This window comes from Thalassobius vesicularis (genome assembly GCF_004799325.1).
GTDB lineage: Bacteria > Pseudomonadota > Alphaproteobacteria > Rhodobacterales > Rhodobacteraceae > Thalassobius > Thalassobius vesicularis.
This window is the reverse complement of sequence record NZ_SSMD01000008.1, coordinates 1-176,776: the sequence shown is the minus strand read 5'-3', so window position 1 is coordinate 176,776 and position 176,776 is coordinate 1. Positions and strand designations below refer to the sequence as shown.

Annotated in this window: 177 protein-coding genes and 4 pseudogenes; 93 read left to right on the top strand and 88 right to left on the bottom strand. The window is 60.8% G+C overall.

What is annotated here, in order from left to right:
- From E7681_RS15755 to E7681_RS15735, 5 genes are all read right to left on the bottom strand, one after another.
- On the bottom strand, window positions 1-634 hold a 634-nt coding region (locus E7681_RS15755), incomplete at its 3' end, for an enoyl-CoA hydratase-related protein (protein ID WP_136340209.1).
- 9 nt (window positions 635-643) lie between these two features.
- On the bottom strand, window positions 644-2,242 hold the full coding sequence (locus E7681_RS15750; RefSeq protein ID WP_027264431.1) for an acyl-CoA carboxylase subunit beta: 1,599 nt from the start codon (window positions 2,240-2,242) through the stop codon (window positions 644-646).
- Window positions 2,243-2,246: 4 nt separating this feature from the next.
- The gene (locus tag E7681_RS15745; RefSeq protein ID WP_036051609.1) at window positions 2,247-2,876 is read right to left on the bottom strand and encodes a TetR/AcrR family transcriptional regulator; all 630 of its coding nucleotides are present in this window, start codon (window positions 2,874-2,876) and stop codon (window positions 2,247-2,249) included.
- Window positions 2,877-3,056: 180 nt separating this feature from the next.
- Window positions 3,057-3,887 (bottom strand): SDR family NAD(P)-dependent oxidoreductase, encoded by an 831-nt coding sequence (locus tag E7681_RS15740; protein WP_027264429.1) that lies wholly within the window; start codon window positions 3,885-3,887, stop codon window positions 3,057-3,059.
- A 24-nt stretch (window positions 3,888-3,911) separates the two neighbouring features.
- Window positions 3,912-5,096 carry a lipid-transfer protein gene (locus E7681_RS15735; RefSeq protein WP_027264428.1) on the bottom strand — a complete coding sequence of 395 codons (1,185 nt, stop codon included), beginning with the start codon at window positions 5,094-5,096 and terminating at the stop codon, window positions 3,912-3,914.
- A gap of 253 nt (window positions 5,097-5,349) precedes the next feature.
- Between E7681_RS15735 and E7681_RS15730 the strand changes: the two genes are divergently transcribed.
- Window positions 5,350-5,961, top strand: a complete 612-nt coding sequence (locus E7681_RS15730) for an acyltransferase (RefSeq protein WP_027264427.1) — start codon at window positions 5,350-5,352, stop codon at window positions 5,959-5,961.
- A gap of 111 nt (window positions 5,962-6,072) precedes the next feature.
- Here E7681_RS15730 and E7681_RS15725 read toward each other — a convergent pair whose 3' ends face one another.
- From E7681_RS15725 to E7681_RS15705, 5 genes are read right to left on the bottom strand one after another with little or no spacing between them, the layout of a single operon-like run.
- Window positions 6,073-7,680: an acyl-CoA carboxylase subunit beta gene (locus E7681_RS15725; protein ID WP_136340208.1), complete on the bottom strand. Its 1,608-nt coding sequence runs from the start codon at window positions 7,678-7,680 to the stop codon at window positions 6,073-6,075.
- Window positions 7,681-7,682: 2 nt separating this feature from the next.
- The gene (locus tag E7681_RS15720) at window positions 7,683-8,198 is read right to left on the bottom strand and encodes an acyl-CoA carboxylase biotin carboxyl carrier protein subunit (protein ID WP_136340207.1); all 516 of its coding nucleotides are present in this window, start codon (window positions 8,196-8,198) and stop codon (window positions 7,683-7,685) included.
- On the bottom strand, window positions 8,186-9,655 hold the full coding sequence (locus E7681_RS15715) for an acetyl-CoA carboxylase biotin carboxylase subunit (RefSeq protein ID WP_136340206.1): 1,470 nt from the start codon (window positions 9,653-9,655) through the stop codon (window positions 8,186-8,188). Before E7681_RS15715 ends, E7681_RS15720 begins: the two co-directional genes overlap by 13 nt.
- Window positions 9,656-9,667: 12 nt before the next feature.
- Window positions 9,668-11,467, bottom strand: a complete 1,800-nt coding sequence (locus E7681_RS15710) for an acyclic terpene utilization AtuA family protein (protein WP_136340205.1) — start codon at window positions 11,465-11,467, stop codon at window positions 9,668-9,670.
- A gap of 21 nt (window positions 11,468-11,488) precedes the next feature.
- Window positions 11,489-12,274, bottom strand: a complete 786-nt coding sequence (locus tag E7681_RS15705; protein ID WP_027264422.1) for an enoyl-CoA hydratase-related protein — start codon at window positions 12,272-12,274, stop codon at window positions 11,489-11,491.
- Window positions 12,275-12,407: 133 nt separating this feature from the next.
- On the opposite strand from E7681_RS15705, the gene E7681_RS15700 reads away from it, so the two are divergent.
- Genes E7681_RS15700 through E7681_RS15675 form a run of 6 tightly spaced genes read left to right on the top strand, consistent with a single transcriptional unit; the run spans window position 12,408 to window position 17,393 of the window.
- Window positions 12,408-13,622 (top strand): acyl-CoA dehydrogenase family protein, encoded by a 1,215-nt coding sequence (locus E7681_RS15700; RefSeq protein WP_136340204.1) that lies wholly within the window; start codon window positions 12,408-12,410, stop codon window positions 13,620-13,622.
- Between the two features lie 13 nt (window positions 13,623-13,635).
- Window positions 13,636-14,835, top strand: a complete 1,200-nt coding sequence (locus E7681_RS15695) for an acyl-CoA dehydrogenase family protein (RefSeq protein WP_050685921.1) — start codon at window positions 13,636-13,638, stop codon at window positions 14,833-14,835.
- Between the two features lie 11 nt (window positions 14,836-14,846).
- Window positions 14,847-15,701, top strand: coding sequence for an SDR family NAD(P)-dependent oxidoreductase (locus tag E7681_RS15690; RefSeq protein WP_057796873.1), 855 nt, complete (start codon window positions 14,847-14,849; stop codon window positions 15,699-15,701).
- A complete protein-coding gene (locus E7681_RS15685; protein WP_027264418.1) occupies window positions 15,694-16,497 on the top strand; it encodes an enoyl-CoA hydratase-related protein in 804 nt (267 codons plus the stop codon). Before E7681_RS15690 ends, E7681_RS15685 begins: the two co-directional genes overlap by 8 nt.
- 12 nt (window positions 16,498-16,509) lie before the next feature.
- Window positions 16,510-16,992 (top strand): PaaI family thioesterase, encoded by a 483-nt coding sequence (locus tag E7681_RS15680; RefSeq protein WP_027264417.1) that lies wholly within the window; start codon window positions 16,510-16,512, stop codon window positions 16,990-16,992.
- On the top strand, window positions 16,992-17,393 hold the full coding sequence (locus E7681_RS15675) for a PaaI family thioesterase (RefSeq protein ID WP_028093915.1): 402 nt from the start codon (window positions 16,992-16,994) through the stop codon (window positions 17,391-17,393). The genes E7681_RS15680 and E7681_RS15675 overlap by 1 nt, the downstream gene beginning before the upstream one ends.
- Here the strand turns inward: E7681_RS15675 and E7681_RS15670 are convergent.
- A complete protein-coding gene (locus E7681_RS15670) occupies window positions 17,375-18,739 on the bottom strand; it encodes a TetR/AcrR family transcriptional regulator (protein ID WP_136340203.1) in 1,365 nt (454 codons plus the stop codon). The genes E7681_RS15675 and E7681_RS15670 overlap by 19 nt on opposite strands.
- Window positions 18,740-18,839: 100 nt before the next feature.
- On the opposite strand from E7681_RS15670, the gene E7681_RS15665 reads away from it, so the two are divergent.
- The 6 genes from E7681_RS15665 to E7681_RS15640 all read left to right on the top strand — a co-directional run bounded on the left by E7681_RS15665 (window position 18,840) and on the right by E7681_RS15640 (window position 24,522).
- Window positions 18,840-19,628: a glucose 1-dehydrogenase gene (locus tag E7681_RS15665; RefSeq protein ID WP_246032510.1), complete on the top strand. Its 789-nt coding sequence runs from the start codon at window positions 18,840-18,842 to the stop codon at window positions 19,626-19,628.
- A 113-nt stretch (window positions 19,629-19,741) separates the two neighbouring features.
- Window positions 19,742-21,679, top strand: a complete 1,938-nt coding sequence (locus E7681_RS15660) for an AMP-binding protein (protein ID WP_136340202.1) — start codon at window positions 19,742-19,744, stop codon at window positions 21,677-21,679.
- A complete protein-coding gene (locus E7681_RS15655; RefSeq protein WP_027264413.1) occupies window positions 21,676-22,530 on the top strand; it encodes an SDR family oxidoreductase in 855 nt (284 codons plus the stop codon). The genes E7681_RS15660 and E7681_RS15655 overlap by 4 nt, the downstream gene beginning before the upstream one ends.
- Before the next feature lie 4 nt (window positions 22,531-22,534).
- Window positions 22,535-23,239: a helix-turn-helix domain-containing protein gene (locus E7681_RS15650; protein ID WP_223228098.1), complete on the top strand. Its 705-nt coding sequence runs from the start codon at window positions 22,535-22,537 to the stop codon at window positions 23,237-23,239.
- 63 nt (window positions 23,240-23,302) lie between these two features.
- On the top strand, window positions 23,303-23,716 hold the full coding sequence (locus E7681_RS15645) for a PaaI family thioesterase (protein ID WP_168733230.1): 414 nt from the start codon (window positions 23,303-23,305) through the stop codon (window positions 23,714-23,716).
- Between the two features lie 305 nt (window positions 23,717-24,021).
- The gene (locus E7681_RS15640) at window positions 24,022-24,522 is read left to right on the top strand and encodes a DNA-3-methyladenine glycosylase I (RefSeq protein ID WP_136340201.1); all 501 of its coding nucleotides are present in this window, start codon (window positions 24,022-24,024) and stop codon (window positions 24,520-24,522) included.
- Window positions 24,523-24,610: 88 nt separating this feature from the next.
- Here E7681_RS15640 and E7681_RS15635 read toward each other — a convergent pair whose 3' ends face one another.
- Window positions 24,611-25,039, bottom strand: coding sequence for a MarR family winged helix-turn-helix transcriptional regulator (locus E7681_RS15635; protein ID WP_232237122.1), 429 nt, complete (start codon window positions 25,037-25,039; stop codon window positions 24,611-24,613).
- A gap of 98 nt (window positions 25,040-25,137) precedes the next feature.
- Between E7681_RS15635 and E7681_RS15630 the strand changes: the two genes are divergently transcribed.
- Together E7681_RS15630 and E7681_RS15625 are read left to right on the top strand one after the other, a co-directional pair.
- The gene (locus E7681_RS15630; RefSeq protein ID WP_136340200.1) at window positions 25,138-25,572 is read left to right on the top strand and encodes a DoxX family protein; all 435 of its coding nucleotides are present in this window, start codon (window positions 25,138-25,140) and stop codon (window positions 25,570-25,572) included.
- Window positions 25,569-26,273, top strand: a complete 705-nt coding sequence (locus E7681_RS15625) for a glutathione S-transferase family protein (protein ID WP_043753650.1) — start codon at window positions 25,569-25,571, stop codon at window positions 26,271-26,273. Before E7681_RS15630 ends, E7681_RS15625 begins: the two co-directional genes overlap by 4 nt.
- 461 nt (window positions 26,274-26,734) lie before the next feature.
- Here E7681_RS15625 and E7681_RS15620 read toward each other — a convergent pair whose 3' ends face one another.
- Together E7681_RS15620 and E7681_RS15615 are read right to left on the bottom strand one after the other, a co-directional pair.
- Window positions 26,735-28,255, bottom strand: coding sequence for a class I adenylate-forming enzyme family protein (locus tag E7681_RS15620; RefSeq protein ID WP_136340199.1), 1,521 nt, complete (start codon window positions 28,253-28,255; stop codon window positions 26,735-26,737).
- 26 nt (window positions 28,256-28,281) lie between these two features.
- The gene (locus tag E7681_RS15615) at window positions 28,282-30,282 is read right to left on the bottom strand and encodes an NADPH-dependent 2,4-dienoyl-CoA reductase (protein WP_036051597.1); all 2,001 of its coding nucleotides are present in this window, start codon (window positions 30,280-30,282) and stop codon (window positions 28,282-28,284) included.
- 128 nt (window positions 30,283-30,410) lie between these two features.
- Here E7681_RS15615 and E7681_RS15610 point away from each other — a divergent pair, with 128 nt between their 5' ends.
- From E7681_RS15610 to E7681_RS15525, 18 genes are all read left to right on the top strand, one after another.
- Window positions 30,411-31,592 (top strand): acyl-CoA dehydrogenase family protein, encoded by a 1,182-nt coding sequence (locus E7681_RS15610; RefSeq protein ID WP_050685898.1) that lies wholly within the window; start codon window positions 30,411-30,413, stop codon window positions 31,590-31,592.
- Window positions 31,589-32,368, top strand: coding sequence for an enoyl-CoA hydratase/isomerase family protein (locus E7681_RS15605; protein WP_050685888.1), 780 nt, complete (start codon window positions 31,589-31,591; stop codon window positions 32,366-32,368). The genes E7681_RS15610 and E7681_RS15605 overlap by 4 nt, the downstream gene beginning before the upstream one ends.
- Before the next feature lie 9 nt (window positions 32,369-32,377).
- On the top strand, window positions 32,378-33,538 hold the full coding sequence (locus E7681_RS15600; protein ID WP_136340198.1) for an acyl-CoA dehydrogenase family protein: 1,161 nt from the start codon (window positions 32,378-32,380) through the stop codon (window positions 33,536-33,538).
- 27 nt (window positions 33,539-33,565) lie between these two features.
- On the top strand, window positions 33,566-34,957 hold the full coding sequence (locus tag E7681_RS15595; RefSeq protein WP_136340197.1) for a phenylacetate--CoA ligase family protein: 1,392 nt from the start codon (window positions 33,566-33,568) through the stop codon (window positions 34,955-34,957).
- Window positions 34,954-36,561 carry an acyl-CoA carboxylase subunit beta gene (locus E7681_RS15590; protein ID WP_136340196.1) on the top strand — a complete coding sequence of 536 codons (1,608 nt, stop codon included), beginning with the start codon at window positions 34,954-34,956 and terminating at the stop codon, window positions 36,559-36,561. Before E7681_RS15595 ends, E7681_RS15590 begins: the two co-directional genes overlap by 4 nt.
- Window positions 36,562-36,571: 10 nt before the next feature.
- Entirely contained in the window at window positions 36,572-38,578 is a 2,007-nt protein-coding gene (locus E7681_RS15585) for an acetyl/propionyl/methylcrotonyl-CoA carboxylase subunit alpha (RefSeq protein WP_136340195.1), read from the top strand.
- A gap of 4 nt (window positions 38,579-38,582) precedes the next feature.
- Window positions 38,583-39,542: a hydroxymethylglutaryl-CoA lyase gene (locus tag E7681_RS15580; RefSeq protein ID WP_027264398.1), complete on the top strand. Its 960-nt coding sequence runs from the start codon at window positions 38,583-38,585 to the stop codon at window positions 39,540-39,542.
- A 12-nt stretch (window positions 39,543-39,554) separates the two neighbouring features.
- On the top strand, window positions 39,555-40,469 hold the full coding sequence (locus E7681_RS15575) for an SDR family NAD(P)-dependent oxidoreductase (RefSeq protein WP_136340194.1): 915 nt from the start codon (window positions 39,555-39,557) through the stop codon (window positions 40,467-40,469).
- Window positions 40,469-41,263 carry a citryl-CoA lyase gene (locus tag E7681_RS15570; protein ID WP_136340193.1) on the top strand — a complete coding sequence of 265 codons (795 nt, stop codon included), beginning with the start codon at window positions 40,469-40,471 and terminating at the stop codon, window positions 41,261-41,263. The genes E7681_RS15575 and E7681_RS15570 overlap by 1 nt, the downstream gene beginning before the upstream one ends.
- Window positions 41,264-41,266: 3 nt before the next feature.
- Window positions 41,267-42,430 (top strand): acyl-CoA dehydrogenase family protein, encoded by a 1,164-nt coding sequence (locus E7681_RS15565; RefSeq protein ID WP_136340192.1) that lies wholly within the window; start codon window positions 41,267-41,269, stop codon window positions 42,428-42,430.
- 11 nt (window positions 42,431-42,441) lie between these two features.
- The gene (locus tag E7681_RS15560; protein ID WP_136340191.1) at window positions 42,442-43,281 is read left to right on the top strand and encodes an HTD2 family dehydratase; all 840 of its coding nucleotides are present in this window, start codon (window positions 42,442-42,444) and stop codon (window positions 43,279-43,281) included.
- A gap of 212 nt (window positions 43,282-43,493) precedes the next feature.
- Window positions 43,494-44,273 (top strand): ABC transporter ATP-binding protein, encoded by a 780-nt coding sequence (locus tag E7681_RS15555; protein ID WP_028288584.1) that lies wholly within the window; start codon window positions 43,494-43,496, stop codon window positions 44,271-44,273.
- A 4-nt stretch (window positions 44,274-44,277) separates the two neighbouring features.
- Window positions 44,278-46,275: an AMP-binding protein gene (locus E7681_RS15550; protein ID WP_246032509.1), complete on the top strand. Its 1,998-nt coding sequence runs from the start codon at window positions 44,278-44,280 to the stop codon at window positions 46,273-46,275.
- 15 nt (window positions 46,276-46,290) lie between these two features.
- The gene (locus E7681_RS15545; RefSeq protein ID WP_028288586.1) at window positions 46,291-47,175 is read left to right on the top strand and encodes a branched-chain amino acid ABC transporter permease; all 885 of its coding nucleotides are present in this window, start codon (window positions 46,291-46,293) and stop codon (window positions 47,173-47,175) included.
- A 3-nt stretch (window positions 47,176-47,178) separates the two neighbouring features.
- Window positions 47,179-48,231, top strand: a complete 1,053-nt coding sequence (locus E7681_RS15540) for a branched-chain amino acid ABC transporter permease (protein ID WP_027264390.1) — start codon at window positions 47,179-47,181, stop codon at window positions 48,229-48,231.
- Between the two features lie 34 nt (window positions 48,232-48,265).
- The gene (locus E7681_RS15535) at window positions 48,266-49,504 is read left to right on the top strand and encodes an ABC transporter substrate-binding protein (protein WP_051630972.1); all 1,239 of its coding nucleotides are present in this window, start codon (window positions 48,266-48,268) and stop codon (window positions 49,502-49,504) included.
- A 61-nt stretch (window positions 49,505-49,565) separates the two neighbouring features.
- On the top strand, window positions 49,566-50,357 hold the full coding sequence (locus tag E7681_RS15530; protein WP_027264388.1) for an ABC transporter ATP-binding protein: 792 nt from the start codon (window positions 49,566-49,568) through the stop codon (window positions 50,355-50,357).
- Between the two features lie 12 nt (window positions 50,358-50,369).
- Window positions 50,370-51,158 carry an SDR family NAD(P)-dependent oxidoreductase gene (locus E7681_RS15525; protein WP_027264387.1) on the top strand — a complete coding sequence of 263 codons (789 nt, stop codon included), beginning with the start codon at window positions 50,370-50,372 and terminating at the stop codon, window positions 51,156-51,158.
- Between the two features lie 25 nt (window positions 51,159-51,183).
- On the opposite strand, the gene E7681_RS15520 is transcribed toward E7681_RS15525, so the two are convergent.
- Window positions 51,184-52,359, bottom strand: coding sequence for a CaiB/BaiF CoA transferase family protein (locus E7681_RS15520; protein WP_246032508.1), 1,176 nt, complete (start codon window positions 52,357-52,359; stop codon window positions 51,184-51,186).
- Between E7681_RS15520 and E7681_RS15515 the strand changes: the two genes are divergently transcribed.
- The 3 genes from E7681_RS15515 to E7681_RS15505 are packed head-to-tail and all read left to right on the top strand — an operon-like array spanning window position 52,332 to window position 55,627.
- Window positions 52,332-53,189, top strand: coding sequence for an enoyl-CoA hydratase/isomerase family protein (locus tag E7681_RS15515; protein WP_246032507.1), 858 nt, complete (start codon window positions 52,332-52,334; stop codon window positions 53,187-53,189). The genes E7681_RS15520 and E7681_RS15515 overlap by 28 nt on opposite strands.
- A 16-nt stretch (window positions 53,190-53,205) precedes the next feature.
- On the top strand, window positions 53,206-54,444 hold the full coding sequence (locus E7681_RS15510) for a thiolase family protein (RefSeq protein WP_136340190.1): 1,239 nt from the start codon (window positions 53,206-53,208) through the stop codon (window positions 54,442-54,444).
- Between the two features lie 16 nt (window positions 54,445-54,460).
- On the top strand, window positions 54,461-55,627 hold the full coding sequence (locus tag E7681_RS15505) for an acyl-CoA dehydrogenase family protein (RefSeq protein WP_136340189.1): 1,167 nt from the start codon (window positions 54,461-54,463) through the stop codon (window positions 55,625-55,627).
- Window positions 55,628-55,773: 146 nt separating this feature from the next.
- Here the strand turns inward: E7681_RS15505 and E7681_RS19420 are convergent.
- Window positions 55,774-56,295: pseudogene (locus E7681_RS19420) on the bottom strand (SDR family NAD(P)-dependent oxidoreductase); the annotation flags it as partial.
- On the opposite strand from E7681_RS19420, the gene E7681_RS15495 reads away from it, so the two are divergent.
- Window positions 56,246-57,223 (top strand): FAD-binding oxidoreductase, encoded by a 978-nt coding sequence (locus E7681_RS15495; RefSeq protein WP_168733229.1) that lies wholly within the window; start codon window positions 56,246-56,248, stop codon window positions 57,221-57,223. The pseudogene E7681_RS19420 and the gene E7681_RS15495 overlap by 50 nt on opposite strands.
- A gap of 225 nt (window positions 57,224-57,448) precedes the next feature.
- On the opposite strand, the gene E7681_RS15490 is transcribed toward E7681_RS15495, so the two are convergent.
- The 10 genes from E7681_RS15490 to E7681_RS15445 form a co-directional block, all read right to left on the bottom strand.
- Complete coding sequence (locus E7681_RS15490) at window positions 57,449-58,501, bottom strand: phenylacetate--CoA ligase family protein (protein ID WP_234163365.1); 1,053 nt, start codon at window positions 58,499-58,501, stop codon at window positions 57,449-57,451.
- A 171-nt stretch (window positions 58,502-58,672) separates the two neighbouring features.
- Window positions 58,673-59,482 (bottom strand): enoyl-CoA hydratase/isomerase family protein, encoded by an 810-nt coding sequence (locus E7681_RS15485; RefSeq protein WP_028095226.1) that lies wholly within the window; start codon window positions 59,480-59,482, stop codon window positions 58,673-58,675.
- Between the two features lie 28 nt (window positions 59,483-59,510).
- Window positions 59,511-60,662 (bottom strand): acyl-CoA dehydrogenase family protein, encoded by a 1,152-nt coding sequence (locus E7681_RS15480; RefSeq protein ID WP_136340186.1) that lies wholly within the window; start codon window positions 60,660-60,662, stop codon window positions 59,511-59,513.
- The gene (locus tag E7681_RS15475; RefSeq protein ID WP_136340185.1) at window positions 60,659-61,783 is read right to left on the bottom strand and encodes an acyl-CoA dehydrogenase family protein; all 1,125 of its coding nucleotides are present in this window, start codon (window positions 61,781-61,783) and stop codon (window positions 60,659-60,661) included. Before E7681_RS15475 ends, E7681_RS15480 begins: the two co-directional genes overlap by 4 nt.
- Window positions 61,770-62,219, bottom strand: coding sequence for a MaoC family dehydratase (locus tag E7681_RS15470; protein WP_136340184.1), 450 nt, complete (start codon window positions 62,217-62,219; stop codon window positions 61,770-61,772). Before E7681_RS15470 ends, E7681_RS15475 begins: the two co-directional genes overlap by 14 nt.
- On the bottom strand, window positions 62,216-62,935 hold the full coding sequence (locus E7681_RS15465; RefSeq protein WP_136340183.1) for a transglutaminase-like domain-containing protein: 720 nt from the start codon (window positions 62,933-62,935) through the stop codon (window positions 62,216-62,218). The genes E7681_RS15470 and E7681_RS15465 overlap by 4 nt, the downstream gene beginning before the upstream one ends.
- A gap of 62 nt (window positions 62,936-62,997) precedes the next feature.
- Window positions 62,998-64,134 carry a CaiB/BaiF CoA transferase family protein gene (locus tag E7681_RS15460; protein WP_027264318.1) on the bottom strand — a complete coding sequence of 379 codons (1,137 nt, stop codon included), beginning with the start codon at window positions 64,132-64,134 and terminating at the stop codon, window positions 62,998-63,000.
- A gap of 10 nt (window positions 64,135-64,144) precedes the next feature.
- Window positions 64,145-65,002 (bottom strand): MaoC/PaaZ C-terminal domain-containing protein, encoded by an 858-nt coding sequence (locus E7681_RS15455; protein WP_027264317.1) that lies wholly within the window; start codon window positions 65,000-65,002, stop codon window positions 64,145-64,147.
- 23 nt (window positions 65,003-65,025) lie between these two features.
- Window positions 65,026-66,177, bottom strand: a complete 1,152-nt coding sequence (locus tag E7681_RS15450; RefSeq protein ID WP_027264316.1) for a thiolase — start codon at window positions 66,175-66,177, stop codon at window positions 65,026-65,028.
- 3 nt (window positions 66,178-66,180) lie between these two features.
- Window positions 66,181-66,558 carry a Zn-ribbon domain-containing OB-fold protein gene (locus E7681_RS15445; protein WP_027264315.1) on the bottom strand — a complete coding sequence of 126 codons (378 nt, stop codon included), beginning with the start codon at window positions 66,556-66,558 and terminating at the stop codon, window positions 66,181-66,183.
- 104 nt (window positions 66,559-66,662) lie between these two features.
- Here E7681_RS15445 and E7681_RS15440 point away from each other — a divergent pair, with 104 nt between their 5' ends.
- On the top strand, window positions 66,663-67,808 hold the full coding sequence (locus E7681_RS15440; RefSeq protein ID WP_136340182.1) for a CaiB/BaiF CoA transferase family protein: 1,146 nt from the start codon (window positions 66,663-66,665) through the stop codon (window positions 67,806-67,808).
- A 30-nt stretch (window positions 67,809-67,838) separates the two neighbouring features.
- Window positions 67,839-69,005, top strand: a complete 1,167-nt coding sequence (locus E7681_RS15435; RefSeq protein ID WP_136340181.1) for a CaiB/BaiF CoA transferase family protein — start codon at window positions 67,839-67,841, stop codon at window positions 69,003-69,005.
- A 23-nt stretch (window positions 69,006-69,028) separates the two neighbouring features.
- Here E7681_RS15435 and E7681_RS15430 read toward each other — a convergent pair whose 3' ends face one another.
- The 21 genes and pseudogenes from E7681_RS15430 to E7681_RS15325 form a co-directional block, all read right to left on the bottom strand.
- On the bottom strand, window positions 69,029-70,186 hold the full coding sequence (locus E7681_RS15430; RefSeq protein ID WP_027264312.1) for an acyl-CoA dehydrogenase family protein: 1,158 nt from the start codon (window positions 70,184-70,186) through the stop codon (window positions 69,029-69,031).
- Between the two features lie 206 nt (window positions 70,187-70,392).
- Entirely contained in the window at window positions 70,393-71,319 is a 927-nt protein-coding gene (locus E7681_RS15425) for an electron transfer flavoprotein subunit alpha/FixB family protein (RefSeq protein ID WP_136340180.1), read from the bottom strand.
- Window positions 71,319-72,077 carry an electron transfer flavoprotein subunit beta/FixA family protein gene (locus E7681_RS15420; protein ID WP_136340179.1) on the bottom strand — a complete coding sequence of 253 codons (759 nt, stop codon included), beginning with the start codon at window positions 72,075-72,077 and terminating at the stop codon, window positions 71,319-71,321. Before E7681_RS15420 ends, E7681_RS15425 begins: the two co-directional genes overlap by 1 nt.
- A gap of 42 nt (window positions 72,078-72,119) precedes the next feature.
- The gene (locus tag E7681_RS15415) at window positions 72,120-72,902 is read right to left on the bottom strand and encodes an enoyl-CoA hydratase/isomerase family protein (RefSeq protein ID WP_136340178.1); all 783 of its coding nucleotides are present in this window, start codon (window positions 72,900-72,902) and stop codon (window positions 72,120-72,122) included.
- An 11-nt stretch (window positions 72,903-72,913) separates the two neighbouring features.
- Window positions 72,914-73,675, bottom strand: coding sequence for an enoyl-CoA hydratase-related protein (locus E7681_RS15410; protein ID WP_246032506.1), 762 nt, complete (start codon window positions 73,673-73,675; stop codon window positions 72,914-72,916).
- A 94-nt stretch (window positions 73,676-73,769) separates the two neighbouring features.
- Window positions 73,770-75,020, bottom strand: coding sequence for an ABC transporter substrate-binding protein (locus tag E7681_RS15405; RefSeq protein ID WP_136340176.1), 1,251 nt, complete (start codon window positions 75,018-75,020; stop codon window positions 73,770-73,772).
- Window positions 75,021-75,117: 97 nt separating this feature from the next.
- The gene (locus E7681_RS15400; protein ID WP_394374333.1) at window positions 75,118-76,356 is read right to left on the bottom strand and encodes an ABC transporter substrate-binding protein; all 1,239 of its coding nucleotides are present in this window, start codon (window positions 76,354-76,356) and stop codon (window positions 75,118-75,120) included.
- Window positions 76,357-76,389: 33 nt separating this feature from the next.
- On the bottom strand, window positions 76,390-77,199 hold the full coding sequence (locus tag E7681_RS15395) for an ABC transporter ATP-binding protein (RefSeq protein ID WP_050685932.1): 810 nt from the start codon (window positions 77,197-77,199) through the stop codon (window positions 76,390-76,392).
- A 10-nt stretch (window positions 77,200-77,209) separates the two neighbouring features.
- Window positions 77,210-78,283 (bottom strand): branched-chain amino acid ABC transporter permease, encoded by a 1,074-nt coding sequence (locus E7681_RS15390; protein WP_028095207.1) that lies wholly within the window; start codon window positions 78,281-78,283, stop codon window positions 77,210-77,212.
- Between the two features lie 3 nt (window positions 78,284-78,286).
- Window positions 78,287-79,174, bottom strand: coding sequence for a branched-chain amino acid ABC transporter permease (locus E7681_RS15385; protein WP_027264303.1), 888 nt, complete (start codon window positions 79,172-79,174; stop codon window positions 78,287-78,289).
- A complete protein-coding gene (locus E7681_RS15380; RefSeq protein ID WP_136340175.1) occupies window positions 79,175-81,094 on the bottom strand; it encodes an AMP-dependent synthetase/ligase in 1,920 nt (639 codons plus the stop codon). It abuts the gene before it with no gap.
- Window positions 81,087-81,893: an ABC transporter ATP-binding protein gene (locus tag E7681_RS15375; protein WP_136340174.1), complete on the bottom strand. Its 807-nt coding sequence runs from the start codon at window positions 81,891-81,893 to the stop codon at window positions 81,087-81,089. Before E7681_RS15375 ends, E7681_RS15380 begins: the two co-directional genes overlap by 8 nt.
- A 37-nt stretch (window positions 81,894-81,930) precedes the next feature.
- Window positions 81,931-82,785: an SDR family oxidoreductase gene (locus E7681_RS15370; protein ID WP_028284935.1), complete on the bottom strand. Its 855-nt coding sequence runs from the start codon at window positions 82,783-82,785 to the stop codon at window positions 81,931-81,933.
- Between the two features lie 105 nt (window positions 82,786-82,890).
- Window positions 82,891-84,057, bottom strand: a complete 1,167-nt coding sequence (locus tag E7681_RS15365) for an acyl-CoA dehydrogenase family protein (protein ID WP_168733228.1) — start codon at window positions 84,055-84,057, stop codon at window positions 82,891-82,893.
- Window positions 84,054-85,265 (bottom strand): CaiB/BaiF CoA transferase family protein, encoded by a 1,212-nt coding sequence (locus E7681_RS15360; RefSeq protein WP_136340173.1) that lies wholly within the window; start codon window positions 85,263-85,265, stop codon window positions 84,054-84,056. The genes E7681_RS15365 and E7681_RS15360 overlap by 4 nt, the downstream gene beginning before the upstream one ends.
- Window positions 85,266-85,388: 123 nt before the next feature.
- Window positions 85,389-85,811: pseudogene (locus E7681_RS15355) on the bottom strand (IS66 family transposase); the annotation flags it as partial.
- Window positions 85,812-86,013: 202 nt separating this feature from the next.
- Window positions 86,014-89,094 (bottom strand): efflux RND transporter permease subunit, encoded by a 3,081-nt coding sequence (locus tag E7681_RS15345; protein ID WP_136340171.1) that lies wholly within the window; start codon window positions 89,092-89,094, stop codon window positions 86,014-86,016.
- Between the two features lie 27 nt (window positions 89,095-89,121).
- The gene (locus tag E7681_RS15340) at window positions 89,122-90,225 is read right to left on the bottom strand and encodes an efflux RND transporter periplasmic adaptor subunit (protein WP_246032505.1); all 1,104 of its coding nucleotides are present in this window, start codon (window positions 90,223-90,225) and stop codon (window positions 89,122-89,124) included.
- A 31-nt stretch (window positions 90,226-90,256) separates the two neighbouring features.
- Window positions 90,257-90,808, bottom strand: a complete 552-nt coding sequence (locus E7681_RS15335; protein ID WP_234163372.1) for a TetR/AcrR family transcriptional regulator — start codon at window positions 90,806-90,808, stop codon at window positions 90,257-90,259.
- Window positions 90,809-90,875: 67 nt separating this feature from the next.
- Window positions 90,876-91,469 (bottom strand): TetR/AcrR family transcriptional regulator, encoded by a 594-nt coding sequence (locus tag E7681_RS15330; protein WP_234163373.1) that lies wholly within the window; start codon window positions 91,467-91,469, stop codon window positions 90,876-90,878.
- Window positions 91,470-91,721: 252 nt separating this feature from the next.
- Window positions 91,722-92,045 (bottom strand): winged helix-turn-helix transcriptional regulator, encoded by a 324-nt coding sequence (locus E7681_RS15325; protein ID WP_036051547.1) that lies wholly within the window; start codon window positions 92,043-92,045, stop codon window positions 91,722-91,724.
- A gap of 163 nt (window positions 92,046-92,208) precedes the next feature.
- On the opposite strand from E7681_RS15325, the gene E7681_RS15320 reads away from it, so the two are divergent.
- The 5 genes from E7681_RS15320 to E7681_RS15300 all read left to right on the top strand — a co-directional run bounded on the left by E7681_RS15320 (window position 92,209) and on the right by E7681_RS15300 (window position 95,596).
- Window positions 92,209-92,616 (top strand): DoxX family protein, encoded by a 408-nt coding sequence (locus tag E7681_RS15320; RefSeq protein WP_043753122.1) that lies wholly within the window; start codon window positions 92,209-92,211, stop codon window positions 92,614-92,616.
- A 66-nt stretch (window positions 92,617-92,682) separates the two neighbouring features.
- Window positions 92,683-93,498: a DODA-type extradiol aromatic ring-opening family dioxygenase gene (locus tag E7681_RS15315; protein ID WP_136340168.1), complete on the top strand. Its 816-nt coding sequence runs from the start codon at window positions 92,683-92,685 to the stop codon at window positions 93,496-93,498.
- An 8-nt stretch (window positions 93,499-93,506) separates the two neighbouring features.
- The gene (locus E7681_RS15310; protein WP_036051542.1) at window positions 93,507-94,004 is read left to right on the top strand and encodes a luciferase domain-containing protein; all 498 of its coding nucleotides are present in this window, start codon (window positions 93,507-93,509) and stop codon (window positions 94,002-94,004) included.
- A gap of 42 nt (window positions 94,005-94,046) precedes the next feature.
- Window positions 94,047-94,949, top strand: a complete 903-nt coding sequence (locus E7681_RS15305) for an SDR family oxidoreductase (protein ID WP_027264291.1) — start codon at window positions 94,047-94,049, stop codon at window positions 94,947-94,949.
- Window positions 94,949-95,596 carry a glutathione S-transferase family protein gene (locus E7681_RS15300; protein WP_051372683.1) on the top strand — a complete coding sequence of 216 codons (648 nt, stop codon included), beginning with the start codon at window positions 94,949-94,951 and terminating at the stop codon, window positions 95,594-95,596. The genes E7681_RS15305 and E7681_RS15300 overlap by 1 nt, the downstream gene beginning before the upstream one ends.
- A gap of 568 nt (window positions 95,597-96,164) precedes the next feature.
- Here E7681_RS15300 and E7681_RS15295 read toward each other — a convergent pair.
- On the bottom strand, window positions 96,165-96,503 hold the full coding sequence (locus E7681_RS15295; RefSeq protein WP_065331505.1) for a DUF736 domain-containing protein: 339 nt from the start codon (window positions 96,501-96,503) through the stop codon (window positions 96,165-96,167).
- Window positions 96,504-97,741: 1,238 nt separating this feature from the next.
- On the opposite strand from E7681_RS15295, the gene E7681_RS15285 reads away from it, so the two are divergent.
- On the top strand, window positions 97,742-98,119 hold the full coding sequence (locus tag E7681_RS15285) for a Fic/DOC family N-terminal domain-containing protein (RefSeq protein ID WP_246032504.1): 378 nt from the start codon (window positions 97,742-97,744) through the stop codon (window positions 98,117-98,119).
- 27 nt (window positions 98,120-98,146) lie between these two features.
- Window positions 98,147-99,508 (top strand): ISKra4 family transposase, encoded by a 1,362-nt coding sequence (locus E7681_RS15280; protein ID WP_040182552.1) that lies wholly within the window; start codon window positions 98,147-98,149, stop codon window positions 99,506-99,508.
- Between the two features lie 27 nt (window positions 99,509-99,535).
- On the opposite strand, the pseudogene E7681_RS15275 reads toward E7681_RS15280, so the two are convergent.
- Window positions 99,536-101,812: pseudogene (locus E7681_RS15275) on the bottom strand (Tn3 family transposase); the annotation flags it as partial.
- 40 nt (window positions 101,813-101,852) lie between these two features.
- Between E7681_RS15275 and E7681_RS15270 the strand changes: the two are divergent.
- Entirely contained in the window at window positions 101,853-102,512 is a 660-nt protein-coding gene (locus tag E7681_RS15270) for a recombinase family protein (protein WP_342777068.1), read from the top strand.
- Window positions 102,513-102,780: 268 nt separating this feature from the next.
- Here the strand turns inward: E7681_RS15270 and E7681_RS15260 are convergent, their stop codons facing one another.
- The 7 genes from E7681_RS15260 to E7681_RS15230 all read right to left on the bottom strand — a co-directional run bounded on the left by E7681_RS15260 (window position 102,781) and on the right by E7681_RS15230 (window position 107,526).
- On the bottom strand, window positions 102,781-103,467 hold the full coding sequence (locus E7681_RS15260; protein ID WP_136340166.1) for a L,D-transpeptidase: 687 nt from the start codon (window positions 103,465-103,467) through the stop codon (window positions 102,781-102,783).
- Complete coding sequence (locus E7681_RS15255) at window positions 103,464-104,195, bottom strand: DsbA family protein (protein ID WP_136340165.1); 732 nt, start codon at window positions 104,193-104,195, stop codon at window positions 103,464-103,466. Before E7681_RS15255 ends, E7681_RS15260 begins: the two co-directional genes overlap by 4 nt.
- A 1-nt stretch (window position 104,196) precedes the next feature.
- Window positions 104,197-104,580: a c-type cytochrome gene (locus tag E7681_RS15250; protein ID WP_233253382.1), complete on the bottom strand. Its 384-nt coding sequence runs from the start codon at window positions 104,578-104,580 to the stop codon at window positions 104,197-104,199.
- Between the two features lie 110 nt (window positions 104,581-104,690).
- Complete coding sequence (locus tag E7681_RS15245; RefSeq protein ID WP_136340163.1) at window positions 104,691-106,085, bottom strand: multicopper oxidase family protein; 1,395 nt, start codon at window positions 106,083-106,085, stop codon at window positions 104,691-104,693.
- Between the two features lie 66 nt (window positions 106,086-106,151).
- Window positions 106,152-106,664, bottom strand: a complete 513-nt coding sequence (locus tag E7681_RS15240; RefSeq protein WP_136340162.1) for a cupredoxin domain-containing protein — start codon at window positions 106,662-106,664, stop codon at window positions 106,152-106,154.
- An 11-nt stretch (window positions 106,665-106,675) separates the two neighbouring features.
- Window positions 106,676-107,011 carry a hypothetical protein gene (locus tag E7681_RS15235; RefSeq protein WP_136340161.1) on the bottom strand — a complete coding sequence of 112 codons (336 nt, stop codon included), beginning with the start codon at window positions 107,009-107,011 and terminating at the stop codon, window positions 106,676-106,678.
- 50 nt (window positions 107,012-107,061) lie between these two features.
- Window positions 107,062-107,526: a c-type cytochrome gene (locus E7681_RS15230; protein WP_136340216.1), complete on the bottom strand. Its 465-nt coding sequence runs from the start codon at window positions 107,524-107,526 to the stop codon at window positions 107,062-107,064.
- 258 nt (window positions 107,527-107,784) lie between these two features.
- On the opposite strand from E7681_RS15230, the gene E7681_RS15225 reads away from it, so the two are divergent.
- The 4 genes from E7681_RS15225 to E7681_RS15210 are packed head-to-tail and all read left to right on the top strand — an operon-like array spanning window position 107,785 to window position 111,191.
- Window positions 107,785-108,045: a DUF2933 domain-containing protein gene (locus E7681_RS15225; RefSeq protein WP_233253376.1), complete on the top strand. Its 261-nt coding sequence runs from the start codon at window positions 107,785-107,787 to the stop codon at window positions 108,043-108,045.
- Window positions 108,046-108,055: 10 nt separating this feature from the next.
- The gene (locus E7681_RS15220; protein ID WP_136340159.1) at window positions 108,056-108,304 is read left to right on the top strand and encodes a hypothetical protein; all 249 of its coding nucleotides are present in this window, start codon (window positions 108,056-108,058) and stop codon (window positions 108,302-108,304) included.
- Window positions 108,301-109,071, top strand: coding sequence for a DsbA family protein (locus tag E7681_RS15215; protein ID WP_136340158.1), 771 nt, complete (start codon window positions 108,301-108,303; stop codon window positions 109,069-109,071). The genes E7681_RS15220 and E7681_RS15215 overlap by 4 nt, the downstream gene beginning before the upstream one ends.
- Window positions 109,065-111,191 carry a protein-disulfide reductase DsbD family protein gene (locus E7681_RS15210; RefSeq protein ID WP_136340157.1) on the top strand — a complete coding sequence of 709 codons (2,127 nt, stop codon included), beginning with the start codon at window positions 109,065-109,067 and terminating at the stop codon, window positions 111,189-111,191. The genes E7681_RS15215 and E7681_RS15210 overlap by 7 nt, the downstream gene beginning before the upstream one ends.
- Before the next feature lie 99 nt (window positions 111,192-111,290).
- Here the strand turns inward: E7681_RS15210 and E7681_RS15205 are convergent, their stop codons facing one another.
- From E7681_RS15205 to E7681_RS15195, 3 genes are read right to left on the bottom strand one after another with little or no spacing between them, the layout of a single operon-like run.
- Window positions 111,291-111,611 (bottom strand): SHOCT domain-containing protein, encoded by a 321-nt coding sequence (locus E7681_RS15205; RefSeq protein WP_234163378.1) that lies wholly within the window; start codon window positions 111,609-111,611, stop codon window positions 111,291-111,293.
- A gap of 1 nt (window position 111,612) precedes the next feature.
- A complete protein-coding gene (locus tag E7681_RS15200; RefSeq protein WP_136340156.1) occupies window positions 111,613-113,034 on the bottom strand; it encodes an ATP-binding protein in 1,422 nt (473 codons plus the stop codon).
- A complete protein-coding gene (locus E7681_RS15195) occupies window positions 113,031-113,753 on the bottom strand; it encodes a response regulator (RefSeq protein ID WP_136340155.1) in 723 nt (240 codons plus the stop codon). Before E7681_RS15195 ends, E7681_RS15200 begins: the two co-directional genes overlap by 4 nt.
- Before the next feature lie 170 nt (window positions 113,754-113,923).
- Between E7681_RS15195 and E7681_RS15190 the strand changes: the two genes are divergently transcribed.
- The 11 genes from E7681_RS15190 to E7681_RS15145 all read left to right on the top strand — a co-directional run bounded on the left by E7681_RS15190 (window position 113,924) and on the right by E7681_RS15145 (window position 122,096).
- Window positions 113,924-114,544 (top strand): EF-hand domain-containing protein, encoded by a 621-nt coding sequence (locus E7681_RS15190; RefSeq protein ID WP_136340154.1) that lies wholly within the window; start codon window positions 113,924-113,926, stop codon window positions 114,542-114,544.
- Between the two features lie 75 nt (window positions 114,545-114,619).
- Entirely contained in the window at window positions 114,620-115,006 is a 387-nt protein-coding gene (locus tag E7681_RS15185; protein ID WP_136340153.1) for a DUF302 domain-containing protein, read from the top strand.
- Between the two features lie 12 nt (window positions 115,007-115,018).
- Window positions 115,019-115,492, top strand: a complete 474-nt coding sequence (locus E7681_RS15180) for a rhodanese-like domain-containing protein (protein WP_136340152.1) — start codon at window positions 115,019-115,021, stop codon at window positions 115,490-115,492.
- Window positions 115,493-115,529: 37 nt separating this feature from the next.
- Window positions 115,530-116,225, top strand: coding sequence for a TVP38/TMEM64 family protein (locus tag E7681_RS15175; RefSeq protein WP_136340214.1), 696 nt, complete (start codon window positions 115,530-115,532; stop codon window positions 116,223-116,225).
- Window positions 116,222-116,353 carry a hypothetical protein gene (locus tag E7681_RS19325; protein WP_275671525.1) on the top strand — a complete coding sequence of 44 codons (132 nt, stop codon included), beginning with the start codon at window positions 116,222-116,224 and terminating at the stop codon, window positions 116,351-116,353. Before E7681_RS15175 ends, E7681_RS19325 begins: the two co-directional genes overlap by 4 nt.
- A gap of 13 nt (window positions 116,354-116,366) precedes the next feature.
- On the top strand, window positions 116,367-118,700 hold the full coding sequence (locus tag E7681_RS15170) for a heavy metal translocating P-type ATPase (RefSeq protein WP_136340151.1): 2,334 nt from the start codon (window positions 116,367-116,369) through the stop codon (window positions 118,698-118,700).
- A 61-nt stretch (window positions 118,701-118,761) separates the two neighbouring features.
- Window positions 118,762-119,646: a cation diffusion facilitator family transporter gene (locus tag E7681_RS15165; protein WP_234163379.1), complete on the top strand. Its 885-nt coding sequence runs from the start codon at window positions 118,762-118,764 to the stop codon at window positions 119,644-119,646.
- On the top strand, window positions 119,643-120,422 hold the full coding sequence (locus tag E7681_RS15160; protein ID WP_136340149.1) for a hypothetical protein: 780 nt from the start codon (window positions 119,643-119,645) through the stop codon (window positions 120,420-120,422). Before E7681_RS15165 ends, E7681_RS15160 begins: the two co-directional genes overlap by 4 nt.
- A gap of 1 nt (window position 120,423) precedes the next feature.
- Entirely contained in the window at window positions 120,424-121,359 is a 936-nt protein-coding gene (locus tag E7681_RS15155; protein WP_136340148.1) for a DMT family transporter, read from the top strand.
- 19 nt (window positions 121,360-121,378) lie between these two features.
- On the top strand, window positions 121,379-121,573 hold the full coding sequence (locus tag E7681_RS15150; RefSeq protein WP_136340147.1) for a heavy-metal-associated domain-containing protein: 195 nt from the start codon (window positions 121,379-121,381) through the stop codon (window positions 121,571-121,573).
- 67 nt (window positions 121,574-121,640) lie between these two features.
- Window positions 121,641-122,096 carry a DUF411 domain-containing protein gene (locus E7681_RS15145; protein ID WP_136340146.1) on the top strand — a complete coding sequence of 152 codons (456 nt, stop codon included), beginning with the start codon at window positions 121,641-121,643 and terminating at the stop codon, window positions 122,094-122,096.
- A gap of 80 nt (window positions 122,097-122,176) precedes the next feature.
- Here E7681_RS15145 and merA read toward each other — a convergent pair whose 3' ends face one another.
- From merA to E7681_RS15125, 4 genes are all read right to left on the bottom strand, one after another.
- Window positions 122,177-123,613 carry a mercury(II) reductase gene (gene merA, locus E7681_RS15140; RefSeq protein WP_136340145.1) on the bottom strand — a complete coding sequence of 479 codons (1,437 nt, stop codon included), beginning with the start codon at window positions 123,611-123,613 and terminating at the stop codon, window positions 122,177-122,179.
- Entirely contained in the window at window positions 123,606-123,758 is a 153-nt protein-coding gene (merF, locus tag E7681_RS15135) for a mercury resistance system transport protein MerF (RefSeq protein WP_425471394.1), read from the bottom strand. Before merF ends, merA begins: the two co-directional genes overlap by 8 nt.
- An 84-nt stretch (window positions 123,759-123,842) precedes the next feature.
- A complete protein-coding gene (locus tag E7681_RS15130; protein ID WP_136340143.1) occupies window positions 123,843-124,148 on the bottom strand; it encodes a heavy-metal-associated domain-containing protein in 306 nt (101 codons plus the stop codon).
- An 18-nt stretch (window positions 124,149-124,166) separates the two neighbouring features.
- Window positions 124,167-124,556: a mercuric transporter MerT family protein gene (locus tag E7681_RS15125; protein WP_136340142.1), complete on the bottom strand. Its 390-nt coding sequence runs from the start codon at window positions 124,554-124,556 to the stop codon at window positions 124,167-124,169.
- Between the two features lie 79 nt (window positions 124,557-124,635).
- Between E7681_RS15125 and E7681_RS15120 the strand changes: the two genes are divergently transcribed.
- On the top strand, window positions 124,636-125,052 hold the full coding sequence (locus tag E7681_RS15120) for a MerR family transcriptional regulator (RefSeq protein WP_136340141.1): 417 nt from the start codon (window positions 124,636-124,638) through the stop codon (window positions 125,050-125,052).
- Window positions 125,053-125,109: 57 nt separating this feature from the next.
- Here E7681_RS15120 and E7681_RS15115 read toward each other — a convergent pair whose 3' ends face one another.
- Complete coding sequence (locus tag E7681_RS15115) at window positions 125,110-126,180, bottom strand: hypothetical protein (RefSeq protein ID WP_136340140.1); 1,071 nt, start codon at window positions 126,178-126,180, stop codon at window positions 125,110-125,112.
- Window positions 126,181-126,405: 225 nt separating this feature from the next.
- Between E7681_RS15115 and E7681_RS15110 the strand changes: the two genes are divergently transcribed.
- The 23 genes from E7681_RS15110 to E7681_RS18885 all read left to right on the top strand — a co-directional run bounded on the left by E7681_RS15110 (window position 126,406) and on the right by E7681_RS18885 (window position 148,252).
- The gene (locus tag E7681_RS15110) at window positions 126,406-127,287 is read left to right on the top strand and encodes a recombinase family protein (protein WP_136340139.1); all 882 of its coding nucleotides are present in this window, start codon (window positions 126,406-126,408) and stop codon (window positions 127,285-127,287) included.
- Window positions 127,288-127,653: 366 nt separating this feature from the next.
- Window positions 127,654-128,853, top strand: coding sequence for a plasmid partitioning protein RepA (gene repA / locus E7681_RS15105; RefSeq protein ID WP_028288490.1), 1,200 nt, complete (start codon window positions 127,654-127,656; stop codon window positions 128,851-128,853).
- Entirely contained in the window at window positions 128,838-129,821 is a 984-nt protein-coding gene (repB, locus tag E7681_RS15100; protein ID WP_136340138.1) for a plasmid partitioning protein RepB, read from the top strand. The genes repA and repB overlap by 16 nt, the downstream gene beginning before the upstream one ends.
- Before the next feature lie 240 nt (window positions 129,822-130,061).
- Window positions 130,062-131,117, top strand: coding sequence for a plasmid replication protein RepC (gene repC, locus E7681_RS15095; protein WP_136340137.1), 1,056 nt, complete (start codon window positions 130,062-130,064; stop codon window positions 131,115-131,117).
- 106 nt (window positions 131,118-131,223) lie between these two features.
- Entirely contained in the window at window positions 131,224-133,392 is a 2,169-nt protein-coding gene (locus E7681_RS15090; protein WP_136340136.1) for a ParB/RepB/Spo0J family partition protein, read from the top strand.
- 99 nt (window positions 133,393-133,491) lie between these two features.
- Complete coding sequence (locus tag E7681_RS15085; RefSeq protein ID WP_038073814.1) at window positions 133,492-133,965, top strand: hypothetical protein; 474 nt, start codon at window positions 133,492-133,494, stop codon at window positions 133,963-133,965.
- A gap of 390 nt (window positions 133,966-134,355) precedes the next feature.
- Window positions 134,356-134,520, top strand: coding sequence for a hypothetical protein (locus E7681_RS18890; protein ID WP_010138195.1), 165 nt, complete (start codon window positions 134,356-134,358; stop codon window positions 134,518-134,520).
- 254 nt (window positions 134,521-134,774) lie between these two features.
- The gene (locus E7681_RS15080; protein ID WP_136340135.1) at window positions 134,775-135,827 is read left to right on the top strand and encodes a hypothetical protein; all 1,053 of its coding nucleotides are present in this window, start codon (window positions 134,775-134,777) and stop codon (window positions 135,825-135,827) included.
- A 753-nt stretch (window positions 135,828-136,580) separates the two neighbouring features.
- The gene (locus E7681_RS15075; protein ID WP_008335991.1) at window positions 136,581-136,985 is read left to right on the top strand and encodes a single-stranded DNA-binding protein; all 405 of its coding nucleotides are present in this window, start codon (window positions 136,581-136,583) and stop codon (window positions 136,983-136,985) included.
- 127 nt (window positions 136,986-137,112) lie between these two features.
- Window positions 137,113-139,083, top strand: a complete 1,971-nt coding sequence (locus E7681_RS15070; protein ID WP_211089809.1) for a hypothetical protein — start codon at window positions 137,113-137,115, stop codon at window positions 139,081-139,083.
- Entirely contained in the window at window positions 139,077-139,454 is a 378-nt protein-coding gene (locus E7681_RS15065) for a hypothetical protein (RefSeq protein WP_211089808.1), read from the top strand. Before E7681_RS15070 ends, E7681_RS15065 begins: the two co-directional genes overlap by 7 nt.
- Window positions 139,455-139,457: 3 nt before the next feature.
- On the top strand, window positions 139,458-141,974 hold the full coding sequence (locus tag E7681_RS15060) for an Hsp70 family protein (RefSeq protein WP_136340132.1): 2,517 nt from the start codon (window positions 139,458-139,460) through the stop codon (window positions 141,972-141,974).
- A 185-nt stretch (window positions 141,975-142,159) separates the two neighbouring features.
- On the top strand, window positions 142,160-143,359 hold the full coding sequence (locus E7681_RS15055) for a DUF932 domain-containing protein (protein WP_136340131.1): 1,200 nt from the start codon (window positions 142,160-142,162) through the stop codon (window positions 143,357-143,359).
- A gap of 93 nt (window positions 143,360-143,452) precedes the next feature.
- The gene (locus E7681_RS15050; RefSeq protein ID WP_076367269.1) at window positions 143,453-143,953 is read left to right on the top strand and encodes a hypothetical protein; all 501 of its coding nucleotides are present in this window, start codon (window positions 143,453-143,455) and stop codon (window positions 143,951-143,953) included.
- A gap of 96 nt (window positions 143,954-144,049) precedes the next feature.
- Complete coding sequence (locus E7681_RS15045) at window positions 144,050-144,568, top strand: DNA repair protein RadC (protein ID WP_136340130.1); 519 nt, start codon at window positions 144,050-144,052, stop codon at window positions 144,566-144,568.
- Between the two features lie 95 nt (window positions 144,569-144,663).
- Window positions 144,664-145,155: a DUF6878 family protein gene (locus E7681_RS15040; RefSeq protein ID WP_136340129.1), complete on the top strand. Its 492-nt coding sequence runs from the start codon at window positions 144,664-144,666 to the stop codon at window positions 145,153-145,155.
- A 10-nt stretch (window positions 145,156-145,165) separates the two neighbouring features.
- Window positions 145,166-145,543: a DUF6915 family protein gene (locus E7681_RS15035; protein WP_136340128.1), complete on the top strand. Its 378-nt coding sequence runs from the start codon at window positions 145,166-145,168 to the stop codon at window positions 145,541-145,543.
- 1 nt (window position 145,544) lies between these two features.
- Window positions 145,545-145,742, top strand: coding sequence for a hypothetical protein (locus E7681_RS15030; RefSeq protein WP_136340127.1), 198 nt, complete (start codon window positions 145,545-145,547; stop codon window positions 145,740-145,742).
- Between the two features lie 75 nt (window positions 145,743-145,817).
- Window positions 145,818-146,237, top strand: coding sequence for a hypothetical protein (locus E7681_RS15025; protein ID WP_136340126.1), 420 nt, complete (start codon window positions 145,818-145,820; stop codon window positions 146,235-146,237).
- A complete protein-coding gene (locus E7681_RS15020; RefSeq protein WP_136340125.1) occupies window positions 146,230-146,874 on the top strand; it encodes an antitoxin of toxin-antitoxin stability system in 645 nt (214 codons plus the stop codon). Before E7681_RS15025 ends, E7681_RS15020 begins: the two co-directional genes overlap by 8 nt.
- A 65-nt stretch (window positions 146,875-146,939) precedes the next feature.
- Window positions 146,940-147,341, top strand: a complete 402-nt coding sequence (locus tag E7681_RS15015; protein ID WP_028095451.1) for an MbcA/ParS/Xre antitoxin family protein — start codon at window positions 146,940-146,942, stop codon at window positions 147,339-147,341.
- A complete protein-coding gene (locus E7681_RS15010; protein WP_136340124.1) occupies window positions 147,338-148,039 on the top strand; it encodes an RES family NAD+ phosphorylase in 702 nt (233 codons plus the stop codon). Before E7681_RS15015 ends, E7681_RS15010 begins: the two co-directional genes overlap by 4 nt.
- A gap of 36 nt (window positions 148,040-148,075) precedes the next feature.
- Complete coding sequence (locus E7681_RS18885) at window positions 148,076-148,252, top strand: type II toxin-antitoxin system TacA family antitoxin (RefSeq protein WP_168733226.1); 177 nt, start codon at window positions 148,076-148,078, stop codon at window positions 148,250-148,252.
- Window positions 148,253-148,334: 82 nt separating this feature from the next.
- On the opposite strand, the gene E7681_RS15005 is transcribed toward E7681_RS18885, so the two are convergent.
- The 3 genes from E7681_RS15005 to E7681_RS14995 all read right to left on the bottom strand — a co-directional run bounded on the left by E7681_RS15005 (window position 148,335) and on the right by E7681_RS14995 (window position 150,724).
- Window positions 148,335-149,252: a nucleotidyl transferase AbiEii/AbiGii toxin family protein gene (locus tag E7681_RS15005; RefSeq protein WP_136340123.1), complete on the bottom strand. Its 918-nt coding sequence runs from the start codon at window positions 149,250-149,252 to the stop codon at window positions 148,335-148,337.
- Window positions 149,242-150,054 (bottom strand): type IV toxin-antitoxin system AbiEi family antitoxin domain-containing protein, encoded by an 813-nt coding sequence (locus tag E7681_RS15000; RefSeq protein ID WP_038070221.1) that lies wholly within the window; start codon window positions 150,052-150,054, stop codon window positions 149,242-149,244. The genes E7681_RS15005 and E7681_RS15000 overlap by 11 nt, the downstream gene beginning before the upstream one ends.
- A 373-nt stretch (window positions 150,055-150,427) precedes the next feature.
- Complete coding sequence (locus tag E7681_RS14995) at window positions 150,428-150,724, bottom strand: hypothetical protein (protein ID WP_136340122.1); 297 nt, start codon at window positions 150,722-150,724, stop codon at window positions 150,428-150,430.
- Window positions 150,725-150,902: 178 nt separating this feature from the next.
- On the opposite strand from E7681_RS14995, the pseudogene E7681_RS14990 reads away from it, so the two are divergent.
- From E7681_RS14990 to qatD, 4 genes and pseudogenes are all read left to right on the top strand, one after another.
- Window positions 150,903-153,701 (top strand): annotated as a pseudogene (locus tag E7681_RS14990) (strawberry notch-like NTP hydrolase domain-containing protein); the annotation flags it as partial.
- Between the two features lie 459 nt (window positions 153,702-154,160).
- A complete protein-coding gene (gene mobC, locus E7681_RS14985; RefSeq protein ID WP_136340121.1) occupies window positions 154,161-154,748 on the top strand; it encodes a plasmid mobilization relaxosome protein MobC in 588 nt (195 codons plus the stop codon).
- Between the two features lie 216 nt (window positions 154,749-154,964).
- Complete coding sequence (locus tag E7681_RS14975; RefSeq protein ID WP_136340120.1) at window positions 154,965-155,411, top strand: hypothetical protein; 447 nt, start codon at window positions 154,965-154,967, stop codon at window positions 155,409-155,411.
- 2 nt (window positions 155,412-155,413) lie between these two features.
- On the top strand, window positions 155,414-156,163 hold the full coding sequence (qatD, locus tag E7681_RS14970) for a Qat anti-phage system TatD family nuclease QatD (RefSeq protein WP_136340119.1): 750 nt from the start codon (window positions 155,414-155,416) through the stop codon (window positions 156,161-156,163).
- Between the two features lie 120 nt (window positions 156,164-156,283).
- On the opposite strand, the gene E7681_RS14965 is transcribed toward qatD, so the two are convergent.
- The 14 genes from E7681_RS14965 to E7681_RS14900 all read right to left on the bottom strand — a co-directional run bounded on the left by E7681_RS14965 (window position 156,284) and on the right by E7681_RS14900 (window position 167,543).
- Complete coding sequence (locus tag E7681_RS14965; protein ID WP_136340118.1) at window positions 156,284-157,297, bottom strand: TrbL/VirB6 family protein; 1,014 nt, start codon at window positions 157,295-157,297, stop codon at window positions 156,284-156,286.
- A complete protein-coding gene (locus E7681_RS19155; protein ID WP_246032503.1) occupies window positions 157,297-157,566 on the bottom strand; it encodes a hypothetical protein in 270 nt (89 codons plus the stop codon). Before E7681_RS19155 ends, E7681_RS14965 begins: the two co-directional genes overlap by 1 nt.
- A gap of 166 nt (window positions 157,567-157,732) precedes the next feature.
- A complete protein-coding gene (locus E7681_RS14955; protein ID WP_136340116.1) occupies window positions 157,733-158,767 on the bottom strand; it encodes an ATPase, T2SS/T4P/T4SS family in 1,035 nt (344 codons plus the stop codon).
- Between the two features lies 1 nt (window position 158,768).
- Window positions 158,769-160,094 (bottom strand): TraB/TrbI/VirB10 family type IV secretion system protein, encoded by a 1,326-nt coding sequence (locus E7681_RS14950; protein ID WP_136340115.1) that lies wholly within the window; start codon window positions 160,092-160,094, stop codon window positions 158,769-158,771.
- Window positions 160,091-160,792: a TrbG/VirB9 family P-type conjugative transfer protein gene (locus E7681_RS14945; protein WP_168733225.1), complete on the bottom strand. Its 702-nt coding sequence runs from the start codon at window positions 160,790-160,792 to the stop codon at window positions 160,091-160,093. Before E7681_RS14945 ends, E7681_RS14950 begins: the two co-directional genes overlap by 4 nt.
- Window positions 160,789-161,436, bottom strand: coding sequence for a VirB8 family type IV secretion system protein (locus E7681_RS14940; protein WP_136340114.1), 648 nt, complete (start codon window positions 161,434-161,436; stop codon window positions 160,789-160,791). The genes E7681_RS14945 and E7681_RS14940 overlap by 4 nt, the downstream gene beginning before the upstream one ends.
- Before the next feature lie 14 nt (window positions 161,437-161,450).
- Complete coding sequence (locus E7681_RS14935; RefSeq protein WP_136340113.1) at window positions 161,451-162,248, bottom strand: type IV secretion system protein; 798 nt, start codon at window positions 162,246-162,248, stop codon at window positions 161,451-161,453.
- A complete protein-coding gene (locus tag E7681_RS14930) occupies window positions 162,245-163,411 on the bottom strand; it encodes a lytic transglycosylase domain-containing protein (RefSeq protein ID WP_057821020.1) in 1,167 nt (388 codons plus the stop codon). Before E7681_RS14930 ends, E7681_RS14935 begins: the two co-directional genes overlap by 4 nt.
- Before the next feature lie 4 nt (window positions 163,412-163,415).
- Entirely contained in the window at window positions 163,416-163,631 is a 216-nt protein-coding gene (locus E7681_RS14925; protein ID WP_136340112.1) for a hypothetical protein, read from the bottom strand.
- Window positions 163,628-166,012: a VirB4 family type IV secretion/conjugal transfer ATPase gene (locus E7681_RS14920; RefSeq protein ID WP_136340111.1), complete on the bottom strand. Its 2,385-nt coding sequence runs from the start codon at window positions 166,010-166,012 to the stop codon at window positions 163,628-163,630. The genes E7681_RS14925 and E7681_RS14920 overlap by 4 nt, the downstream gene beginning before the upstream one ends.
- A complete protein-coding gene (locus tag E7681_RS14915; protein WP_009574151.1) occupies window positions 166,002-166,280 on the bottom strand; it encodes a VirB3 family type IV secretion system protein in 279 nt (92 codons plus the stop codon). Before E7681_RS14915 ends, E7681_RS14920 begins: the two co-directional genes overlap by 11 nt.
- Before the next feature lie 9 nt (window positions 166,281-166,289).
- Entirely contained in the window at window positions 166,290-166,580 is a 291-nt protein-coding gene (locus E7681_RS14910; protein ID WP_054540759.1) for a TrbC/VirB2 family protein, read from the bottom strand.
- On the bottom strand, window positions 166,577-167,260 hold the full coding sequence (locus E7681_RS14905; RefSeq protein ID WP_136340213.1) for a lytic transglycosylase domain-containing protein: 684 nt from the start codon (window positions 167,258-167,260) through the stop codon (window positions 166,577-166,579). Before E7681_RS14905 ends, E7681_RS14910 begins: the two co-directional genes overlap by 4 nt.
- Window positions 167,217-167,543, bottom strand: coding sequence for a hypothetical protein (locus E7681_RS14900; RefSeq protein ID WP_136340110.1), 327 nt, complete (start codon window positions 167,541-167,543; stop codon window positions 167,217-167,219). The genes E7681_RS14905 and E7681_RS14900 overlap by 44 nt, the downstream gene beginning before the upstream one ends.
- A 178-nt stretch (window positions 167,544-167,721) precedes the next feature.
- Between E7681_RS14900 and E7681_RS14895 the strand changes: the two genes are divergently transcribed.
- Window positions 167,722-168,006, top strand: a complete 285-nt coding sequence (locus E7681_RS14895; RefSeq protein ID WP_408635186.1) for a hypothetical protein — start codon at window positions 167,722-167,724, stop codon at window positions 168,004-168,006.
- Window positions 168,007-168,078: 72 nt separating this feature from the next.
- Here E7681_RS14895 and E7681_RS14890 read toward each other — a convergent pair whose 3' ends face one another.
- Window positions 168,079-169,335, bottom strand: a complete 1,257-nt coding sequence (locus E7681_RS14890; protein ID WP_136340109.1) for a type II toxin-antitoxin system HipA family toxin — start codon at window positions 169,333-169,335, stop codon at window positions 168,079-168,081.
- A 3-nt stretch (window positions 169,336-169,338) separates the two neighbouring features.
- Window positions 169,339-169,728, bottom strand: coding sequence for a helix-turn-helix domain-containing protein (locus tag E7681_RS14885; protein ID WP_246032502.1), 390 nt, complete (start codon window positions 169,726-169,728; stop codon window positions 169,339-169,341).
- A gap of 162 nt (window positions 169,729-169,890) precedes the next feature.
- On the opposite strand from E7681_RS14885, the gene E7681_RS14880 reads away from it, so the two are divergent.
- Together E7681_RS14880 and E7681_RS14875 are read left to right on the top strand one after the other, a co-directional pair.
- Window positions 169,891-170,547 carry a hypothetical protein gene (locus E7681_RS14880; RefSeq protein ID WP_233253379.1) on the top strand — a complete coding sequence of 219 codons (657 nt, stop codon included), beginning with the start codon at window positions 169,891-169,893 and terminating at the stop codon, window positions 170,545-170,547.
- Between the two features lie 236 nt (window positions 170,548-170,783).
- Window positions 170,784-171,626, top strand: coding sequence for a hypothetical protein (locus tag E7681_RS14875; RefSeq protein ID WP_136340107.1), 843 nt, complete (start codon window positions 170,784-170,786; stop codon window positions 171,624-171,626).
- A 65-nt stretch (window positions 171,627-171,691) separates the two neighbouring features.
- On the opposite strand, the gene E7681_RS14870 is transcribed toward E7681_RS14875, so the two are convergent.
- From E7681_RS14870 to E7681_RS14850, 5 genes are all read right to left on the bottom strand, one after another.
- Window positions 171,692-172,420 (bottom strand): MBL fold metallo-hydrolase, encoded by a 729-nt coding sequence (locus tag E7681_RS14870; RefSeq protein ID WP_246032512.1) that lies wholly within the window; start codon window positions 172,418-172,420, stop codon window positions 171,692-171,694.
- A gap of 291 nt (window positions 172,421-172,711) precedes the next feature.
- On the bottom strand, window positions 172,712-173,278 hold the full coding sequence (locus tag E7681_RS14865; protein WP_136340106.1) for a biotin transporter BioY: 567 nt from the start codon (window positions 173,276-173,278) through the stop codon (window positions 172,712-172,714).
- Between the two features lie 47 nt (window positions 173,279-173,325).
- Complete coding sequence (locus E7681_RS14860; RefSeq protein ID WP_136340105.1) at window positions 173,326-174,492, bottom strand: acyl-CoA dehydrogenase family protein; 1,167 nt, start codon at window positions 174,490-174,492, stop codon at window positions 173,326-173,328.
- Window positions 174,489-176,492, bottom strand: coding sequence for an acetyl/propionyl/methylcrotonyl-CoA carboxylase subunit alpha (locus E7681_RS14855; protein WP_246032501.1), 2,004 nt, complete (start codon window positions 176,490-176,492; stop codon window positions 174,489-174,491). Before E7681_RS14855 ends, E7681_RS14860 begins: the two co-directional genes overlap by 4 nt.
- Window positions 176,489-176,776 (bottom strand): Clp protease/crotonase-like domain-containing protein (locus tag E7681_RS14850; protein ID WP_484421932.1); only part of this gene is annotated, 288 nt, incomplete at its 5' end. The genes E7681_RS14850 and E7681_RS14855, both read right to left, overlap by 4 nt.

Genomic DNA, 176,776 nt, shown 5'->3' with positions numbered 1-176,776 from the left:
CCACCGCACCCGGCGCGGCCTGAAGGTGATCATGCACCACCCGGTTCACCGTGGCGTCCAGGTCGCCCGGCGCGACAACCTCGGTCAACAGACCGATCCGCTCGGCGCGGGCGGTGTCGAACAACGCCCCCGACAGCATGGTCTCACGCGAATGCACCTTGCCGATGCGGGCCACCACGTAAGGCGATATATTCGCGGGCAGAAGGCCCAGTTTGACCTCGGTCAGACCGAAGCGCGCGCCTTCGGCGCCGATGGTGTAGTCGCAGACGGAGATCATGCCGACACCGCCACCGTAAGCCGGGCCGTTGATCCTCCCGATCAAGGGTTTGGGCAGCGTGTCAAGACGGCGCAACAGCCGCGCCAGCGTGGCGCTTTGTGCGACCCTTTCACTACGGGTTTTCTCGACATTAGAGGCGAACCAGTTGAAATCGCCGCCCGCGCAGAAGCTCTTGCCCGCGCCGGTCAGGACCACAATACGCACATCGTCATCTGCAGCCAGCTTTTCGGCGGCATCGTATAGCTCTGCGATCAATTCGCCATTCAGCGCATTGTGTTTGTCGGGGCGGTTGAGCGTCAGCGTGGCGACGCCGCGCGCATCGGTTTCGACAAGGATCGTGTTGTAGGTATTGGTCAACTTGAAGCCTCACATTCTGAATACAGGCGTATGGCGACCGGCTTCGGGCACCGATGTCACGATGGCCAGGCACAGGCCAAGGATATCGCGGGTTTGCGCGGGTTCGATCAGCCCGTCATCCCAAAGCCGCGAGGTGGCATAATAGGGATCGGACTGTTCACCGTACTGGGCCCGAACCTGCTCCTCGATCAGCTTCATGTCGGCCTCCATCTTGCCCGGGTCGCCCCCTTTCTGGCGGCGCAGTTCCAGCATCACATTTGTGGCGATGTCGGCAGACATGGTGGCCAGTTCCGCAGTGGGCCAGGCAAAGAGAAAATTCGGGGCGAAGCCACGTCCGCACATGCCGTAGTTGCCCGCCCCGTAAGAGCCACCCAGCAGCACCGACAGGCGCGGCACCTTGGCCACCGACATGGCATAGACCAGCTTGGCGCTGTCCTTGGCTATGCCGCCGCGTTCAGCGTCGGTGCCAACCATGAAGCCCGAGATGTTGTGCAGGAACAAAAGCGGGATGTTGCGTTGATCGCACATCGACACGAATTGCGCGCCCTTCAGCGAACTTGCGGACAAAAGCGCACCGTTGTTGGCCAGAATGCCAACCCGGTATCCATGGATGCACGCTGTGCCACAGACCAGCGTCTCACCCCATCCGGGCTTGAATTCGCGGAATTCGCCGGCGTCGATCATGCGCAGCAGAACCTCGCGCATGTCATAGGGCTGTTTGCGATCGGCGCTGATGACGCCAAGCAGTTCCTGGGGATCATGCGCGGGCGGCTGTGGTACCTTGTCGGGCTGCATCGCGCGCGACTGGCCCAGCTCGGCCACGATGTCGCGCATGAGTGCCAATGCGTGGTACTCGTCCTCGGCCAGATGGTCGGACACCCCCGAAACACGCGAATGCATCTCGGCCCCGCCCAGCGTTTCGCCATCGACCTCTTCGTTGATCGCCACCTTGACGATCGACGGCCCGCCCAGATGGATGCGCGCGTTGCCGCGCACCATGATGACCTCGTCCGACAGGGCCGGGATATAGGCCCCACCGGCCGTGCAGCCTCCAAAGACCGCCGAGATCTGCGGCAGACCGCTCGCCGACATGTTGGTCTGGCGATAAAAGGAATTGCCGAAATGCCGGGCATCGGGGAAGACCCTGTCCTGCTCTGGCAGATAGGCACCGCCGCAATCCACCAGATAGAGGCAGGGCAGCCGGTTCTCGGCTGCGATTTCCTGGGCGCGGATGTGTTTCTGCACGGTTTCGTGATAGAAGGAACCACCCTTCACTGTCGCATCGTTGGCGATCACAACGCAGGGCAGCCCGTGGACGATCCCGATACCGGTCACGATCCCCGCACCGGGCACCTCGCCTCCATATTGACCGTAGGCGGCAAGCGACGACAACTCAAGAAATGCAGTGCCCGGATCCACCAGCAGGTCGATCCGTTCGCGGACCAGCAGCTTGCCGCGCTTGCGATGCCGCGCGACCATGTCGGGGCGGCCGCCAGCCGTTGCTTCGGCGATCCGCGCACGCAGCGTTTCGACGCGCTCGCTTTGTGCGGCGTGGTTGCGGGTGTAGGTCTCTGATGCGGTCAGCACCGCTGTTTCAAGACGTGCCATGTAGTCAGGTATCCTGTCTTTGGAGTATCCCGTTGAGGAACACATCGGCATAGGTGCGTGACAACGCATCGGCGCTACCGCGGTCCGGGTCGAACCAATCGAGCGTGGCGTTCAATGTACCGATCAGCATCAGGCGCAGGCGACGGATATCGACGTCTTGCTTCAGCGTGCCATCTTTCTTAAGCTGGGACAGAAGACTGTCCCACTCTGCCTCATAGGCCCTTCGCGTGGGCAAGTTGGCATCCCGGACGGATTGCGGCACCTGCCCGAAAATACGCACATTCGCCGATGTATAATCGCTCACATCAAGAAGCGCGCGCAGATGCGCCCGGATCGCGGCGCGCAGTACCGTTTCGCCGTCGGTATCGGCCCGCAGGTCGGTGATGGCGTCTCTCATGCTCGCGTGAACGACTCGAATCCCTGCATCAAGAACGGCCGCGACGATCTCGTCCTTGGAACCGAAATGATAGTATATGCTACCCGCCTTGATCCCGGCGGCCTCGGCAATTTTTCGGAGCGAAACGGACCCGTAGCCTTGTTCGCGGAAAAGCCGCGCGGCAATGTCCAGCACCCCGTCCCGTCCAACCGCGCTGCGCGATGTCTCGTTGGCTTTGATTGCCGTGTTCTGTGCCATAGACCTTCGTATCGCTCCAACGCCTAACTAACGCCTGTTAGGTTAACAACGCAAGTGAGTCAATCGTCGTGATCGTGCCAGACTAGAGTTTGCGGAAAATTCCGCATTGGCGACCGCCAAGAGGCCGTCCAGACATTAATGTGCTTGCCCGGACCCCGTCATCGGGTCCGGGCAAATGCCTTAGATCACGAAACCGCCACCGCAGATGACGTGCTGGCCTGAAATGAAGTTCGATTCCGGCGCACAGAACAGATAGACGGCACCGGCAGCTTCTTCCGGAGTGCCGACCCGGCCCAGCGGGATCATGCGCTCCATCTGGGACAGGAGATCGGGGTTCACGCCGACCTTGATCTCTTTTTCTTCGACCTTGATCGTGCTGTCGCCATCCGCGCTGCCTTCGGTCAGGCGGGTGCGGATCGGGCCGAAGGCGACGGCGTTGACGTTGACCTTATAGCGGCCCCATTCCTTGGCCATCGTCCGGGTGACCCCTAGGATACCGGCCTTGGCGGCGGAATAGTTGATCTGGCCAGCATTGCCGCCGGTCCCTGCGATGGACGAGATGTTGACTACCTTGCGGAACACCTCTTGCCCGGCGGCGGCCTCTTCCTTGGCCTTGGCGCTGATCACCGGCTGGGCAGCGCGCAGGATCTTGAAAGGTGCCGTCAGGTGGACGTCGATGATCGCCTGCCACTGTTCGTCGGACATCTTCTGAACGACGCTATCCCAAGTGTAGCCTGCGTTGTTCACGATGATGTCTAACCCGCCAAAGCTGTCCACGCCGGTCTTGATGAACCGTTCGGCAAAACCGTCTTCGGTAACGCTGCCGGCACAGACCACGGCCTCAGCACCCATTGCGCGCACCGCCTCGGCGGTTTCATTGGCCGGATCGGCGTCCAGATCGTTGATCACCAGCCGGGCCCCTTCCGAGGCCAGTTTGAGAGCGATTTCGCGGCCAATGCCCCGGCCCGAGCCCGAGACCAGCGCCACGCGCCCGTCGAGTTTTCCAGTCATATTGATTCCTCCCGAAAGGCGCTATCAGGCTTTTTCATAAAGCGTGGTGACGCAGGCCCCGCCGAGGCCCAGATTGTGCTGAAGCGCCAGACGTGCGCCATCAACCTGGCGCGCATCTGCCTGGCCGCGAAGCTGCTGAACGAGCTCGGTACATTGCGCTAGGCCGGTCGCCCCAAGCGGATGGCCTTTGGACAAAAGACCGCCCGACGGGTTGGTCACGTATTTTCCGCCGTAGGTGTTGTCGCCATCATCAACGAATTTCGCCGCTTCGCCGCGACTGCAAAGGCCAAGCGCCTCATAGGTGATAAGCTCGTTGTGGGCGAAACAGTCGTGCAGTTCGACCACATCCACGTCCTCGGGCCCGATGCCCGCGTCCTCGTAAACCTGATCGGCGGCGCGCTTGGCCATCGAAAAGCCGACCACTTCGCGCATGTCATGGGCTTCGAAAGTTTCCGGGCCGTCCGTCGTCATGGCCTGCGCCGCGATCCGAACCGAACTGTCCAGTCCGTGCTTGTCGGCGAATTCCTTGGAACAAATGATCGCGGCGGCCGCGCCACAGGTTGGCGGACAGGCCATGAGCTTGGTCATGACGCCGGGCCAGACGACCTGGGCGGCCATGACGTCTTCCGCCGTCACCTCCTGCCGGAACAGGGCAACCGGATTCTTCGCAGCATGTCGGCTGGCCTTGGCGCGGATTTTTGCGAAGGTTTCCAGGGGGGTGCCGAACTCGTCCATATGCGCCTTGCCCGCACCGCCGAAGTACCGCAGCGCCAGCGGGATCTCGGCACTGCCAACCAGTTCGTCGGTTTCTCTGTCGAATGCCGCAAACGGGCTGACCCGGTCATGGAACATCGCACCGATTGCGCCGGGCTGCATCTGTTCGAACCCAAGTGCCAGAGCACATTCGACCGCGCCGCTTTCAACTGCCTGCCTGGCCAGGAACAGGGCGGACGATCCGGTCGAGCAGTTGTTGTTCACATTCAGAACCGGGATGCCTGTCATTCCGACATGGTACAGGGCGCGCTGACCGCAGGTGCTGTCGCCATAGACATAGCCAACATAGGCCTGTTGGACTTTATCATAATCCAACCCTGCGTCTGCCAGAGCGGACCGGGTCGCAGCGGTCGCCATCACATCGTAGCTTTCGGATTTTCCCGGCTTCTGGAACGGGACCATCCCAACGCCTGCAACATAGGCTTTGTCTGTCATTTCTCTCTCTCCCAAGTTCGGTCAGGCCACCCTAATCGGTCCGCCAGCCTATTTTCTACCATTTGTTAGATTTTAAATCCCAACCTTGGGAAGTGTCAATATTGCCAAGCTGTGACGTAGGGAGCTTGCGCTATTTTCTAACTTGTGTTTGTTTTCGGGCCACACGCCCTGATCGGCGGCACAATTGAGGGATTCTGGTCCCGGCGCAACCGCTGACAAGCGTTTAGCACTCAGCTTACGAAAGGTGGTCGGAATGGCATACTGTTATGAGTTCAAGGGTTTTATACCCGTCGTGCCCGAGGATACATATGTCCACCCCCAGGCCGTTCTGATCGGAAATGTCATCTTGGGTCATGGATGCTACATCGGCCCCGGAGCAAGCTTGCGGGGCGATTTCGGCAGGATCGTGATCGGGGATGGAGCCAATGTTCAGGACAATTGCATCATCCATTCCTTTCCCGGCCGCGACGCCGTGGTGGAAAGCGACGGCCACATCGGCCATGGCGCGATCCTGCACGGTTGCACAGTGGGCCGGAACGCTCTGGTCGGAATGAATTCCGTCATTATGGATGGTGTAGAGCTTGGGGCGGAATCGATTGTCGGCGCGCAGGCGTTTGTGCGTGGCGAAACCGTGATTCCGCCGCGTTCGATGGTGGTGGGATCGCCGGCAAAGGTGATCCGCGAGGTCAGCGAGAAAGAAGTCGCGTGGAAAACGCGCGGCACCGCGGAATACCAGCAACTTGCGCGCGACTGTCTGGCCGGATTGACGCCGGTCGAACCGCTGAAGGCGGTCGAGGCAGACCGGCCCGGCATGGCGGCCTCTGACGTCGTCTCCATTCAGGAGGCGCGGCGGACATCGTCCTGACCTGTCCGGGAACCGGACCGGTCAGGACTACTTCAGATTCCGAAAGCGCCAGATGGAAGCGCCTTGACGCGGAACGGCACTCCCCGACCCGGTGTGCCGTCCCTCAAGCCTTTACAGACGGAAGATCCCGTAGTGCGGATCGTCGATCGGTGCATTGAGCGAGGCAGAAATCGACATGCCAAGCGCGTTGCGTGTGTCCGCCGGATCGAGGATGCCGTCATCCCACAGTTCCGAGGTGGAGGTATAGGCTTCGACATCGCGCTTGTATTTTTCCAGCACCGGTTCGCGGATCGCGGCGATTTCTTCTTCGGTCAGCTCTTTGCCTTCGCGCTGAAGCTGCCGAATCTTGACGTCCGCCATGGTATTAGCGGCCTGATCCGCCCCCATCACGCCGATCTCGGCTTGCGGCCACATAAACAGCGTGCGCGCATCCCAGGCCCGCCCGCACATGCCGTAATTGCCTGCCCCGTACGAGGCATTGGCGATCACTGTGAACTTCGGCACGACCGAACCGCCCTGCGCCATCAGCATCTTGGCACCGTCCTTGGCGATGCCGCGTTCTTCGTATTCGCGGCCCACCATATAGCCAGTGATGTTCTGAAAGAAGACCAGAGGTGTGCGGTTCTGATTGCAAAGCTGCATGAAATGCGCCGCCTTCAGCGAGCTGTCGTTGAACAACACCCCGTTGTTGGCAAGGATGCCAACCTTGTAACCCCAGATATGGGCAAAGCCGCAAACCATCGTGGTGCCATAGTCGGGCTGGTATTCGTGAAAGCGCGAGCCATCGACGATCCGCGCCAGAACCTCGCGCATATCAAACTGGGTTTTCCGGTCCTTGGGGATGATCCCATAAAGCTCCTTGGGGTCGTAGTATGGCTCTTCAAAAGCGGCGGTTTCGATGATCGTTTTCGGGGTGCGCTTCCATTGGCTGACAATCTCGCGCGCCAGTGAAAAGGCGTGCTGTTCAGTGGCGGCTCGGTAGTCGCCGGTTCCCGAAACCGAGGTATGCATAACCGCCCCACCAAGTTCCTGAACACCGACCTCTTCGCCGGTGGCCGCCTTGACCAGCGGGGGACCGCCAAGGAAAATCGCGCCTGTGCCTTCGATGATGATGTTGTAGTCGCTCAGCGTCGGCACATAGGCGCCGCCAGCCGTACAGTGTCCGCCAACCACGGCAATCTGCGGGATATTGGCCTGGCTCAGCTTGACCTGGTTGCGGAACACCCGCCCGCCCAGATACCGGTCGGGAAACACCCCGTGCTGCAGCGGCAGGAATCCGCCCGCGCTGTCGCAGATATGGATGACCGGCAGGCGGTTTTCCAAGGCGACATCCAGAAGGCGCACGATCTTTTTCACGGTATGCGGATACCAGGCACCGCCCTTGACGCTGGCATCGTTGGCGTGGATGGCGACCTCGCGGCCTTGCACGATGCCGATCCCCGTAACTACACCTGCGCCGGGCACCGCGCCGTCATATTCACGACAGGCCGCGAGGGTCGAAAACTCCAGGAACGGCGTGCCGGGGTCCAGCAGCAGTTTCAACCGCTCGCGCACGCCCAGTTTGTTCTGGCGGGCGAGGCGGTCGATATCGCGTTGCGGACGTTCGAAACGCGCCGCGTGCTGGCGAGCGTGGAATTCCTTCAGCCGTTCAGACATGGCGGCGAAATTTGCCTTGTAGTCGGCGGCATTGGTGTCGATCTGACTTTCAATTCTGCGCATGGTCACTCCTCCTCCGGAGCCAATTGGGCCAGGATGTCTTTCAGACCAAAACTGTCGCCTTCGGCGAATGGCATTTCGGCAACGACCCCGTCGCGCGGCGCCGTCAGTGTGGTTTCCAACTTCATGCTTTCGATCACCAGAAGTGGCTGGCCTTCTTCAACCGCATCGCCGGGTTTAACCGCAACTGACACCACGACACCCGGCATGGGCGCCACCAATCGGTCGTCGCTCGCGCCACTGTCGCTTCCGGCCAGGCGTTCGGCGGGATCAACCCGCCCGACTTCGTAGGTTCGCCCGTCCATGTGCACAAAAGTTGCTTCCGGCCCCACGGCCAGTCGCAATTCGCGCACAACACCCTTGGCCCGCAGCTTGTAACCGCCCGGCAGACCCGTCGGGTCCAATTGGCAGGCAACAGCGCCAGTGGGGGTGTTGAGCACGAACCGGCTGCCATCATGACCCAGCCAGCAATCAGTCTCTTCTCCGTCGATCTGAAAAATCCGTTGCATCAGTTTCTCCACCCACCCATCTTTCGGTACATTTCCGGTATCTGCATTACGTCACTCACCAGGCGCTCGTCCGATAGGGCCGCCGCCGCTATCAGCAAGTCAGAGACATCTTCGCCCGGCGCGGTCAGCGTTTCGGATTGTTCAGCCAGGAAGCCAGTTGAAACGTCACCAGAGGCGAAATCCGGATGTGCAAGGATTGCATCCAGGTAACCAGTGTTGGTCGTTACCCCGAGAATCACATAGCTTTGCACCGCGCTCCGGGCACGGGCGATGGCCTGCGCGCGATCCGGGCCATGTACGATCAGCTTGGACAACATCGGGTCGAAGTCGGTTGTCACCTTGCCGCCATCCAGAATGCCGCTGTCCACGCGGATCCCCTCGCCCTGGGGTTCGTCCAGCAGCAGGATATTGCCGATCGCGGGGCGAAAATCGGCGGTCGCATCCTCGGCACAGATGCGCAGTTCGATCGAGTGTCCGGTTTGGGGAATATCCGCCTGCACGGCGCTCAGCCCGTCGCCCGCCGCGACACGCAGCTGCTCGGCAACCAGATCAAAGCCGGTTACCATCTCGGTCACCGGATGTTCGACCTGAAGGCGGGTGTTCATTTCCAGGAAATAAAAGGCCCCATCCTGTGCATAGATGAATTCGACAGTCCCTGCCCCGCGGTATTTGACGGCGCGGGCAATTCCGGCAGCGGTCTCGCAGATCTCATCCCGTTGCTCGGGGGTCAGCGCCGGTGACGGCGTTTCCTCGATAATCTTCTGGAACCGGCGCTGGATCGAACATTCACGTTCCCAGAAATGGACCACGTTGCCCTGTCCGTCGCCCATCACCTGCACCTCGATATGGCGCGGGCGTTCGATATAGCGTTCGACGAAAAGCCGCCCGTCGCCGAAATATCGTTCGCCTTCGCGGCGCGCGGTTTCGATTTCGGTCTCCAGCGTGCTGTCCTCGCGTACGACGCGCATGCCCTTGCCGCCACCGCCGGCCGAGGGCTTGATGAGCAGCGGATAGCCAACGGCGCGGGCGCGTTCGACAAAGCTCGCCGGATCATCATCCTCGATGGCCGAGGGGGCGACGGGAAACCCGCGTTCCTCGACGAAGGCGCGGGCGCGGACCTTGTCCCCCATCAGGTCGATGACCTCGGACGTCGGGCCGACAAAGGTCACTCCGGCTTTTTCCAGCGCCGCGACAAAACCGGCATTCTCTGACAGAAAGCCATAGCCGGGATGAACCGCGTCCGCGCCGATCCCTTTGGCGGCTTCGACGATCTGAGGAATATCGAGATAGGCGGCCACGGGCGTCGGGCCGTCGATCATCACGACCTCATCTGCGATCAGATGCGCCGGCCCCTCTTGCTCGGCGACATGACGCAACACGGCAGTCGCAAGCCCGCGGGCCTTAGCGGTGCGCAACACGCGCGCCGCGATCTCGCCCCGATTGGCGACCAGGAGTTTCGAAATGGTCATGGTGTCGTCCTCTTAGTTCCGGGCCGCGGCATTCAGTCCGTCACGTGCGGCCAGATCGGCTGGCACGGGAATTTCGATATCAAGCAGCATCTGCGCGAACCCTTTGCCCTGCGGGTCTATGCGGACCGAGGCGATGCCGCCACCGCCAAGCGATTCATGCAACAGGAAATTCAGCGAATGGCTTCCAGGCAAGTCGAACCGTTCTACCCTGCCGTCGCAGACATGGGCGAAATAGTCCTTCACCACCTCTTCGCTGAGAGCCGAGCGGATATATGGTAGGTAGTCCGGCTTGCGCGCGAGGATGCCGATATTGGCGATGTCCCCCTTGTCGCCCGAGCGGCCCCAGGCCAAATCGACGAGGCGGACCTTGACAACGTCCGGACCGGGCTCGCGGCTATCTGCGGGCGGTGCGGCAGGCGGATCAAGGTGGACTGGCGTAGTGGCCACGTTCACGGGCACATCCTTGCCGTCGACCTCGACCGCGACGGGGGTTTCGGCCTTGCTCTGAAGGAAGGAAAATAGACGGACCACCGGCTGCACCTTTGGCCGTCCGGCGAAGAACCCGGTCAGACCCTGCGCGGTCGAAATCGCCATCGGTGCGATTTCGCCGGCAAAGATGTTCAGCGCGGCGCGATCGTCATGGACCGCGCCGATCTTGAGCACCACCTCGCGGGTCCGGGCGCGCGCATTTGCGCCGTAGGCCGCCTCGGCCCCCAGCACCTCGACGCTGACCTGCCGGAAATCTCCCATGTTGCGGTCGCGGAAAATCCGGCGACAGCGGGTCAGGATCGCCTCGGCCACACGTTCGGCCTTGGCGGGTGCGTCAATCGCGGCCAGTGTCAGGGTAGAGACCGCGCGCCAGCCATCGGCATGGGTCGCCGACACCTTGTAGCTGTCGGTGCGCCCAAGCCCCCTGCCGCCCTTGACCAGCACCCGGTCGGGTCCGACCTGTTCCAGGGTGACCCCGGACCAGTCGCAGATCACGTCGGGCAACAGGTAGGCGCGCGGGTCCCCGATTTCATAGAGCATCTGCTCTCCGACTGACCCGGGCACGACCAGCCCGCCGGTGTCAGGCGTCTTGGTCATGATGAAACTGCCGTCTTCGGACACCTCGACGATGGGCATGCCCATATTGTCCCAACCCGGCACGTCCTGCCAGTCGGTGAAGTTGCCGCCGGTTCCCTGGGGGCCGCATTCGATCAGGTGGCCGGCCAGCGATCCCTGGCTGAGCTTGTCCCAGTCATCGTCGCCCCAACCGTATTCATGCATCAGGGGACCAAGCGCGACCGCGCTGTCGGCGCAGCGTCCGGTGATCACGATGTCGGCCCCGGCATCCAGCGCGGCAGCGATGGGGCGGGCACCCAGATAGGCATTCATGCTCCAGATATCATCTGGAAATGCGACACCCGAGAACATTTCCGTCTGACCGTTTTTGCGAATTTCATCGGCCCTGGGCAACAGGTCATCGCCTAGCACGACTCCGACGGACAGATCGATCCCGGCCTGGGCGGCGGCTTTGGCAAGCGCATCGCTGCAGCCACGCGGGTTCACGCCCCCTGCATTGGCAACGACCTTGATCCCTTTTGCCTTGATATCCGGCAACCAGGGTGCCAGCGCCTTGACGAAGTCCGGCGCATAGCCCGTCTCGGGCGCTTTGGCGCGGGCCCGCGCCATCAGCGACATTGTCACCTCTGCCAGATAGTCAAACACCAGATAGTCGATCTCGCCCTTTGAGACCAGTTGACCGATCGCTTCCGGCGTATCGCCCCAGAAGCCCGACGCGCATCCGATGCGCAGCTTGCGTTCCGACATATTCCTCTCCTCCCCGTTTGATCAGCGGCCCGTCCATTCAGGTTTGCGCTTCGAGATGAAGGCATCAAAGCCTTCGCGCGCGTCTTCGGTCTGCGCCACACGCGGTAAAAGTGTTTCTGCAAACCGCATCTGCTGCGGATAGGTCATATCCTCCATCGCGTGACAGGCGTATTTTCCCAGCCGGATCGCGCTCGGCGACTGCGCGGCGATCTGGGCAACCAGTTCTGCAACCTTGTCGTCCAGCCCCGCGGCATCGGTCACATAGTTGACCAGATTGAACTGCAGGGCTTCCTCGGCCGTCAGAGGAACGCCGGTGATGAACATCTCCATCAGCCTCCGCCGGGGCAGCACGCGCATCATGGGTGGCACGATCGTCATGGGAAACAGACCCACCTTCACTTCCGGCGTTCCGACGCGGGCATGATCCGCCATCACAGCCAGATCGCAGGCACAGATGATGCCCGCTCCCGCCCCCATCGCGACGCCATTGATGCGCGCGATCGTTGGCTTTCGGCACGCCTGTATCGTCTCGAACAACCTTCCGGCAAAATGATCCGGGTCCGCCGGATCCTGAACAAACGGGCCGCCATCCGCCCCCGCCTTGATGTCGCCCCCGGCACAGAAGGCGCGCTCGCCCTCGCCGGTCAGAACGATCACGCGGCAATCGCTGTCCCTCTCGGCAGCACATATGGCGGCCATGATCCCGTCTGCGACCTCACGGTTGAGGGCATTTCGATTATCAGGACGTCGAATCGTGATACGCACTTCTTTGCCGAGCACCTGCGATTGAACAACGCTCTCAGTCATTTCCGAAGTTCCCCCCTGCATTCAGGACGCCGCGCTTTCTTACGTCAGGTCGTCAAAAGCTTGGCTTGATCTATTTTCTAACATGTGTTTGATTTTGGTCAACAACGCAAACAACATTTTTCGGGAGGACGATATGACCGCTCAAAGTGAGGCCATCTCGGCTGATCTGGAAGCCATCAGGGCGAACTATTCTTTGACTGATGAGCAACGCCAGATCGTCGATCACGTGGATCGGGTATCGCGCGAGGTGCTGCACCCGCTGCAGGCGCGCATGGATGACGAGGAATGGTGGCCCGATGATCTGTTCAAGCAGATGGGCGAGCTGGGCCTGCTGGGGATTACCGCGCCGGAGGAGCTGGGCGGATCGGGGCAGAACGAGTTCACCCAGGCGCTGGTGTCCGAGGTGATTTCGAAGTGGAATCCGGCTGTGGGCCTCTCGCACGGGGCGCATGACAACCTGTGCCTGAATAACCTGCTGCGCAATGGCTCCGAAGAGCAGGTGAAGAAATACGTGCCGGGCCTTTGCTCGGGCGAGCTCGTCGGTGCTTTGGGCCTGACCGAACCGGGTGCGGGATCCGATGCGCTCGGATCCATGGCCACCACTGCCCGCCGCGACGGTGATGATTATGTCATCAACGGCTCGAAGATTTACATCACCAACGGCCCCATTGCCGATGTGATCCTGCTTTATGCCAAAACCGACAAGTCGAAGGGCGCCAAGGGCATTTCTGCTTTCATCATCGAGACGGACAATCCCGGTTTCAAGGTGGCGCAAAAGCTTGACAAGATGGGCTTTCGCGGCTCGCCAACCGGAGAACTGGTGTTTGAGGATTGCCGCGTACCCGCGTCCGCCATGGTTGGACAGGAAAACACCGGCGTTTCGGTGGTAATGAGCGGGCTGGATCTGGAGCGTGCCATGGTTGCCTCAGTCTGCGTTGGCATGGCCGAACGCGCGCTGGAACTTGGGCTGGAATACGCCAAGATTCGCGAACAATTCGGCAAGCCGATTGCAAGTTTCCAAATGATGCAGTCGAAATTGGCCGAGATCTACACCGAGGTCGAAACCGCGCGTGCCTTCAGTTATCGTGCGCTGGCCGCCTGTACCGGCCTGCCAAAAGGGGCCGGGGGCCGCGGCGAAATCCACAAATTGACAGCGGCGGCCTGTCTTTACGCCGGCGAGGCATTCAACAAGGCGGTGACCGAAGCCTGCCATATCCATGGTGGCTCTGGCTACATGCAGGACACCGAGATCAACCGGCTGTTCCGCGCCAACAAGCTGCTGGAAATCGGCGCGGGCACAAGCGAAGTCCGCAAGATCATCATTGCCGAAGAACTTTTGCGCGCCTGAGGGGGACGAGACAATGAACAAGCAACTGCGCAACGACATCGCTCTGCCGACACATTTCATGACGGACGAACAGCAGGCGCTGGCCGATCAGGCCGGCAAGTTCTTCATGTCAGAATTCCACCATCTGAACGCCGAAATGGACGATACTGATGATCTGCCGTCTTCGGTTTTCCCCAAGCTGGGCGAAATGGGCTACCTGGGACTGAACGTGCCGCCGGAATTCGGCGGCGCTGGGTTGGATTTCACCTCGGCCTGCATCATCACCGAACAGCTGTCGCGGTCCTCTGCGGCCATCGGACTGACCCATGTGGCGCATGACAATTTGTGCGTCAACAACATCTATCGCAACGCCAATGACGAGTTGCGCCGAAAATACCTGCCAGGTCTGTGCGACGGCACGCTGATCGGCGCCCTGGGCCTGACCGAACCCGGCGCGGGGTCTGATGCGCTTGGCTCGATGCGGACCACGGCCAAAAAGGATGGCGACGACTACATCCTGAACGGCGCCAAGATCTACATCACCAATGGGCCGATTGCCGATCTGGTGCTGGTCTATGCCAAGACATCGCCCGAAAAAGGGGCCAAGGGCATTTCCGCCTTTATCGTGGAAACCGACACGCCCGGTTTCAAGGTGGCGCAGAAGCTCAACAAGATGGGATTCCGCGGCTCGCCGACGGGCGAACTGGTATTCGAAGATTGCCGTGTTCCGGCCAGAAACATGGTCGGCAAGCTGGATGGCGGGGTTGCCGTTACCATGTCCGGACTTGATCTGGAACGTGCCATCGTCTGTTTCAACGCTCTGGGCATTGCGCAGCGGGCGCTGGATATTTCCATCGATTACGCCAAGACACGCCAGCAATTCGGCAAACCGATCGCCAGTTTTCAGATGGTTCAGGCGATGCTGGCCGACATGTATACGCAGATCGAGGCCGCGCGCAGCCTGTCCTTGCGCACCGCTGCCATGTGTGAAGGCCTCGAAGAGGGCGAAGGCGGGCGCGGCGAAATCCACAAGCTCACCGCTGCGGCGATCTACAAGGCCGCTGAGGCGACATCCTTCGTGCTGGACAAAGCTGTCCAGATTCACGGCGGCTCAGGCTACATGCGTGATACCGAAGTGAACCGGCTGTACCGGACCGGTCGCGTGCTTGAGGTCGGCGCGGGCACCCAGGAGGTTCGCAAACTCATCATCTCCGGCGAATTGCTGAAGAACTAAGGGGGCGGAACATGAGCGAAGCGAAATCAAGGCGTTACGCGTCGGATCTCATGGCGGGTCAAGTTGCCCTGGTCACGGGGTCCGGATCTGGAATGGGCCGGGCGACGGCGATCGAAATGGCCGCTTGCGGGGCAAGGCTTGCGCTGTTCGCGCGCCGCGAAGAGCCGCTGGAAGAGACCGCCGAAATGATCCGGGCGGCGGGGGGCGAGGCCTTTGTCGTGCCCGGAGACACCCGCGACGAAGACAGTATCGAAGCTGCGATGGGGCGGATCAAGGACCACTATGGGCAGTTGGATGTTTTGGTGAACAATGCCGGCGGCCAGTATATCGCGGCCGCCCGCGATATCACCAACAAGGGCTTCGAAGCCGTGATCCGCAACAACCTGATCGGATCTTGGCAGATGACCCGGGCAGCGGCGGATCACTTCATGTACGACAATGGTGGATCGGTTGTGTTTGTCACCGCCATCTCTGCGCGCACCGCGCTTACCGGCTTTACACACACCGTCGCCGCCCGCGCCGGTGTGACGGGCATGATGAAAACGCTGGCCGCCGAATGGGGCGAGTACGGCATCCGGCTGAACTGTGTCGCGCCGGGCACGATCAAGACCGATGCGCTTGGCCGCTATCCGATTCCGCCGGAACAGTGGAAAAAGCTGAACCGCTCGGTGCTAAACCGGATGGGGGCGGCCGAGGACATCGCAGGCACGATCATTTTCCTGGCCTCGAAACTTGGCGGTTTCATCACCGGAGAAGACATTTATGTAGACGGCGGTGAGACCTTGCATATGGGTCATGACGCGCGGGACATGATCAACCCCGCGATGTTCGAGAAACGCGAACGGGGAGATGGCAAGAATGAATAAACAGCCCGTCCTTCTGGAGATTTCCGACAGGATCGCCACGGTTACGCTGAACGACCCCGAGCGGCGCAACCCGGTTACCGGAAACGACATGATCGCTGCCCTTCTGAAGACCTTCGCCAAGGTGCAGGCCGATCCTCAGGTCAGCGTGATGATCCTGACCGGCGCCGACCCGGCCTTTTGTGCCGGCGGCGACATCAAGGAAATGAACGATCCCGACAGCGTGTTCCGCAAGGAGCCGCTGGCGGCGGCGCAGAGCTATGTTGATGGGGTGCAGCGGCTGCCGCTTGCGCTCTACAACATGGATATTCCGACCATCGCCGCAGTCAACGGCCCGGCGGTGGGCGCGGGGTGCGACCTGACCATGATGTGCGACATGCGCATCGCGTCGGAAAAAGCAAGGTTCGGCGAGGTGTTTCTGAATCTCGGAATCATTCCGGGCGATGCGGGCAGCTGGTTCCTGTTGCGTCGTCTGGGCCACCAGAAGGCCGCCGATCTGACCTTCTCAGGGCGCATGGTCGAGGCCAAGGAAGCGCTGGAGCTTGGTATGGTGCTTGAACTTGTGCCTCATGAAAAATTGATGGAACGTGCCCGCGAACGGGCCGCTGTCATCGCCGCGAAACCGCCGCGTGCGGTGCGGGTCGCCAAGCGTCTGATGCGCAATGCCGAACGGATGGACCTGCCGGATTTCCTGAATTCCGCGGCGGCCTATCAGGCGCTCATGCATCAGACCGAAGACCACCACGAGGCGGTTGCTGCGTTCGTCGAAAAACGAAAACCCAATTTCACGGGGCGTTAAAGGAAAGATCGCATGTCAGACATCACCCAAAAGAAGATGGAGCAAATCGCGCAGATGTGGAATGCGCGCGGCAAGGGTCTGATAACGCATATGGCGCTTGAGATCGAAGAGGTCTCGACGGAAGGTGTTCGGGTTCGGATGCCGTTCAATCCGGACTTTTGCGTCGATGCGGAACAATCGCTGCTCCACGGTGGTATCCTGACGGCACTTCTGGACAGTGTCTTTGGACTGGCGAACTTTGTTGCCATCGAAGGCGTCAGTACCATGGCCACTCTTGACCTCAGAGTTGATTACCTGCGCCCGGCCCGTTCGCGCGCGGATGTCATCGTTCAAGCGCATTGTTTTCGCAAGACCCGCCACATCGCCTTCAATTCCGGCAGCGTCTGGTTCGCGGGCCATGAGGATGCTGAAATAGCTAGGGGAACCGCCTCGTTTGCATTGACGCGCGGCGAAACCAGCCTGTTTGACGCAATGACAAAAGGAAAAACCTCGTGATGGACGTGCAAACTGTCAATGCCAATGTATCCCGGGTGCCGTTCTTCCGATTTCTCAACTTTGAGGTCAGAAGTCTAGACAGTCTCCATGCTGAGGCGGAAATGACCTTTGATGACCGCCATATCGGTAACCCGATCATGGAGTACTACCATGGCGGCATAATCGCGAGTTTTATGGAGGCCACTGCCGCCATCGCGGTACAGCCCGATTTCGCCGACGTTCCGGCCAAGCCGATCAACCTGACCGTCGATTACCTCAGACCCGGTGTGAAGGGACCGCTTTTTGCGCGCGCTAACGTCACGCGCAAAGGCAAGCGGATGGCAAGCGTCAGCGTGCTCAGCTGGCAGACGGATCGGGAAAAGGCGGTTGCCGAAGGGCTGTATCACTTCCTTCTGGTCTGACCGGGGCAACCGCTTTCAGGGCTACCTTGTCCTGTGGACGGGGTCGCTTCCCGGTTACAAATGCCTTCCAATAGCAGATTGATGAGCATGCTGGAGAATTCAGGCAGTGATAGATATCCTTCCACTCCTGCCTTGTTCGGGTCGAACCATTCCACCGTCCAGTTTAAGGCACCCAACATCACTTGGCGCAAGGGGACGATCTTGATATCCGACCGTATGGCACCGTCGTCCTGAGCTTCACGGAGTATCCGATCCCAGAGTTTTCCATACTCATGGCGAATACCCCTGTGCCTCTCCCTGAAATGATTGGGGAGCATTCCATAGCTTCTGATATTCGCCGAGGTGAATTCACTTGCCTTGAAGAGGAAATCCAGGTGCGCCCAGATTGCAGTCGCTATCTTGGCGTGATGATCGTACGGGGCATCGAATTTCCGAACGGCGGCTTCGACACCTGATAGCAAGTCCCTCAGTCCGGCGTTTAGAACTTCGTCAACGATCGCTTCTTTGGAGTTGAAATGGTAATAGACGCTGCCCGCTTTCATGTCCGCTTCTTCCGCGATCTTTCTCAGCGTGGTCGCCTTGTAGCCATTGTCCCTCAGAACGCGCGCTGCGGCCTTTAGAATTTCTGCACGGGTCTTAGCCGCCTTGCTGTCGGGATCCGGGGTTTTGGCGGTAGTGGCGGGGCACAGCTTCAAGCCTTCGGTATCCGCCTTGCGATGTGGACACATTCCGTCAAGTATCAGCTTACTCATTCGTTCCGCGAGTATGCGCACCGGATACGAGTCGACATCGTACCATTCTACGGTCCAGTTCATGGCACTCAGGATGAACTGGCGGATCACAGCAGTGGATATGTCGCTTCGAAGGTGGTCGGCGCGTTTGGCGTCATTCAGGAATTTGCCCCAGGCACCCGCATATGATGCACGCAATTCGCGATGCGGGGCGCGTGTTTCGTCCGACAACATCGGATAGTTCCGAATATTGGCTGACGTAAAGTCGCTGTCGGTCAATAGGTAGGCAAGGTGTGTTTCAATCAGCAGTCCGAAAGTCTTGCGAAAATCCTCCGAACTTGTCGGTGCCGACCGAACGATTTCACTGACCGCCTGATATAGTTGACGGACGCCAAGATCGAGAACTTCGCTCAGAATCTGGTCCTTGGATTGAAAATGATAATAAATGCTGCCGGCCTCAATGCCAGCTTCCTGCGCGATGTCGCGCATAGTCGTTGCGTGATAGCCTTCATACCGAAAAAGTCGCGCAGCCGCCGAAAGGATACCCTCACGTGTCCTCTCAGACTTGCTCAAGTCTTCGCTCAGTGTCCTGGGGGGGTCAGTCTTGTGTACCATTCCATTTCGATACTTGCGGGACACGAGACTGTCCATTGCATTAAATCTAACAAATGTTAGAATAACGCAAGGAACGTTCCGAATCAAGTTCTTTGCCAAGATGAAAGCGGAAGAGGAGGACCTCCATATGCGAGGGTTGAGTGGAAAACGCGTGATCGTGACCGGCGGCGGCAGCGGCATCGGGCGCGCGGTGTGCGAAAGGTTCGGCGAAGAGGGCGCCGAAGTTGCCGTTTTCGATCTGAACAAGGATGGGGCGGAGGAAACTGTCCGACTGATCACCGAGGCTGGCGGGAAGGCGCAGGCCTTCAAGGTAGATATCACCGACCGTAGTCAAGTCGACACGGCGGTGGCCGAGTTCGAATCCGGCGGCCCGATTGATGTGCTGGTGAACAACGCGGGCTGGGACGTGATCAAACCGTTCCTCGACACCGATCCCGACCTTTGGAAGAAGGTCATCGACATCAATCTTTACGGTCCGCTGAATATGCATCACGCGGTGCTTCCGGGCATGGTCAAGAACGGCGGCGGCCGTGTGGTCAACATCGCGTCCGACGCCGGACGCGTCGGATCATCCGGCGAAGCCGTGTATTCTGCCTGCAAGGGTGGCATCATCTCGTTCACCAAAACCGTAGCGCGCGAACTGGCGCGTAAAGGTATTCAATTGAATGCGGTCGCCCCCGGCCCGACCGATACGCCTCTGTTCGCTCAGGTTGCCGAAGGCGAGGCCGGTCAAAAGATCGCCGAGGGTCTCAAGCGGGCGATTCCGATGAAGCGCCTGGCGCAGCCGACAGATTACCCAGGAATCATCTGCTTCCTGTCGTCCGACGACGCGGGATTCATCACCGGTCAGGTGATTTCGGTTTCGGGCGGCTTGTCCATGCACGGCTGAAGCCATGACAGCAGCGCCGGACACAAGGCGTTGCTGCCAAACCGTGCCAAGAGTTACCTCCCCGACTGGCCGCGCCTTTTGTGCGGCCCTTTCTCATTCTAGAAAGGTTGCGAATGTTTCAGCCAGGCTCTGAAATCCAGCGGACAAGCACGCTGACCTCATTTCTGAAAGACTGTGGCATTCACAGTTACGAGGAGCTCGTCCACCGTTCGAATGAAGACCCAGACTGGTTCTGGGGCCAGATCATTGACCATGCCGGGATACGGTTCGCGCGGCCCTACAGCCGGTTGCGAGATATCTCCGAAGGGCCCGAATCGATCCGGTGGGCCGTCGGGAGTACTTTGAATCTGACGGAAACCTGTCTTGACGCCCGAATTGCCGATGGCTTGGGCGACAAGGTCGCAATCGACTGGGTCGGCGAAGACGGAAGCCGCCGCCGCTGGACCTATTCCGACCTTACCGCCGAAGCCTCCCGCGTCGCCTCGGCCCTTGCCGCGCGCGGTGTAAGGCCCGGTCAGGCGGTGGGCATCTATATGCCGATGATCCCCGAAATCGAGGCCGCGCTTCTGGGTATTGCCCGGCTGGGCGCGGTTGCGGTGCCGCTGTTTTCCGGTTTTGCGCCCCATGCCATCGTATCGCGCCTGAACGACGCGGATGCCGTGGCGGTGTTGACGGCGGATGCCACACCCCGGCGAGGCAAGCCGGTCTGGATGGAAGCGACCCTTGCCCAGGCTTTGACCGACGTACCATCGGTTCATACCGTGATCAGCCTGCGACGGTTCGGCGGTGCGGTAGCCGATCCGGCCCGCGATCTGGACTGGAGCGAAACCGTGGGCCGCGCCAGTCCGGAGCTTGCCGCCGTTCCCGTCAGTGCCGATGACACCTTTCTCATCGCCTATACATCGGGCACCACCGGGCGGCCCAAGGGTGTCGTGCATACCCATTTGGGCGTGCAGGCCAAGGCCACGGCCGATTTCCTGCTTTGCCTCGACATGAAACGGGATGACCGGCACCTCTGGATGACCGACATGGGGTGGGTCATGGGACCGCTTACCCTTTTGTCGGTGCTCTTGTCCGGTTCGACTCTGGTGCTGGCCGAGGGCGCACCATCAATGCCCGGCGATCCCTTCAGGCTGTTGCGTCTTGCGTCCGAGATGGAGGTCACGCATCTCGGCGTGGCCCCGACCCTGGTACGGCAGTTCATGACGCAGGATACTGAATCTTTGTCGGGCTACGACTTGTCGTCCCTGCGCATCGTCGCCTCGACCGGCGAGCCCTGGACCGAGGATGCCTGGCTCTGGCAGCTCGATCATATCTGTCGCCGCCGCGCCGTGCCGCTGAACATCTCGGGCGGGACCGAGCTTTTTGGCGCGATCCTGACCTCGACCGTGCTGCACGAGCTCAAGCCCGGCGGATTTTCGGCCCAGGCCCTGGGTGTCGGGGCCAAGGTTCTGCGCCAGGACGGCAGCGAAGCCGCACCGGGCGAGGTCGGCGAACTGGTCGTGACCCAGCCGCCTCTGGGTCTGACCCCGGCCATCTGGGGGGACCGCGATCGCTACCTTGAAACCTACTGGTCCACCTTCCCCGGCCTCTGGCGGCACGGCGACTGGGTGCGCTGCGATCCGGACGGGACATGGTATATCCTGGGCCGGTCGGACGACACGCTGAACATCGCCGGCAAACGCATCGGCCCGCCCGAGATCGAGGCGGCCCTGACCGAAACCGGAGAGGTGGTGGACGCCGCGGCCATCGCGGCACCTGATGACATCAAGGGCGTGGCTGTCGTCTGCGTCTGCGTGGCGGCACCAAATGTGTCGCCGGACGCGGAGCTCGTGAACCGGCTCAAGGATCGTGTCGGGGAGATCGTCTCGAAACCCTTCCGCCCGCGCGAGATCCACTTTGTCGAAGCGCTGCCCAAGACCCGCAGCATGAAAACCATGCGCCGTGTCGTGCGCGCCGCCTTTCTCGGTGAAGATCCAGGCGATCTGTCGTCGATCAGCAACCCGGAAACCATTCAGCCCATCGCAGACCTGCAAAAGGAAAAGTCATGATCACTGTTTTCGGAGCCACGGGCACGACTGGTGCGCCCCTCGTCGACACGCTTCTGGCAAAAGGCGCGACCGTGCGCGCTGTCACCAGCGACCTCTCAAAGTTAGACGCGCTAAAGGCCAAAGGATGCGAGGCGGTCGTCGCGGATTTCACGGACCCTGCCGCGCTGGCGCGGGCCTGTGACGGGGCAGAAAAGATATACCTGGTCACGCCTGCCCATCTGAACATGCGCCAGTGGAAGGCGAACGTGATCGAGGCGGCCAAGGCCGCGGGCGTGCGCCATATCGTTGTGGCCACGGGGCTTGGCGCGTCGCCCAAGGCGGGGCTGACCTTTGGAAAGTGGCATTCCGAAACCCAGGAGCTGCTGAAGCAAAGCGGCCTTGACTGGACCTTTGTCCAGCCGACCTATTTCATGCAGAACCTGCTGTGGCAGGCCGGTAACATTGCAAAGGACGCCGTGTACTATGACGATCTGGGCGGCCCCGTGGCCTGGATCGACGCCCGCGACATCGCGGATGTCGCCGCCGAGGCGCTGACCGCTCCGGGTTACGAAGGCAAGGCTCTTGGTCTGACCGGGCCCGAAGCTCTTACCGGAGAAGATATCGCCGCCCTCCTGTCCAGGGTGACCGGGCGCACTGTCACCTGCGCACCCCTGTCGGCCGAAAATGCCAAGGCGGGCATGGTGGCTGGCGGAATGCAGGACGAGGTCGCCAGAGCCATGGTCGAATTGGCTTCCATCGCGCCCAAGGGCTACCTTGCCGGCATCGAGACCACGGTCAGCGATGTGATGGGACGCCCGGCGCGCCGATTTGCCGATTTCGTCGCCGAGAACCGGGATGCTTTCGTCAAGTAACCTGATGGCGGCGCCGCTTTATCTCGAACTGGCGCCGCCTGAGGAAGCGGCCAAACAGATCGACCATTTGTTCGTGTTCCGCGATACCGGTGTGCTGAGCGGTGGTGGACGCGGGCGGTTCGCAACCGACCTCTTTACCCTTTCGGTAACGCGCGACGACAGCGGCGGCGGGCGCGTATCGCTGGCAGAACCGCGCCCCTATTTTTCGCCCCGCCCAAGGCCATTCCAGGGTGTCGTGGCCGGGCTGCGACTGTCGTCACGACCGCAGCGATTTCCCGACTCCAAAGGGCTGGACATGCTGGCCTCAGAACTGGCCCGGATTCAGACCGGGGACGATGACCTGCCTGCGCTCATCGCGGTGCTTGACGGCCTTGCGAGAGACCTGAGCTTTGCCGCACCAACCGGAGCTTACAGCGACCGGACCAAACGTCGAAAGGTGCGGGCGGAAACCGGCGTGTCGCGGCGGCGGCTTGCGACCTTGCGACGCTTTCGCCGGGCTCTCGGGCAGCTTGCGTCAAAGACCCTGCCGCTGAGCGATCTGGCGCTGGACGCCGGATATTACGATCAATCTCACTTGTCCGCCGCTTGCCGGATCTTCGCCGGCAAACCGCCCGGCGCGTTGCGCGCTCTGTCTATTCCGCGTCGTTTTGACCTTTCGCTACAAGATACGCGCCTCAAAGACCGCCTAAGATTGGTCATTGACGAATGAAATCGAAGAGGAAGACCCGCCATGACATAATTCAAACCGAAAAACCCCGACTATGACGCACGCGTGCGCAACAGTTTCGATCGCCAGAAGGTGATGAACACGTTGGGGATCAGCATTGCCGAGTTGTTACCCGGCCGCATCGTTCTGGAAATGGCACATCAGGTTGCACTGACCCAGCAGCATGGGTTTTTGCATGCCGGAATCGTGTCGACAGCGCTGGACAGCGCCTGCGGATACGCGGCCTTTTCGCTGATGCCAGCGGACGCGGCAGTGTTGACGGCCGAATTCAAGATCAACCTACTCAACCCGGCGGACGGCGAACGGTTTCGCTTCGTCGCTGACGTGGTGAAACCAGGCAGGACGCTGACCATATGCGAGGCGCGTGCCTATGCCGTGAAGAGCCAGGATGAAAAGCTCGTCGCAACGATGACCGGAACGCTCATGGCGCTGATCGGGCGGGCGGGGGTCGCGGACTGAGCGCAACCCGGCCGCAGCACATCCGATCCGGGCGGCCGGGCCGATTATTCAGACAGCTGGATCAGCTGTTCCAGCGGCTCGCGACCTCGGCCAACCGTTTCCCGTAGGCGCGCGCGGTATCCAGATCGCCGCCAGCAGGTTCAGACCTGCCAAGCGGTAATGTTAGCCTTTAGCAGTGCGGTCGCCGATTGTCCCTCGTCAGGGTTTTTCGGAGAGCTGAGACTGTATCGTAACGGAGGATCTGGTTCAGTTTCTGTTCAAGTTTATGCGGCAGCGGCCTGATGCTGCAACCGTAATTGGAACGGATGGACGCCCACGGTGCCGATGGGCTGCCGTCACGCCGGAGTTTCCAGTCAGGGCGGAGCTGGCGCACCATTCCGGCCAAGCGCGAGAACTTTCGTGCTGCCTTCGCCGGGTTCGACTTTCGGGGAGTTGCGAACTTTGACGACAACGACATTAAGCGCCTACTTGCCGATGAAGGAATTGTTCGCTATCGAGGCAAGATCGAAGCCGTGATCAACAACGCTCGCCGTACTTTCGAGGTCGTCCAAGAGGAAGGCTCCTTCGCCGCATTCATCTGGCTATATGAACCTGCCAAGGACGACGCACTGCCACAAATGCGGTCCAAATCACCAGCGTCCGAGACCCTGTCCAAAGACCTACGAAAGCTTGGCTTCAAATTCGTGGGGCCGGCCACCGTATATGCATTCATGCAGGCCATGGGATTTATCAACGATCACGCAGAGGTCTGTTGGATGCGAAAGGACGTCGAAACAGCCCGAAACACCCTTCGCACACCGACATAGGCAACTGTCGGCCAATTAACGTGAAAAAAATTCAGGGCCACTTAGCGTGGAAAGTCACAGACAGGTTTCGCGTCAGTCGACCTAGACTTCAGAGCTTTGAGAGTAGCGAGGCCAATTGAGCGGCGTCTTTGGGTTTCAGCTTTGCGCCGATCCTTTCCGACAGAACCCGTTCATAGATCGGCCACATCGCCCTCCTGACAGATTTACCCTTTTCAGAGATAGAAATGTTTTGACCTCGCCCATCTTCCAAGCAGTCCTGTCGGTTCACCAGCCCTGCTTTCACCATACGGTTCAGCAGCCGCGAGGTACCGTATTGGGGTAACAAAATCCGGTCTTTGAGTTCGAATGGCCGGAGTCCGTCCGGGCCAGCCTTCTCGAGTTCGAGAAGCGCGTCATACCATGCAATTGGCGGGTATCCTGCCGATTTCAGAGACGTTTCGACAGCCTCAAGCAAAACGCGGCTTTTAGTCATGAGGGCTGTCCAGGCGGCCTCAGTAGCATGGTCAATCTCGTTCATATCCAGCACCTATCATGTACATGTAAGTGCATCAACCTTGACATCGCATGTGACGCGCTATATATAGATGCAACTGCATCGACATATGGGATCATATCATGTCACAATCGCACCTCACAGAATTTGGGATATTCCTGCTCCGTATAGCACTCGGGATCATGTTCCTGGCGCACAGCCTGTTTCTCAAGCTCTTCATTTTCACACTTCCCGGAACGGCGCAGTTCTTCATTTCGATCGGGCTGCCCGGCTGGTTTGCTTATATGGTCTTTGCAGTCGAGGCGATTGTCGGTGCCCTTTTGGTCCTCGGCGTACAGGCTCGGTGGGTCGCGTCGGCGACCGTGCCCATCCTGGCCGGTGCGACCTGGGCTCACTCCGGAAACGGCTGGATGTTCGGATACGAGAACGGCGGGTGGGAATACCCGGCCTATCTGACGCTGCTTGCCATCGTGCAAGGGCTTCTGGGCGACGGCCGTTTCGCCCTCAGCCCTTCCTTCGCGCCCGGTAACGTGCAGATGGCGGGAGAGACAACATGAGCCTCCACCTCATTAGCCATGCGCTCTGCCCATATGTGCAGCGCGCGGCGATCTCGCTCACTGAGAAAGGTGTCACGTTCGAGAGAACTGACATCGATCTTTCGAACAAGCCCGACTGGTTTCTTGCCATATCTCCGCTGGGCAAGACGCCTGTCCTGGTTGTGGACGGGACGCCGATTTTCGAATCTGCGGTTATCCTCGAATATCTTGAGGATACACAACCCCACGCGCTTCATCCGCACGACGCTCTCGATCGCGCCCGCCACCGTGCCTGGATTGAATTTGGATCTGCTGTCTTGAACGACATTGCGGGGTTCTACTCGGCGCCGAACGAGAAAGCGTTGGAAGAAAAAGTGGCGGCGCTCCGCGCAAAGTTCCTTCGGCTGGACGCGGAGCTTGGGGAGGGACCATGGTTCGATGGCCACCGGTTCAGCCTCGTCGATGTCGTATTCGGCCCGGTCTTCCGCTATTTCGACGTTTTTGACACCATCGGAGAGTTTGGCGTCTTCACAGGGCTTGCCCGTGTAAGGGCCTGGCGACATGAACTGGAGCGTCGGGTTTCTGTGAAGAATGCCGTCAGTGAAGATTACCCGACCCTTCTGCGTGACTTCATCAGACGGCGCAATTCTTACCTGTCCCAGATCATGCAGACAGGAGGGCCGAAGAAGACAGTTACACAGGTGCGATCGGCTGACCGCTGATCACTTGATATCGTTTTGTCGGGCCGCAGTACAGAACCGGACGTTTGAGGTCGCTTGGCGAATGTCCGCTTTGTCCCGCACATCGGATAGTCGCCGACTTTCCCTTGAAGGCCCGCAGCAGCCCCAACCGGCAATTGCCGGCAGTCCATGCCCGTCCGTGCGATGCGCCGGGTTACTGCTGCCCCCACAGCGCAACCGGGAACAAACCACCGATCGCACTGATGAATGGCTCAGGGATCTACGAATCCTCCTGAGCTCAAACACCCGGAAAACCCTAGCCGTGTAGTCCGACAGAGGGCTGCGCTTCAATCGCGGGTCAATCTATCCCAGATGGTGGATCACTTTCAGGGGGTTACTCCAAAGGGCGGGGATAAGAAGCTCGTGGCAACGAGGATAAGAACGCTTTTATCGCTATTGGGGCGAACTGGCGTGGCTGGCTGACGATCGGGTCAGAGCGAAAATTAATCTGCGAGCCGGGCTTCGAGGATATGCCGCTGGATCTTGCCGCTGGTCGATCTGGGAAAATCCTCGAACGCGATGAAGCGAATTTCGCGTGGTCGCTTATAGCCAGCGAGGCTTTCGCGGCACAAGTTCAGCAGCGCCTCGGCATCCGGCCCGTCATCGTCACAGGCGACAAAGGCCACCGGGCTTTCCCCCCATTTCGCGTCGAAGGCCCTTACCACGGCGGCATCGATCACATCGGGATGAGAAAGAAGCACACGTTCGATTTCCGCCGGATAGACGTTTTCACCTCCGGTCTTGATCAGGTATTTCGCCCGATCCACAAAGTCGACGGTGCCGTCCGCATTGCGCCGGAACAGATCGCCCATGTGGAAAAAGCCGTTGCGAAAGTCACGGGCATTGGTGTCGTCGGCGTTCCAGTACCCGGAAAACAGCGTCGGACCCCGAAGCGCCATTTCGCCCGGCGTTCCATCGGGGACTTCGCGGTCGTCGGGATCGACCAGCCGCACCTCGCAAAAGGCGCTGATGCGCTTGGACAGCCGGTCCGGGGTCACACCCGGCGCGATCAGATCGGCGGTTCCCGGCGGCAGGCCGGTTTCGGTCGCCCCGAAGGAATTCAGATAGGGCGTGTCCAGAAGACCGGTCAGTTCCGCGATCTGATGCGGCGGCACCAGATCAGCCATTGCGCCGCAAACCTTGATCCCCTTCAGCGGCAAAGGGTTGGCGTGCCGTTCGTTAATAAAAGCCTCCAGTGCCCCGGGCATCATCACGAACCAGCCGATCCTGTGGCGTGACAGCGCCTCGTTGATGACGGCGGGCTGCAGCCCGTCCACCATCACCACGGTCCCGCCCCGCAGGATCGTTGCCAGCGCATGATCGGTGGAGGCCATGTGGAACATCGGCGCCCAGGCGATGAACCCGTCGCCGGGATCCAGCGCCAGCTGCGCCGCAAAAACCATGGATCGGGCGATATGCGCGCGGTGGCTGATAAGCGCCCCCTTGGGCAGGCCCGTGGTCCCCGAGGTATAGAGGATCGTCAGACCGGCCTCGGGGTCGTCAACCATGGTTCCGGTGCGCGGGTCCGGCTCGACCCCGGCAATGGCCGTTTCCAGGTCTGGCCCGACGGTTAGACAGGGTGTCGACGCGACGGCGCGGTAAGCTTCTGAAAGTTCCGGTTCGACAACCGCGAGAACCGGCTCGACCAGATCGATGCAGTGCCGCAGTTCATCGGGGGCAAGCCGCCAGTTCAGACAGGCGACGATCGCGCCGATTCCCGCTGCTGCAAGTTCGACCTCCAGGTATTCTGAGCGGTTATGCGACAGGATCGCGATCCTGTCTCCGGGCGCCACGCCTCGTGCCAGAAAGACAGCCGCCAGACGATCGACCCGCTCCAGCAGTTCTGCATAGGTCAGTTTCCTGCTGCCGTCCTCGATGGCGAGGGCGCGGGCGCAGTCATGTGCGCGGGTTCGAAAGATCGAATACAGATCAGCGCGCCCCGCGCGGATGACGTCGGTCAGCATAGTTTCCCCCTTGCCCGAGCCTCGGTTCAGAGATCCTGCGCCAGGCGCACGCCCTCATCAATGGCGCGCAGCGCATCCAGTTCGGCGGCCTCCTTTGCCCCGCCGATCATCGTAACCGGGACGCCGCGCGCTACAACCTCTTTGGCCAGGGCTCGTTCCGGTTCCTGACCGGTGCACAGCACAATTGTATCGGCTGCGATGACCGTCGGGTTTCCGTCCGCGACGATGTGCAGCCCCGCATCGTCGATATGTTCATAGGTCACCCCGCCCATTGCCTCGACCCCATGTTTGCGCAGCGCGTTGCGCAGGATCCACCCTGTCGAAACACCAAGCCCCGCGCCCGGTTTAGCGGTCTTGCGCTGCAGCATGACGACCTTGCGGCGCGACGGCTTCGGTGCCAGAGGGTCGCCCGCCAGGGCACCCGAGGAGACAAATTCGGGGTCCACACCCCAGGTTTCGCAAAAGACGTCGGAATTCGCGGTCTCGGCGGGTTTGGTCACTAGGAACTCGGCCACATCATGACCGATGCCCCCCGCCCCCATCACCACGACACGGTCGCCCGCCTCGCGGTCACCGGACAGAATTTCGGCGTAGGTCGCGACGCTGGGATGGTCGATACCCGGCAGGTCGGGAATGCGCGGCGTGACCCCGGTGGCGATGACCACATGGTCAAATCCCTCAAGATCGCTCGCCTCTGCCCGCTGTCCCAGACGCTGCGTGACCCCGTGTTTCTGCATCTGACCGGCATAATACCGCAGGGTTTCGTCGAATTCGTCCTTGCCTGGTGCGGCGCGGGCCAGATTCAGCTGACCGCCCAATTTGTCCTGCGCTTCGAACAGGGTGACATCGTGGCCCAGCCGCGCCGCCTCGGCGGCTGTGGCCATGCCCGCGGCACCACCGCCAACGACGGCCACTTTCTTTGGCGTGTCGGTTGGCGTATCCCGGAATTCCGTTTCACGCCCGGCCCTTGGATTGACCAGACATCCGACCGGCCGGTCCGAAAAAATGAAATCCAGGCAGGCCTGGTTGCAGGCAATGCAGGTGTTGATCTCGTCTGCGCGGCCCTCGCGCGTCTTTTTCACGAAATGCGGATCGGCCAGAAACGGGCGCGCCATCGAGATCATGTCCGCATCGCCAGAGGCAAGTATGTCTTCTGCAAGCTGGGGTGTGTTGATCCGGTTCGAGGCGACTACCGGGATCGACACCGCCGCTTTGACGTTGGCTGCCGCCTTGCGCCAGGCACCGCGCGGCACCGGGTAGGCGATCGTCGGCACGCGGGCCTCATGCCAGCCGATGCCGGTGTTCAGGATATCCGCACCCGCAGCCTCGATCTTGCGGGCCAGTGCGGCAATTTCATCGGCGGGCGCGCCGCCCTCGACCAGATCGGCCGCCGAAATCCGGTAGATGACCAGAAAGTCGGGGCCGCAACGTTCGCGCACCGCGCGCACGATCTCGACCGGGAATCGGTGGCGGTTCGCGGCGCTGCCGCCCCAGTCGTCTTGGCGCTTGTTGGTGTGGGTGACGGTGAATTCGTTGATCAGGTATCCTTCGGACCCCATGATCTCGACGCCATCAAAGCCTGCGGCCTGCGCATTGGCGGCCGCCACGGCAAAATCCTCGATGGTACGGAGAATGTCGGCTTCGGTCATTTCACGCGGGATGAAACGGTTGATCGGAGCGCGGATCGGCGACGGGGCCACACACCCTTCGATCTTGGCATAGCGCCCGGCGTGGAGGAGTTGTGCGCAGATCAGGCTGCCTTCGGCCTGCACCGCCTCGCAGATCGGGCGCAGGTCAAGCGCTTCTTCCGGGTCATCGATTCTCGGACCTTCTGGATCGAATATGCCCTCGGCATTGGGCGAAAACCCGCCGGTGACCAGAATCGCCGCCTCCCCCCGCGCACGCTCGGCGTAAAATGCGATCTGTTTGGCTATGCCGTCGGGCTCGGTTTCCAACCGCGTGTGCATCGACCCCATGATGACACGATTTCGCAACGTATGCTGGCCTGCGCGGATGGGCGAGAGCATGGTTTCAAAGCTTCCATCTGGTCTATTTTTCACTTTGGTTCTCCTCCTCAAAACTGCACTTGATCTACATTCTAACATTTGTTAGATTTTTTTGGAAAGAAGATTTTCGCTCATGGGGAGGAGCACCGATGCAATTCCAGCCTACAGACGATCAGAAGGCGTTTCGCGAGACCGCAAAGCGCTTCGCAACTGAAAGGCTTGCGCCCACATATCAAGAACGCGCCAGCGGCCATACATTCGACCGTGCGCTGATCAAGGAGATGGGCGCACTGGGGCTGATCGGGGCCGATCTGCCCGAGGAATTCGGGGGTCTCGGCGAAAGCTCTGTCACGTCAGGGCTGATCGTCGAAGAGATCGCCTATGCCGATTTCAACGCAAGTTACGTGCAGCTTCTGGGCTCTCTCATGGGCGGAATGGTTGCCAAACATGCCTCCAAGGACATCGCGTCGGAATGGGTGCCCAAGGTTGTTTCGGGTGATGCGGTCATTGGCCTGGGCCTGACAGAGCCGCGCGGCGGTTCGGATGCGGCGAACCTGATTCTGAGAGCTGAGAAATCCGGCAACGGCTGGCGGCTGAACGGTGAAAAGACATCCATGAGTTTTGCCAGTCAGGCGGATGCGGCGGTCGTCTTTGCCCGTACCGGCGATCCTAACGGCGGCTCACGCGGGGTCAGCGCCTTTTTCGTCGATCTGAACCAGGAAGGCATCAAGCGCACCCATTTTGACGACATCGGCACCAAGCCTGTCGGGCGCGGGTCGGTGTTCTTTGACGATGTTTTCGTTCCGGCCGAAAATATGATGGCGGAACAGGACCGTGCCTTTGGCACGATCATGGCGGGCTTCGACTATTCCCGCGCACTGATCGGGCTGGAGTGCCTGGGGGCCGCGCAAGCGTCGGTGGATGAAACCTGGGCCTACGTTCAGGAGCGCGAGGCATTCGGAGCCCCGATCGTGCAGTATCAGGGTGTCAGCTTTCCCCTGGCCGAGGCCGAGACCCAACTGACCATGATGCGCCAGCTTTGCTATTACACGCTGGACCTGCGCGACCGTGGCCTGCCGCACACCTCTCAGGCCGCCATGTGCAAGTGGTACCTGCCCAAAACCGCCTGCGAGATCCTTCACCAGTGCCTGATCCTGCACGGACATTACGGCTACACCACCGACCTGCCCCACCACCAGCGCTACAACGATGTGCTCGGCCTGCAGATCGGTGACGGCACCGCGCAGATCCAGAAGCTGGTGATCGCCCGCGAAAAGGTCGGTCGCATGGCGCTGCAGTATGACAAGAAGGCGAAGGGAGCCGCGAAATGAGCGACCCCATCCTCGTCACTTCCGAGGGCAACACCGGCATCATCGAACTGGCCCGCCCCGAGAAATTCAATTGCCTGTCACTTGAGGTGCATGAGCGTATTTCTGTCGCGCGTGCGGAATTCGAGGCGAACCCGGATATCCGGGCGATCCTCATCCGGGCGCAGGGCAAGCACTTTTGCACCGGCGCCGATCTGGTGGAAGTGAAGGGTAAATTGAACGATCCCGCCGCGCTGGACCATTTCATCGCCTTTGGCATGAACAACCTGCGTGCGCTCGAAACCTCCTCCCTCCCTGTCGTGGTGGCAGTGCAGGGGTTGTGTCTGGCCGGCGGGATCGAACTGATGCTGGCATGCGATGTATGTTTCGCGGCCGAAAGCGCCCAGTTTGGCGATCAGCACGCGCAATTCGGGCTGATTCCCGGTTGGGGTGGCTCGCAGCGGCTAACACGGTTGATGGGGCAGCGCCGGGCGCTCGACCTGATGTTCTCGGCCCGCTGGCTCAAGTCGGACGAGGCCAAAGAGGCCGGCCTGGTCAACTACGTCGTGCCGGATGCGGATCTGCACAAGATCTCGCTGGAATACTGCCAGAAGATCGCCACCCGTTCACGTCCCGGCATCGCCGAGATGAAGCGGTTGGCGCGTGAAGGCGCGGACCTTGGTATCGACCAACAGATGCGGCTTGAGCGCGATGCCGCCGTGCGTGCACTGCCCAGCGATGACGTGGCCGAGGGCCTCGACGCATTCGAGAACCGGCGCGCCCCCAGATTCAAGGCCTGAGGACAGAACATGGATTTCACTTTGAACGACGAACAACGCCAGATTTACGAGTATGGCGGCCAGCTGGCGCAGAAGTTCGACAACGATTACTGGCTGAGACACGCGCGCAAGCACGAGTTTCCGCACGAAATGTTCCACCAGATCGCCGATGACGGCTTCCTCGGCATCATGGTGCCCGAGGAATATGGCGGCGCGGGCCTTGGCATGACCGAAATGGCCCTGTTCATGGAAGGCACCGCCAATCACGGCATTCCGCTTTTGATGATGGTGGTCGGGCCGACCATGTCGCTGGCCCATATCGCCAGCCACGGGAGCGAATTCCACAAGAAAGAGCTACTGCCGGCCGCCTGCCGCGGTGATATCCAGTTCTGTTTCGCGATCACCGAACCGGGGGCCGGGTCGAACACGATGAAGGCCACTACGCTTGCCAAGCGTCGAGGCAACCGGTTCAGCCTGTCGGGCGAAAAGACCTTCATCACCGGGGCCGAAGTGGCCGACTACTGCCTCGTGGTGGCGCGGACCAAACCGCATACCGAGGTCAGCCGCAAGACCGACGGCTTTACCCTGTTCGCCGTCGATCTGAAGAAAAAAGGCGTCGACAAGCAGCGGGTGAAGATCTCGATCCCCCTGCCCGAGGAGCAGTGGACACTGTTCTTCGACGAGGTGGATCTCGGCCCCGAGGATGTGGTCGGCGAAGTTGACGAAGGATTCTCGATTCTGTTCGACAGCCTCAACCCCGAACGCATCATCCTGGCCGCACTGTGCTGCGGCATCGGCCGGTTCGCCCTGAACAAGGGCGTGGCCTATGCCTCCGAGCGCAATGTGTTCGGCCAACCCATCGGTGCGCACCAGGGCGTGCAGCATCCGATGGCCAAGGCGCACACAGCGGTCGAGATGGCCAGTCTGATGACCCGGCGCGCGGCATGGGAGTTCGACAACAAGCTGCCTGCCGGTGCGTCGTCGAACATGGCGAAATATGCCGCCGCCGAAGCCGGGATCGAAGCGGTCGACGCGGCGCTTCAGGCGCATGGTGGATCGGGCTTTACCGAAGATACGGGACTTTACGAAATGTACCCGCTGGTCCGCCTGCTGCGCACAGCGCCGGTGAACCGCGAACTGTGCCTGAGCTTTATCGGCGAAAAGGTCATGGGCCTGCCACGATCCTATTGATCGCCACGGCTTGGAACGGAGAACGACATGCAATTTGGAATGCGCTTCCGGCGGGAGGATGCCGCCGACAAGGTAAATGATCGCTTCTGGCACGCGATCGAGGGCACGCCGCTCGACGAGGTGCGCCGTATTCAGGAAGAGCGGCTGCGTGACCAGATGGCCTATCTCAAGTCGAATTCGACCTTCTATCAGGAAAAGTTCGCCGACGCCGGTGTCGATTTCGACGAGATTCGCAGCATCGAAGACCTGCAGAAGCTGCCTTACACCTACAAGACCGAGATCCGCGAAAGCCTTGCTGCGGAACCGCCCTTCGGCAAGCACCGCGCGGCACCAATGTCGGACATCATCCAGATGCAGGCCTCGTCGGGCACCACCGGCAGCCCCTCGTATGTGGCCCTGACCGAATCCGACGCCGAAATGTGGCACGAGATGACGGCGCGCTGCTTCTTCGCCAACGGGGTGCGACCGGGCGATATGGTGTTGCACGCGTTTTCGCTGGCCAAGGGCTTTGTCGGCGGCATCCCGGTGATGCAGGGATTGCAGTACATGGGCACGATCGATGTGCCGGTGGGGGCGGATGGCGGTGCAGAACGTCTGCTGCGCGCCTGCGCAGACACGCGGCCGCGTTGCGTGGTCGGCGCTCCGAACTTTGTTCTGCACCTGGCCGAAAAGGCTCCCGAGGTGCTGGGATGCAAGGCCAGCGAACTGGGTATCGAGCGCGTGATCGTCGGCGGCGAACCCGGCGGCGGCATTCCCGCAATTCGGGCAAAGATCGAAAAGGCCTGGGGTGCGAAATGCACCGAGATGCTGGGCGGCACCGATCTGGGCGTGACATACTGGGCCGAGTGCGACGCCCAGTCGGGTATGCACATGGTCAACATGGACTATATCATCACCGAATTGCTCGACCCCGAAAGCGGCGAAATCATCCCCTGGGAAAAAGGTGCCGAGGGCGAGATGGTCTATACCGCGCTCGGCCGCCAGGCGAGCCCGCTCGTGCGGTTCCGGTCAGGCGATTATATCGAAGTGATCGATACCGAATGCTCCTGCGGCCGCACCGGGCCGAAGATCCGCTGTACCGGCCGGACCGACGACATGCTGATCGTCCGGGGGGCCAATGTCTTCCCGTCGGCGATCAACAGCGTCATTACCGAAATGGTGCCGGACACCAATGGCGTCATGCGCATCGTGGCCGATTTCGAGGGCCACACCACGCAGGGCGCGCTGACGGTGATTGTCGAACGCGGCCCCAATCGCGATCCGGCCGATGACGTCACCCTCAAAAAGAAAATCGAGCAGCGCCTGCGCGAATCCTTGGTCTTCAAGGCCGACGTTCACCTGGTTGCGGCCGACACTTTCGAAAAACCTGGCGCCGCCAAGGTCGCCTTCGTTCTCAGGAAATATCCAGACCTGCCATGACTAGAATGAAATCCCTTCTCGACACCGCGTCGGACGACTTCCGCGCCAACGACGTGTCTTACCGCGAAAAGGTCGATGAACTACATGCCCTCCGGCTCTTACAGCGCGTCGGCGGCCCCGAAATGGCGCGCAAACGTCATGTGGACAAAGGCAAAATCCTGCCGCGCGAACGGATCGAACGACTGATCGACCCGGGCACACCATTTCTGGAACTCGGCGAGTTGGCCGGACTGAATATGCACAAGGGAGTTCCACCCGGCGCCGGCATCATCACCGGTATTGGCGTGATCGAAGGCCGTCAGTGCATGATCATCGCCAATGATGCCACCGTAAAGGGCGGCACCTATTTCGGGATCACCTGCCGCAAACACGTCCGGGCACAGAAAATTGCCTGGAAAAACCGCCTGCCCGTCATCACCCTCGTGGACTCCGGCGGTGCCTTCCTGCCCGACCAGGCCAACCTTTTCCCCGACGAAGGCCAGTTCGGCTCCATCTTTCACCAACAGATCGGCATGTCTGGCGATGGTGTGCCGCAAATCGCCGTGGTCATGGGGCCCTGCACCGCGGGTGGTGCCTATATCCCCGCGCTCTGTGACGAAGTGGTGATCGTGCGCGGTCAGGGCTTTATGTATCTAGGCGGACCGGAATTGACCTTTGCCGCAACCGGCGAAAAGGTCGAAGCCGAAGAACTGGGTGGCGGCAAGATGCATTCGTCCGTCTCCGGTGTGACAGACCATTTGGCCGAAGATGACGCCCACGCTCTGGCCATCACGCGCGAAATTGTCAGCCATCTTGGCGAAAAACCCCAACCCCGCAAGACGCCCGAAACGCCCCGTGCGCCCGCCTACCCGGTCGAAGAGATTTATGGACTCATCAGCCGCGACCCCAAGGTGCCGACCGACAACCGCGAAATCGTGGCTCGGTTGGTCGATGAGAGCGATTTTCACGAATTCAAACCGCTTTATGGCGACACGATCATGACCGGCTGGGGCCGCATCCACGGCCACGAGGTCGGTATTCTCGCAAATACAGGCGTGCTTTTCGTCGAAGCCGCACTGAAGGCCACGCATTTCATCAATCTCTGCGTCCAGCGTGATATTCCGCTGCTGTTCCTGGCCGATGTGAACGGCTTCATGGTGGGCCGCGAGGTCGAGCAGATGGGCATTGCCAAGGCTGGCGCCAAGATGATCACGGCCATGTCTTCGGCCCGGGTGCCGAAATTCACCATTATCACCGGCGGCTCCTATGGGGCGGGATACCTGGCCATGCTGGGCCGCCCGTTCCAGCCGGACGCAATGTTTGCCTGGCCGACGGGACGGTCGGCAATCATGGGGCCGGAACAGGCCGCCAGCGTGCTGGCTCAGGTCCGCGCGCAGATCAACGAACGCGAAGGCAAAAGCTGGACCCCCGAGGAGGAGGAAGCCTTCAAGGCACCGATCCGCAAGGAATACGAAGATTTTCAGGGGGCCTATAATTTTGCTTCCAACCTTTGGATCGACAGCGTGATCGAGCCCTGTGAGACCCGTGACGTCATGGCGCTGATGCTGGATGTGACATCGCGCAGACCCAAGGTCGAAACCAAATTCGGCGTGTTCAGGATGTGAGGAGCGAACCGTGAAAATCAAGACGCTTCTGATCGCCAACCGCGGCGAAATTGCCTGCCGGATCGCGCGCACTGCGCGGGCCAGCGGTATCATTCCCGTCGGCGTGCATTCGCAGGCCGACGCCAATGCCCTGCATGTCCGCGAGATTGGCAAATCTGTCTGTATCGGCGCCGGACCTGCATCCGAGAGCTATCTGAAAATCGACGCGGTGATTGCCGCTGCGCAATCAGTGGGCGCGGATGCGATCCATCCCGGTTATGGCTTTCTGGCCGAAAACCCCGATTTTGCTCGTTCGGTCGAAGCCGCCGGCATGATCTTCATGGGGCCGACGCCTGAAACGCTTGAACGTTTCGGCGACAAGGCCAGCGCCAAAGAGGCCGCCGTGGCGGCCAGCGTCCCGGTGATTTCGGGCGCCGAAGGTGCGCGGTCCGATCCCGAGCAGATTGCCGAGGAGGTGCGCCAAATGGGCCTGCCGGTGCTGCTCAAGGCGGTCGGCGGCGGTGGTGGGCGCGGACAACGGCTCGTCACTGACGAGACCACGCTGGTCGAGGACATCGAAGGCGCGCTGCGCGAAGCAAAATCCACCTTCGGCTCCGAAGGGCTGCTGTTGGAGCGTTTCCTGCCCGAGGCGCGCCATGTTGAAGTGCAGATCGCAGGTGACGGCAAAGGCCATGTGGTGCATCTGTTCGAACGCGATTGCACGCTTCAGCGCCGCCACCAGAAGGTCATCGAGGAAGCCCCGGCCTGGGGTCTGCCCCGAACGCTTCTGGACGACATCGCACGCGACGCGGTGCGCTTGGGCGAAACGCTGGACTATCGCGGGCTGGGCACGGTCGAATTTCTGGTCGCGGGTGGCGAGTATTTCTTCCTTGAGGTGAACCCGCGCATTCAGGTGGAACATCCCGTCACCGAAGCGATCACCGGGCTGGACCTTGTCGCGCTTCACCTGCGGATTGCCGAAGGCGCGGGCCTTGGACTGGTGCAGGACGATCTGACGATCAACGGCCACGCGGTCGAGGCGCGGCTTTACGCCGAAGATCCGGCGATGCAATTCGCCCCGTCGACGGGCACGCTCTCCACGCTCAGCCTGCCATCGGGCCTGCGCATCGACAGCGGCGTCGAAGAAGGCGATGCCGTCACGCCCTACTACGACCCGATGATCGCCAAGCTGATCGTGCACGCGCCCGACCGGGAAACCGCATTGGCACGTCTAGCCACGGCGCTTGATCATGTCGCGGTCGAAGGTGTCGAAACCAATCGCGCCTTTCTGACGGCGCTGGCGCGAAACCATGAATTCGAACGGATGCAGGTGCATACCCGCTGGATCGACGGCAGGCTGGATGAGCTGACACAGGCACCCGGCCTGACCCGCCCAGATCTGTGGAAGGCGACCGCTGCCATTCTCTTCGTGACCCAGTCGCGCAGCGACACAGACGCCAATCCCTGGACCAACCGTGATGCCTTTACCGGCTGGCGGCTTGGACTGGGCGGCGATGCGATTGAAGCGGGGCAGCGCGTGACGCTTACCGATTCTGACGAGGTATCCGAAGAACTGCGCGTCAGTCCTGTCAAACCGGGTGCCAAGTACACCATCCGTTCGGAGAAAGGCGAGGCGCTGATACTGTCGGCACGTGAACTGACCCCGGGCCGTTGGCGTGTCGGCGAAGGCGACACCGTCCATCTGATCGACGCGCGCCTGCACGCGGGCGTGATCGAACTGGATACGCCCGAAGGCCGCCTGGTCTTTCGGCCCGCCGCGCCCCTTGCCTTTGCCGGCGGCGATGCCGCGGCGGATCGCGCCGTGACCTCTCCGCTGACCGGCATGATTGTCGAAATCAAGGTCTCCGACGGTCAGAGCGTGGCCGAAGGCGACGTGGTCGCGGTCATGGAATCCATGAAACTTGAAATCTCGATCCGCGCAGCAGCTGCCGGCATCGCCAGCAATATATCCGTCTCGAATGGGGACATGGTCGATCGCGGCCAGGTCATCGCCGAGATCCTGCCATCCGAGGAGTGATGAAATGAGCGACTTTCCCAAATTCGTAGAATTTCGTGAAGAAGGCCCGCGTGAGGGTTTTCAGATCGAAAAGAAGATTTACCCGATCGAAGAGCGGATCGAACTGATCGACATGCTCAGCGAAACCGGCTTGAAACGCATTCAGGTCGGCAGCTTTGTCAGCCCGAAATACGTTCCTCAGATGGCGGACACCGGCGAGTTGTTCCAGCGTATCAAGCGCAAACCGGGCGTGAACTACACATCGCTGTGGCTGAACGACAAAGGGTTTCGCAAGGCCCTGACCGCGCATGAGGTCGATATCGACCCGCGTCTGCTGTTCTATCCTTCCGAAGCATTCGCCCAATCGAACAACAATTGTTCCTCGGCCGAGATGCGGGAAAAACAACGTGACTGGGTCCGTCTTTACAAGGAAGAGGGATATACCGTCGACGCGGCCTATGTGATGACCGCTTTCGGCTGCAACCTCGAGGGCCCCATCCCCCAAGAACGCATCTTGGACGATTTCCGCTTTATCCTTCAGCTATGCGAAGAAGAGAACATCCCCGTGCCGATCCTCGTGGTCGCCGACACCATGGGTTGGGGAAACCCCGAGGCGGTCAAACGGATGATCGGCGCCCTGCGCGAATTGGCGCCCGAGGCGCGCATCGGTATGCACATCCATGACACACGTGGGCTGGGGATCGCCAACGTTTATGCGGCCCTGTCGATGGGCGTGGACATGTTCGAAAGCTCCGTCGCCGGTCTTGGCGGCTGTCCTTTCGCGGGCCACGGCCACGCGCGCGCCGCAGGAAATGTCTGCACCGAGGATGCAGTGTTCCTGTGTCACGAGCTCGGCATCGAAACCGGCATTGATCTGGACAAGCTGATCGCAGCGGCGGTCAAAGCAGAAGAGATCATCGGTGTGCCGCTCATGGGCCGGGTCATGCACACCGGCGGGTTGGACAAATACCGCAAGTCACGCTGAGGGAGCAAGAAGATGACAAAAGCACTTGACGGAAAGGTCGTTCTGGTCACCGGGGCCGGCGGTGGGATCGGGCGTGATATCGCCTTGATGGCAGCCGCAGAAGGCGCCGCCGTGGTGGTTAACGATCTGGGCGCGTCGCTGAAGGGCACGGGCCAGACTGAAACCGCGGCGCAGAAAGTGGTTGAAGAAATCAAGGCTGCCGGGGGCGACGCAATCGCCGATGGCGGCAACGTCACCGATCCGGACGCCGCGCGCGCGATGATCGAGGCGGGTGTCAAGGAATTCGGCCGCATCGACGCGGTGGTGAACAACGCCGGCATCCTGCGCGACGGGTTCTTCCACAAAATGACCTACGAGGATTTCGACGCCGTTGTGAAAGTCCATCTTTATGGCGCCTTCAACACCAGCCGCGCGGCGGCCGATTATTTCCGCGAACAGGAGGGTGGCGCGCTGGTGCATATGACCTCGACCTCGGGGTTGATCGGCAATCTCGCGCAGGCGAATTACGCTGCGGCAAAGCTGGGCATCGCAGCCTTCTCGAAATCGGTGGCACTTGACCTGAAACGCTGGAACGTGCGGTCGAACTGCATCGCGCCCTTCGCCTGGAGCCGGATGATTTCCTCGATCAAGACCGACACGCCTGAACAGGTGGCGCGGGTTGAAAAGCTCAAGCAGATGACACCGGCCAAAGTGGCGCCGATGGCCTGTTTCCTGATGTCCGACAGGGCCGAAGGCGTCAGCGGACAGATCTTTGCCGTGCGCAACAACGAGATCTTCCTGTTCAACCAGCCCCGCCCGGTGCGGTCGGTGCATTCCGGCGATGGCTGGACCGCAGATGAAATCGCCGAGCGCGCTATTCCCGCGCTCAAATCGCAATTCACGCCGCTCGAAGTTTCGGCGGACGTCTTTTCGTGGGATCCGGTCTGATGGGCAAACGCAAAGAGAAAATCAGCTCCGACATCGCCTGGAGCACCGCCGACAAGATCAGCGTGCGCGGGCTTGACCTGCCCAACGAGATCCTGGGCCATATGAACCTTGGCGATCTGGCGTTCCTGCAACTGACGGGCCGCAAGGCCACGCCCGAGGAAAGCCGGGTGTTTAACGCCATCGTCATCACCCTGGTCGAACATGGCATCACGCCCTCGGCCATGGCGGCGCGGATGACCTATATGGGCGCGCCGGAATCGCTTCAGGCCGCTGTTGCCGCCGGGCTGTGCGGGCTTGGCACCGTCTTTGTCGGCTCGATGGAGGGCGCATCCAAGATGCTGTATGAGGCGCTGCCGCAGGACAGGTTGGGCACCGGGGTCGATCTGGATGCGCTTGCCGTGGAAACGGTGGAAAAATTCCGCGCCAAGAAGGCCATCGTGCCGGGGCTGGGCCATCCGGTGCACAAGCCGGTCGATCCGCGCACACCGCGGCTGTTCCAGATCGCCGCCGAGAACGGGAAATCGGGCGAATATATCGAACTGATCCAGAAGATTCAGGCCGTGGCCGAGGAAAAATCGGGCAAGATGCTGCCGATCAATGCCACCGGCGCCATCGGTGCGATCTGCTGTGAATTCGGCTTCCCCTGGAAGATCGTGCGCGGCTTTGGCGTCATGGCGCGGTCCATCGGGCTGGTCGGTCATATCCTTGAAGAAAGCGAGAACCCAATTTCCTATGAGCTGTGGCAGCGCGCCGAGGAAGAGATCCTGGAAACCTCCGGTCCGGGGGCGGCATAAGCGATGCAGACGTCAGCCCCAGACACTCACACCGATCTGCGCGATGCCTTGCGCGCACTTTGCGCGCAGTTTCCGCCAGAATATCATCGCAGGTTCGGCGAAAACGAAACCTACCCCGAGGAATTCGTCGATGCGCTGACCCGCGAGGGCTGGCTCGCCGCGATGATCCCAGAGGAATACGGTGGCTCGGGTCTGGGGTTGACGGAGGCCTCGATCATCATGGAGGAGGTGAACCGCTGCGGCGGAAACGCGGGCCATTGCCACGGGCAGATGTATAACATGGGCACGCTGCTGCGGCATGGTTCGGATGAGCAAAAGCAGAAATACCTGCCCGGCATCGCCAGCGGCGCGTTGCGCCTGCAATCCATGGCCGTGACCGAACCGACAACCGGGACCGACACCACCAAACTGAAGACCACCGCGGTCAAGAAAGGTGACCGGTATGAGATCAATGGCCAGAAGGTCTGGATCAGCCGTATCCAGCATTCCGACCTGATGATCCTGCTGGCACGCACCACGCCGCTGAGCGAGGTCAAGAAAAAGTCGCAGGGCCTGTCGATCTTTATGGTCGATCTGAAAGAGGCTATCGGCAACGGGATGGAGGTCCGCCCCATCGCCAATATGCCCGGCCACGAAACCAACGAAGTGTTCTTTGACAACCTCGAAATTCCCGCTGAAAACCTGATCGGAACCGAGGGGCGCGGGTTTTATCACATTCTCGATGGACTGAATGCCGAACGCACGCTGATCGCCGCCGAATGTATCGGTGATGGCTATTGGTTCGTCGACAAGGCCCGCGCCTATGCCGGTGACCGCGTGGTCTTTGACCGTCCCATCGGCCAGAACCAAGGCGTGCAATTCCCTATCGCCAGGTCTTATGTGAACATCGAGGCCGCCAATCTGATGCGCTTTGAAGCCTGCAGGCGGTTCGATGCTGGGCTGGATTGCGGAGCACAGGCGAATATGGCTAAGCTGCTGGCTTCGGAGGCCAGCTGGGAAGCGGCCAATGCCTGCATTCAGACCCATGGCGGCTTCGGTTTCGCACGGGAATACGATGTCGAGCGCAAGTTCCGCGAGGCGCGCCTCTATCAGGTCGCCCCGATCTCGACCAACCTGATCCTGTCATATGTCGGAGAACATATCCTCGGCATGCCAAGATCGTTCTGAAGGCTAGGATTATGGGTGAGATCGACCTTGACGCGCTGGCGCCCTGGCTGGGACGCACCGAGACTAAGGAAGATGTTCTGACGCACGGGCTGATCGACAAATTCCGCGCCACGCTCGGTCCGCATCTTTGGGACGGAGCGGGCGATGTCCCGCTGGGAATTCATTGGTGCCTTGCCCTTGATACCGTGCCAGCGACCGCCCTGTCAGAAGACGGCCATGCCGCGAGGGGTGGATTTCTGCCCCCTGTTCCGCTGCCCGCCCGCATGTGGGCTGGCGGCGATGTTACGCATATCGCGCCGCTGAAAATCGGCGAAACCATCACCCGACGCTCTTCGATCAGGGATATTGTGGCCAAGCAGGGCCGTAGTGGACCATTGGTCTTTGTGACCGTCGAACATGAGTATCTGAGTGGCAACCGGCTTTGTATCCGGGAGCAGCAAACGATCGTTTATCGTGAGATTTCCGCCCCTCGGACGGTCGAGAGCGCACCTGACGCGGGTGACCCCGCCACGCTCAGATCGATCCTGACCCCGGATCCTGTTCTGCTGTTTCGCTATTCGGCGCTGACGTTCAATGCCCATCGCATTCACTATGATTACGTCTACGCCACCGAAACCGAAGCCTATTCCGGGCTTGTTGTGCATGGCCCATTGCAGGCCACGCTGCTTCTGAATCTGGCGGCGGATGCGTTGAAAACATCGCCCCACCGGTTTTCGTTCCGCGGCCTCGCGCCACTCACCCTGCCCTGCGAATTGCAACTGCACAATGAAGAGACCGGCACCTCCGGGACAGTCTGGTGTCAGGATCAAAACGGTCTTCGAAGCTTTTCCGCAGAGTACGCGGCTGTCTGATCGGTTTCCTTTGGTAGCGGATTCAGTTGTTGACCAATTTTTCTAACATCTGTTAGGCTGCGCGGAGAGACTTGGTAAAATAGACCAGGCAAACCTCTGAATTAAGAGGTGGGAGGAGGAACGATGCGAGGAAAACTCGTAACCAACGGAAAACCGTGCGGTCAGGCTATGCGTGCCTCCATGAGGTGTTGGGGAAAAGCACGGGTTGTAACATGACCACGAATAACGGGCACGTATCGTCACCGCTTGCGGTGCGTGGCGCAACTTTGAAATTTGGCGGTGTGACCGCGCTCGACGATGTGAGCATCTCCGTGGCCGACGATGAATTGCTTGCAATTATCGGTCCGAATGGTGCCGGAAAAACATCACTTCTGAACGTGACTGCGGGCTTCTACCGTCCGCAGAAGGGCCGTGTCGAATTGTCCGGGCAGGACGTGACCGGCCTGCGTGTTGACCAGATCGCCCGGCGCGGTCTGGCGCGGACGTTTCAGGGCACCCATCTTTTTGCCGGGCAGACGGTGGTGGAAAACATTATGATCGGCCGCCACATGCTGATGAAATCGAATGTAGTCCAGGCCTTTTTCCAGTTCGGTCCCGTGATGCGCGAGGAATCGGAACATCGTGAAGCCGCAGAGGAGATCATCGATTTTCTCGAGATCGAGGCAATCCGCAACCGGCCCGTGGGCACGTTGGGGTATGGGTTGCGCAAGCGTGTCGATCTGGGCCGTGCATTGGCGCAGGAACCGTCGATCCTGCTGATGGATGAACCGATGGCCGGCATGAACTCGGAGGAAAAAGAAGACCTGGCGCGCTTCATTCTCGATGTGCGCGAGGCGCGCAAGATTCCGGTAGTTCTGGTGGAGCACGACATGGGCGTCGTGATGGACCTTGCCGACCGGATCGTGGTGCTGGATTTCGGGCGGGTCATCGCCGAAGGCACCCCGGAAGAAATCCAGAAGGACCCGGCTGTCATAAAGGCATATCTGGGGTAGCGGCATGGTCAAACAACGGACAGCAATGGTCTTTTCGGACCCAGCAGTGACACATAGCGAAACCCTGCCGCAGGTTTTGCTCGCGCGAGCGACATCCACACCGACCAACCTCGCCGAACGGCACAAGCGCCTGGGCATCTGGCGTGAATTCACCTGGGCCGATGTTCTTGACAGGGTTCGCGCCCTGGCTCTCGGGTTGGAGAACCTGGGCTTGTCGGCTGGCGAATCCGTCATGATGATTGGCGAAAACGAACCCGAACATTTCTGGGCTGAATACGCCGTCCAGTCGTTAGGCGGCAAAGTCCTGTCTGTCTATCCGGATCAAAACGCTGAAGAGATTCTGTATCTGGCCGAAGACTCGCAAACGCGGATTTTTCTGGCGCAGGATCAGGAGCAGGTCGATAAATGCATCGAGATTGCGGGCAAGTACTCGGGCGCCCTGGCGGTCGTTTACTGGGACGATTCCGGTCTGTGGGGCTATGATCATCCCCTGTTGCATTCGTTTGAAAGTGTGAGCGCGGCAGGGCGTCAGATCCACGCCAAGGAACCCGCCAGATTTGAAGAACACGTAAAACGTGGACGGGCGGACGATACCGCCTTGCTGTCCTATACCTCGGGTACCACGGGAAAACCCAAGGGCGTTGTCATCAGCCATCGCTACCTGTTCGACAATTGCTCGCGGGTGATGGGGGCAATCGAAATCGCGCCGGGCACCGAATACCTGACCTACATTTCGCCGGCCTGGGTCACGGAACAGATTTTCGGCCTGTCGATCGGTTTGATCGCGCCCATGGTCGTCAATTTCCCCGAAGGCCCTGAAGACGTACTGACCAACATTCGCGAACTGGCGGTCGACGCACTGGTGTTCAGCCCGCGCCAGTGGGAAAATCTCGCCTCCATCGTTCAGGCCCGGATGCTGGGGGCGGGCAAAATCCGCAATGCGATGTACAACTGGGGCATGAAGGTCGGCCACGACGTTTATGTGGAACGGCTGGAGGGGCGTAGCCCCAGCCTTGCCGCACGCCTGCAGCTTCCCTTTGCCGAAGCTCTGGTGCTGCATCACCTGCGCGACAATCTTGGCCTTGGTAAGGCCAAAAACGCAATGAGCGGCGGCGCCCTGATGGCACCTGACGTCTTTCGTATGTTCCACGCGATGGGGGTTAAGCTGCGCAACGTGTATGGCGCGACCGAAATCGGCCTTCTGACCGCGCATGTCGGCGAAAGCTATCAGCTGGAAACCAGCGGCAGCTGGATGCAAAGCAACACGAACTACGGCGAACCGCTGGAATACAGGGTCTCGGACGAAGGGGAGCTTCAGGTGCGTGGCGGATCGGGCTTCGGCGGCTATCACGGCAAGCCCGAAAAGACCGCAGAGGTGCTGACCGAAGACGGTTGGTACAAGACCGGTGATGCGGTCTCGATGACCGACGACGGCGAGCTATTGTTCTTTGACCGTGTCAAGGACATGCGCCGCCTGGCAAACGGTCACAGCTATCCGCCGCAGTTCATCGAAACGCGGTTGCGGTATAGCCCCTTCATCAAGGACCTCATGACATTGGGCGACGAACGCCGGAATTTCGTCAGCGCGCTTATCAATATCGATATGGAAGTTCTCGGGCGTTGGGCGGAAGAGAACAAGATCAGCTTTTCGACCTACACCGATCTGTCGCAGAAACCCGAAGTTCTGGACCTTATCAAAGGCGAAGTGGCGCGCATCAATGCGCTCCTGCCCGAAGGCTCGCGCGTGGCACGTTTTGCGAATTTTCCCAAGGAACTCGACCCGGATGAAGGCGAGTTGACCCGCAGCCGAAAGCTTCGCCGGGCCTTTCTGGAGGAACGGTATGCCAAGCTCGTCGAGGCGATCTATGCTGGCGATGACGAGACAGATCTCGAAATCGCTGTGACCTATCAGGACGGTCGTCAAGGCGTTCTCAAGACCACGGTTCGCGTGTCGGATGTTGAAAACGCATCGAAGGCTGCCAAGCGGCAGTCCAAATCTTAAAGGAGGTCGGCGACAATGGTCTATTTCATCAATGACATCATTACCGGGGCTTTGATCGGCCTTCTGTATTCGCTGGTGGCCATGGGCTTTGTTGTGATTTACCGCGCCAGCAAGGTGTTCAACTTCGCGCAGGGCGAGCTTGTGATCATCGGCGGGTTCATCGTCTGGTTCACAACGATGCAAGCGGGGCTTAGCCTTTGGTTGTCGATACCCCTTTCGCTGGTTCTGGCCGGGCTGGTCGGGTACGCAATCGAACGGATTTTCCTGACAAAGCTGATCGGTGAATCGGTTTTCTCGATGGTCATGGTCACCGTCGGCCTTTTGATCCTGCTGCGCGGTTTGGTGCTGCTTGTGTTCGGTCCCGCGGTAAGACCCTTCCCGATCATTTTTCCGCTGAAACCCTTGTTCCTCGGCGATATGTTGATCCCGATGAACCTCCTGATAGGTGGGATCATCACCATTGTCGCGGCCGTCGGCCTGTCGTGGTTCTTCAACCGGACCCGGTCCGGCCTCCGTATGACCGCTGTGGCGGAGGACCACGTCGTAGCTTCCTCGATGGGCATTTCGGTGAAAGGCTCGATTGCCGTTGCCTGGGTTCTCGGGGCAATCCTGTCCACAATTGGTGCGATGATCTTTCTCAGCGGCAAATCGCTGACCTTCCTGGCCTCGGATATCGGGTTCGCGGCCCTGCCGGTGGCGCTCTTTGCCGGGCTGGAATCCATCGGCGGGCTTATCTTGGCAGGAATAATCATCGGCATCGCGCAGAGCTTGACCACCAACTACCTTGATCCGTTGATCGGTGGCTCGCTCGGCAGTGTCGTTCCATATATCATAATGCTTGCCATTCTGCTGATCCGGCCGACCGGCCTGTTCGGCTGGCGCACAATCGAACGGGTGTAATCCATGGATCCTTCTGGCGTATTCCCGACAAGCTATCGCAGTGACAGACGTTTGATCCGAACGCGCTGGCAGTTTCTGGCCCTCGTCGTATTCATGGCTCTACTGCTGTTGGCGCCTTACCTGGTGAGCAGCCGTATCATCGCTATCCTGAATATGATGATGATCAGCGCCGTCATCGCCGTCGGGCTTCAGATCTGCACCGGCTATGCGGGCCAGATCAACCTGGGTCAGGCGGCGTTCATGGGGGTCGGCGCCTATACGGCCTCGATACTGGCCTCGAAGACCGGCCTTACGTTTCTGCTGACCATTCCTCTGGCCGGGCTCTCGGCTGCGCTGTTCGGCTTTCTCTTTGGCTTGACCGCGGCGCGGATCAAGGGGTTCTATCTGGCACTGACCACGATTGCAGCTCAGTTCCTGTTCCACTTTGCCGTATTGAACCTGCCGTCAACCTGGCTGGGTGGATCGAACGGTATCACCGTGCCCCCGGCCGAGCTTTTCGGGCTGCGATTTGTCAGCGAATCTTCGCAGTTCTATCTGAATTTCGCCGTGACCGCGATCATGGTGGCGGGCGCGTTCGGGATCGTTCGGTCACGCTTCGGCCGTGCCTTCGTGGCGGTCAGGGATGATGACGTGGCCGCGGGTATAATGGGGATCAATGTCGCGGCCACAAAGGCAAATGCCTTCCTGATCGGCGCTTTCTATGCGGGCGTCGGCGGGGCGCTTTGGGCCTATCTGATCCGCTTCGTGGGGGTAGACCAGTTCACCCTGTTTCACTCGATCTTCTTCGTCGCGATGATCATCGTCGGCGGGATGGGTTCAATCGTGGGGGCCCTGATCGGCGTCTTCATTATCCGCATCATCCAGGAAATTATCGCGACGGTCGGCCCCAATATCGCCGACTCGGTATCATTCCTTGGCGGTGACATCGTGTTCGCTGGCATGAATGTCGTTCTTGGCGGCGTGATCGCATTGTTTATGATCCTCGAACCCAAGGGGCTGATGCACCGCTGGAACATCCTGAAGTCGTCATACCGTATCTGGCCGTTTCCTTACTGAGAAATAGAGCGGCTCTAAACCTGGGAGGAAGAATATGACTTACCAATCGAATCGAGGTCTTCGCGGCTTACTGGCAGCGGCTGCCTTGGCGGCCGCGGCGACCATGCCTTTGAAGGCGCAGGCCGAAGAGACCTATAATCTCGCCCTGCTGTCGGACTTTTCCGGCCCTTATGCTGACATCATGCCCATCCTGGCAGGCGGACGCGAAGCTGTGTTCACCTGGTGGAATGAAACCCGCGGCAAGGAACTTGGCGTCACGCTGAACTACAAAAACTACGAAACCCGCTATGACGCGGCACAGGTGGCAAGTCTCTGGCCCGGGATCAAATCGGAACTGGACCCGATTGCGGTTGTCGGCCTCGGCGGGCCTGACGTCGCGGCCCTTTCCGAACGCCTGCCGGAAGACAAAATCCCGATGTTCATGGCCACAGCGGCCTACGGTTTTGCCTGGCAACCGGATGCCTGGATTTTCAACCCACGCCCGACCTATTCGCACGAAAGTGTCGGCTTTCTGAACTGGATGCGTGAACAGCGCGGAGGAGACGAACCGCTCAAGGTTGCGATCCTCGCCTCCGAAGCATCGCCTGCCTATGTCGACATGGCAAAGGGCCTTGAACTCTATGCCGAAGAGCACCCCGAGGAGATCGACCTCGTCGAGGTCATCTATACCGAAGTTCAACCCACCGATCTGACGGGGCAAATGCGCCGCGTTGTACGAGCCGGGGCCGAGGCGCTGGTAATCCAAACGAACACCTCTATCGTGGTTGCCGCGAAACGTGGGCTGCAGGCCAACGGGGCGAACATCCCGATCATGATGAGTTCGCATAACGGGCTTCCAGCCTCGGGTGGCGCGCTTGGCGGGCTTGAGCAAATGGAGGGGGACTTTGAAGCCTACGGCATGGCGATTGCGGCCGATGAGGACACTCCCGCGCGACAATTCTACGAGACATTGGTTGCCGATTACGGACTCGAAGCACCTTGGAACGTCGTGACCGCAATGGGCGTATCTCAGGGTCTCTATACCGTGACCGTGATCGATCACGCGATCGAGGCGAACGGCGCCGAGGGCCTGACCGGAGAGATGGTACGTGAGGCGCTTTTTGCCAAACCGATCACCACCGAAGAAACCCATGGGTTCCTGCCGACCTTGTCCTTTACGCCAGAAGCACCGTTCCCATTGGAAGGCCTCAAAGTGAATGTGGGCACCGTCAAAGATGGGAAAATCACCATCGCGGCAACGGGTGTCGACGTTCCGCAAGTTGAGAAATGGTGAATTAATCCGGGCGCCGCAGTCGCGGCGCCCGTTCTGATCCTTAGCCCCGGGCAATATGACCATGCTGGAACTCAACAACGTAGAGGTGACATATTCCGACGTCATCCTGGCGCTCAAAGGCGTGTCCATGACAGTCCGTGCGGGACAATGTGTTGCTCTGCTCGGTGGCAATGGCGCAGGAAAAAGCACGACGCTTAAAGCCATCTCGGGAACGCTCAAATCCGAGGATGGAACCGTTTCGGCGGGGTCCATCGTTCTGGACGGAACTCCCATTCAGAACATGGAAGCCTCGGAAGTCGTGAAGAACGGTCTCATCCATGTGATGGAAGGGCGGCGCGTTTTGCGGCATCTGACGTCAGAGCAAAACCTGATCGTCGGCGGGCACATGGTGCCCAACTCCGCCGAGCTGAAAAAGCGCCTGGACCATGTTTACACCTTGATGCCCCGGCTTGCGGACCTGCGCAACCGCACCTCTGGCTTCATGTCTGGTGGCGAACAACAACTGCTGCTGATCGGCCGGGCCATGATGGCCAGCCCCAAGATCATCGCGATCGACGAACCGTCGTTGGGATTGGCCCCGATGATGGTCCGGGATGTTTACGAAGTGCTCAAGCAGCTCAAGTCAGAAGGCACGACCTTCTTCCTGGTCGAACAAAACAGCGCCGCGGCGCTATCGATCGCCGACTATGCCTATGTGATGGAGAACGGCCGGATCGTGATGGACGGCCCTGCCGACAAGCTCGCTGACAACGAGGACATCAAGGAATTCTATCTCGGCGTAACCGCATCGGGCGAGCGCAAAAGCTATCGAGATATCAAACACTATCGCCGCCGGAAGAGATGGCTGGGATAGAAAGGAGCGAAGATGAGTAACCTGCTTTCCATCAAAGGTCGTACCGCATTTGTAACCGGAGCGGGGCAAGGCGTTGGTCGGCAAGTCGCGCTTTATCTGGCGGAACACGGAGCCGGTGCCATCGTTGTCAACGATTTTCACGCCGAACGGGCCGAAAGCGTTGCCGCGGAAGTGGAGGCAGCGGGTGCAAAGGCTCTGCCGCTCGCCTTCGACGTCTCGGATTTCGACGCGGTTGGCGCGGCGTTTGCCGAAACGCAGACCACATTTGGCGGCGTGGATATTCTGGTCAACAATGCGGGCAACGCCGGGCCGACATCGCGGCTCGACGATCTGGTCCCTTTTTGGGAATCCGATCCCGATGAATGGCGCCGCTGGATGGCCACCAATTTCGATGGGGTGCTGAACTGCACCCGTCACGCCATGCCGTTGATGGTTAACAGTGGCTATGGGCGCATTGTGACCGTCATTTCCGACGCCGGCCGTGTCGGTGAACCGCATCTGGCGGTTTATTCCGGGGCCAAGGCCGGTGCGGCCGGCTTCATGCGGGCAATTGCAAAAGCCGGTGGTCGGTTCGGGATCACCGCGAATTGCGTCGCCTTGGGGGGCACAAGAACTCCGGCTGTCGCCGACCTGATCCCGGATGCAGAGACCGAGAAGCGGGCATTGTCGCAGTACGTGATCCGCCGTCTGGGCGAGCCGGAAGACCCCGCCGGAATGATCCTGTTCCTCTGCTCGGATGCTGCCAGCTGGATCACCGGACAGACCTATCCAGTGAATGGTGGGTATTCGTTTGCCTGCTAGAGTAGACATCGACCAACCGCCGCCTCTAGGTGGCGTCGTCCGAAAAAACGCTGTCATTATCTGCCCCGAGTTCAGGGGGCAGATTCGGTGTTGCGGTTTCGAAGCCATCAAATTTCAACGGCTGGACAATAAAAGTCTCGGCCTTGCCGCCGTCATGCGTAATCTTGCGCAGCAGCTGGCGCGCACGCACATGGGGGTCGTCCAACGTTTCGACCAGGGAATTGACCGGACCCCATGGCACCCCCGCCTTATCCAGAAGGTCGCCCCATTCGGCGCGCGTCTTGCCAACCAGAATCGCCGCGATTTCTTCGCGCAGCGCGGCCTTGCGGGCGACACGGTCGCGGCCTGTCAACGGCGCAAGATCCGCCCTGTCGATCACATCGCAGAACGGTTTCCAGAACCAGTCCTCATGCGCGATGGACAAGGTCAAGAGCTTGCCGTCTTTGCAGGTGAACACGCCATAGCCCGGCTCGGCGATAAATTCGCCCAGCGGTGTTCCATTGGCGGCGGGAACGAGGAATGCGGTCAACATCGAAACCACCGCATCCGACATGGACACGTCCACGTAACGCCCCTGCCCTGTGCGCTGGCTCGACACCACCGCCGACAGGATTGCGATCGCGGCGAACAACGCCGCGCCAACATCCGCAAGGGGGATCGGCGGCACAGGGCCGGGCTGCTTTGCATCGGCCTGATCGGCCAGCAAACCGCCAACCCCTTCATAGCTCAGGTCATGGCCAGCCCTGTCACGATAGGGGCCGTCCTGCCCGTAACCCGAAATCGATACATAAACCAGCCGCGAGTTGACACTACGCATGTCCTCGAAACCGGCACCCAAGGCCGCAAGCTTGCCAGGGCGGAACCCTTCGACGATGACATCCGATTCCTTGGCCAGTTCGCGAAACCGTGCCAGCCCCTCGGCCGATTTCAGATCCAACGCAACGCTGCGCTTGCCTCGGTTCAGTGCCCGGAACAAGGGCGGAAATTGCCGGGCCGGATCACCGATGCCCGGGCGTTCAATCATGATCACCTCGGCTCCCATGTCGGACAACAGCATTGTGGCATAGGGACCGGGAAACTGTTCGGCAAGGCTGAGGATTTTCAGGCCGGCCAGGGGTGCAGTGCTCATATCAATCTCCAGTTCTTTTGTTTTCCACGTGCGGGTCCGCCCGAGTGCAGCGTAAATCGCCGCAAAAGACAAGGCGAAAAACCAATAATATGTATAATTATCAGGAGCTTAGCATGAGTGAGGCAAAGCAGACGCTATTCGTTGAGCGGGTCGCAAAAACTGAATGGATTACCTTCCAGCGCACCGAACAGCTCAACGCAATGTCAACGCAGATGCTGCGCGAGATGGCGGCAGCACTGGAATCGGCGCTGGCCGACGATGGGGTGCGTACAATTGTCCTGACCGGCTCTGGCCGGGCATTCTGCGCCGGTGCCGATCTGAAAGAAGTTGCTGGCGCCAAACATGCACCAGGCGAGCCGGATCTTCTGGATCTTGTCGATCACACGTTTGGGCTTATGCGACATGGCCCGAAACCGGTGATCGCCGCAGTGAACGGGCTGGCGATGGCGGGCGGTTTGGAAATGGTGATGGCCTGCGATCTGGTCTTTGCCGCCGAAAGCGCGCAACTGGGCGACGCACATTCCAACTTTGGCGTCTTTCCCGGGGCCGGCGGTGCGGCGATCCTGCCGCGTAGGATTGGCCTGAACCGCGCGAAATACCTGCTGTTCTCGGGCGAGAACGTTTCGGCACGGGACATGATGGACTGGGGACTGGTGAACAAGGTCGTCGCGGACGAAGACCTGCGACAAGCGGTGCAGGCCTTTACCGACAGGCTGGCAGAAAAAAGCCCGGCGGTCTTACGCCGCATGAAGACGGTTTCCAATCGGTCGCTGGACGTGGACGAAACCGCCGCGCTTTCCGAAGAGATGCTGAACCTGCGCGCGCACATGCGATCCTGGGACATGCACGAGGGTCTGTCGGCGTTCAATGAAAAACGAAAACCGCAGTTTCGCGGATACTAGGTCAGGAGGACAAACGATGCAGGACATTTACATCGTTGGCATCGGGATGACGCCGTTCGGAAAGTTCCGGGACAAAACCATCAAGGACATGACCGGCGAGGCCGTCGCCGCCGCGCTTTCCGATGCCCGAGTGACGGCAGATCGTATCGACGGCGCATTCTTCTCGAATGCGGTGCAGGGCCACATGGAGGGCCAGCACATGATCCGCGGCGAAATCGCGCTGCGTGAAATGGGCATTCAGGGCATTCCGGTGGTGAATGTCGAAAACGCCTGCGCCAGCGCCTCGACCGGGTTCAAACTGGCAGTCGATTTCCTCAAGGCCGGCAATGGCGACTGCTGTCTCGCCGTGGGCGCCGAAAAGATGTATTCTGACGACCGTGCGTTGATGTTTTCGGCCTTCGACAGCGGCTGGGACGTCAGCAACAGCGAAGAGGTCGCGCAACGGCTGGCCGATCTGGGTGCAGGGGTCGAGGAACCCGAAGGATCGAAATCGCCCAAGCCCTACAGCGTGTTCATGGATGTCTACGCAGGCTTCGCCCGGCTGCACATGAAGACCTTTGGCACAACTCAGGAACAGTTCGCCGCCGTCGCCGCCAAGAACCATGCGCATTCCGTGCATAATCCACTGGCGCAATACCGAGAAGCCATGAGCGTCGATCAGGTATTGGCCGCGCCGCCGATCACCTATCCGCTGACCCTGCCGATGTGCGCCCCGATCTCGGACGGGGCCGCTGCGGCCGTTTTATGCACCGGCGAGGGGATAAAACGTCTGGGCCTAGATCCCGCGCGCGCGATCAAGGTCAAGGCCGCGATCCTGCGCTCGGGCACCGATCGTCCGCCGGAAGATTACAAGAACCACCTGACCCGGCTTGCCGCGCTTGAGGCCTATGAACAGGCCGGGATCGGCCCCGAGGATATATCGGTGGCCGAAGTGCATGACGCCACGGCCGTGGGCGAAGTGATCCAGATCGAGAACCTCGGATTTGTCGAATTCGGCGAGGGCGGTCCCGCCAGTCTGCGCGGCGAGACAAAGATCGGCGGACGCATTCCGGTGAACCCCTCGGGCGGGTTGGAATCCAAGGGCCACCCGGTCGGTGCCACAGGGATAGGGCAGGTTTTCGAACTGGTCACGCAACTGCGCGGCGAAGCTGGCGCGCGCCAGGTCGAAGGGGCAAAGAATGCCATCGCCGAAAACGGCGGGGGGTTGCACGGGGTAGAAGAAGCGGCCGCCTGCGTCATCATTCTGGGCCGTTGAAACAAGGAGACGAACCATGGAAAACGTGATCGCCGCCGCTCAGGCAATCTATACAGATGAGCAACGCATGTTGCTGGAAAACTTCCGCAAGATGGCCGAGGCAGAGTTCGCGCCGCTGGCCGAGAAATACGAGAACCTCGGCCACCCCCCCGATGCGAAAACCCTGAAGTCCCTGTTCGCCAAGGTCGAGGAATTCGGGCTGATCAGCGGCCTGATCCCCGAAGAGGAAGGCGGTGCCGGAATCGACCGCATGACCTATGGCATCCTATACGAGGAACTGGCCCGGATATGGGCCGATCTGGCAATCGCGGTGCTGATTCAGGGTCATGCCGTGTTCGCGGTCAACCTCTTGGGAAATGTGGCGCAGAAAGAGGCCTATCTGAAGCCGCTCCTGCGCAGCGAACGGATCTGTGCCACCTGTATTTCCGAACCAGAGGTCGGTTCGAACGTACGCGAGGTCAAGACACGTGCGGACCGAGAGGGCGATAAGATTTTCGTCACTGGCCAGAAGCTCTGGATTTCCAATGGGGCCCAGTCGGATTTCGCCATCGTTGTCTGCAATCTGGACGACGGTATTTCCATGGTCATCGTCGACCGCGACACCGGCAACTATGAGAGCCGCGAATTGCGCAAGATGGGACTTGTCGGTGCATCGACCTGTGAATTGTTTTTCGACCGGGCGGAAACCACCGCCGAGCATGTTCTGGGTAATGCAGGCGGCGGCCTGTTCCAGACGTTGAAACTGTTTGAGAGCGCGCGTGTGTTTGTTGGCCTGACCAGCATCGGCATTGGTCAGGCGGCATTGGAATGTGCGGTCAAATATGCCCAGGAACGCGAGCAGCATGGCAAGCCGATTGGCGGGCACCAGTTGATTCAAGGCTACCTGGCCGACATGGCCACGCACCTGGATGCCGCGCGCCTGTTGTGCCAGCGCGGGCTGCAACTTCTGGACCTGGGCGTGCGCTGTGACACCCAGACCTCGATGGCGAAATGGTATGCAACCGAAATGGCCGTCGAAATCGCCGGCAAAGCGGTGCAGATCCACGGCGGCAACGGCATCACCAAAGAGTTCGACGTTGAACGGCACTTCCGCAATGCAAAGGTCATGCCGATTCCCGATGGCACCACCGAAATCCAAAAACTGGTCATCGGGCGCAACCTGACCGGGCTTAACGCGTTCTGAAATCGTGACTCTAAGAATTGCGGCCGGGGATTCCCGGTCGCCTTATCGTAGGCCCCCGGTCCGGGGGGGGCGGCCAACGGATCATGCCCCAACCGGCGCTGCGGGACGCGTTTGATCAATGCCTGTCCCGCGTCAGTGGCAAAAAACTCACGGTTCAGGTCGGTTTCGATATAACCGGGGCAGATGGCATTCACCCGGATGCCATGCCGCGCCCATTCAAGCGCCAGAGACCGGGTCAGTTGAATCAGCCCTTCCTTGGACGCGGCATAGGCGGACACATGGCTGGCCACCCGTGTGCCCAGAAACGAGGCGACATTGACGATACAGCCCCCGCGTCCGGCATCAATCATCGCTTTGGCGGCGATACGTGCGACATGAAATGCGCCCTTGAGATTTGTGTCTATGATCGCGTCGATTTCGGCCGGCCGGTGTTCCAATGCGGGAAGAGATGCCGTCGTTCCGGCATTGTTGATGACAGTGTCAAAGACCCGTCCCTTCAGCGCGGCTTCCACCGACTTCGGGTCCGCCACGTCCATCTCTATCACATCGGCCTGCCCCCCTTCCGCCGCTATCTTTGCGGAAAGCTCAGACAAGCGGGCGACGCGGCGGGCGGCCAATGTGACGTCGACATCCTGCCCCGCCAGCAGTTCGGCGAAATGCTCGCCCAATCCCGAAGATCTGGCGGACGACTATCAATTCATCCCGGGCCAGTACGTCACGCTGCGCCGTGCCGATGATATCGATGGTGTGCGGCGATGCTATTCGGTCAGCTCCGGCCGAGACGATGGCGAGTTGCGCGTTCTGGTCAAGCTGCTGGAAGGCGGAGCGTTTTCCTCTTTCGTTCATAGCGAACTGCCACCGGGCACCGAACTTGATGTCATGACGCCCGAAGGCACATTCGGATCAAAGATACGACAAGGCGGACCACGCACCTATCTCGCCCTGGCCCCGGGCAGTGGAACTACTCCAATCATTTCGATCATCCGCTCGGTGCTTGCCACCGAGGCCGGGGCCAACTTCATCCTTTTTTACGGCAGTCGAACGCTAAGTTCCATCATCTTCCGCGACGAATTGAACGATCTCAAGGATACCTATCCCGGACGGTTCTCTCTTTTTCATACACTGACGCGCGAAGGCACCGATTCCCCACTATTCTCGGGCCGGCTTGATGCGGAAAAGCTGCGCAAGTTCTCCGGTGCCCTGTTCGCTCCGGCAGAAATAGAAGATGCTTTTCTTTGCGGCCCCGCCGAGATGATTCAGGAACTCAAGACCGCGCTCCGCGACCTAGGCGTTGAAGAGAACCGTTTTCATGACGAGCTGTTCGCTCCCGCCGATGCTGACAATACCGCCACCGTCACGCTTGCGCCGCTTACGGCGGAAGCCGCCACTGGAGAAGGAGTTCAGGTCACGGCGATCCATGATGGCACCGCCCGCAGCTTTGTGATGACACCTGATCAGGAAAGCGTGGTCTCCGCCGCCGCAGCAGGTATCGAACTACCCTATTGCTGCAAGGGCGCAATGTGTTCCACCTGCCGCGCCAAAGTTATCGAAGGCGAGGCAGAGATGACGCTGAACTATGCTTTGGAGCCTTGGTAGTTGAAGGAGAACTTTGTCCTGACCTGCCAGGCCCGTCCGAAAACCAAAAAACTGACAGTCGATTTCGACCACGTTTGACCTGTGCCGCTTTCCGCGACACCCCACGGGCGCGCGGGGCCGGGATCCCCAAGACCTTCGCCAAGTTGAAAGTCTTGGGTCCACGAAAACCCGCGTGCCAGTGTCGGCTAAAAGGTCTGATTCAGGCAAAGCGCACAGAACCCGATCTCAGCGGTCTTTTTGGTTGACGATCAGTTCTGCATTTTCGGGTAGTTCCGAAACAATGTTCACCTCGTCAGCACGAATTCGTGCATGCAGTTTGAAGGTATCAGCGGCGGCTGCTTCTGCGGCGGAAGCGTCGGCACCGTCTTCCAGCACAAGCGAGAGGCGGATCATGTCGCGATCGTTCTCGCGCGTTACCACGGCCTGCGCGGCCTTTGCGCCCGGCGTGCCGATGACAACTTCTTCAACCACGCGCGGATAAACGAAAATCTCGCGCACTTTGACCGCTGCCCCGACCCGTCCCTGCAATGCTGAAATCCGGCTGACGGTGCCATCCGCGTTGCTTTCCAGGGCAAAGGCGCTGTCGCCGGTGCCGAACCGGATCATCGGCCAGGTGGCATCGCGCGCGGTCACGACAACCTCGCCAGGTTCGCCATGAGCGACCTGTTCGCCGCTGACCGGATCGCAGATCTGCACCACGCGGTCGGGATGAACCAGGTAGCCTTCGCCGCCATCCTCATAGGCGACAAGGCCCAGATCGGCGGTGGCATAGGCGGCCCAGGTGGACACGCCGTATTCGGCCTCGATCCGGCGGCGCTTGGCCATCCAGTCGCCCATCTCACCGCCGAGGAAGGCTGTCTTCACCTTCCATGCGTCGCGGCCATAGGTTTCGATCACCTTGTCCGCCAGCGTCAGGAAAAACGCGGTCGAAGCGCAGATCGAAGTCACGCCGGTTTCGGCGATGATCTGTGCCTGAAGCTCCGTATTGCCGACGCCTCCGGGGATCACCGTGGCGCCTGCGGCCTGTGCCGCTTCGTCGAACAAAAGCCCCGCGGGCACCAGATGATACATCCAGGTGTTCAGGATGATATCCCCCGGCCCCACGCCTGCCGCCTTGAACAGCCGGTCAAGGCCGTGGCCGCCACCGTCCGAAAGGGCCGGTTCGAAAATCGGGCCGGGGGACACGTAGATCCGCCCGACATCCTTCAGATCCGAGGCCAGGAACCCGCCAAAGGGCGGGTTCTCGCGCTGGATCTTCAGAAGCTCTTCTTTTTTCATCACTGGAAGACGCGAGAGGTCCGCCACCGATGTGACAGCTGCCGGATCGAATCCGGCAGCCGTAAATCGCGATTTCAGGCCAGGAGCTTTTTCGGCCGCAGCGGCATAGGCTTGAGCTATATCTTTGTAGATATCATCAGACATTTCCATGCCTCCTCGTCCAATCGGGCGTTAAAGCGGGCAGTCCTTACGGAAGTTCGGCGCGCGCTTCTCGCGGTGCGACAACACACCTTCCTTGACGTCCTCGCTCATGAAGCCAAGCATCTCCAGCGCGGTCGACGCATCAAAGATCGGCCCGGCCTGGCGCAGCCAGTTGTTCAGCGAATACTTGGTCCAGCGAATCGCGCTTTGCGAGCCGTTGGCCAGTTCGACGGCTGTATCCAGCGCGATCTGCTGCAGCTCGTCATCCTCGACGCACATTGATACCAGACCGATACGCTCGGCCTCTTCGCCCGACACCGGCTTGCAGGTCATCAGATAGTATTTCGCCTTGGCCATCGAGGTCAGCAGCGGCCAGATAATCGCCGCGACGTCACCGGCGGCAACACCAAGGCGGGGATGACCATCGACAATCTTGGCCTTCTTTCCGGCGATCGAGATGTCGGCCAGGATGGCAACCACAAGGCCTGCGCCGGCCGCAGGGCCATTGATCGCGGAAATGATCGGCTTGTTGCAGTTGATGATGTTATAGACGAGATCCTTGGCTTCTTTCCACGTCTTCATGATCTCGTGCGAATTGCCAATCATGTTTTCGATCAGGCTGAAATCACCCCCGGCGGAAAATGCCTTGCCCGCACCGGTCACGATGACCGAATTGATGTCTGGGTCACGGTCGATATCGATCCACATGTCCGTCATCTGAGTGTGGGTTTCGGCATCGACCGAGTTGAATGTCTCGGGCCGGTCGAACGTGATGCGCAGGACGCGATCCGCCGGGTAGTCAAATTTCAGTTTATCGTATTTTGCATAACGATCCGACATGGTTCTATTTCCTCCGTGGGGTATTGAGTCAGCCAGGCAGTCCCAGGACGGCCTTGGACAGGATGTTTCTTTGGATTTCGTTCGATCCACCGTAGATCGTGGTAGGTCTGGCCTTGTAGAAACTCGCCAGAACATCGACACTTACGTTGCCGACCTGAAGCGGCCCGATGGAGCCGCCATCGGGACCGGCTGCTTCGATCATCAGCTCGGTGATGCGCTGGAAGCATTCAGTCACCCAAATCTTCAGCATGGACACATCCGCACCGAGCGTCTCGCCACGTTTGAGCTGATCTGCAAAACGGGCATAAAGCGCGGCATGATCTTCCACATCCAGTGCCGCCTGGGCAAAGCGGTCACGGAACACCGGATCGTCAAACGCGCCACGGCCACGGGCAAAGCTTTCAAGCTGTCCCAGAGCGTTCTGGGCCAGACTTGGCGAACCGATGAAAATGCGTTCGAAGCTCAAGAGAGCCTTGGCCATCGTCCAACCCTTGTTCAGCTCGCCCACGAGGTTCTCGCGGGGCGTCCGTGCATTGTCAAAGAAGACCTCGCAAAACTCGGTCTCGCCCGACAGGGTCGTGATGGTGCGCACCTCGACTCCGGGTTGATCCATCGGAGCGAGCAGGAAACTGATGCCCTGCTGTTTCTTCGGCGCATCGGGATCGGTGCGCACCAGCATGAAAATATGCGTGGCGTCATGCGCCATCGTCGTCCAGATCTTCTGTCCGTTGATGACAAAGTCGTCGCCGTCAATCTCTGCGCGTGTGCGCAGGTTCGCCAGATCGGACCCGGCGCCGGGTTCCGAATAGCCCTGACACCAGATATCTTCGCAACTCAGGATACGCGGCAGCCAGTAATCTTTTTGTTCCTGGGTGCCGAATTTGATGATCAGCGGCCCGACCATCTGCACGCCCATGTCGCGGCCGCGATTGACGCCCCAGCGCTGCTGCTCTTCGTAAAAGATCAGCAACTTGGCGGCGTTCAGCCCCATACCGCCGAATTCAGCGGGCCAGGCTGGCGCGACCCAGCCCTTGGCGTGAAGCTTGCGGTGCCAATGTTCGATCTCGGCGAACTTCGGTCGGTGCGGCAGGTGACGCAGCTCCTCGGGATATTCCGCCTCGAAGAACTGGCGCACTTCTTTGCGGAACTCTGCATCGGTCATAGCGTTCCAGTCGGTCATTGTGCTGCCCCCTCTGCTTCGCGTGCCTCGAACCATATCCGCCTGTGATAGGCATCGTCGCCCAACCAGGCCGACAGCACCAGCGCCCGGTTCAGGTAGAGCCCGATATCGAACTCATCCGTGTACCCGACGGCCCCGTGCAGCTGGATGGCGTCGCGGGTGATTTTCTTGGCGGCCGTGACGGCGCGCGCTTTGGCGCGGCTGGCAATCGGGGCCCGAACCTTCGGATCGGTTTCGCTGTCCATCTGCGCAAGCGCCTCCCGCACTCCGGCCTGCGCGACCTCGCACATCACGTTGAGGTCGACGGCACGGTGCTGGATGACCTGGAATGATCCGATCGGCTTGTCGAACTGCTCCCGCGTCTTGATGTAGTCGAGCGTGATCTCGAAGGCGCGCTCGCTCAGGCCGACAAGCTCGGCCGCGGCAAGCGCCGTTGCATCGGCGACAGCCTCGGCCAGTGCAGTGAGAACCGCACCGCTGCTGGCCAATTCCGCGGCCGGAGTTCCCGAAAACGAAAGCTCGCCCAGAGAGCTGCCATCCGCCTGCGTCCGCTTGTCGATGACAAGCCCCTGCGCGTCTGCCTCAGCCAGAACCAGAACCGGACCATCATCCTGTTCGGCCACGACAAGGAACCCGTGCGAACCGATCGCACCGACGACCCAGGCCTTGCTACCGGTCAGCTTTCCGTCCGCGTATCGGCAGGTCGCATCGGCAGGCGCCCCGTCGGGGCCGCGTTCCTGCCAGGCAACCGCCAATGAAATTTCGCCGCCGATGAGCTGTGCCATCTTCGGATGATCCGGACAAAGGCGGCGCAGAAGGCCGAGGCTCAGACCGATCGTCGACACGACCGGTTCCGGGGCAATCACACGGCCGACTTCCTCGGCGATGACACCCCCGGCGGCTAGGCCCATGCCAAGCCCGCCCTGATCTTCGGGCACCGCCACGCCGAAAACACCGGCCTCGGCCAGTTCCCGGACCATCTCCGGATCGAAACCGCCCCCGGCATCACGGAGTTGTCGGGCTCTGTCACTTCCGCCCGCCCGTTCAAACAACGTGCGCACGCTCTCGCGCAACAGGCGAAGGTCTTCTTGTTCGCTGGAAAGGATATCAGTTTGTGTCATTTTGTTTTCGCTGGATCATCACGGGGGTGTCGGTCGAAAAAACGACCTCGCCCTCGGGGTTTCTGGCGCTGAGCGTATAGTGCAAAACACCTCTGTCGGGCTTGCTTTTTGACGGTGTGACCGAGTTGACCGTCAGTTCGACATCAAGGGGTTCGTTCGGGTGCACAGGCCGCAGCCAGCGCAAATTGTCAAAGCCCATGCCGCCGATATTGGCAACATCGACCATCATCTCGGTCATGACCGGCTTGAACACCTCAAGCATGGTCTGAAAGCCCGAGGCGATCAGGCTGCCATGTATGGCGGTTGCATAGTCTTCATCGGTGTGCAGCCGCTGCGGATCCCATTCCTTGGCAAAGGCCTTTATTGAATCCGCGCTCATCGGAGCGCTGCGAAAGCGATAGACTTGGCCCGGCGAGAAGTCTTCCAGATACCTCAAGAGGCACCCTCCTTTGCGAAACCGTCATCGTATCCGCTCGCATCCTTGGATATCCGGATGCGGTTGAATTCTTCCAGCTTCGGATAGGTTTGCTTGAACGCCACCAGGAACTCACCCATCGGCGCGTCGAAATAGAGACCACGGTCGTTCACATATTCCATGTGCCGGTGATTCTGTTCGTCGAACTCATGAAAGAGCGCGTCGTGATAGCCGTCGAAGACCAGGGGTTTGACCCCGAATCTTTCACACAGTTCCATGTTGAATGCAGGTGTCACCTTGTAGGCCTCATTCCCCAACCACAGCTGAACATAGCCGTGGTAGATAAAGAGATCGGTCCCCATCAACTCCTGCAACTTGGGTGTATTCAGGTGGTTGCGCACATCCGCGAACCCCAGAGCGGCGGGGATACCCACAGCACGCAAACAAGCCGCCAGAAGAATTGCCTTGGGAACGCAAAACGCCGCTTCCGCGCCAGCGATACGGCTGGCACGGTAAGAGTCCTCATCCAGCGCAAAACAATAGGGATCATAGCGAATATCGTCGCGCACCGCTTCGAACAGGCGGATCGCCTTGTCTCGATTGGTTGCGTCCACAGGAAGATCACGCAAAGCCGATGTCACGAAACCCTGCACTTCCACGCTATCGCTTTCCACAAAGCGCGATGGCATGACATAACGCTCAGCTTCAGTCGGCAGGTCATCGTCAGACTTGTCCATTGGCCCCCCCTTTTTCTAACAAATGTTAGATTACCGATTCAAATCCTGCCCGTCAACGGGATTTACTCTGTTTTCGGTTGGTCCACGCCATAACGCGGATTGTCTTCGCCCAGAGTGGCTGCAACTCCGACCGAATTTCCGGAAGAACGGAACTCCGGGGCAATTGGCAGCGGCAAAGCGGGCGCGTCCCGGCCGGAGATTTTTACGGTCCGCCCGAACACGTCACGCGCTTTGAAATGCGGGTCACGCGCCGCCTCGGCGGGCGTCTTCACGACCGAACAGCAGCAATCTGCCGCAGCCAGCAAAGGCTCCCAATGGGTCGAGGGGTGTTCCCTCAGACGACGTGCAACCTCTGCGGCACAGGCATTTGGATCGGACCAGTCATCGCGAAGGGCCACAGGCAAACCAATGACATCGCAGAACGACTGCCAGAACTTTTCTTCCAACGCGCCGACGGCGATCTGACGCCCGTCCGCAGCCGTATAAAGCCGATACCGGGCCAGGCCACCCGTCAGACGGCTGCCACCGCTTTCGATGTTCTGCCCGGCAATCACACCTTCGGCATGGGCCCAATAGGCAAAGGCGAACGCCCCCTCGGCCATTGCGATATCCAGATGCGTCCCCTGCCCGCTTGCCTGCCGCGCAATCAGGGCCAGCAGGATATTCATCACCGCAGGATAGGTTCCGCCTCCGATATCGGCGACCAGCCCGAACGGGGCTGTTGGCTGGTCATCCGGTCCGCGACTGAGCGACAGGATACCCGCATCACCGACGTAGTTGAGATCGTGGCCGGCGGCGCTGGCCTTTGGTCCGGTCTGGCCATAGCCGGTGATCGAACAATAGATGAGACCGGGATTGATCTTTCGCACCGCTTCATAACCAAGCCCCAGCCGGTCCATCACGCCGGGACGAAACTGCTCTACCAGAACATCGGCCTTCTCGATCAAGGGGCGCAGACGTTCCACTGCGCCCCTTGACTTGAGGTCGATGGCCACCGATCGCTTGCCGTGGTTCAACACAGCAAATCCGATGCTCTCTCCGTCGATCTTTGGCTCCGTGTGGCGCGCGTCCTCGCCGGCTCCGGGCCGTTCGAACTTGATCACTTCGGCGCCAGCCTCGGACAGCATGAGCGTCGCCATCGGACCGGGAAGAAGTGTGCTGAAATCCAGCACCAGGATATCCTTGAGCGGTTGAGCCATCTTCACTGCCTCAGGCAAAGCGCGCCGCGCCGTTGTTCAGAACAACCACGTCGCGTGCAGGAATAGACGCTCGAAACCGGGCCTCGCCGTCCTCTTCCCAGATTTCGAACCGCACGGTTTCGCCGGGATAGACCGGAGCCGAGAACCGAACATCCAGACCGACAAGCCGGGCAGAATCATAGTCCAGCAACGTCTTGAGAATCGCCCGGGCGGCCAGACCATAGGTCGCCAAACCGTGCAGGATCGGGCGGTCGAACCCGACCGACCGCGCGACATCGGGGTCGGCATGCAGCGGGTTCATGTCGCCGCTGAGCCGGTAGATCAGCGCCTGGCGCGGAAGCGTCTCGATATCACATATGTGATCGGGCACCCGGTCCGGCAGCACCGCCGGCGTCGGGCCGGGCCTGTTCTCGCCGCCGAATCCGCCGTCGCCCCGGGCGAAGGCCGACATCGCGACGCGTGCCAGCTTGTCGCCGCTGTCCGCGTCGATGATCTCGCGGCTTTGATAGATCACAGCGCCCTTGCCCTCGCCCTTGTCCGAGATGAAGTCGATCTGGCTGCGGCCGACAATCCGGCCATGTGTCGGCAGCGGCTTGTAGATGTCGAGCCACTGTTCTCCGTGCAGCACTTTTTGCCAGTTTACGCCGGTCTTGGGATCGCGCAGCCAGAAGCCGGGATACCCCAAAATGACCGCCATCGAGGGAACCGCCTTCAGACCGTCCTCATAGACAAAGGCCAGTTCTTTCTTGTCTGTCGGATCTTCGCCGAACCCCAGCCCGAGTGCGTAAAGGATGGTATCCCGCTCGGTCAGAGTCTGCTTGATCTCTTCGAAATCCCAATTCGAAAGTGCTTCGAAATCCAGTGGCATGATCTTTCCTCCCTTAGTTGCCGTCAGAGCGTGTTTTGCGATCCAAGTATGGCCGTGACCTGACTGGACAGCACACCGCCGTTGCCATGCGCCAGCGCCAGATCAATATCCTTCAACTGAATGCCCGGCGCGTCGCCACGGATCTGACGAGCAGCCTCGATCACTGTGAAGATACCGTACATCCCGGGGTGCACACAGGACAGGCCTCCGCCATTCGTGTTCACCGGCAAGGCCCCGCCAGGCGCGATGCGCCCGCCCTGGACAAAGGCCCCGCCATCGCCCTTGGCGCAGAACCCCAGATCTTCAAGAAACAGGATGGTATTGATGGTGAAGGCATCATAGAGCTCGACCGCCTGGATATCCGCAGGGGTCACGCCGGCCGTCGCAAAGGCGCGCGCGCCCGAGTCGCGGGCTGCGGTCACGGTGAAATCCTTCATCTGCGAAATCTGCCGGTGCGAGCTTGCCGCAGCACTGCCCAGCACATAGACAGGCGCCTTCGGGAAATCCCGGGCGCGGTCCGCGCGGACCATTACGATCGCGCCGCCGCCGTCGGTGACAAGACAACAGTCGCGCACGGTCAATGGATCGCCCACCATGCGCGCACCCAACACGTCCTCGCGGGTCAGCGGGCCGCGCTCGAACGCTTCGGGGTTGTGCTGCGCCCAGGCCCGCGCAGCAACGGCCACGTCGGCCAGCTGTTCGCGGGTGGTGCCATATTCATGCATGTGCCGCGCCGCCGCCATCGCATAGGCCGAGATCGGATAGCGCGGATTATACGGCGCCTCGTAGGCCGGCGGACGTGAAGCGGTCACGAGTCTGCCCGACGCGGTGCGCTGGTTGGAGCCATAAACAATCAGCGCGACATCACACAGACCGGCGTCCAGCGCCATGGTCGCGGACGTCAGGTAGTTTACGAAAGACGAACCGCCCGACATCGTGCCATCAATGAAACGGGGCTGGATGCCCAGATACTCCGCCGCCATAAGCGCCGGCATGCTGTCTTCCATCATGGTGCAAAACAGCCCGTCGACGTCGGACAGTTTCAGCCCGGCATCGCCAAGCGCCGCAAGCGCAGATTGCGCCATGACATCATAGGCCGTCAGGCCATGGGCTTCTCCGAAACCGGCATGACCGGTACCTACGATGGCGGATTTCCCCCGAAGTTCAGTGGTCATGGCTTATCCCTCCGACGGCTTGAAAAGCACGGCCGGAACACCCTCGGCCTCGCCCACGAAGGCGGTTACCGGCATGTCGATGGCGACCTCACCCGGAGCAATGCCCTCGACCCGGCTCATCATCCGGACACCCTCATCCAGCTCGACGACGCATACGTTGTAATCGCCGCCCCGTTCGGGCTTTCGGCGCACAACTGTTGTGGTGTGGACCCGTCCCTTGCCGCTAGCCTTCTTCCAAGAAATCGCGCTGCCATGACAATGGGGACACAGGACTCTCGGGAAAAAGTGATATCCCCCGCAGTCGTCGCACTTGGGCAGCAGGATCTCTCCCTCTGCCAGCGCGCGTTGGAAAAACTGGTCTGGTCGTTTGGCGTCCTGCACCGGCGTTCTCCTTCAAGCGATCCAGTCTTTGTCTAATCGTATTGATTATGTTTCTAACAATTGTTAGATTTAGTCAACCTTTCAGGATCAATTGAGAGAAACTCATGCCAGGTTCAGATTTAGCCCCCCTTTCCGGCAAACTCGTCGTTGCGCTGGAACAGGCAGTCGCCGCGCCTTTTTGCTCCTCGCGGCTGGCCGATGCCGGCGCGCGTGTGATCAAGATCGAACGCAAGGGAGCCGGCGATTTCGCCCGCGCCTACGATACCGCCGCCAACGGTGAAAGCGCCTATTTCACATGGCTGAACCGAGGCAAAGAATCGGTCGCCTTGGACATTAAAGCCGACGAAGACCGTGAAATCCTGCTCAGGATGCTGGAAAACGCAGATGTGTTTATTCAGAACCTGCTGCCGGGCGCGCTGGCCAAGCTGGGGCTCGATTCCGCGAGTCTGCGAGAGAGCTTCCCGCGTCTAGTGACCTGCGACATCACCGGATATGGCGAAGACGGCCCGATGCGCAACGCCAAGGCCTATGACCTTCTGGTGCAATGCGAGAGCGGTCTGGCATCAGTGACCGGTACACCCGACGGACCAGGACGGGTGGGCGTGTCGGTCTGCGATATCGCCACCGGTATGACAGCCCATGCTGGAATCTGCGAAGCACTTGTCGGGCGTGATCGCACCGGCAAGGGCAGCGGCGTTTCCGTGGCAATGTTTGATGTGATGGCCGACTGGATGTCGGTTCCACTGCTGTATCACGATTACCTTGGCAAGCCGACACCTCGTGTCGGACTGAACCACACGGTCATTTGCCCGTACGGGGCCTATGAATGCAAGGACGGTCAGCTTGTCGTCATTACCGTGCAACACAACGGCGAATGGCAACGGTTCTGTGAACACATACTGGGCGATGCGGCTTTGGCAACCGACCCCCGGTTCCATGACAACACGTCGCGAATTGAAAACAAACCCGCGCTCGAAGTTCTCATCAAGGACGTGTTCGCCTCGCATGACCGCGCCGAGATGCTGAAGCGGCTTGACGCTGCGGGCATTGCCTCGGGCGCGGTGAACGACGTGGCGACCCTGTCCGGTCACCCCCAGCTTGACCGGTCCGTAATTCGCACGCCTTCCGGTGAAATCAACGTCCCGACCCCCCCGATCCGGCGCAGCCTCGGCGAAACGGCACTGGGCCCCTGCCCGGCCTTCGATGCGCAAGGCAAGGCCCTTCGCGCCGAGTTCGGCCGTTGTTCATAAAAAACGGTAGGCAACTAAGTGGACAATCAAATGACCGATGAGAACAATCCGGCGATCCTTCAAGACGTGAAGATCGTCGATCTGACTTCTGTAGTTTTCGGACCTTTGGCGACGCAGATGCTGGGCGATCTGGGGGCCGATGTGATCAAGGTGGAAGGCCCCGAGGGCGATCTTCTTCGCCAGGTCCAGCCATCGCGCAACAAGCTGATGGGGGCCGCTTTTCTGGGGACCAACCGTAACAAGCGCAGTGTCGTAATCGACCTCAAAACACAAACCGGTCTCGATCAGTTGCGCAAACTGCTCATCGATGCCGATGTGATGATTTCGAGCATCCGGCCTGCGGCGCTTGCCAGATTGTCTTTGGATCCCGAAACCCTGCGCCAGGAAAACCCGAACCTGATCACGGTATCCGCCACCGGTTTCGGACAGGACGGGCCCTATGCCGCCAAGCCAGCATTCGACGATTCCGTCCAGTCGGTGTCGGGATTGGCCAGCCTGGCAACCTTGCGCGACCCCGAGGCACCGCCCGCTTATGCCCCGACAATTCTGGCCGACAAGCTTGGCGGCGTGACCGCCGCCTATGCCGTGATGGGCGCCCTGTTCCACCGCGAGCGTACGGGACAGGCCCAGCATGTCGAAGTTCCGATGTTTGAGACGCTGGCCGCCTTCCTGCTGGCCGAACACATGGATGGCGCCACCTTCGAGGAGACTCCGCAGGATTTCGGCTATGCCCGCATGCTGGTTCCGCACCGGCGTCCGGTTCAGACCGCAGATGGCTACATCACCATTCTGCCCTACACCAACGTGCAATGGGCGCGGTTCTTTCAGGCGGTCGGGCGCGACGACATGATCGACCATGTCTGGGTCACTGACATGGATGCCCGAAGCCGCAACATCGGCGCAGTATACGATATGGTGGCGCAGATTGCGCTGACCCGGACCACAGATGAGTGGCTTGACCTCATGGAGCAGGCCGACATACCCGCCATGCCAGTGCGCAACCTGTCAGATTTGCCGAACGATCCCCATCTTGCCGCAACCGGGTTCTTTCAACGGATTGATCACCCGACCGAAGGTGCGATCTGGACGACACGCCCGCCCATTCGATTCTCGGCGACACCGGCGCGGCATGACCTGCGCCCCGCCCCCGGACTGGGCGAACACAACGACGAGATCATCGGTCCGGGGGGCGACTAGTCTCCGACCCGGCACCCGACGGATCAAACATCCAGCGAACGTGCGATCAGTTCCTTCATGATCTCGTTGGTGCCGCCATAGATCATCTGGACCCTGCTGTCGGCATAAAGTCGCGCGATGGGGTATTCCATCATGAAACCGTAACCGCCGTGAAGTTGCAGGCATTCATGCATGACCTCGTTCTGCGTCTGGCTGCCCCACCATTTCGCCATCGAAGCCGTGGCCGCATCAAGTTCGCCCGCTTCAAGACGCGCGATCCCGTCATTTACGAAAGAACGTAGCAATTCGGCCTTGGTTTTGCATTCCGCCAGTTTGAAGCGTGTATTCTGGAAGTCCATGATCCGGCTTCCAAATGCCTTGCGGTCCTGAACATATTTCACCGTTTCATCGATCGCAAAATCAATAAAACCGAGGGCGGTAATGCCGATCATCAGCCGCTCCCAAGGCAGCTGCTTCATCAGCTGGTAGAACCCCTGCCCCTCTTCCGGACCAAGCAGGTTCGCCGTGGGCACGCGCACATCCTCGAAGAACAGCTCAGCAGTATCCGAACCTTTCATACCCAGTTTCTTCAGGTTCCGTCCCCGGCGAAAGCCCTCGGTGCCCTCGGTTTCCAGAACGATCAATGAAACGCCCTTAGCGCCGGCGTTGCGATCGGTCTTTGCCACGATAACAACGAGATCCGCCGTGTGCCCGTTTGTGATAAAGATCTTCGAACCGTTGATCTTGTAGTGGTTGCCATCCTTTTCCGCATAGGTTTGTACGTTCTGGAGGTCAGAGCCCGTTCCAGGCTCGGTCATGGCAATCGCCGCAACGCTGTCGCCGCTGACCAGTTTCGGCAACCACTTTTTCTTCTGTTCCTCACTGCCATATGCGTTGAGATAATGGATTACGATGGACTGAATCCCATAGCCCCAACCCGTATCACCGGTGCGCCCCTGCTCGTAGACGGTAATCGCGTCGAACCCGATGCCGCCACCGAAACCACCATATTCTTCGGCAATCGAGCCACCCATGACACCCTGCTGACCGACTGTTTTCCAGAAGTCGCGGTCAACAATTCCCTGCTCCGCCCATTTTTCAATCTTCGGAGCCATCTCTGCATCGAAAAGCCTGCGTGTACTATCGGCGAACATCTTGTGTTCATCCACTGCCCAACTCGGGGAGTTCTTGATCAGAGACATGTTTTATTCCTATCGAGTCATGCTTGCATTGAGGAAATCTAACAAGTGTTTTTTTTCTCGACAATGAACCCGAGCCGTTCTGACGGAGCGTCACACGGCTTCGGACCGTGCGCATCCGGATTTTTCCAATCAACGCGCCGCCCATTCGGCTCGTACAAAAAGGCCCGACAAAACAGGCGGGCCTTTTTGTAATTTTTGCAATGGACTTACAGCTTGTCGGTCAGTTCAGGCACAGCTTCGAACAGGTCGGCGACCAGACCGTAATCGGCCACCTGGAAGATCGGCGCCTCTTCGTCCTTGTTGATGGCGACGATGATCTTGGAATCCTTCATGCCGGCCAGGTGCTGGATCGCACCCGAAATGCCAACGGCGATGTAGAGATCAGGGGCGACCACCTTGCCAGTCTGTCCCACCTGCCAATCGTTCGGGGCAAAGCCCGAGTCGACGGCGGCGCGCGAGGCACCAACGGCGGCGCCCAGCTTGTCGGCCAGCTTCTCGATCAGCGCGAAATCGTCTTCCGAGCCCACGCCACGGCCACCCGACACGACCACGCCGGCCGAGGTCAGCTCGGGACGGTCGCTTTCGGCAACCTTGTCCTCGACCCATTCCGACAGGCCCGATGCCTTGGCGCCGTCCACGGTTTCCACCGAGGCCGAGTTGCCGGTGCCCGCCGCGTCGAAGCTGGCGGTGCGGAACGAGATCACCTTTTTCGCATCCGACGATTTCACCGTCTGGATCGCGTTGCCGGCATAGATCGGGCGCTCGAACGTGTCGGCATCGACCACGCCCGACACATCGGTCAGCATCATCGCATCCAACAAGGCGGCCACGCGCGGCAGCACGTTTTTCGCGTCGGTCGTGGCCGGGGCCACGATGTGATCGTAATCACCGGCCAGGCTGACGATCAGATCGGCGGTCGATTCCGCCAGGCGATGACCCAGTGCCGCATCCTCGGCGACCAGCACCTTGGCCACGCCGTCGATCGTGGCGGCCTCTTTCGCGGCGTCGGCGGCGGATGCGCCCGCGCACAGCACGGTCACGTCGCCCAAGTCCTTGGCCGCGGTCACGGCCTTGGCCGTTGCGTCCATCGACAATTCGCCATTGTTCACTTCGGCAAGCAGAAGAACAGCCATTACACCGCCCCCTTTTCCTTGAGTTTCGACACAAGCTCGTCGACCGAACCGACCATCTCACCGGCAGCGCGCTCGGGCGGCTCGGAGGTTTTGACAACGGTCAGGCGCGGGGTGACATCGACGCCGTAATCCTCGGCGGTCTTTTCATCCAGCGGCTTTTTCTTGGCCTTCATGATGTTCGGCAGCGTCGCGTAACGCGGCTCGTTCAGGCGCAGGTCGACGGTGACGACCGTGGGCATCGACACCTTGATGGTCTGCAGACCGCCATCGACCTCGCGGGTCACCACGGCGTTGTCGCCCTCGATGGTGACTTCCGAGGCAAAGGTCGCCTGGCTCCAGCCCATCAGCGCCGACAGCATCTGGCCGGTGGCGTTCATGTCGTTGTCGATGGACTGCTTGCCGCAGATCACCAGGCCGGGCTGCTCTTCTTCGACAACCTTGGCCAGGATCTTCGCCACGGCCAGCGGCTCGATGTCCTGGTGCACGTCATCGGCGGCCACGACCAGGATGGCGCGGTCTGCACCCATCGCCAGCGCGGTGCGCAGGGTTTCCTGCGCCTGCTTGACACCGATCGACACGGCGATGACCTCATCGGCCTTTCCGGCCTCTTTCAGGCGGATCGCCTCTTCGACGGCAATCTCGTCGAAGGGGTTCATCGACATCTTGACGTTGGCGAGATCGACACCGCTGCCATCCGCCTTGACGCGGACCTTGACGTTGTAGTCGATCACGCGTTTCACAGGCACGAGTACCTTCATTGGCGTGGGCTCCTTGAGTTTTGCGATAAGGTTTCAACCGAGCTAACGGTCTTTGAATTCTGGAGTTCTTTTTTCCGAGAACGCTTTCATCGCCTCGGGAAAGTCATGCGCGCACAGCAAAACGCTTTGGGCATCGCGCTCGATATCCAGCGCCTCGAGATAGCTGCACTCGGCTGCGGCGCGCATCACACGCTTTGCGGTCTGAACGCCAAACATCGGGTGCGTTGCAATCTCGCGGGCAATTTCCAACGCCCGTACCTCGACCTGGTTGGCCGGCACGCATTCTTCGACAACGCGCAGGTCCCTAGCGGTGCGTCCGTCGATCTCGCGGCCCGTGAGCACCAGCATCCGCGCCACCCCCGCACCGGCACGCTGTTGAAGCAGCCAGCTTGATCCCGTGTCAGGACAGCCGCCGACGCGCGCAAAAACTTCGCACAGCCGGGCATCTTCGGCAGCAACGACAATGTCCGCCGACAAGGCCAGGCTTAAACCCGCGCCAAAAGCCACGCCGCATACCGCGGAAATCAGAGGTTTGCGAAACAGATAGGCCGCGCGTCCGCCATCGTGAACCAGCTCCACCATTTCCGATGTCGCCTTTGCGCCTTTCGCGATCTCAGACTGAAACCCGACAAGATCGCCGCCGCTGCTGAAATGATCGCCACCGGTCATAACAACGACACGGATCGTAGCGTCCCGTTCGGCTTCGCGCAGGAGCGCCACTAGTTCTTCGACGAACCCGATGCTGTAAGGGTTGCGTTTTGTCGGCTGAAGAAACCGCAGGATTCCGACAGGGCCATCCCTGTCCAGGCGAATAAGCTCAGTCATTCAAGCCTCCATCAGGTCCCGGTCCAGACGGGTGCTCGCTTTTCAGCAAAGGCCTTTGGGCCTTCAATCGCGTCGTTGCTGGCGTAAACCACCTCGTGCAGGCGCTTGCCCTCTTCCAGACCACCGGCACAGCCAAGATCCATGGTTGCGCGAACACTGCCTTTCGCGGCAACAACCGACAGCGGGGCCGCGCTGGCAATGCGTTTGGCAAGGTCGAAGGCCCGTGCGCGGACAGCATCGGGAGTGTCTTCGATATAGTTGGTGAACCCGTATTCGTGCAGGCGCTCGATCGGCATCAAGTCGCCGGTCAGAACTATTTCCATAAGGATGGGCTGCGGCAGCATGGACAATGCTGGCGATGCCCAAGGCGATCCACGACCGATCTTTACTTCGGTGATACCGACCTTGGTCCCCTTGAGACCGACCCGCAGATCGCAATTCAAAGTCAGCATCATTCCGCCCGCCATCAGCGACCCCGTCATCGCCGCGATGATCGGTTTCTTGCAGGCGCGCATTGTCTCGTGAAACGGATCGCGCATCTTGGACAGGATATCGACGCCCTCGTCGCGTGCGATTTTTGTGGCTTCCTTCAGATCCAGTCCGGCGCTGAACACGCCACAATCGGCCGAAGTCAGAATGGCCACACGAACGCTGTCATCCGCCTCGATCTTTTCCCAAGCATCGGTCAGCCCGTTCGTAGCCGCCACGGAAAGTGCGTTTTTGCGTTCGGGCCGGTTAATACAGACGGTTGCAATTCCGTCTTCGATCTTCACGTCAATGGGGCTCATGATACCTGCTTCGCTTTCTCGGGACAATCTAACTGCGGAAAGCTTCCCCGCGACGTGTCTGCCGCGGGGAAGCCCAGTCTTATTCGACGGTGAAAGTCGCCGAGCTGTGCTTGATGACATCCCAAACAACGTCGAGATAGTCGGCGCTCCAGTCGGTCAGCGGAACCCAGGTTTCGCCATTCCACTGTTCGACCCGGGTCTTGCCACCACCTCCGTGGTCTTTGTCGGTCACTGTAACCGGGGCCATGATGCCGTTTCCATCGAAGTTCTCGATCGATTCAAAGGCATTCTTCATGGTTTCCGGTGTGATCGGCCAACCGTTTTCGGTAATCGCAATACGCGCAGCTTCGAAACCGGCCGAGTAGATCGCCATGCCCGTATTGTAGTACACGTCGCGCACGAGGCTCTCGGGTCCGCTGCCCTTGCCATTGGCATAGTAGGTGTCCAGCATCGTCTTGACGAGCGGGACTTCCTGGCCGCCGGCCACGTTGGTCCCGCGCAGGATGCCTTTCGCCTCTTCCGCGCCGATATTGGCGATATCGACTTCGTTCAGCCAGTTCACCGACAGATAGCGGTCGATCGGGAAACGGTTGCGGCGCATTTCCTTCGAGGCGACCACATGTCCGCCCGCCAGTAGCCAGCTGATCACATAGTCGGGCTTGTCGCGGCGGATTTTGCTCCATGCGCCGGCTTGATCCGACCCGGGAAGCGGCACGGGATAAAGCTCCAGTTCGAACCCTTCCTTCTCGGAAAGCGTTTTCAGGATCTCGATCGGTTCCTGGCCAAAGGGGTAGTCCAGATAGATGAACCCGATCTTCGCATCGCTCAGATCACCGCCCATCTGCTCCTTGATGAATGCAACGTCGTTCGCCGCCTGCTGCCAATAGGTCGGGCCGACCGGGAAAACCCATTCGAACACCTCGCCATCCACGGCGTCACCCCGACCGACGAACGATTGCATCAGGATGTTACCGTCTCTCATTGCACGGGGCAGAACCGCATTCGTGACCGGCGTCGAGAGCATGTTGAAAATGAATACACCTTCACGCTTGAGCTGCTCGTAGCATTCCACGCCGCGCTGCGGTTCGTTGCCGTGATCGCGCACGATGATTTCCACCGGATGCCCTTCGATACCACCGTTTTCGTTGGTATACATCGCGAGGTCCTGAGCGGCCTGGGCCACCTGAGGCGAAATGAAGGTGTAGGACTTGCTGAGGTCGAAGCAGAGTCCGAAGCGGATCGGCTCCTTGTCCTGCGCTGAGGCCACAGTCGCGCTTGTTGCCAGCGCAGCAGCAAGGACCACTGCCTTAATGTGCTGTTTGACTTTCATGTTTTCTCTCTCCCGTTTCTAGGGTTTAGGGCGATGATACCGTTTCGTAAGCGCCGCTGCCGCCCTGCGTAGCGTCACCCTTCCTGCTACCTGTCTTTCACTGCTCGTATTTTGAGGAACTTTCTTTCACCACGTCCCACACGACGTCCGTGTACTCAGAGATCCAGTCGGTTTGCGGCACCCAAGTCTCCCCGTCCCACATCTCGATCCGGGTCTTACCGCCGCCGCCATGATCTTCGGCCGTCACCGTAATGGGGGCCATCAGCCCGTTCGCGTCGTATCCCTCAAGAGATTCCAGTCCGGCTTTGTAGGACTCCGCGGTTATCGGAAGGCCTTCCTGTTCTGCCGCCCTGCGCGCGGCTTCGAACATGATTGAATACATCGCCAGACCGGTGTTGTAGAAAACGTCCTGCGTCTTCTCGATCGGGCCGGACCCCTCGCCCTTGTCATAAAGCTCGGACATGATTTCCTGATACAGGGCAATATCCTGACCGCCCACGACATTGGTACCGCGCTTGATACCCTTGGCGGCCTCTTCACCGATGTTGGCGATATCGACTTCGTTCAACCAGTTGACCGAGATGTACTTGTCCATCGGAATGCGATTGCGCTGCATCTCCTTCGACGCAACCACATGCGCACCGCCCAACATCCAGACGATTACATGATCGGGCTTGTCGCGGCGCACCTTGGACCACACACCGGCCTGGTCACTGCCCGGAAGCGGCACGGGGTACAGCTCAAGCTCGAAACCCTCTTTTTCGGACAAGGTTTCCAGGATTTCGATCGGCTCCTGTCCGAAAGGATAATCGAAATACACAAACCCCACCTTCACGTCCGACAAGTCGCCATCATGCAATTGCTTTATGTAGGCAACATCATTGGCCGCCTGTCCCCAATAGGTCGGTCCGACCGGATAGACCCATTCGAAAACGGTGCCGTCAACGGCATCGCCTCGGCCGACAAGCGACTGCATCAGGATACGCCCGTCTTCCATGGCCCGCGGCAGGATAGCCAGAGAGACCGGAGTGGACAGGGTATCGAAGACGAATACACCCTCGCGGCTGAGCTTGGAGTAGCACTCGATTCCGCGCTGCGGTTCGTTCCCGTGGTCACGCACGATGACTTCGACCGGTTCCCCACCGATGCCGCCCTTCATGTTGATGAGCTTGGCAAGGTCCATCGCGGCCTGCGAAACCTGCGGCGTGGCAAAGGTATAGGCCTTGCTGAGATCGTAGCAGATGCCGATCTTGAATGGCTCGGCCAGCGTCTGGGTGCCAAACATTGCTCCGCCGAACATTGATAATACGGCCAACGCTTTGGTAAGTTTCTTCATTTGTTCCTCCCTGAACAACTTCTGATTAGTACCTCAACTCAACCAACGTTTGCGTCGGCTGTAGTGCTTGACGTTGTGAAAGTCGGTCTCTCCGCCGCCTAGATAGAACTCCTGAATGTCGGAGTTAGATTTGAGCGCCTCGGCGGTGCCGTGCATAACAACGCGGCCGTTCTCGATAAGGTACCCTTGCGAAACGATTTCCAGAGCCGCCAGGGCGTTCTGTTCCACCAGCAGGACGGACAGGCCCTCATCCTTATTGATCTTTTGCAAGATGCCGAAGATCTCCTCGACCAGGAACGGAGCAAGCCCGAGACTTGGTTCATCAAGCATCAACAGCTTCGGCTGGGTCACGAGGGCCCGCCCAATGGCAAGCATCTGTTGCTCACCACCCGACAAATAGCCTGCTTGCGAACTTTTGCGTTCGGCAAGCCGCGGAAAATATCCGTAGATCTTGTCCTTTTCCGCATTCAGCGTTGATCGGGACATTCCGCGCGGCGCGGCGGCGGTCAGGTTCTCGTCGGGGGTCAGATGTTCGAAGACCCGCCGCCCTTCGATGACATGACAGATGCCCATCTCGACGCGTTCTTGCGCGAGCGCTTCGGTAATGTCCACTCCCTGGAACGTTATCTCACCTCGGCTGATGCGTCCGCGCTCAGCCTTCAAAAGACCGCTGATCGCTTTCAACGTGGTGCTTTTTCCCGCTCCGTTCGATCCCAAGAGTGCGATCATCTCGCCCTTTGGGACTTGGACCGAAACACCTTTGATCGCCAGTATTACATTGTCGTACAGTACTTCGACGCTGTTCATGGATAGAATGTTCTGGGCTTCAACTTTTTCTTGCATCGGCATTCCCCTATTTCTTGAACTGATCGAAGGGCCAGACCATCAGATAGTCTCTGATGTTGCCGTAGAGTTTTCCCAAACCGAGTGGTTCGATCAGAAGGATAATGACGATCAGTGCGCCATAGACTGCGTTCGGGATGTGAGCGAGTGTTTCAACATCGATCTGCATGCCAAGCCCGTCACTCAGCGTGACGACGAGACCGTTCACGATACCCGGAACAAGAAGGATCAGGGCAACACCGAAATAGGAACCGATAATGCTGCCAAGGCCGCCAACAATCACCATCGCAAGAACCTGGATCGAAACGGCAACCGAAAATTGCTCGGGTGCGGCGAGAAAGAAAAAGGTGGCAACAAGCAACGCACCGCTGACGCCTGCGATGAACGACGAAGTCGCGAACGCGAGGATTTTGTAGTAGAAACTGTTCACACCCAGGATCGCGGCCGCAAAGTCTTTTTCCCGGACAGCGACCAAGGCGCGACCGAGTCCAGTACGCTTGAGATTAAGCATGAAGATCGTCACCAACACACACCAGCCGAAGGCGACATAGTAGAAGCCAGTATCAGTGGTAATCTCTTGCCCGAGCAGAGCCAATGTCGGTGACTGGAGCGACGCGTGTGAACCCCCCGAGATCGCCGGAGAGTGGGTCAGAACCCAGTCCATCACGAATTGCATCGCAAGAGTGGTAAGGGCGAGATACAGTCCCTTGACCCGCAAAGCGGCAAAAGCAAACAGGCTGCCTATCACGGATGACGTCAATCCGCCGATGATCAGGGCGAATTCCCACGGCACCCCGAAACGCGCGGCATGGATCGACGAATACGCTCCGACGGCCATGACCGCAGCATAACCCAAGTGAAGTTGGCCTGCCCAACCTGTCACCAGATTCAATCCAAGCGCGGCGGCCGTCCAGATCAGCCAGGGAAGCATGTAGCTGTTCAGATAAAGCGACGGGATGATGAATGGCGCGGCAAGACCGATCAGAAAGATGAATGCTGTCAGATTTCTGTCGGCAGGCACCTTGAAGATACGGCTGTCCGAAACGTAGTTGGCGTGATGGACGCCGGAAAGTCTGTAAAACATCCCTTACACCCTTTCGATGTCGTGACGACCGAACAGCCCGTGCGGACGGATCATGACCGTAAGAATGAGCACGGCAGCGACGATAAGCTCACGGCTTCCGCCTCCGACAAGCGGATCGAGGAAATCAGCGCCAACGTTTTCGACGACGCCCAGGATGATGCCCGCGATCACGGCGCCAAGGATACTGTCGAGACCACCGAGAACGGCAACCGTCAGACCTTTGAGAAGCAACAGCGACAGCGCCTGATCGACACCCTGAATCTCGCCCCATATAACGCCTGCGGCGACGGCAACAACGGATGCCAGCGCCCAAGAAAAGCCAACTCCGCGTTCAACCGAGATGCCGACCGACCACGAAGCCATGTAATCATCCGCGATCGCCCGCAACTTGATCCCGGTCCGGGTTCGGAAAAACAGCATGAAGGCGACAAACAAGACGAGCGCAACACCGGCACCAACCAGATGGATGCGGCTGATGAATATGTCGCCCAGGAACAGCGGATCATAGCTGACGCCCAATTCCATCGAACGCGACGTCCCGCCCCAGATCGCAAGCGTTGTACCCCGCAGGAAAATGTCGAGGCCGAGTGTCAGCATCAAGATCATGACAACCGGCCGACCTGCGAGACGGCGCAGAGCAACACGCTCAATGCCGAACCCAAGGCCGAACATGACAACCGCAGCCAGAGGGATGGCCAGCCACAAGGGTAAACCCACGTCGCGTGCCAGCGCCAGGACCACATAGGCCCCGACCATGGTCAACCCGCCCTGCGCCAGATTGGGCACCGAAGATGCCTTGTAAATCAGCACAAGGCCGATGGCGAATAGCGAGTACAGCAGACCCGTCAAGGCTCCGTTGATCGCAAGCTCTGATAGAAAGACCCAGTCCATTTATACCTCCCTGATGGGAAGGCTTCTTTCGACCTTCCCTACTTCCCCGGTCTCGTAAGTCACCTGCGCGCTTACATGGACCTCTTTTGAACCGTCGTAGAGCGCTGCGATCACGTCGGCATAGCGTTCCTGAACGACCTTCCGCCGCAGTTTTCGGGTTCGCGTGATTTCGCCATCGTCCGGGTCGAATTCTTTCGGCAGACTGACAAAGCGTTGCAGGCGCAATGGTTCGGTGACGGCCTTGTTGACCCGTTGGAAGGCCTCGCGAAGCAACGTCGCGACCTCTTCACGCTGAGAAAGATCGGCATAAGACACATAGGGCACGCCGTTCACCTCTGCCCAGTGGCCAACGGCTTCGAAATCCACGCAGACCATAGCCGTCAATTCGTCAAGCCCGGCGCCGATTACGGCAGCATCCTTAATATAAGGGCTGAATTTCAACCGGTTCTCGATGTAGTTTGGCACAAACCGCTCGCCTCCGGCCGTATGCATGACCTCGGAGACGCGCCCCAGAACAACCAGGTGTCCATCTTCCTCCAAATACCCGGCATCACCTGTATGCAGCCACCCGCCCTCAAGGGCTTCGGCGGTCGCTTCGGGTTTGTTGAAGTACCCTTCGAATACGCTGTCCGAGCGTACCAAGATCTCCCCGTCCTCGGCGATGGTCACCTCGACGCCGGGCGCGGGTTTGCCAACCGTATGAAGGCGCACTTCACCCGGAGACTGAATTGCATTGATCGCGCTGTTTTCGGTTTGGCCGTAGAGTTGGCGCAATTTGATTCCCAAGGCTCGGTAGAAAACAAAGGTGTCTTCGCCGATCGCTTCGCCGCCGGTGAACGCGTTCTTGAGGCGGCTCATTCCGAACTGGTCCTTGATCGGACCGAAAACAATTGCCTCACCCAAAAGTCGGCCCAAAGGCTCCAATATACCACCGCTTTTTCCGTTCAGCTTGCGTGTCTCAGCGGCGATGGCCCGATCCATGAAGAAATGATACAGCCATTTCTTGAAAGGGGTCGAATTCTCGATACCCACCTGGATTGTCGTCAGCATTTGGTCCCAGCTTCTCGGCGCCGCCAGATAGAAGGTCGGAGCGATCTCGCGCATGTCGCGCACGACCGTTTCCTGGCGCTCAGGCACATTCACGGTGAAACGCCAAAGGAGTGCCGCGGCAACGGTTATGGCGTAGTCTCCCACCCAGGCCATCGGCAAGTACGCGAGGATCTCCTCATTTTCGTCGAAGGCACCCGCCGCATGTCCATTCCGAGCAGCAGCAAGAACGTTCTTCTGACTCAGTACGATGCCCTTCGGCGCGCCCGTCGTTCCGGAGGAGTGCAGAAAAATGGCCGGATCTTCCGGCTTCGCACGATTAAGCAGTTCCTCACGCAGGCCCGGGGTTTCGTTCAGATCGTGCTGACCAACTTCGATCAGGTGATCCCAGGACATCAGCCCTTCAACCTCGTAGAAGCCAAGACCGCGCGCTTCATCATAAATGATGTGGTCGATGCCCTCGGCGCCCGTGTCCTTCAGTTCCAGGATCTTGTCAACCTGTTCCTGATCTTCCGCGATGGCCGCGACGATCTCGACTTCGCCAAGAAAGTGCCGCAGTTCCTCAAGAGTTGCGCCCGGATAAGCGGGCATGGCGTAGGCACCAAGCAACGAAACAGCCAGCATGCCACCATACAACCGCGCACGGTTATCGCCCAGAACAAGCACTGCTTTGCCAGGCTTCACGCCGATTTTTTCAAGTCCAGCCGCACAGGCCACCACCTCTTGGGCGTATTCCGCCCAAGTGGTTTCTTTCCATATCCCACGCTCTTTTTCGCGAAGGGCGATATCCTTTCCGTGGAGCGACGCGTTCTTCGCCAGAAGTGCACCAATCGTTTCGCCGCCTGAAGACCGGTTCTTCGTAAAATCAGTCATGCGACCCTCCGATATATGCCTCGATGACCCGCGGGTCCTTCACAACCTCCTTGGGGATGCCACTGGCGATCATTTCACCGTAATTCAGTGCCAGCATCCGATCACAAATGCCGGTGATGACATCCATATGGTGTTCGATCAGCAGAACGCTGACGCCGCGTTCGGCACGGGCATCCAGAATGAAACGGGACATATACCCTTTCTCTTCCTGGTTCATGCCGGCCATCGGTTCATCGAGAATCAGCATCTGTGGCTCGGCCACCAATGCCCGCGCCAGCTCGACCCGCTTTTTCAACCCGATCGGAAGACCATCGACCAACTCATGCCGAATGCTCTCGAGCTGTAGAAACTCGATCACCTCCTCGACGATTTTACGGTTCTCGATTTCTTCACGCTGTGCTGCCCACCAATATAGCGCCGTACGCAAAACGCCTGGGCTCATGTGGATGTGCCGCCCGAGCAGGATGTTGTCCAGAACGCTCATCCCGTTGAACAGGGCAAGATTTTGGAACGTTCTGGCAACGCCGAGCTTGGCAACCTTGTGAGGCGCCGTACCCGTAATGTCGTTTCCTGCCAGCCGGACCCTGCCCTCGTTTGGCGGGTAAAATCCGGTAATTGCGTTTGTTAGCGTTGTCTTGCCGCTGCCATTCGGACCGACAAGTCCAAAGATTTCCCCTTGTCGAATAACGAGGTCAACACCGGTGACAGCGACGATGCCGCCGAACCGTCGTTCGACCCCGCTGCACTCCAGTATCGCCCCATCATCGGCTCCGATTGCTGTGTTAATCCTTGTCGTCATCTAGATATCATTGTCCCCCTAAGGTTCACGGCCAACATCAGGTAATCCGGAAGTAGTCCGGCCGCCCCGTTGGCCATGGATCCCCCCACAATTGCTGCCCACCGTCGATGTTCAGAACTTCTCCGGTTACGAATTTCCCTGAATTCGCCGCCATATAGACAACCCCTTCAGCGACATCCCATTCGTCCCCGGCGTGCCGCATCGGGTTGGAGTCCTGAAAGGTCGCAGAACCCTCCGGAGGGTAGTTCCCGAAACCGTTGCTTTCGCAGCAACCCGGCGCCACGCAGTTCACTCGGATACCGTGCGGGGCCCACTCCACCGCAACCGACTTGGACAGGTAAACTACCCCTGCCCGGGCCGCACAGGTATGCGCGATGCCGGGCATGCCGCGCCAGATATCGGCCACGATGTTGACGATGGAGCCCGATTGCTTGTTGGCAACCCAGTGGCGCGCCGTGGATTGCATCATCCACCACGTGCCGTTCAGGTTGGTGTCTATGACCGCATTCCAGCCCTTTGGACTAAACTCCAACGCTGCTTGCGGAAACTGACCCCCAGCATTGTTCACCAATACGTCAATCGCCCCGAACTCCTGGTTCGTCTTGGCGACAAAATCCTCGACCTGCTCAGGCTCCCGGATGGTCATAGGCACAGCGAAAACTTCGCCCCCGAAACTTTCAAGGAACTCCTTGGCCAAAGCCAGTTTCTCTTCGTTGCGTCCATTGATCGCCAGATTGGCCCCGAGCCTTGCGAACAAGGTCGCAATTGCCAGCCCCAATCCGCCTCCGGCCCCGGTCACCACAACGACTTTGCCGGTGAATAAACCGCTTGCGTAAACGGTTGCACGTTTTGATAGGTCCTCCCTCGAAGACCCAAACTGCGTCTTATTCATGACGCCTCCTCCCATTCCCCATTAGGGACAGCTGCCAATAATCTAACGGGCGTTAGAAAAATGGTCAAGACAACTTTTCCCACCAGCCCCGCCCGTTATCTCCGATCAGTAAGACTTTGGAAGTCCAAGGGCTTTTTCTGCTATGAACGACAGAAGCATCTGCGGTGTCACCGGTACGATGCGGAACAGCAGAGCTTCACGTACCAGTCGCTCCACGTGATATTCCTTAGCATATCCGAATCCGCCAAACGTAATTTGCGCGGCTTCGGTCGCCTCGACCGCGGCGTCGGCGGCCAAAAGCTTGGCGGCGTTCGCCTCGACGCCGCAGGGTTCTCCCGCATCGTAGAGGGCTGCAGCGTGCATCACCATGAGATTGGCAGATTCCACTCGCGCCCAGGCTTTGGCGAGTGGATGCTGAACACCCTGATTTTGGCCGATCGGGCGGTCAAAAATCACACGTTCGTTTGCATAATGCGCCGCTCGCGCCAGTGCGTTGCGCGCAATACCGATGCATTCACCGGCCACCAGGATGCGTTCGGGATTCAACCCGTGCAAAATTTGCCTAAAGCCTTTGCCCTCCTCCCCGATCAGGTCCTCAGCCGGAATCGGCAATCCATCGATGAAGACTTCGTTCGAATCGACAGCCTTTCGACCCATCTTTTCGATCTCTCGCACGTCAACGAAATTTCGGTCGAGATCTGTATAGAATAGGCTCAGCCCTTCGGTCGGGCTGCTCACATCCTCAAGCCGCGTTGTTCTGGCCAGAAGCAACATCTTGTCTGCCACCTGCGCGGTAGAAATCCAGACTTTTTGTCCGTGCACGACATATCTGTCCCCCTGCCGCACCGCCATGGTCTTCAGCTTTGTGGTATCCAACCCGGTCGTCGGTTCGGTTACGGCGAAACAGGCCTTTTCATCGCCTGCTATTAGAGGGCCAAGCATACGCGCGCGCTGCTCATCGGTCCCAAACTTCACCACCGGGTTGAGCCCGAAAATGTTCATGTGGATGGCCGAGGCTCCGCTTGCGCCGGCCCCCGACTCGGCAATTGCCTGCATCATGATGGTCGCTTCGGTGATCCCCAGACCCGCGCCGCCGACAGCTTCTGGCATGGCGATACCCAGCCAGCCGCCATCGGCCATTGCCCTGTGCAGTTCATGGGGAAAACCACCGTTGCGATCCCGATCCAGCCAATAGTCGTCGTCGAACCTTGCGCAAATCCGCAGAACCTGGTCGCGAATCTCTTGTTGGTCGGCGGTCAATCGAAATGTCATAGCGCGCGCCCTCTTTCCAATCTTACGAGCCCAGCCTCACATAGGGCAGCGATCCGCTCATCGTCAAAACCAAGATCACGCAGAATGCTTTGGCTGTCTGCGCCAGGCGGTCGTCCCAGCCAACGAAGCTGACCGGGCGTCGCGCTGAGATGAGGGACCGGACCAATGACCTGAGTCTGTTCGCCAGCGACCGACACGATATCCCCGCGATGGCGTATCTGCTCGTTCGTCGCGATTTCCTCGACACTCAACACACGCGAGGCAACGGCATCATGGCGGGCGAATACCGCCTCCACTTCCTTAGCCGTGTGCTGCGTGACGAAATCATTGATCGCGTCAAAGACCACCGTCATGTGCTGCGACATCTCGCCGAGTGTCGCAAACCGCGAATCATCGGCAAGGGCGTCCCCGCCGACTGCCCGCAACAGTCGGTGCGCGGTTTCCGCGCTCCCTGCGGAAACGGTCAGCCACACCCCATCGGACGTTCGGAACATCCCCCCCGGAGCAAAGTCCATCGGCTGGCGCAGCCCATTGCGCCGCGGCGAGAGGTTCGCGCCCGTCAATGCGGGAACAGGATAGTCCATCAACCGAAGCAACGCCTCGAACACCGCAAGATCGACGACCTGACCGCGTGCAATGCCCTTTTCGCGAGCAAATAGCGCGATCATGATTCCCAAAGCGCCCATCAGCCCTGTCGTGCTGTCGGCCGCCGGAAAGCCGGGGTGCATCGGCGGCCCGTCGGGAAAACCGGTCAGATGCGCTAATCCACTCATGGCCTCCGCAGCACGCCCAAACGCTGGCACGTCGCGCATCGGACCGTCCTGTCCGTAACCTGAAACCCGCAAGACAACCAAGTCCGGGTTCCAATCGTGCAAGACGTCTGGCCCAACACCGGCACGTTCCAGCACACCCGGTCGGAAATTTTCGATCAGCACGTCGGCATCTTCAACCAACCTGCGCAGGATGTCCCGGCCCTCGTCGGACTTCCAGTCCAGGCCTAGTGTTTTCTTGTTGCGGCCCAAAGTCTTCCACCAGACGCCCACCCCATCCTCTGCCTTGGGTCCAAGGTCGCGCATCATATCCGTCCGGTTGGGGGCTTCGATCTTGATGACATCTGCACCAAAATCCGAGAGTAAAGCTGCCGCAAGTGGTCCGGCAATTACGTGACCAAGTTCTATAATCTTCAGTTGATCAAGGGGGCCAGACATCTGCACTTTCGATTTTGCTAATTTTCTAATGACTGTTCGATTCCTAGCAAAGGCGAAGTCGGACCTCAAGATTCAAAGGTAATCACCTCCCCGAAAACGTAACCGCCCGGTTGTTACCATGGATCAGTTCATTGGCGTCCAGTTCCATGGAAGCGGTTCGTTGAGCGGGTTGGTCATGTGATTGTGGATGCGGTCGAGGATTTCGGCCAGCCAGGCTTGCGGATAGAGGCCGTTCATCTTGGCTGTCTCGACAAGGGACATCGCCCGGGACAGCGTTTCGCCACCGCTGTCGGAGCCTGCAAAAAGCCAGTTCTTTCGCCCGATGCTGATCGGGCGCATGACGCGCTCGGCGGTGTTGTCGTCGATGCCGACGCGGCCATCTCCAAGGAAGAGCTCGAATGACGGCCAGCAGCTGAGACCATAGCGGAAGGCCTTCGCGAGATCGCCCTTGCCGGGAATGCGTAGCAGTTGGGCCTCGGTCCATGCCTTGAAGGCCTAGACCATGGAGCGGGAGTGCGCCTGGCGTGCTGCCAGCCGCAGTTCCGCTGTCTTTTTTGCCCACCCGAACTATGGCCTGCCGTGCGTTCTTTCAGGCCTGTGGGACGAAGCGCTCGTCTTTGGCGGCACCGAAGTGGCTCCGACATTCGGCGGTTTTCTCGAAGGCGCGCTTGAGGCGACGGAACATGCCTACACCGTCCTTAAGACGGGTCGAGGGCGCTCAGAGAAACGCTTATAACTGCATCTGCGTTCAGGCTGTCGCTGGGGAACCTGAAGGAGCGTTTTCTTGTTTAGGCGGCTTGATCAAGAAGAACAGCGCATACAATACCGGCACCGCGACCAGTGTCAGGATCGAGGCGAACGCGAGGCCACCCATGATTGTGACAGCCATCGATGCGAAGAAGGCGTCTGATATGAGCGGAATCATACCGAAAATCGTTGTGCCCGCAGCCAGCACGACGGGCCTCAAACGGCTGACCGAGCCATCGATTACCGCCTGATAGTCCTCGACACCTTCGGCGCGTTGCTGATCGATTTCTTCCACCAGCACAATGGCATTCTTCATCAGCATCCCGGAAAGGGACAAGAAGCCGAGAAGCGCCGTGAACGTGAACGGTAGCCCAGTGAACAGCAGACCAAGAACCATCCCCGTGACCGACATCGGAACCACGAGCCACAGGATCAGTGGCTGGCGCAATTTGTTGAACATCAGGATCGAAATTGTCAGCATTACCAGAAAGCCCAAGGGAAGCTGTTTGCCGAGACTTGCCTGCGCTTCTCCCGCGCTTTCGAACTCGCCACCCCATTCCATCGTGTAGCCTTCGGGAAGCCGAATGGCTTCGATATCAGAGCGGACACTGCGAAAGGCCTCATCTGCTGTCAGGTCGCCGCCTGCACCGCCGAGGACCGTTATCGTACGCTCACGGTCGCGGCGGTGGATAAGGGCCTCGACGAGGCGGGGCTCAAAGCCGGAGACGAGGTTGGCCATCGGCACATAGCCATTTGCACCCGGCGACCAGACGGAGAGATCGCGCAAACGATCCAGCCCGTCGCGCTCGACCTCGGGAAGCCGCAGATACATAGGGATTTCGGCATCGCCTTCGCGCAGGGTGCCGACCCGCAGGCCCGAGGTCCCGTATTGCACGGTGTCGGAAATCGATCCGCGAGTCGCACCGGCCAACCGCATGCGAGCCTCGTCGACGATGGGTTCGACGAGAATTTCGCGCTGTCGCCAGTCTGTGCGCGGGTTTGTGATCGTGCCGGCCTCGTCGAAGATCGCAAGCGCGTTATCCGATAGCTGCCGGAGGACAACTGGATCGGGTCCGGAAAACCGGACGGCGACATCGGCCCCGGCAGGCGGACCGAAGACGATCTCCTCGACGCGGATAAGAGCATTGGGGAATTGCGCCGGCAGTTCACGATTGAGACGCGCCGCAACATCGGGGATGAGTGTGGCATCGGTCGCACGCACGATCAGCTGACCGTAGCTCGCATCGGCCTGCTCAGGGTTGTAGGTCAGCATGAAGCGGCTGGCCCCTCGCCCGACAAGCGTTGTAACGTCCGTCACGATCTCCTCGCCTAAGATGATCGCCTCCAGCCGAGCGATTTCTTCATTCGTGACTCGAATGTCCGTGCCTTGCGGCATCTGGAATTCGACGTAGAATATCGGGGTGTTCGACGCCGGAAAAAAAGCCTGTTTGACCTGACCAAAGGCCATGACCGACCAGACCGTGATTCCGACGATCGTCAGGACGACGAGCACACGGGCGCGCAGCGCCAGCCTGAGGAAACCGCGGTAGGCCGAATAGACGAAGCCGCGATAGGGGTCCTTGGAGGTGTTTTTTGGCGCCTTCAGAAGGAGCTTCCCAAGATAGGGTGTAACGGTCACGGCGAGGATCCAGCTCATCAGCAACGAAATCGCGATAACCGCGAAAAGCGAAAACAGAAATTCGCCGGTGGCATCTGGCGACAGTCCAATTCCAGAGAACGCCATGATCCCGATCACGGTAGCCCCAAGCAGAGGAAATGATGTCGCGGTCTCGGTATCGGCGGCGGCGTCTTCGGCGGACTTGCCCCGTGCCATGCCAATCAGCATGCCTTCGGCGATCACGATGGCGTTGTCGACCAGCATACCCATAGCGATGATCAGCGCCCCAAGACTGATCCGTTCCATCTCGATGCCGAAGACAGACATGAAAAACAGCGTGGAAAACACCGTTAGGCCCAGCGTGGCACCCACCACCAGACCCGCGCGCCAACCCATGGTCAGCATCAGCGCCCCGATGACGATGGCCACGGATTGACCGAGGCCGACGAGGAAGCTCGAGACCGCTTCGTCGACGACCTTATGCTGTTCATAGATCGGTACGATCTCGACGCCGTCCGGCAATTCGGTCTTCAGCTGGTCCAGCCGTGCCTCGACCGATCTGCCGACCTCGACAACGTTGCGGTCCACGAGCGCCGAGACCCCGAGGGTGAAGGCCCGCGTGCCATTGTGACGCACGATCTGGCTCGGCCGCTCTGTCTCCTCTCGGACCACGCGAGCGATGTCGTAGAGCGCAATCTGCCCGACCTCTCCGGGGGCGCCGAGCCGCAGCGCCTCTATGCCCTCGACGCTGACATAACCCGGCGGAACGGACACGCCCAGCCGAGACAGCCCTTCGCTGATCTCGCCGTTGGAGAAAACCTGGTTTTCGTCGGCGATGATACCGAGGATCTGGTCCGGTGGCAGGCCCAGTTCGGTCAGGCGCGCCGAAGGGATCGAAATGATGATCTCCTCTTCAGCCAGCCCCTGAACCTCGATCTTGGCCACCCCGTCGACGGTGACAAGGTCGCGCCGCAGTTTAGTCGCGAGGTCTCGCTGTTCCGAGGCGCTCAACCCATCGGCCGTCACAGCGTAGAACATGCCGTAGACGTCGCCGAAATCGTCATTGATGATCGGAGACTGCGCACCGGAGGGAAGCTCTCCTTCGATGTCGCGGATACGGCGGCGCATCTCGTCCCAGACCTGCGGAATCTCGTCGGGCCCATAGGTCATCTCGATCTCGACCGTGATCTGGGCCATGCCCGGCATGGATTTCGATTCCACCCGGTCGAGCTGCTTCATCTGTTGGAGTGCGCTTTCCACGACATCGGTGACTTCCTCTTCCACCTCCATCGCCGTCGCGCCCGGATAGGGCACGAAAACGAGCGCCGTCTTGAGCGTGAAACTCGGGTCTTCGAGGCGTCCGACCGTGTTCAGCCCCCACAAACCGCCGAGAAGGCAAAAGATAATTGCCAGCCAAACGGCGACCGGACGTCGGATGCTTGCGCGGGAAATACTCATTGTCATGGTTTCGGTTTTCCGGTCCAGGATCGTTCAGAGGCCGCGAACCGCGACTGTTTCGTTTTCCTTCAGGCGCCACCACCCGCCGGACACAACCAGTTCGTCTCCGGAGAGCCCCTCAAGCACGACGATTTCGTCGTCGTTCGGCAGCCCCAGGCGGATCGTCTTACGGGACACCCGGCCGGTCCCCTCGTCATACAGCCAGATGGACGGCTCGCTCCGGCTCGTCGTGTCGATCGCCGAGACCGGGACGACTACCAACCGCGATTGCGCACCCTCCGCGGCGGCGGCTACGCGCACATTCGCCGTCATTCCGGGCAGCAATCTCGGGTCGATGGCGCCCTCGATTGCAAACTCGACGTCATAGGTTTGGGCTGTGGGGTCTGCATCGGTCACGAATGTCCGCAGATACAGAGTTGCGTCATATCCCGGCACAGCGGGGAAAGAGGCGGTTACCCTGAATGCATCGGGCTGGGCCCGTGCCATCGCGGCGAGTTCCTCGGGCAGCGAAATCCGCACCCGCATTTCACTGATGTCCTGCAACCTGGCAATCGGAGCCGCAGGGGTGACGTTCGAAAACTCCTCCAGAAAGATGCGCGCGACAATGGCGTCGAAGGGCGCGGTGATCGTGGCTTGAGCCAAGCGTCGCTCCGCTTCACGCAGGGCGACTTCTGCCTGAGCAAGCTGCGCGCGGTTCGTTTCAAGTCGGGCGTCGGTCGCCACCCCCCTCTCGGTCAGACTCAACGCACGATCGTATTCGGATTTTGCGAGGTCGAAAGAGGCCTGCGCCCGCTCCACGGCCAATTCGAAATCGACCGGGTCGAGCGCGGCAATTAAATCGCCTTTCTCAACCCGAGTCCCAGCATCTACCGCGAGGTCGGAAAGCTGACCCGAAACCTGAAAGGCAATATCCACGGTCCGGGCGGGCTCCACGCGGCCTGCCAGGCTGCGCGCCCTATCGCTATCGCGAAGCTCGGCACGCGATACTTCGACCGTGACCGGTTGGGCCATGTCTTGCTCGGCGCTCCCTTGCGCATCGGCACCGGAAACCTCATCCGTAGTCTGCGCGAAGACCTTGGATGCGATGTCCGGGTTGAATTGCACGAGAAGGACAATGGCGAGAAGAAGGGCGACCAATCCAGCGGCACCTCCTCGGAAGTATCTGGTTCTATTCAAGCTCATTTATCATGTCCTTCAATCTGTCGATGGCGGCGTCTTGCTGATCGTCGTCACCATCCGCGAGGCGAAGAAGCCTCTGGAAACGAAGACCCTGGATCGCCAAAAAAAGAACCATCGCCGCAGTGTCGTCCTGCGCGTCCGAACGGATGCGCTCGACATCACGGGACAGCTCTCTTCTCAGCGGGTCCAGAAGATTCGGATCCGACGCCGAAACCGCGAGAATAGCCATCGAAAGGTCATCATCGGTGCTTACGGCTTGCAGAACTGTCTCGAGATGACCGCGCAGGGTGCGGGAACTGTGCCCTTCCGGGACCGACGCCAGACGTTCGCGGTGCTCCGCGAGCATTTCGTCGAGCAGCCCGGCCAGAAGCGCTTTCTTGGTGGGGAAGTTGTACAACACCCCACCCTTGCTGAGGCCGGATTCCCGAGCGACGGCGTCGATCGTGATCTTTCCCGCGCCTTCTCGCAGCGCAATCGCCCGCGCAGCGCCGAGAATCTTCGGCGAGGCGTTCTTCGGTTGCTTTTCCACTTGTGCAGTCACCCTGTACCGTCCGGTCGGTTAAGTCATTGGGCGAGCTAATGCGCTGCCCCGTATTTGGCAAGCGAGCTCAATCTGAAAATTTGTCTCTGTGGCCGCTACCGTAAAGTCGCAGGAATGCAGCGACCGCTTCGCGCGCATGTTGCTCGCGGTGGACAGCTCGTTTCACTGCGAGAAGGCGCGGCATAAGTAGCCCCGAAACGCAAAGGTGTATGAAGTGATCGGACGCGCGCCGGACGTCATCGACATCGAGCGCGCCTTCGCGCGTAAGGCGCTCCAGAATCCGACCGACGAGTTCGCGGGCAGGTTTCGGGCCTGCGCGAAAATAAACCTCACCCACTTCGGGCAGTGCCTCGGAGGCGCCAACGCACGTTCGCAGGAGACGGATGTAGGTGTCGTCCAAGGTGAGGTCGACCATGCGAAGGGCGAGTTCTTCCAACTGGGCGCGCGGCTCCAAAGACGCGATCAAGGGCCGGAGGATTTCGTCCGCAAGCCGACCGCATTCGGATTCAACCACGCTCAGGAACAGTTGCTCCTTGGTCGGGTAATACGAATACATGGTTGCCTTCGACACTTTTCCTTCAGCGGCAATTGCATCGACCGTGGCTCCTTCGTAACCGCATCGGAAGAAAACCTCGCGCGCACCAATCATGACGTCGGCCATTTTTCTCACGGGCATCTCGTTCTCTCTATCCCAGGCAGGACTAGGCGGTTACAAGCTTTACTGTACCGTCTAGTGAGTATAGTAGATAGAAGTTGATTTAGCAGCAAAGCGTAAAGCTGTGCGGATCTACCCCACCAAGCGCCGCTTGGCGGCTTTTTCTAGCGCCGTTTTCAATTCGTCATGAGCTTCGGGTCTGATTCTGCCTGAGTTGTTCTCGGGCGCGGGATTATCCCGCGAACAGGAGGGGTACCGTCATTCTGCCGCGCTTGCGGTCCCGACAAAGGCACCCTCGGCCTCCCAGCGGCGTGCGATCGAGCCAAGCTTGTCCAGCACGCCGCGCAGTTCCGCGCCGCGCTCAGTCAGCCCGTAGGTGACAGCGGGTGGGATGGTCATGGCCTGCTCGCGCCATACAACGCCAGCATGTTCCAGCATTCTCAGCCTCTCGGTCAGGACCCGGGTGGAAATGCCGGGCACCAAACGCTTGAGCGCGCCGAAACGCTGCGGTCCCTGCTCGGACAGAACCCAGAGTATATAGATCGTCCAAGGGCCTGTGATGACACGCAGAAGCGCCTCCATCGGGCATGAGGGGGGCTGGACGCTCTTCATCGTGGATTATCCTCGCGGTTAAAGTAATCTAGTTACTTTTAAGTGCCTACTTTCACGAACGATGCAAGACACCTAAAGGTACTTAGAGCGGAAACTGCGGCTGAACAAGCCCTTGCAAACAGGGAGTGCGGTGATGAGTGACAACGTGGCAAAGTATGTCTACTGGATCGCGACCGGCCTTGTGGCGCTGGTCTATCTGGGTGCGGCGACTTTCTACATCTCATCCCACGATATGGTCGCGGGCATGTATCGCGAGGTGTTGAGCTATCCCACATACATCATCTGGCCGCTCGCGATTTTGAAGATTGTCGGCGCGGTGGTGATTCTCTGGCGCCCTTCGGCGATGCTGGCGGACTGGGCTTACGCGGCGATGTTCTGGCATCTGGTGTTGGCGTTCGGGGCGCATGTGGGCGCGGGCGATCCAGGCTGGCCACCGGCTCTTGCGACCTGGGTGCTCCTGATCGCCTCGTGGATGACAGCCAATCGCGTGCGTGCGGTAAAGTCGGCATATGCGCCGACGTTTCCGACAGAGACGAATTAATCCGATGCGGAGTTGCCACGGCGCTGGCCATCCACCCTCGGGCTTGGGGTTCAAAAGGACGACAGAATGACCGAAAGGCAGCCGACAGTGTTTGTTCCCCATGGAGGCGGCCCTTGCTTCTTCATGGACTGGAACCCGCCTGACACCTGGGACAGGCACCGCAGATTCCTTGAGGCTTTGCCTGCGAGCCTGCCGGCAAAGCCCAAGGCGCTTCTCGTGATCTCAGGCCATTGGGAGGAACGGGTGTTTACCGTGCAGACCAACTCCGCGCCGCCGCTGCTGTTCGACTATCAGGGGTTTCCCCCCCATACTTATCAGCTGACCTGGCCCGCGCTAGGCGATCCTACGCTGGCGGCCCGTGCAAGCGAGCTATTGAATGGCGCGGGTTTTGAAACCCGGGCCGACGCTACGCGTGGCTTCGATCATGGGGTGTTTGTTCCGCTAAAGGTGGCTTTGCCTGAGGCCGACATACCTACCGTCCAACTGAGCCTGCGCGACGATCTCGACGCTGAGGCGCATCTTGCTGCTGGTCGCGCGTTGGCGCCCTTGCGAGACGAAGGTGTTCTGATCATCGGGTCCGGCAACACCTATCACAACATGGGCAAGATGATGCGGGCGATGAGGGGCGGACCCGATGGCCCGGTGAACGGCGGCGACTTTGACCGATGGCTCACGGGTGCGGTGACCCATGAAGACCCCGGGGCGCGCCGCGCCATGCTGGCTGCTTGGGATCGGGCACCCGGCGCACGCGACGCCAATCCGCGCGAGGAACATCTAATTCCATTGCACGTCGTGGCCGGCGCCGCGCTTGCGGATCGGGGGGAAAAGACCCTCGAGGATCACGTATTGGGCGCGGTCGAAAGCGCGTTCAGATTTGGATAGGACCAGATATGTGCTTCGAACTTCCCTTGCGGCAGGGTCCGCGCCCCGAAACCACCGAGTGCGCCCCGCATGAGCAAGTGTCGCAGAACTCCTCGGCCGAGATTCACGCATTGTTCAAGCAGAAGGCCTTCGCCCTGCCCTTCGTCGAGCGTTGCCGATCGGGTATTTCGGTCCCCGGCGCCGAGGCATTAGTCCTGCCGCGGCCGCATGCCTGCGGCCCGCGCGAAGCCTTCATGATCGGACGCGAATTTGCGCATGTGCATCCCGCCTATGACGGTTCGTCGCACATGATGCTGCCGCTGGCGGCGGTTGAGGAACTCATCGCGAAGGGATGGGGCGAACAGCACCCGATGGCCTCGGCCGGATACATCCCGGCCAATGCGATCATGGCCTTTGCTCCACGCGATGAGGCAGAGGTCGATGTGATGATCAAAATCCTGACCACAAGCTGGGGTTTCGCGCGCGGCAAGCTGGCGAATCCCGCCCCCACCCAAATCCACGATTGATCGCAAGCGCGCTTGCAGAAACATCAAGATAAGAGAGATACCATGTCCAACATCCAGAACGGCCCCTTCATCGTGACCGGCGCGTCCGGACAACTTGGCCGGCAGGTGGTCGACCTGCTGGTTCAGGCAGGTGCCGGGCCGGTCATCGCGATCTCGCGCACTCCCGACAAGCTTGCCGATCTGGCGGGAAAAAGAGTCGAGGCGCGCGAGGGCGATTTCAACGACCCGGCTTCTCTTGAAGCAGCCTTCGCGGGCGGCAAGCGTCTCCTCATCATCTCCACCGACGATCTGGAGCCGGGCAAGCGGCTCGCAGCTCATTCCAATGCGATTGCTGCGGCCAAGATGGTAGGTATCGACCACATCGTCTATACCTCCTTCGCAGGCCCGGTCGCGGAAAGTCCGATCGGATTCGCTCAAGACCACGAAGGGACCGAGAAGCTGATCACGGAAAGTGGGGCGGATCATACGATCCTACGCAACAATATGTACACCGACTTTCTGTTGATGGGCGGCCAGCAGAGCGTCGCCATGGGCACGCATTTCTCTGCCGCAGCAGATGGCAAGACCGGATATGTGACACGCGCGGATTGCGCCCGTGCCGCAGCCGCGGCGCTAATGAAAGCTACGGGAAGGGAGACCCTCGATATCACCGGGCCGGAGACGGTCAGCCAGGCCGAGGTCGCGGCGATCTTGTCCGAAATTGCGGGTAAGGAAATCCCCTATGTCGCCCTGCCCGCCGAGGATCTGGTGCAGGCGATGATCGCAAATGGACTGCCGGAGTTCATGGCGAGGGTCTTTGCCTCCTTCGACGAAGCAATCGCGCAGGGCTATCTCGATGTGGCCAGCGGCGATCTCGAATCGCTCACCGGCAAGCCCGGACAGTCGGTGGCCGATTTCCTGGCCGCTAACCGCGCGGCGCTTCTTCAGGCGCCGCAGGAACAATAATGCTGGAAAATGTCATGAGGCTTTACAACGCGAACTTCTCACCGAATGCGCTGCGTGTACGGGCGGTGGCGCACGAACTGGGCGTGGAACTCGAAATCGTCGAGGTCGACATCCGTGCCGGGGACAACCGCGCGGCGGAATTTCTTGCCCGCAATTCAAATGCAAAGGTGCCTGTTTTGGAGGACGGGAATTTCGTGCTCTGGGAGTCCCGGGCGATCTGTGCCTATCTGGCCGGGATCCGGCCCGAGGCAGGGCTCTATCCTGATGGCCTCAAGACGCGGGCCCTCGTCGATCAGTGGGCCTGGTGGCAAGCCATCCACCTAGGCCCGGCGATGCAGAAGTTGTCCTTTGAGCTGTTCCTCAAAGAGAAATTCGGCATGGGCGATCCTGATCCTACTGTGGTCGAAGCGGAACGGAAAGCCACCGATCAGTTCCTTGCCGTTCTGGAAACCGGACTCGACGATAAGGATTGGATTGCAGGCGCACTCAGCCTTGCCGACTTCTATCTGGCGACCACATTCATGTATCGCGACCAAGCGGGGATTTCGCTGGACGAATTCCCCAGAATCGCGGGCTGGATCGGCCGGCTTGAAGCGCGTGACAGCTGGCAGAAGGCCGTAGCACCGCTTCTTGCGCTCTTCGCCTGACATCGCGCTCGCCGCGATGATTGAACGATCTGCATCACGTCCGGCGATCGGCGCGCTATCAGATTTAGACATGAGCAGGAAGCGTCGCATGACAGAAATTAGCCGCAGACAGCCGCGACAACCAACCTGACAAGAGTTCCTCCGGAAGCAATGCGGCGGTTTTGGGATGTAGATGCTGTGTCTCATCCCGATCTTTAGAGTTTTCGCGCGGAGTGTATTCATCAGGTCCGATAACTCAGCATCCGTCGCGCCAATTGAGCACGTGCCGTTCGTCCAAGACAAAGACTGATCTCACGGCCTCCGCGAGCGGGATGCCGAGCACAGTGTAACCGTGCAGGACAGCTATGCGGGTGTCACTGTTCCCTTAATTCTTGGACGCTGATGTATGTGACCGTTCAGAACCGCGGGGTCATGCTGCCCTGAGCAAGGGTGGTGTAGGACTTATGAAGCTCGCAATGTTGCCCGCAATAGGCTGCTTCGGGGCTTCATATTTCGTTCGTTCACTCAAACCGCTGTCGTTCCCAGGAACAAGAAAAAACCAGACCGCCGGAGCGGTCTGGCCGTTGGCTTAGGCGGCGTCTTTGGGGCCCCAAGGGATGACAGCCTGCAGGGACAGATCGTCCTGGTTTGCGGCCTTGCCGAGGTTGGCGTTGAAGCCGTGGTCGCGGATGGTCAGCGTGTAGTAGTCGGCGCCGGTCTCCTTGTTCTGCTTCTTCCAGATGCCGCCGCACTCGACCAGCTTGCCGCGCGGGGAGCGGCCGAGGACGCGGTGCGTGGGGGCCATCGGGTTCGTGCTCGCGACGGGTTCGACCGTGATGTCGAGGTCGAAGGTCAGGGTCGAGATGGAGCCGACGCCCTTGGCGGTTTCGATGTCGGTGCTGGTGAATTTAATGCAGTTCGTGGTCATTGCTCTTCTCCTTGTTTGCATTGCAATGATGGTCACCTTGCAGCTGGCCAAGGCCCGGCCACACCGAAGGCGAAGCGTAGCGGAGAGGGGCAGGCGCCGGTCTTTTTGGCGCGCGAGGAATGACCCGTAGGGTCAGGGGAAAAAGATCGGCGACAACCTTTGTGGACGGGACGACAGCTGCGACCAGCATGTCATGCAGAGCAACACATCGGGAGAAGTGCGGTGGCCGCGAAGGACACCCAGGTGAACAGCCGATGAAACTGCCGGGGGCGGTGTCCTTTCTGCCCTCTCACCCCGAGCCGCAGCCGGACGGGTTCGCGCTTTGCCGAGCCTTGCCTAACGTGGCGCGACCGCTTGCCCGTGGTAAGTTGGTCGAGTGAGGTGCCATCTGGCTGAGCGATTTCAAGCAGACCGCCGTGGCATCTGCACCGGGCGCGGGTCATCCCGATTTCGGACCAACCCTCTTCGGCATCCCAATAGTTTGCGATTTTTTACATCGCGTCCAACACCGACCCTCTGCCAGCTTTGGCCAGAGCGATCCGGCGGTTGTCGAAACTCCTTTGCGGTCAATGATGGCAGAACAGCATGTCCGGCAAAGCGAGGACTAACACCGGCTGACACGGGAAAAACGAGACTATTGAAGCGACCCGCCCCGCCCCAGCGACCGTTACCGAATGGCCGAGATGAAGCGTTGCCACGACCATGCGACGGCTGGTCGGGCTGGCTCCGGAGGAGACGGCACGGCCAGCGGTACGTCGCAGGGAGAGGCAGCGTTTCAGCTCGGGGAGGGCGGCTGCATGCAGCCGACCGAGTAGGGCGCGGTCCTGACCAAAGGGCAGGATGATTTATGGACAACAAGCACCCACGAATTCCGTTCGCCGATTTGATGAAACTAACCCCGACTCGGAATGTAACAGATACGACCTTTGGCCTTCTTCAGCCATCCGAGTTGTCGTGCGCGTAGCTGCCATATCGCGTAGGACGCCCGTAATGCGGGCCAATGAGCCGAAAGGTCTCGATTGGCGACTCGTGATCGATGGTGTTCTCTGGAAGAGGCTATTCCGCACAGGCATCGGGAAGGATTCCTGCAACCGAGAGCAGTAGGAAGCTGCCATGAACCCGCTCATATTGCCACTGACCTACTCTCACCACGTTAATTAAACCCGCTTATCTTAGCCTACCCACTATTTAAGCGAAGCCCGTATTGCTTAAATAAAAGAGGGGCATCATAGTGAGCTATGACCGATTCAGACCCCAACCAACGCCTTGGCCGCTTTGTCGAAACCCCCGTTGCAGGAGAGACGGTCCGCGCCTTCGTACCACCTCCCCTGCCTCCAGTCCCAACAATCGACGTACTGGGGCTTCTCGACCGACTCAGCCTCGCGGAGCGCGCCTTAGGGCGGCTGGATGGCATCACGATGCTTCTGCCGCGCCAGGAACTGTTCCTCTATATGTATGTCCGCAAGGAGGCCGTACTTTCCTCACAGATCGAAGGAACGCAATCGACGCTGACAGACCTGCTGCGTTTCGAGACCGAAGCACAGGCGGGCCAGCCAATCGATGACAGGGAGTGGACAAAACATGGGGGTCATCTTCGTCGTTGCGGCCCGTGCTAAGGTGAGTTCTTTGCGTGTGGGGCTGCCATGGACGTACGGATTACAATCGAAACTACCTTCGACAACGGGGAGAAGCGCACTCATCAGCTTGACGGCATTTCACGACCCTACCGGGTGACCTGTCCAGACGGGATCGGGTTGCGCCTCGAGGATGGGAAGAGGGTTGTCGAACAGATTCAGCGGGCAATTCTTTGCGATCAGGTTGAGGAAATCATCCGAGAAAGCCGCGTATGCCCGGATTGCGCCTCGGTTCGTGCCATTCATGACTATCGCACGCGCGATCTCGACACGCTCTTTGGGCGGGTTCGGGTCAAAGCCGCGCGCTTGCGCCGCTGTTCGTGTGATGCCAGGTCAGCGGCGATGCCCGGCGGACCTATTTCTCCGCTGGCCTATTTCTTTCCTGACCGGGCTACCCCGGAGCTGCAGCGGCTCCATGCGGAACTCGGGTCCCGGCATTCCTTTCGCGAAGCCGCGCGGCTGATGAAAAGCTTCCTCCCCTGCCATCCGCCCCATCACACCACGGTGCGTGACCGGTTGGGAAGAGTAGCCGCGGGGCTCGAGAAAAGTCGAAGGGCATCAGGCGATCCCGCTGAAGCACTTCCCAAAGGGGGTTTGACGGTTTTTCTGGACGGTGCGCATATCCGCTGTCGACCGGAGTATCAGCAGCGACACCTGGATCTTGTGGTCGGTAAGATTGAAAGTCGCAATATGTGCCGACGATTTGGCTTGGTCGCCAATGCGACGGCATCGCCAGGCAGCCGGATGCGAGAAGAGCTGTCAGACTTTGGATGGAAGCCGGGCCGTCTGTTGACGGTAATCTCTGATGGCGAGCTTGCTCTCCCGAACCTCATACGGAATGCCATGGGTGGCGACGGCCAGGTGAAGCATATCCTCGACTGGTGGCACATCTCGATGCGTATTCGACATGTCGAGGCCGCCGTTCAGGGTCTGGTCCAGATACCGGGATTCACTGGAATTCCGGTGCTGTTCCAGCGCCCCGCGAAAAGCCTTCGCTGGTGGCTGTGGCATGGCAGAGCACGGGTCGCGGAAACTTATCTGAAAGGGCTCATGCACGATTGCACCCGCCTTGCGGAAGAACCTTTGGCTGTCCGCACCGCTGCCGCTCGTGTGCAGGCCCGATGCGGGACACTGTACACCTATCTCGCGAACAACATGGAATCCCTTGTCGACTATGGCCGACGGTACCGTAACGGGCTGCCCATCTCGTCATCTCGTGCCGAAGGATCAGTCGATGACATTGCCAATGCCCGCATGGGAAAGCGCAGAAGGATGCGGTGGTCGCCCAAAGGGGCTCACCGAGTAGCCGTCACAAGGGCCGCAGTTCTCGATGGTCGGCTGACCGTCGCAAACAGAAAACGCGCCGCATGACCCCCATGTTTTGTCCACTCCCTAAGACAGGAGTGCGGTTGCGCCGAAGACATGATCCGTGAAGCCGCCGGTGTCGGCGTATTGCTCTTTGATCTTCTTCCCAACCTCGTTCATCAGCAGGCCGTCCAGAATGTATGGGGCCTCGTTTACGGTCGCAGGGATATTCTGTGTAGCAAACGGGCCGAACTGGTCGGAGACATGGGTGTAGGCCTTCAAGCCGGGCTCCTGCCCATACTTTGCGTTGATGAGGTTCATCGCCTCGCCATGCTGAGTTGTCGGAAAGAACTGACCGTCGCTGGATGCGGTCATGCCGCCGCCCCAGAATTGCGCCATCGGCAAATTGGCCTGCGCTTCGATCACCTTGGCGAGCGCCCTGTTGATAGCATCGCTTTCAACATGCCACCGGGACAAGCGCGAGAGTTGGAAGTAGTCATGTGAACTGGTCGCCTCGGCCATCTTGCTGAGGCCAAGGTTCAATCCCTCGGCCAGCAGCACGTTTAACAGCCCGATGCGATCCTTGCAGGGAACGCCGGTGCGCAGATGCGTGAAGGCTTCGGTGAAGCCGATATCGTCATCAACTTCCTGCAGCAGATCGGTGATCCGAACGGCAGGCAGGCGGCCATAGAGATCAAGCACCATGCCATCAGCATCCGCCGGGATTGCTGCCGTCAAACGATCAACCTTGAGAACGCCGTTCTCGATTGATCCGCCGGGAATCGCGCCAGCTCTGGCAGCCTTGGACAAACGCTTCATACCTTCTGCCAGTCTTGCCTTGCGATCATCAAGCCAGATCTCAGGTTCGAATGGCATCGTCAGGCGAGGGCACGCCTTGGCTGTTTCTATCGGTACCAAGGCCTGTTTCAGATCAGCGTAACGCCGGGAATGGGGCAGCCAGATGTCGCCGGATCGGAAGGCTTCACGCACCTGGAACATCACGGCGACCTCCCAAAGACGGTTGTCACCCGGGTCCTGAGCATTGAGGTGTCGATGCCATTTCGAGGTTCGGCGCAAGAAGCCAACCTGGCGGGGTGCGTCAGTTTGATCCTGGGCGATGACTTTGGTTGCCTGCATCAAAGGCACCGCCACCGGGGCGGCGCAGATATCGAGCGCCCGCAGCATTCTTGGGGTATAGCGCCGGAATCGGTGATATCCATGAACGACATGAGACAGGGCGTCAGCCGCCATCGTGTCGGTCAACTCGGCCGCGGTTGTCACCATACGTTCGAGGTGAGACCAGCCACACGCAACTTCGACGGCGGCATCAAGGGACACGCCATCTGCCTTTGCCTCCAGCAGGGCAGCACCGAGATCCTTGAAAGAACGTAATGTCTCACGCAGCGAAGATCTGGCATCCGCGATGCGCGCGTCGGATAGCCTTTTCGCATCCCGCCAGGTCTTGCCGACGATCCTGTCGTGGGTTTCGATCACGGCATCGGCGACGGCCGCCTTCCATTCCACCATACAGACAGCAAGGATCGCCAGGCGCCGGTCACCCGTGATGTCGCGCAACCCATCGGCAAAGTAGCGCTCGCCCTGGCGGCGCAGGCGGGTGATCCGATGTGGTGGTACGTCGGCCAGAATGTCCGGTGAGAGGTCCAATTCTTGCAAAAATTCCAACCGATCCAGAAGTCGCGATGCTCCAGCCGAGTTGCTGCCCGCCTCGAAACGGCGAAGCCAGATGAACCGGGTGACATTGCCATCCACGATCTCGGTCAACAGCGCGTCCAGGCGTTCTTTTGTTCCATCGTCGATCCTGTTGGTGATCCGGCTTTCGGTCTGGCGCTCAGCCGACACCAGAGCATCTGCGCACAACCGTTCGATGACAGAGATGCCGGGCAGGATCACCTGCGACCGGCGGCACACTTCGACAAATCGGCGCGCCAGGTCTTCGTTGGATCGGGCAGTTTCAGCCTCGTTCTCAAGCCAGGCCTTGAGACTCCGCGCGCCTTGGCCCGAGAACATCTTGAAGCCATAGATCTGGCGAAGGGCGTGCAGGTGCTGCTGACGGGTTTGCCGGCGTGCGGCATAGAGTAAGACATCGTCTCCGGTCAAACCCAACTGGGCTGCGATGAAGCGCAAGACCTTTTGCGGGATGACTTCGCCAGATGACAACAGCCGCCCAGGATACCGCAACGCACAGAGTTGCAAAGCAAAGCCGATCTTGTTCTCCGGTCGCCGCCGTTCGTTGATGTGTTGGAGATCGTCGTCCGCTAGAGTGTAGTGCCGCAACATTAAGGTCTCGTCAGTCGGCAGGTCGAAAAGCGCCGCACGCTGGCGCTCGGTCAGTATGGACCGTCTTGGCATGTTGGTTTGTCCTTGTTAATCAGATGTCTGTTCGGGACACATCTCGCACCAGCAAAATCAAAGGCTTGCAAGACCAATCTCTGAGGGGGTTCAACTGGGACAGCGCGCAGCCATCTATGCTAGGGCTTCCACTGCCGATCAGTCGTGTGACAGACAGGTAATGGAACTGACAGCTTTTGCTGAACGCGGCGGATACCAGGTGATAGGCGTCTTCAAAGAAACGGCCTCGGGTGCCGCCGCCAATCGTGTCGCCCGGAACCGAATTCTCGATCTGGCTCAGGCACGGCAGATAGATGCCATCCTTGTCAGCGAGTTGTCCCGGTGGGGCCGCTCCACTCAGGACCTATTGGACACGTTGAACAAGCTGGCTGGCTGGAAGGTTTTGGTCGTCGCCATGAGTGGCATGACATTCGAGTTGGACACGCCGCATGGCCGAATGATGGCGACCATGCTGGCAGGAATTGCCCAGTTCGAACGCGATCTGCTCAGCGAACGCGTCAAATCCAGTCTTGCCGCGGCCCGGGCGCGCGGCAAGAAGCTCGGGCGCCAACCCGGACAAAGGCCGAAATCCGACAAACTTGCACCAAAGGTCGTTCAAGCCGTTGCAGAAGGTCGTTCATACCGTTGGATTGCACGTGATCTTGGCATCAGCAAAAATACTGTGCTCGACATAATGAAACGACACAGGGAAAACTCTTAGGGTGTCATTCTGCCCCCAGCCGGAACAGACCCCCAGTAGCACCCGTCACGTGGCAGAAGGCGCGCCGTCGAGACATCCTGGTAAGGGGCTGCCAGGGCCACAACCTGCTCGGGGACGGGATCGGGGGCCGAGTCTTCGGTGCCGACGACAGCGGTGCATCCGCCCAGAAGGGCCGACAATGCCAAGCTATTGATGAATTTTCGTCCCAAATCCGGTCCTTTCGCGTAGTGGCTTCGCCAGCGTCTCTCGGGCGCCTCGAATTTCGTACTCAACTGTGTGCGCCGACGTAGTCCTCAGGCGGATGCAGATACGCCGTCACCCCGGTTTCGACCAGCGGGTAGAGCGCAATGGCATGGGCATTGACCATCCGCACGCAGCCCGAACTCGCGCGGCCCCCGATAGAGCGGGGCTGGGGCGAGCCGTGAATGCGCAGATAGGTGTCGCGATCGCCCACGTAGAGATACAGGGCACGCGCGCCGAGCGGATTGTCAGGACCCGGCTCCATTCCGTCTTCGACATCTGCGTACAGTTCCGGATCCCGTTCGATCATCGAGCGCGTCGGGGTCCAGTGCGGCCAGCGCACCTTGCGCCGGATCGTGTAGGTGCCGGGTTCGTAGAGATTGCCGCGTGCGATGGCCACGCCATAGCGCATGGCCGTCCCGCCCTCCTCGATGTGATAAAGGTAGCGCGCGATGGCATCGACGTGAATGTTCCCCGGAACAAGGCCTGCCCGCGCCTCGACCCGTTGCGGAAGAAATCGCGGATCGAGCCCCCAGGGATTGGATATCTCAAGGTTGAAGAAGGGCGGCGTGACCTCGGCATCCCATGCGCTTTTCTGCGCCTCGCTCGGCCAGCTATCCGCCAGAAGCGGCCCCGAGATGGGCGGCGAAAATAGGGCGGTTGCGGTGATGATGAAATGGCGGCGCGTCAGGCCCGTCTTTCCGGCCGCGTTCATTGTTCCGGTTCTCGCGCATCGGTGACGAGCGTTTGCAACTGCTCGGCATCCACGACACCGGGCACAAGGGCGTCGCCGATCACGAAGGATGGTGTGCCCGTGATGCCGAGGACCTGCGCCAGGCGCATCGAAGTTTCGATATGTGCGTCGATCTCCGGCGCTTCCATGTCGCGGCGCAATTGCGCGACGTCCAGGCCGATGTCTTCCGCGATCCGAAGGACGGACGACTCCTCGGCGCGGCCGCTCATGCCCATCAGCGCCCAATGGAAGTCTTCGTAAAGCCCCTGTTCGCGCGCGGCCAGCGCGGCACGGGCAGCAAACACCGACCCTTCGCCGAGGATCGGCCATTCACGATAGACAAGGCGAACATCCGGATCGGCGGCCAGCAGGGCCTCGATCTCGGGCTTGGCACGACGGCAATAGGGACAATTGTAGTCGAAGAACTCCACCACCGTGACATCGCCCTCCGGATTGCCCAGGACCGGCGCATTGGGGTCGCGTTCCAGCGTGTCACGTTCGCGGGAGAGGACCTCGGCTTGCGACGCCGCCTGTGCCTCGGCCTGCCGGGCTTCGAGGATCGCGACGGCCTCCATGACGATCTCGGGGTTTTCGCGGATCGTCTCAAGCACCAGCTCGCGCACCCTGTCCTCCGAGATGTCCTGCGCCGCTGCCTGCAAGGGCAGCGCAAGGAAAAGCGCCATCGCCATCATTGAAATGTAATTCTTCATGTCAATTTCCTCCGTTTGCCAGATCGGCGGCCGTGCGTTCGGCCTGCGCGGCGCGTTCGCGCTCGGGCCAGGTTGATTGGATGTAGGCGAGGATGTTCCAGATCTCGCGATCCGTCAGGACGTCGCCGAAACCGGGCATGCCGCTGTCGAATTCCACGCCTTGCCGGGCCAGGGCCTCGCGTCCGCCGAGTTTCGTGTATTCAAACAGCATCCGGTCGGGATGGTGCCATGTGTGCCCGGTTTCATCGTGAGGCGGCGCGGGCAGACGCCCATCCGCATCGGGGGTTCGCCAGTCCGGCTGTCCTTCGAGGTTGGCGCCGTGACAGGCGGCGCAGTTCTGGGCATAAAGCGCTTCGCCCTGCGCGATATCCACCGTCGCCGGCATCACCGGCACGGCAGGGTCTATGGCGGCCTGCGGCGCGTCACGCAGCGCCAACCACGCCCCGGCCCCCGCAAGGCCAAGCGCCACGGGCGCGGCGATCATCACCCAGGCCTTCATGTCAAGCGCACCCATGTCATCATGCCGCTTTCCGCATGGCTGAGCATGTGGCAGTGAAACAGCCAGTCGCCCGGATTGTCGGCGACGAAGCCGATCTCGCGCGTCTCTTGTGCGGCCACGAGGAGCGTGTCGCGCATCGGGCCTGCGGGTCTGCCGTCGCGGATTTCGCGGAAATGCATCCCGTGCAGATGCATGGCGTGGGGAAAGACGGTTTCGTTGACGATCTCCAGCCGCACCCGCTCGCCAAGGGAAAGATCGGCCAGCGGGGCCTGCGTCATCTCTGCCATGTCGTTGAAGGCCCAGAACCGCCCCCGCGCCGCGAGGTCGCGAAAGCCCAGGCGCTCTCCGCCCAGCACGGCACTATTCATTCGCCCCATGGCGCCGCCCGACATCACCAGCCGCAAAGGACGGGCATCGGCCAGCGACCCGAGGCCGCTGACGGAATTGGGCGGCAACGCCGCGGGTGCCGCTCGCGGGGTCCGCGCGGCGCTGGCCGAGACGGGGAATGCCACCTGAGAGGCCGGGCGGTCGTCATTGCCGAGCCGCACGAGATGGGCTGTCTCGCCCGCCTCGGCCGTCACATCGACGATCAGGTCCGCGCGCTGCGCCGGGGCGAGGACGAGCACGCCCTCCAGCGGCTCGGGGGTGGCAAGCGGCATGCCGTCGAGCGCGACCGTCCAGCCCCGCAACCCTGCGAGCTGCAATGGAAAGATCCGCGCGTTCGATACGTTGATGAGCCGCAGACGCAGACGCGTGTGCCGCTCTACCGGGATTGCAGGATCGAATTGACCGTTCGTGGTGATCAGGTTTCCGATCCGGCCGCCATGGCTCATGCGCATGGGATTGTCGAAACTCTCGTCAATCAGCGCCGTTTCGGGGTCGAGCAGCCAGTCGTCGAGTACGAGGGTCTCCTCGCGATCCACCTGCGGCGGCTCGGCCTCTTCCACGATCAGCGGCCCATGCAGGCCGCGGGCGACCTGCACCCAGGACCGGTTATGCGCGTGGTACCAGTAGGTTCCGGCATCGGGCGCCACGAAATCATAGTCGAAAGCCTGACCCGGCGCGACGGCCTCTTGCGTCAGGCCGGAGACACCGTCCATCGCGTTGTCGATGCGGATGCCGTGCCAATGGATGGAGGTCGGCTCCGGCAGGTTGTTGACCAGCCGCCGCTGCACCCGTTCGCCCCGGCGCACCCGGATGGCCGGGCCGGGCGCGCGGCCCTCATACCCCCAGATGGATGTCGCCGGATAACCGTCGGGGGCAAGCTGGACCGTGGCTTCGCGCGCTGTCAGGATCGCGGGCGCATGAGAGGCGGCAAGCACCTGCCGACCGCTCATCACCATGCCCAGAGTGGCGGCGGTCTGTCCGATAAAGGCGCGTCGTGTCAGCATGGCCAATACCTCCTCAACAGTGTCGAGGCGGGCGAGAGTCTCGCCCACCCCCTTGTCGTTTGAGCGTCAGGAGTCGTGGCCCATCCGGAAATCGCCAACCATGCCGGCCTCGCGGTGACCGGGCACGTTGCAGGCGAATCCGATCTCGCCACCTTCGGGGAAGGTCCAGATGACTTCGCCCGTATCGCCCGGCTCCAGCAGGACGCTGTTGGCATCGTCATGCATCATCCCGGCTTCCATCATGCGGTCATGATTGATGCTGCGCATCGTCATCATGCCTTCCCGCATCATGGTGCGCATTTCGCCGCGATGCCCGTTCCACGTTTCGCTGGTGCCGATGTTGAACTCGTGCACGGCGCGCCCGACATTCACGACTTCGAAGCGGATCGTCTCGCCGGGTGCGACCTCGATGCTTTCGGGGCTGTATTTCATCTCGTCCATTTCGATGGTGATGGTGCGGTCGACCTGTGCGGCGTCGCCGGGTTCTCCGATACCGCTGCCGTGCCCTGCATCGGCCAGGGCCACGGAAGCGGTGAGGCTGGCCACGAGCGCCGTGCCGGTCAGAAGTGTCTTGATCATGTCTTGGTCTCTCATGTCTGGGTGTCTTTCAGGGAATGCTGTCGTGACAAGGCCCAGGCGCGCGGGGGTGGAAGATCCACGGGCGCATTTCTCCCGCCTATTGCTGTTTTCGCGAGCGGCTGACGCACGGCCCGGAAACCGTGTGCCCCGAATAAGGGTCGGGTCATCAAAATGGCGGCCGGGGAACAGGACGGGTCGGGATGGCAAGATCCGTCGTGCGTGTCCTCATGCGCAGCGTGCCCGGCCGTCGCGACACCGCCGTCCGAGACCTTGACGATTTGTGAATGCGCATCCCACGTGCCGGCAAGGCCGGGTGTCGGCGCGGCGAGGGCCACGAGCGCGATCATCAGTATTGCGACAAGACCGCCGAGCGCGGCTTGCAAGGACAGAGCTCGCATCAATTGATTCCGTTCTCGCGCTGCACCTCGCGGATGTAGCGGGTGATATACTGAACGTCGGCGCGGGTCAGACCCTCGATCGGGGGCATGTTGCCGAAGGGCCAGTGATGGGCGCGCACGCCGTTCCGAACCGCCATCTGAAAGGCTTCGTTCGAATGATGGCTCGGCTCATAGGTGCGGTGGATCAGCGGCGGCGCGACACCGTTCTGACCGGCCGCGTTGGCCCCGTGACACGCCGCACACACGGCTTCGAAGGCGCGTTGACCGATCGCCGCCTCGGGCGACAACTGTTCGGGAAGCCGAACTTCGACGATGGGCGCGCCCTCGGCCAGGTCGTTCAGGGCTGTTGGCTCCGGGTGAACCATCGTCCCTGCCGGTGGCTCGGCCGGTTGCGTGAGTTCCCAGATCGCCACGCCAAGCCCGGCGACAAACACACCGCCGATGAGAAGCCCGAGCTTGTTCATGTTTGCCCTTTTCTTGCCTTTGATCTGCTCCACTCCACCCAGGCGCCGGCCAAGGCACTGTGGGTTCAGACCGCTCGAAACTTGAGGATTTTTTTTACCGGCTCTCAGCCACGTTGCAATCCGTTAGCCCCGTGTTTTTTGTAACCGAATGTATCCTTGACCTTCACCCGGAAAAGGCACCTAACGTGCGGCCGGTAGAGTGTTGCGGAGGATGTGATGTCCTGGAACCCAAGGAACTTTTTATCGAATGGTGCCGGAATGAAGCTTGGCATGCTGGCCTGTTGTGCCGTGATGCTCGTCCCGCTTGGCGTCTACATTGTCGCGGGCGGAACGCTCGGCGGGCTTGCGGGCAACCTCGGCCTTCTGGCCCCGCTGGCGCTGTGCCTCGGGGCGCATGTCGTGATGCATCGGATGATGGGCAGATCCTGCCACGACAACACCGCAAATCCCCGGGAGAAGACCCCGGACGAGAACCCCGAACAAGGCCCGGCGGTTGTCCCGGTCCATGCCCCGCGCTGATTGCACGGTAATGATCCACGGCGCGCGCCCGAAACTGGCGCTGGTTGGCCTTCTTGCACTGGCCGGTTGCGGAGCGGGAGTGCGGCAGTGCCTGAATACCGACGCCACGCTGTCAACGCGCGGCGCGGCGTTCACGCTTCCGGATGGATGCCGCGCGATCCGGACCGGCCCGGACGGTGTCGTCACCCTCGCTTGCGATGATGGGCGGGTCGGCTATGGATTCGACGCCCTCGCCATCGGATCGCAGGAATTGCCATGACATCCAGGCGTTCGACACTTGCCTTTCTCGGCGTCGCTGCGGGCGTTGTTGTCGGCTTTCAGGCGCTTCCTTCCCTGTTGGATCGTTTCTCGGGTCTGCCTGAGTTTGAGCCTTTGGCGAATCCAGAAGGCTTCCGGAGGATAACGGGCGGAAGTTCCTCGTCCGGCGCATTCGACCCATTTGTCGGCCTTGAAGCCCAAGACGACGGGTTGAGAGCGGAAACCATCGCGGCCGTAGAAGCCGATCTTTGCAATGCGCTTTACGCGGATGTGGCAGAAGATCCGTCGACCGTACCGATCGCGTCGTTTTCGGACTATTACTGCCCCTACTGTCGCGTGCAGATGCGGCGCTTGGCAGATATTGCCGAACAGCTTGATAGCGGCGTTGCGATTTCCTGGCACGAGCTACCGCTTCTCGGCGAAGGCTCTGACCGTGCGGCGAGAGCGGCTTTGGCAGCAAAACGCCAGGGTGCTTATCTCGCATTTCAGCAAGCTCTGTGGACGACGCCGTTTCAGCCGACACGCGACTATCTTCTGCGATTGTCCGAGACCGTCGGAATTGATGGTGAGCGCCTGATAAATGACATGCAAAGCCAGGATGTCGCCGAAGACCTCATGGTCAGCAAGGCGCTTTCCCGGATATTCGGCTTCATCGGCACGCCGGCCATGGTGGTTGGCGGCACTGTCATCCAAGGCGAAATCACGGACGCCGTGTTGCGCAGCGTGATCGCTATCGAACTCGACGACGGCTGGCAAAGGATATGCTGAACAGATCGAGCAGACAGTGTGCCGCGACGATCGCATTGAGCGTCTTGTCTCTTGTCGCCTCGTCGGTGGCAATTCTGGCTGCGACATCGGAACGAGCGGCGACACCGGCGGTCAGCGCGCAGCTCATCACGGCCGAAAACGGCATCGCGCCCGGCGCGGGGACGGTTTCGGCGGGGCTGGCGCTGGCGCTTGGCGAGGGCTGGAAAACCTATTGGCGCACACCCGGCGAGGTGGGCTTCCCACCCGAAATCGACTGGACCGGGTCGCGCAACGTGGCCGAGGTCGAATTTCAATGGCCCGCGCCCGAGCGGTTCACTGCCTTCGGCATCGAGAATTACGGCTATCACGGCGAGGTCGTCTTTCCGCTGCGCATCGCGCTGGAACAGCCGGGCCAGCCTGCCCATCTCTCCGCCTCGGTGACGCTGCTGACCTGCTCCGATGTTTGCGTGCCGCAGGATTTCAGCCTGTCGCTGGACCTGCCCCAAGGCACGTCGATCGACCCGGACAGCGCGGCGCGCATCGCCGATTACGCGGGTCGCGTCCCGGTTGGGGCGGAAGACGGGGGCATTCGGTCCGCCACCGCGCATGTCGATGCCGACGTAACCGCGCTGACCGTGACGCTGCGGCGCTCCTCGCCCTTCGAGGCGCCGGATGTGTTCCCGGAACTGGGCGAAGGTGCCTCTCTCGGAACCCCTGACATCAGGCTGGGTGAGGATGGCGATCTGCTCTGGGCGCGCCTGCCCATCATATCGCCGCCCGCCGATCCAACGGCCGCGATATCGCTCACCGCGACCGACACCGATGGCTGGGCCGTGACCGTGACGCCGGACAGGGTCGCGACCGCGCCGCCCCCGCCCTACACCGAAGCCCGCACCACCGCGCCGCTTTCCAGCATGGTCTGGATCGCCCTGACGGCCTTCCTGGGCGGGGTGATCCTGAACGTCATGCCCTGCGTACTGCCGGTGCTGTCGATAAAGCTGTCCTCTGCCATGAAGCTGGAAGGTGCCGGTCGCGCGCGCGTGCGATGGGGCTTCCTCGCCTCGGCCGCGGGGGTCATGGCCTTCATGTGGGGCCTCGCCGCAGTCCTTTTCGCGCTGCGGCAGGCGGGGGTCACCGTTGGCTGGGGCCTGCAATTCCAGAACCCGGTCTTCCTTGCGCTGATGGTGGCCATCCTCGCCATCTTCGCGGCGAACCTCGCGGGCGCCTTCGAGATCAGCCTGCCTCCAAGCCTGCAGACCCGGCTTGCGCGGGCCGGCGGCGCCGGGGGGCATGTTGGCGATTTCCTGACCGGTGCCTTCGCCGCGGTGCTGGCCACGCCCTGCTCCGCACCCTTTCTCGGGACCGCGATTGCCTTCGCGCTGGCCGGGCGCGGCGTGGATATCGCGCTGGTCTTCACCTTCCTCGGGCTGGGGCTCGCCGCCCCCTACCTGCTGGTCGCGGCCCGCCCCGGTCTGGTCCGTCACCTCCCCAGGCCGGGGCGGTGGATGATCGCGCTTCGGGTGATGCTGGGCCTTTTGCTGGCCGTCACCGCGGCTTGGCTGGTCTGGGTGCTGCGGGGCGTGGCCGGCACGACCACGATGCTCGCGGTCCTCGGGATGACCGCCGGTCTCGTGATGCTGCTGTCGTTGTCGAGGCTGCGGTGCACAGTTCGTGCCGGGCTCGCGCTGCCCCTCGTGGGGATCATACTCTTCGCGGCGGGAGATCTGGCCGACACATCAACGCCCCGCGCGCTTTCGTCTCAGGTGACCGAGTGGGTGCGCTTCGACAGGGCCGAGATCGCCCGCCGTGTCTCGAGGGGCGAGGTCGTGTTCGTGGACGTCACGGCCGATTGGTGCCTGACGTGCAAGGCAAACAAGGCGCTCGTGCTGGACCGCGAACCGGTTGTCTCGGCGCTTGCGGCCGAGGGCGTCACCCCCATGCAAGCCGACTGGACGCGGCCCGATCCGGCGATTTCGCGCTATCTGGAAAGCTTCGACCGTTACGGTATTCCGTTCAATGCGGTCTATGGTCCGGCCGCCCCGGACGGCATCGTCCTGCCGGAACTGCTGACCCCGGACGTGGTCATGGCGGCGCTCGACGATGCCGTTGGGGAAGAACGGGACATCGCCGGCCAGCCTTGAACGCACGTGCCTCACCTGTTTCGGGGTGCGGCAGGCGCTGCTTTTCGTGGCAATGGTTTCGACCATTCCCGCCGCGGCGGGAACGGCCGAGTGCCGGCCTCACTTTTCCAGCGCCTTTCGCCGCCGGTCGAACTCTTCCTCGTCGATCTCGCCCGAAGCGAAGCGTTCGCGCAGGATGTCCACCGCATCGCGCTTTCCGCGATTTCCGCCGCCCTGATTGTCGGTGAACCATTTCACGGCAAAAACAATCAGGGCGATGACGACACCCCAGAACAGGATCATCATCAGCCCGCCGAACATGCCGTACCCGCCATCCCACATCATGTGACCATATCCTCCTTGCCAGTTTTCCCCGGGGTCCGCGGCGGCCAGTGTCGGCGCCGCAAGCCCGATGGTTGTCCAGATTGCCGTTCGTCTCATTTCAGGTCTCCTTCTGCTTCGTCTGGTCGTTGTTTTGTGTGTCCTCCGCCAGCGGGATGAAGATCGATGCCCTCAGACCGCCTTCGGCCCGATTTTCAAGCCGGATGTCGCCCCCGTGTCCGCGCACGATCGCCCGCGCTATGGCAAGGCCCAGCCCATGCCCCCCGGTTTCGAGCGAACGGGACGCTTCCAGCCGGTGAAACGGCGCGAAGACCTCATCGAGCTCTTCCTCGGGTATGCCGGGGCCATCATCGGTGATCTCGATCACCAGATCGTCGCCCGCGCGGTGCCAGCCGACCGTGGCGCTGCCACCATATCGGGTGGCGTTCTCGACCAGGTTGCGAACGGCCCTGCGCAGGGCGAGCGGGCGAATGCGCACCGTCATCGGCGGGCCGCCGGTCAGCACGAACGGCGTGGCCTTGTCACCCGCCAGGGTTTCGAGCCAGTCGGGCAGGTCGACGAGCTCCGAGGCTTCGCGCCCGGCCAGCCCCTCGGCGAAGTCGAGCGTGGCCTCGGCCATGGCCTGCATCTCGTCGATGGACGCGATCAGGCTCTCGCGGGTCTGCTCGTCTTCGACGAGTTCTGCATCGAACCGCATCGCCGTGAGCGGCGAGCGCAGATCATGGCTGACCGCGGCGAGAATGCGGGTGCGGTCCGCGACAAATCGCGTCAGCCGATCCTGCATGCGATTGAACGCGCGGGTTAGGTCGCGCACCTCGTCGGGGCCGGCGACAGGCAGCGGCTCACGCACGTCGCCGCGCCCCAGGTCCTCGGCGGCGCGCGACAGATCGCGGAGCGGCCCGGTCAGACGGGTCATCACGAACCAGAACGCCGCGACGAGGATCAACCCGGCCGTCAGCCCGAAGGCGAGAAAGGACGATAGCGGCCATTGCAATGGCGGGCGTTCGAACCGAGTGGCGACGTTCAGCCACTGACCGCCGGAGAGCGCGATGGACAAAGTCATCTCGACCGCCTGCATTCGGCCGCGCATCATGTCCTGATGCATCTCGGCCATTTGCGGGGATAGATTCGGGATCGGATGAAGAGGGAGGGTGGTTTCCCTCAGGTTGACCCTGATGTCGCGACTGAAGCTGTCGCCAAGCAAGGCCCGGACCCGCGTTTCGATGTAGTCTGCGTGATGATGGTCGGGCACGGTCACGCTTGGCGCGGGCGCAAGACCGAACCGCACGAGCGGTGAGTTCGCCGCCCGCACGATGGACGCGGACAGATCGGGCGGCGCTTCTTCCAGCAGCCGCACGACATTGGCGGCTCGCCCCGCCGCCTCGAAACCCAGGGCGGCGCGGACGGCAAGGCTGCGCTCGTCCGCGAAGAGCCACAGGCTCACCACCTGCGCTAGGCCCAGGGCCCCGAGGATGAGAAGCACGAGTTGCGCGCGCAGGCTGCCTATCCGCGGCCGGGTCATTCGACCACCTCGACATCGGCGTTCAGACTGTAGCCCTGGCTTCGCACGGTGGTGATGAGCGTCGGGCGCAACGGGTCCATCTCGATCTTGCGCCGCAGCCGGCTGATCTGGTTGTCGATCGTACGATCGAGCGGCCCCGCCGCGCGCCCGGCCGTGAGGTCGAGAAGCTGCTCGCGGCTCAGAACCGTGCGCGGACGCGCCAGAAGGACCGTCAACAGCCGGAAATCCGCCGTCGTCAGTTGCACGCGATTGCCGTCCCGGTCGGTCAGCATGTGCGCGTCGGTATCGAGCGTCAGTCCGCCGAACCGCAGGATGCGCCCCGAAAGCGGCCCGGCCTCGCGTCTCTCCTCGGGCGCGCGGCGCAGGACCGCCTTGATCCGTGCCAACAGCTCGCGGGGGTTGAACGGTTTCGGCAGATAGTCGTCCGCGCCGATCTCGAGGCCCACGATCCGGTCCTGATCCTGCCCGAGGGCCGTGAGCATGATGATCGGAAGCCGTTTCTCGGCCGACAGGCGCTTGCAGATCGAAAGCCCGTCCTCGCCCGGCATCATGACGTCGAGCACCATCAGGTCGAAGTGACCTTTCGCGAGCTTTTCGTCCATCTCCCGGGCATCCTTGGCCGCCGTCGCCCGCATGCCATTGCGTTCCAGAAATCGCGTGACCGAGTCCCGGATCTGGCGGTGATCGTCGACGACGAGGATATGCGGCAAACTGTTCATACTTCTCATTTGGCAGTGTGGCGGCGCGCGGTCAGCACCGGGATTGTAACGCTTTGTATCAGCTACGCGCATTGCGACGAACGGATACAAGATCGGGAATGACACGGCCTTGGCGGTCCTTCATGTCTTCCCATGTCGGTGAGGCGTTTCACACGAGAAAGGATACAGACATGAAAACCACAGCGAAACTCGCGGCAGCGACCGCCATCTTTATGGCTCTGGGCGGTGCAGCCTTGGCCGCAGGCAATCACGGGCATGGTGGCCAGGGTGCTCCGGGAGCGCAGGGTCCGGCCGCCGGAAATCATGACATGATGCAGATGATGATGCGGATGCATGGGCAAATGATGCAGGGCGGCATGGGCATGATGGGCTCCGGTGGGCCCATGGGCGGCATGGGCCAGGGCATGATGGGCGGCGGCGCGTCGCTGATGGGCATGGGCCTGGAGCGGTTCGACGCCGATGGCGATGGCACGGTGACGCCCGAAGAAGCCCACGAAGGATTGCAAGCCCTGCTGGCGGAATACGATGCCGATGGCGACGAAACCCTGTCGCTCGCCGAATTCGAGACGCTCCACAGCGCGCTCATCCGCGAAACCATGGTGGACCGCTTCCAGTTCCTCGACGACGATGGCGACGGCGCGGTGTCGGTGGCAGAAATCGTCAAGCCTGCCGACATGATGGAGCGCATGCAGACGATGCGCGACGGCATGATGCCCGGACCGAATGGTGGCATGCAGCGCGACGGCGGCATGATGGGGACACCCGGCCAGGGCCGCATGGGCAACAACTGAGCCCGCCTTTCCGCCACCCCTCGCCCGGTCCCGCAGACTGCGGGGCCGGGCCTTGACCACGAAAGGACAGACAGAATGGCATACACTCATGACCGCCTGCTGGCAAATACCGGCATTGACGACGCAGAGACCCGCGTGCGCGCGGCGCTGGCCGACGCTGGTTTCGGCGTTCTGACCGAGATCGACGTCAAGGCGACGATGAAGAAGAAGATCGACAAGGACATGGCGGGCTACAAGATCCTTGGCGCCTGCAATCCGAACATGGCCTGGCAGGCCATCGGGCTGGAGCCGCGGATCGGCGCGATGCTGCCCTGCAACGTGATCCTGCGCAGCGTCGAGGGCGGCACCGAGGTGAGCGCCATCGACCCGGTTGCCTCCATGTCGGCCGTGGAAAACCCCGACCTGCACGCGGTCGCCGGTCAGGTCCGCGACATGCTCGTGCGCGCTGTGGATGCGGCCTGAAGGAGACAACCGATGACAACGGCACACGGTCGGCGCCTCTTCATTCTTGGGCTGGCGGCAGCGCCTGTCACCCTCATCACGTCTCCCCTGACCGCACAGGCCCGGACAATCTGGTCGGCGGACGAGGCCTATGACGCCCTTCTGGCAGACAGCGCGCGCGTCGTCGATGTGAGGTCGCGCGAGGAGTGGCTGGAAACCGGCGTCGGGGCCGGGGTCTGGCCGATCAGCATGCACGAGGACCGATTTCCGGATCGCCTCTTTGCGGCGAAGGCGCTGGCCGGATCCCGAGACGTCGGCCTGATCTGCGCGACCGGGGGGCGTTCGGCGTCCCTGCTCCGTGCGCTCCGGCAGGCTCGCTACGATGGCTACGTGGACATCTCCGAGGGAATGCTGGGATCTCGCCGGGGTCCCGGCTGGCTTGCTGCCGGTCTGCCCGTGGTTCCGCTGGACGCAGCGCTTGCCTCGATGCCGGAGGACCTTGCCTGACGTGCCCGAAGAGAGCGCCTCAAAGAGAAATAACTACCTGTCTCTCGGCAAGGGCACGGTCCTTGTCGTCGGAGCCATCCTTGGCCTGGGCCTCCTCGGCTGGGCCGCAGGGTGGTGGTCGTTCGACCTGGACCGCGCCGCGGTCGAGGCATGGGTCGCGCGCGCGGGTCCTTGGGGGCCGCTCGCGATCGTCGCCCTCATGACGGCTGCGGTCGTTGCCAGCCCCATTCCAAGCGCGCCTGTCGCGCTGGCCTCGGGGGCCGCTTTTGGCCACTATGCGGGCACCGTCTATGTCGCCGTGGGGGCCGAGACCGGCGCGCTCGTCGCCTTCCTCATCGCCCGCGGGCTGGGGCGCGGGACGGTCGAGCGACTTCTCGGCGACAAGGCGGATCACGGCCTGTTGGGGTCGCAGAACGCGCTGACGCTCACGGTTTTCGCAAGCCGCCTTCTGCCCTTCGTGTCTTTCGACGCGATGAGCTATGCCGCGGGGGTCAGCCGGTTGCAGTTCTGGCGCTTCGCCCTGGCCACGATGGCCGGCATTTTGCCCGCGAGCTTCGTGCTCGCGCATTTCGGCAGCGCGGCGATGGCGGGCACCTTCGGCGGCGCGGAATGGATCGCGCTCGGACTGGGGCTGGTGACGGGGCTTCCCCTCCTGCTGCTTGCGCTTCGGCGCGGAGCGGCTTCGCGAAAAGACAGCCCCAGGAAAGATACCGCAGCGGCCGAAGGGTCATGAGCTCCGACGACAAGAAAAACAGCCCCAGCCTGCCCGACGCCGTGGCGCTGGGAGCCGTCGTGAGCTTCGGTGCATCGCGGCTTGACTCTCCCGCCACTGGAAACCCGACAATGATGATCAAAACCTGAAAAGAGATAACAGATGTCCGACCACGACCATCACCACCGCCACCACGCTCCGGCCTCCGGCGCGAAAACCGCGACGGATCCCGTCTGCGGCATGCAGGTCGAGATGCGCGAGGACGCGCGGTCGCGCGAGTATGGCGGCGAGACCTACTGGTTCTGCTCGGAAGGCTGCGAGACGAAATTCGGTGTGGATCCTTATTTCTACGCGTCGGGAAACGCGCAGAAGACATCGCAGAAAGCCCAGCCCGGCACGCAATACACCTGCCCGATGCACCCCGAGATTATCCGCGACGAACCCGGAAGCTGTCCGATCTGCGGCATGGCGCTGGAGCCGATGGTGCCCTCGGACGAGCCCAGCGAGGAACTGACCGACTTCACCCGCCGGATGTGGATCAGCGCGACCGCGGCCGTGCCCCTCGTGATCCTGACGATGGGCGAGCTGGTCGGCCTGCCGGTTCGCGACTGGCTGGGCCACCAGCTGGCGGTTTACATCGAATTCGTCCTCGCCACGCCCATTGTCCTCTGGGCAGCGCGTCCGTTCTTCCGGCGCGGCGTCGACTCCTTCCGGAGCCTGTCCCCGAACATGTGGACGCTGATCTCGCTCGGGGTCGGCGCGGCCTATGCGTATTCGCTGGTCGCCACCTTCGCGCCGGGGTTGTTCCCGGAGCAGTATCGGATGGGCGAAGGCGTCGGCACGTATTTCGAGGCCGCCGTCGTCATCATCGCGCTGATCTTCGTCGGCCAGGTGCTGGAGTTGCGCGCACGGGAACGCACCGGCGACGCGATCCGGGCGCTGATGGACCTCGCGCCCAAGACCGCGCGGCGAATTCTTCCCGACGGAAGCGAATATAATGCACCGCTCGAGAACATCGTGGAGGGCGACTTGCTGCGGGTGCGCCCCGGCGACAGCATGCCGGTCGATGGCGAAGTGGTCGAGGGCCACACGTCCGTTGACGAAAGCATGATCACCGGCGAGCCCGTGCCCGTCGAAAAGGCAGAAGGCGACCGTGTCACGGGCGGCACGATCAACAAGAACGGTTCGCTCGCGATCCGGGCGACGCAAGTTGGCGCCGACACGGTGCTGGCGCAGATCGTGGACATGGTGGCCGGTGCCCGACGCTCGCGCGCGCCGATCCAAGGGCTGGCGGACCGGGTCTCGGCCATCTTCGTACCGACGGTCGTCGCGGTGGCCATCGCGGCGTTCTTCGCCTGGCTTGCCTTCGGTCCCGAGCCGGTGCTGGCATTCGCCATCGCCTCGGCCGTCTCCGTCCTGATCATCGCCTGTCCCTGTGCCCTCGGCCTCGCGACGCCGATCTCGATCACCACGGCCGCGGGGCGCGGCGCACAAGCGGGCGTGCTGATCAAGGACGCCGAGGCGCTGGAACGGATGGCGCGTGTGGACACGGTGATCGTGGACAAGACCGGCACGCTGACCGAGGGCAAGCCGACGCTGACGGATGTCGTGGCGCTGCAGGGCGACGAGGCGGAGGTGTTGGGCCTCGCCGCCGCTTTGGAACGTGGCTCGGAACATCCGCTGGCCGAGGCGATCGTCGCGGGCGCGCGGGATCGCGGTCTGTCGCCCGGCAGCGCGGCCGATTTCGAAGCGGTCACCGGCAAGGGCGTGCGCGGCACCGTCGACGGACGCAACGTGGCGCTCGGCAATCCGGCGATGATGCGGGATCTCGGGCTCGAGACCGGCGAAGCCGAGGCGCGGGCCGACACGCTCCGCACGGATGGCAAGACGGCGATGTTCGTTGCCGTCGATGGGGCGCTCGCGGGGATCGTCGCCGTGGCCGATCCGATCAAGCAAAGCACCGAAGGGGCGATCCGCGATCTGCACGCGCTCGGTCTGACGATCATCATGGCCACCGGCGACAACCAGCGAACGGCCGAGGCTGTCGCGCGTCAACTGGGCATCGACGAGGTGCGCGCCGGCGTTCTGCCCGAGGACAAGCAGAAGCTGGTCGAGGAATTGCGCGCGAAGGGCGCGTCGGTGGCGATGGCCGGCGACGGTGTGAACGACGCCCCGGCGCTGGCGGCGGCGGACGTGGGCATCGCCATGAGCACGGGCGCCGACGTGGCGGTGGAGAGCGCTGGCATCACGCTGATGCGCGGCGATCTGGTGGGGCTGGTGCGGGCGCGGAAACTCGCGAAGGCAACGCTGCGCAACATCCGCCAGAACCTGTTCTTCGCCTTCGCCTACAACGCGGCGGGCGTGCCGATCGCGGCCGGAATCCTTTATCCGGTGATCGGCCTGCTTCTGTCGCCCATGATCGCGGCGGCGGCGATGAGCCTGTCGTCGGTCTCCGTTATTTCGAACGCGCTGCGGCTGCGGCGCGTAAAGCTCTGAAAGAAAGGAAGCCGCGATGTCCAGTTCACATCACGGGCACATGCCGTCGAGTGGGCGCGGAATGGCGATCTCCGCATGGCTGACGGGGGTCTATTTCGTCATCGAGATGGGCATCGGGCTCTGGACCGGGTCGATCGCAGTGATCTCCGACGCGTTCCACACCTTCTCCGCCGTTGGCGGCGTCCTGGTGGCCATCGTCGCCGCGCGTCTGGCCCGGCGTCCCGCCGATCCGGATCGCAGCTTCGGCTGGTATCGCGCCGAGATCATCGGCGCGCTGGTCAACGGCGGCTTCCTGCTCGGCATGGCGCTGGTGGTGATCGTTATGGCGGCCATGCGCCTGTCGGATCCGATCGCGTTGCCGACCGGCCCGATGTTGCTAGCCGCTGCCGGCGGGCTGGTGACCGAGTTCATATCGCTGGGGCTGATCTGGAAGCAAAGCAAGAGCGACCTCAACGTGAAGGGTGCGTTGTGGCATATCATCCAGACCTTCGTCGGCAGCCTCCTGATCATCGTCACCGCATTGGTGATCAAGTTCACGGGCTTCCTGCTTATCGACCCGATCCTCGGCATGGCGTTCGGCTTTGTGCTGCTCTGGGCAAGCTGGGGTATCCTGCGCGACTCCATGCACCTGCTGATGGAGGGTACGCCGGCCGATGTCAGCCTTCCGGAGGTCACGCAGGCACTCGAGTCCCTCGACGGGGTGGCCGACGCGCACCACGTTCACGCCTGGGCCCTGACCAGCGGGAAGCACGTCTTTTCCGGTCACCTGCGGGTGCAAGAGGGCGCCGAGCCACAGGGGGTACTCAAGGCAGCGCACGGCATGCTGCGTGACCGCTTCGGCTTCTTCTTCGTGACTCTTCAGGTTGAGGACCGGTGCCTCGATGAAAGCGGTGCCGAGATGATCGACATCACCCGTGCGCCAACCACCGAAAGGACCACGACTTGACCGGCCCCGCGACCCAATCCGTCCCATCGCTTCGCCTTCGACTGGCGCGCCGGATCATCCGGCTTGTCACCAGGCGAGCCGCGCGCAAAGGGCTGGCCGACAACCTTCTTACATATGTGGACGGAACGCAAACCCGTTGGCTCGATCCCGAGATCGCGCGGTTCCTTGAGGCGATGGACAGCGAGGTGCTCCGCTTGCGGGCGCGGGCGGATTTCGTCGCGCTCCCTGGTCTTGGCAACAGGGTGATGGTCGAATTCGCCGTGTGGACCACAGCCGCCGACCGCAGCCTGCGCCATCTCGGCGTGACGCCCGAGACCGCGCGCCGCGTGGTGGCCGACCTCGGATGGGACGTCTACCGCCGGATGCTGCGGCTGAGTTCGCTGCCCGCGCGGCTGGTCACGCGCGACCCGGGGCGGAGACTGCGCTGGACGATCCGCGCGCTGCTGTATTTCCCGTTCAATGCTCCGGGTGCGCCCGGTTATGCCGTGGAGACCCGGCGCGACGGCGACGACATTCTCACACATTTCACCTGCTGCCCGCCACAGAGCCTCGTGCGTCGGCTGGCCGAGATCGACGACGACCCCGATACGCTCGAAGCATTCCGGCAAAGTTGGTGCACCTATGATTGGCCGGGCGCTGATCTGATCGCGGGCGACGGAGTACGCGGTCATTATCGCAGGCGCCGGACGTTGTCGCATGGGGATGACGTCTGCGACATGTGTTGGGCAGCGCGGTCGCAACGGCAAGAGACCGCGCCACATGCTCCGAAGAAATAACATGCGCATCGTTCTTCTACTCGTCCTGATCACCGTCTCCGAAGCCACGATCGGCGTCTTCGTCAAGCTGACCGGGGATGCGATCCCGATCCAGACGTTGAATTTCTACGCACTGAGCTTTGCAGCCGCGTTCCTGGCAATGGCCATCCCGCACGCGACCGGACGCCCTCTGCGGTTTCCCCGTGGCAACGTGAAGGACACGGTCATTATCGGGGCGCTCATCGCCGCGCAGATCAGCGTCTTCAACTATGCGATGACGCTCGTGCCGATCGCCAATGCCGTGGTGTTCTGGAGCGTGGCCCCCTTCTTCGTGTTCATCTTCTCGGCCCTGTTCCTCGGCGAGCCCGCGAAGAAAAGCTATATGCTGATCTTCGGGCTCGCGCTGACAGGCATCGTGCTGGCCAGGCCGCTGGCGGGCGGCGAGTGGTTTGGCAACCTCGTCGCGCTCAGCACCGGGGCGATCTATGCCGGAATGGTCACATACATGCGCCATGAAGGACGCGAGGAGGCGGGCAACGATATCTTCTGGTCGATGGCGGCCGGGGCGATCCTGCTGTCGCCGGCGCTGGTTCTCGCCGGGCCGGGCGAGATCGGCAGGTTCAATGCCTATCCCGCCCTGAGCCTTTCGCTGCCGGTGATGCTGTGGCCGGTCTGCCTCGGCGTCGTCTCGACGGGGTTCGCCTATTTCGGGATTTCGCTGGTGCTCAAGAAGATCTCGGCGAACATCTATTCGCTGGTCGATATTATCGTCTCGCCGATCGTGGCGGCGACTCTGGGATCCCTTGTCTTTAGCGAAGTTCCAACGCAGGGCATGATCCTTGGTGGCGGATTGTTGCTCCTGTCCGGTTTCTGGCTGACGCGCGAGATGAGCCGCGGCAAGGAAACCGCCGCCGTCCACCCTTGCCAATGCGAGCGAATGAATGCATTTGGTGCCTGAAATGGAAGGATAAATCGAGATGAAGTTCTACGTGCCCGACATGAGTTGCGGTCATTGCACGGCGGCCATCGAAAAGGCGCTCAAGGCGATCGACCCGAATGCCACGGTAGATACAGACCTGACATCGAAGACCGTCACGGTTGCGTCCGCCAAGGATGCCACTGCATTACAGGTCGCCCTCAAGGAGGCCGACTACCCCGCAACTCCGGCTTGATGAACTCTATGTGAAATCTTTAACGAATAGCCGTCAAAACCGAACAGGATTGGAGCTGGAAATACGCATGAACAGACGAGAATTCATTGTCGCGGGCGGCGCTGCCGCCGGGCTGCCCGGTGTGGTCCACACTCAGTCACTCGCACCGCGCGTCGAGGTCTACAAATCGCCAACCTGCGGATGCTGCTCGGCCTGGATCGAGCATATGGAGCGCGCCGGCTTCGTCGTGGACGCACGCAATGTCGACCAAGACGCCCTGTATGCGTTCAAGGCGCAATCCGGGATCACGCCCAACCTGGCCTCGTGCCATACGGCGCTCGTAGATGGGTATGTCATTGAGGGCCATGTGCCGGCTGCAGATGTCGAACGACTGCTCGCCGAACGTCCCGAAGCCATCGGCCTGTCGGTTCCCGGTATGCCGATCGGCTCACCTGGCATGGAGATGGGCAACCAGCGTGATGCGTTCGAGACACTGTTGCTGCTGAAAGACAGCTCTACCGAGATCTTCGAGCGACATGCCTGAACGAGACGGTTGGGGTGACAGATGACTCGTCTCAGAGTACTCTACGCCCTTCGTGATTTGAACGCTCGTACAGCACTGCTTCACCCTGCGCAGCACGACAGCTTCGCGACATCCATTTCGAATGTCTGCGCGGCGAGCCTCACGCCCTCGACCGTGGTGAGGTAGGGGAAGATTGTCTCGCCTAAAGCCCTCGTCGTCATGCCGAACTTGATTGCCATCACGAGCGTCTGGACACTGTCTGCCCCCTCCGGCGCCATGATCACGCCGCCGAGAAGCCGGTCGCTCGCCCGGTCCGCGACCAGCTTGATCAGCCCGCGCGTGTCGCGGGCGGCGAGCGCACGGGGGACATTCTCGAGCGCGAGCACGCTGGTCTTGACGTCATATCCGGCATCACGCGCCTGCGCCTCGGTCGGCCCGACGCCCGCCACCTGCGGATCGGTGAACACGACCCAGGGCATCGCGGCGTTGTCGTAACGCTCCGCCCCGCCCAGCACGGCGTTGCGGGCTGCGAGCTTGGCGCCATAGGCGGCCATGTAGACGAACTGGTCGCGGTCCGTGACATCACCCGCGGCAAAGATCCCGGGCTTCGTGGTCTGCATGTCGTCGCCAACCCGGATCGCACCGCGTGCATCGGTCTCGACGCCAATTTCGGCGAGGCCCAGCCCCTCGGTGTTGGGTGTGCGTCCCGTGGTCAGGACGAGGCGGTCGGCCGTCAGGTCGAGCTCCGCGCCGTCCACCGACACGGTCAGCGCCGCAAGGTCACCGTCGCGCCGCGCGGCGTGATAGGTTGCGCCATCGAGGACCGTGACACTCTCGGCGCGCAAGACCTCGGTGAGCGCTTCGGACACCTTCGGCTCGGTGCGCGGCAACAGGCGCGAGCGGCAGACGATGGTCACCTCGGTGCCCATCCGCGCCATCATCTGGGCGAGTTCGACGCCGATATAGCCGCCGCCGAGAAAGATCAGGCTCTCGGGCAACTGGTCCAGCTCCAGCAGCGACGTGCTGTCGAGCGTCGGGGCGTCCTGGATCCCGGGGATGTCGGGCGCGGCGGGCCGGTCGCCCGTGGCGACGATGACCCTCGGAGCCGTGATCTTGCGACCGCCGACCTCGACCCCGCCGGGGATGAGCCGCGCCGGACCCTCATCAATGTAAGCGACACCGTCGTAGTCGGGCAGCAGGTCGGCATATTTCTTCTGCCGCAGCGTCGAGACGAGATCGTCCTTGGCCGCAATCAGCGCAGCCCAGCCCGCGACCCGCGCCTCACCGTGCAGGCCCGGAAACCGGGACGCCGCCCGCGCACCGTGCAGGGCCTCGGCGGCCCGGATCATCGTCTTGGAGGGCACGCAGCCCACGTTCACGCAGGTGCCGCCGATGGTGCCGTGCCCGATCAGCGCGACGCGCTTGCCGCCCTCGGCGGCGGTTATCGCGGCCGAGAACCCGGCCGATCCGGCACCGATCACGGCAACGTCGAACTCACTCTTGGGCGCGCAGCAATCGTCTCTCATGAAATCATCCATCCGTTTGCGTGGTTTGCCGCCGCTGCCTGCGCCAGACGGCATAGGCGGTCAGCCCAATGAAGAACGCCAGCGCGGGCAGCAGCACATAGTCGAGCCAACCCAGCCAGGCCGACAGGCCCACGGCGCCCAAAAGCACGACGAGCACCGGCGTGAAGCAGCAGAGCGCCGCGATGACGTGCCGACGACACCTGTCGCGATCAGCTTGCGGTCGGTCTGCTCGGTCATCCCGTCAGCCCGAGACGCGCGCCGGATAGCCTGCATTGGCCGACGCGGTCGCGATGGCCTCGGCGCTGGTCGCGGCGGTGTCGAAGACGACCGTGGCGGTGCGCGCCTCGAAGTCGATCTCGACGGCGCGCACGCCATCGACGCTTTCCATCGCGCGCTTCACCGTCACGGGGCAGAGCGCGCAGGTCATGTTGTCGACCGCGAAGGTGACGGTCTGCTCGGCGGCGACGGTCTGCGCGGCGACCGGGATGGCGGTGACGGGCGCAACAGCGGTCAGGCCGAACAGGGCAAGGGCAAGGATCTTCTTCATAAGGGTCTCCTTTCGGGATCAGTAGAGAAGCGGGGCCCACCAGTCGATGGTGAGCGCGGCGACGACGAGGATCAGGGACGCCCAGAGCGCGGTTTTGGTGATCCAAGCCGAGGATGGGCGCGCACAGTAGGAACCGGGCTCGCAGACGTTCGGCTTGCGGAAATACACCTGCCGGAAACCCGCCCCGATGAAGCCGAGCGCGATCACGGCGAAGATCGGCTTGTAAGGCTCCAGCGCCGTCAGGTTGCCGATCCAGGCCCCCGAGATGCCGAGGGTTAGCAGGACTAGCGGCCCGATGCAGCAGGCCGAGGCGAAGAACGCGCCCATCACCCCGCCCGCCGCGAGCCAGCCCTTTCGGGCCGGCCGATCCGCTTCGGAGTTGTCAGCTCTGTCGTCTGTCAGCGCCATGTCGCGCACCTCCTCTCGTCCGTGGTTGAAGGAAGGTGTAAGGTCTGTAGTAACTACAGGCTCAAGAGGAAACCTGCCCATGACCGATCACGAGCGCGAGAGCGGCTTCACACGCGGAGACCTGGCCCGGGCCACCGGCTGCAACATCGAGACGATCCGCTACTACGAGAAGACCGGCGTTCTGCCCGACCCGCCCCGGACCGACGCCGGCTACCGCATCTATTCCGCCGCGCACGCCACGCGCCTTCGCTTCATCCTGCGCGCCCGCGAACTCGGGTTCTCGATGGAGGACATTCGCGGGTTGATGGGGCTCGAAGATGGCGCCGCGCCGACCTGCGCGGAGGTCAAGGAGCGGACGGAGCGTCACCTTGCAGAGGTGCGGGCCAAGATTGCGGATCTCCGGCGGATCGAGGCCGTCCTCGCTGCGACGGCATTGAGGTGTTCTGGCGCCGAAGTTCCCGACTGTCCGGTGCTCGACGCGATTTCTGGAAGCTGAAAACGATGACATGAACTTCCCGAACTCTTGAAGCTTTCACGCATTGAACCGTAAGTTTCAAGATCGTGCCGCTGCCCATAACCTGAATCGCCCCTGGCCGGTCACCTCGCGGATCAGGCCTCGCGCTTCCATCCAGGTGAGGTTGCGCTGGACCGCGGCGCGGCTAGCGTTGGTCAGGACCTCACCCATCGGGGCAGAGACAAGGGGCCATTCGGTCAGCACAGCGCGCAAGGCGCGCGGGGTCTTGCCCGAAAGTGAGGTCATCTCGGCTTCCGCCCGAACTGACCACGCTTCAATATCGTCGAGGTGCCGCATCGCGGTCAGACATGCGGTCTCCATCCCGTCAAGCCAGCGCGCCAAACGGTCAGCGGGTGGGCCGCCAGCGCGCAGCCCCCCTGCCCCACCCATGGCCAGAGGTGCAAACACTGCTCCCTTGCCCTCGCTGGCCGCGATCCGCGCGGCCGTGACTGCGGCTTCGATTTGGTCACCGTGCTGTCCGAGGCCGGCCAGGCTCCAGAGATGAAAGCCCATGCAAGCTCGCGTGATCGGGTGGAGATCGGCTGCGGCTGCCATTACGTCCAGCCATCCGCCTGCCCGATCTTCGAAACGCTCATCGCTGTCTTCAATGTTCTCTGGATCGCGGCGATCCAGGAAGGCGGCCAAGTCAGCCTCCGGTCCTGGACCTCCTATAAGCCGCCGAACAGCCCACCCAACTCTTGCCAGGGCATGTGGGTCATCCTGTGCGCCCGAGAGCCGCATCGATATCCAGAGCGCCAGACGATCAGAACTCACCCGGTCCCCTGTGAACCAGCTAAGATCCGCCGCCTCGATAAGAGCGAGGCGATGCGGCCAGCCTTCCGGGCCGCGCAGCAGCCGGTCATCCAGAGCACCCAGGCGTCCAGCCACGCGTGCCAGCCGCGCAGCGTGAAGCCCCTCTGCCTTTGCCCAGTCATGGACGACAGCGGTGTCGGGCGGTTCCGCACGCGGTCCGGGAGGCAAATCATCCGGTTCTTCTTCGAGTGGCCCAGGCAGGAACCAGAGATCGTCTTCGTGAGCCTCTTCATCCTCCTCAATAGTGATGAGGGGGTTGTCGTAATCATTATTTAAAGTAGAGGCTTGCGTCGTCATATGTGCAAAATAATGATCTTTTGCACATTACCCAAGCATTTTTGTGGTCGCTGCCTGCGCCCTTTATATAGTACGCGCACGCGACTGCCGGCGGAACCTCTCAGATCGCGCTCAGCGCAAGGAAACCAGGGATTGTACGCCAGCACGACGAGAGAACACCCACTTGCATTCGTTTACAAACGGTCGTTTATTGGCGATATATTAAATTGCAAACGGCCCGGTTTCATGCCCCTGATTGGCTATGCGCGCGTCTCCACCGAGGATCAGACCCCCCTCCCCCAGTCTGAGGCACTGCAGTCTGCGGGATGCGCCGAGATCTTTGAAGAGCACGCCTCGGGCGGCAATCGCGCGCGGCCCGTGCTTGCACGTGTGCTGGAGCGGATTGGCAAGGGCGACACGCTGGTTGTCGTGCGGATCGACCGGCTTGCGCGGTCTTTGTCGCACTTGCTTGAGGTGATCGAAAGACTGGAGGGCAAGGGGGCGTTCTTCCGCTCGCTCCAGGACCCGATTGACACTGCCTCGCCCCAGGGCAAGTTCACGTTGCAGGTTCTGGGCGCTGCGGCTGAGTTCGAACGCGCTCTGATCCGCGAGCGTACCAAAGCCGGACTTGCCTCGGCACGCTCAAAGGGCCGCGTCGGCGGCAACCCAGGTCTTCGCGCCAAGGACCCTGAAGCGCTGCGCAAGGTGCGGTTGGCACGACAGGACGGCTACATGGACCGCTTGCACGAGACAGCGCAGGATTGGGTGCCCCATGTACGCCGCCTGCGGCCGGATATGGCCTGGGAAGACGTGCTGCGTATCATCAATGCTCCCCTGCCCCACGACCGCCACTGGACCCAAAGCCGTTTGCTCCGCGCCGTGAAGGCATACGTGGGGGACGGATTCCTGCCCGCTGAAGTGCTTGGACGCGCTGGACGTCGCGAAACCGACGATCGCCTGCCTGCGATTGTCGCCGCAATCAAAGGTGCTGACCCCGAGATCACCTTGCAGGCAATCTGCGACCGACTCGAATCCATGCGTGAGCGCACCCCTCGCGGTCGAACCAGCTGGCAGCCTTCCTCAGTCAGAATGCTGCTGGAGCGTGCAGAGCGCCTCGGCCTTTTGTAGGCGCTAATGGTCGGCAAACCACCCTGTTCGCTCGGCCCAATTCTTCCAGAATCATCGCCTCAATTGGACGAAAACCACGTAAATATCCAACAATGCCTTGGGGTTAGTTCGCGCGAGCAGAAAATATCTCGAAGGGTGTCAGCTTCGCCAGACACGGTTTTTATCGTTGTTAATCAATGCGTTATCTAGCGTAAGCCCCGCGCGACCAAATTGGTGCTGTGGATAACTTTTCCACTACATCTAGATTCTTCTTGCCGGACTCAGATGTTCGTGGCATCTCCATTCTGACGGCAAAACGCGTCAGACGTGGCTTCGACCGTCAGAACGACAAAGAGCCTTAGCAAAGGCCATGAGAGGCGGCAGAACATGGATGATCGAAATACGGGCTACGCGCAAGGCATAGGCTCTTCCGACATCGGAGCATTTGCAGACAGTCTTGCTGAGTCGCTTGACCGGCAGATGAAAGTTGCGTTCGAGCCAGAAGAACGCAAGTCCTTGCGCCGCTTCAGCTCGACCGAGGTCGCCGAGTTGCTGCGCGTTAGTACGTCGAACCTGCGCAACCGCCACAAAGATGGCAGCTTCCCAGAAGTTCACACTGACGGTCGCGGTCATAGGTTCTACACGGCCGAAGAAGTTGACGACCTCCGCAACATTTTGGCGCGGACAGGCAAAAATGCTGACGCGTACAGACCTGGCCGCCGAGACGGTGACCGTCTTCAGGTCATTTCGGTCGTGAATTTCAAAGGCGGCAGCTCGAAGACAACAGCGACAATCCATTTGGCACACAGGTATGCCCTGCGTGGCTACCGCGTGCTTGTGCTGGACCTCGACCCGCAGGCCAGTTTGACGACATTTTTCGGCTTCCGGCCTGAGCTCGAATTCGCCGAAGGCGGCACAATCTACGACGCATTGAGATACGATGATCAGGTTCCGCTCTCGGAGGTCATCCAGAAAACATACTTCCACAAGCTCGACATGGTCCCGGCTGGCTTGATGTTGTCCGAGTACGAAACCGAGACAGCGAATGCCCTTGCGCGCAGGGTTCAGCCGATTTTTGCAGAGCGTCTTGCTCTGGCGCTAGAGGAAGTCGACTCAGACTATGACATCGTGCTGATCGATTGCCCTCCGCAGTTGGGCTTCCTGACATTGACAGCATTGGCAGCGTCCACGGGCTTACTTGTGACGGTCGTCCCCGGCATGCTCGACATCGCTTCGATGAGCCAGTTCCTCAAACTCGCTTCGGAAACGGTCAAAGCCGTCGAAGAGGCGATTGGACGACATGTCACTTGGGACTTCGTAAAGTTCCTGATCACACGCTACGAGCCGTCGGACGGACCACAAACGCAAATGGCCGGGTACCTACGTTCAATCCTTGCGGGCCAAGTCATGACTGAACCGATGCTGAAGTCGACAGCCATTTCTGACGCCGGCATGACTCAGCAAACCATCTATGAGGTAGACCCGAGCCAGCTCATTCGGAAGACCATTGATCGGGCTTTGACCAGCGTGAACAGCGTTGCCGATGAGCTGGAGCAGACAATCCAAATGGCATGGGGGCGCCGCTGATGGCTCGAAATATCTTCAACCAGCCACCGAAAGACGAGAAAGAGTCGGCAGCCCCCTCCCCTGCCCCGGTCAAATCCTCGAAGCTACCTGGCTCGGTTGGCGGATTGCGGGACTCTCTCCGGGAAATCACTGCCAACTCAATCCGAGATATCGAACCCAACCGGATCGATATGGATGGCCTCCGGGATCGCCTGATCCTGGAAGATAGTAGCATTGAAGATCTCGCCGAAAGCATTCGCAAGCATGGTCAGCAAGTGCCGATCATGGTTCGCCCCTCTGACCAACCGGATCGATACCGCATCATCTACGGGCGTCGCAGACTTGCAGCCATTCGAAGAGTTGGTGGAACCGTCAAAGCGATCGTTCGAACGCTCGATGATGATGCTTCTCTGATCGCGCAAGGTCAGGAAAACAACCTGCGGCTGGATCCGTCCTTCATTGAAAAATCTATTTTTATCAAAGAGATGCAGGAGGCCGGTTACAAGCCTGGCGTCATTCAGGACGCCCTAGGCCTCACCCGGCAAGGTGTGTCGAACCATCGTGTAGTCATCGAGCAGCTGCCTGACGAACTTGTCCGGCTTATCGGCCCGGCTCATGGCGTAGGTCGACGCCAATGGGGTGATCTTGCTGCACTTTCAGAGAAGGTTCCGCTTGTCGACATTGCGCGTGAGACACTTGCCTCTCTGCCTGACACCACTCCAAGCTCGGACAAGTTTCAAGCCGTCTATGTTGCTTGCTCCAGCAAGGCGCGTGGCGCAGCCGACCAAAGCGCCCGTGGCCAAACGACCGTGGTAAAGGACAATAGTGGTAGCCCTGTCGGCACACTTTCAGTCGATGGCAAGTCGATCGCTATCAAGATCACCCGCAAAGACAACCCGGAATTCGGCCAATGGCTCGAAGAGCGCGCGGAAACCACGCTGCGACAGCTTTTTGAACAATGGCAGAATGAGAGAGGCTCGGGGAGCTGATCCCCGGTCATAACCAAAAACACGAGCAGAGGAGAAAGGCGAAGACCAAAAAGAAAAGAGCCCCCCAAGGTTTCCCCCGGAGAGCCCTCATCATCTGATTAGCACCTGTGATGTAGCAATCTCCGACATACCGGTCAAGAGTCACCGATTCGGTGGACGTCTTTTTGTTGCCTTTTCTCGCCAAAAACAGCGGGAAGAGCCGGGGAAGTTGTGGGCCGCAACGGTCGTCGTTCAACAAACATGGCATTCACAAAGCTTTCCGTTCAGACCTTTGGCGTCGGCAAGGGCACCCCCGCCACGTCAACACCTGAAACCGACATCTGGGCAGTCTTCCGCGCGCTCAGAGATACTCGCAGCCTGTTCGGTCTCCGTCCAGGACATGTTCAAACGCTCCAAGCGATGCTGAGCTTTCTCAAGCCTGGGCATGGAGACACAGTCTTCGCTTCCAACAACGAAATCTGCCGTCGAGTTGGCGGGATCGATGAACGAACCCTCCGTAGGCACATCGATCGCTTTGTTGAACTCGGTTTCATGAAGCGCCACGACAGCCCAAATCGCAAGAGATACCGAGTGAAGTCCTCCGAAGGTCAGTCCATTAGCTATGGGTTGTCGCTGGCTCCGTTGCTCGCGCGTGCCGGCGAACTACTTGCGACAGCCCAAGCGATGGAAAACGCTCGTCGGGATCGCGTGTTTTTGCGAAAGCAAATCCTAACCAAACTTGCTCAGATCGACGAAGCTGACCCCGAGAACGAACTCACTCATCAGGTACGCCGAGTTCTTCGGAGGAAGCTCTCGATCGCGGAGTATCGTACTTTGCTCGGCGAACTGGAGGCTCAATGCAAACAGATGTCCACCGCGGTGGACGCACCAGAAACAATGAAACTGCCCGCCAATGACGGGCAAACTGTCCGCCACCATTCTAAGTCTAAAAAAGAACAAAAAGATTTAGAAAGCGGGACCAACAGCCAAACACCTCCCCTGCAAACGCTCACAACCGTTTGTGACCAGGCTACATCTTTCGCAACGAACTCACTTAGCAACTGGCACGATGTCGAAAGCCACGCGAGAACGCTCGCTCCAATGATGGGAATCCACGAAAGCACCTTCGAAAAGGCTGCTAAGAAGATAGGCTCTCAAAAAGCATCATGCGCCATCTTCATAATTCTCCAGATGAGCAATCGCATCCGAGACTTTGGAGCGTATTTCCACAGCATCACGCTCGGTCGCAGAGAAACTGACTTCAACCCATCACTGTTGTTGGAGAGGCTTTCTCGTTCTGGGGCAGCAACTGCGTGATGTCCACCGCGGTGGACATGTCGAGAGGTAGAGATGGGCTGTGAAAGGGGTGACGGGAAGTGAGATCGGGAGAGTGGCTTCCGGCGCCCGTCGCGGAGAAGATCTGATGGCGAAATCTGCCCAGAAAGTCACCCTGTCCCCGTCCCGGGACATTCCCTTCGACACGCTCGTGCTGAGCCAGTCAAACGTCCGGCGCATCAAGGCCGGCATCTCGGTCGAGGAACTGGCCGAAGACATCGCCCGCCGCGGGTTGCTGCAGAGCCTGAGCGTTCGGCCCGTTCTGGCGGATGACGGATCCGAGACCGGCAAGTTCGAAATCCCCGCTGGCGGCCGGCGCTTCCAAGCACTCTCGCTCCTGGTGAAGCAGAAACGCTTGGCCAAGACGACGCCCATTCCCTGCATTGTTCGGGATGCCAAGTCCACGATCCTCGCCGAAGACGACTCGCTCGCTGAGAACCTGCAGCGCGCTGCCTTGCATCCGCTCGATCAGTTCCGCGCCTTCGTGGCGCTGCGGGAGAAGGGACAGGGCGATGAAGAGATCGCGGCCGCTTTCTTCGTCACGCCGCAGGTGGTCAAACAGCGCCTGAAACTCGCCTCCGTGGCCCCTGCCCTGCTCGAGCTTTACGCCGAGGACGAGATGACGCTGGAGCAGCTGATGGCCTTCACGGTCAATCCGGATCACGAGCGTCAGGTTCAGGTCTGGGAGGCGATCAAGTCGTCGTGGAACAAGGAGCCGTATCAGATCCGGCGGATGCTGACGGAAACCTCTGTTCGCGCCTCTGACCGTCGGGCCGTCTTTGTCGGCGTCGATGCCTATGAGGCTGCTGGCGGCACCATGTTGCATGACCTCTTCCAGGGCGATGACGGCGGTTGGCTGGAAGACTCTGCCCTACTCGATCGTCTGGTTCGCGAAAAGCTTCAGGCTGAAGCCGAAGCGATCGCGACCGAAGGTTGGAAATGGATCGAGGTCTCGCTCGACCTGCCCTATGGCTACAGCCACGGCTTGCGGCGGCTTAGCGGAGACCCGGCGCCGATGACGGATGACGAAGGTGCGGCCCATGCCAAGCTGCTTGCCGAATACCGAGCGCTCGAAGAGGAATACGGGGGCCAGGATGAATTCCCCGAAGAGATCGACGCGCGTCTTGGCGAGTTGGAAGTCGCGATGGAGAAGCTCGAGGCCCGGCCGCTGATTTTCGACGCGGAGGAGATCGCGCGGGCAGGGGCTTTCGTGACGCTTGATCGCTATGGCGAGCTTGCAGTCTATCGGGGCTTTGTGCGACCCGAGGATGAGTCTCGGGAAGATGCCGACGTCCACAGCGGTGAACAGGCGGCAGACGGGCAGGTCGCTAAGCTTTCATCTGCGAGCAGGACGGATGGTGTCGGCCACGGCACGGTGATCACCTCTGCTGGTCAAGCGCTTGGCGCGAACATGCCCGACGACGAGGACGATGGTGCGTTGAAGCCCTTGCCCGAGCGGTTGGTCATGGAGCTGACGGCGCACCGGACATTGGCACTGCGCGAAGCTGTCGGGCGTTCTCCCGACGTCGCGTTGACGCTGCTGCTCCTGAAGCTCGTCAATGACACCTTCCAGACGTCCAGTTCGGCCAGCAGCTGCCTCGAGGCTTCCGTGCGTCACGTCTACATGTCCGCGCAGGCGAGCGATCTGAAGGACAGCGTGGTGGCCAAGCTGGTGGACGACCGCCACGCGGGGTGGGAGGCCGACTTGCCGCTCGGCAACGATGCCGCGCTCTGGGACTACCTGACCTCCCTTGATCAAGGGAGCCGGCTGTCGCTACTCGCGCATTGCCTCAGCTTCGGGATCAACGCGCTCCATGAGAAGGTGAACCCTTATGGTGCCGGTATCTCCGCCAGCGGTTTGACCAGGCGGATGACCCAGTCGGACTTGGTCGCACAGGCGGTCGAACTCGACATGGTCGAGGCGGGTTGGCAGCCGACGGCCGATACCTACCTGAACCGCGTGCCCAAGGCACGGATCCTCGAGGCCGTGCGCGAGGCGAAAGGTGAAGGGACGGCGCAACTCCTCGATCACCTGAAGAAGGGCGAGATGGCGACCGAAGCCGAGCGCCTCTTGAAGGGTAGTGGCTGGTTGCCGGAGGTTCTTCGTCGTCATGATCCGGCGGCACTCGACGGTGCGGAAGGGCGGGGGGCGCCTGAGCCCGTTTCCGACGCCGGCCAGACCGAGGATGTCGACCTGCCTGCCTTCCTCACCGCTGACCTGCCGGGTGATGATGCATCGATGATGGCTGCGGAGTGATCCGCGCCATCCGAGGGCGGGGAAACCCGCCCTCAATCACATAAAATACAATAATATCAATACGATGAATGCAATTTTGTGCATTCGGGAAGAGGAATCATGTCTGCAATCACCATTCTCGACACCGCGCCCCTGGGGGCGCTCATTCGCTACACCGACAACAGTCCGAAACCACCTGCGCGGTTCACGAAGAAGCTCGCGGCCTGGGAACGCTCGAACGGCATCGGCCGTCTCGTCAAGAAGGAGCCGCCGCGACCCTATCCGACCTGGATCGCACCGGCTTCGTTCACGCTGCACGAGGGGAACTTCTCCTCGGACGGGGTCATTCTCGTCACCATCATGCGGACCCATTCGGCGGATAGCGCCTTGACCTTCGAGGTCGCTGAGGAACCACAGCCTGGGCAGGTGCGTGTTCTGCTGGATTTCGGCGGTTGCACGGAGTTGCTCCACCTGGCCGAGTCTGTCACGGCTGCCGAACTCTGGATCGCCAAAGAAGGCTATCGCAACGCGCGGCTGGAGATCGTCGGCAGCGAGGACGGCGATAGGGCAGGGGGCGCGGAGCTTGCCGCCTGAGCCCATGTAGAACCCAAGGGGCCCGCCAAAGCGCGGGCCTCTCACCCATCACGACCCTGTCCCGCGAAATCGCGGGGCACCATAGAATCCAATCCAACACGGAAAGACGTATTCCTTGAAAAGCCTGCCCAGGAGGCTGGCACCGATGGCATCAGCGGGACACCCGGCTCCAGTCAGCGGTCGCACCATCCCCCGCTCGCCATTCCCTTCCTTGCCCCGAATCCCGTCTTCGAGATCAACCCGCGAGGGGTCGGACTACGGGCGAGCCCGTGCCGCCGGGTGGATTCGGACGAGCCGAACGCACCCGGTGATGTCAGCCAGTCTTCGGGCCTGCGGGGTCCTGTCGCGCGGGGGATGGTCCTCCGCCTTAAAAGCACAGGAGCCAAACAGATGTCCCGCAAAGATGCTCACGCCTTCGCCGCCTCTCTCGCCGCCACGCTCATGGTCTCGATCGTCGTCTTCCAGGCAGGCGATGGAACCTATGGCGCCGTCCCCGCCGATGAAATCGACGGAGACGAGGTTCAGGTGGTGGGTGAGATCGACCCGTGGGCGTGAAGCCAACGGGGTCGAAGACGGCTCGGGTTCGGAGCAAGGCTCCGATCCGGGCCTTTCGCCTGTCCACCGTTCCGGCCGACCGGCAAAATGAGCCGACGATGGTCGACATGCCTTTGCATTAAGAAAACAAGCTCGAGCGTCAGCCAATCTGACTTTGCCCAGACATCAGCGGTCAATTGCAGTGCAATGAATGCAGCTTGAACATCGTCAGGGTTCGTCGGAAACTGCGTCGTATTTGGTTCAGGTTACGTCGCATGCTCTACAAATCATTGATTTCCTTATACGGTTCATCGCTTGCGGGTAAATCGGCTCCTGCTGACGACTTAGTTTGGCACTTTACGCCGTCCGAGGATCTGAGGCTTTTTCGCGAGTATGCGCTCGATGCCCTGCAGCAGGCGAAAGTGTACCTGCTCGACCATATGGCTGCAGCCTATGCCGATACGCTTCATGACGCAGTCGCCAAGCAGGCTTCGGAAACCGGTCTTCCCGCAATGGCCATTCTGGGTGAGGTAAAGCTCCCCGCCGACGTTGTTTGGGTCGAATTTGATGATCGAGAGCTGGGTGTCGCGCGCTTTGAACGGGCTTCACCTGTAACGAGACATGACGACAAACCCATAGGCACTGGTCTACGCGGCTATCTCATCGATGATCGAAACAAGGGTCACTTGCGCATCACGATGTTCCATCGCCGCGAGAATTCGCGGGTCGTCGACCCAATCTGCGCTTTGCTTGTGAAGCGAACTCCGACAGGCGAATTGAACTACGACAACGTCGAAGTCGAATTGAGCCGTTCCATGGTCGATTTTCGTGTGCGGAGCGGTGATACGAAGGAAATGATCAACGGTCGGCGCACGGTGCACCAAGTTGAAACAGGTTACGATCTTTTCATCCCCTACGCGCTCTTTGCGATGCTGGTTTCCCCGGACTTGGGTGGCATCATTCCCACGGAAAACGAGACGTTCACAGCCAAGGATGCCAAGACCGCTCGAAAATTCGGGAAGTCCTGGATTCTAGGTGCGCAGAAATCCCATCTTACAATCCGCATTGGTCCGCAGGCCGCGGCTCACATGCAGGAGCGGCAGGCTCGCCTTGAGTTCGAGCGTCAGGTCCAGGACGGGCGAAGCGGCCCTGTTCGCCATTGGGTGAGCGAACATGAGCGGCGCTATCGCAGCGGTAAAGTTGTGTTGGTGAAGGGGCACCACAGAGGGCAATTGCCTGCGCCTAATCTGCCAACGCGTGTGATGGGGCCAAAACCCGAGGCAACGATTTTCGAGTTGGACGCAGGTGATCCGTCCGACCCAGACTGAACCCGGAGTTTTCCGCGCGGTCATGTCGTCGGCCGTCAATCTATTGCCGGCACATCGACGAACCCCCGTAGTTTTCGGCCGTGATCTGACTAGGTCGGCGCCAAGAGCTCAGGGTGCCGGAAACCCTGAGATGCCGGCGCACAAGCGGTTTCAATTCTCCCCGATCAGTTCGGCCAGGAAGTGGTCCATCCCGTGGCGATGGCTTCCGCCTTGGTGCAACCTTTCGCCATCTGCCAATCCTAGATCGTGGAGATTGACCTGGCGACGTTCTTCCGCATTTTCTGCAGAGCGTTGGGCGACAGTGTCCCGAGATCGAAATCAGCCGTTGGTGCGGTTCCTGTCCTGAATATTCCGGCATCGATAGCCTGTCTCGGCAAGGCCCTGCATTCCCCTGCAGGGAAGCGCAAGGGGGCGAGAGCCGGTGATCGACACTTGCGCCGCTGGTGGGGTGCTGGGCTTTGGGTCAAACAGTCCGATTGGCAAGGGGTGATGGTCTGGCATGGGCTCACCGTATCTCTCTGTCTCCTGGGCCATCCCTTCGACTGACAATCCCCTAATCCCGTTCGGGCTCTCGCGCGCAACCCCGCGTCAGTCCGGGCCGTGTTGGCCGCCTTTGGCGTCCTGCCCGCTCCACCCCGGTCTTCTGGGGGTGTCCGGTGTCCATGCTGGCCACCGTGCACGCGTCACCCGACGGGCTTTTTCAGGGCCTTGTCGAAGGGACGGTCCCGAAGACAGGAAACACAGGAGCTTATCATGCAGAACATCGTCATCCTCGCCGGCAACATCGGTCAGACCCCCGAAGTCCGCACCACCCAGAGCGGCACCAAGATCACCAACTTCAGCCTCGCCACCTCGCGCCCCCGCCTCTCGGAAGGCCGTGTGATGCGCGACGAGAACGGCTATCGGGTCATGGACACCGAATGGCACCGCATCACCTGCTTCAACGGTCTTGGCAAGACGGTCGCTGAGCACTGCGAAAAGGGCATGAAGGTCCTCGTCCACGGCCGCATCCACTACACCAAATGGATCGACAGCATGGGGAACGACCGCTACGGCTGCGAGATCATCGCCGAGAAGGTCGACTTCCTGAGCCGACCGAAGTCGGCTGAGAACGAAAACCCCGAGCTGGTCGACCGCGACGACGAGATCCCGTTCTGAGAACGGGGTCTTCCCCTCGGGCCCGGCGGGGATAAACGCCGGGCCCGCGTACTACCGCAAGTCAAAAACTCCGACTGGAATTCGGATGAAGCCTGCCCGATGATGCACTACAACCAAACCGCACCACTTGTTGGGAGCCTGCCAGCCGGGCGTGATCTTGAACTTGAAGGATAATACTTTGGAAAGCGCGAATTTCAGCATTTTCTTGAACGCATTTTCAATTCTAAAGGCCGGTTATGCATCAAACCACGCTGAGATTTCCGATCTAGTCGAGGATGCTGAGTTCGATGAACAACATTCTCAAGAAATCATTCAGCGATCTCAGCAGGCCCTGCTGTCCCCGATTGCCCGCCTGGATCAAGAATTAAGTTGGCTGCCAGAGCTCAGCACTACGCAAATTAATGAGATTGGTTCCTTGTTGGAGGCGGGGAAGATAACCGATCTCCGTGAAGCAATTGCATTTCTCCCCGATTTGCCAAAGGCCAACGTTCTCGCGCATTTGTGTGGCACCGAATCTGCGGACGAAACGCTCCTGCAAGACCTACTTCGTGCTTGGGATGATGTTGATCAGTTGGCTCTATTGGAATTCTTAAATTCTCAGCGCCAAGCGGCCGACTTCCCAAAAATCGAAAGCAGCCAACTTGCGGCGTCGATCAGAGTTCTAGAAAGCACTCATGCGCGAAGCGCTGCGCTGTCCGTGTGGCGATTGGATGAACCCGGAAAGGTGATGGAGAGGCTAGTTGAGGCGGAGCTAAAGAGGGACCGGGCAAGCAGAATATTGGCCGAATTTGTTCGTGAATACGATATCTTGAGCGAACCCCGCCTGGCGAGGATTAGTGAAGCTATTGATCAGCAGATCGAACTTGCCCGTCAACCGAGACAACAGCTAGAGGCCGTGACGAGTGAAATCGCTGAACTCCTGCGGCAGTGGGATGATGTCAACCAGCCCGTTCAAGTATTTGAGCAGCATCAAGGACATGAAGAAGGTCGGTCCAAGCAAATCTACGAAAGACTTCGATCGCTATGCCTCGAGCTCGCGAACGAAAGAGGCGAGTTTCGTCACGCAAAGCGTTTGTCTGAAGCGCTGTTGCACACGTTTCCAGAGCTGGAATCAGTTGCTGAGGTGCTCAAGGGTGATGTCGAGGCGCTGGAGAACCTCGATGAACAGCAGAAGAAGTTTTCAGTGCTGGAGCCGCTTGTTGCCGCTTGTGAGGCCGCCAAATCACAAGTTCCGAAGCTGAAGTCGGCGTTGCAAAGTTCAGGCTTTGTACCAGCGCGTAAGGGGGCCGTAAAAGAAATCTTTGCAGCGTTCGATACCGCTGCAAAAGCTCCAGGCACCGGGGATGCTGCATTCCTTGTTGTTCGAGACCTTGCGTTGTTCGTGAACAACGATCGGAATGACCCTGAAACGGCTTTCAGGTTGGTCGACGGGCTGATCACGTATCGCGGAGCGAAACCGTCCCAAGATGTGAGTAGTAAACTTGATGAAGAGCGGTCCGTGCTGCATCGCAACTGGAAAATGCCAGAATTGGATCGGCAGTCGGGCAATCTCGGCGGAATGGCGAAGGTCGTCGATGAAATGCTCAAATACGCAAAGGGCAATGATCGCGCCGAACTGGTGCAGCTGAAGTCAAGGATTGAGCGCAAGCAAGCTGGCAAAAAAGTAAAGTGGTTGATCTATGGCGGTATCGCGGCTGTCATTGGTTTCTTTGTTATTTCCGATGAACTTGATAGGCCCACCTCACGAACATCCTACCAGCCTACAACCACTTATCAGCCTTCGACACCACGGCAGACCACAACTAGCCCAAGTTCAAATACAAGCGCCGAAACAAGGCCACCTGTTGGTCAAGGCCTCGCTCTGAACAGAGCACAAGTGCGATATTGTGTTTTTCAGGGCGAGCGGCTCGAGGCTATGAGGTCTTTGACTACAACGAACTATCAGATCAGCCAGTTTAATGCGCTCATTGATGACTACAATTCGAGGTGCTCAAATTTCCGATACACAAGCGGTGTGCTGAGTTCAGTGCGCCGAGAAGCACAAGGAAAAACCGCTGAATTCACGGCGGATGCACGAAGGATTGTTGCCTCATGGTAGATGGTGGAAAAAATGACATGAAAATTGAAAGCGTTGCTCAACTCTGTGTCGAATACTGGAAGCTTGCGGCTGCGACTGAGAAAGCGTTGAGTGGCGTACTTGCCAGTGATGGAAAGCGCTTAGAGGCGCAGTTGAAATTCTCCAAACGCCAGTTGGACGTCCTCCTCCAAGATTTGGGGTTGAGACTAGTCGACTTTTCAGGTGAGCGTTTCCATCCTGGCTTGGCGGTTTCGGTCGATAATTCAGGCGATTTTGAAGAAGATGAAGCACTTGTCGTTGGCAAGACAATAGAACCCACAGTCATGTCCGACATGACTGTTATCCGGCTAGGGCGCGTGATCGTTGCGCCAGTTGAACAAGAAGAGGAATAGGCTGTGTATCTAGGTATCGATCTCGGAACATCGAACTCTGCTGTTGTTGGGCATGTCGATGGGGCGCTCCGTCTCTTTAAGACTGCCGACGGCACCGATGTGCTGCCAAGCGTTATCTACCTGGATAAGCGCGGACACCGGTTCATCGGAAAGACGGCCTATGACCGTTTGCTCTCTGCGCCAAAGAATGTCGCGCATGGCTTTAAGCGTTCCATGGGAACCAAGAATCCAATTGCCCTAGCTGGGGAGAACTGGACCCCGGTGGAGTGCTCGGCAGAGATCATCAAAACGTTGGTTGGCCAGGCCATGACTGAGGCCGGTTCGCAAGAAATCGAAGGCGTAGTCATTACCACACCGGCCGCGTTTAATCAGATGCAGAGCGAGGACACTATTTCAGCCGCGCGGCTCGCAGGGTTGGAAAAGGTCAGCCTGCTGCAAGAGCCGGTTGCTGCCGCTTTGGCCGCAATCTCCAACAGCAAGCAGAAAGACGGCGTTTTCCTTATCTATGATCTTGGCGGCGGGACATTCGACCTCGCCCTCGTGATGAGTACCGCTGGCGTTGTTAACGTTGTTGCCCACGAGGGCATCAATATGCTCGGCGGCAGAGACTTCGACAGGATTATTTTCGATAGCGTCGTCCGGCCATGGCTTTCGCATAATTTCAGCCTGCCAGCCAATTTTCAGGCCGACGAGAGATACAAGCATCTTGCCGATGTCAGCAAACACGCAGCTGAAAAGGCAAAAATCCAATTGTCTGCATCTGAAACAGCTTCAATCTTTGCCACTGAAGATGAGGTGCGTGCTACTGATGAAAACGGCGAAGAGATTTACATCTCTATCGACCTTTCCCGCGACGAGATGACTGAACTGGTTCGCGACCGGATCGAAGATTCAATTGCTTTGTGTCGAAAGATCATCGCCGCAAACGGCTACAAGAACGAAGACATATCGAAGATTGTGCCGATCGGCGGACCTTCGAAGATGCCCATCATCCGGGAGATGCTGGAAGCAGAACTTGCTATTGCTGTAGATAGCGGACTGGACCCCATGACCGCCGTTGCCACCGGTGCGGCGATATTTGCTGAGAGCCGAGAATGGGAAGGTAACAGCTCCACTCAGAAAACATCAAAGCACCGGGAAACAGTCACAGGTGACATCAGTCTTTCGTTGGACTTTAAGTCCCGCGTCTCGTCCGAAAGCACAAAGATCCGGGTTAAACCTGCGGGCGAAATTCCCAGTGGCTTTGAACTCGAAATCCTTGATGAAGAAGGCTCGTCTTCTGGTCGGATACCGTTGAACGGTCCGCTAAACGTTGGTGTTAGCGTTCGAAAGAACGGCAAGAACCGATACATGGTCAACGTTTTCGACCAGACCGGTAGCAAGGTTGAAAGCGCTTCACGAGAAATCAGCATTACGCGAGCCGAAGCCAGCGCGGCTAGCGTTCCGATGACCTACAACCTGGCCGTGAAAGTTCAACATGGCATGGTTGGGTATGAGCGAAACAAGCTGGACGTATTGGTCAAGAAGGGAACTGCGCTGCCAGCGCAAGGTCGGCAGAAATTTCGTTCTGGCAAAACGCTCATTGGCGGGGAAGATGACTTCATTGCGGTAGAGTTCTATGACATGGCGGATGACGTAGACAGCCCGGAACACAATCTTCACATCGGCAACTTCCGCCTGAACAGCCTAGATGAGTTGGAGCGGGGAGAGCGGATCAACCGCGGCGACGAATTCATTATTGACTGGAAGATGAGTGACAATGGCACGCTGAGCTTTGCTGTCGAACTGCCTGCTCTTGGCAGGATAATTGACGCTTCGAATCTTTATCGCCATGACGACGGTGGGATAAACTACGAAGGTGAACGGGGCGCAGAAGTCGCGGCAACAATGCTTTCTCGGGTAGAAAGTGATCTGCAAGAGCTTGAAAGTGCATTGGAGCACGATCCTGACCCGTCCGGTAGCATTCGGAAACGTATCGAGCGGCAGCATGCGGCGCTATCCACCTCTGTGGATGCTGACACCCATCGTTCCGTAGCCGAGGAAGCCCGGAAACTGCGCCAGGACGTTGCTCTATTGAAGATGTCCCCTGAGAATGAAGAACGTGTGCTGGCGGATGAGGCTGCCAAGGCCGAGCTGTCGTTTGATGAGTTGAGGAATGTGGCACAGCCCGTCGATGCGGAACGACATGACAAGCTGCTTGTCACGGCGCGTCGGTCAATTCGTGAGAAGAATTTCGATTCCGCGCGACGATCGCTGGGCGAAATGCATGGCATCCGAATGAAAGTCCTGGCGGAAACCCCAGATTTCTTGATCGAGATTCTGAAACTTCTTGCAACAGAGAGGCATCTGGTCGTTGACGAGGGGCTGCACGAACAACTTGTCGCTGCTGGCGTAGAAGCTGCTAAGGCCGGTGATGTAGATCGGCTAAGATACGTGATAGGTCAAATGATGAGCAACAGAGTGTCCACGGGCGCTGATGCAGCCGACATTGTCGAGCTAGCACATCTTTTGGGTTCTTAAACCGTTTCTCGCCATTTAGGAGAACGCAAAACACAAGGCTACGTCATTCAGGCGGTGGTTGGATACGTTTATACCGCATCATTGTCCGCCGCCGTTCGTCTGTAGAGTGAGAGGCGTGCCGGTTTCCCGGTGACGGGTTGAGGGCTGGGAGAGTGGCTCCCGGCGCCCGTCGCGGGAGATAGCTGATGGGCGTTGTGGAAGTTCTGGATCCGGTTCAGCCGGCGCGGGCTGGTGGCTGGAAAGTGGATGTAAGCCGGGGTGAGCGGAACGGGCGGGTGTCGTCCGAATGGTTCAACCGGCCGGATGACGAGCGGTATCTGTCGCTCGACGATCTCTGGGCCAATGTGAAGAGTCGCTCCGAGCGCAGCCGCAGCCGCGTGGTGCAGACGGCGGACATCCGCGTAGAGGCCGCGCGCGATAACCCCGAGCGCTTGCATCTGATGCTGCCGAAAGCGCATGAGCCGGTCGCGCCCACGCATTGGGCCTTTGGCCAGCTTTCCAGCATCGTCGGCGCGCCGGCCTCCTACCTGCGGCAGTTGCCCGCGCCGCTGGCGGGGATCAACCTGCAATACGGCCTGACCAACCACCGCGCCGAGCAGGTGAAGACTTTCGAGACGGAAGACGGCCGGACCGAACTGCGCGCCGTGACCGGTCCCGACTACGGTCGCATCCATGACTTCGAGCTTGTCGAGGCGGTGCAGCGCATCGCGGGCAATGGCACGGGCGATACGCGCTGGAAGGTGCCGGGTGTGCTCGACTGGTCGACCGGGGTCTACAACCCCGATGTCGAAATCAGTCGCGACACGACCACGCTCTACGCCTCGGACCGCGACGTCTTCTTGTTCCTGGTCGACGACCGCAATCCGATCGAAGCAGGCAAGTTACCCGACGGCTCCCCCGATCTCTATTTCCGGGGCTTCTATTGCTGGAATTCCGAGGTGGGCGCGAAGACCCTTGGTATGGCGAGCTTCTATCTGCGGGCGGTGTGCCAGAACCGCAATCTCTGGGGTGTCGAGGACTTCCAAGAGATCAAGATCCGTCACTCGAAATACGCCGCCTCGCGCTTTGCACATGAGGCGGCGCCCGCGTTGACGCGGTTTGCCAATTCCTCGCCGCAGGGGTTCGTAAACGGGATCAAGGCGGCGCGGCAGCAGATCGTGGCGCGCGGCGATGAGGACCGCGCGGATTTCCTGCGTAAGCGCGGTTTCTCGAAAGCCGAATCCGGCAAGATCATCGAGAAGGTGCTGATGGAGGAAGGCCGCCCGCCCGAGAGCATCTTCGATTTCGTGCAGGGGATTACCCGGCTTGCGCGCGACAAGACCCAGCAGGACGCCCGCCTTGATATGGAAGGGCGCGCCAAGAAGCTTCTCGACCGCGTTGGTTGAGGTGGCGACCGGAGGCGATATCGCCTCCGGTCTCGTTCCTGTTTCATCGATCTGCTACTGTGCCCGACACGATTAGGTGTTGGAAGTACGCGCATGGACGAAATTGATTGGTCAGATCGTGCATTTTATGATGACGGTGAATGGGTTACCTGGTCGGAAATCGACGAGCAGCTTCGCTACAAGGAGTGGGGCGCAAAATACCCGAACGCGATCCGGTCTATGATCCCATATTTTGAGGATCTCCTGTCCCTCGCGGAAAGCTATCACCTCGAGACCGGCCTTCACCTCTCTGTCTACGGCGATATCGGTGAGCTGTTCGGTGCTATCACGTACGGTATCAAGCTGAACAAGACCTATGCCCAGGGTGCTGACGGAAGACTTGGCAATGATCATGTCGAGGTCAAGACCATTACGCCATTCAAGACAAAGGATGTGGTCGTGGTCGATACAAATGGGCATTTCAACAAGCTCTTGGTTGTAAAGATCAACGAGGATTTTCAGGTCTCGGGTCGGATGATCGACCGAAAAGATCTTCCAAAGCGCGAAGGGCGCTACTTGCGGGTTCGATGGGGCGATTTACCAACGCCGAAATGATCGGCCCGATCAGCGACAGAGAGTCCGAGGGGGCGGTTTGGTCTTTGACGGTTTGAAGCGGGGAGAGAGGCTCTCCGCACCGTCGGAGATATGCCCATGTTCGACCTTCCTCTCCAAACTCAGCCGGAAACGCAGAAAACAGGTTTGCCGCCGAGCTTCCTGACCGTTCTTGCAGATCAAGACTTGCCGTTTGCGCTCACGACGGCTTGCCACGCGTCGGCGGCTCTAATGTCCGGGCAGGCGCACCCCAAGGTACTGGAGCGGTTTGCCACGCTGGCCGAAGCCATGCAGGGGGCAATCGTTCATGCCGAAAATGTCACCCCTGAAGACGCGCCGCGCATCCTGGCGATCCTCGATCGAGAGGGCCGCCTCGTTCTGGCCGGGGCTGTCCATGGTGGCGGGGTTGCATGGTGCCACCCGGTCTCGGATGCCGCCGAAGCCCGCGCCGTCGTGTCCAAGGCCAGCCAGACCCGCGAGCAGGCCATGAGGGCGGCCGAGTGGCATGAACATGGCCTCGCGCGACGGCTGCGGCATCACGCCGACCTTCTCGATGCCCGTCTTGTCGATCCGCTCTGGCGTGTCTTCGCGTCTCGCGCACTGCAGATCGCGGCGTGACGCCCGAGAGTCAGAGAAGGGCAGGGGAGGATGTGAGCCTGCGAGGACGAGAGAGCCTCGGGGTTCAGATCCCTTTCCTCATTCCGGAGTTTCCAATGTCCAAGATCGATCCCACCCTGGCCGCGCCGATGGCGCCGTCCAGGATTGATTTCGCTGCCGTGCTGGCTCGGCAGTCCGAGCGTGGCGCGCGGATCGCAGCTTTGCTTCCGGCCAACAAGGAGCGCCTCTTCGATGGCCTGACTGCCGCGGGCATCACACATGTGACTGTGTGTTTCGACGGCTATGGCGACAGTGGTCAGGTTGAGAGCATCGTGGCCTACGCTGGCGAGACCGAGGTTGCTTTCCCCCAGACCCAGATCGCCTATGCCGCATTGACCTGGGACGACCCGGAGGTCGAGATGCGGGCGCTCTCGCTCGAAGATGTCGTGGAGCAACTGGCCTACGACTTCCTCTCCGACACCCATGGCGGCTGGGAGAACAACGACGGGGCTTACGGCGAATTCTGCTTCGACGCGAGCGCTCGCACCATCCACCTTGAGTTCAACGAGCGCTTCACCTCGTCCGAACTCTACACGCACGATTTCTGAGGGGGCGGCGATGGCACATCCCTACCACCACGCCTTGTCCTCGGTGAAGAAATGGGGCGGCACGGTCGACGACTTCATGGCTGTGCATTCCTGGTTTGACCAGAGCAAGGAGATCACGGCCGATTTTCGGCACCGCGCGCTGCGCCACCATGCGGAGGGTATCTTCATGGCCGAGACCATCTTTGGGCCGACCCTGACCCTCTCGACCGGACGCATCATCCCGACCCGGTGGGTCGGCGAGCAGCATGTGAAGGAAGACCTCGGCTTCATCCCGAGTTTTGCCGACTGGGTGAAGGCCATCCGGCCCGAGCCCTGGATGGGTCGGACCGAACGGATCGAGGCACAGGTCGATCCGCATCTCGCTTCGCCCGTGGTCGAGGTCATGTGACATGACCGATCCCACCTATCTAAGTCTTGGCTTGCCGCCGACCGCGCCGCCACTGGCAGTGGTCCGCGCGGCGGTCCGGGCGCTGCACCCGAACACACGCGCACTGCGCGGCTTCCGGGCCGCACGCAAACGCTTCTACCGGCAGATGCTCTCCGCGCATGCCGCGCGACAGGCAGCGGACGACACGCCGACCGGCTGATCGTTCCCAACTACCCCTTCATCCCAATCGATCGCCCGGCCTCCTGGCCGGGTCTTCCCCATTCAGGAGGTCCCCATGGCGGATTACTTCACCCATTTCTCGTGCCTGATCGACGTCGGCAGCCCTGACAAGGCTGCCCGTGCACTCGCGCTGTTTCACGATCTGCGCGCTGCGGATCAGGACGCCGACGACCCGGAGGTTGCGGGCTTTGATCTCGTGCGCCAGGACGCGCCCGAGGGCAGCAGCCTCTGGATCCATGATGACGGGAACGGCGATGTCGAAGCCGTCATCCGCTTCGTCCTGCGTCTTGCTAAAGAGCTCGACCTCACCGGCCTTTGGGGGTTCCAGTATTCTCTGACCTGCTCTCGGCCACGACTTGACGCCTTTGGTGGCGGCGCGCATGCCATCGATCTCAGCGCGCGCAAATCCATCGGCTGGTCCAGCACGCAAGAATGGCTGGCCGCCGCATTAAACGGGGAGGACATCGATGCCTGAGGTGATCTGCACCACCGTCTACCAGTTCCCCGAACTCTCGGATGCCGCCAAGGAGAAGGCGCGCAGCTGGTACCGCGAGCTTGGCCCCCATGACGATTGGTGGGACGCGGTCTATGAGGATTTTGAGCGGGTCTGCGAGATCCTCGGCATCCGCCTGAAAACCAACCCCGTCCGCTTGATGGGCGGCGGGACTCGGGCCAAGCCCTGCATCTGGTTCTCAGGGTTCTGGAGCCAAGGCGACGGGGCCTGCTTCGAGGGCTACTGGTCCCACGCCAAGGGCGCGTCCGCGCGCATCCGGGACTACGCGCCCCAAGACGCGGCTTTGCAAGGCATCGCCGACCGGCTGCAGGCCATCCAGCGGCGGAACTTTTACCAACTCGCCGCCGAGGTCAGCCATCGCGGGCGCTACTACCACGAATACACCATGGCCGTTGATGTCACGCGGGACAGCCCGACCTGGCAGCTGCCGACCGAGGACGCGGAAGAGATCGTGACCGAGGCGCTGCGTGATCTGGCCCGCTGGCTCTACCGCCAGCTTGAGGCCGAATACGACCACCTCACGTCGGACGAGGCTATCGAGGAGGGGATCATCGCGAACGCATATACGTTTACGGAAAGAGGGCGGCGGCTCGGGTAACAGAGATCAAAGCGCAAGGTTCATTTGATCTTTACATTAAGTCCATATGGACTATATTGAAGCCAATGGAGGACGCCATGTACGTTGCAGAGAAAATCCGGGAACCCGCACAGATCAACGCTGTCGCGTTGAAAGCTTATGCACGCGTGGCCGATGCTTGGGGTCTCAGTCTCAAGGAAGCGGCTGGCCTTGCCGACATGTCAGAGAGCACGTGGAAGCGCGCCAAGAAGCCGGATTTCGCCGGAGAGCTCACCAAGGACCAACTGCTGCGGCTCAGCGCTGTAATTGGCATCTTCAAGTCGCTCGAACTCTACTTCTCGGAGCCTCTGGCAAAAAGCTGGTTCACCCGACCGAACAAGGGGCCGCTCTTTGGTGGAAGCCGACCAGTCGACACCGCCATCGACGGGGGTTTGCCGCAGATCCTCGCGGTTCGGACCTATCTTGATGCGTTGCGTGGTGGGGCATGAAGCAGACCGAGATTTCCGATCGCGGTCTCGTTCGCCTCCTGCCCGCCACCTACCACAAACCGCCATCGCTGCGCGGTCTCGTCGATTCCGATGACGAGATGGATATCTTGGCAGAGATCGAGGGCCTGACCAGTGGACGTCTACAGGCCGAACGCGGGCGCAACCCGCATCTGGACCCGCGCGAACTCGCTTGGCAACGCCGCAGCCGCGATCTCCGCATCTATGGCGACAGTCATGTCAATGCCGCCTTCACCTACACCCGCGCCGGCGGAAACCGCTTCAACGCCGAGGAGCGCGGCGCGTGGTACTGCGCATGGGATGTGATGGTTTCTGTCAGCGAAGTGGCCTGGCACCGCACACGCGAACTCGGCTTTACCGGCAGCTTCCACGACAGCGCCCGCTATGTGGAATTGCTGGCCGACTTCATCGGCGTCTTCGATGACATGACCGATGAGGCAGGTCATCCGGCGCTGCATCCGGATCCGGCTGTCGGGTATCCCGAGGGCCAAAGCCTGGCACAGCATCTGCGTCGGGGCGGATCCAAGGGCCTGATTTACCCTTCGGTCCGGGCTCCTGCACCGGGCGGGAATTGCCTGGTCTGCTTCGAGCCCCACGCAATTCAGAACGTTCGTCCGGGCGCGTCTTGGGATCTTGTTTGGGATGGGACACCGCACTACTCGATTGCGGCTGTCAGCTAATCCGCAAAACCGTAATTGCCCCGGAGGCCTATAAGGATGGCAACGCCTGATATTGAAAGCCCTGACCGCACCGATCTCAAGCAGATTGACCATGCGCACTTCTTTGAAGCGATGGACTCGCCGCCTTTGCTGACCGAAGCACTGCGCTCTGCCTTTCGTCGGGCGAAAACGTGGTCATTTCAGCGAAACACAGGGCTTGGAAGCGCCGACTGAGTTCACCCGTCTTCGGCGCCTCCCATCGACGCGATGAGGACGGCCAACGCAAAGCGCCCCTTACGACGGTGATGGCCGTGGCTCAACCCAGGAGCTTCAACAAGGCGTCGCGCTGCGCTGCGTGCTTTTCGGGGTTGTCGCGCTTCAGTTTGTTCAGGTTGAGAAGTTTCCACTTCACGGCCGGTAGGTCAGCGGCCTGCGAACGGTCGATCGCCGCGAAGTCAGGCTCGCCGTCCTGAAGCGTCAGGAGGAACTGCCTCGCCTTGTCATCGAGCCTCGATTGCAGATCGGCGACCAACTTGAGGCGCGTCGCCAAAAGCGTAGCGAGCGGGACGGGTGTTCTGGTCATGCCTTCGAATTCCCGCGCGTAGGGTTGCTCGAGATCGATCAGGTTCGGATCGAGCAGCTCATGCGCCGGTCGCGGCGAACTGGCGACATAGATCAGGAAGGTGTGGAACAGGTCCTGCGTCAGGCTCTCGTTTTCGTAGAGGAGTGTGACGTCGTAGAGATCCCGGGGATGCTGCCTGTCCAGGGCGGCGTGCAGCTTTCCCGCGAACAGGTCCTCGAACGAGACGATCTGCATTTCGGCATAGCCATAGGCATCCTCCACGGCGACAGAGACGGTCCGGACTTCCGGGTCGTGGACCACGCCCCGGGTCACGGGCGAGGTTTCGATCTTGATCTCGGCATTCCCGAGACGCGCCAGGAGCCGGGTGGCTCCGCCGCCGCCCCCTTGGATGCGCTGCGATTTCGCGCCTCGGATTCCGGTCTCGATGGAAGCCGCGATGCGATCCATCGCGGCGTTGATCTCGTCCAGGCTCTCGGCGCGTTCCTTGATTGGCAGGTAGGTCAGGTCGATGTCGACCGACAGCCGAGGCAGGTCGCGGTGGAAGAGGTTGATGGCCGTCCCGCCCTTGAGCGCGAAGACGCTTTCGCCCGCGACATTGGGCAGGACGCGCACCAGGAGCGCAACCTGGGCTTCATAGGTCTCACGCGCCATTTTCGGCCTCCGGTTTCACGAATTCTTCTGGCACCATGATCCGATAGCGCGGGTGGATCTTGCCGCCCTGGATCAAGGCTCGGTCGCCGCTGCCGAGGTCGAATGCCTGCGGGTCGATCCGTTTGCGCCAGGGATGATCGTGGCGGTCCGCGAAGACGAAGAACAGGCGCTTGACCTTGATTTTCTGGCACGCTTGCAGGAGGTCGGAAATCAGCCTTGGGCGCAGGGTTGTCAGGCTCTCGAAGACCATGTCGAGCGTGTGGAAACTCTCATGGTGGGGCAACTCGTCCATGGCTTCCAGGATTGCGCGCTCCGGCGTCGACATCGTCAGACCCCAGTCCCATGGCAGGCCAGAATTCTTGCCCTCGATCACGCCCAGCTTCGGATCGGTGAATAAGGAACGGGGGCGGATACTGAAAGGGGCATCCGTCGGCAGTTTGATCAGCCAGTTCGGGACCTTGTCCCCATAGACCCAGACTGGAGCGCTTTCCCCCAGGCGGAGGTAATGGGCATGTCCTTGTTCACCGAGTGCCGTTGTGCTCCCGACATGCAGATCATGACCCATGATATGTTGCATCGAAAGGATGCAGGTCTTCCAGTCGATGCTGTTGGACGCCTGCATATTCGGGACTGGTCGGCGGAAGACACCGCGTGCGATGCGCTCCAGCCAGCCGCGTTTCACATAGTCACGGAAGCTCTCATAGGCGATGCCCTGCGAGACGAGCCATGCCGCGTCGACCAGATACCCGGCGGGTACGGCATCGAGCACTTTCTTCAGATTCTGTGACCTTGCGGTGTCCATGATACCTAAAGTGACAGATTTTCAAAGAGACATCTACAGTTTTCTTTGATGAAAATGCTTTTCCTGCGTTATGGACGCTCCTATCTCACCATTTCCAAAGAACTTAGGGACTAGCCCCAAGGGGAGGGAGATCTGAAGACGCTGGGTTGAGAGACGGCTACGACTTGCGGTGGTTACCGAAGGTCGCAGCGGTGCACATCCCGGCGTGCCGCCGGAACCAGACCTTGGTCCTTCGGACAGGAGCTTGACCGAGGCTGATGTCCCGAAGGGCCAGTCTGCCAACCTACAGGTTGGCAGCTGCGCTCGGTTTGCCAAACTATGATGTGGCAAAAAGCTGGACGATCGCACAGAGCGTCACTAGCCGGTGCGGTGCTCACTTATTCCCGTCGATCCACTTGGACATGAGCCGCTTGTCGCGGAAGCATTCGTCCGGAACGGCGCGCCGTTTGATCTGGGCGAGTTTCTCAGCGAAGGCTACCTGCTTGGACGTGGGCAGCCGGTCCATGTCCGATACCGGCTTCAGCCAGGCCTGAGCCTCGATCCAAGCGCTCAAAGATCGCCGGCCTTGCTGACCCTCCCAGGGCAGGAGCGTCCGGTTGCGCAGGGCGAGCGACCGCGCATAGGCGATCTGCTTGGGCGTTGCCGGCAGGGCGTGCGTGGTGATTTCCATGGTGGAACCCCCTTTCTGGCTTGGCTCAGAATATAGAACATAACAAGAACAAAATCAAGCCGAGCTTCCGGGACGCGTCGGATTCGAGAGGGAGAGAGGGGCCGGGAAAGATCAGGTCCGAGGCTGCCCGAGAGAGGGTGTACGGGCCTGATCCTGTCCTTCATTCCGGAGTTTCCCGATGACCCATCTTGCCCCTGTTGCGCAGGCGTCCTTGCCTGCGCCCATTGTCCCGTTGGCAGCAAATCCTGCCCCTGCGATCGTTGCTGTTGCCGAAGCGCTGCAGCCCGATCTGGCGCAAGGGCTTCAGATCGACGCGCTGCGCCTGCGCCGCGAGATGGAACATGCCTTTGGCGGTTCCGATGCGACCGGTGCCTGGGACTGGAAGCTCGCCTATGAGGCGGGCGAGGTGGCGCTGATCCTCTTTCTACGAAAGTTCGGTCGGGCGCTGCTTGCGCGTGCCGGCTCGCCTGCGGCGCTCTTGCCGATCCTCACCAAGGTGGCAGGCCTCTTGCCCACGCACACCCGGCGGTCGGAAGAGATGGAGCGATTTCAGCAATTCAGCACGCCATTGCCCATGGGAATCGCGGCACTGACGGCAGCACAGATCACGCCCCGCGATTTAGTCTTGGAGCCGTCCGCCGGGACCGGACTCCTGGCGATCCTCGCAGAGATCGCGGGTGGCGGCCTCGCGCTGAACGAGCTTGCTGACACGCGCGCCGACCTTCTGCGCCTCCTCTTTCCGGGGCGCCCCGTCACCACCTTTGATGCCGCGCAGATCGACGATCATCTCGATGTCTCCTCAAGTCCGAGCGTCATCCTGATGAACCCGCCCTTTTCGGCCCAAGCCAATGTCGATGGTCGGTCGACCGAGGCGACGGCCCGGCATCTGCGCTCGGCCCTCGCGCGCTTGGTCCCCGGCGGACGGATCGTTGCCATCACAGGGGCCGGTTTCGCGCCGGATGCGCCGGCCTGGGCCGAGACCTTCGGCCGTCTGACCGAGACGGCCCATCTCATCTTCACCGGCGCGGTGTCGGGCGCAGCTTTCGCCAAACACGGCACCAGCTTCGAGACGCGGATTTCTGTCTTTGACAAATGCCGCGGCGGCGAGCCGGGCGGCATCACCGCCGACCTGCGCCAGCCGATGTCCCCTGACGCAGCGCATCTTCTGTCCAGAATTGTGACCGAGGTTCCGCCGCGTCTCGAACTGGATCATGCCGCGTCGGCAGGCCAGGGCAGCTCATTCCCCCTCCCGGGAAATCCTGCCCTCATCACACGCAAACCGGTTAGCCGATCGCGCGCGACCTCCGCAGCTCAACCGGCGAAACCAGACACACCGATTGAGGCCGAGGAACTGGACTACGCTCTCCGCGACGCCGCCGAGGACGAAGACTCCGCACGGCTGTCCGACGCGATCTACGAGACCTTCCGCCTGCAGACGATCGACATCCCCGCAGCGGCCCCACACCCGACCAAGCTTGTGCAATCGGCGGCCATGGCCTCTGTCGCACCTCCGAAACCCACGTACCGCCCCAAGCTTCCGGCGGCCGTCCTGCGCGACGGCCAGCTGTCCGACGCGCAGCTTGAGACCGTCATCTACGCCGGCGAAGCCCACGGCGCATATCTCGCGGGGTCCTGGGCCGTCGATGAGGCCGGCGACGTGGTATCCGCAGCACCGGAGGACGCCGCTGACGCTATCGGCTTCCGCCGGGGTTTCTTCCTCGGCGATGGCACCGGGGCGGGCAAGGGCCGCCAATCGGCCGGGATCCTGCTCGACAATTGGTGCCAGGGCCGCCGCAAGGCGCTCTGGATTTCGAAGAGCGACAAGCTGCTGGAAGATGCGCAGCGCGACTGGTCGGCGCTCGGGCAGGAGCGCCTGCTGGTCACGCCGCTCTCGCGCTTTGCACAAGGCCGCGACATCCCGCTTACCGAGGGCATTGTCTTCACCACCTATGCGACGCTGCGTTCGGAAGAACGAGGTGGGAAGAAATCCCGCGTCGACCAGATCGTCGACTGGCTCGGGGCAGATTTCGACGGGGTGATCCTCTTCGACGAAAGCCATGCCATGGCCAATGCCGCCGGCGGCAAAGGCGAGCGCGGCGATATCATGGCCTCGCAGCAGGGCAGGGCGGGCCTGCGCCTTCAACACAAACTTCCGAATGCCCGCGTGGTCTATGTCTCGGCCACGGGCGCGACGACGGTCCACAACCTCGCCTACGCGCAGCGTCTCGGGCTCTGGGGCGGGGAGGATTTTCCATTTGCTACTCGCGCCGAGTTTGTGGAAGCCATCGAGGCTGGCGGTGTCGCGGCGATGGAGGTTCTGGCCCGCGACCTCCGGGCGCTCGGCCTCTACACGGCGCGGTCGCTGTCCTATGACGGTGTCGAATACGAGATGCTGGAACACGAGCTTAGCCCCGAGCAGCGCGGTATCTACGATGCCTATGCCGGGGCCTTCGCGATCATCCACAACAACCTGACCGCGGCGCTGGAGGCGGCGAACATTTCCGGCGCGGCCGACGGGCCGAGCGGGTCGGGCACGCTGAACCGCCAGGCCAAGTCCGCCGCGCGGTCAGCCTTCGAGAGCGCCAAGCAGCGGTTCTTCGGTCACCTGCTCACCTCGATGAAGACCCCTACGCTGATCGCCTCCATCGAGGCCGATCTGGCAGCGGGTCACGTGGCGGTCATCCAGATCGTCTCGACGGGTGAGGCACTTTTGGAACGCCGTCTGTCGGAGATCCCAACCGACGAATGGAACGATATCCGCTGTGACATCACTCCCAGGGAATATGTCCTCGATTACCTCGCCCATTCCTTCCCGGTGCAGCTCTACGAGCCTTTCACCGACAGCGAGGGCAATCTCTCGTCGCGCCCCGTCACGCGCGACGGCCAACCGGTGGAGTGCCGCGAAGCCGTCCGGCGTCGTGACGCGCTGATCGAGAAACTGGCTTCGCTGCCGCCGGTGCCGGGTGCGCTCGACCAGACCCGCGTTTGGCATGCAGCGGGCGGCGTTGTGCGATGAACGTGCGACGTCTGCCGTGGCGCCTTCAGCATTCGTCGCGGGGCACCACACACCCTCCAAATGTCGGGATGCGCTCGGCGATGTACTGCGGACGGAATGCAGGTGACGGATAGCGCGCTCCAGACGACGGGAGGCAGTCTCGCGTATGTCGTTCTGCGGGTGACGCTAGACGGTCAGCACGCGGCAAAATCCGTCTTGCGGGGTGCAAGAGACGGGGCGCGAAAGACGCGATGCGCGGTGCGGAGACCGCATCGCGTGGTGCAATGAGCGCGACGCGCGATCCATTTGACAAAGGACGGGAAATCGCCCCTGCAGGGCGATTTTCTACATTGAGTACAAGCCCTTATGGCCGACTCTACTTGCGTTGGGAGTCGGCGGGCTTGTACGAAGTTGGCAAGAAATAGGAACGTTAACTTCAAAATGCCCCGCCGCCGCAGACTGTCAGAGATCGAGCGATCGACCATCGCCCAGGAGCGCCGGAACGGCGTCTCCGCGGCGTCATTGGCCGCGCGCTACGATGTCAGCCTGAAGACGATCTACAACGTGGTGAACCACCGGGATGAGCGTCAGACAGCGAACGGCAGCCGATCGCGGGTTGTAGGGATCCGGGTCTCGGACGACGACCTGCGCCGGTTCGACGCGGCGCTGTCGCGGCGCGGGATTGCGCACCGCTCGGATGCCATGCGCCGCCTGATGCTGGCGGCCGAAGGTGTCTTCCTGCCCGACGACGAGATGTGTGACGAGTTGCGCAACCTCGGCGCCGCGCTCAACCGGGTCGGCAACAATGTGAACCAGATCGCGCGACGTCTGAACGAGGCCAAGGTGCGGGGCGAGAGACTGTCCTACCCGGCCTCAAGTCACCGTGACGTCCGCGCCCTTGCAGGTCTGGTCTTCGATCTGGCCGACCAGGTCCAGGAGATGTCGCGTGCGCGGCGCAGCGTGCTGGACCTTGAGATCAGCTCTGCCCTGGCGGGCCTCGCCGAGAGGAATGAGAATGGCGCGGAGTGACCGGGTCCGTGGCATCGACCCGGCGCTATTTGACCGCGGCTGGAGCCGAGTTTCGGGATCCTGGCAGGGGCTTTCCAAGGGCGCGCAGATGGTTCGGGCCGCGCGCGGCTATTCGCCAGCGATCTTCAAGGCTATCTCGAAAGGGGGCTGCCACACCGGGGTGCAGTTACGGGCGCAGCTCACATATCTCACGACGAAGTCGACCCATACAGGCACATGACGAAGGGCGAGATGGTTGCGAACTGCGCCGACAAACTTTTCCTTCAGAAGATCGTGGCGAACTCCATGTCTTGCTCGTCGCCGGCGAAGGCGCGCTACAAGAAGCTCTCCCCTCGACACTGCGGGTACTGCGTTCCGTGCCTGATCCGTAGAGCTTCGCTCGAAGTCGGTCTCGATGGAGACGATGAGACGCTTTACACGGTTGAGGATCTGAAGGGGCATATCCTGGCCTCCGACCAGCCCGAAGGGGAGCACGTCAGGTCCTTCCAGCTGATGGCCAAGCGGATCAGGGCGAAGCCGGATCTCGCGAAGATACTGGTCCACAAGCCCGGTCCGCTACATGATAAGCCGGATGAGATACCGGATTATGCCGACGTGTTTCGACGTGGCGTCCTTGAAGTCGCCGAGCTCCTGAAAGGTGTTCGGGCACGGCCGGGCGGGTGACCATGCGGCCTGACTACGTGGATTTCCATACGCATCTCGACCTCTATCCCGACCTCGCGAGGGCGATTGCAGCCTGCGATCGCAAGCGCGTAGCGACCTTGGCGGTCACGACGACCCCGAAGGCGTTTCAAAGGAATGTTGAACTGTCCGCAGACAGCGATTTCGTAAGGGTTGGGCTCGGTCTGCATCCGCAGCTCGTCGCCGATCGCCATCTTGAGCTCGACCTGTTCGAGAAGCTCTTGCCGCGGACGCGTTACGTAGGGGAAATCGGGCTTGATCGCGGACCCGCTCATTATCGCTCTTTCGAGTTGCAACAGTCTGTCTTCGGCAGAATTCTTCGAGCCTGCGCTCAGCAAGGCGACAAGATCTTGAGTCTGCATAGCGTCAGGGCGACGAAGCCGGTCCTGGACATGCTCGATGAGCATCTACCGCCAGATCGGGCGGGCGTCGTCTTGCATTGGTTCACTGGCAGCAAGGCCGATGTGCGCAGGGCCGTTGATCGCGGCTGCTATTTCTCCGTTAACGAGGGCATGCTCGCTTCCGACACCGGGATGCGCGTGATGCGCGAAATTCCAATCGACCGGGTGTTGACAGAGACGGACGGCCCCTTCGTAGCTCGTGGCGACAAGCCAGTTGATCCCGGCGACGTAGGTTATACTGTAGAAGTGATCGCCTCGACGATTGGATTGTCGGCGGAGGCCACCCGCATGCAAATTTTACTGAATCTCAAGAGGTTATTGAATACCGGTTAGAACACACATCTTGATGTCTTTGGGGAAAGGTATTCGGCGACGAACACGCGAATTTCCGTTGGAATGAACCTTCCCCCAATCACACAGCTTGAACGCTGCAGAGATGGTGGTCTACGTACACTATGCACCCAGTCTTCTAGCTCGTTCCGCCATCCTGGCCAGTCGTACGCTAGCCGTCCGTATAGCCGCCGGGCTCTGCGTAACGCCCCGTCCGATCACCTCCCCGGTGGTCAACGCCCCGATCCGTGACCTCCCTTTGACGCCCGCTGTATTGAAGAGCCCGCGCATGATCCCGGTCGATCCGGCGACAACGGCGGGCGCGGCTGCCACCATCAAGTTGCCCGAGATCCCCCGCACGATCAGGGGCGTTGCGGCGACGAAGCCCTTGGCCAGGAACACCATCACGAAGAACGGCACCAGCGATCCGATGTTGGTCGCGGAGCTAGGGTCACCCAACTGAGCGAGGAGGGAGTTTGCCATGCCAACGACGGTTGAGAACATGGCTGCGATGACAATGGGGTAGAAGCCATAGCTGACCGTCGTCGAGACCCACCTATGGAAAAAGTCTTTGGTCGCATCGAAGAGCGACAGTGCGATCATGATCGGAGCGAGGCCAAGCATGAGTGTCAGCATCATCTTGGCGAAAATGAGTACGATGCCGGTCATGAAGCCAAGAAGGCTCAACAGAACGAGCCCTATGCCGCCCAAGATCGCACCTGTCATCCAGTTCAGGTTGCTGCCGATGGCGTTCAAGTATTGGCTGAACTCTGTAATGAGATCATCGAACTCGGCCGCGAAGTATGTGGCCCCCGCCCCTCCGCCGCCGACCGAGGAAATCAGGGCTCCAGCAACATAGTCGAGCCCGCCGATGATGGCATTCGCGACCGCGTTGAAGTTGGCCCAGTTGAAGGCGAAGAGCCCTATCAACATCAGCTTGATCAGGTACCAAAAGAAGCTGGCCCCATCCATGCTGCGGAATTGGAAGGCCATATTAATGCAGACGCCGATCAGCGAAATTGTGGCCATCAGCAGGACGATCGCGCCGACATTGCTTGCCACAGCCCCGAACTGGGACTCGGCCGCATCGACAAGGAACGCGTCTGCGGTTCCGACCATCCAACTGACGACACCCACTACCAGGTCCCTTGCGCTTCGCAGATATCCTGCACTTCACGGGCGATCTGGTTTTGTTGGTCCCTGAGGGCTAACCGAGCTTGAGTATGTTCCGCCTGAGTACTTGTCGCAAAACGTTCTTCATATTCCGCCGAGGCAGCATCCCATGGTGGGAAGCGGATGTCACAGCCACAATCTCCTGATGACTTGATCGCCTGCCAAGAACGCAATTCATAGAGCCGCATCATGGTTCGAGCCTTGTAGGCTTCCCGCGGGTCGATTTCGTCCATCCAGGTCGGGCGCGCCGGACGTTCGTTGCAGATCCGGTATTGTTGAGGCGACATATCGACTGTGAGATCGTTTGAGACCTGAGGCGAAGTCTGCGCCACAAGGGGGCCCGCCAAGGCGGCAAGCATGAGTGCGAGAATTGGTTTTCGCATCTGGGGGGGTCCTTTTTTACTCAGCGGCAACGGAGGGGCTCTTGTTGCCTCTGCCGTCGACCGTGTCGAGATTCAAATCTTTGGTTTGACCCGGGAGGAAGAACTCGGTGATTCCGCGCGCGCCTTCATGGCGGCCTGCCTGAATGATCACGTCGATCGAGCCCTCAATATAATCGATCATGTCGGCGTAGTTCATCGGCAAATCCGTTTTCAGGGCGGCGATGGCGAGACGGCGAACAGCAAGTTGTGGGGTCTCGGCATGCAGCGTGGTCAGCGATCCACCGTGGCCGGTGTTGATTGCCTCGAGAAACGTCATCGCCTCGCGCCCGCGGACTTCGCCCAGGACGATCCGGTCAGGTCGCATGCGAAGCGTTGAGGCCAAGAGCACATCGGCACTGCGGGCATCCGTGTCCCGGTCCGCGATCAACGTCACGGCATTGGGCTGCTCGGGGCGCAGCTCGGTCGCCTCCTCGATGGTGATGATCCGCTCTTCGGGCGGGATCAGCGAAAGGATCTTGCGCGCCGCGACCGTCTTGCCGGTCGATGTACCACCCGAAACGATCATGTTGAGCTTGTTCTCGACGCAGAAGCGCAGCGCGGCGTCGATGTCGCCGGAGGCAACCACATCGCGCAGCGCGGCGTTTCGTTCGCGCCGCAGACCTTCGAGGCTGCGCTCCATTCCATAGAGGAAGCCGAGCCGGATTGCCTCCAGCGGCAGGGAGGAGAAGAAGCGCAACGATATTGAAAACCCGCCCTCGACTGCCGGCGGCTGGATCACCTGCGCGCGGATCGGGCGATCTCGATATAGGATCGAGACCGAGATAATGGGCTTCTTCGTGCTGAGCGTCGTCGAGGCGGCCGAGGCGATCTGGTTGCCGAGGTCCTTGATCTCGGTCTGGCTCAGCGTGCTGCCGAGACCTCGCATGAAGTGATCGCCCTGGAATTCGCCCCAGACTTGTCCGTCGGGATTGATGCAGATCTCGATCGTGTCGTCGCGCAGGACCTCGGGGCCGAAACGGTCGAGCGACGCTTCCAGATAACTTGCAGCCATGTCAGAAAATCTCGAGGTCACGATCAACCATGACCGTGATCCGTGTACCCTGATCGACATGTATCACTGGCCGGATCGCCAGATAGTCCTGCATCACGCTTTGCGTGCTATCGCGCAGGTCGGTGCCGACATCACTCGCAACATCGGCCGCCGCCTCGCTGTCGATTTGACCCGCTGCAGCCGCTGGCAGGGCGCCGATCAAGGAGATCAGCGCGGCGGAGCCGAAGCGTTGCGCGAAACGGGTGTCGACAAACCCGGTGGTGCCAGTACGGCCGAGTTCGTCTCCCCCGAAGGCGCTGATCTGCACGGTCTGATTATCGGGCAAGATGATCCGATCCCATGCCACCATGACGCGCGATTGGGCAAGTGCGACATCGGAGCGGTAGCGCCCGATCAGCCGCGCGCCGCGCGGGATCAGGATACGCGTTCCATCGAAAGAATGGACGTCTTCCGAGACAATGGCGCGGATCGCGCCGGGCAGTGTGCTGTCGAGGGCCGTCTCTGTCACAGCCTGAATCATGGTGCCCTGAACAACCGTGTTCGATGGGTTCGCGATCACTTCGGCACGTGTCACCTGTGCTGGTTGCGCGCCCGAACGAACAAAGGCTTCATCTGCATTCAGACGTGCGGCTTCCAGCGTATTCTCCCTATCCGCACCTGCGCCCATCCCGGAGAAGGCGATCATAGGAGACGCGATACGCTCTGCGCGGGCCTCGGCTTCGGCTGCGCGCCGCCTTTCGAGCTCGGCCAGCCGCAATTCTTCTTCACTTGGTCCCAATGAGGTCGGCTCTGGTGGTGCAAGCCTTGCAAGTTCCAAGTCCATTCGGAGCTGATCCAATTCGCGATCCCGCTCGGTCAGTTGCCGCTCGAGGGCACGCTGAGCCTCGGCGGATGCTTCCTGTAAGGTGGCAATTTGCGCCGTCAGGTCCGCAATAGCCTGCTCCGTCCCGCTGTCCGCGGCCTCGGCCGGTCTTGCGCGCAGGTCCTCGAGTTCCGCTCTCAATGTCGCAAGACTTTCCATCAGCGCGAGTTCCGACTCGCTCGGACCTGTGTCCGCAGGCGGGACTTGGCTGGGCTCCGGGGCAGAAATCGGCGCCAGATCTCCGAATCCGGGGCCGCTGCTCTGGAACTCCTCCGGCGCGGCGGTCGCCATTGGTGCTTCTGCCGACGGCTGCAGGGCAGCCCATGCCAGACCGCCTGCTGCCGCGATGCCGACGACCCCAAGGATCGCGGCAAGCGGTGCAGGCCGCTTGTTTGCCTTCGCTTTGCCTGTCGATCCTTCGAGAGCCGCGAGGCGCGCGGCGAGGTCTTCCGTACCTTCGGTCATAATGTGGCCTGTCCCGCTTCCTGGACGCAAACCACATCTTCGCCAAGGCGAAGGACCCATTGTCGGTTGACGCCAGACACGCGGATGACGCCGTCACTCAAGGCCTGGCTGTTCACCGCGCGTTCCCTGCCGTTCGAATATCGGAAGATGGCGGGCACCGGCGCGTTCCGTGCGAACCGGAAATACGTGAAGGTACCATCATCCCAGATGGCCGTCGGCGTGAACTCTCCTCGGGCGCTGACCGCATAGTTCGCATTCGGCGCATCGGCCGCAACCGCCCTGGTGGGTTGCACGCGGTTTTCAGGATAGCGGAACTGTACGACATAATGCGGCGTCTCCCGGGCTTCGACGACATGGAAGTAGTAGGAGCGACGGTTGGTGTAGACGGTGATGTTGGTGGCGACGCCAGATGCTGTTGGCTTGATGGCGAAGGCACGGCCACCCGGGACACCGTCGAATTGAAACCCGACCGTATCGCCGGCGATGATCGAGCGGATGGTTTCACCCTCACCGAATTCGACTGTGGTGACGCGGGTCAGAGTCGTGACGACACGGTAAACCTGGCCTTCAGTCCAGGTCGCGACGCGCACGCGATTGTCATGAGAACCTGGACGGGGCGTAGTTTCGGCCAAGGCAGTCGTTCCCGCGAACGCGAGAATACCGGCGGCCAGCAGCGCAGAGATTGGAGTGCGAGTCATTCGGAACGGTCCGATCGGATGGCATATTGTGTAACGGTGAAACCGAAAGGGTTTTGCCAGACATCGTCGATCGCGCGGGTCCGCTCGGGCCGGAATTCGAACATCAACGTGGCAGTGAACGATCCATCCTGTACCCCTTGCGGGCTTGTCAGACGCTTTCTGAGCCGCACCTGGGCGCGGTTATCGCCAATAAGGGTGATCGAGGCGATCTCAACAGCCATCTCGGCCGCAGCCCCGTATCGCGTCGGCGGATAGCTCTCCTGCCCGGAGGTCCACATGGCGCGCATGCTGGCCTCGGCCGCCCCGGTGGATTGCGCCAGCACCCGGCGCACGCGCAGATCGTTGTCGAGCCGATTGTAGGCCTCGCGGTCGAGAATGTAGCGATAGATTTGTGCTTCGATCACGGCAGGTCGTTCGGCAAGCGAAACGGTTTCAACCGTGGCATTGGGGAGCGCCATCCCGGTCGCTGGATCGTAGGGTACAACTACGGGCGGCGGCGTCTCGACCATCAGCGCGACAGCCGCAGCCGTCAAACAGCCGAATACGCCGAAGCCTGCCCCGGAAAGGCCGATCATCCGCCAAAGCTGTTCCCGGCGCAGGGCACCGTAGACAAGTTCCTCTTCCACGAGTTCGCGCGCAGTCATCACCCCTGCCCCACTCATGGCTCAAGATCCGGCAAGGTGAAGTCCATGTAGCGGCGTTCTTCGGCAACGGTGGCGGCATCAACCACGCCTGCATTGCCTGCGCCGAGGGTTTGGATCGCTTCCAGCTCCCACATCCGGGTCATGGCGATGGCGAGTTCCGCCGTGACGCGCGTGTTATGATCCATCGAGGCTTTGAGATCCTCCATGTCCGGGATCATCTCGACCAGACGTTCCACTCGTTCGAGAGACTGTTCCGCCTCTGCGTGGCTGTTCTGCGCCGCCGCCGACATCACAGCACCTGTGGTTGCCCGGGTGGCCACGCCTTCAGCTCCCGGATTGCCGCTGGTGGCGATTTCGCGGAGAGAATCTTCGTCGAACCCTGCACTTGCCAGCGCCTGTTCCATCTGCGTGCGCATGGGCCCGGCATTGGGCCCGATGAGAGCGCTCCAATCGCCCGCCTGGATGCCTCGGATCAGGCCGGGGATGTCTTCGAAGTTGGCCTGAAGCAAGGTGTCGAGGTCCCCGCCCATGGCAAGCCCGAGGATGCTGCGCGGCCCGGTGAGCGAGGCATACATCTCGTTCAGCTGATCGAGTTGGCTTTGCAGCATGTCCAGTTGCTCCAACGCATTGTCCAGAAGATCGGTCTGGATCCCGAAATCCTGCAGCATCTGCTGAAGCTGACGGATTTCCTGGGCAATGTTCTGGGTGTCCACCGTGGGCACACCCTGTGCCCCGGCAGGTCCGGTGACATTGAGGGCAAGTGCGAGAGCGATGCTACCGGCGAAAAGGGAACGGGGCAGGCGCAGGTTCAACGCAAATCCTCCTGACTAAAATCCATGTATTGCCGCTCGGCAGCCTGGGCCGCCGCCAAGGCGATCTGCTCGGCGCTGAGTGGCTCGGTTCGGGCGGCCTTGATCCGGGTCCGGATTGCGACCAGCCGGGCCAGTTCGGCCCGGGCATAGGTGTTGAGCGCGATGGCCTCGTGGAGATCCTCGGTCTCACCAATGCGGGTGATGATGTCCTGAACCCGCAGGGCGGCGGCACGGACCGAGACCAGCGAATAGTCGCCATAGACCCCTGCGCCGTGGGCCGAGAGGCTGAAACTCGCGTTGGCGAGGAGCACAGGGTCGATGGTGCCGAGCGCATCGATGCCGCCTACGGCCGCGAGGTAGCTGTTGTACTGCTGCGGGATCACCACGACATAGTGCTGGGTTTCCGCGAAGGGCGGCACACCGCCATAATCCTGCACATTGCCCGGACCGGCGTTATAGGCGGCGAGCGCATGGATGATGTTGCCGTCGAACATGTTCAGCATTTGTGCGAGGTATCGCGCACCGCCGGTGACCTGCAGATAGGGATCGTCGTAATAGGCCGGGTAGATCCCGAGATCGCCCGCGGTACCGGGCATGATCTGGGTAAGTCCGAAGGCCCCCACGGGTGAGCGTGCCCCAATCTGGAAACGGCTTTCCTGCCAGATCAGCGCCTGCAAAAGGCAGCGCCATTGCACGAGCGAAAGGCCCGCACGGCCGACCCCGGACAGACTATGGGTGTCGCGTGCTGCGCGGATGATCAGCTCCTCGATCCCCTCCCGGGCATCGCCGAACATCCGCGCCGCCGCTGGATTGGTGTCCTCGGGTGCATAAAGACTGGCGGCCGCGCTTTCGACGTCGTCAACCGCCCCCTGCCCCGCCTCGAGCCCGGCCACGGTGCCGGCCACATCTCCAGCGCCAAGCGACATGGCATCCATCAGCCCTTCGAGGGAGGCGAGTTGCTGACGCTCGATCTCGGCCAGTTCCTCCTCGCGGCTTAGCCGGTCCTGCTGCAGTGTCAGGTCCCGATCGGTCTGCTCGAGGATCGCCTGCCGCTCTGCGAACAGGCGCAGATCGAAGGTTGGCACGCCCTGGGCGACCGCCGGCCCCGCCGCGGGAACTGCCAGTGCAAAGCCGATCATCGAGAGAGGAAGCCAGGTCCGCATTGGCTCAACTGCCCGCACCCAAGAGGACGAAATCGCAGGCCGTGTCGCGGCGCGTGACTTCCGCCCCCATGGTCGAGATCGTGGCGGTGGCGGTTCCTGCCTGCGCAGGAGCCTCGCGAAAATTGAAGCAGTTGGCTTGCGGGGGGTTATGCTGTGCACAGGCTGTCAGGCTCAGCCCGAGCCCGAGCAGCACGATGCTGCGGATGAGGATACGGGTCATGTCACTCTCCAGAAATCAGGACGTTCGCGATAATCGGCGCCGACAAGGGCCTCGCCCTTCTCCATGCCGCCAAGGATGGTCACGAGGGGGCCGAGGGCGCTGAGATCGGCATCGATCACGACCGAACCCCGGTCATCGCGCACGAGGGCCAGCCGCGAGGCGGAGCCGACGCCCAGAAGCACGTCGAGCTCTTTCTCGGTCAGGCCGAGCATGGCGTAGTCGGCGGCTGAGGCGCGGATGTTGGGCAGCAGCACCTGGGTCGGCACGGCTTCCACGATGGTCTTGCCGGTCCGCGTGCGTTCAAGCTGGCTGGCATATTGGGTCATCATCACGACGACGGCGTTCTGCTTGCGGGCGGTCACCAGCCAGTTGCTGAGTCGCTCCGCGAAGTAGGCGTTGTCGAGGGCTTTCCATGCCTCGTCGATGACGATGATCGTGGGCTTGCGGTCCTCGATCACGCGCTCGACCCGGCGGAAAAGATAGGACAGGACCGCCATGCGTTCCCGCTCGCTCTCGGAATCGAGGATGCCGGTGAGGTCAAAGCCCGCGACGTCTCCATCGATGCTGAAACTGTCCTCGGCATTGGCCCCGAAGATCCAGCCATAGCGGCCCTCGGCCGTCCACTCCTGCATACGCTCGAAGAGATCGCCCTCGTCATCGGTCGAGACCAGCAGCGAGGCGAAATCCGACCAGTTTCGCAGGCCCGCATGTCCTGCGCTCGCGTTCTGGCGCACGACTTCCTGCAGTCGGTTGGTCTGAATCGGAGTTAGCGGTCGATCGCGCCGCTCCAAGAGGCTCGCGAGCCAATCAGCAAGCCATGCTTGGCCCCGCATGTCGATCTCGGTCTGGAGCGGATTGAGGCCCGTGGGCCGTCCGGCACGTATCGTCGAATAGCTGCCGCCGAGCGCACGGACGGCCATCTCCATGCCCGCGCGATAGTCGAATACGAAGACCCGCGCACCTGCCCGCCGTGCCATGGTCATCAGGAAAGCCGCCAGGACGGATTTGCCGGAGCCGGGACGACCGAGGATCAGCGTGTGCCCGCCAGTGGGCTCGCGATCCGGCGCGCCCTGTTCGTGGAAGTTGAAGCGGAACCCGCTGCGCTCGGGTGTCGGGAAAAGCGTGATCGGCACGCCCCAAGGGACTTCTCGACCTGTCTTGCCAAGGGGTGTGCGGTGGAAGGTGGCGAGATCGGCGAAGTTGTGGTTCGTGATCGCTGCCTTTCGGCTGCGCGCCCCTGTGTTTCCGGGATGCTGCGCCATGAAATGCGCCCGCGCCCCGAAGGCCTCCGAGATCAGGTTGATCCCGGAAGTGGCGGAGATGTTGCGGATTTCGGCCGCGATATCGTCAAGCGCGGCTTGGGATCGCGCATAGACCGCCACAGTCATGTGGTGCTCGCCGAAGATCAGGCGTTTCGATTCCAGATCGTCCTGCGCGAGTTCCAGTTCCTGCGCGAGGCTGACGGCTCCGTCATTGGCGGCCTGCATCAGCCGCAGCTGCCGCTTGATCCGGCCCGCCATGATGTTGGCGTTGATCGGCACAAAAGAGTGCGTGACCACCATGTCGACGGGCAGATTCAACTCGTCGAGCATCAGGCTATCGGTCTTGGCGGGGTAGTTCTTCACCGCAAAGATCGCCCCGAGCTTGTCGCCGACGGCACCGTCCGAGAGTGCGATGGTCGTACCGCGGAAGGTGACGCGGGTATTGGCTACGTCCTCGGCGATCACACCGAGGCGCGACCGGGGGAAGAGCGGGTGCTCCTCGCCTGTGTTGAGTGAACCGAGGAAGCCCAGAAGCTCGCCGGTGCTTGCGGCCAGCAGGCGGGGCTTCAGCTCATCGAAGGACGACAGCAGAAACCCCACAACCTCGTCGAGCTTGCGCAAGCGGCGGTTGGTGTCGGCCGCATGTCGCGAGCGAGACGCCCCAAGTCCGAACGGCAAGCGGCTGCCTGTCTCAGGTCGCTTCAGCACCGTCAGGGTCAGCGTCTTGTCGCGCAAACCCGCGCGGCCGAGATGCGCGTGCCATCGTTCGTCGACGGCAGCCGCAAACCCTTCGCCCGGAACGGGCGGCAGGGTCACATCGACCGCTTTCGACACCTTGTGCAGGTAGAAAGAGAACTCCGTCCCGACCTGCGCCACGATGCCAGCCAGCAACCCTCCGATCCGGTCGAGATGCCCGTCCTCGCTCGTGGTGCTGTTCACCCCCTCGAGCCGGATGCATTGCATCAGCTCGTTGCCGCGCGTCCGGATCGTCCGGTCGGTCGCGAGGCTCACGTAAGGCAGCATCATTGAGAGCCGCTTCTCGCCCTTGACCCATGAGGGTAGCGCAGTCAGCGGATCGAGCGCCTCCGCCACGTCATTGGCAAGTCCATCACGGGGCATAGCTATCGCCTCCGTGCAGCTTGCGGTTCGTCGTGGGCGGGGTTTCCTGCAGGGTGATCACCAGGACATCGAGGAAGTTCGGATCCCAGTCTGCGGCCTTCCAGAGTGCCGGCCAGGCCAGCCCCGCGAACACAGCCACCACCCAGCTCTGCACCCAGAGGAATAGAAGCGTCGAGCCGAAGAGCCAGACCATGGCGTACATGATCGGCAAGCCCATCAGCTTGGGTGGCCTGAGAAGACCGATGAACACGCGGGACTGGTCAGCCATGGATGGAGCTCAGGTGGTCCAGATGGCGGCGACGATGGTGGGTGCTGCGGCGATGCCGGCGATTGCAACCACGACCCAGAGCGCCTGACGAAAGTCGAGGATGCCAAAGAGCCAGGAAAGGAACACCCCGATCAGTGCGAGCGTGCCAATCACGATCCCCAAGGGACCGGTGATCGCATCGACAATTCCTTGAAGCAGGGTTTGTACCGGCGAGAGGTCGATGCTCTGTGCAAGCGCTGGACCCGCCAGCACGATAAGGGCCATCGCGCCGAGCGCGACGATCGAAGGTCTCGATGTCATGAAAGATCTCCTCTGAGCCGTTCAAACACGGCAGTCACACGGGCCACATGCCCTTGGGTTTCTCGAAAAGGGGGGATGCCGCCGTGGCGTGTGACCGCCTCAGGGCCAGCGTTGTAGGCCGCAAGGGCCAGAGAGCCTTCGCCGAACTGGTCGAGCATCATCAGCAAGTAGCGGGCTGATCCGTCGAGGTTCTGCGCAATGTCATGTGGGTCTACGCCGAGGTCGCGGGCGGTATCCGGCATAAGCTGGCCAAGGCCTATGGCACCGACAGGGCTACGTGCAGCCGGATTGTATGCGCTTTCGACTTCGATATTGGCCCGGTAAAGGAGCGCCCAATCAGTGACTGAAAGCCCTGCGCGACGCAGCGCACCATGCCCGGCATACCGCAGAGCCGTGGTCTCGATCGCATGGAGGATTTCTGGGGTGGCGCGGGCGGCGGATCGAGCCGGGATCGCTGTCTCGCTCGTTGCGTCAGGACCGCGAGGTTCTGCGAAGAGAAAAAGGCGCCCGTTTGCCTCTTGAGAAGAGGAAATCAATTGGCCGTCTGGGCCAACCGAAAAGATGAAACCGTCGGCCAGGGCCGGGGGCGCGGAACAAACGCCTGTACCCAAAGCAACGACGAGCGCAGTCGCGCGGTCAGCTGCCTTTGACCGGAGGCGCGGCGTGGCGTTCGCGGCCACCTTCTTCAAGTGGGATGTTAGCGGTCGTACAGCCCATGTCGGCCAGGAAACTGACAAGGCCAACGATGGTTTTGAAGTCGCGGAGCTTGAGGACGCTTCGGCTGGTGACGAGCATCTTGTCGTCACGCCCATCAGAGGCGACGGCGCGGATGACCCACGAGCCGTACCAGCTGTTATGGCGCTTCTCCGCTCTCTCCTTGCAGACCACCTCAATGAGGTAGCCCTCGGCGAGCAAGCCGCGCAGTCCGTCTTCGGTGACCACATTCGGTGCTTCTTCTATCATGACCTCCCCAGGGCCCTCCTCATCATGAGTATCGGCCCGCGGGGACATTTCCACACGGGCGATACAAGACAACATAATTGACTTCAAGACGATTTATTTGAGTTGACGAACCGTCTTTGGCTGCAATAGGTAGCTACCGCACGAAACCATAAATTTGAAGTGGCAAAGGAGTTTTGCCATGCGCATGTTTTGTGCATTTCGATACGGTTTGCTTGGTCTTGTTGTGCCTCTCGCGTCGATTGGCCAAATCGCCAATGCATGTACCGCGCCGGAACGGCCTTTCCTGCCTGAGCGGTCCGAAGACATTCGAGAATATGCCGATCTGCTCCGTTCTGATTTCGAGGGCTACATTGCCGACATACAAGAATACTTCCGCTGCTTGGACGCCGAGCGCCAACGCGCCTTTCACGAGGCACAGGAGGTTAGCCGGGACTACGGAAGGCTGGTCGAGATATTGGAATGACTCTTCGTCGTCTCCATGTTGGAGACTTTGAAAGCAGACACTATATGAATTTAATGTCCGCATAAGCGGACGTTAAAGCGTCAAAGCCTTCTCCAGATCGTCGTGCTCGAAAGCACTTTCAAGATAGTCGAGCTCGCGTGCCGGAGCCCCGACCTGATGCGCAACTTCGCGCCACGTCGCTGTCGCTTTTGCCACTTCAGAGACGATCTCCCGGGCGTGTTGGGTGCGGAGGCCGAATTCAGGTGCCACGGCCAACACCAGGTCAATGTCACAGGTCCCGTCGTCGAAATCGATCCGTGTCTGCAGGACACGCGGTTTTTCCAACTGGGACGTCGGGTTGATGTCGAACGCCGGCGACAGCCGCCATCCAGCTGGCCCATCCCATAGAAACCCGTGATTGCGCATATGGTCATCCGTATTCGACACCAGAACAGTGAAGACAAGGCGGCGATAGAGTTCTTCGCGATCCCTGGCAGCCTGGCTGCCAGTCCTTGTGATCGCGTCTACGATCTCGAGATAGCTGCCAGATACGCCATCCCGGTTCTGGGTCATGGTCATGGCTGACATATACGGGATGCGTTCGCCAGCTGCGCGTCGGTCAAACCGGGCGCTCAGATAGACCGGCTGGTCACCGATGTTTGCCAGAGAGTGATCAGCCATGGCAAGGCCGGCCCGATCTGCCAATCGCGCGGCGACTTCCTCCCAGCGTTCCTTGCTGTAATCGTCGTCAGCCTTGGGAAACTTGGCAATCGAGAGCTTGCCCTGCACATCATAGACCGAGCATTTTGGGCGTGCACCGCCAAGCGATGCTCCGGGCGCAAAAAGGAGATCGAGGTCCTCGTCTCGTTCCTCGCCAGCTTCGAAACGCCCGACTGCGTCGAGAAGGCGCTGGAGCGCGATGTACCCCGGAACGCCATCTTGGATGGGCGCGGCATAGTCGGCATCGCCCCGCCATCGCAGCCGCAAGGCTCCGATGCGGCTGACATCGGAGACACCCATAAGATAATCTGTCTCGAACAAGGTCCGAACCGGACGTTCCTCCCGCGCAGCGCGGCGCCGTTCCCGACGCCGCATCAAGGCACGACCCCAGTTGTCTGGGGCACTGTCGCCAAGGGCTGGAAACATTTCTCCGTTGCCTGATGGCACAAACGGCCCGGGCGAGAGAGGCACGCCCTGATCAATAGCAAACCGCTCTGGCCGGTTCAGCCAATCGTCCGAGTATTCGAAAACGACGGTTTCGCGCGCCCGGGATGGCACGCAACGCATGGTCCCGACAGGCACCATCGCACCATCGAGCTCGATGTCGATTTCGACGACCCGTTCTGCCATGGCCTAGCTGCTCTCCTTGGAGCCAGGCTTCTTGCGCGCAAGAACCGCGCGTTTCGGCAAGCGCTCAAGAGCTGCATGTGCACCTTGGGGATCGTTCCTGGCATCAGCGAGATCTGCAAGTCCATCCATCAGGTTCAATGCTTGCAGCACAGCAGCATAGATGCCGATGGACACGCCAGCATCACCTTTTTCGATCTTGTGGTAGGTTGAGCGCGCAATACCCGCCCGCTCGGCGACAACAGACGCCGGCAAGCCGCGGCGCAAACGTGCGTCACGGATATCGGACCCGAGCTTGCGGATCGCCCGCTTGGCTGCGGGGGGCGGAAGGTATGACGCAGGCAATGCTTCTATCCTCGGTCTTATTGCGGCCTTTATGTATGCATAAGTAGACATAAAGCAAGTGATTGAGTCTCGCTGACTGGCTTCTCCGAGCAATTGCCGCATCCAAAACGTAGATCCTGGGCCTTCGAGCCGGATATCCCAATCAAAGAAATCTGATTGCTGTCAATCATGTTGTATTGTATTCGCGCGAATAGTTTTGTGGGGAGTCGATACATGAGACGCCATATCGTGCGGCTGGCGATGGCCGCGACATTGACGCTTTCGGGCCAAGTTCCTCTTGCGACGCCCGCAAGTGCCTACCAAGTGGATTGCGCCATCCTGCTCTGTCTTGCTGGTGGCTGGCCAGCATCGGCACCTTGTGCCCATGCTCGAGCCGTATTCATACGCCGGATCACCCCTTGGCCCATCGAGCCGCCGCTCCAGATATGGCGCTGCCCTATGGGGGTGGCGTTCTCTCCTTTGGAAAGCCCCGGCCCGGCCGAGCGCCTGTTCGACACCGCATTCCAAGCCACCCTGCCCCGGCAGTCCTTCCCGGACGACGGACAGGTGATCAAGGTTCAAACCACAGATGGCGCCGACATCGACATCTCAGGCGACGCCTTTGATTTCGTGCGCAGCATTCGCGTCTATCACATCCAGTACCGCCAGCACGAGAACCGTGATGGTGACTGCAATCGCAGCGACTCCACGCGATTGGGGTCCTACGGTGTGCAAGGCGATTACCGATGGACAAGATCCAACGTGGGCCAAGTGCCGGCTGCATCTGACCTGAGCATTCCGAATGGATGCGGCAGCTACTTCTACCGCTCCGTCTTCGTCGACTGGCGTGATCACGCCGGGAACTATGGTTCTGAAGAAGTTCGCTACTGACAAAATCTGCACGCGGTTTTGCCGCGCGCGTCCTCACAACCCCGCACGGACGGCTGTGCAAAACGCCCAAAAAGGAGACGACGCCAGACCGTGAAGCCTGACGCCGTGCTAGAAAACTCCGTGAACAAGAGTTTCCTAGCGCACCGCTAAAACACCTGCAACCAGCAAAGTTGTTTTGCTGGCAAGAATGTTGTTGTCTCACGACATGGCGTCGGATCTCCAAGGAGACCTCGACCATGGAACCTACGACCGGCCTGATCCTGCGACGGATCACGCAGACAAATCTCTCTGTTGCAGCGCACAAGCTTGCCACCCTCATCCTCGACGCCATCGCCTGGAAGGATGGCTACAACGGTTTGTCGCGCGGAACGGCAGCCTTCACCCTCTCGGCCCTGGCGGAGAAGATGGGTGTCTCACGGCAGTATCTTACGGTTCTTCTGAACGAACTTGAGGCTTCGGAGTTGCAGCTCGAGCGGGCGAAGCCGAATGGCAAGTTCGCGCCCTGGATCTTTCGGTTTTCCGCCTTCGACGAGGAGAGTGAAACCCATGATCTCGTGTCAGGTGAAGGCGACACATCACTATCTAGAGATAATAATAACAAAACTATCTTCTCAGGGCTGATCGAAATCACCGCGAGTTCGAACGTTTTCCAGACCAGTTGGGCAGAGCTCATCAAAGCAGCGAAGGCCACGTTGCCTTGCTGGAACATCGACACCCAGGTCATTTGGGATCGCTTCCTCGCCTTCAACCGGTCCCGAGGCAACGGCAGGGTGCCGGCCGGCTTCCTGCTTGGCTTCATGCGTCGATGGCGAAATTCTTCGGGAACTCCAACTCGACCCGCGGTCAAGCCGCCCGCGAGACCAATAACGGACCCTAAAGAGCGCGAATTGCTGAAACAGATGCAAGCCGCGCCGACTGCGAACCGCCAGTTCCATGCGTCCGACCTGTGTCGTTTGATCGGGCACGCTGCCTACGAAGCGCGGGTACTCGATGTAGTCCGCAAGTTTGGGTGCCAGAGGTTTTCAGCGACGTTGGCAGTGCACGGACGGGCGGTTCTGGCAGGGGAAATTTCCAGGTAAGTTCGCTTGCCAAGCTTTGGAGCCGGGAAAACCCCGCGGAGAACGTCAAGATCCGATAGTGAAGTTTATGTTAATTTCCAGGCCTCGCCATCTTGTACCACCCGCGACTCAGACAACAGCTTCTCCAGATGCGCCGCAACGTTTCGTTCTGCGGCCATTGCGATATGTGGGTCGGTTTTCTGGTAGACGGAAGCGGCGATATTCTGGACCGAATCCGGGGTGTTTGAGAGGTGGGCGAGGATCTCCGCCTCGCGACGCATGCGGTTGGAAAGCAACCGTTTGACGTAAGGTTGCGGATCCCGGAGTATAGGTCCGTGCCCCGGAAAGTAGATCCTATCGTCGCGCTCAATCAGCCGCTGTAGCTGCGCGCAGTAGTCGTGCATGTTTCCGTCAGGGGGGCTGACGATCGAACTGTTCCAACTCATAACGTGGTCGCCCGTGAAGAGCACTCCGTCAGGTCTCGCGAAACAAAGGTGGTCGCTCGCGTGACCAGGTGTGTGCAGGACGGTAAGACCGGCAATGACCTGTCCGTCCTCCAGAAACCGGTCAGGTCGAAATGCATCGTCAGGGAATGCCCGTGAGGCATAAACAGGTGCGTCTGTCCGTGCTCGCAGGGCTGGGACGACTCCAAAATGATCAGAATGGTGGTGTGTGAGCAGAATCCCGGATGGTTTGGCCCCCAAATTTTTGATGATTGCCTCGAAATGTGTACTGTCTTCTGCTGGGCCGGGGTCGATTATGAACCGACCATCAGGCGTATCAATGATGTAGCTATTTGTCCCGTGGTAGGTCATCTTTCCGGGATTGTTCGCGACGATCCTCAGAATTCCAGGGGCCAATTCGACTCCCTTCGCGCGGCAAGGCTCCGGCTCTGAGAAAAACATGCTGCTTCTTTTCATTGTGTGCGACCAGGTATTGATTGCGAACAATTTGGTTCGCACAGTTTTGCGCATTGCTCTCGCATGGCGCCGGAAACCTCAGGCTGGCGTCCGGTGCCTGTCAAATCCGGCATCGGACCATTTCAACTTATATTGGACCAAGACCGTATGAGACTGAAACAGTCTGATACAGTCTTGGTCTGGCAGTCACACAGCGCGGCGATTATGGTAAGCAGTATACAGAACTACAGCAATTGTCGCCTTCGTCAGATCCCCGAGAAGGAACGGGTAAAGACCGGCGTTCAGCAACTTTTCGCCATAGCCGACAAAGCCACCCAACCAGAACAGCCCTGCGCAATACATGAGTATCGAGCCCAAAAAGACCGCGACAGATGCTCTGAATGAAGGCCAAAGTCCTTGCAGTGCTTGAACAACCCAACCGGCAGCCGCCGCTGCAAGTGCGAAGCCTATCAGGTATCCGCCTGTGGGACCCGCAATATACGCCAGTCCGGCCGGAGCCGGAGGCGTGCCTGCGAAGACCGGCAGGCCAAGCAGACCTTCAAAAAGGTATGTCACAACAACAAGACTACTGCGCACCGGCCCCAGGAAAAGGCCCAGACCCAAGACAACCAGGGTCTGTGTAGACATAGGTACGGGGTAGAACGGCACCACGATTTTGGCGGATAGTGCCAAAAGAATTGTGCCGACGAGTATTATCGAGATTTCTCGGGTCAGTCTTGCGACTGATTGGCTTTGAGTGGTTTCCAGATTCATCTTTTTCGTCCTTGTTTCTGAAGATTGTTATTTTTTGGATAGTAAGCTCACATGCGCTTGGCGACTTCTTCCAACATGACTTCGCTCGCCCCGCCGCCGATGGCCTGCACACGGGCATCGCGTGACATGCGTTCCACCGGTGTTTCGCGCATATAACCCATGCCGCCGTGAAACTGGACGCAGTCATAAAGCACGCTGTTCACCAGTTCGCCGCAATAGGCTTTGACCATCGAGACCTCTTTCACGCAGTCACCGCCCGCGGCATCCAGACCGGCGGCGTGATAGACCAGCTGACGTCCTGCCGCGATCCGCGTCTGACAGTCGGCCAGCCGTTGGCGCACGGCCTGCTTGTCCCACAGAACGCCGCCAAAGGCCCTGCGCTGCTTGACGTAATCCACGGTCATGTCCAGCGCGGTTTGCGCTTCGGCACAGGCCATCGCACCCAGGACGATGCGTTCGTTCTGGAAGTTCTTCATTACCGAATAGAAGCCGCGGTTGACCTCGCCCAGAACGTTTTCGGCCGGGATGCGGACATCTTCGAAGATCAGTTCGGCAGTGTCCGAGCACAGCCAGCCGGTCTTGTTCAACGCCCGTCCGACCGAAAAGCCCGGCGTGCCTTTTTCGACCGCAAATATGGTGATCCCGCGCGACCCCTTGGCATCGGGATCGGTCTTGGCACCGACAAAGTAGAGATCGCCATGCACGCCGTTGGTGATGAACATCTTGGTGCCGTTCAGCACCCAATCCGACCCGTCCCGCACCGCGCGGGTGCGCATGCCGGCCACGTCCGAGCCCGCGCCCGGCTCGGTCACGGCGACGGCGGTGATCATTTCGCCAGAGGTGATCGACGGCATCCACCGCGCCTTCTGTTCGGGCGTGCCGGCGTTTTCCAGATGCGGCGACGCCATGTCGGTGTGGACCAGAACCGTGGCCGAGAATCCGCCGAAGGTGGATCGCCCGACCTCTTCGGCCAAAACCACGCTGGACATCACGTCCAGCCCCGCGCCGCCATACTGTTCGTCATAGCGCATCCCCAGAACGCCGAGATCACCCATCCGGCGCAGCACGTCGCGGGGCACCATGCCCTCCTCTTCCCAGGCCTCGGCCTTGGCGGTCACCTCGGTTTCGATGAACCGGCGCAGCTGGTCGCGGATCAAGTTGAGGTCTTCGTTGAACGGGCCGGAGGCCGCGGTGATGTTGTCTTGTCTGGTCATGTGTTTTCCTCTGGATCGAGTTTGATAAGTGGGGCGTGCCCGGCAACCGTGTCGCCCGGTGCACAATAGATTTCCGTCACTACGCCCGCGACCGGCGCGGGCAGGCTTTGCAACAGCTTCATGGCCTCAAGCACCACAAGCGTGTCACCGGCTTTAACGCGGTCGCCGCGTGCGACACGCACCTCGGCAACGGCGCCGGGCATGGGTGCGGACAACAGGTCAGCGACGCCAGACCCGCCGGTGGCACGTTGCAGATGCTGGTCTTCCAGCGTGCGCAGGTCTGTCGCGGTCATTCCGGCAGGGGTTTGCAGGTGCACCCGCCAGTGACCCGGCGCGCGCGCGACATAGGCGGTGCGCGAAAACGGAACCCCGTCGATGCGTCCGCTCAGACGGCATCCTGTTAAGGCGGCACTCTCGACCGCGATGGTCTGGCCGTCCGGTTGTACGGCTGTCAACACCGACCCGGAGCCGTTTACGCGGATCGGGTCGTCTTTGGTCGTCTCCCAATAGGATGCTGCACCGGGCCACCCCGCAGGGGCCGTGAGCCGCCATGACCCCAGGCTTTCCCAGGGCGACGCGCCCGCCGGGGCGAGATGCAGATGCAGCGCCATCGCGGCAAGGGCCATGTCCCGGGGATCAGCGGACGGTTCAGTCCAGCCGCCTGGAAACATCTCGGGCAGGCCTGAGGTATGGTGCCGGAACGCCTCAAAATCCGGGTGTGTCAGCAACGCGCGCTGATAGGCCAGGTTCAGACCGACGCCACCGACTGCAAAGGCATCCATTGCGACAACCGCCCGGCGGATCGCACCGGCCCGATCCGGCGCGTGGACGATCAGCTTGGCAATCATCGAATCGTAATGGTGGCTGACGACCGAGCCTGCCTCGACCCCGGTATCGAGCCGCACGCCGGCGGGCGGAGCCCAAAGGCTGATCTCGCCCGTTTCGGGGCGGAAATTCTCGGCCGGGTTTTCGGCGGCGATGCGGATTTCAATGGCGTGCCCGTCAAACTGCACATCGCCTTGCGTCAGCGCCAGCGGCTCGCCCCGCGCGATGCGCAACTGCCATTCGACCAGATCGATGCCGGTGATCGCCTCGGTCACGGGGTGTTCCACCTGCAACCGGGTATTCATTTCCAGAAAGTAGTATTCACCGCGCCCGGGGTCATAGAGGTATTCCACCGTCCCGGCGGAGCGATAGCCGATCGCCTGCGCCAACCGCACCGCTGCCGCACGCATGCGGTCGCGCACAGCCTCGGGAAGATCGGCGGCGGGGGCTTCTTCGATCAGCTTTTGGTGGTTGCGTTGCAGCGAACAATCGCGGTCGCCCAGATGCAGCACGGTGCCGTGAGTGTCGCCCAGAACCTGCACTTCGACGTGGCGGGCACGGGGTGCATAGCGTTCGAGGAACACCGCCGGATCGTCGAAGGCGCTCTGCGCTTCGGCCCGGGCAGATGCAATCGCGTCGGGTGCGTCGCCCAGATCGGAGACCAGCCGCATCCCGCGTCCGCCGCCGCCGGCGCTGGCCTTGACCAGAAAGGGGGTGCCAAGCGCCTCGGCCTCTTGCAGCAGGCGCGCGTCGGACTGATCCTCGCCGCGATAGCCGGGCAGGACGGGCACGCCTGCGGCTTCGGCGGCAGCCTTGGCCTCGATCTTGGAGCCCATCCGCGCGATAGCGTCGGGTTCCGGCCCGATGAACACAAGGCCCGCCGCCTCGACCGCCGCCGCGAAACCGGCATTCTCAGACAGAAAACCATAGCCCGGGTGTACCGCATCCGCGCCCGTCGCCCGCGCGGCCTCAAGGATGGCCGCGACGTTCAAATAGCTGTCCGACGGGGCGGCCCCGCCGATGCAGACGGCATGATCGGCCTCGGCCACGAAGGGCGCGTCGCGGTCCGCGTCCGAAAACACCGCTACGCTTTCCAGCCCCAGTTTGCGGCACCCGCGCTGGATGCGCCGGGCAATCTCGCCCCGGTTGGCGATCAGAACGCGGGTGAAGCTCATTTCACCCGCCATGACGGAACGCCCTTGTTGATGAAACTGTTGATGCCTTCGATACCTTCCTCCGTCTCCCACGCATCGGCCAGCCGGTCGGCGGTGTAGATCATGTTGGTCTCCAGATCGTGGGACGCGACATAGGCGATCAGCGCCTTGGTATCGGCCACCGCACCCGGCGCGGCCTGAAGGTGATCATGCACCACCCGGTTCACCGTGGCGTCCAGGTCGCCCGGCGCGACAACCTCGGTCAACAGACCGATCCGCTCGGCGCGGGCGGTGTCGAACAACGC

What these genes read in the sequence shown, in the direction of transcription:
- E7681_RS15025 (WP_136340126.1), top strand. Translation starts at nt 145,818, where the DNA reads ATGGCGGATTACTTCACCCATTTCTCGTGCCTGATCGACGTCGGCAGC.
- E7681_RS15395 (WP_050685932.1), bottom strand. Translation starts at nt 77,199, where the DNA reads ATGCAAGAAAAAGTTGAAGCCCAGAACATTCTATCCATGAACAGCGTC.
- E7681_RS15455 (WP_027264317.1), bottom strand. Translation starts at nt 65,002, where the DNA reads ATGCCACTGGATTTCGAAGCACTTTCGAATTGGGATTTCGAAGAGATC.
- E7681_RS15040 (WP_136340129.1), top strand. Translation starts at nt 144,664, where the DNA reads ATGTCCAAGATCGATCCCACCCTGGCCGCGCCGATGGCGCCGTCCAGG.
- E7681_RS15090 (WP_136340136.1), top strand. Translation starts at nt 131,224, where the DNA reads ATGGCGAAATCTGCCCAGAAAGTCACCCTGTCCCCGTCCCGGGACATT.
- E7681_RS15665 (WP_246032510.1), top strand. Translation starts at nt 18,840, where the DNA reads ATGAAAGCGGAAGAGGAGGACCTCCATATGCGAGGGTTGAGTGGAAAA.
- E7681_RS15030 (WP_136340127.1), top strand. Translation starts at nt 145,545, where the DNA reads ATGACCGATCCCACCTATCTAAGTCTTGGCTTGCCGCCGACCGCGCCG.
- E7681_RS15185 (WP_136340153.1), top strand. Translation starts at nt 114,620, where the DNA reads ATGGCATACACTCATGACCGCCTGCTGGCAAATACCGGCATTGACGAC.
- E7681_RS14975 (WP_136340120.1), top strand. Translation starts at nt 154,965, where the DNA reads ATGACGAAGGGCGAGATGGTTGCGAACTGCGCCGACAAACTTTTCCTT.
- E7681_RS15020 (WP_136340125.1), top strand. Translation starts at nt 146,230, where the DNA reads ATGCCTGAGGTGATCTGCACCACCGTCTACCAGTTCCCCGAACTCTCG.
- E7681_RS15380 (WP_136340175.1), bottom strand. Translation starts at nt 81,094, where the DNA reads ATGACTGATTTTACGAAGAACCGGTCTTCAGGCGGCGAAACGATTGGT.
- E7681_RS15215 (WP_136340158.1), top strand. Translation starts at nt 108,301, where the DNA reads ATGACATCCAGGCGTTCGACACTTGCCTTTCTCGGCGTCGCTGCGGGC.
- E7681_RS15510 (WP_136340190.1), top strand. Translation starts at nt 53,206, where the DNA reads ATGCAGGACATTTACATCGTTGGCATCGGGATGACGCCGTTCGGAAAG.
- E7681_RS14885 (WP_246032502.1), bottom strand. Translation starts at nt 169,728, where the DNA reads ATGTCTACTTATGCATACATAAAGGCCGCAATAAGACCGAGGATAGAA.
- E7681_RS15295 (WP_065331505.1), bottom strand. Translation starts at nt 96,503, where the DNA reads ATGACCACGAACTGCATTAAATTCACCAGCACCGACATCGAAACCGCC.
- E7681_RS15600 (WP_136340198.1), top strand. Translation starts at nt 32,378, where the DNA reads ATGGATTTCACTTTGAACGACGAACAACGCCAGATTTACGAGTATGGC.
- E7681_RS15640 (WP_136340201.1), top strand. Translation starts at nt 24,022, where the DNA reads ATGGACGCCCACGGTGCCGATGGGCTGCCGTCACGCCGGAGTTTCCAG.
- repB (WP_136340138.1), top strand. Translation starts at nt 128,838, where the DNA reads ATGGGGGCGCCGCTGATGGCTCGAAATATCTTCAACCAGCCACCGAAA.
- E7681_RS14950 (WP_136340115.1), bottom strand. Translation starts at nt 160,094, where the DNA reads ATGACCGAAGGTACGGAAGACCTCGCCGCGCGCCTCGCGGCTCTCGAA.
- E7681_RS15660 (WP_136340202.1), top strand. Translation starts at nt 19,742, where the DNA reads ATGTTTCAGCCAGGCTCTGAAATCCAGCGGACAAGCACGCTGACCTCA.
- E7681_RS15740 (WP_027264429.1), bottom strand. Translation starts at nt 3,887, where the DNA reads ATGACTGGAAAACTCGACGGGCGCGTGGCGCTGGTCTCGGGCTCGGGC.
- E7681_RS15475 (WP_136340185.1), bottom strand. Translation starts at nt 61,783, where the DNA reads ATGACACAAACTGATATCCTTTCCAGCGAACAAGAAGACCTTCGCCTG.
- E7681_RS18885 (WP_168733226.1), top strand. Translation starts at nt 148,076, where the DNA reads ATGGCAACGCCTGATATTGAAAGCCCTGACCGCACCGATCTCAAGCAG.
- E7681_RS15655 (WP_027264413.1), top strand. Translation starts at nt 21,676, where the DNA reads ATGATCACTGTTTTCGGAGCCACGGGCACGACTGGTGCGCCCCTCGTC.
- E7681_RS15195 (WP_136340155.1), bottom strand. Translation starts at nt 113,753, where the DNA reads ATGAACAGTTTGCCGCATATCCTCGTCGTCGACGATCACCGCCAGATC.
- merA (WP_136340145.1), bottom strand. Translation starts at nt 123,613, where the DNA reads ATGGATGATTTCATGAGAGACGATTGCTGCGCGCCCAAGAGTGAGTTC.
- E7681_RS15530 (WP_027264388.1), top strand. Translation starts at nt 49,566, where the DNA reads ATGCTGGAACTCAACAACGTAGAGGTGACATATTCCGACGTCATCCTG.
- E7681_RS15055 (WP_136340131.1), top strand. Translation starts at nt 142,160, where the DNA reads ATGGGCGTTGTGGAAGTTCTGGATCCGGTTCAGCCGGCGCGGGCTGGT.
- E7681_RS14920 (WP_136340111.1), bottom strand. Translation starts at nt 166,012, where the DNA reads ATGCCCCGTGATGGACTTGCCAATGACGTGGCGGAGGCGCTCGATCCG.
- E7681_RS14915 (WP_009574151.1), bottom strand. Translation starts at nt 166,280, where the DNA reads ATGGCTGACCAGTCCCGCGTGTTCATCGGTCTTCTCAGGCCACCCAAG.
- E7681_RS14875 (WP_136340107.1), top strand. Translation starts at nt 170,784, where the DNA reads ATGGAACCTACGACCGGCCTGATCCTGCGACGGATCACGCAGACAAAT.
- E7681_RS15320 (WP_043753122.1), top strand. Translation starts at nt 92,209, where the DNA reads ATGAGTGACAACGTGGCAAAGTATGTCTACTGGATCGCGACCGGCCTT.
- E7681_RS15715 (WP_136340206.1), bottom strand. Translation starts at nt 9,655, where the DNA reads ATGACCATTTCGAAACTCCTGGTCGCCAATCGGGGCGAGATCGCGGCG.
- E7681_RS15580 (WP_027264398.1), top strand. Translation starts at nt 38,583, where the DNA reads ATGAGCGACTTTCCCAAATTCGTAGAATTTCGTGAAGAAGGCCCGCGT.
- E7681_RS15675 (WP_028093915.1), top strand. Translation starts at nt 16,992, where the DNA reads ATGGACGTGCAAACTGTCAATGCCAATGTATCCCGGGTGCCGTTCTTC.
- E7681_RS15240 (WP_136340162.1), bottom strand. Translation starts at nt 106,664, where the DNA reads ATGATCAAGACACTTCTGACCGGCACGGCGCTCGTGGCCAGCCTCACC.
- E7681_RS15680 (WP_027264417.1), top strand. Translation starts at nt 16,510, where the DNA reads ATGTCAGACATCACCCAAAAGAAGATGGAGCAAATCGCGCAGATGTGG.
- E7681_RS15230 (WP_136340216.1), bottom strand. Translation starts at nt 107,526, where the DNA reads ATGAACAAGCTCGGGCTTCTCATCGGCGGTGTGTTTGTCGCCGGGCTT.
- E7681_RS15285 (WP_246032504.1), top strand. Translation starts at nt 97,742, where the DNA reads ATGACCGATTCAGACCCCAACCAACGCCTTGGCCGCTTTGTCGAAACC.
- E7681_RS15065 (WP_211089808.1), top strand. Translation starts at nt 139,077, where the DNA reads ATGGTAGATGGTGGAAAAAATGACATGAAAATTGAAAGCGTTGCTCAA.
- E7681_RS15080 (WP_136340135.1), top strand. Translation starts at nt 134,775, where the DNA reads ATGCTCTACAAATCATTGATTTCCTTATACGGTTCATCGCTTGCGGGT.
- E7681_RS14995 (WP_136340122.1), bottom strand. Translation starts at nt 150,724, where the DNA reads ATGGAAATCACCACGCACGCCCTGCCGGCAACGCCCAAGCAGATCGCC.
- E7681_RS15260 (WP_136340166.1), bottom strand. Translation starts at nt 103,467, where the DNA reads ATGAACGCGGCCGGAAAGACGGGCCTGACGCGCCGCCATTTCATCATC.
- E7681_RS15385 (WP_027264303.1), bottom strand. Translation starts at nt 79,174, where the DNA reads ATGGACTGGGTCTTTCTATCAGAGCTTGCGATCAACGGAGCCTTGACG.
- E7681_RS15535 (WP_051630972.1), top strand. Translation starts at nt 48,266, where the DNA reads ATGACTTACCAATCGAATCGAGGTCTTCGCGGCTTACTGGCAGCGGCT.
- E7681_RS15635 (WP_232237122.1), bottom strand. Translation starts at nt 25,039, where the DNA reads ATGAACGAGATTGACCATGCTACTGAGGCCGCCTGGACAGCCCTCATG.
- E7681_RS19325 (WP_275671525.1), top strand. Translation starts at nt 116,222, where the DNA reads ATGAGCTCCGACGACAAGAAAAACAGCCCCAGCCTGCCCGACGCCGTG.
- E7681_RS15700 (WP_136340204.1), top strand. Translation starts at nt 12,408, where the DNA reads ATGACCGCTCAAAGTGAGGCCATCTCGGCTGATCTGGAAGCCATCAGG.
- E7681_RS15315 (WP_136340168.1), top strand. Translation starts at nt 92,683, where the DNA reads ATGACCGAAAGGCAGCCGACAGTGTTTGTTCCCCATGGAGGCGGCCCT.
- E7681_RS15620 (WP_136340199.1), bottom strand. Translation starts at nt 28,255, where the DNA reads ATGCTGACCGACGTCATCCGCGCGGGGCGCGCTGATCTGTATTCGATC.
- E7681_RS15035 (WP_136340128.1), top strand. Translation starts at nt 145,166, where the DNA reads ATGGCACATCCCTACCACCACGCCTTGTCCTCGGTGAAGAAATGGGGC.
- E7681_RS15440 (WP_136340182.1), top strand. Translation starts at nt 66,663, where the DNA reads ATGCCAGGTTCAGATTTAGCCCCCCTTTCCGGCAAACTCGTCGTTGCG.
- E7681_RS14940 (WP_136340114.1), bottom strand. Translation starts at nt 161,436, where the DNA reads ATGACTGCGCGCGAACTCGTGGAAGAGGAACTTGTCTACGGTGCCCTG.
- E7681_RS15650 (WP_223228098.1), top strand. Translation starts at nt 22,535, where the DNA reads ATGGCGGCGCCGCTTTATCTCGAACTGGCGCCGCCTGAGGAAGCGGCC.
- E7681_RS15220 (WP_136340159.1), top strand. Translation starts at nt 108,056, where the DNA reads ATGATCCACGGCGCGCGCCCGAAACTGGCGCTGGTTGGCCTTCTTGCA.
- E7681_RS15705 (WP_027264422.1), bottom strand. Translation starts at nt 12,274, where the DNA reads ATGACTGAGAGCGTTGTTCAATCGCAGGTGCTCGGCAAAGAAGTGCGT.
- E7681_RS14865 (WP_136340106.1), bottom strand. Translation starts at nt 173,278, where the DNA reads ATGAATCTGGAAACCACTCAAAGCCAATCAGTCGCAAGACTGACCCGA.
- E7681_RS15365 (WP_168733228.1), bottom strand. Translation starts at nt 84,057, where the DNA reads ATGACATTTCGATTGACCGCCGACCAACAAGAGATTCGCGACCAGGTT.
- E7681_RS15690 (WP_057796873.1), top strand. Translation starts at nt 14,847, where the DNA reads ATGAGCGAAGCGAAATCAAGGCGTTACGCGTCGGATCTCATGGCGGGT.
- E7681_RS15325 (WP_036051547.1), bottom strand. Translation starts at nt 92,045, where the DNA reads ATGGAGGCGCTTCTGCGTGTCATCACAGGCCCTTGGACGATCTATATA.
- E7681_RS15505 (WP_136340189.1), top strand. Translation starts at nt 54,461, where the DNA reads ATGGAAAACGTGATCGCCGCCGCTCAGGCAATCTATACAGATGAGCAA.
- E7681_RS15300 (WP_051372683.1), top strand. Translation starts at nt 94,949, where the DNA reads ATGCTGGAAAATGTCATGAGGCTTTACAACGCGAACTTCTCACCGAAT.
- E7681_RS15670 (WP_136340203.1), bottom strand. Translation starts at nt 18,739, where the DNA reads ATGGTACACAAGACTGACCCCCCCAGGACACTGAGCGAAGACTTGAGC.
- E7681_RS15415 (WP_136340178.1), bottom strand. Translation starts at nt 72,902, where the DNA reads ATGACTGAGCTTATTCGCCTGGACAGGGATGGCCCTGTCGGAATCCTG.
- E7681_RS14945 (WP_168733225.1), bottom strand. Translation starts at nt 160,792, where the DNA reads ATGACTCGCACTCCAATCTCTGCGCTGCTGGCCGCCGGTATTCTCGCG.
- E7681_RS15465 (WP_136340183.1), bottom strand. Translation starts at nt 62,935, where the DNA reads ATGGACAAGTCTGACGATGACCTGCCGACTGAAGCTGAGCGTTATGTC.
- E7681_RS15000 (WP_038070221.1), bottom strand. Translation starts at nt 150,054, where the DNA reads ATGGACACCGCAAGGTCACAGAATCTGAAGAAAGTGCTCGATGCCGTA.
- E7681_RS14895 (WP_408635186.1), top strand. Translation starts at nt 167,722, where the DNA reads ATGCGCATGTTTTGTGCATTTCGATACGGTTTGCTTGGTCTTGTTGTG.
- E7681_RS15165 (WP_234163379.1), top strand. Translation starts at nt 118,762, where the DNA reads ATGGCGATCTCCGCATGGCTGACGGGGGTCTATTTCGTCATCGAGATG.
- E7681_RS15550 (WP_246032509.1), top strand. Translation starts at nt 44,278, where the DNA reads ATGGTCAAACAACGGACAGCAATGGTCTTTTCGGACCCAGCAGTGACA.
- E7681_RS15435 (WP_136340181.1), top strand. Translation starts at nt 67,839, where the DNA reads ATGACCGATGAGAACAATCCGGCGATCCTTCAAGACGTGAAGATCGTC.
- E7681_RS15630 (WP_136340200.1), top strand. Translation starts at nt 25,138, where the DNA reads ATGTCACAATCGCACCTCACAGAATTTGGGATATTCCTGCTCCGTATA.
- E7681_RS15575 (WP_136340194.1), top strand. Translation starts at nt 39,555, where the DNA reads ATGACAAAAGCACTTGACGGAAAGGTCGTTCTGGTCACCGGGGCCGGC.
- E7681_RS14900 (WP_136340110.1), bottom strand. Translation starts at nt 167,543, where the DNA reads ATGATAGAAGAAGCACCGAATGTGGTCACCGAAGACGGACTGCGCGGC.
- E7681_RS15170 (WP_136340151.1), top strand. Translation starts at nt 116,367, where the DNA reads ATGTCCGACCACGACCATCACCACCGCCACCACGCTCCGGCCTCCGGC.
- E7681_RS15425 (WP_136340180.1), bottom strand. Translation starts at nt 71,319, where the DNA reads ATGGCTGTTCTTCTGCTTGCCGAAGTGAACAATGGCGAATTGTCGATG.
- E7681_RS15210 (WP_136340157.1), top strand. Translation starts at nt 109,065, where the DNA reads ATGCTGAACAGATCGAGCAGACAGTGTGCCGCGACGATCGCATTGAGC.
- E7681_RS14925 (WP_136340112.1), bottom strand. Translation starts at nt 163,631, where the DNA reads ATGACCCGTATCCTCATCCGCAGCATCGTGCTGCTCGGGCTCGGGCTG.
- E7681_RS15750 (WP_027264431.1), bottom strand. Translation starts at nt 2,242, where the DNA reads ATGGCACGTCTTGAAACAGCGGTGCTGACCGCATCAGAGACCTACACC.
- E7681_RS15145 (WP_136340146.1), top strand. Translation starts at nt 121,641, where the DNA reads ATGAACAGACGAGAATTCATTGTCGCGGGCGGCGCTGCCGCCGGGCTG.
- E7681_RS15115 (WP_136340140.1), bottom strand. Translation starts at nt 126,180, where the DNA reads ATGACGACGCAAGCCTCTACTTTAAATAATGATTACGACAACCCCCTC.
- E7681_RS18890 (WP_010138195.1), top strand. Translation starts at nt 134,356, where the DNA reads ATGTCCCGCAAAGATGCTCACGCCTTCGCCGCCTCTCTCGCCGCCACG.
- E7681_RS15590 (WP_136340196.1), top strand. Translation starts at nt 34,954, where the DNA reads ATGACTAGAATGAAATCCCTTCTCGACACCGCGTCGGACGACTTCCGC.
- E7681_RS15345 (WP_136340171.1), bottom strand. Translation starts at nt 89,094, where the DNA reads ATGACAATGAGTATTTCCCGCGCAAGCATCCGACGTCCGGTCGCCGTT.
- E7681_RS15255 (WP_136340165.1), bottom strand. Translation starts at nt 104,195, where the DNA reads ATGAAGAATTACATTTCAATGATGGCGATGGCGCTTTTCCTTGCGCTG.
- E7681_RS15075 (WP_008335991.1), top strand. Translation starts at nt 136,581, where the DNA reads ATGCAGAACATCGTCATCCTCGCCGGCAACATCGGTCAGACCCCCGAA.
- E7681_RS15005 (WP_136340123.1), bottom strand. Translation starts at nt 149,252, where the DNA reads ATGGCGCGTGAGACCTATGAAGCCCAGGTTGCGCTCCTGGTGCGCGTC.
- E7681_RS15450 (WP_027264316.1), bottom strand. Translation starts at nt 66,177, where the DNA reads ATGACCACTGAACTTCGGGGGAAATCCGCCATCGTAGGTACCGGTCAT.
- E7681_RS15050 (WP_076367269.1), top strand. Translation starts at nt 143,453, where the DNA reads ATGGACGAAATTGATTGGTCAGATCGTGCATTTTATGATGACGGTGAA.
- E7681_RS15480 (WP_136340186.1), bottom strand. Translation starts at nt 60,662, where the DNA reads ATGACCGACTGGAACGCTATGACCGATGCAGAGTTCCGCAAAGAAGTG.
- E7681_RS15375 (WP_136340174.1), bottom strand. Translation starts at nt 81,893, where the DNA reads ATGACGACAAGGATTAACACAGCAATCGGAGCCGATGATGGGGCGATA.
- E7681_RS14930 (WP_057821020.1), bottom strand. Translation starts at nt 163,411, where the DNA reads ATGCGGACCTGGCTTCCTCTCTCGATGATCGGCTTTGCACTGGCAGTT.
- E7681_RS15565 (WP_136340192.1), top strand. Translation starts at nt 41,267, where the DNA reads ATGCAGACGTCAGCCCCAGACACTCACACCGATCTGCGCGATGCCTTG.
- E7681_RS15610 (WP_050685898.1), top strand. Translation starts at nt 30,411, where the DNA reads ATGCAATTCCAGCCTACAGACGATCAGAAGGCGTTTCGCGAGACCGCA.
- E7681_RS15710 (WP_136340205.1), bottom strand. Translation starts at nt 11,467, where the DNA reads ATGTCGGAACGCAAGCTGCGCATCGGATGCGCGTCGGGCTTCTGGGGC.
- E7681_RS15280 (WP_040182552.1), top strand. Translation starts at nt 98,147, where the DNA reads ATGGACGTACGGATTACAATCGAAACTACCTTCGACAACGGGGAGAAG.
- E7681_RS15150 (WP_136340147.1), top strand. Translation starts at nt 121,379, where the DNA reads ATGAAGTTCTACGTGCCCGACATGAGTTGCGGTCATTGCACGGCGGCC.
- E7681_RS15625 (WP_043753650.1), top strand. Translation starts at nt 25,569, where the DNA reads ATGAGCCTCCACCTCATTAGCCATGCGCTCTGCCCATATGTGCAGCGC.
- E7681_RS15305 (WP_027264291.1), top strand. Translation starts at nt 94,047, where the DNA reads ATGTCCAACATCCAGAACGGCCCCTTCATCGTGACCGGCGCGTCCGGA.
- E7681_RS15405 (WP_136340176.1), bottom strand. Translation starts at nt 75,020, where the DNA reads ATGAAAGTCAAACAGCACATTAAGGCAGTGGTCCTTGCTGCTGCGCTG.
- E7681_RS15685 (WP_027264418.1), top strand. Translation starts at nt 15,694, where the DNA reads ATGAATAAACAGCCCGTCCTTCTGGAGATTTCCGACAGGATCGCCACG.
- E7681_RS14860 (WP_136340105.1), bottom strand. Translation starts at nt 174,492, where the DNA reads ATGACCAGACAAGACAACATCACCGCGGCCTCCGGCCCGTTCAACGAA.
- E7681_RS15180 (WP_136340152.1), top strand. Translation starts at nt 115,019, where the DNA reads ATGACAACGGCACACGGTCGGCGCCTCTTCATTCTTGGGCTGGCGGCA.
- E7681_RS15525 (WP_027264387.1), top strand. Translation starts at nt 50,370, where the DNA reads ATGAGTAACCTGCTTTCCATCAAAGGTCGTACCGCATTTGTAACCGGA.
- repC (WP_136340137.1), top strand. Translation starts at nt 130,062, where the DNA reads ATGGCATTCACAAAGCTTTCCGTTCAGACCTTTGGCGTCGGCAAGGGC.
- E7681_RS15225 (WP_233253376.1), top strand. Translation starts at nt 107,785, where the DNA reads ATGAAGCTTGGCATGCTGGCCTGTTGTGCCGTGATGCTCGTCCCGCTT.
- E7681_RS15085 (WP_038073814.1), top strand. Translation starts at nt 133,492, where the DNA reads ATGTCTGCAATCACCATTCTCGACACCGCGCCCCTGGGGGCGCTCATT.
- E7681_RS15745 (WP_036051609.1), bottom strand. Translation starts at nt 2,876, where the DNA reads ATGGCACAGAACACGGCAATCAAAGCCAACGAGACATCGCGCAGCGCG.
- E7681_RS15560 (WP_136340191.1), top strand. Translation starts at nt 42,442, where the DNA reads ATGGGTGAGATCGACCTTGACGCGCTGGCGCCCTGGCTGGGACGCACC.
- mobC (WP_136340121.1), top strand. Translation starts at nt 154,161, where the DNA reads ATGCCCCGCCGCCGCAGACTGTCAGAGATCGAGCGATCGACCATCGCC.
- E7681_RS15015 (WP_028095451.1), top strand. Translation starts at nt 146,940, where the DNA reads ATGGAGGACGCCATGTACGTTGCAGAGAAAATCCGGGAACCCGCACAG.
- E7681_RS15485 (WP_028095226.1), bottom strand. Translation starts at nt 59,482, where the DNA reads ATGTCGGATCGTTATGCAAAATACGATAAACTGAAATTTGACTACCCG.
- E7681_RS15725 (WP_136340208.1), bottom strand. Translation starts at nt 7,680, where the DNA reads ATGCGCAGAATTGAAAGTCAGATCGACACCAATGCCGCCGACTACAAG.
- E7681_RS14880 (WP_233253379.1), top strand. Translation starts at nt 169,891, where the DNA reads ATGAGACGCCATATCGTGCGGCTGGCGATGGCCGCGACATTGACGCTT.
- E7681_RS15490 (WP_234163365.1), bottom strand. Translation starts at nt 58,501, where the DNA reads ATGAAAAAAGAAGAGCTTCTGAAGATCCAGCGCGAGAACCCGCCCTTT.
- E7681_RS15250 (WP_233253382.1), bottom strand. Translation starts at nt 104,580, where the DNA reads ATGCCGGCGACGGTGGATATCGCGCAGGGCGAAGCGCTTTATGCCCAG.
- E7681_RS15235 (WP_136340161.1), bottom strand. Translation starts at nt 107,011, where the DNA reads ATGATCGCGCTCGTGGCCCTCGCCGCGCCGACACCCGGCCTTGCCGGC.
- E7681_RS15595 (WP_136340197.1), top strand. Translation starts at nt 33,566, where the DNA reads ATGCAATTTGGAATGCGCTTCCGGCGGGAGGATGCCGCCGACAAGGTA.
- E7681_RS15245 (WP_136340163.1), bottom strand. Translation starts at nt 106,085, where the DNA reads ATGCTGACACGACGCGCCTTTATCGGACAGACCGCCGCCACTCTGGGC.
- E7681_RS15190 (WP_136340154.1), top strand. Translation starts at nt 113,924, where the DNA reads ATGAAAACCACAGCGAAACTCGCGGCAGCGACCGCCATCTTTATGGCT.
- E7681_RS15130 (WP_136340143.1), bottom strand. Translation starts at nt 124,148, where the DNA reads ATGAAGAAGATCCTTGCCCTTGCCCTGTTCGGCCTGACCGCTGTTGCG.
- E7681_RS15390 (WP_028095207.1), bottom strand. Translation starts at nt 78,283, where the DNA reads ATGTTTTACAGACTTTCCGGCGTCCATCACGCCAACTACGTTTCGGAC.
- E7681_RS14955 (WP_136340116.1), bottom strand. Translation starts at nt 158,767, where the DNA reads ATGGCTGCAAGTTATCTGGAAGCGTCGCTCGACCGTTTCGGCCCCGAG.
- E7681_RS15430 (WP_027264312.1), bottom strand. Translation starts at nt 70,186, where the DNA reads ATGTCTCTGATCAAGAACTCCCCGAGTTGGGCAGTGGATGAACACAAG.
- E7681_RS15695 (WP_050685921.1), top strand. Translation starts at nt 13,636, where the DNA reads ATGAACAAGCAACTGCGCAACGACATCGCTCTGCCGACACATTTCATG.
- E7681_RS15360 (WP_136340173.1), bottom strand. Translation starts at nt 85,265, where the DNA reads ATGTCTGGCCCCCTTGATCAACTGAAGATTATAGAACTTGGTCACGTA.
- E7681_RS15205 (WP_234163378.1), bottom strand. Translation starts at nt 111,611, where the DNA reads ATGAGACGAACGGCAATCTGGACAACCATCGGGCTTGCGGCGCCGACA.
- E7681_RS15615 (WP_036051597.1), bottom strand. Translation starts at nt 30,282, where the DNA reads ATGCTCTCGCCCATCCGCGCAGGCCAGCATACGTTGCGAAATCGTGTC.
- E7681_RS15420 (WP_136340179.1), bottom strand. Translation starts at nt 72,077, where the DNA reads ATGAAGGTACTCGTGCCTGTGAAACGCGTGATCGACTACAACGTCAAG.
- qatD (WP_136340119.1), top strand. Translation starts at nt 155,414, where the DNA reads ATGCGGCCTGACTACGTGGATTTCCATACGCATCTCGACCTCTATCCC.
- E7681_RS19155 (WP_246032503.1), bottom strand. Translation starts at nt 157,566, where the DNA reads ATGGACGAAATCGACCCGCGGGAAGCCTACAAGGCTCGAACCATGATG.
- E7681_RS15460 (WP_027264318.1), bottom strand. Translation starts at nt 64,134, where the DNA reads ATGGCTCAACCGCTCAAGGATATCCTGGTGCTGGATTTCAGCACACTT.
- E7681_RS14910 (WP_054540759.1), bottom strand. Translation starts at nt 166,580, where the DNA reads ATGACATCGAGACCTTCGATCGTCGCGCTCGGCGCGATGGCCCTTATC.
- repA (WP_028288490.1), top strand. Translation starts at nt 127,654, where the DNA reads ATGGATGATCGAAATACGGGCTACGCGCAAGGCATAGGCTCTTCCGAC.
- E7681_RS15735 (WP_027264428.1), bottom strand. Translation starts at nt 5,096, where the DNA reads ATGACAGACAAAGCCTATGTTGCAGGCGTTGGGATGGTCCCGTTCCAG.
- E7681_RS15370 (WP_028284935.1), bottom strand. Translation starts at nt 82,785, where the DNA reads ATGAATAAGACGCAGTTTGGGTCTTCGAGGGAGGACCTATCAAAACGT.
- E7681_RS15200 (WP_136340156.1), bottom strand. Translation starts at nt 113,034, where the DNA reads ATGACCCGGCCGCGGATAGGCAGCCTGCGCGCGCAACTCGTGCTTCTC.
- E7681_RS15125 (WP_136340142.1), bottom strand. Translation starts at nt 124,556, where the DNA reads ATGGCGCTGACAGACGACAGAGCTGACAACTCCGAAGCGGATCGGCCG.
- E7681_RS15330 (WP_234163373.1), bottom strand. Translation starts at nt 91,469, where the DNA reads ATGGCCGACGTCATGATTGGTGCGCGCGAGGTTTTCTTCCGATGCGGT.
- E7681_RS15570 (WP_136340193.1), top strand. Translation starts at nt 40,469, where the DNA reads ATGGGCAAACGCAAAGAGAAAATCAGCTCCGACATCGCCTGGAGCACC.
- E7681_RS15730 (WP_027264427.1), top strand. Translation starts at nt 5,350, where the DNA reads ATGGCATACTGTTATGAGTTCAAGGGTTTTATACCCGTCGTGCCCGAG.
- E7681_RS15540 (WP_027264390.1), top strand. Translation starts at nt 47,179, where the DNA reads ATGGATCCTTCTGGCGTATTCCCGACAAGCTATCGCAGTGACAGACGT.
- E7681_RS15605 (WP_050685888.1), top strand. Translation starts at nt 31,589, where the DNA reads ATGAGCGACCCCATCCTCGTCACTTCCGAGGGCAACACCGGCATCATC.
- E7681_RS15120 (WP_136340141.1), top strand. Translation starts at nt 124,636, where the DNA reads ATGACCGATCACGAGCGCGAGAGCGGCTTCACACGCGGAGACCTGGCC.
- E7681_RS15155 (WP_136340148.1), top strand. Translation starts at nt 120,424, where the DNA reads ATGCGCATCGTTCTTCTACTCGTCCTGATCACCGTCTCCGAAGCCACG.
- E7681_RS14870 (WP_246032512.1), bottom strand. Translation starts at nt 172,420, where the DNA reads ATGACCTACCACGGGACAAATAGCTACATCATTGATACGCCTGATGGT.
- E7681_RS15010 (WP_136340124.1), top strand. Translation starts at nt 147,338, where the DNA reads ATGAAGCAGACCGAGATTTCCGATCGCGGTCTCGTTCGCCTCCTGCCC.
- E7681_RS15545 (WP_028288586.1), top strand. Translation starts at nt 46,291, where the DNA reads ATGGTCTATTTCATCAATGACATCATTACCGGGGCTTTGATCGGCCTT.
- E7681_RS15555 (WP_028288584.1), top strand. Translation starts at nt 43,494, where the DNA reads ATGACCACGAATAACGGGCACGTATCGTCACCGCTTGCGGTGCGTGGC.
- E7681_RS15045 (WP_136340130.1), top strand. Translation starts at nt 144,050, where the DNA reads ATGTTCGACCTTCCTCTCCAAACTCAGCCGGAAACGCAGAAAACAGGT.
- E7681_RS15110 (WP_136340139.1), top strand. Translation starts at nt 126,406, where the DNA reads ATGCCCCTGATTGGCTATGCGCGCGTCTCCACCGAGGATCAGACCCCC.
- E7681_RS14890 (WP_136340109.1), bottom strand. Translation starts at nt 169,335, where the DNA reads ATGGCAGAACGGGTCGTCGAAATCGACATCGAGCTCGATGGTGCGATG.
- E7681_RS15310 (WP_036051542.1), top strand. Translation starts at nt 93,507, where the DNA reads ATGTGCTTCGAACTTCCCTTGCGGCAGGGTCCGCGCCCCGAAACCACC.
- E7681_RS15400 (WP_394374333.1), bottom strand. Translation starts at nt 76,356, where the DNA reads ATGAAGAAACTTACCAAAGCGTTGGCCGTATTATCAATGTTCGGCGGA.
- E7681_RS14855 (WP_246032501.1), bottom strand. Translation starts at nt 176,492, where the DNA reads ATGAGCTTCACCCGCGTTCTGATCGCCAACCGGGGCGAGATTGCCCGG.